The sequence below is a fragment of the Streptomyces sp. NPDC107559 genome (genome assembly GCF_055657365.1).
In genome coordinates, this window is record NZ_JBVKBD010000002.1 from 797,753 (window position 1) to 1,026,596 (window position 228,844).

Here is a 228,844-nt window from a genome sequence, read left to right on the forward strand (position 1 = left end):
CCAGCAGATGTGCCTGCACCACGAGTTGAGCTACGCCGACGAGTTCCCTGGCCTGCTGCTGTTCGCGTGCCTGGAGGCGCCGGCCGAGGGCGGCGCGACCCCGCTGGCCGACGCCGCGGCGGTTCTTCAGGCGCTGCCCGCCGAGCTGACCGAGCGGTTCGAGAAGGAGGGCTGGACGCTGGCCCGGACCTACCACGACGAACTGGGGGCGTCGGTCGCCGAGGCGTTCGGCACCGACGACCGGGCCACGGTCGAGCGCTACTGCCGGGCGCACGGCATCGAGTTCGCCTGGCAGGACGACGGCGCGCTGCGCACCCGGCAGCGGCGCGGCGCCGTGCTCACGCATCCGGCGGACGGCAGACGCTGCTGGTTCAACCAGATCTCGTTCCTGAGCGAGTGGACGATGGAGCCCGAGGTACGCGAGTACCTGATCGACGTCTACGGCCCCGAGGGGCTGCCCTTCAGCACCCGGTTCGGGGGCGGGGACCCGGTCGGTGAGGATGTCGTGCGCTGCATCAACGAGGTGTACGAGGCCCACACCGTGCGCGAGCCGTGGCAGTCCGGCGATCTGCTGCTGGTCGACAACATCCGCACGGCGCACGGCAGGGAGCCCTTCACCGGACCGCGCGAGGTGCTCGCCGCGCTCGGCGACCCGGTCCGGCCGGTCGGCCACGCGCCGACCGCGATGGAGAACGAGGTGGGAACGGTATGACGACGACACCGGACCGGATCGACGCGCCGGAGTTCGCGGTCATCTCCGGAGAGCAGGTCCAACGGGCCCTGCACGGACGGGAGCCCGAGGTCGGGCGGCTGGTGGAGGAGGTCTACCGACTGCACGGGGAGGGCGAGTCGGTGAACCCGCCCTCGTACTTCCTGCGCTTCGAGGACCGCCCGTCGGCGCGGATCATCGCGCTGCCTGCCTCGCTCGGCGGCCCACAGCGGGTCGACGGGCTGAAGTGGATCTCCAGCTTCCCGGAGAACACCCGCTCGGGGCTGCCGCGCGCGTCCGCGGTGCTGATCCTCAACGACCCCGTGACCGGCTATCCGTACGCCTGCCTGGAGAGTTCGGTCATCAGCGCCACGCGCACGGCGGCCTCGGCGGCACTGGCCGCGGACCGGCTGAGCAGGTCCCGGCCGCGTCCGGCGCGGGTCGGCTTCGTCGGCACCGGGCTGATCGCCCGCTATGTGCACACCCATCTCACGGCGACGGGCTGGGAGTTCGAGGAGACGGGGGTGCACGACCTGTCCGCGGACAGCGCGGCGGGTTTCCGCGGCTATCTGGAACGGTCGGGGACGAAGGGCCGGATCACCGTGCACGACAGCGCGGAGTCCCTGGTCCGGTCGAGCGATCTGCTGGTCTTCGCCACCGTGGCGGCTCAGCCGCACGTCCACGACCTGGCCTGGTTCGCGCACCATCCGCTGGTGCTGCATGTGTCGCTGCGCGATCTGGATCCGCGGATCCTGCTCGCCTCGGCCAACTTCGTCGACGACGTCGAGCACTGTCTGAAGGCCGACACCTCACCGCATCTGGTCGAACGCCTCACGGGGAGCCGGGAGTTCCTCGACGGCACGCTGCACGACGTGCTGACCGGGCGGGCGGAGGTCCCGGCGGACCGGACGGTGGTCTTCTCGCCGTTCGGGCTGGGCGTGCTCGACCTCGCGGTCGGCCGGTTCGTCCACGACGAGATGGTCCGGCTGGGCGAACTGCGCGTCGTCGACGGTTTCTTCCACGAACTGCGCCGGCACGGATGACCGGCGGGGCATGCAGCGGGAACAGGGGGACAACATGCCCGTCATCTCCGATCCCTCGGAGTTCAACGAGGAGGAGCTCTACGTCGACCTGCGGGCCGCGCTGGAGCTTCCGCTCTACCTCAAGTGCGAGGGCTTCAACTTCGCCGGGTCCGTCAAGCTGAAGGCCGCGCGCGAGATGGTGGACGCCGCCGAGCGCGCCGGCGTCCTGCGGCCGGGCTCGGTCCTGGTCGAGTCGTCGTCCGGGAACCTGGGCGTGGCACTGAGCGTGATCGCCGCGAGCCGGGGCTACGGGTTCCTGTGCGTGACCGACGCGCGGTGCAACCAGCCGACCATCCGGCTGATGGAGACGCTCGGCAGCCGGGTCCATGTGATCCGGGAGCCCGACCCGGTGAACGGCCTGCTGGGCGCCCGGATCGCGTACGTGCGGGCGCTGTGCGCCTCGGACGAGCGGTATGTGTGGCTCAACCAGTACACCAACCCGGGCAACTGGCGGGCGCACTACCGCACCACCGCGCCCGCCATCGCCCGTCGCTTCCCCGACCTGGACGTGCTGTTCGTCGGCGCCGGCACCACCGGCACGCTGATGGGCTGTGCGCGCTGGTTCTGGCAGTGGCGGCGGCGGGTGCGGGTGGTCGCCGTGGACAGTGTCGGTTCGGTGACCTTCGGCGGCGCCCCGGCCCGCCGGATGATTCCGGGCCTGGGCGCGAGCGTACAGCCGCCGCTGCTCGACACGTCGTACGTCGACGACGTGGTCCGGGTCGAGGAGCGGGACACCGTGCGCACCTGCCGTCGGCTGGCCGCGCGGGGTTTCCTGTTCGGCGGCTCCACCGGCACGGTCGTCAGTGGCGCCGGACAGTGGCTGGCGCAGCACGGCCGCCCCGGTCTCACGGCCGTCGGTATCGCCCCCGACCTCGGTGAACGCTATCTGGACACGGTGTACTGCCCTGGCTGGCCGGAGGAGGCGCTGACGGAGGACCCGTTGGAGACCGCGCTGTCCCGGCTGGGCTGACCGGGACCGGAACGCCGCCCGCCCCGCCCGCCCCGCCTGCCCTGCCTGCCCGGCCCGGACTGCCGTGTCTCGGCGGTCCGGGCCGGCGGGGCGGGCGGTAGGTTCCGGGGTATGGCAGGCAGGACGCACTCCGTGACCAATCAGCCCCCGCCCCTGACCGGGTACGACGTCTACTCGGCCGACCGGGCGCTGGCCGAGGCGGTCGAACGGCACGTCGACCCGGCGGTGCTCGACGAGGCACGCGACGAACTCGCGTCGCTGGGCCGGTCCGCCGGGTCGGCGCAGGTCCAGGAGTGGGGGGTGCAGGCCGACACGAACCCGCCGCGGCTGCGCACCCACGACCGCTACGGCAACCGGATCGACGAGGTCGACTTCCACCCGGCCTGGCACCGGCTGCTCGGCAAGGGTGTCGCTGCGGGCCTGACCGGGGCGTGGACGCGGCCGGGCGGGCATGTGCGACGCGCGGCCGGTTTCCTGGTGTGGACGCAGGTCGACGCCGGGACCGGCTGCCCGCTGTCGATGACGCACGCGGCCGTCCCGGCCCTGCGCCACGATCCGGCGCTCGCCGCCGAGTGGGAGCCGCGGCTGACGTCCACGCTGTACGACCGGACACTGCGGCCCGCCGGACAGAAGGCGGGCGCGCTGTTCGGGATGGGCATGACCGAGAAGCAGGGCGGCAGTGACGTCCGGGCCAACACGACGGCCGCGGTGCCGCTCGCCGAGGCCGGCACCTATGCGCTGACCGGGCACAAGTGGTTCTGCTCGGCGCCGATGTCGGACGGGTTCCTGGTCCTGGCGCAGGCTCCCGAGGGTCTGACCTGCTTTCTCGTGCCGCGGGTGCTGGCGGACGGCACCCGCAACGTGTTCCTGCTCCAGCGGCTCAAGGACAAGCTGGGCAACCGGTCGAACGCCTCGTCCGAGGTCGAGTTCGACGGGACCTGGGCCCGTCGGGTGGGTGCGGAGGGACAGGGGGTGCGCACCATCATCGAGATGGTCGCGGCCACCCGGCTGGACTGCGTGCTGGGTTCGGCGGGGCTGATGCGGCAGGCCGTGGCGCAGGCGGTGCACCACTGCACCTACCGGGAGGCGTTCGGCGGGCGGCTTCTGGACAAACCGCTGATGCGCAATGTTCTGGCCGATCTCGCGCTGGAGTCGGAGGCGGCGACCACGCTGGCGCTGCGTCTGGCGGCCGCCTGCGACGACGGGGGCGAGCAGGAGCGGGCGCTGTTGCGGATCGCGGTGCCGGCGGCGAAGTTCTGGGTGACCAAGCGGTGTGCGCCGGTGGCGGTGGAGGCCGCCGAGTGCCTGGGCGGCAACGGGTACGTCGAGGAGTCGGGCCTGCCCCGGCTGGTGCGCGAATCGCCGCTGAACTCGGTCTGGGAGGGCGCGGGCAACGTCCAGGCGCTGGACGTGCTGCGGGCGCTGCAGCGGGAGCCGCAGGCGCTGCACGCCTACCTCCAGGAGGTCGGGCGGGCGCGCGGCGCCGATCACCGGCTGGACCGGGCGATCAAGGACCTGCTGACCGAACTCGCCGATCTGGAGGGCATCGAGGGCCGGGCCCGGCGGCTCGCGGAACGGCTGGCGCTGGTGCTCCAGGGGGCGCTGCTCGTGCAGTACGCGCCGGCCGAGGTCGCGGACCTGTTCTGTGCCTCCCGGCTGGGCGGCGACTGGGGCGCGGCCTTCGGGACCCTGCCGTCCACCCTGGACCTGGCGGCGGTGGTGGAACGCGCGCGGCCGCTCGGCTGACCTGCGGGTCCGGCAGCGTATGACCGCGGGGGTGGTGCTGCGCCGACACGGCACCACCCCCGCGAGGTTGGCCCTGCGAGGCCAGGAACGCCGCTCGGGACGGCGTGCGTCAAGTTTCGAACAAAGCATGGAGGTGCACCAGGGTTGCAGGGGGTTGCAACTTGCGGGCCGGTGTGTCCGGAGTCAGCCCCTCCGTCGCCTTCGGGCGGCATGATGTGACGCACCGCCCGAACCGGCGGAACAGGACCGGAAACCGTCGGCCGCGGGGCTTGACTTTTCCGGTGGTCGTAGGAGTTTCCCGGGGGGCCCAGTGGCGTACTCGCCGAAGAACATGACGCAACTCGCCTCCGTCGACGCACATCGTGCCGCGCGGATGCTCAGCGACATGCGCGAGGCCGCTCTCGCCGGGAAGCGCGCGCCGATCGCTCCCCGGCCGGTGATCGAGCAGTCCTGGCGGCGCATGGTGCGCAGCGGGGTCGACCCCGAGCACGACTTCAGATCCGGTCTGCTCGGCGCCGACGAGGTGCAGCGGCGGCGCGAGGAGTCACCGCTGCGGCACGTCCTGCCGGTGCTGCGCGAGGGACTGCTGCAGTTCGCGGACGTCACCCGGCACATCATGGTGATCGCCGACGCGGAGGGCCGGGTGCTGTGGCGCGAGGGCTGCTCGCCGGTGCTGCGCAAGGCCGACGAACTCGGGTTCGAGCTGGGCGCGGACTGGCGCGAGGACGTGGTCGGCACCAACGGGGTGGGCACCCCGGCGGTGGTACGCCGTCCCGTGCAGGTGTTCGCCGGTGAGCACTTCGTCCGCAGTCAGACCAGCTGGACCTGTACGGGGGCGCCGATCTCCGATCCGCGCGACGGCCGGCTGCTGGGGGTGGTGGACCTCAGCGGCCCGCTGGAGACGATGCATCCGGCCACGCTCTCCTGGGTCGACACGGTGGCCAAGCTCGCCGAGTCCCGGCTGCGCGAGCTGCACCAGAACTCGCTGGAGCAGTTGCGCGCGGTGGCGGCACCGGTGCTGGCGCGGCTCGGCGACCGGGCCGTGGTGGTGGACCGGGACGGCTGGACCGCGGCCGTGACGGGGATGCCGTACACGAGCCGGATCGCCCTGCCCAAGTCCTTGGCGGCGGGCCGCCGGTGGTTCCCGGCGCTCGGGCTGAGCGCGGTGGAACCCCTGGCCGGCGGCTGGCTGGTGCGGCCGGCCGCGGAGCCGGAGCCGCGGGCGGCCACCCGGATCGTGCTGGATCTGGGGCGGCCGCGCGGCTGGACGGTGACGGTGTCCGGCAGCGCGGGTTCCTGGACCCATGAACTGAGTCCCCGCCATGCCGAGTTGCTCTATCTGCTGGCCGTGCACCGCTCGGGGCGCAGTGCGGCGGGCCTGGCGGCCGACATGTTCGGCGACCCGGCGCGCACGGTGACCGTCCGGGCCGAGATGTCGCGGGTGCGGAGGTACTTCGGAGGGTTTCTGGAGCACCGGCCGTATCGTTTCTGTGAGGACGCGGCCGTGGAGGTCCTGCTGCCCGGCGACCCGCGTGACCTGCTGCCGCACTCCACCGCACCGGCGGTGACGAAGGCCCGGGAGTCGGCCGCCCTGACCTAGTGGCGCCACACTGGGACGCGTTACGGCCTTACCGCATATGCCGCGTCCGCAGGTGTCTTCCGCATATTTGCGAGGTCTTCGTCCCCGGCAGTGTCCGGCTGTCGTAGCATCCCTTGCACGGGCCACCCCACCTGCTCCTCGCTCAACGTACCGGTCGACAGGCGCAGTTGGTCCGCCTCGGGAGGTCTGATGAAGCAACGTGGCAGGCACCGCCGACGCAGGCGAGGGCGGGCGCTGCGCGCGTTCCTGTCCGGAGCGGCCCTCGCGCTCACCGCCGCGGCCACCATGATCAGCGCCTCGCAGGCCACGGTCGCCGACGACCCCGGGGCGCTCAAGCCGCTCACCTCGACGGCCGAGACGGCCCGGCTGCGCCTGACGGAGAACCTGGTGCCGTCCGCCGACCTGCGCCGGCTCGCCGACGGGATGGGCCGGCCGGTCGGCGTCACCGCCGTCCTCGCCGGGGCCGACCACACCCTGCGCGGCGCGGCCGACTGCACGTCCGACGAGAAGCAGGCGCTGCCCGTCGCACCGGCGGCCACCCGCGCGTACTGCTGGAACGCGGCGGACACCGACGGCTGGCGGCCCGGCGCGGTCACCACCTCCGGCGACGCCGACGACGACGGCCGCTGGGGTGCGCACCGCGTGATCCTCTCCGGCTGGACGGGCCCCGGTGGCGCGGTCGGCGAGCGCGGACCGGCCCGGGTCGCCTTCGTGGACGCCGACGACCTGGACCACCTCAGCTACACCTGGGTCCTCCTCGCCGTCCCGGTCGACGGCGGCCGTGACTACCGGGGGCTCACCTCCCATGTCTCGGGCATGGTCTGGTACGAGGACAAACTGCTGGTCACCGCCGACGACGGCGACCGGGCCGCGCTGTACGTCTACGACATGAACCGCGTCCAGCGCGCCACGGTCGAGGCGGAGACGGTCGGCCGGGTGCCGGGCGGCTGGTCGGCGCACGGCTGCCGGTACGTGCTGCCGGCCGTCGGCTCCTACCGGCTCGGCGGCGCAGATGGCACCCCGCGCCCCGGCGCGATCTCGCTGGACCGCAGCACGGTGCCGGACAGTCTGGTGGCCGGCGAGTGGACCTCCGACGACGACCCGGGACAGGCCCGTCTGTGGCGCTACTCCTTCAGCACGGCCCCCGGGCGCTCGGGGCTGCTCGCCGCCGACGCCGCGGGCCGCGTACCCGCGGCCGAGGCCTACCGGACGAAGATCTCCGAGGTCCGGGGCGTGCTGTCACTGGGCGCGCACTGGTATCTCAGCCGCGCGGCCGACGACGGCGACGGGCCCGGCGGCCTGTGGCGGCAGGACACCGACGGCGCGCGGGCCACCCGGTGCGGATCCGAGGGCGGACGCACCTGCTGGAGCCCGCGGACGGAGTCGCTGTCCTACTGGCAGGAGACCGGCGAGGTCTGGTCCCAGTCCGGCCGGATGCTGTTCGCACTGCCCCTGACCTCGATCGACAGATCCCTGGACTAGATGATTCCCTGTCCGGTATGACGAACATCCCCGTGACCACCTGGTCCCTGGAGCAGACCGCGCCGACCGACGTCCTGCCCGCCTCCGCGCCCGAGGGCGACGTGCGGATCCTGCGCGCGGAGGTTCCCTCGCCGGAGTTCAGCCGCTTTCTGTACGCCTCGGTCGGCGGGGACATCCGCTGGATCGACCGGCTCGGCTGGCCGTACGCGCGCTGGCGCGAGCACCTGGACCGGCCGGGCGTGGAGACCTGGGTCGCCTACGACCACGGCACACCGGCCGGCTACGTGGAGCTGGAGCCGCAGGACGACGGGGTCGTGGAGATCGTCTACTTCGGGCTGATCCAGGCCTTCCGCGGCCGCCGGATCGGCGGACACCTGCTGGCGTACGGCGCCGCCCGCGCCTGGGACCTCGCCGAGCGCTGGCCGGGGCTGCCGGAGACCAAGCGGGTGTGGCTGCACACCTGCAGCCTGGACGGCGAACACGCCATGGACAACTATCTGCGCCGGGGCTTCAAGCTGTTCGACACCAAGGTCGATGAGCAGCCCGAGGTGACCTCGCCGGGCCCCTGGCCGGGCGCCCATCCCGCCTGACCTGCGCTGACAAGACAGCGCGCACAGCATGTGACCGACGACACCCTGGTTCCACGATGTGGGACCAGGGTGTCCGCATGACGGACGAAGCTGGACTGTGTCCAGAACGCCGTGACACGCTTCCGTCATGTCTGGAACTGGAATTGCCTTGGTGAGTCGGCGGCACGTCGACCTCGGCCGCATGTCCAGCGCCATCTGTCCGGCGGGCTGACGAGCCGCAGCGCCGCAGTTTCCCGCTTTGGTCTTTCCCTGCGCAGAGCCGCGCACCAAACGCTTCCGTGCGCCCGAACGCACTGGTCAGAGCCGCTTTCCGCCTGTCTTGAAGGACGTAGAACCATGGCCGCCACCCCGCAGAACCCTGCTGCCGCCGCGCCCCGCCGCAAGGTGAGCCGTCACCGCGGCGAGGGTCAGTGGGCCGCGGGGCACTTCACCCCGCTCAACGGCAACGAGCAGTTCAAGAAGGACGACGACGGTCTCAATGTGCGGACACGCATTGAGACGATCTACTCCAAGCGAGGGTTCGACTCCATCGACCCCAACGACCTGCGCGGCCGGATGCGTTGGTGGGGGCTGTACACCCAGCGCAAGCCCGGGATCGACGGCGGCAAGACCGCGGTCCTGGCGCCGGAGGAGCTGGACGACTCGTACTTCATGCTGCGCGTGCGCATCGACGGAGGCCGGCTGACCACGCAGCAGCTGCGGGTGATCGGTGAGGTCTCGCAGGAGTTCGCCCGCGGTACCGCGGACATCACCGACCGGCAGAACATCCAGTACCACTGGATCCGGATCGAGGACGTGCCGGAGATCTGGAACCGCCTGGAGGCGGTCGGCCTGTCCACCACCGAGGCCTGCGGTGACACCCCCCGCGTCATCCTCGGCTCACCCGTGGCCGGCATCGCCGCGGACGAGATCATCGACGGCACCCCGGCCGTCGAGGAGATCCACCGCCGGATCATCGGCAACAAGGACTTCTCCAACCTGCCCCGCAAGTTCAAGTCCGCCGTCTCCGGCTCGCCGTTGCTGGACGTGGCGCACGAGATCAACGACGTCGCGTTCGTCGGCGTGCACCACCCCGAGCACGGCCCCGGCTTCGACCTGTGGGTCGGCGGCGGTCTGTCGACCAACCCGAAGCTCGGCGTCCGGCTCGGCGCGTGGGTGCCGCTGGACGAGGTCCCCGACGTCTACGAGGGCGTCATCTCGATCTTCCGCGACTACGGCTACCGCCGGCTGCGCAACCGCGCCCGGCTGAAGTTCCTGGTCGCCGACTGGGGCGCGGAGAAGTTCCGCCGGGTGCTGGAGGACGAGTACCTCCGGCGCGAACTGACCGACGGTCCCGCCCCGGCCGAGCCGGCCGCCCGCTGGCGCGACCACGTCGGGGTGCACCGCCAGAAGGACGGCCGCTTCTACGTCGGCTTCGCACCGCGCGTCGGCCGGGTGGACGGCACGACCCTGACGAAGATCGCCGAGCTCGCCGAGGCGCACGGCTCGGGCCGGGTGCGTACCACCGTCGAGCAGAAGATGATCATCCTCGACGTCGAGGGCGACCGGGTCGACTCGCTGGTCGAGGGCCTCCAGGCGCTGGACCTGACCGCCCAGCCCTCCCCGTTCCGGCGCGGCACCATGGCCTGCACCGGCATCGAGTACTGCAAGCTCGCCATCGTCGAGACCAAGGCCCGCGGCGCCTCGCTCATCGACGAACTGGAGCGCCGTATCCCGGAGTTCGACGAGCCGATCACCATCAACCTCAACGGCTGCCCGAACGCCTGCGCCCGTATCCAGGTGGCGGACATCGGTCTCAAGGGCCAGCTCGTCGTCGACGCCGACGGCGAACAGGTCGAGGGCTACCAGGTGCACCTCGGCGGCGCCCTCGGCCTGGAGTCCGGCTTCGGCCGCAAGGTCCGCGGCCTGAAGGTCACCGCACAGGAACTGCCCGACTACGTCGAGCGCGTGCTGAAGCGTTTCCAGGCCGAGCGCAAGGACGGCGAACGGTTCGCCGCCTGGGCCGCCCGCGCCGACGAGACCTCGCTGTCATGAGCGCGGCGAGCGAGACAGAGGACGTCCGATGAGTGAGCGCGCAGCCCCCTTCTACTGCCCCTACTGCGGCGACGAGGACCTGCGTCCGAACGAGGCCGGTCACGGCGCCTGGGAGTGCGCGTCGTGCAACCGCGCATTCCAGCTGAAGTTCCTCGGGCTGCTGGCCCGGGGCCTTCACGACTCCAACGCCGAAGGGGAAGACAGGACATGACGACCACTCGGCAGACGCGCACGGCGGCCGAGCTCAGGGCCCTGGCCGAGCAGGCGGGCCGCGACCTGGAGGACGCCCCCGCACTGGAGATCCTCCGGTGGGCGGTGGACACCTTCGGCGACCGCTTCTGCGTCACCTCCTCCATGGAGGACGCGGTGGTCGCACACCTCGCGTCCCGTGTGAAGAAGGGCGTGGCCGTGGTCTTCCTCGACACCGGCTACCACTTCCCGGAGACCATCGGCACCCGGGACGCGGTCGAGGCCGTGATGGACGTCGACGTCATCACCCTCACCCCGCGCCAGACGGTCGCCGAGCAGGACGCGCAGTACGGGCCGAAACTGCACGACCGCGACCCCGACCTGTGCTGCAGGCTCCGCAAAGTCCAGCCGCTGGAAGCGGGCCTGACGGAATATCAGGCCTGGGCGACCGGCCTGCGCCGCGACGAGTCCCCGACCCGGGCGAACACCCCGGTCGTCGGCTGGGACGAGAAGCGGCAGAAGGTCAAGATCTCCCCCATCGCCCGCTGGAACCAGGACGACGTCGACGCCTACGTCGCCGAACACGGCGTACTGACCAACCCGTTGCTGATGGACGGCTACGCCTCCGTCGGCTGCGCCCCCTGCACCCGTCGTGTCCTGGAGGGCGAGGACGCACGCGCCGGCCGCTGGGCCGGACGCGCCAAGACCGAGTGCGGGCTGCACGGCTGACCATGACACAGATTCAGGAGACACACGTGACGACCGGAGCCACCGTCTGGCTCACGGGTCTGCCGAGCGCCGGCAAGACCACCATCGCGTACGAACTCGCCGACCGGCTGCGGGCGGAGGGCCACCTCGTCGAGGTCCTCGACGGCGACGAGATCCGGGAGTTCATCTCGGCGGGCCTCGGCTTCAGCCGCGAGGACCGGCACACCAATGTGCAGCGCATCGGCTTCCTCGCCGAACTGCTCGCCCGTAACGGCGTCAAGACGCTGGTTCCGGTGATCGCGCCGTACGCGGACAGCCGGGACGCGGTGCGCAAGCGTCACCAGCAGAGCGGGGCGGCGTACCTGGAGGTGCATGTCGCGACCCCGGTCGAGGTGTGCTCGGTCCGCGACGTGAAGGGCCTGTACGCCAAGCAGGCCGCGGGCGAGCTCTCCGGGCTCACCGGTGTCGACGACCCGTACGAGGCGCCCGAGTCGCCCGATCTCCGGATCGAGTCCCAGAACCAGACCGTGCAGGAGTCCGCGGCGTCGGTGTACGCCCTGCTCAGCGAGAGGGGACTGGCATGACGACCGCTGCCGAGCTCAAGGGGGGCGAGGAGGGCACCGCAGGCCCGTACGCCCTCAGCCATCTGGACGCGCTGGAGTCCGAGGCGGTGCACATCTTCCGCGAGGTGGCGGGCGAGTTCGAGCGGCCGGTGATCCTCTTCTCCGGCGGCAAGGACTCCATCGTCATGCTGCACCTGGCGCTGAAGGCGTTCGCCCCGGCCACGGTGCCGTTCTCCCTGCTGCACGTCGACACGGGCCACAACTTCCCCGAGGTGCTGGAGTACCGCGACCGCGCGGTGGCCCGGCACGGGCTGCGGCTGCACGTGGCCTCGGTGCAGGACTACATCGACCGCGGAGTGCTCAAGGAGCGCCCCGACGGCACCCGCAACCCCCTGCAGACCCTCCCGCTCACCGAGAAGATCCAGAGCGAGCGGTTCGACGCGGTCTTCGGCGGCGGCCGCCGCGACGAGGAGAAGGCCCGCGCCAAGGAACGCGTGTTCTCCCTGCGCGACGAGTTCTCCCAGTGGGACCCCCGCCGCCAGCGCCCCGAGCTGTGGAACCTCTACAACGGCCGGCACGCACCCGGCGAGCACGTCCGCGTCTTCCCGCTGTCCAACTGGACCGAGCTGGACGTGTGGCAGTACATCGCCCGGGAGGACATCGAACTCCCGCAGATCTACTTCGCGCACGAGCGCGAGGTGTTCAGCCGCAGCGGGATGTGGCTGACCGCCGGCGAGTGGGGCGGCCCGAAGGACGGCGAGACGGTGGAGAAGCGCCAGGTGCGCTACCGCACCGTCGGTGACATGTCCTGCACCGGCGCGGTCGACTCCGCCGCCGTCACGCTGGAGCAGGTCATCACCGAGATCGCCGCGTCCCGGCTCACCGAACGCGGCGCCACCCGCGCCGACGACAAGCTCTCCGAGGCCGCGATGGAAGACCGCAAGCGCGAGGGGTACTTCTAGACATGAGCACCACCACGACCGAGGAGCTCTCGGCCACCACCCTGCTGCGGTTCGCCACCGCCGGCTCCGTCGACGACGGCAAGTCCACCCTCGTCGGCCGGCTCCTGCACGACTCGAAGTCGGTCCTCACCGACCAGCTGGAGGCCGTGGAGCGCGCCTCGGCCGGCCGCGGCCAGGAGGGCCCGGACCTCGCACTGCTCACCGACGGGCTGCGCGCCGAACGCGAGCAGGGCATCACCATCGACGTGGCCTACCGCTACTTCGCCACGCCCCGGCGCCGCTTCATCCTCGCCGACACCCCCGGCCATGTGCAGTACACCCGCAACATGGTCACCGGCGCCTCCACCGCGGAGCTGACCGTCATCCTCGTCGACGCCCGCAACGGCGTCGTCGAGCAGACCCGCCGGCACGCCGCGATCGCCGCCCTGCTCCGCGTGCCGCACGCGGTCCTCGCGGTGAACAAGATGGACCTCGTCGGCTACGAGGAGTCCGTGTTCGCCGCGATCGCCGAGGAGTTCACGGCGTACGCGACCGAGCTGGGCGTCCCCGAGGTCACCGCGATCCCGATCTCGGCGCTCGCCGGGGACAACGTGGTCGAGCCGTCCGCGAACATGGACTGGTACGGCGGCCCGACGGTGCTGGAGCACCTGGAGACGGTCCCGGTCAGCCACGACCTGGCGCACTGCCACGCACGCCTTCCCGTCCAGTACGTGATCCGGCCGCAGACCGCCGAGCACCCCGACTACCGGGGATACGCGGGCCAGATCGCGGCCGGTTCGTTCCGCGTCGGCGAGGCGGTGACGGTGCTGCCGTCCGGCCGCTCGACCAGGATCTCCGGCATCGACCTGCTCGGTGTGCCGGTGGACGTGGCCTGGACGACGCAGTCGGTGACCGTCCTGCTGGAGGACGACATCGACATCTCGCGCGGCGACCTGCTCGTGCCGAGCAAGGACGCGCCGCCCACCACCCAGGACATCGAGGCGACCGTCTGCCACGTGGCCGACCAGCCGCTGACCGTCGGGCACCGGGTCCTGCTCAAGCACGGCACCCGCACGGTCAAGGCCCTGGTGAAGGACATACCGTCCCGGCTCACGCTCGACGACCTGTCCCTGCACCCGCACCCGGGACAGCTGCTCGCCAACGACATCGGCCGGGTGAAGATCCGTACCGCCGAGCCGCTGCCGGTCGACTCCTACGCGGACTCGCGCCGCACCGGCTCGTTCATCCTGATCGACCCGAGCGACGGCACCACGCTCACCGCGGGCATGGTCGGTGAGTCGTTCGCCGCCCCGGACCCGGTCAAGGACGCGTCGGAAGACGACGGTTGGGACTTCTGACCATGAACACCCCGGATTACTACGCGACGTTCGCGAAGGAGGGCGGCCGTGTCGGCAGCGGCGCCCTCGGCAGCGGCGAGGGCGGAGTAGCGCGATGTGCGCGCTGACGTACGCGCACCGCCTGCGCGCCCAGTCGCCCCACCCTCCGTCCCGGAAGCGACGAAGACCGTCTGCCGACCTCCCGGCCACGACCTGAGTGACGTGACCGCCGGGCCAACAAGAGGACATCCTCCCGTGCCTGCCAAGCTCGCCCCTTCCCGGCTCCGCCCGAAAGCGGGCGCTCCCGCCGCCCTGCGCCGCGGCGCGGCCGTCGCCGCCGTCCTTCCCCTGCTGGCGCTCGCCGCGTGCGGCTACGGTTCGAAGGCCGCGGACCGGCCCGCCGACCAGCAGGTCGCGGCCGGGGCCGAGAAGATCGACGGCCTCGACTCCGTGAAGATCGGCTACTTCGGCAACCTCACCCACGGCACCGCGCTGGTGGGGGTTCGGAAGGGCTACTTCCAGAAGGAACTCGGCGCCACCGCGGCCAGGTACCAGGTCTTCAACGCGGGCCCGTCCGAGATCGAGGCGCTGAACTCCGGCTCGATCGACATCGGCTGGATCGGCCCGTCCCCGGCGATCAACGGCTACACCAGGTCCGCGGGCAAGGGCCTGCGCATCATCGGGGGTTCGGCCTCCGGCGGGGTGAAGCTCGTGGTCGACCCGGACAGGATCAAGTCCCTGAAGGACGTCAAGGGCAAGAAGATCGCGACCCCCCAGCTCGGCAACACCCAGGACGTGGCGTTCCTGAACTGGATCGCCGAACAGGGCTGGAAGGTCGACGCGGAGAGCGGCAAGGGCGACGTCTCGGTGGTCCGCACCGACAACAAGATCACCCCGGACGCCTACAAGTCCGGTTCCATCGACGGCGCGTGGGTGCCGGAGCCGACCGCGTCCAAGCTGGTCGCCGAGGGCGCCAAGGTGCTGCTCGACGAGGCCGACCTGTGGCCGGACAAGAAGTTCGTGATCACGAACATCGTCGTGCGGCAGGAGTTCCTCGAGCAGCACCCGAAGGCCGTGGAGGCGGTGCTGCGGGCCTCCGTCGAGGCCAACAAGTGGATCAACGCCAACCCGGACGAGGCGAAGGCCGCGGCGAACGAGCAGCTGGAGGCCGACTCCGGCAAGGCGCTGCCGGCCGCGGTGATCGACCCGGCCTGGAAGTCGATCCGGTTCACCGACGACCCGCTGGCCGCCACCCTCGACACCGAGGCGCGGCACGCGGTCAAGGCCGGCCTGCTGGAGAAGCCCGACCTGAACGGCATCTACGACCTCACGCTCCTCGACAAGGTCCTCGAGGCCGAGGGCGCCGCCGCCGTCGACGACGCCGGCCTCGGCGCGAAGTAAGCCCCGTACCCGATGAGTTCCCAGGAGGTGACGACCATGGCCACGACCTTCGCCAAGGCCGCCGTATCGGTGGAGTACGCGGCACGCATCGAGCATGTCTCGAAGTCCTTCGCCGGTCCGGGCGGACAGCAGCTCGTCCTGGACGACATCAGCCTCGATGTCGCGCCCGGCGAGTTCGTCACCCTCCTGGGGGCCTCGGGCTGTGGCAAGTCCACGCTGCTGAACCTGGTGGCCGGACTCGACCGGCCGACCGTCGGCTCCATCGCGACGGACGGCCGGCCCGCCCTGATGTTCCAGGAGCACGCCCTGTTCCCGTGGCTGACCGCGGGCAAGAACATCGAACTCGCCCTGAAACTCAGGGGAGTCGCCAAGAGCGAGCGCCGCGGCAGGACCGAGGAGCTGCTCGAACTGGTCCGGCTGAAGGGCGCGTACGGCAAGCGGGTGCACGAGCTGTCCGGCGGTATGCGCCAGCGGGTGGCACTGGCCCGCGCGCTGGCGCAGGAGAGCAATCTGCTGCTGATGGACGAGCCGTTCGCGGCGCTCGACGCCATCACCCGGGACGTGCTGCACGACGAGCTGACCCGGATCTGGGCGGAGACCGGGCTGTCCGTCCTGTTCGTCACGCACAACGTGCGCGAGGCGGTCCGGCTCGCGCAGCGCGTGGTGCTGCTGTCCTCCCGTCCGGGACGGGTGGCCCGGGAGTGGACGGTCGGCATCCCGCAACCGCGCCGGATCGAGGACGCCCCCGTGGCGGAACTGTCTCTTGAGATCACCGAAGTACTGCGTGGGGAGATCCGCCGTCATGGCCAGCACTGAGACGAGGACGACGGAGGCGGCCGGGAGCGTCGAGGCGGGTCTCGACGCGCTGGAGAGCTCGGTGACCGGCCGGCCGCCGCTGCGGCGGACCCTGCGCGAGAAGGTCCTGCCGCCGGTCGTCGCGATAGCCGTGGTCGTGGTGATCTGGCAGGGCCTGATCACCCTGAAGATCGTCGACGACCCCTCGAAGCTGCCCTCCCCGGGCGCCGTCTGGGCCGAGGTCCAGGACGCCTGGCTCAAGGGCACCCTGCTCGGCTACATCTGGACGAGCGTCTCGCGGGGCCTGCTCGGCTTCGCGCTCGCCCTGCTCATCGGCACCCCGCTCGGCCTGCTCGTGGCCCGGGTGAAGTTCGTGCGGGCGGCGATCGGCCCGACCCTGTCCGGCCTGCAGTCGCTGCCCTCGGTGGCCTGGGTGCCGCCCGCGGTGATCTGGCTGGGCCTCCAGCCGTCGATGATGTACGCGGTGATCCTGCTCGGCGCGGTGCCGTCGATCGCCAACGGTCTGGTCTCCGGCGTCGACCAGGTGCCGCCGCTGTTCCTGCGCGCGGGCCGCACGCTGGGGGCGACCGGCCTGCGCGGCACCTGGCACATCGTCATGCCGGCCGCGCTGCCCGGCTATGTCGCGGGACTGAAGCAGGGGTGGGCGTTCTCCTGGCGCTCGCTGATGGCCGCCGAGATCATCGTGCAGGCGCCCGACCTGGGCGTGGGCCTCGGCCAGCTGCTGGAGGTGGCCCGCACCAACAGCAGCATGGCGCAGGTGTTCCTCGCCATCCTGCTCATCCTGTTCGTCGGCATCGCGATCGACCTGCTGATCTTCAGTCCGCTGGAGCGGTGGGTGCTGCGCAGCCGCGGCCTGCTGGTGAAGGGCTGACGCCCGTGTACGGCAAGCCGGTTCTCCTCGTCATCGCCCACGGCAGCCGCGACCCGCGGCACGCCGCGACGGTGCACGCCCTCGTACGGCGGGTGTGCTCGCTGCGCCCGGACGTCCGGGTGGAGACCGGCTTCCTGGACTTCAACGTGCCCTCCGTGCAGGGCGTGCTGGGGTCCCTGGCGGCCGAGGGCGTCCGTGACGTCGTGGCCCTGCCGCTGCTGCTGACGCGGGCGTTCCATGCGAAGGCGGACATCCCCGCCGTGCTCGGCGACGCGCCGGCGCGGCTGCGGATCCGGCAGGCGGAGGTGCTCGGCCCGTCGCCGCTGCTGCTCTCCGCGCTGGAGCGGCGGCTGTACGAGGCGGGGCTGACGCCCGCCGACAAGTCCTCGACCGGGGTCGTACTGGCCTCGGCGGGGTCCACCGACCCGGAGGCGATCGCGGTGATCGCAGACATCGCGCGGGAGTGGCGGCACACCGGTTGGTGCGCCGTGCGGCCCGCGTTCGCCTCCGCCTCCCTCCCCCGCACGGAGGACGCGGTACGGGAACTGCGCGACCTGGGCTGCGAGCGGGTGGCCGTCGCGCCCTACGTCCTGGCGCCCGGCTTCCTGCCGGACCGCATCGCGCGGGGCGCCGCCGAGGCGGACGTCCTCGCCGAGGTGCTCGGCCCGGCTCCGGAGGTGGCGCGGCTGCTGCTGGAGCGCTACGACGCGGCCCGCAGACCCGCCCTGGCGGCCCTGGGCGCGTGACGCGTCCACCCGGGGCCGGGTGCCCGGCTCGTCCCGGCACCCGAGGGCCCGGCTCCTCCCGGTGGCCCTGGGCGCGGCCCGTCTCCCGGCCCTGCGGCGCACCTCATGCCCGTGGCCGAGGGCGGGACTCCTCGTCGGGTGACGGGTCCTGACGGCACAGGTCGTCGCCGAGCCGGGTGCGCGCGTACCGGACGCTGCGGCCGCTGCGGGTGCGGCCGAGGAGGCCCGCCGCATGAAGGACGGCAAGGTGCTGGCTGACCGCTCCCGGGGTGACGTCCAGACGGTGGGCCAGTTCGGTGGTCGAGGCCGGCTCGGTCAGCAGGCGCAGCAGACGGGCACGGGGGCGTCCCAGGAGGCGCGCCAGGGCGTCGTCGGCGACCGGGGGCGGACCCTCGGAGAGGGTGGCCCGGCCGCGTGCCGGATACATCAGCACCGGGGGCCGTGCGGGGTCGATCAGCTGCTGGGCGCCGCGGGCGAACATCGTCGGCACCAGGACCAGTCCACGCCCGTCGATGCTGACGTCGCTCCACGGGGTGCGCGCCGTGAAGTCCCGGGTGGACAGCAGCAGACGGCTGCCCGTCCAGGAAAGCCGCTCGTCGAGTCCCGACAGCAGCGCACCGGCGCCCTGCTCGGCCAGCACACGCCCCCGGTGGGCGAGGTCGGCCTCCAGGATGCTCTGCACCCGCGGCCACCAGTCGGCGGCGAGGCAGGTGTGCCAGTAGGCGTCGAGGGCGTCCGTGAGCCGGACGAGGAGGGCTGCGGGATCGGTGAGCCCCCGGACGAGAACGCGCGGGAGCGCCTCCGGGGTCCGGTAGGCGGCGTGGAAGCCGGCGACGACTGTCTCCGACGGGGTGGCACGCAGCAGGTCCAGCTCGTCGGCGAAGACCTGGCGGGCGTGGGCCGGGCGCGGGGTGAGGAAGTCCGGCACCCACAGCCAGGGAGCGACGAGCGCGGTGAGCATCTCGCGGTCGAGGCTCTCCAGGCCGGGGCGGATACGGCGCAGCCACGGCCGGTGGTGGGGATAGCGCGCGGGGTCGTGCAGGCAGCGCAGCGATAACACCGCCTCCTGGAGGGGCGAGTACGCGAAGGAGGTGGTGGCGAGGTCGCCGACGGCGAAGCGAAACTCGATCATTGAGTGCCACGCTAAATCATTGTCGGTGCCGGTCCCCGGCCGGGTTGGCTGTCTTCATGACCACGACATCGGCCTCCGAACCTTCCTCGGAACCCTCCTCCGAGCCCGACTCCGCCTCCGGCCGGGGCGGCGGCTCCTCGCCGGCCGGCCCGGTGTCCGGTGTGCCGCCCCGGCCCGTCACCCGAGCCGCCGGACTGCTGCCCGCCGATCCCGTGCTGCGCCGGGCAACGGTCCTGACCGCCTTCAACTCCCTGGGCAACGGGCTCTACTTCCCGCTCGGTGTTCTGTACTTCACCCGCATCGTGGGTCTGGACGCGACCTCCGTCGGACTCGGCATGACGGTCGCGGGGCTGGTCGGCGTGGCGGCCGGGATCCCCGCCGGACGGGCCGCGGACCGGTGGGGCGCCCGGCAGGTGGGGTCGCTGCTGTGGGGCGGCACCGGGTGCGCGACGGCCGCCTACGTCCTGGTTCACTCGTACGTCGGCTTCCTCGTCGCGGTGGTCTGCGCGACCGGACTCCAGGTGGCGAGCCGCGGTGTGCAGGGCGCGCTGTACGCGGACGTGCTGCCCGCGCCGACCCGGGTGGAGGCACGGGCGTATCTGCGCATGGTCACGAACGTGGGCATGGGCGTAGGTGGCGTGTTCGGTGCGATCGCCCTCCAACTCGACACACGCGGCGCGTACATGACGGTCATTCTGGTGAACGCGCTGTCGTTCGCGGCACCAGCGCTGATGGTTCGCCGGCTGCCGCTCGCCCCGCACGCGATCGACCGCGTTCAGGTCACGGCCGACGCTCCGGCCGCCGACCGCTGGCGTGCGGTGCGGGACCTGCCGTTCCTGGCGGTGACCGTGCTCAACTCCGTGCTGGTCGTGCAGTACACGCTCTCCGAGGTCGGTCTGCCCCTGTGGATCGTGCAGCGGACCGAGGCACCGCGCTGGACGGCCGCGCTGCTGATGATCGTGAACTGTGCCCTGGTCGCGCTGTTGCAGGTGCGGATCGCCCGCCGCGTCTCCCGGGTCCCCTCCGCGGTTCGGGCGATGGGCCGGGCCGGACTGCTGCTCGCCGTGGCCTGCGCGGTGTACGCGCTCTCCGCGGGCCTCTCCCCCGTGTGGGCGGTGCTCGCGCTGACCGTCGGCGCGGTGGTGCAGGTCTTCGCCGAGGTGCTGTCCGCGGCGGGCGGCTGGACCCTCGGCTACGAACTCGCCGACGCCCGCGCGCACGGCGTGTACCAGGGTGTCTTCGGCGCGGGTATGTCCGCCGGGATGATGGCGGGACCGGCTCTGGTGACGGTGACCGCGATCCGGTACGGCAGTGCGGGCTGGGCGGTGCTGGGCGTGCTGTTCGCGGTGGTGGGCCTGGCGGTGGCTCCCGCGGTGCGGTGGGCCCAGCGGGACGGGGACTGGCGGGGCGAGGCCGCCTGACCCGGCATCCTTCGCGGGCCGTACGGGACGGGACCGGCCCCGGGCACCCCCTGACGGGCGGTCAGCCGGTCAGCTCGACGAGCTTGAGGACGGTGTTCCAGTTGCGCGTGGTGGCGATCAGGCCCTTGGTGATCCGCGGTTTGGCGAGCTGTTCGGCGAGCCTGGAGCGGCCCAGGCCGTCGGGGGCGTACAGGTACAGGGCGCGGTCGCCGAGGCGGAACTCCTCGGGGAGACGGGCGGCCCGATCGACCGCGGCGAAGCGTTCCTCGTCGACCGGCGCGGAGAAGTACGTGACGTGCAGCTGCTTCGCCTCGAGTTCCGCGGCCGGGAACGGGCAGGCGTCGGCGACCGCCCGCAGATAGGCGTGGTCGCGCACGATGACGTCGACCGGGAAGCCGAACCGCTTCTCGATCGCCTGCGTGAGCTCGGCGGCGAGGGACGCCTCGTCGCCGTCGCCGTCGCCGGGGGTGAACACGGCCTGGCCGCTCTGGAGATGGGTGCGGACACCGGTGTGCCCGAGGCCCTCCATGAGGACGCGCAGTTCGGCCATCGGGACCTTCTTGCTGCCGCCCACGTTGATTCCGCGCAGCAGCGCCGCATAAGTCGTCATGACGCCAGCCTAGAGCGGTCCGTACCCCCGATCCGCACCCCGAGAGACGGGGATACGTGTAGGGGACCATCATCCTCCCCAGTGCGGAGCCGGCGCGGTCCGCCGGGATGAGCCGGGGCCGCCCCACCTCACCGGGCAGTACGACGAGATGTCTTTATCGGACCCATACCGTCGAGGGGAAAGGTGGCGGCAGGGGCTGTCACCGCGGACGAGGGGGCAGGCCCGTCATGGGGACTGGAGATGCACGGGTGCGGGGGATCGCCGCACGGGCCGGCGGCTGGAGCGCCCGGCACCGATGGGCGGCCGTCGGGATCTGGGTCCTGTTCGTCGTCCTGGCGATGGGGCTCGGCTCGGCGGCGGGCCGGGTCGACGTCGACGAGAGCGACCAGCTCAAGGGCGAGACCCACACCGCCGCGACGATCGTGAAGGACGCGGGGATCGCGGAGCCGGCCGGGGAGACGGTTCTGATCCAGAGCCGGGACGCCGGTGTCAAGGCCACCGACGCCGAGTTCCGCGCGACGGTCGCCGAGGTCGTCGAGGCCGTGCGGGCCACCGGCCGGGTCACCGACGTGACCTCGCCGTACGACACACAGACGATCTCGAAGGACGGCCGCAGCGCGCTGGTGCAGTTCGACATGCGCGGCGACGCCGAGACCGCCGGGGACCGGGTGGAGCCCGTCGTCAAGGCCGTCGAGGGCGTCGGCAGGAAGCACGCGTCGCTGCGGGTCGAGGAGATCGGCAGCGCCAGCATGAACAAGACGTTCTCCGACGCGTTCGGGGACGACTTCCAGAAGGCCGAGTACTCCGCGGTGCCGGTGGCCCTCGGCATTCTGCTCATCGCCTTCGGCGCGCTGGTGGCCGCGCTGCTGCCGGTGGCCCTGGCGATCACCGCGATCATGGCGACGATGGGCCTGATGGGCGTCGTCAGCCATGTGATGCCGATGAGCGACACCGCCAACTCCGTGATGCTGCTGGTCGGTCTGGCCGTCGGCGTCGACTACTGCCTGTTCTACCTGCGCCGCGAGCGCGAGGAGCGCGAGGCGGGCCGGGACGCGCAGACGGCCCTGCGGGTCGCCGCCGCCACCAGTGGCCGGGCGATCGTGGTCTCCGGGGTCACGGTGTGCGTGGCGATGGCGGGCATGCTGTTCACCGGACTCGCCGGGTTCGAGGCGATGGGCCTGGCCTCGCTGATGGTCGTGGCCGTCGCCATGGTCGGTTCGGTGACGGTGCTGCCCGCGCTGCTGTCCCTGCTGGGCGAGCGGGTCGAGGCGGGCCGGATCCCGTTCCTGAACCGCCGCCGGTCCGGCAGCGGGGACAGCCGGTTCTGGGGCGCGGTCCTCAAGGGCGTACTGGCCAGGCCGGTCCTCTCCGTCGTGGTCGCGGCCGGCGCGCTGCTGGCGATCGCGGCCCCCGCGGTCGGCATGAAGACCCAGAACCTCACCCTGGACCAGGAGTTCGGCGACTCGCTGTCCATCGTGCAGACCTACAACCGCGTCAACGAGGCCTTCCCCGGCGGCTCCGAGCCGGCCGAGGTCGTCGTCAAGGCCCGGGACATCAACGCCCCGGACGTGAAGGACGCGCTCGCGCAGTTCAAGGAGCGGGCGATCACCTCGGGCGCCTCGCGCGGCCCGGTCGAGATCAAGCTGCACGACGCGCAGAACATCGCCTTCGTCTACGTACCGCTGGTCGGCGGCTCCGACCAGGACAGGGCGAGCGCGAGCCTGGAGAAGCTGCGCGACGAGGTACGGCCCGCCACGCTCGGCAAGGTCGACGGCCTCCAGGCGCCGATCACCGGGAACGTCGCGGGCAACCACGACTTCAACGACCAGCTGCTCGGTTCGGTCGCCCCGGTCTTCGGGTTCGTGGTCGTCTTCGCCTTCCTGCTGATGCTGGTGTCGTTCCGCTCCCTGACCGTCGCGATCACCTCGATCGCGCTGAACCTGCTCTCGGTGGGCGCGGCGTACGGCATCCTCGTGGCCGTCTTCCAGCACGGCTGGGGCGCCTCGCTGGTGGGCGCGGAGGGCGTCGGCGCCATCGTCACCTGGCTGCCGCTGTTCCTCTTCGTGATCCTGTTCGGCCTGTCGATGGACTACCACGTGTTCGTGGTCTCGCGGATCCGCGAGGCGCGGCTGCGCGGCCGTACGACGACGGACGCGATCCGGCACGGCGTGGTCACCACGGCCGGTGTGGTGACCAGTGCCGCCGTCATCATGGTCGCCGTGTTCGCGATCTTCGGAACGCTGTCCATGCAGTCCATGAAGCAGATGGGTGTCGGCCTCGCGGCCGCGGTGCTCATCGACGCGACCGTCATCCGTGGTGTGCTGCTGCCCGCGGTCATGGCGCTGCTGGGTGAGCGCAACTGGTACCTGCCCAAGTGGCTGGACCGGATGCCCGACCTCACCCACGACGAGGCACCCGAGGCCGTGACCGCCCCGTCGGTCACCGACGGGGGTGAGCCGATCCGGGTGTGAGCCGATCCGGTACGACGCACGGCGGGGCGGGTCCGCCGGTCTCCTCGGGGAGACCGGCGGGCCCGCCGCGCTGTTCGGCCCACGGGCCCGCGGCACCGGTCCGACCTGTACGGATGCGAGACTGGCCGACGATCGGCCGGAGCCCTGCGCAGGTCGCGCCGCCGGGCCGGGCAGCCGGATCCGGCCCGCCCGGACGGCAGGTACGGACACACCGGCGAAGACGGAAGCGGAGGCGGACGATGGACGAGGCACGGGCCCGCGAGGTACTGGCGGCGGCGGGGGTGTCGCCGCGACCGGCCGGGGACGCGGAGCTGCTCGCCCTGGGCGAGAACGCGGTGTTCGCCGTCGGCGGCCTGGTGGTCAAGGTGGGACGCGACGCCGAACTCCTCGAGCGGGCCCGGCGCGAACTGGCCGTCGCGGCCTGGCTCGCCGAGGCGGACGTCCCGGCGGTGCGCGCGGCCGAGCCCCGGGCCGAGCTGGTGTCGGGGCACCCGGTGACGGTGTGGCACCGGCTGCCCGACCCGGTACGGCCCGCCGAGCCGCGTGATCTGGCCGAACTGCTCCGGGTCGTCCACGCCCTGCCCTCCCCCGGCTTCGCCCTGCCGCCGCGCGAACTGCTGGGCGGGGTGGAGCGCTGGCTGCGGCTGGCCGGTGACGCGATCGACCCGGCGGACGCGGCGTATCTGCGGGCCCGCCGCGACGGCTTCGCGGCCGCCTCGGCGGCGCTCGTGCCGCAGCTGCCGTCCGGCCCGATCCACGGCGACGCGCTGCCGCGCAACGTGCACATCGGGCCACAGGGTCCGGTCCTGGTCGACCTGGAGACGTTCTCCGCCGATCTGCGCGAGCACGACCTGGTGGTGATGGCGCTCTCCCGGGACCGCTACGGGCTGCCGGCCGAGGCGTACGACTCCTTCACCGCGGCCTACGGCTGGGACGTGCGCACCTGGGCGGGCTGCTCGGTGCTGCGCGGCGCCCGGGAGACCGCGAGCTGTGCCTGGGTCGCTCAGCACGCCCCGAGCAACCCCAAGGCGCTCGCCGAGTTCCGGCGCCGGGTGGCGTCGCTGCGGGACGGGGACGAGTCGGTGCGCTGGTATCCCTTCTGAGACGTTCCGAGACATGGGCCTGAGACGTCGGGCCTGAGACGTCGGGCCCGAGGCGTGGGGGCCGGGACATGGGGCCCGGGGCCCGAGGCGGGAGACCCGCCGGGCGCCGGGGCGGGGGCGACCCGGTGACCGGGGACGAGGACGTCAGCCGTCGGACGGCCGGGCGTCGCGGTCCTGGATCGTGCGGGCGGCGCGGCGCAGTTCGGCCAGGACCGTGCGGACCGCCGTACGGGCCGTGCGCTCGGGCCGGCACAGGACGTCGATGTGCCGGCTGGCCTGGACACCGCTGAGCGGGCGCAGCACCAGGGCCGGGTGCGGGCGCATGGTCAGGCGGGGCAGCAGCGCGATGCCGCCCCCGGCGGCGACGGCCTCGGCGACCACCGTGAACTCGTTGATGCGGTGCACCAGCCGGAGCCGGCGGCCGGCCGCCGCGGCGATCGCCTCCACGGTCGCCAGGACGGGGAAGCCGTCGTGCGCGGTGATCCACGGTTCGCCCGCCACGTCGAGCGGTGTCACCCGCTGTTTCGCCGCGAGCGGATGGCCGACGGGCATCGCCACGTCGAGCGGCTCGCGCAGCAACGGGGTCACCGTCACCGTGCGCGGCCACGGCGGGGCGTGGTCGAGCCGGTGGGCGACGACAAGGTCGTACTCGCGGGTCAGCCGTGGGAAGTCCTCCTGCGGCACGTCCGCGTCCGCGCAGGCGAGTGCGGGTGCGCCGGGACCGGCGCAGGCCCTGAGCAGCATCGGGAACAGGGCCAGGCCCGCGCTGTGGAACGCCGCCACCGACACCTCGCCGTCCGGTCGGCCGACGAACTCCGCCACCGCGTGCCGGGCCCGGGCCAGCGCGGTCTCCACCTCGACGGCCGCGCCCGCCAGCGCCTGGCCGGCGTCGGTGAGGGCCAGCCGCCGGCCCTGGCGCTCGGTGAGCGGCACCGGGACCGAGCGCTGGAGCAGCCGCAGCTGCTGCGAGATCGCCGAGGGGGTCACCAGCAGCGCCTCGGCGACCGCGGTGACGCTGCCCAGCTCGCCGAGCTCCCGTAGGATCCGCAACTGCCGTTCGTCCATTTTCCCAGTTTAGAGCCATAGTGAAGGACTCCTAAAAGATCATTTTAGAAACTGGTTCTGGGCTTCAGGGACGTCCGCGGTGCACGGTGGGCGGGTGTCCGAAACCCGCCGTACCGATGCGGTACTCCTCCTGGTCGCGCTCGTCTGGGGATCCAGTTATCTGTCCGCCCAGACCGCCGTCTCCGCGCTGCCCGTGCTCACCGTCCTGTTCGCGCGGTACGCGCTGTCCTCGGTGGCCTGTCTGGGGGTGATGGGGGCCGGCCGCCGCGGACAGCGCCGGTGGACCCGCGACGAGGTCCGGGCGGGGGTGCCGCTGGGGCTGACCCAGGCCATGGTGCTGGTGGTGGAGACGTACGGGGTCGCCCACACCAGCGCCGCCAACGCGGGCCTGATCATCAGCCTGGCCATCGTCCTCACCCCGCTGCTCGACCGGTCGGGTCATCCCGGCGGGCTGCCGCCCGCCTTCTACGCCGCCGCCGGTGTCTGTGTCCTGGCCGTCGGTCTGCTGATGTCGGACAACGGCTTCCAGGCGCCGCGCCTCGGTGATCTGCTGATGCTGGCCGCGGCCGGGCTGCGGGCGGTGCATGTGGCGCTCGTCGGCCGGTTCACCGCGCGCCGCGCCGTCCGGCCCCTGCATCTGACCACGCTCCAGACGCTGGTCGGCACGGCGCTGTTCCTGCCCGCTGCCGCCGTCACCGGGCTGTCCGGTCTGGTCCGGGCCGACGGCGCGACCTGGACGCAGCTGCTGTATCTCGCACTGTTCTGCAGTGTGTTCGCGTTCCTCGCGCAGACCTGGGCGGTGCAGCGCACCTCCGCCAGCCGGGCCAGCCTGCTGCTGGGGACGGAGCCGGTCTGGGCCGCGCTGATCGGTGTCGTCCTGGGCGGCGAGCACCTCGGCCCGCTCACCGGTCTGGGCGCGGCCCTGATGGTGGCCGGCACCTACTGGGGGCAGTCGGTGGAACGCGCCCACCGCGCCCACCGCGCACAACAGGACCCCTCGGGCCGGACCACGACAGCCACGGCACCTACGACTACGACTACGACCGTCTGATCGCCCTGCTCGGCACCGCTCAGGTCGGCTGCCGGCTCGTCGGCCACGAGCGCATCGTGCGCCTCGCCCGACCCGGGCGGCCGCTCAGACCCGGTGCTCCGCCGGTTCCCGCAGCGGCCAGGTGCCGTCCACCACCGCCTGCGCGTCGCCCTTGCGGCGCAGGAAGCTCTGGAAGTCGGCCGCCCAGTCGGCGTACCACTCGATCTGGCGGCGGTGCAGCTCCGCCGGACCGAGCGCCGCCACCTTGGGGTGCCGCTCCGCTATCGCGCAGGCCAGCCGGGCCGCGGCGAGGGCGTCGGCGGCGGCGTCGTGCGCGGCGTCGAGGACGACGCCGTACTCCGCGCAGACCGCCTCCAGGTTGCGCTTGCCGGGGCGGTAGCGGTCGACCCGGCGGTCGATGGTGTACGGGTCGATCACCGGGGCGGGGTCGAGGCCGCCGAGCCGGTCGCGCAGGGACGGCAGCCCGTGCCGGCGCAGTTCGGCGGAGAGCAGGCTCAGATCGAAGGCCGCGTTGTACGCGACGACCGGGACGCCGGTCTTCCAGTACGTCGTCAGGACGTCCGCGATCGCGTCGGCGACCCGGTCGGCCGGCCGGCCCTCGGCGCTCGCGCGTTCGTTGCTTATGCCGTGCACGGCGACCGCGTCCGCCGGGATCTCCACGCCCGGGTCCGCCAGCCACTCACGCCGCCCCAGGAACTGTCCGCCCCTGACCTCGATCACGGCCCCCGTGACGATACGTGCCTCCCGGGGATCCGTCCCCGTGGTCTCCAGGTCGAAGCCGATCAACAGCTCGCGGTGCCAGGCCATGATGGCCCCCCTTCTCGGTGGTGCTTTCCCCCTGTGCTCCACACGATCGCACGCGCCACTGACAATCCGAGGACCGCGTTCCGCCGCCCGGCCCGGGCCGGCCGCCCCGATGACGGACAGTTCAGGACACAGGACGCGAATCGGCCCAAGCGAGCTCGAACTCCTCGCGGTACGCCGAGAAGAGGCCGCCTTCGTCCACTTCGCCCGACTTGACCACCCGGTTGCCGTTGCGCAGCACCAGCACCGGCGCCTCCATGCCCCGGGTGCGCCGCAGATAGGACTGCACGACCGCGACGCCGTCCGAGCCGTCGCCGTCGACGAGGTAGGCGGTGAAGCGCGGGGTCTCGTCGTAGACCTGGATCTGGAAGGCGTCCGGGTCGCGCAGCCGGGAGCGGACCCGGCGCATGTGCAGGATGTTCATCTCCACGGCCCGGCTGAGCTCGCTGCGTTTCAGGCCGAGCTCGCGCTCGCGGCGCTTGACCGCGCTGGAGGCCGGGTTCAGGAACAGCAGCCGCACCCGCGCGCCCGCCTCGGCCAGCCGCACCAGGCGCCGCCCGGAGAAGTTCTGCACGAGCAGGTTGAGGCCGATGCCGATGGCGTCGAGCCTGCGGGCACCGCCGAAGATGTCCTCGGCCGGGAACCGGCGCAGCAGCCGCACACGGTCGGAGTGGACGGCGACCACGTCCGCGTAGCGGTCGCCGACCAGGTCCTCGACCGCGTCGACGGGCAGCCGCCGGGCGGAGGGCACGTCGCCGCTCGGGGCGAGCATCTCCAGGAGCCGGGCGGAGGCCCGCTCGGCCTGGTTCAGGACGGCCTCGGACAGGGCCCGGTTGCGGGAGACGACGTTGCGGGTGACTTCCAGTTCGTCCAGGGCGAGTTCGACGTCCCGGCGCTCGTCGAAGTAGGGCTCGAAGCACGGCCAGTGCTGCACCATCAGCTCGCGCAGCTGGGGCAGCGTGAGGAAACTGATCACGTTGTCGTCGGCCGGGTCGAGGAGATAGCCCTTGCGGCGGCTGACCTCGCGCACGGCGACCGCGCGCTGCACCCACTCCTGGCCGGCGGGCCCGGCCGCGGCGACCACCCACTCGTCGCCGTGGACGGGTTCGTAGACGGGACGCAGGACGGCGGCCACGACCGCGCGCAGCCGCTGTTCGACGAGGTTCAGCCAGATGTAGGCCCGGCCGGCCCGCTGGGCGCGCGTACGCACCTCCCGCCAGGCGTCGGCGTCCCAGTCCAGCTCCGGCCCGATGGAACCGGTGCCCATGGGCCGCGCCAGCGACACCGTGCCGGGCGGGACTTCTGCCGAGTTCCCCTCGTGACCCTCGTCACCAGGGGGCAACTCAAGCCCTCCCGAGCCCACCCGCGCACCGCCTTCCGCTCCCCCGAGCATCCCCGTCCCAACGATCAAGGAAGGGTACTCCGGGAGCGGTCGGCGGTGCAGCCGGATGGCCATGGTCGTTTCTCAACTACGAGGTTCCACTTGACCGTTCTGCCCCGCGAGGGCGGCCGGAGTGAGCGGATTCATAGCGGTCACGTCCCTGGGTGCGATCGAAAAGCCCTGCCAGTGGACGGGCATGGGCTGCTGGTCCTCGTCCCGGGCTATGTGGTGGAAGCCCACGTTCACCCACACGACGGGGTGGGTGAGGGTCTGTCCGTTGACCCAGGTGTCGACCGACTTCCCGTGCCCGGCACCGCAGTTGAGCGGGTTGTTGCTGGCGTACTGCTCGCACTTGTTGTACTCGGTGAAGTACACGTCGTGCTTGGTGAAGGCGCGGCCCGGGTACTTGGCGGTGGGCCCGGGGACGAGCTCGTAGGAACGCGCGTGGCCGTCCTTGTTCTTGCCGGTCGCGCTGACGACGCGCCACCAGCGCATGTCCTTGGCGTCGCCCGCGAGTTCCTTGGTGACGTTGGTGCGGGTGGTCTTGTTGGTCGGGCCCTGTCCGCCCGCGGCGGGCGGACTGACGACCGAGTCGTACTGCTCGACGCGGCCCTTGGAGGAGCCGTCGAGGCCGAAGTCGAGCCGCCAGAACACGTTGTGGCTGTGGCTGGTGGCGTAGGCCCTGGCGCCCTTGCCGAGCGGCCAGCCGCGGCCGTCGCCGGCGTCGTAGTCGTACGGCGAGAGGCTGCCGGTGGCGCCGACGTTCATGTTGACGGTGCCGTCGTCCTGGAACCGCCACTCCGTCATGTACTCGTACCAGCCGACCTTGTTGACCGTGTAGACGAGCAGGTCCTTGCCCTGGGCCTGGTACACCTTGTCGCCGGTGTCGGCCTGCATGCGGTAGGCGTGTCCGCGCGAACGGGTCGTGGTGCACAGGCCCTTGACGTTCGGGTGCGCGGGGTCCATGCCCTCGGGCACCTTGACCGACCGGATGGTGCCGCCGGGGCACTCGGCGGGGGCCAGGTTCACCAGCCCCGAGCCGAAGTTGTAGTCGGTGACGTCGTTGAACTCGTTCTTGCCGTCGTCGTAGGGCACATGGATCTGGGCGAGCTTGGCGCTGTTGAGGACCTTGATCGGAGCGGCCTCGCCGGGCGGCTGGTAGGAGACGTCCTCCAGGACCAGCCCGGACCTGCTCTCGAAGCGCCAGCACATGCGCCAGGTCGTGCCGCTGGCGAGTTTCTGTTCGATCCGGAAGGCGGTGCTGCACGCCGGCGCCGGCGCCGTGGGGGCCGTCTTCGGCCGGGCGGCCGCCGGTCCCGCGGCGGTCGTCACTCCGGCGGCCAGCGCCACCAGGGACAGTCCCACCACCGCGGTGCGGGCACGGCCGATTCTGTTCACGCGCATGAGGAAATGACTCCCTTGAGGAGGTGGTTTTGCGGGCTGGACGCGGCGTGCCTCAGCGGGCGAGCGAGGCGACCTTGCGGGCGCTCAGGTCGATGACGAGCGACCTGGCGTCGATCCACGGCCCGTTCTTGACCTTCGGGAACAGCCGCACACAGCGGTGCTCGCCGCACTTGTCGAGCACGGCGGACTGGGCACCCGGCGTGGCCCGGTAGACCATGCCGGTGATCAGCAGCTGGTCCGGCGAGGTCAGCTCCTGGCCCGTGGCGTCCTTGTAGTCCGCCTTCAGGCCCGCGCCCGCCGGATCGGCGATCAGCAGCCGGGCGGCCTCGGTCTGTTCGTCCCGGCTCAGCGGCGGCTGGACACCGTGCTGGGTGCCGGTCCGCTCCACCTTCCCGGTGTCCAGGTTCACGGTCCGGGTGACGAGCGTGTCGTCGCGGTAGTCGTAGAACGTGACGTCCGCGCGGCGCGGCGCGTCCGGGTCGTCGAGTTCCGCGGTCTCCGGCTCGGCGAGGTCGACGCCGATGCGCTGCGGGCCGCGTCCGCCCGTCACGTTCTCCCCCGAGGCGAGCGACTGTCCGCCCAGCGCGATCCGCTCGACCCGCTTCGTCTCGTCGTCGGTCAGCGGGTCCCGGCCCGTGCCCTTGGCTCCCTCGGCCGGTGCCGGTGCCACGACTCCCGGCCCGACCGTGGCGCCGCCCTGACCGGCGGCCGCCTGCCGGGCCGAATGCCCGCCCTTGCCCGCTCCCGTCTCGTCCGCCCCCGCCGTGCCGGGCAGGGTGATCGCGGCCGCGACGGCGGTCCCCACCACCGCCATGGCCGCTCCGGCCACCACCTTTCCCAGGTGGCGGTGCACTATCTCGCGCACGTGTTCCCCCTACTCCCCCAAAGCACCGGGAGTAACTGTTTGCCCCGATTGTTCGGCATACGTCGTATGCACTGGTCGGACGGTAAGAGGGGCGTAAGTCACAGGTGGTTCCATCACTTTCGGGCAGACTCGGGACCAAGGCGCCCCCAGCGCCGCCGTCCACCTGAAAGAGTCGTGTCCATGCAGGTCTGGCCTGGAGAGGCGTACCCACTCGGTGCCACGTACGACGGCGCCGGCACCAATTTCGCGGTCTTCACGGAGTCCGCCGACCGAGTCGAGCTGTGTCTGCTGCACGACGACGGCTCGGAGACGGCGGTCGAGCTGCGCGAGAGCGACGCATTCGTACGGCACGCGTACGTGCCCGGCGTCATGCCGGGCCAGCGGTACGGCTTCCGGGCGCACGGCCCGCACGCCCCCGAGCGCGGACTGCGCTGCAACTCGGCGAAGCTGCTGCTCGACCCCTACGCGAAGGCGGTCAGCGGCTCGGTCCGGTGGGGTGAGGAGGTGTACGGCTACCACTTCGGCAGCCCCGACCGGCGCAACGACCTGGACTCCGCGCCGCACACGATGACCTCGGTCGTGGTCAACCCGTACTTCGACTGGGGCGACGACCGGCGGCCGCGCACCGAGTACCACCACACGGTGATCTACGAGGCCCATGTCAAGGGCCTCACGATGCGTCACCCGGCGCTGCCCGAGGAACTGCGCGGCACCTACGCGGCGCTCGCCCATCCCGCCGTCATCGACCACCTCACCTCGCTCGGGGTCACCGCGCTGGAGCTGATGCCGGTCCATCAGTTCGTCAACGACCACCGCCTGGTGGACATGGGCCTGAACAACTACTGGGGCTACAACACGATCGGCTTCTTCGCCCCGCACAACGCCTACGCCTCCTGGGGCGACCGCGGGCAGCAGGTCCTGGAGTTCAAGTCGGCGGTACGGGCGCTGCACGAGGCCGGCATCGAGGTGATCCTCGACGTGGTCTACAACCACACCGCCGAGGGCAACCATCTGGGTCCGACGCTGTCCTTCCGGGGTCTGGACAACCCGTCGTACTACCGGCTGGCCGACGATCCCCGCTACTACATGGACACGACGGGCACGGGGAACTCGCTGCTGATGCGGTCCCCGCACGTGCTCCAGCTGATCATGGACTCGCTGCGCTACTGGGTCACCGAGATGCATGTCGACGGCTTCCGGTTCGATCTGGCGGCGACGCTGGCACGGCAGTTCCACGAGGTGGACCGGCTGTCCTCGTTCTTCGACCTGGTGCAGCAGGACCCGGTGGTCTCCCAGGTCAAGCTGATCGCCGAGCCGTGGGACGTCGGCGAGGGCGGCTACCAGGTGGGAAACTTCCCGCCGCTGTGGACCGAGTGGAACGGCAAGTACCGCGACACGGTGCGGGACCTGTGGCGCGGCGAGCCCCGCGCGGTCGCGGAGTTCGCCTCGCGGCTGACCGGCTCGTCCGATCTGTACCAGGACGACGGACGGCGCCCGCTGGCCTCGATCAACTTCGTGACCTGCCACGACGGCTTCACCCTGCACGACCTGGTGTCGTACGACGACAAGCACAACCACGCCAACGGCGAGGACAACCGGGACGGCGAGAGCCACAACCGGTCCTGGAACTGCGGGGTGGAGGGCGAGACGGACGACCCCGCCGTGCTGGCGCTGCGGGAGCGCCAGATGCGCAACTTCGTCGCCACGCTGATGCTCTCCCAGGGCGTGCCGATGATCAGCCACGGCGACGAGGTCGCGCGCACCCAGCGCGGCAACAACAACGCCTACTGCCAGGACAGCGAGCTGGCCTGGGTGAAGTGGCCCGGCACCGACGGCGACGCCGGGGGCGGCGGGCTGCTGGACTTCACCCGGGCACTGGTGCGGCTGCGCAAGGACCATCCGGTCTTCCGCAGGCGGCGCTTCTTCCACGGCCGGCCGGTGGAGGGCACCCACGACGAGCTGTCGGACATCGCCTGGTTCACCCCGGAGGGCAAGGAGATGACCCAGCGGGACTGGGACTCGGCACAGGCGTCGGCGCTCACCGTGTTCCTCAACGGCAACGCGATCTCCGAGCCCGGCCCGCGCGGGGAGCGCATCGCCGACGACTCCTTCCTGCTGATGTTCAATGCCTCGGCGAAGCAGCTGGAGTTCGTGGTTCCGGTCGACCACGGGCAGCAGTGGCAGGTCGTGGTCGACACGGCCCTCCCGGAGGGGGTGGCGCCGCAGACGGGCGAGAAGGTGCGGGCCGGGGACCGGCTGCCCCTGATCGACCGCAGCCTGACGGTCCTGCGGCGGCCCACCTAGGGCCTGTCCGGTGGCGCTCCGGCGGGGGCGTACGGGCGGAGCCGGGTGCGGCGATGTCACGAAAGGCCGCGGGGCGGGTACGTAGGTGCCATGACACCTGAGCGACCCGACCCGACGGTGCCCACCGCCACCTACCGGTTGCAGCTGCAGCCCGAGTTCCCGTTCGGGGCCGCGGCGGAGGTCGTGCCGTACCTGGCCTCGCTCGGCGTCTCGCATGTGCACCTGTCCCCCGTCCTGGAGGCCGTGCCGGGCTCGACGCACGGCTACGACGTCGTCGACCACGCGCGCGTACGGGACGAACTGGGCGGCGAGGACGGGCTGCGCGCGCTGTCGCGCACCGCGCGCGAGCACGGTCTCGGCCTGGTGGTGGACATCGTGCCCAACCACATGGCCATGGCTCCCCGGTACAACCGGGCCCTGTGGGAGGTGCTGCGGGAGGGACCGAAGTCGCCGTACGCGCGCTGGTTCGACATCGACTGGGAGGCACAGGACGGGCAGGTGCTGCTGCCCGTGCTCGGCGGTCCGCTCGGCGCGGAGATCGGGCACCTGGAGGTCGACGGCGACGTCCTGCGCTACCACGACCAGGTGCTGCCGCTGCGGGAGGGCACCGAGGAGCTGCCGCTGCCGCAGCTCCTGGACGCCCAGTGGTACCGCCCCGCGTGGTGGCGGCTGGCCCGTACCGAGCTCAACTACCGGCGTTTCTTCAGCATCTCCGAGCTCGTCGGGGTACGGGTGGAGGACCCGGAGGTCTTCGAGGCCACCCACGCCAAGATCCTCCAGTTGCTCCACGAGGAGGTGATCGACGGCCTGCGGGTGGACCACCCCGACGGGCTCGCCGACCCCGACGGCTATCTGGCGCGGCTGCACGAGGCGACCGGCGGCCGCTGGACGGTCGTGGAGAAGATCCTGGCGGACGGGGAGCAGCTGCCCGCCTCCTGGCCCGTGGCCGGCACCACCGGCTACGACGCCCTGCGGCACGTCGACGGCCTCTTCACGGATGCGGCGGGGACCGGGGAACTCCTGGCCCACTACCGGCGGTTCGCGGCTCCGCAGACCGACCGGGGCGGCGACTGGGCGGCGACGGTACGGCGGGCCGCGTACCGGGTGCTGTCGCACGAGCTGGCCGCCGAGGTCGACCGGCTGACCCGGGTCGCGGTCCGGTTGTGCGCCACGGCACCGGACCCCGCGCTGCGCGACCGGGCGCCCTGGGCGCTGCGGACCGCGCTGCGGGAACTGCTCGTCCGGCTGGAGGTCTACCGGCCCTACGCCTCGGGCGACGCGGCCGCCGCCGTCACCGAGACGGCCGCGGCCGAGGCCCGGCGTGCCTTCGTCGTGCCCGAGGAGGGCGGTGCGGTCGATGTCGTACGGGATCTCGTACTCGGACGGCACGGGGACGGGCCGGGCCAGGCCGAGTTCCGTACGCGCTTCGCGCAGACGGCGTCCGCGCTGCGCGCCAAGTCCGTGGAGGACACCGCGTTCTACCGCTATGTGCCGCTGCTGTCGGGGACCGAGGTCGGCGCGAACCCCGGGCGTCCGGCCGTGTCCCCGGCGGACTTCCACGCCCACTGCGCACGCGTGCAGCGCGACTGGCCGGTCGGCGGCAGCGTGGTGACGACCCATGACACCAAGCGCAGCGCCGATGTCCGGGCGGCCCTCGCCGTGCTGACCGAGTGCCCCGGGCCCTGGGCCGACGTGCTGGCCGAGGTGACCCCCGACGGCGACGGCGGCCCGGACCCCCAGCTGGCGTGGGCGGCCTGGCAGACGGTGTTCGGGCTCGGGCCCGCAGCCCCGGAACGTGTCGACCAGGCGCTGCTGAAGCAGGTGCGGGAGGCCGGCCTGTACACGAGCTGGACCGAGCAGGACCCCTCGTACGAGGAACGGGTGGCGCGGTTCGTCGCGGTGGGGCCCTGCGGGGCGCCGGGTGAGCGGGTGGCCGCCTTCCGGGACGCCCTGGAGCCGCATCTGCGCGCGAACGTGCTGGGTGCGGCCCTGGTCCATCTGACGATGCCCGGCGTCCCCGATCTGTACCAGGGCACGGAGGCCGAGTACCGGGCGCTGGTCGACCCGGACAACCGGCGGCCGGTGCGGTTCCCGCCCGCGGATCCCGGGGAGAAGGGCGCGCTGACCGTGGCCGCGCTGCGGCTGCGCAGGCGGCGGCCCGAGGTGTTCGGGGACGCGGCGACGTACGCGCCGCTGGCCGCGCGGGGCTCGGCGGCGGCGCACTGTCTGGCGTTCGTCCGCTCGGCGACGGTCGTGACGGCGGTGACCCGGCTGTCGCTGCGGCTCACCGAGGCGGGCGGCTGGCGGGACACCCTGCTGTCCCTGCCGCCGGGGCGGTGGGCCGATCTGCTGGCTCCCGGCCGGGAGTTCGCGGGGCACACGCGCGTGGCGGACCTCTTCGCCGAGCGGCCGGTGGCACTGCTGGAACGGATCGACACGGGACAACCGGCCGGAGCGGCGGGCACGACGGAGACGGCGGAGACGGCGGAGGCGGGAGCGGCGGCGGAGGCGGGAGCGCCGGCGGAGGTGGCAGAGACGCCGGTGACGGCAGGCACGGCGGAAGCGGCAGCGACGGACGAGGGCGCCGCGGGCGAGGTGTGACGGTCGGCGCGGACGGGCTGCGGCGGGCCGGGGAGCGCCGGGGGCCGGGGCGGACCGCGGCCGGCGGAGCGCGGGGATCCGGCGGAGATCCGGGAGATCCGGCGGGGAAGCGGGCGATCCGAGGAGGGCCCGCCGCGCATCCTTGACAGTCCACAGAGTCCATGGGGTACTGCGGATGCGAAGCAGGGCGGACCTATCGGGGGTGAGTCTCCTGCCGGAGCAGCGTTACCCCAGCGTTCCCGAACTGGTCGAGTCCGCGGCGGCGTTGGCCGCCCACCGGCCCGGCCTGTGCACGCTGCGGCAGGTGGGCGTCTCGCGTGGTGGCCGACCGCTGCATCTGCTGTCCATGGGCCACGCCCGGCGCGCCGTCCTCGTCGTCGCGGGAGCCCACGCGAACGAACCGGTCGGCGGCTCCACGCTGCTGGCCCTCGCCGCACGGGTGCTGCACGACCAGGAGCTGCGGGCCGACACCTCCTGGCACTTCCTGCTGTGCGCGGACCCCGACGGGGCGAGTCTGCACGTGACGCCGACGCCACGCAGTCTGTTCGACTACCACCTCGGCTTCTTCCGGCCCGCCGGACCGGAGCAGCCGGAGTGGTCGCCGTCCGTGCTGCCGCCCGACCGGCTGCCGCCCGAGACCCGCACCCTGACCAGGGTCATCGACGAGCTGCGGCCCTACCTCCAGGTCTCCCTGCACGGCACCGACCTGGGCGGCAGCTGGATACAGCTGACGAAGGACGTCCCCGGCCTGGCGGAGCCGTTCGCCAAGTCCGCGGCCGAGCTGCACATCCCGGTGGAGACGGGGGCCTCCGACGCCGCGGGCTGGCCGGCCAGCGGGCCCGGGGTGCATGTGATGCCCGCGCCCGGCGCGGGCGCCGCGTACCCGAGCATGCCGGACGACGCACGGCACAGCACCTGGTACCACGCCCACCGGTACGGCGGTCTGACGGCCGTCGTCGAGGTGCCGATGTGGGCGAGCGACCTGGTCGACGACCGCGCGCCGCACCCGGCGCCCGCCGCCGCGATCCGGCGCCTGGCCCACCGGCTGCGGCGCGACGCCATGGAGGTGGAGCAGGTGCTCGCCGAGGCCCTGCCTCGTCTGCCCGGTGTGGACGGGCCGCTGCTGCGGGCCGCGCGCTGGGTGCTGGAGCTGGTGCCGGGCCTGGTCGAGGACTGGATCCACACACCGCCGGCCGACACCACGATGGCGTACGTCGGCAGCGTCGACGCGTTCGCCCGCCGGCTGCCGATGCGTTCGGCGGCGATGCTGCTGCGGGTCCTCCAGGAGAACGACGACCGCGCGGCGCCGCGTCTCGAACAGCTCGTGGCGGCCTGGAGCGACGCCTTCGCGGTACGGTTCCGCGCCCGCTGGGTGCCCTTGGAGCACCAGGTCGAGCACCAGTCCCGTACCGTCGTCGCGGCCGCGCTGCACGCGCGCGACCGCGACGGGTGAGACGGCCCGCGCCACGCACCCCGGTCACTCGTCCAGCGCGAACACCGGGCCGGTCCACGCGGCCAGTACGCAGGAGTTGGTGAAGGTCCGCGTGAACTCGACCGGCCGCCCGCCCCACTCCCCGCGCGCGTGAGCGGTCACCGGGGCGTACACCATCGTGCAGAAGCCGTCCGCCGGCGCGAGGGCGCCGATGTCACCCTTCGCCGAGGCGAGCCGCGCGCAGGCCTGTGCGGCGTGCGCGTGCCCCCGGGGCGGGTCGCACAGCAGCAGGGCGCCACGGGTGTCACCCGGGCGGGTGCCGTCGCCCCGGGTGACGGTGAGCACGAGCCAGTCGCCCGAGCGGACGTCCCGGGCGGCCGCCGGAGCCGACGCGCCGACCGCGAGCAGGGCGGCCGCCGTCAGGAGGGCGCCGCGCGCCGCGTACGCCGTACGTGCCCTGTTCCCCGGGTACGTCGCCTGCCGGTCGTCCCTCGTGCGGGCCGCGTGCCGGTCGTGTCTCGAGTGCCGGTCGTGCCTGGTGTGCGTCGCGTGGTTCGTGTGCGTCATTCAAGGGGCATCGGCACGGCCGTCTCCTGACACCAGTCCCGCTCACCCGAACGGGACTCCTCGCGCGCGTGCGCCGCGGCCAGCTCGAACGTGGCGAGCACCACGCGCGACTGGTACTCCACCTGGCGGGCGACCGGGATCCAGCGGGCCCCGCAGCCGTCGCGGTAGTCGGCGCACCACTCGTCGATGACCCGGTCCAGCTCCTCCAGCGCGTCGTCCGGATCGCCGTCGGCGCCCCGCACCAGCTGGTGCAGCAGCCCCGCCGTACGCAGGGCGAGCCGCCGTCCGGCGATCCGCAGGGCGGCGAGATGGGCGGTGCGCAGGGCGGGCAGGGGGCGCCCCTCACGGATGTCGGGGTCCCACGCGTCGGCCAGGCCGGGACAGACCAGTAAATAGTCGTCGACCGGTGCGAGCAGGCGCGCCACGTCCGGTGAGTCCCCGAGCCGGGGCCGGACCCGGGCGAGGATCAGCTCCAGGAGCCCGGCGTCGTGGCGCAGCGTGCGGCTGACCGTACGCAGCGCCTCGTCCGGTTCGGCGGGCCGGGAGCCGTCCTCGACGCCGGCCACGCCCCACATGGGGGCCTCGATCACGGCGGTGACCGTGCCGTGCCGGTGCGGGTGGAACCAGGTGGACTCGACGGCGGCCTCGGTGATGGCCGCGGCCAGGTCGCCCCGGCTCGGCGGCGGGATCCGGTAGACGGCGGGACCGAGTCCGGGCCAGTACAGGGTGTCGTAGGGACCGAGTTCGCGCGGGATGCCGAGCCGGGACGCGGTGTGCGCGACGCGCCGGTCCAGGCCCGGCAGGTCGCGGGTCAGCTCGACGAAGCCGCCGCCGACGTCGACACCGTGCAGGGAGCACTGGAAGAAAGGTTTCAGTTCGTCCTGGACGCTCAGCAGCGCACGCGTCTCGGGGAGCGTGGCGGCCTCCGCGCCGTCGGGCAGCCACTCGGGCTGTTCGAGGAAGCCGGGACGGAAGAAGTTCCGGAAGTAGTGGCCCAGGGTGTAAGGGCCGGACAGCCAGCCCTCGTTGCGGCGCAGGCCGTCGGGGTCCAGGCACAGCAGCAGGTTCCAGGTGGTGTCCGCGCCGTCGGCGAGGCGGGGTTCGGCCAGGACGCGTTCGGCCAGGCGCAGCGCGGTCGCGCCGCCCACCGGCTCGTTGGCGTGCGGTCCGGCGACCACCAGGGCCTGGCGGGTGCCGTGCCCGACGGACAGCAGCCACAGGGGTGTTCCCGCGCGGGACGTCCCGATCCGGCGCAGCCGGGCGTCCTGGGGGCGTCGGGCGACGAGTGCGGCGGCCCGGGTGCCCAGTTCGTCCACGGTCGGGTAGCGGAGGAGTGGCGGCAGGGCACACCTCCACAATGTGGTGCCGTCGGTTCACCTGGTGTACATGGTGTAAGCACAGTCAGTCATGGCTCGCCGGGTACGTCAACACCGCGGTACGCAAGGGAATGCACGATCTGTCGGCAGGACGGCGCCTGCGTCGGTCCGGGGCCCTCAGTCCGCCGCGAGCCGGAACGCGATGCTCCCGAAGCCGATCTGGTCGCCCTCGCGGACGACGGCCGCGCCGAACACCCGGCGCCCGTTCACCGTCGTGCCGTTGGTCGAGCCGAGGTCGCGCAGCACCCACATGCCGCCCTGGCGGCTGAGTTCGGCGTGCACGCGCGAGACCGTCTCGTGGGTGAGCCTCAGTCCGCTGGCGGGGTCCCGGCCTATCCGCAGCGCGTGCGCGGCTCCCGGGTGCGGCAGCAGCAGCTTGGGCAGCTTCTCGGCCTGCCAGGCCCGGCGCAGTCGTACGGTGAAGCCCGAGACCGCCTCGACGGTGCCGAAAACCGCGCGCGCGAAACGGCTCTCCGTGGGCAGGTCGGCGGTGAGCGCGGCGAGTTCGTCGGAGCGGCGCGCGGCCAGCGCCAGTTCCATGCGCCGGACGAAGGTGTCGTGCGACAGCCGCCCCTTGGCGGCGCCGTCGCGCAACACCTCCAGCGCCCGGTCGCGCTCCGCGTCGGACAGCCGCGCGGGGTACGTGTGGAACTCGAAGGACGACGTCACGCTCGTGATTGTCGGTCAGTGAACCCCGGGTGTCCAGAAAACACAGAAACGGCTCTCCCGTGTGTGCACCTGGACGACACCCCCCGCAAAAGGGAGCATTCAAAGGCGGATTGATCGTGTTTGAAGGACCATGGACGGGCTACATCACGGTGAGCAGACGAAGGGGAACCGTCCGTGCAGTTCGAGGTGTGGGCACCGCAGGCCGACCGGGTGACGCTCCATTGCGGCGGAGTCACGCGCGCGTTGGAACGCGATCCGGCGCGCGGCGGCTGGTGGAGCGGCGAGGCGAAGGCGGCCGACGGCACGCGGTACGGGTTCGCGCTGGACGACGGCCCCGTGCTGCCCGATCCGCGCTCCCGTCGCCAGCCGGACGGCCCGGACGGGCTGAGCGCCGTCGTCGATCACGGGCGGTACGCCTGGCACACCGAGTGGGCCGGCCGGCCGCTGCCGGGGGCCGTGCTGTACGAGCTGCACGTGGGCACGTACACGCCGGAGGGCACCCTCGACGCGGCCGCCGAGCGGCTCGGCCATCTGGTGGAACTGGGTATCACTCACGTCGAGTTGATGCCTCTGTGCCCCTTCCCCGGCCGGCACGGCTGGGGGTACGAGGGGGTGTCGCTGTGGGCGGTGCACGAGCCGTACGGCGGCCCCGAGGCGCTGCGCAGGTTCGTGGACCGGGCCCATGGGCTCGGACTCGGGGTGATCCTGGACGTGGTGCACAACCATCTGGGCCCGTCGGGCAATCACCTGCCCGCGTTCGGCCCGTACTTCACCGACCGGCACCACACCCCCTGGGGTGCCGCGGTCAACCTCGACGGGCCCGGCTCGGACGAGGTGCGCGCCTTCCTGCTCGGCAGCGCGCTGGCGTGGCTGCGGGACTACCGGATCGACGGGCTGCGGCTGGACGCGGTGCACGCGCTGGCGGACACGCGCGCGTGCCACTTCCTGGAGGAGCTGTCGCGGGCGGTGGACCATCTCGGCGCCGACACGGGCCGGCCGCTCTTCCTGATCGCCGAGTCGGACCTGAACGACCCGCGCGTGGTCACCGCGCGCGCGGAGGGCGGCCTCGGCCTGCACGCGCAGTGGAGCGACGACTTCCACCACGCCCTGCACACCGCGCTGACCGGCGAGTCCCAGGGCTACTACGCGGACTTCGCGCGCGCCCCGCTCGCGGCCCTGGCCAAGACGCTCACCGGCGGTTTCTTCCACGACGGCACGTACTCCAGCTTCCGGGGCAGGCACCACGGCCGTGCCCTGGACCGCGGCCGGGTGGCCGCGCACCGGCTCGTCGGCTACAGCCAGACCCACGACCAGGTCGGCAACCGCGCCCAGGGCGACCGGCTGGCGGCCGTGCTCTCCCCCGGGCTGCTGGCCTGCGCGGCGGCGCTGACCCTGACGGCCCCCTTCACGCCGATGCTGTTCATGGGCGAGGAGTGGGCGGCGGGCACGCCCTGGCAGTTCTTCACCGACCACACCGATCCCGAACTCGCCGAGGCGGTACGCCGGGGCAGGCGCCGGGAGTTCACGGCGCACGGCTGGGCCGAGGAGGACGTGCCCGATCCGCAGGACCCGGCGACCCGCGACCGCTCCTGTCTGGACTGGTCCGAGCCGGAGCGCCCGCCGCACGCGCGGGTACTGGACTGGTACCGCCGTCTCGTCGCCCTGCGGCACACCCATCCGGACCTCACCGACCCCGACCTCGCGGACACGAAGGTGGCGTACGACGAGGAGGGCCGCTGGCTCGCCTTCCGCCGCGGTGACGTACGCGTGGCGGTGAACCTCGGCAAGGAGCCGGCGGCGATCCCGCTGGGCACCCGCCCGGCCCGGGTGCTCGCCGCGTGGGAACCGGTGGAGCGGCCGGGGACGGACGGGGTCCTGCTGGTGCCCGGGGAGTCGTGCGTGGTGCTGGAACAGAGCTGACGGGACGGGCGGGGCCGCCCGGGAGCCGGGGCGCGGCCCCGAGGTCCGATCGCCCGGGGGCCCGGTCGTCCGGAGGTCTGGTCGCCCGGAGGTCCGATCGCCCGGAGGTCTGGTCGTCCGGGGGTCCGGCCGTCGAGAGGTCCGGCCGCCCGGAGGTCCGGCCGTCGGGAGGTCTGGTCGCCCGGGGATCCGGCCGTCCGGGGATCCGGCCGTCCGGGGATCCGGCCGTCGGGAGGTCTTGTCCCGGCTTCGGGGCCGGGCGGCGCGTCAGGGCTGTTCCGGGTCGTCCGGACCCTCCTCGCGGAACTCCGTCACGCGCTCCAGCAGGATCGCCTCCCAGGCGCGGCGCAGCTGCGTGCGCAGCAGCGGCAGCGGGCTGTCGCTGCGGCCGTCCAGCCGCTCGGCCAGCGCGAGGACCGTGTCGCAGCGGGCCAGCCACAGGCCGCGCAGGCAGCTGCGGGCGCCGTAGCCGGCGAGGGTCGCGGCGCGCACGGCGGCGGGAGAGCCGACGGCGAGCGCGAGTCCGGCGATGTCCTCCGCGGGGTCGCCGACGACCGCGTGGGTCCAGTCCAGGACCCCGCGCACCCGGCCGTCGGCACTGACCACGAGGTGCTCGCCGCGCAGACCGTGGTGGACGAGGACGGCCGTGCCGGGCTGGGCGGCGAGCTGGGCCGCCCCCTGCGGGGTCAGCTGGTGCAGCAGAGCGGCGTCGAACTCGTCGGCGGCGCGCAGGAGTTCCGCGGCCGGTACGGCCATCCGGCGCAGCGCCTCCAGCGAGCGGGCCGGGGCGTGCGGTACGCCGAGGATCTCGATCTGCCGGGCGGGCACCTCGCGCATCCCGGTGAGCAGTCCGGCCAGGTCGGCCTCGCCGACGGCCGACACCTCGTGCTCCTCCGCGGTGCCGCCGGGCACCTTGGTGTCCAGCGTGTAGGCGAGTCCGGGCGCCCAGTCGCCGTGCGCCGCGCTGACCGGTACGGCGACCGGGACATGGGGGCGGACGAGATCGCGCAGGCGCAGTTCACGGCGGCGCCGGGCGGTCGCCTCACGGTCGGTGGCGAGCCGCAGCACATGGCGGGTGCCGACCCACCACGTGGTGGACCCGGTCTCGGCGACGGGCCGGACGTCGGGTCCGGCGGCGTCCCGCGCGCCGGTGCCCGCCTCGGCCGTCCTGCCCTCCTCGCCCTCCTTCGTCAGGGAACGGACCAGTCGGCGGACGGTGTCCGCGGTCGGTGTCGGTGCCTGGGTCATGGGCCGCGCCGTCGCTCGGGGGTGTCGTCTCACGGGTTTCCTGGAGGTCCTGCGGACGTGGCCGTCAGTCCACGACGACCATCTCCCTGGTCGTGTCGTTGAGGCGGCGGCCGCCGTCCTCGGTCACCGTCACGATGTCCTCGATGCGCACCCCGAAGCGGCCGGGCAGGTAGATGCCGGGTTCGACGGAGAAGCACATGCCGGGGACCAGGGGCTGTTCCTCGCCCTCGATCATGTACGGCGGCTCATGGGTGGTGACGCCGATGCCGTGGCCGGTGCGGTGGATGAAGTACGGGCCGTACCCGGCGTCCTCGATGACCTTGCGGGCGGCCCGGTCGACCTCCTGGCAGGCGACACCCGGCCGCACGGCCCGGAAGCCCGCCTCCTGGGCCGCGCGCACGAGGTCGTGGACCGTCCGTTCCTCGTCCGTGGGCTCGCCCACGTGGACCGTGCGGCTGGTGTCGGAGCCGTAGCCGTCCTTGAGGCCGCCGAAGTCGAGGACGACCATGTCGCCGCGTTCGATGACCCGGTCGCCCACCTCATGGTGCGGGTTGGCGCCGTTCGGTCCTGAGGCGACGATGGTGAAGTCGACCTGGGAGTGACCGTGGCGGCGCAGCAGGCCCGCGAGGTCGGCGGCGACGTCGGACTCCCGGCGGCCGGCGAAGCGGACGTCGCGGATCTCCTCGAACGTCGCGTCCGCGGCCGCGCCCGCGGCGGCCAGCAGCTCCAGCTCCGCCGGGTCCTTGACGGCGCGCAGCATCGGCAGGTCGTCGGTGAGGGAGACGTACGAGGTGCCGGGCAGCGCTCTTTGCAGGGCGAGCAGATGCAGCGCCCAGGCGTTGTCGCTGATCCCGAAGGTTCCGGTGGTGTCGAGGAGGCCCGCGGTGAGCGCGTAGGGGTCCTTGCCGTCGGTCCAGTCCCGCAGCGCCAGGGCGGGCGCCCCCGTGGCCTTGGCGGCGTCGGGGGCCTCCAGGGTGGGGACGACGAGGACGGGATCCTGACCGGCGGCGAGGACGAGCAGGGTGAGCCGCTCGGTGGCCGCGGGCGGCGCGTACCCGGTGAGCCAGACGAGGTCGGGGCCCGGTGCCACCAGGAGCCCGGCCAGCCCGGCGTCCGCCGCGGCGCGGGCGGCCCGGTCCATCCGGGCTCTGTAGTCGTCTGCGGTGAAGCGCGCGGCCGTGCTGCCGGTCATCCGGGCCTCCCTGGGCGGACGAAGAGGGACTACGGGCAGCATCCTGCCCGGCCGGAGGGGCCCGCGCGAGCCGGTCGGCCCACACTCGTCCACCGTGTTCCGGCGAGAGCCACCGCTCGCCCTTCCACCACCCGCCGCGGGCCCGGCGCGCGGCCGACGCGGCACCGTCGTCCTGACCGTGACCGCCGGTCGGCTCGTACGGCGAGATGACGAGGCGGCGACGCCAGACAGCGCGACGCCAGACAGCGCGACGCCAGACAGCGCGTCAGGTGACGACACCCGGGACGGCCCTCAGCCGCTGGTGGCCGCCGTTGTGGTGCCGGACGGTCAGGGTGACCTCCCGGCCGGGGCGGGCGCGGGCGACGGCGTGCGCGAGGTCGGCCGCCGAGCCGATCCGGGTCCGGCCGAAGGCGAGCAGCACGTCTCCGCGGACCAGCCCCGCCCGGTACCCGGGGCCGGGGACGTGGACGCCGACGACCAGCGCCCCGGGCCGGCCGGCGTCGACCGCCTCGACGCCGAGGGTCGCCGTGGTAGCGGTGAGAGCGGTGGGCGGCAGGGATGCCCGTGCCCCCGGCGACACGGCGGCACCGGAGCGGCCCGCGGCGGGCTCGGGGCCGGCTGTTCCCGGGCCGTGGGAGCCCGCCGCCCCGCGCTGGAGCTCGGCGAGCTTGCCCATGCTGATCACCGTGGCCCCCACCGTCCCGAGTCCCACCCCGGACAGCACCAGCGCCGTCCCCAGGAGCAGGCCGGACAGCAGGGTCGTGAGCCGTCGGCCGCGGCGGCGCGCGGCATACGGGCGCCGGGTACCGTCCTCGGGCCCGGCAGCACCCGGCGGCTTCCGTCCGGGCATCGGTTTGGGACGCAACGCGGTCTCTTCCATGGATCGCCTCCGCCCGGTGCTCTACCCGGAGCACCGGCGCGGGACGAGACACGAACGAGTGAGACTGACCCGGGGCCGGGGACGGGCATCATCCGGTCGACGTGCCCCGCACCCCACTCACCGCGTCCGAACAGTCCCTACGCGCAGGCGGGGCACAGTCCCCGGTAGGTGACCTCGACCTCGGAGACCGTGAAACCGAACCGTTCCACCGCCGGAAGGTCGGCCAGCGGATCGCCGGTGGGATGGACGTCGCGGATGGTGCCGCAGTTGGAGCACACGAGGTGATGGTGCGGCCGGTGCGCGTTGGGGTCGTACCGCTTGGCGCGGCCGTCGGTGGAGACCTCTATGACCTCGCCGAGGGTGACCATCTCGCCGAGCGTGTTGTAGACGGTCGCACGGGAGATCTCGGGCAGCCGCTGGGCAGCACGGGCGTGCACCTCGTCAGCAGTGAGGTGCACGTGGTCGCCGTCGAGGACCTCCGCAACGACACGCCGCTGGGAGGTCATCCGCCAGCCACGGCCTCGCAGTCGCTCCAGCAGGTCACTCATATCGGTTCACCTATTCACGTTCGGTGGGACACCCGGGATTTTACCAGTGGACATCCGGGTTCCTACCGGATATGGGTTTAGTGTGCTTCTTGACTAAGACTCTGTCCATTGTAGGATCGGATCAGGCGCTGGCCAAGGGACAGAAAGACACCAGTACGACAGGAGCGGAGGCAGTGACTGTGCGAGGCTTTTCTCGCGCTCACCGCAGCTCTACGGGAGTCGGTGTCCCGTCCGTCCCTCCTCCCGCGGCCCCTGAGCACAGTGATCCGCCCGTCCGGAAGGATTCCCATCCCATGTCCGAGAACCACGACGCAATCGTCACCGACGCGAAGTCCGGGGGCGCAGGTGGTTGCCCGGTTGCGCACGAGCGCGCCGCGCACCCGACGCAGGGCGGTGGAAACCGCCAGTGGTGGCCGGAACGGCTCAATCTGAAGATCCTTGCCAAGAACCCCGCCGTGGCGAACCCGCTCGGCGAGGACTTCGACTACGCCGAGGCGTTCGAGAGCCTCGACCTCGCCGCCGTCAAGCGGGACATCGCCGAGGTGCTCACGGACTCGCAGGACTGGTGGCCGGCCGACTTCGGCAACTACGGCCCGCTCATGATCCGGATGGCCTGGCACAGCGCGGGCACCTACCGGATCAGCGACGGCCGTGGCGGCGCGGGCGCCGGGCAGCAGCGCTTCGCCCCGCTCAACAGCTGGCCGGACAACGGCAACCTCGACAAGGCCCGCCGTCTGCTGTGGCCGATCAAGAAGAAGTACGGCCAGAGCATCTCGTGGGCCGACCTCATGATCCTCACCGGCAATGTCGCCCTGGAGACGATGGGCTTCAAGACCTTCGGCTTCGCCGGCGGCCGCCCGGACGTCTGGGAGGCGGACGAGGACGTCTACTGGGGTCCCGAGACCACCTGGCTCGACGACCAGCGCTACACCGGTGACCGCGAGCTGGAGAACCCGCTCGGCGCGGTCCAGATGGGTCTGATCTACGTCAACCCCGAGGGCCCCAACGGCAACCCGGACCCGCTGGCCGCGGCCCGCGACATCCGCGAGACGTTCCGCCGGATGGCGATGAACGACGAGGAGACGGTCGCCCTCATCGCGGGCGGTCACACCTTCGGCAAGACCCACGGCGCGGGCCCGGCGGAGAACGTCGGCGCCGACCCCGAGGCCGCCTCGATGGAGCAGCAGGGCCTGGGCTGGAAGAGCACCTTCGGCACCGGCAAGGGCGCCGACGCGATCACCAGCGGCCTGGAGGTCACCTGGACCGCCACGCCGACGCAGTGGGGCAACGGCTTCTTCGACAACCTGTTCGGCTACGAGTGGGAGCTGACCCAGAGCCCCGCCGGCGCCCACCAGTGGGTGGCGAAGGACGGTGCCGGCGCCGGAACCATCCCGCACGCCCACGACGCGTCGAAGAGCCTGGCCCCGACCATGCTCACGACCGACCTCGCGCTGCGCCTCGACCCGGCCTACGAGCCGATCTCGCGCCGCTTCCACGAGAACCCCGAGGAGTTCGCGGACGCGTTCGCCCGCGCCTGGTTCAAGCTGACCCACCGCGACATGGGCCCGCTCGCGCGCTACCTCGGCCCGGAGGTCCCCTCCGAGGTGCTGATCTGGCAGGACCCGATCCCCGCGGTCACGCACGAGCTCGTGGACGCCGACGACGTGGCCGCCCTCAAGGCCCAGATCCTCGCCTCGGGTCTGTCGGTGTCGCAGCTGGTGTCCGCCGCATGGGCGTCGGCGTCGACCTTCCGCGGCAGCGACAAGCGCGGCGGCGCCAACGGCGCGCGCGTGCGTCTTCAGCCGCAGAGCGGCTGGGAGGCCAACGACCCCGACCAGCTCGCCCAGGTGCTGCGCACCCTGGAGGGCATCCGGGAGTCCTTCGACTCCGCGCAGTCCGGCGGCAAGAAGATCTCCCTCGCCGACCTGATCGTGCTCGCGGGTTCCGCGGCCGTCGAGAAGGCCGCCAAGGACGCCGGTGTCGACGTCGAGGTCGCCTTCACGCCGGGCCGTGCGGACGCCTCGCAGGACCAGACCGACGTGGAGTCGTTCGCCGCGCTGGAGCCGGCGGCCGACGGGTTCCGCAACTACCTCGGCAAGGGCAACCGCCTGCCGGCCGAGTACCTGCTGCTGGACCGGGCGAACCTGCTGACCCTGAGCGCGCCGGAGATGACGGTCCTCGTCGGCGGTCTGCGCGTGCTGGGCGCGAACCACAAGCAGTCGTCGCTCGGTGTCCTCACCGACACCCCCGGGGTGCTGACGAACGACTTCTTCACCAACCTGCTCGACCTGGACACGACGTGGAAGGCGACCTCCGAGGACGCGACCACGTTCGAGGGCCGTGACGCCTCCGGCCAGGTCAAGTGGACCGGCAGCCGCGCCGACCTGGTCTTCGGCTCCAACTCCGAGCTGCGCGCGCTCGCGGAGGTCTACGCGAGCGACGACGCGAAGGAGAAGTTCGTGAACGACTTCGCCGCCGCGTGGACCAAGGTCATGGACCTGGACCGGTTCGACCTCGTCTGACCGTCCGTCCCACCTCCCGCACCTGACAGGACGTCCAGGCCGGCCCGCACGGGCCGGCCTGGACGTCCTTGCGCTTGCGGCGGCCGGGCCGGCCGCCCCGCTCGTCTCACCCTCGGTGCACCGGCGTCCCGGCGGCCCCGTCGTCGAGCAGCGCCGCCGCCAGTCGGGCCGCCGAGCCGCGCGGTGTGCCCAGGTGCACCAGTTCGGTGCGGTGCACGACACGCGGCTGTGTGAGCGGCACGGCGACGACGCCCGGCACCCCGGTGGCGGCCGCCCGGGGCAGCAGGGTCAGCCCGTGCCCCGCGGCCGCCAGGGCCATGAGGACGCGGACGTCCGTCCCGTCGTACCGCAGCGCCGGGCGGAAGCCGGACCCGCCCGCGGCGGCCCGGAGCTGGGCCAGCGGCAGCCCCGCGTCGGGCGCGTCCAACCAGCGGGCGTGGGCGAGGTCGCCGAGGCGCAGCCCCGAACGGCCGGCCAGCGGATGGGCGTCGGGCAGCAGTACGCAGACGGACTCCTCACCGACGCCGTACACCGTCAGGGGTGCCACGTCGGGCAGCCGCAGCGGATCACTGGGGGCGGCCAGTCCGTCGACCAGTCCGAGGTCCGCGCGGCCGGCGGCGACGGCCTCGGGCACCTCGTCGCGGGCCAGCACCCGCAGGGTCACCCCGGCCCGCGGGAGCGCCGCGACGGTACGGGGGCCCAGGGCGGTCGGGGTGGTCGCGAGCGTCAGCCCCTGCTCGGGCGCGGCCGCCCTGCGTACGACGTCCGCACGGGCCGCCTCCAGGCGCAGCAGCAGCGGGCCCGCGTGCTCCAGGAGCCGCTCGCCGGCCGGAGTGGGGGCGACCGGGCGCCGGGTGAGCAGGTCGGCGCCGAGGTCCTGTTCCAGCGCGGCGATGTGCTGGGAGACCGCGGACTGGGTGTAGCCCAGCTCGCGGGCGGCCGCCGAGAAGGAGGCGAGGCGGGCCACGGTGACATAGGTGCGCAGGAGATGCGGGTCCATGTCGCTCAGCATGCCATCAGCAGTTCTTATCGAGCATGCAGGAATCATCGTTGGACGTGAACTGCGGGCGCGCCCAGGATGAGGTGCATGACGCATACCCACACGGCGAGGATCGCCCTGGTCGGCGACCGCTCCCCCCAGGTCGCCTCGCACGCCCGTATCCCCCTTCTGCTGGACGCCCTGGCCGAACGCGACCGGCTCGTCCTCGACGCCTACTGGATCCCCTCCGAGGACGCCACCGCCGAGGGCGCGGTACGCGGCTTCGACGCGGTCTGGGTGGTGCCGGGCAGCCCGTACCGCAGCGAGGCGGGCGTGCTGTCCGCGATCCGGACCGCACGCGAGGAGGGCATCCCGTTCCTCGGCACGTGCGGCGGGTTCCAGCACGCGCTGCTGGAGTTCGCCCGTGACGTCTGCGGACTGACCCGGGTGGCGCACGCCGAGAACGACCCCGGGGCCGACGACTTCCTGATCGAGCCGCTGGCCTGCTCGCTGGCGGGCCACGAGGCGGCGGTGACGGTCGAGCCGGGCTCGCTGGCCCAGTCCGTGATCGGCGCGGAGCACACCGTGGAGCGCTACTTCTGCATGTACGGCCCCTCCCGTCACCTCGACACGCTGCGCGCCCACGGGCTGCGCTTCTCCGGCCACGACGAGGACGGCCAGGTCCGGATCGCGGAACTGCCCGGCCATCCCTTCTACTTGATGTCCCTCTTCCAGCCGGAGCTGGCCGGCGACGGTTCGCGCCCGCACCCGATGGTCAGGGCGCTGGCGCGGGCGGCCGTGGAACACGCTTCGCGGGAAGGCCGGTTCAGCCTGCCGCGGGGGTGAGCGCGGGCGGGCGGTACGGCAGGAATCCGTGCGAACGGCGGGCCAGATAGCCGGACTTGTAGCGGTCGACGGTGCGGTGCCAGTTCAGGATGCCCGCCATCCAGTTCTCCAGGTCGGACACATAGTCCCGCATCACCGCGCGCGCCTCGTCCGAGAGGGCGAAGTCGTCGTAGAGGACGGGCAGTTCGTGCGCGACGACGTGTTCGAACTGGCACATGCGCTGGTTCATCAGGTCGGCGACCACGCGCAGGGCGGCCGGGTAGTCGCAGCCGAAGAAGTTCTGCACGACGAGGACGGCGTTGTGGATCTCGCCCTCGTACTCGATCTCCTTCTGGTAGGAGAAGACGTCGTTGAGCAGGCAGGCGTAGTCGACGGCCGCGTTCTCCAGGGAGCGGACGGGCCCGCTGCGGTACACCTCCGGCGGGACGGCGGGGCCGTGGCCGAGCCGGCACAGGCTCAGGGTGAGGTCGGAGCCGAAGGTGGCCCGCCGCATCTCCAGGTAGTCGACGGGGTCGGGGATCCGGTTCTGGAGCTGGTTGGCCAGCTCCCACAGCCAGCTCTCGGTCATCTTGTCCACGGACTCCCTGAACGTGGCGCGGGCCTCGTCGCTCATCCCGGCCGTGGTGCGCGCCCACAGGTCGGTCAGCCCGCGCTCCATCGCGTTGGCGGGGGCCGGGACCGCCTCCCCGGCGACGGGCATGCAGTCGGACAGCCGCCGGGTGGCCAGCCGGGCGCCGGCGAGATCACCGCGGTGCCCGAAGACGAGGGGGTAGTAGTCGTCGCCGTAGGTCCCCCAGGCCAGCCACCGCGAGCTGAGGTCGAGGGCCTCGGGGGACGCGTCCGGGTCGAGGCCGGCCGCGCACAGCGGGAGGTCGGCCGCGGCGAGCCGGTCCTCGTCCCACACGCCCTCCGCCAGCATGCCGACGCGGTGCATCCAGCCGGTCAGCCGGTGGCGGGCCCCGTCGAGGTGCGGGCTGAGCTCCACCGCGAACGGCATCCGGAGGTCGGGCAGCAGGCTGGGGCCCACCTTCTGGCGCGGCACGTGCGCGTGGGCGCGCAGGCGTTCCGCGGCAGCGACGGCGAGCAGCGCGCCGATGTCCGAGGCGGAGGTGCCGGGTCCGGTCGGGCCGTGCCAGAACGGCACGGCCCGGGCGCCCTGGTTCATGTACCGGCTGGACCTCAGGTGCCATTCGTGACCGCCGGACTGCCAGTCCTGGAGCCCCTTGGTGTACGCCGCCACCGCCGCGATCTCGCCGGGGGTCAGCGCCCGGTCCACGGCGAGGGCGGGCACCTCGGTCACGGCGGTGTGCTCGAACTGGTGCAGCCGTGAGGTGAGGATGTCGTTGACGATGTCGGCGGCCTGCTGTGTGGTGCAGCCGAAGAAGGTCTCCAGGACCAGCACTCCGTTGCTGTTCTCGCCCTCGTCCTGCACCTCCCGCTGGTAGGAGAACAGGTCGTTGCGCAGGTGCACACCGTCGGAGAAGGTCTCCATCAGCACCCGCAGCGGCCTCGATCCGGCGACGGACTCGGGCACTTCTGCGGTGGCGTACTCCACGAGACCCGCCGACCAGGGTGCGCCGCCCACCTTGCGGCGCATCTCGATGTACTCGACGGGGTTGGCGATCCGCCCCTCGTCGATGTTGGACAGCTCCCACATCGACTCGTTGAGCAGGTGCTCGGTGGCGACGGCGAAGCGGCGGCGCCAGGCGGCGGACATCGACGGCACGGTACGCGCCCACAGGTCGGCGAGCCCGGCCTCGACCGGGTTCTGCGGCTGCGGCACGGGAGTTGCCGGGTCCAGCGGCATGAACAGCGGCAGCCGGTCCAGGTGGGCCTTGGCCGCGGCGCGGTCCGGGGTGCGCTTGAACATGTCGAGGAAGTGGTCGTCGAAGAAGAACACCCACACGTACCAGTCGGTGATCAGCGACAGCGCGGGGCCGTCGCAGTCGGGGTGGGCGTAGGCGCAGAGCAGGCCGTAGTCGTGGGCGTCGAGATCGGCCTGCTCCCAGATCCCGGACCCCTCCAGCATGCCCGTCTCGCGCGCCCACCGGGTCGAGTGGGCGCGCGCCTCGTCGAGATGGGGGTTCAACCGCGCGGGGTACGGCATGTAGAAGTGCGGGAGTTCGAACGGCTGCGTCATGGCCGGGCCCTACCCGGGCCCTGCGAGCCGCATCCACCCGGCCGGACATGATCACACCATCGCGTGAATCGGGTCCGAACCGGCCGGATCTCCCGGCCGGTACGCTCCCCCGCCGGGCCCTCGCCCGCACCCCACCCGGTGGTGCGGCCGCCTCAGCCCTTCACCTGGATCATCGCGTGCCGTCCGCTCGTCCGCCAGCGCTGCCCCTCGGCGGCGTCGAGCGCGTCGCGGGTGGCGGCGTCGAGTCCGGTGACCACCTCGGACTTGAGGGTGCGCAGGGCGGCGACCGGCCCGGGGAAGTAGGCGGTGACCTCGGCGAAGGGGGTGGTCGGCGGCCATCGGCGATCGCCCACCAGCCGACGGTAGTTGAGGTCGCCCTTGAAGACGGTCAGGTCGGCGGCGCCGAACTCCCGGTACAGCTCGTCGGGCATCTCCGCGTACCCGAGCGGGGCACAGGCGAAGGGGTGGGCGCGCAGCTCGATGCGGCCGTCGCTCAGCGCGTCCCGTACGCGCCGCCCGTGCCCGGCGGCCGCGCCGGGTGCCTCGGTCAGCCGGCGGACCGCGTCGAGCACGTCGGCGGTGGTGGCGTCGGAGACGTAGTACGGGTACGGCTTGATGTGCAGCACCGCCCGCTCCGCCCGCCCCTCCTCGAGCAGCCGGGCCACCAGGAGCAGGTCGGGGACGAGTTCGCGGCCCGCGTTGTCGGCGACCAGACAGAGCGTGCCGGTGCCGCCGGGCGGCAGCAGCGACCACAGGGCCGCCCCGGCGTCGGCGACCAGTGCCGGGGTGCTCCCGGTGGCGGGGCCGCCGGGGTCGGACAGCCGGAACCCGAGATCGGCGCGGTTGCCCCAGAGCGATCCGTGCAGCAGGGCCTCGGCCTGCTCGTCGGCCGGGCGGTCCGCCAGGCCGTCGAGGGCGGCCAGTTCGGCGTCCGTCTCCGGGGCGGCCAGCTCGGCGAGTTTGGAGGGACCGAAGGGGTCGATGCCCTGCCAGGGTCCGCTCGCGAAGTACCCTGTGGCTTCGAGGAGTTGTCGGTAGAAGTAGCTCTCCGACCACAGCCACGGCACCTCGAACCAGGACCGGCCCGCGTAGGCGTCCAGGCCCCAGGTCCGCCACCGGTCCAGGTCGTGCGCGCCGTCGGGAAGCGGTTCGATCACGCCCTTGGTGCAGTTCTCCAGGAGCGCGTCGAGCGCGCGGCGCACGTCGGGGCCGTAGGGGAGGGCGTCGCGCACCTGGCGGATGATCGCGGGGTGCCGCTCGGCGAGCACGCCGTACGGGAATGAGCCGGGTTCGTCGCCCAGGATCACGGGCGGGACGGGGGTCTCGGGCATACGGCTCACCGTATCGGCCGTGCCCGGTCACACCGCGCCGATCTCCCGTTCCAGCCGGGTGACGAGGGTCAGGTATCTCGGCCGTCGCGGCACCGGCACCAGGCCCCGGATCAGCACCCGCCACATCTCGGCCACGCGGCGCGGCAGCCGGGCCACGGGTTCCAGGGAGCGGCCCACGACCCGGGTGCCGACGAAGAACGAGACGAGGGAGTGGGCGACGGCGTTGACGTCCACGTCCGGGTGCACGTCGGACTCGCGGACCGCGCCGAGCAGCCGGCGGGTGATCATGTCGAGCCACTCGGTGAACGGGTGCGGCAGCGGCGGCCGCACCTCGACGCCCCCGGTGGCGAGCCGCAGTCCGGCCCGGGTGATGGGCCCCTCGACGGACAGGCGCACCATGCCGAAGGTGATCCGCATCAGCGCCTCCAGGGACGGATAGCCCCGGCCGTCGATCTGGCCGGCCACCTGCCGCGAGGCCTGTGACTGGAGTTCCAGGATGGCGTGGGCCAGGTCCTCCTTGGCCGCGAAGTGGAAGTACAGGGCGCCCTTGGTGACCTGCGCATGCTCGACGATGTCGCTCAGGCTGGTCGACTCGTAGCCGCGCCGGTCGAACAGGTCCGCGGCGGCCGTGATGATCGTCGCGCGGGTCTGCTCGGCGCGTAACTGCCTCGCCATCGGTTGGACACTCCCAGGGGCCGTAAAGAACGGGTCATGCCGTTTGTTTTGACTCCCCGCACACGATAACTCACCGCCCCGCCGTACCCACCAGGCATTCGAAGACCGTCGACTCGCCCTGCTCGCCCACGACTTGCAGCGTCCCGTCCTCCTGGCAGGTCAGACCTATCCAGACCGGGCTGTCCAGTTCGGCGTACCGGTGGAAACGCGCATGGTAGGAAACCGGGTCCCGCTTCCGGTCGGACCACCACAGGACCGCCTGCCGGGCCGCTTCCAGGAGCAGCATCCCCGGCACATGGTCGAGCGGGTGGTCGAAGAAAACGGGATGCGCGGTATCCACCCGCAGTTCCCAGCGGTCGGGGCCGTCCGTCGGGGACAGTACGACGTCGGCGGGCCGGACCCGGGCCACACCGGCCGACGGCAGTCCGGCCCGCGGCGGCCGGTCCGGCGCGGGGCCGGTGGTGCGACCGGCCCGCAGCCGTTCGTAGACGGCCGTGCTGAGGCAGGTGAAACCGACGTCGGCGTACGCTACTTGCTCGCCCGCGCAGCGGACCTCCGCCGTGTAGCGGGCGCCGGCCAGGCGTGCGCCCCGGTAGCGGACGTCGGTGAAGGCGATGTCGAGGATCGGTTCGGCGGGCAGCACACCGACGGCCAGGTGCCGGGCGGACGTCTCCACCCGTAGGTCGTCGAGCACGAACTGGTGCCCCAGGGGCACGTCGTACTCGGTGTGCGCGATCAGCGTCCCGCTCTGCCGTACGGTCTCCACGACCAGGAGCGGGTCGTACGCGGTACGGTCGCAGGAGACGTGCAACTCATGGGCTCGCGGCCACTGCGCCGACACCTGGAAACGGTCGGCCTCGGTCCGCTTCCAGTCGGTGAGGAGGGTCTCCGCCACCGCCGCGCGGTGGACGAGTTCGCGGGCGACGGTCGCCGTCATGGACGGGGTCTCGACTCTCCGGCGAGGTCTCGGCATGTCCCTCTCCCTACGGTCTCCCCCGAAGGCCATGGCGGACGGCCAAGTGCCCGATCGAATAAGCGTTAGAGTACGAGGCGACCGGTTTGTTTTCAATGAGATCAGTGGACGACGCCCGATGATCGGGCCGATCCGGCACTCGATCGCGGGAGTCGGCCGACTCGGCGGTGCGGAGGGGCTGTTATGGCAAGGCAGGAGCGCGCCATCAGGACGCGCCGGGCGATCCTGGAAGCCGCCGGCGCGGTCTTCGACGAGCACGGCTACACCACCACCACCATCGCCATGGTGCTGGAGCGGGCCGAAGTCACCAAGGGCGCCCTGTACTTCCACTTCTCCTCCAAGGAGTCCCTCGCCCAGGCGGTGCTCGACGAGCAGGTGCCGTTCGGCGCCGTGCCGTCCCAGCCCTGCAAGTTGCAGGAGATCATCGACATGACCTTCGTCGTGGGCATGCGGCTGCTGAGCAACTCCCTGCTGCGGGGCAGTGTCCGGCTCGCGGTCGACCAGGCGACGCCGTCCGGCATCGACTTCGCGGAACCGTTCCGGCAGTGGGCCGGGCGGCTGACGGAACTGATGGAAGAGGCGCGTGCCCAGGGCGAGTTGCTGCCCACCGTGCGGCCGCGGGACACGGTGGAGCTGCTGGTCGGCGCGTTCACCGGCATCCAGTTGATGTCGCGGGCGCTGACCGGCCGCGCGGACCTGGCCGAGCGGCTGTCGGTGCTGTGGACGCACATGCTGCCCAGCATCGCGGTGCCGGGCCTGCTGCCCGCTCTCGACAGCGGCGCCGACCGGGGCACCCGGATCCTGGAAGACGCCGACGCACCGGTCGCGACGTAGCGGACTGCACATCACAGGCGGCGGGCGGCCGTTGATGCGGGGCCGCGCGTCGCCGCGGCGGGCGGCGCTGCCCGACGTCCCCGTCACCGGGCGCTGCCCGGTGCACCCGTCATCGAGTGGCGCCCGTGTCCCCGTCGCCGGGCTGCCCTTCGCCGTCGGCTGAACGCGCAGGCCCCGGGCGCCGTACTGGACACAACAGAACCGTTCCCGCGCCCGCCGAGGAGACGTTCCGGATGTCCCGGATGACCGCACACCGCCGCACCGCCCTGGCGGCCACCGCCGTGACCCCGCTCCTGCTGAGCCTGTGGACCGCGGCACCCGCCCTGGCGCACGGCGCGCCCACCGGTCCGGCCAGCCGGGCGTTCGCCTGCTCGCCCGAGGGCGGCTCGGCCGGGAACGCGGCCTGCCGGGCGGCCGCGGCCGCGAGCGGGCAGAACTTCGCCGCCTGGGACGACATCCGGGTCCCGAACGTGGGCGGCCGGGACCGGCAGACGATTCCCGACGGGAAGCTGTGCAGTGGCGGCCTGGCCTCGTACAAGGGCCTCGACCTCGCCCGCGCGGACTTCCCGGCCACGCGCGTGTCCCCGGGCGGGACGCTGACGATGACGTACACCGCGACGATCGCGCACGCCGGCACGTTCAAGCTGTTCCTGACGAAGCCCGGTTACGACCCGTCGAAGTCGCTGACCTGGTCGGATCTGGCCACCCAGCCGTTCGCCCAGATCACGGACCCGAAGCTGTCCAACGGCGCGTACCACTTCTCGGCCCGGCTCCCCTCGGACCGGACGGGACACCAGGTGCTCTACACGATCTGGCAGACCAGCAGCACCCCGGACACCTACTACTCCTGCTCGGACGTGGTGTTCCCGAAGGCCGCGACGTCCTCGAAGGCCACCTCGGCCGCGAGGACCACGGCGCCCGCGAGCGCTCCGGCGCACGCGAGCACCCGTCCGTCGCCCTCCGCATCGGCGCACCGGAGCGCGACCCCGTCCGCGGGCGTGTCGACGCCGGCGGCGGCGCGGACCTCGGAGCCGGCCGCCGTGGCCGCGGCGGCCGACAGCACGCCGGTGGCAGCCGGCACCGACGCCGGGTCGGGGCCCTCCGCTCCGCTCCTGGCGGGCGGCGCCGCCGCGGTGCTGGTGCTCACCGGGGGCGCCGCCGTCTTCAGCCGTCTGCGGAGGCGCTGAACCTCCCTGCCGGGTAGGTCAGTTGACGGTGACCGCGACGCCCGCGTCCGTCACCGGGGCGTACTTCGCGGTGAAGTAGCCGTTGGCGAAGCACAGGGACGAGCCTGACACCTTGGTGAACTGCTGGTTGACGAAGGAGATGCTGCTGTCGGTGTTGCTCGCCGTGCCGGAGAGCGACGGGGCCTGGTAGACGCAGGTGATCGAGCCGAGCAGGGTGCGCAGCTTGGCCGTGGTCTGGATGGTGGAACCGGCCGCCGGGGTCACGGTGACGGTGCCGTCGGAGGACACGGCGGTGGTGTACGGCAGGTTGTCGACCGTGATGCTGGTGACGCCGAGCACCCCGATGACGTTGCTGGAACAGCTGGCGGCGGCGAAGGTGTGCGACGCCAGGGACTCGGTGGCGGTGCCCGGCGCGGCGGGGTTGTCGCCGACCGTGGCGGTGAACTGCGACGAGGTGCAGGAGATGCCGCTCGTTCCGGTCGCGCTCGAGTAGAGGGTGGCACTGGTGCCGCTCGCCAGGTTCGCGACGAGGGTGTCGCCGCTCGCGACCGGGTTGCCGCCGGCGGTCAGGACCGCGACGTCGTCCGCCGAGGCGGTTCCGGCCATCGGCAGCGCCAGGGCCGCGACGGTGCCGACGAGCGTGAGGAGGGTGCGTGTGCGCATGCGGGTGCCTCTTCTCCGAAGTGGGGGGCGTTGCGGGGGGTTGCGGGTCGGGCAGCGTGGGGGGTGGGTCGGCGAGGACGCGCTCGGGCGTCCGCCATTGCCGACCCGTGACGCCTTCTCCGTACGTGACGGGCCGGCAACAGCAGCCGCCGGCCGGGGCCGACGACCGTGGGGGAGCCGGCGGCCGGGCCGGGCGGAAAGGGCGACCGGTCACGGTTCGCCGGAAGGCGGCCGTGGCGGCGCCGGGAGGAATGCGGACTCGTGGGTCACTGGGGACGGAGGCCGGGAACGCGGGCAGTCGCCGCGTCAGGGATCCGGCGCCACGGATCCGGGCTGAGCCAACGAGAGTTGTAGACCTGATGCCCCGTCAACGTCAAGCAGGGGCAAGGAAGTTGGCGAAATCCCTCGGTTGTCGTAACGCCTTCTGAATTCCTTGATCCATAGGTGAAGCACAATCGACACCCTTTTTCCACATCTCTCTTGACCCTTGACTGTAACCATCGGTAACTTCCTCGGCGGCTACTGCTGCGTAACCGTGAAAGCCCTTGTGGGAGCCGGGAGTCACAAGGAGGGGCGCGCCGCAGCCGCTGTCCGCGCCAGGACAACGCGCCACTGAAGCCCAACCCGCACTGACTATGCCCACGGGAGCAGACATGGCCTCGTCCCCGGACGTCACGCCGTCCGAAGACAACACCCCAGAGAACCCGGAAAGCGGTTCCGCGGCCGCGACGGCGGCGGTCGCCGCCGGATCCGGCCGCCGCGGACGCGTCCGTATGCGCCGGGCCGCGGTGATGGCGGTACCCGCCACCCTGGTCGCCGCCGGCCTGGCGGTCCTGACCGCGCAGGGGGCCCTCGGCGTGCAGTTCTCGATCTCCGGTATGCCCTTCACCGTCACCGCGACCGAACTCGACGGGGACGGATTCGAGCAGTTCGGCGCCCTCGACAACATGGCGGACGGCAGCCCCAACGCGGGCGACACCGGCGGACAGGTACTGGTCGTCACCTCGGCCATCCATGACGCCCACCTCACCAAGCTGTGCCAGAGCGTCGACCTCGGCGGCATCAACCTGCACATCACCGCGGGTGACGGCAAGGACCGGGTGCACGCCGTCGACCTGACCACCGACTCCACGCTGCTGTCCGGCGACGCCGAGTTCCACGGCATCGAGATCGGCAACGACGCCAGCGAGCTCGACAAGGCGGGCGTCAAGGGCCCGATCGGCGTCTTCAGCCAGCAGGCCGACACCGTGCACATCGACAACCTGCGGCAGACGAACTACGCCACCACGGCCGGTGTGTTCACCCTGCCGAACCTGCACCTGAGCTTCAGCGACAAGGCCTGCTGACCCCATGCCGAACCGTCCACGGCAGTCACCGCGGTCCGCCTTCCGAGCCTGGCGGGCCCAGCGGCCGTTCTGGGGCGGGCTGCTGCTCGCCCTGGGCGGTACGTGGATCCTGCTGACCGAGAAGGCGTCGCTGAAGGTCGTCGTGCACATCGGCATGCAGGGCCTCGCGGGCTATCTGCTGCCTGTGCTCATGGTGTTGTGCGGGCTGCTGATCCTCTTCAACCCGACGCAGCGGCTCTTCTACTCGATCACCGGCGTCCTGATCACCCTGGGCACCTGGGTCACCTCGAACCTGGGGGGCTTCTTCATCGGCCTGCTCCTCGGGGTGACCGGCAGCTGCCTCGCCTTCGGCTGGCTTCCGGACCAGGAGCCGCGGCGCAGCCGCCGCGACCGCAGGCGGGAGGCAGCGCAGGAGCATCGGGCGCAGCCGCCGCGACAGGGCGGGGACGCCTCGCTGAACGGTCTGAACGGAGCGGGCGGGCCCGCCTGACACCGGCGGGCGGGTTCGGCGGGCGGCTCGGGCGGACCGGACCTCCCGCCGAACCCGCCGCCGTCCGGATGTCCGTAGGTCACCGGAACTTATCCTCCGGCTCGTTAGTTTCTACGGTGCTGTAGAGGCCGGCGGCGCGAAGCACCGCTCGCGCTCCACGGAACTCATCAGCACACAGCACTGACGACTACCGACATCTGGAGTTCTCATGGCCCTGTGGGACCGCATCAAGGAGTCCGCGTCGACGATGCAGACCCAGCTCGTGGCGAAGAAGAACGACCTCAAGAGCGGCGCCTTCCGCGACGCGAGCATGGCGATGTGCGCCCTGGTCGCGGCGGCGGACGGCACCGTGGACCCGGCCGAGCGGCAGCGCGTCGCCCAGCTCATCGCCACCAACGAGGTGTTGCAGAACTTCCCCGCCGACGACCTGCGCCGGCGCTTCGAGGAGAACCTGGACAAGCTGACGGCCGACTTCGCGTTCGGCAAGGTCAGCGTGTTGCAGGAGGTCGCCAAGGCGAAGAAGAAGCCCGCCGAGGCGCGCGCCGTGATCCAGATCGGCATCGTCATCGGCGGCGCCGACGGCGACTTCGACAAGACGGAGCAGGCCGTGGTGCGCGAGGCGTGCTTCACGCTGGAGCTGCCGCCGCACGAGTTCGACCTCTGATCCACTCGCCGCCCGGGGAACGGGGGTCCGCCCCCGGTCCCCGGCCCCGGTCCTGGTCCCCGGCTGCCGTCCGGATCCGGCCAAGCCCGCACCAAAGATTGACGTGCACGCGCCACGCCCTTACTTTCTGACCGACTTACCGAACCTGGTTCGACATTTCGAATGGATGTCACCCCGAAGGCGCCCCCACTCCCTCTGGAGAATCCGTGCCCGCAGCCCCCCACGCGTCCCGCCGCACGTTCCTCGGCATGACCGCCACCGTGCCGCTCGCCCTCTCCGGCGCGCTCGCCCTGGGCGCCGGAACCGCCCGCGCCGCCGACTCGGCCTACGTCATGGGCTACTTCACCGAGTCCCCGAGCGGCACCGGCACCGACTACGGCCTGCATCTGGCCGTCAGCACGGACGCGCTGAACTGGACCCCGCTGAACCAGAACAACCCCGTGGTCACCCCCACCGAGGGCGCCGGCGGCCTGCGCGACCCCTTCATCCTGCGCAAGCAGGACGGCACGTTCGTCGTGCTCGCCACCGACCTGAAGGGCACCGACTGGAGTTACGTCAGCCAGTACGTCCATGTCTGGAACTCGGCCGACCTGCGCACCTTCACCGGCTACCACCGGCTGAAACTGCACGACATGAACACCCACAGCTGGGCGCCCGAGGCCTACTGGGACGCCGGACGCGGCCAGTACGGAATCATCTACTCGGCCGTCAACGGCAGCGGCCACAACGTCATCATGGTCAACTACACGACCGACTTCGTCACCGCGTCCGCCCCCCAGGTGTTCTTCGACCCGGGCTACGACGTCATCGACGGCGACCTGGCCGTGGGCGTGAACGGCGTCAACTACCTCTACTTCAAATCGAGTTCGGCACAGGCCCTGGTGGGCGCGCGGTCCACGTCGCTCACCCCGGGCAGCTTCACCGCCTTCAGCACCGGCGTGGCGCACGGTGGCACGGAGGCGCCGATCCTCGTCAAGTCGCCGACGAGCGGCTCCTGGTGGCTCTGGGGCGACACGTACACCCCGAACGGAGTCTTCTACGCCTGGCAGAGCGGCAGCCTGTCGGCCGGCACCTGGACCGCGGTGGACCAGCGGACGTACACCCAGCCGGTGAACTCCAAGCACGCCACGATCCAGCCGATCACCACGGCCGAGTACACCGGCCTGCTGGCCACATGGGGCGCGCCGGCCTGGAACCGGCTGAAGTCCTACAACTACCCGGCCCGTTACGTCCGCCACTCCGACTACGTGGGCCGGATCGACGAGTATCCCTTCGACCCGTACGCGGACTCGCAGTGGAAGCTGGTCCCGGGGCTGGCCGACAGCACCGCGGTCTCCTTCCGGTCGGTCAACTACCCGACCCGGTATCTGCGGCACTCCGACTACCGACTGCGGCTGGACGTCGACGACGGCACGTCGGCGTTCGCCCAGGACGCGACGTACTACCGGACGGCCGGCCTGGCGGACGCGAGCTGGTCGTCGTTCCGCTCGTACAACTACCCGACGCGGTACATCCGCCACTCGGACTACGTCCTGCGCATCGACCCCGTGTCCACGGCCACCGAGCAGCAGGACGCGACCTTCCGCGTCGGCCACTGAGCGCTCGTACCGCCTGCCGGGCGAAGCGCGCCGCCGCCCCTGCCGTCGGCGGGGGCGGCGGCGGGCCGTGGGCTCAGGCCAGGCCGACCGAGGCCAGCCATTCCTTAGCGACGTCCAGCGGGTCCTTGTTCTCCAGCTGCACCTTCGTGTCCAGGGCGAGCAGCGTCTCGGTGTCGAGCTTGGCCGAGACCGCGTTGAGCGCGGCGGCGCCTTCCTTGGAGAGCCCGCCCTTGTAGACGAGCGGCTGCACGTTCTCGAACCCGAAGAGGTTCTCCGGGTCCTGGAGGACGACGTGCTTCTCCTGGGTGATGGTCGCGTCGGTGGTGAAGAGGTCCGCGACCTGCACGGTGTTCTTCTTCAGCGCGGCCTGGGTCAGCGGACCGCCCGCGTCCAGCGCCTTGAAGGACTTGAACTCCAGGCCGTACACGGACTTCAGGCCCACCAGGCCCTGCTGCCGGGTCTGGAACTCCGGCGAGGCGCCGAGGACCAGGTCCTTCGCCACGCCCTTGAGGTCGGCGATGCTGGACTGGGACGTCAGGTTGTACTTCTTGGCGGTCTCCGCGTTGACCGTGACGGAGTCCTTGTCCTGCGCCGGCGCCGGGTCGAGCAGTTCGAGCTTGGCGTCCAGCTTCGCGCCGATCGCGGCCGTCGTGGCCTCGATCGTCTTCGGCGCGGCCTTCGCGTCGAGGTAGGCCAGCAGCGCGCCGTTGTACTCGGGCAGCACGGTGATGGAGCCGTTCTTGAGCAGGCCGTAGGTCGTCTCACGGCTGCCGATGTTCGGCTTGTAGGTGACCTCGACGCCCTTGGCCTTCAGGGCCTCGCCGTAGATGTCGGCGAGCAGGATGCTCTCGGCGAAGTTGTTGGAGCCGACGACGACCGACTTGCCGTCCGTCTTGCCCTCCGCCAGCGGGTCGTCGGAACCGTCGGAGGAGGAACATCCCGCCAGCAGGGCCGTCGCCGCGGCGAGCGCGACGGCGGCCGCGCCGGGGTGTCTCCGGATGAACGTGCTGCTGTGGGCGTTGGAAGTCACGATTCCCGTTCCGGGTTCGGGGTTGGCGGACCTTGCGGTGGTGCGGTCGATACAGAGCTCTCCTGATCCAATCCAGCCTGTTCGTGATCAGTCAAGGGGATTCCGGTCACCGATTTGCTTCGATAAGCGCCGCGTTGTAAACGCTGCATGAACGAGCCGGACATAGGGCCACGACAGACGGGTTGTGACCGGATCTTGACGTAGAGCGAGGTCCTTGATCGATCAATGAACAGGTAGTCTCCAGGCAGCTCGCGAGGCACGACGCCCCTTTTCAGACGATCGAAACCGGTCACGCGACACAGCACGCATCGCGCAGCACCCGTGAAGGAGGCCCGGTGTCCACGAATCAGGTGGACGCGTCCTCCCCCAGGCTCTCGGCCTCGCCCGAGCAGGGGGGATCCCCACGGTCGGCACCACCGGCCCCGCCCGGACGCGGGAGCGTTCGGGACTTCGCCGACCGGTGGCCCTTCAGGCGCAAGCTCAACATCCTCGTCGGCGTTCCGCTCACCGTGGTCGCCGTCCTGCTCGGCTACCTCATCACCGACCTGGTGCAGGAGTCCTCCGGCGCCGCGTCGGCGGCCCAACTGGTCCGCGACAGCACCCAGGTCGCGCAGCTCGTCGGCCGGGTGCAGGCCGAGCACCAGCAGGCCATCCTGCTGTCCGTACGGCACCAGGCGGCGTACGACGGCGGCACGCCCTCCTCCGAGGCCTACCGCATGGCGCAGTTGGCCGTGGACACCCAGGTCGAGAAGGTGCGCGACACCTTCGGCGACCGGCTGCCGGCCGCCGAGGCGCAGGCCCTGCGCGAGGTCGAGGGTCTGGAGAACCTGCGGAACACCATCGAGCAGGGCTATCTGCCCGCCGACAACATCGACCCGGCGTACGCGGGCGCCGCCGAGGGCCTCATCAACGGCCTCGGCCTGGACCGCGACGCCGACCTGGCCGCCACCTTCACCGGCACCCTGCTCGACTCGCTGCTGCGCGCCGACGCGGCGCACGGCGCCTTCGAGACCGGAGTGCTCTCCGCGCGCACCGGTGACACCAACGCGCTCATCGAGTTCACGGGGGCGGTCGGCTCCTACGAGCTGTACACCTACCAGGCCGAACGGTTCGCGCAGTTCGCCACCGAGGAACAGGCCGACGAGCTCGGCGGCATCGAGCACACCGGCGCGCAGGCCGCCATCATCCGGCACTACGCCGAACTCCAGATCGACCCCAGCGCGCTCCAGGCCGAGACCACCGCGCAGATCCGCGCGGCGCTCCGGGACTCGATCGACTCCTATCCGGGCTATCTGCAACAGGCGCAGGACCGGCTGAAGATCACCACCTCGCTGATCGACCAGATCGCAGACCGGGCCGACGACGCCTCCACCGGCGCCCAGTGGCGCGCCGGTCTGCTGCTGAGCCTGGCGCTGATCGGGTTCGCCGCCTGGATCGCCTTCTCCGTGGCGGTCCGCCGCTCCGTGGTCCGCCCGGTGCAGGCGCTCACCGGGGCCGCGCAGGAGGTCGCCGACGTGGCCGGCCGGGAGCTCGCCCGCGTGGCGGACGACGACGCCGAGGCCGAGGGCCCGCCGATGCTGCGCGCGATACCCGTCACCGCCCACGACGAGATCGGCGAGCTGGCCGAGGTCTTCAACCGGGTGCAGACCACCGCGGTCGCGCTGCTGGAACGTCAGGTGCTCAGCCGCCGCAACGTGGCCGAGATGTTCGGCAACATGGGCCGCCGGGTCAGCAACCTCACCACCCGGCAGCTGGCGCTGATCGACTCCGTCGAGCGCGGCGAGACCGACCCGGCGCTCCTCGAACACCTCTACTCCATCGACCACATCGCGGTCCGGCTGCGCCGCAACGCGGACAGCCTGATGCTGCTGGCCGGCATCCGCGAGACCGTCCTGTCCTCCGGACCCACCGCCCTCGCCAACGTCGTACGGGCCGCGCTCGGCCAGATCGAGGACTTCCACCGGGTCGAGCTGCACGCCGGGACCACGGTCATGGTGGAACCGGACCTGGTCGGCGACCTGACCCTGATGGTCGCCGAACTCCTGGAGAACGCCGTGTCGTTCTCGCCCGCGGGCAGTCCCGTGGAGGTGACCGTGCGCTCCGGGGACACCGGCGCGACGATCACGGTCGCCGACCACGGTCTGGGCATGAGCGCCGAACGGCTCGCCGAGGAGAACGGCCGCCTGATCCGCCGCGAGCGGCTGGACCTGGTGCCGACGAAGGTGCTCGGCCTCTTCGTGGTGGGCACGCTGGCCCGGCGCTGGGAGGTCGGGGTCGACCTGTCCCGTACCCGGGGCGGCGGTGTGACCGCCGAGGTGACGATCCCGTCGTCGCTGCTGCTGACGATGAGCGCGGTGGCCTCCGGCCGCCCTGCCGGGTTCTCGGACCCGGCCCACCCCGACACCACCGCGGGTGCGGCCGCCGCCTCCGGTCCCAGGCCTTCACCCTCCGCCGTGGCGTCGCCGGTCGAAACGGCCGACGAGCACCCCGGCGCCCTCCCCCGCCGTGTCCTGCGGCGCGAACAGGACCCGGCGGACGCGCGGCGCGCACAGAACCCGGCGGACGCTCCGGAGACGGGCGCCGCGACGGACGCCACGGACCGGCCTGCTCCGCAGGTCCCCGCACCCCGTGCCGGGTCCACGGCGTCCGCCCGCGGTGCCGACGGCACCGGCGAAACCCGGCCGCTGCGCCGTCGGGTGCGCGGCGCCACCCTCCGTACCACCGTGGACGCCGGGCAGCAGGCCGCGCGGCAGACCGCCGTGCCGGACGACGCCGACGCCGTCCGCTCCGCGCTGGAGGAGTTCGAGGCGGCCGTGGAACGCGCCCACCAGGACACCGCCTCGCATCCCCTGCCGGCCCAGCCGGTCCCGGCCACTCTTGACCCGCACGACCCGAACCACCTCCCGGAAGGAGCCGAGCAGTGAGTACGTCGACAGGTGACACCCCGTCGGGCGAGGCCGCGCCGACCGATCTGCAGGCCGCCGCAGCCGACTTCACCTGGCTGCTCAATCGTTTCGCCACAGAGACCGCAGGTGTGGTCGACGCGATCGCGGTGTCCTCCGACGGGCTGCTCATCGCCGTCTCCGAACTGCGCGAGCACGCCGACTCCGAGCGTCTCGCGGCGATCGTCTCCGGCATCACCAGCCTGGCCGCGGGCGCCTCGGGCAACTACGGTCTGGGCGGCCTGAACAAGGTCATCATCGACCTCGAAGGCGGCCATGTGCTGGTCTCCGCGATCGGCAGCGGCGCGGTGCTCGGTGTGGTCACCGACAAGGAGGCCAAGCTGGGCAACATCGCGTACGAGATGACGGTGTTCGCCAACCGGGCGGGCGCCGCGCTCAGCCCCCAGCTCGTGCTCGAACTCAAGAACAGCGTCGGCGCGGCGTCCCGGCGCTGACCGGCCGCCGCCGGTCGCGAGAGAAAAGAGAGCTCCTCATGGCGGACGGCGCCGCACCACCTCCGGACCCGGTCACGGACCCGGTCGCGGGGCCGGAGGCGGTTGCGGAGGCGGACCCGGTCCCGGCCGCCGATCCGGTTCCGGTTCCGGTCGGACCCGCCTCCGCCGTGCGGCCGTTCCTGGTCACCGCCGGGCGTGTGGCGGGCTCGGGAGAGGCCGAGTCCGGACGGACGATGCCCGTCGAGACCCAGCTGGTGACCACCGTCGCCGGACTCGACGGGCTCGACCGGCTCTCCTTCGAGCGGCACGACATCGTCGCCGCCTGCCGGCAGCCGCAGTCCATCGCGGAGATCGCGGCCAGGCTGCGGCTGCACCTGAACGTGGTGCGGGTCCTCGCCGAGGACCTGCGCCGCGCCGGGCAGCTGAGCGTGCATGTGCCGGACGCGGGCGTCACCCACGGCGCGTCCGTCCTGCGCAGGGTTATCGAAGGCCTGCGGGCCATCCCCGACTCCCGAGGAATACTCCGTGACACCGACTGAACCGCTCACCCGGGGCGCGGCCGCGCAGCGCACCGTACGGCCGCCGCTGCCGGTGAAGATGGTGATCGCGGGCGGCTTCGGCGTGGGCAAGACCACCGCCGTCGGCTCCATCTCCGAGATCGAGCCGCTGACCACCGAGGCCGCCATCACCGAGGTCGCGGCCGGGGTGGACGACCTCACCCACACCCCGCAGAAGACCACGACCACGGTCGCGATGGACTTCGGCTGCATCACCATCGACCCCACCCTGAAGCTGTACCTGTTCGGCACCCCCGGGCAGGAGCGGTTCGGGTTCATGTGGGACGACATCGTCGAGGGTGCGGTCGGCGCGCTGGTCATCGTCGACACCCGCCGCCTGGACGACTGTTACGCGGCCGTGGACTACTTCGAGCACAAGGGCATCCCCTTCGCGGTGGCGGTCAACGCCTTCGACGGGAAGGTCGAGCACTCGCTGGACGAGGTCCGCTGGGCCCTCGACATCGCCGAGGGCACCCCGCTGTCGGTGTTCGACGCCCGCGAACAGGGTTCGGTGCGGGACGCGCTGCTCGTCGTGCTGGAGCTCGCGCTGGCCCGCACCGAGGGCGCGGCGTAGGACCTGCCGGGCCGGCGCAGAACACGCCGGGCCCGGGCGCGGGCCAACTCGGGCCTGGGCGCGGGACGCCTCGGGCCCGGGCGCGGGCCCGGCGGCCGTCAGGTGCCGCGCCGTACCCCCGGGGACACCGCGAGCCTGCCCACCGCCCAGAACACCGCGAGGGTGGCGAGTGCCATCGCGGCCACCAGGGTGGCACCGCCGACGACCTTCTCGTAGTTGCGCTGGTAGAGGCCGTCGATGATGTACCGGCCGAGCCCGCCGAGTCCGACGTACGCGGCGATGGTGGCCGTCGAGACGATCTGGACGGCCGCCGAGCGAAGGCCGCCGAGGATCAGGCTGAGGGCGACCGGCAGTTCCACCTGGAACAGGATCCGCGGCTCGGGCATCCCCATGCCCCGGGCCGCGTCCACCGGGGCGGGGTCGACGGAGCGGACCGCCTCGTAGGTGGTGACCAGGATCGGCGGGACGGCGAGGACCACCAGCGGGATCATCACCGGCCCCAGGCCGAAGCCGAGCCAGGTGACCACCAGCACCAGCAGGCCGAAGGTGGGCAGGGCCCGGCCCGCGGTGGCGAGCAGGGCGAGGGCGTTGCCGCCCCGGCCGTAGTGCCCGGTGACCAGGCCGACCGGCAGTCCGATCGCGGCGGCGATGGCGAGCGCCTCCAGGGAGTACCGGAGGTGTTCGAGGACCCGGGTGGGGATGCCGTCGTAGCCGTGCCAGTGGGAGCCGTCGCCGAAGAAGGCGTGGACGAACTGGAGCAGGTTCACCGGGCCGTGCTCTCCTTCGGCATCCAGGGGGTCAGCAGCAGCCGTACGGCCACCAGCGCCGCGTCGGCCAGGATCGCCAGCACGGCCGTCGTCGCGACGGAGTTCACCGCGAGCTCGGGACGGTTGTAGATCTGGGCGTCGTGCAGCAGGTTGCCCAGCGCGCCCTGGTTGCCGATCAGCATGCCGACGCTGACCAGGCTGATGCTGGAGACGGTGGCCACCCGCAGGCCCGCGATGATCGCGGGCACGGCGATGGGCAACTGCACCTGGACGTAACGGCGTACGGGTCCGAAGCCCATGGCGGTGGCGGCGGCCAGGGTCTCCGGCGGCACCGACCGCACGCCCTCGACGATCGCCGGCACGAGCAGCACCATGCTGTACACGGCGAGCGGGATCATCACCGTGGTCTCGCTCTGGCCGGTGTAGTCGATCAGGACGACGAAGAAGGCCAGCGAGGGGATCGCGTACAGCACGGTGGTCACGCTCAGCACGGGCGGGTACAGCCAGCGGAAGCGGACGCAGAGCTGGGCGACGGGCAGCGACACGGCCAGCCCGACGAGGACCGGCACCAGCGCCTCACGCAGATGCAGACCGATCAGACCCGCGTAGGTGTGCTGGAGGTCGCTGGGGATGTCGAAGAAGCCGCTCACCGGACGGTCCGTGCCTCGTCGCCGCCGCGGTCCAGGGCGTGCGCGCTGCGGATCGCCTCGCCGACGGCCTGCTGCGACACCACCCCCACGACCCGTCCGGTGCCGTCCACGCCGACCGCCCAGCCGGTCGGCGACAGCACGGCTCCGTCGAGCGCGTCCCGCAGCGAGTCCTTCCCGTGCACGAACGGCCGTCCGTGGGACAGCAGTCGGCCGGGCTCGATCTCCCCCGCCGCGAGGTCCTTCGGGTCGCCCCAGCCCAGAGGTCTGCCGTCCAGGTCCGTGACGAGGAGGAAGGGGGCGCCGGAGGCCGAGCCGCGCGCGGCGATCTTCCCGGCGTCGGCGTCTAGGGCGACGACCGGAGCCGTCTGCAACTCCAGTCCGCCGGACGGGAAGAAGGACAGCCGCCGGATGCCCCGGTCCGAGCCGAGGAAGTCCTCGACGAACGCGTCGGCCGGGTCGGAGAGCAGTTCGGCGGGCGGGGCGTACTGGGCGAGATGACCGCCGGTGCGCATCACGGCGACCATCGTGCCGAGCTTGACCGCCTCGTCGATGTCATGGGTGACGAAGACGATGGTCTTGCCCAGTTCCGCCTGGATGCGCAGGAGTTCGTCCTGGAGCCCCTTGCGCACGATGGGGTCGACGGCGGAGAACGGCTCGTCCATCAGCAGCACCGGCGGATCGGCGGCGAGCGCCCGTGCCACCCCGACGCGCTGCTGCTGGCCACCGGAGAGCTGGTAGGGGTAGCGCTTGGCGAGCGAGGCGTCGAGACCGACCCGTTCCATCAGCTCGCGGGCCCGGGTACGGGCCCGCTCCTTGCCCCAGCCGAGCAGCCGCGGCACGGTGGCGATGTTGTCGACGATCGTGCGGTGCTGGAAGAGACCGGCGTTCTGGATGACGTAACCCATGGAGCGGCGCAGGGTGTTGACCGGCTGCTGCCGGATGTCGGCCCCGTCGAGGAGGATGGTGCCCTCGCTCGGCTCGATCATCCGGTTGATCATGCGCAGGGTCGTGGTCTTCCCGCAGCCCGAGGGACCGACGAGGACGGTGATCGAGCCGTCCTCGATGTCCAACGAGAGCCGGTCGACCGCGACCGTGCCGTCCGGGTACCGCTTGGTGACTGAATCTATCCGTATCAAAACGCCGAATGCCCTTCGGGTTTGGCAGGAAATGGCCCTGCTTCGGTCACGGTCGTCGTTGCCGGGCCGATGCGGGGAGAGTCTAGACCGGGTTCGTCACGGCACTGTGGACTGCGGCTCCCGGGGTGCGTCCTGTGGCGCGGCGGCCGCCGGAGGTCCCGGGGTGCGCAGGTCGCGGCGAGACCGGGAATCCCGTGACGTGTTCGCCGCGCCGCGCGTCAGGCGCCCTTCGCGTCGATGGCCGCCTGGAGCGACTTCCGGTAGCCGTCGCTCGTGAACGTCGCGCCGGACACCGTGTCGATGTCCGCGCTCTGCGCCTGCAGCGTCTCCGTGATCAGCTTCGGTACGGCGGCCGTCGTCTGCGGGTGGTTCGGCTGCCGGAGCATCCGTACGGAAGCGATGCTGTCGCCCTCGAACGTCACCTCCACCTGTACCGGGCCCTCCACGGTGTTCACCGTCGAACCCGTGACGACCTCCGAGGACCCGGACGTCGACGTGCGGGCCGGCCCGGCGGCCTGCGTGGACGACGTCGCGCCGGAGGGTTCGTAGCGCCACACCGGGACGAGGCCCGCGACGCTCAGGACCAGGACGGGTATCGCTCGTTTCACGGTCTTTCCCTCTTTCCCTTTTTCCCTCGGCCCTCGTCATCCCGCCAGGCTGAAACGCTCGAAGTGGATCTGCGGTCCCGGCACGTCCAGCGCCCGCAAGGAGGCGAGCACCGCGTTCATCATGGGCGGCGGTCCGCACAGGAAGACGTCCCGGTCGGCGATGTCCGGCACCAGCCGGGCGAGTTCGGCCGGGGCGAGCTTGTCGGGGCTGACCGGGCCGGTCACCAGGTGCAGTTCGGCGCCCTTGACCCGGGCCAGTTCGCGCAGTTCGTCGTACAGCACCGCGTCCCGGTCGGTGGCGACGCGGTAGACGACGACGGCGTGACCGTCCAGTTCCTCCAGGAGCGCCCTGATCGGGGTGACCCCGACACCGCCCGCGATGAGCAGGGACTCGGGCCGGGTGCGGTGCAGCGCGGTGAACGCGCCGTAGGGGCCCTCGGCGAAGACGCGCGTGCCGACCTTCAGCTGCCGCAGTGCGGCGGTGCCGTCGCCCGCGGTCTTGGCGGTGAGCCGCAGCGAGCGGCCGTCCGGGGCGGCCGACAGGGAGAACGGGTTGGCCTGCCACCAGCGGTCCTTGGTGAGGAACCGCCACAGGAAGAACTGGCCGGCCCGGGCGGGCAGCCGGTCCAGGTCGCGTCCGGTGATGTGGATGGAGACGACCGTGTCCGACTCGGGGACGACGGCCGACACCCGGAGCTGATGCCGCTGGTTGCGCCACAGCGGCAGCACGGCCCGGCCGACGACGACCGCGCCGAGGGCCAGGCCCCACACGGCGTACCAGTAGGCCTTCGCGGCAGAGGACGCGGTGAACGTCGTACCGACCGCGACCTGGTGGGTGAAGGCCAGGACGACGGCCACGTAGGTGTACAGGTGGATGAAGTGCCAGGTCTCGTACGCCAGCCGGCGCCGGGCCCAGCGGGCCGAGGCGGCGCCCAGGACGAGGAGGAGCGCGAGGGCGACGACGGCCCGCAGCACGCCCTCGACGGTCTCGGCGAGGTCGACGACCTGGCTCACCGGGTCCATGCCGGAGGAGTCGGCGTAGCCGAAGGCGATGAACACGACGTGCGCGAGCAGGGTCCACAGGACGCCGAAGCCGGTCCAGCGGTGCCAGGAGGTCAGCCGGTCCATGCCGATCCGGCGGTCGAGCCAGGGCAGCCGGGCCACCAGCAGCAGCTGGAACGCCATCAGGAGCGCGCCGTACAGACCGGCGAGCCGGCCCAGCACGATCAGGGCGTTCGAGGCGAAGCCCGCCTGGGCGAAGAACCAGGCGACCGCGGCCGCGTTCGCGGCCAGCACCGCGTACAGGCCGGTGCGCGCCACCACCCTGGGGCGCAGCGCCGCGGCGGGCGCGGGGGGCGATTGGACGGTCGTCACGGGCGGTAGCTCCTTGATCGGGGCCGGGGAGTCCGAGCTTGTCCGCGCGGAGCTGTCATTTTGCTGTCGTTCATCTTTCAAGTGGTTATCGAAGTGTCCACGACGGCGCCCCCGCCCCGGCGGCCGGGACCGGGTGAAGCACTATGAGCGGGTGGAAAAGGTACGACTGCTCGTCGTGGACGACGACCCTCCGATCGCCGACCTGGTGGCGACGGTCGCGCGCTACGAGGGCTGGGAGGCGGTCACCGCGCACTCGGGCGAGGAGGCGCTGCGCCGGGCCGCCGAGTTCCATCCGGACATCGTGGTGCTCGACCTGATGCTGCCCGACGTGGACGGCTTCGGTGTCCTGGACCGGCTGCGCGGCTCCGGGACGATGGTGCCGGTGGTGTTCCTCACCGCACGCGACACGGTGGCCGACCGGGTGGCGGGGCTGACCCGGGGCGGCGACGACTACCTGGTCAAGCCGTTCGCGGTGGAGGAGCTGATGGCCCGGCTGCGCACCGTGCTGCGGCGCAGCACCGGGCCCGGGTTCCGGCGGCCGGTGCTGCGGGTGGCGGACCTGACGATGGACGAGGACACCCGTGAGGTGCGGCGCGACGGCCTGCTGCTGACCCTCACGCCCACCGAGTACGAGGTGCTGCGCTATCTGATGCGCAGGTCGCCGGCCGTCCTGACCAAGGCACAGATCCTCGACCACGTGTGGGAGTACGGCTTCGGCGGCCGCTCCAACGTCGTGGAGCTGGTGGTCAGCCGGCTGCGCCGCAAGCTGGACGCCACGGGCGATCCGCTGATCCACACCGTGCGCGGGTTCGGGTACGTGGTCCGGCAGGCGACGCAGTGAGCACGGCGCTCGGCCGGTTCCGGCACGCCTATCGCAGGCTGCGCCTGGGCACCCGGCTGGCGCTCGGTCTGGGCGCGCTGTCGCTGGGGGTGTTCGCCGTCGTCGGCACCGCGCTGACCATGTACATGCGCGAGTACCTGGACCACCAGCTGACCGCGCAGCTGAAGCTGGTCCAGGTCGTGCAGTCCAAGGACGCGGCGGCGCACGGCACGGTGACCCGCCAGCCGTACTACGGCTGGTACACGGCGGTGTACGACGTGACGGGGACCTCGGCGGTGCTGCGCACCCCGGCCGAGGTGCCGTCCGACAGCCGTGCGCTGACCGCCCTGGCCGAGCTCAGGGCGAACACCCCGCACGAGCTCCAGCGCACCGTGCGGATCGACGGGGCGGGCACCTACCGGCTGCGGGCCTGCGCGGTGCGGCCGGGGGTGGTCCTGGTGACGGCCGCGCCCACGGCCGGCATCGACGCCACCGTGCGCCAGCTGATCACCGTGCAGGTCGTGGCGTTCGTCCTCGCGCTGCTCACGCTGGTGGTGGCCGGGCGGGCGCTGCTGCGGCGCGGACTGCGGCCGCTGAGCGAGATGGCGCACACCGCGCACGGCATCGCCTCGCACAACCTGACCGGGTCGGCGGCCCGGCTGCCGCTGCGCGCGGACGCCCCGGGCGGCGGCCCGGAGGTGGAGGAGCTGCGCGTCGCGTTCAACACGATGCTGGAGCACATCGACGACTCCCTCGCGGTGCGCGCGCGGGCCGAGCAGCGGCTGCGCCGCTTCGTCGCGGACGCCTCGCACGAGCTGCGCACCCCGCTGATGTCGGTACGGGGCTACGCCGACCTCTTCCAGTACGCGGCCGCCAACGCCCCGGAGGAACGGGACCGGCATCTGGCGCGGCTGCGTGCCGAGGCCGCCCGGATGGGCTTCCTGCTGGACGACCTGCTGCTGCTCGCGCGGCTGGACGCCGAGGAGGTGGAGACGCCGCTGCGGATGCGGGAGGCCGACCTGGTGGAGCTGGTCGGGGACGCGGCCGACGCGTTCCGCGCGAGCCACCCGGAGCATCCGCTGACCATGACGGCCGGGCCGGCGCCGGTACGGCTGCGGCTGGACCCGCAGCGGGTCCGGCAGGTGCTGGACAACCTGCTCACCAACGCCGCCGTGCACACCCCCGACGGCACCGCGGTGTCCCTCGTCCTGCACGTCACCGCCGACCGGGCGGTGGTGCGGATCACCGACTCCGGCCCCGGGATACCGGCCGCCGACCGCGACCGGGTGTTCGACCGCTTCTACCGGGTCGACAAGGCCCGCAGCCGGGACCGCGGCGGCAGCGGCCTGGGCCTGTCGGTCGCCGGATCGCTGGTGCGCGCGCACGGCGGCACCATCGAGCTGGGCGACGAGCCCGGGAGCACCGTCTTCACGGTCGGCCTGCCGCTCACCCCGGGCGCGGGCTCCGGTACCGGCTCCGGCTCCGGCTCCGGCTGAGCCAGGACACCTGCGCGACGACACGCGCGGCTCGGCAGGCGCCGGTGCGGGACGTGTCGGTACGCGAGGCGTCAGTGCGGCAGGCCGAGGCGTGGGCGGGCGGCCAGGACGGCGACGTCGTCGTCCGCGTGCCGGGCGTCCAGCCGGACGAGCATCGAGTCGAGGATCTCGTCCAGTTCGGCCGTGGCCGGGAACCTGAGCGCGGCGAGCCGCTCCAGCGACCGGTCGATGTCCTCGCCGCGCCGCTCGACCAGCCCGTCGGTGAACATCACCAGCGTCCGGTCCGGGTCCAGCTCGTAGGTGGCGGGCTCGTAACCGCCGAATCCGGTGCCCAGTGGCGGTCCGACCGGCACCGGCAGCAGCGAGGCGCTGCCGTACCGGTCGATCACTGCGGGCGGCAGATGGCCCGCGCCCGCCAGGGTCATCATGGCACGCGCGGGGTCGACCCGGGCGATCAGACAGGTCGCCGGTCTGCGGTCCGGCAGCTCGTCGGCCAGCGTGTCCAGCTGGCGCAGCACCCGGTGCGGCGGCAGGTCGGCGGCGGCCAGGGCCCGCAGATCGGAGCGGTAGGCGGCCATGTCCACCGCGGCCTCCACCCCGTGCCCCATCACGTCGCCGACGACGAGAAGGGTGCGTCCGAAGTGCAGCCGTACGGTCTCGCACCAGTCGCCGCCGACCAGGGTCTGCTGCCCGGCGGGTAGGTAGCGCACGGCGATGTCCAGGTTGGGGTGCGGCCGGCCGGGCTCGGCGCGCAGGGCGCGTTGCAGGTCGCCCGCCGTGCGGCTGACCCGGGCGTGCTCCCGGGCGTGCCGCAGATGCGAGGCGGCCCGCTCGGCCAGGAGGGCGAGGAGTTCCGTCTCGAAGGCGGTGAAAGGCCCGCCGCCCCGGACGCACACCAGGACGCCGTACCGGTCCTCACCGGTCGCCAGCGGTACGCAGAGCGCTCCCTCCCGGTCACGGCCGGGCTCCGGACGGCCGGTGCGCTGCTCCCCCTCCTTGTCGATCGCGAGCGCCGTCAGGTCACGTGCCACCGCGGCGACCCACCGAACCTCGGGCAGCGTCGCCGGGTCGCCGACGGCCGCCTCGTACTCCGGCTCGGCCGGGCCGTCGGCGCGCACCACGGCGGCCGTGGCGCCCGTCTGCGCGGCGACGGCCCGGGTCAGCTCGGCGCAGGTGGCCGCCTCGTCGAGCGTGGTGCCGACGCCCGAGGCCACCGGGCGCAGCGCGGCCAGCACGGCCGCCGGGTCGGCCGTCGGGCCGGGCGCCGGGTCGGCCGTGCGAGCGGGTGTGTGAACGGACGTACGAACGGACGTACGAACGAGCTGGCGCGCTCGCTCGCGAGCGGGCGTGCGTACGCGGCCGGCGCCGTCCTGCGGTGCAGGTTCGCGGTGCGTGCGGAACCAACGCGCGACTCGGAACACCTTCAAATCGTGACAAAACCAATGGATCGGCGCATCGGGCACGGTCCGGACCCCGCAATTCCGGCCGGGTACGGCCCCGACGGCGACGTCCGCTCGCCCACGCTCCGTCGATTCCCGGACACCCTTGCGTCACACCGGACGGGGACGTTGCCGTCGTGTCCCTCCTGCCGCTCGACGACTCCCGGGGGCCGCTCCCCGCCCCCGCCTCCGTCCCCGCCGCTCCCTCCTGCACTCCGCCCGCCACCGCACCGTCCCCTCCCGCACCCTCCCCTCCCGCATCCTGTGCCTCGACCACCTCACCCACCTCGCCCGCGCCTGCCGTCTCCCCCGTCCGCTCCCCGGCGGCCGCCAGGCTCCTCCGCCGGACTGCGGTCCTGCTTCCGGTCCTGCTGATCGTCGTGTGGGCGGCGGTCGACTGGCCCTCCGTGCGCGGCGGTACCGCCCGGCTGGCCTCGGCCGACCCCTGGTGGCTGCTGCTCGCCCTCTTCTTCACCTGCCTGGGCTGGGTGGCCGCCGCCGTCGTACGGCAGGGCTCCATCCCGGACCGGCTGCCACCGGGGCTGCTGATCGCCTCCCAGTTCGCCGCCGGAGCCGCCAACCACGTGCTCCCGGCCAGCGTCGGCGCGCACGCCGTCACCCTGCGCTTCTACCAGAGCCAGGGCATCCCCCTCGCCCGTGCGACCGCCTCGATCGCGCTGTACTCGCTGGCCAAGCCGATCGCCAAGATTCCGGTCCTGCTCGTCTTCGTGCTGGCCTTCCCGGACATGCTGGAGCTCGGCGCGCTGGTCCCGGACGACGGGACGCTGCTGCTGATCACGGTGTGCCTGGTGGCCGGTCCGACGGCGGCCGCGCTGCTGGTGACCGTGGTGCGTCCGCTCCGCCGGCCGGTCCTCGCCCTGGTCCGTACCGCGCTGTCCGACGCGCGGGTGCTGCACACCCGGCCCAGCCGGGTGCTGGCCCTGTGGGGCGGCTCGGCCGCCACACCGGTGCTCCAGGGGTGTGTGATCGCCGCGGTCGGCGCCTCACTGGGGCTGCCGCTGTCCTGGGCCCAGGTGGTGTTCGCGTTCCTGGCGGCGGGCACCGCGGTCGGGGCCGTACCCGCGCCGGGCGGCATCGGGCCCGTGGACGCGGCGCTGGTGCTGGCCATGACCGCGTTCGGCGCACCGCTGGGCCTGGCCACGGCGACCGTCATCGGCTACCGCGTCCTGACCGTGTGGGTGCCGCTGCTCCCGGGCGCGCTGGTGCTCTCGGCGCTCGTGCAGCGCAAGGTGCTGTGAGCCCCGGGCGCAAGGCGCTGTGCGCCCGGGCGAGCCGTGCGCCCCGGGCGCCGACGGGTGGGGAGACGGCGCCCGGGGCGGGCAGGTCAGCGTGCGGTCAGCTTCCACAGGTGGTCGGCGGTGCCGTTGTCGCCCCATTGGAGGACCCGGGCGCCGGAGGCGGTGCTCATGCCGTCGACTCCGAGCAGCAGCCCGCTGTTGTAGTTCGCGATCTTGTAGTAACCGCCGTCGGCCGGGACGAGCTGCCAGAGGTGGTCGGCGGTGCCGTTGTCGCCCCAGATCAGGGCCGTACCGCCGTCACCCGTACTCGCGCCGGTGATGCCGAGCAGCAGACCGCTCGCCTGGTTGACGATCCGGTAGAGCCCCGAGCCCGCCGCCACCAGGGTCCAGTTCTGGTCGGTCCCGGAGGCGGGGGTCGCCTGGACGACCGCCGTGCCCTGGGCCGTTCCGGCGTTCAGGGTGTCCAGGGCGAGCCCGCTGTTCCTGTTGGTGATCTGGTAGCGGCCGGCCAGTGAGGTGGAGGTGCCGGTGGGCGTGACGACCAGGTGGTAGCCGTCGGAGGCGTTCATGGCGACCGGCACGGTGATCGAGCCGTTGCTGACGGGGTAGTCGGCCTCGGAGATCGTGAACGGGGCCGCCACGGCCGTCGTGCGGCCCTTGGCGGGCGTGTATTCCAGCTTCACGTGGACCGTACTGCCGAACGCCGCCAGCGAGCCGAGTCCGTCCACGGTCACGGCCGTGGCACCGGTGCCCCCGCCGAAGACGACGCCGATCCGCCTGCCGTCGCCGGCGAGCGAGGCGGCACCGTCGATGCCGGTCTGCGCCGGGGGCGTGGTGGTGAGCATCGTCCCGGACATGTCGCCGTACCACTTGTACAGCCAGTACGCGCCGTTGGGTGATCCCCCGGTGTCGGTCAGGGTGTCGCCGAGCGTGCCGTAGTGGTTCCAGAAGGCGAGTTCCGCGTCCCGGACGCCGGCGCGCTCGAACTTGGCGACGTAGCCGGCCAGGGCTCCGGGCACACCGACCTCGGACGGGGTCCCGTACTCCTCGATGGAGATGGGCCGCGGGCTGATGCCGAGGCCGCTCTCCAGCGCGCGGTAGGCGGAGACATGGGCGGCGATGTCCCGGCTCCCCTGGAGCTCGTGCCAGGCGATGACGTCCGGGACGGTACCCGACGCCTTGGCGTCGGTGAGGAACGTGCTCATCCAGCTCTGGTTCCAGGCCGAATGGCTCGGCCCCTGGATGGGAGTGGTGCCGTCCTTGGCACGGACCTCCTTGTACGTCCGGGCCCAACCGGCGTCGAAGGCACCGGCGTCGGCGGTGTCCCAGGTCCAGTCGGGCTCGTTCCACAGCTCGTACGCGCCGATGTTGCCGGCGCCGGACGCCTTGACGGAGGCAACCTGGGTGTCGACCGCGGCCAGCCAGTCGCTCCAGCTCACCCACTTGTACGGGAAGTCCGGATACCAGTCGGGCATCCGGACGACCACCTTGGCGCCCGCTGCGGCGGCCTTGGCGGCGACCACCAGGGAGTCACCGGCGGGCTTGGGCTCGCCGTTGGGCAACTGCTTTCCGCCGGGGGCCATCTGGACGAAGGTGTTCGGCTTCAGCGCCTGGACGAGGCTGTCGGCGGGGGTGCTCGCGTCGGCGAGGCCGTAGAGGCCGCCGGCCGCGACATGGGTGACGGACCTCAGGTTCTGTGCCGCGTGGACGACCAGCGTGGTGGCGGCGGTGGGGGCGGCCTGGGCGGGATTGCCCGGGAGGGCGGTCACGGCGGCGGCCAGCGCCGTCACCACGGCAACGGAGGCGGCGGACCGGCCTAATGGGGTTCCGCCGCGGACGGCTGTTCGGGATTTCGGAGTGGACATGGGTGGCGGCTCTCCTGACGGATGGAGGGGGGAGGGAGGCGGAAAGGAGGTTGCACGGGGGCGGGACGAGGTTAGAGCTGACGTCCCGTCAGTCCTTGACCGCGCCCGCGGTGACCCCGGCGGCGACGTACCGCTGCGCGAGGACGAGAAGGACGGCGGCGGGTACGGACGCGACCACGGCGGTGGCCATGATCGCGTTCCATTCCTGGTTGTTGTTGCCGATGTAGTGGTAGATGCCGAGGGTGATCGGGCGCAGATCGCCGCCGCCGTCGAGAGTGTTGGCGAAGACGAAGTCGGACCAGGCCCACAGGAAGCCGAACAGCGAGACCGTGACCACGGCGTTGCGGCTCACCGGCAGCACGACGGACCAGAAGACGCGCAACGCGCCCGCGCCGTCGATCCGGGCGGCGGCGGTGAGTTCGTCGGGGATGCCCGACATGAACGCCGCGAAGATCATGACGCCGAAGGGCACGGCGATGGTGGAGTCCGCGACGATCAGGCCCCACCAGGAGTTCAGCAGCCCGGCGTCGAGGAAGATGCCGTAGAAGCCCATCGCCATGACGATGCCCGGGATCATCTGCGCGATCAGCAGGGCCAGGTTCAGCAGTCCGCCGCCGCGCGGACGCAGTTTCGCCAGCGAGTAGCCGGCGGGCGCGGCGAGGACGAGGGTGAGGGCGACCGTGCCCAGGCCGATGAGCAGGCTGGTGCCGAGGTAGGGCAACTGGTCGTGCAGGACGGCCCGGTAGCCCTCGAAGGTGGGGTGCAGCGGGAGCAGGTCGGGCGGGGACTTGCGCATGTCCGACTGTGGGGTCAGGGACACGTTCAGCATCCAGTACACCGGGAACAGCATGAGCGCGGTGAGCAGGACGCCGATCACGGTGAGCCGGCGGGAGCCGGTGCGGGAGATCATGCTCCCTGCCTCCTCTGGACGCGGATGTACAGCAGACCGAAGACGAGCGCGATGAGGACGAGGAGGTTGCCGACGGCGGCGCCGGGGCCGAACTGCGGCAGCAGGGTGCCGAATCCGAGCTGGTACGACCAGGTGGCCAGGGTGGACGAGGAGTCGCCCGGACCGCCCTTGGTCATGATCCAGATCAGGTCGAACACCTTGAGCGTGTAGACCAGGCCCAGCAGCAGGGTGATCGCCGAGACCGGTCGCAGCAGGGGGAAGGTGATGCTCCAGAACTGCCGGCTGCCGCTCGCCCCGTCCAGCGCGGCGGCCTCGTACAGCTCCCGGGGTATGTTCTGGAGCCCGCTGTGCAGGATGACCAGGTTGAACGGGATGCCGATCCAGACGTTGGCGATGATCACCGAGGTCAGGGCCCGGTCCGGTGAGGTCAGCCAGTCGACGGGCGGCAGACCGACCAGGTGGAGGGCGTAGTTGACCACGCCCGACTCGCTGTTGAGCATCCACGACCAGGTGGACGCCGACACGATCAGCGGCAGCAGCCAGGGGACCAGGAACAGCGCCCGCAGGGTGGCGGCGAGCCGGAAGTGCCGGTCGAAGAAGACCGCGAGGGCCAGTCCGGCGGTGTACTGGAGGGCGATGGAGACGAAGGTGAAGACCATCGTGTGGCGCATCGCGGGCCCGAAGGCCGGATCGTCCAGCACCTGGGCGAAGTTGTCCCAGCCCGAGAAGGGGGCGTCGCCCGCGACGAAGGACCGGACCGTGTAGTGCCGCAGGCTCAGGTCGAGGTTGCGGTAGAGCGGGTAGAGGTAGAAGGCGGCGAGGTAGACGACGAGCGGGGCGACGAAGGCCGACGCGGTCAGCCGGCTGCGGCGGCGCCCTCGGCGGGCCGCCGCGTCGCGCCGGCCGGCCGCGCCCGTCGCCTCGGCTCCGGCCGGTGACCGCCCCGGCAGGCGGTCGGCTCGGGCGATGGTCATACGAACTCCTGGATGCGGGTGCTGCTTGCCTGGTGGTGGGTCGGCCGCCGAGCCGGTTGCGGACCGGCGTCAGCCCTTGGCCTTCCCGGCCGCCGACTGCGCGGTGGCGAGGGCGTCCTTCGGGCTCTTGCCGCCGGACAGGGCCGACTGCACCGCGGTCCACAGGGGCTGCGAGATGACGGGGTACTTGGTGCCCAGTCCGCCGCTGGTCCGGCCACGGGCGGCGGCCACGGCCTCGACCCACGGCTTGAGCTTCGGGTTCGCCGCGACCTGCTCGGTCTGCACGGCGGCGGTGGGGGCCACGTACGTCAGGGCGGTGTCGCTGGCCAGCAGGTTCTCCGAGCTGGTCAGACAGGTGACGATCTTCTTGCTGACGGCGTAGCGGGCGGTGTCCCGCTGGACGGGCACGGTGACGAACTCGCCGCCCGTCGGCACCGGCGCCGAACCGCCGTGCTGTGCCGGGATGCTGACGACCCCGTACTCGAATCCGGCCTTCTCGGCGTTGGCCAGCTGCCAGGTGCCGTTCTCGCCGAAGGCGTACTCGCCGGTGGCGAACTCCTGCCAGCTGGTGGTCTGGGTGTTCTGGAGGACGTCCTTGGGCGCGTAGCCGGCGTCGACCCACTGTTTCCACAGCGTCAGCGCGGCGACCGCCTGCGGGGAGTCGAGGTTCGTGAGATCGGCGCCCGCGCCCCAGAACCACGGCAGGAACTGGAAGCTGCCTTCCTCCGTGTTGATCGCGGAGAAGGTGATGCCCTTCTTCCCGGCCGCGGCGACCTTCTTCAGGGCGGCCGTCAGCGAGGCCCAGTCCTTGACGGAGGCGGGGTCGACGCCCGCGGCCGTCAGGATCTTCTTGTTGTAGTAGAGCGCCAGGGTGTTGGCGCCGATCGGCACCCCGTAGGAGGCGCCGTCCAGGGTGCCCGCGCCGATGATGTTCTGCTGTATCGCGGAGGTGTCCAGCCCGAGGTCGCTCGTCTTGTTGAGGATCCCGGCCTCCACCAGCGTGGAGACGACCGGGTTGTCCACGAGCATCACGTCGGGGTCGTTGCCCTGCTGGGCGGCGAGCAGCGCCTTGTTGCCCAGGTCCGTGGTGTCGTACCCGGTGCGCTTGACCGTGACGCCGGCCTCGGTGCCGCACTGGGCGACGCGCTTGCCCCAGTCCGAGGAGGCGTCGAACTGCGGGTACGGGTCCCAGAAGGTGTACGTCCCCGAATCGGCGGAGGAGCCGGAGGAGTCCGCGCCGCCGCCCCCGCAGGCGGAGACGGAGACGAGGGTGCCGACGGCGGCGAGGCAGGCGAGGAGGGTGCGGCGGGTGCTTCTCATTGCGGTGACCTCGTTGTCATGGATGCGGGAGAGCGGGACGGGTTTCAGGAGGCCGGAGCGGGTTCGGGAGCCGGGTGGCCCGAGGAACCAGGTGGGTTCAGGAGCCGGGTGGGTTCGGGAGCCGGGTGGGTTCGGGAGCCGGGTGGGCCGAGGAACCGGGTGGGTTCGGGAGCCGGGTGGGTTCAGGAGGTCGGCAGCCAGACGCGCATGCTGCCGTCCCGCCGGTTGGCCCAGGCGTAGTACGGGATCGCGGTCAGCTCGACGGGGTCGCCCGCCGGATGCCCGGCCCCGGAGGCCGCACCGGATGCCGCCCCGGAGGCCGCCGCGACGGGCCGGTACGGCCACCAGCCGGTGTCCGGGAGCGGCCGGCGGTGTCCGGCGGCCACCACCGTGGTGACCCCGCCGAGCAGGTCGGGGCGGTGCTTCACGGCGAGCGGACGGGTCGGGTCGAGGACGATGTCGTCCAGGCCGCCGCCCGGGTGGTCCACCTGTTCCAGGCAGTACACGAGCGGTCCGCGTTCCACCGCGACGCAGCCGCGTACGGCGTCCACGCGCGGATCGGCCGCGGTGAGGCGGGCCTCCAGACCGAGTTCCAGGACGACCCGGTCGCCCGGGGCCCACGTCCCGGCCAGCCGCAGCCAGCCGTCCGTGACCGGGGCGTCCGTCCGGTCGTACGTACGGGACCCGTGCCGCACGCGGTACTCGCGGCACCACTGCGGGATGCGCAGCGACAGGGTCCAGGGCCGGTCCCGCGGGGTGTCCTCCACCGTCAGGGAGATCACCCCGTGCCAGGGGTAGTCGGTCTCGGCGGTCACGGCGACGGGCGTGCCGTCGAGGTCGCCGCGGTAGCGGCCGGTGACGTACTGGTGGATCTGGAGGCCGTCCGCGTCGGCGGACGAGAGATAGTGTCCGAGGGCCGCGAGCAGCCTCATCGCGTTCGGCGGACAGCACGCGCAGCGGAACCAGCGGGTGCGGCGGGCCGACTGGTCGCCGCCGGGGTCGGTGTGGCCGTCGCGGACCTGGAGCGGGTTGACGTACAGCCAGCTCTCGCCGTCCAGCGAGACACCCGCGAGGAAGCCGTTGTAGAGGGTGCGTTCGATCAGGTCGCTGTACCGGGTCTCGCCGGTGAGCAGCGCCAGGCGCCAGCTCCACTGGACGGAGGCGATGGCGGCGCACGTCTCGCAGTAGGCGCGTTCGCTGGGCAGCTCGAACGGGTCGCCGAAGTCCTCCTCGTCGTGGTGGGCGCCCAGGCCGCCGGTGAGGTGCGTCTTGCCGGCGGTCATGGCCCGCCACAGGCGTTCGGCGGCGGCGCGCAGCCCGGCGTCGCCGGTCTCGGTGGCCAGGTCCGTCGCCCCGGCCAGCAGATAGAGCTGGCGTACGGCGTGTCCCTCGACGTCGGTCGCCTCGCGCAGCGGCACCCGGTCCTGGCAGTAGGCCTCGCCGCCGAGCAGGCCATGGCCGTAGCGGTCGACGAAGTAGCCGGCGAGGTCGAGGTAGCGCCGTTCGCCGGTCTCCCGGTACAGCTCGACCAGGGCGGTCTCCACCTCGGGGTGGCCGTCGACGCCGTCGATCGGCCGGCCGCTGCCGGGCGGACCGAAGGTGGCGTCCAGATGGTCGGCGAACCGGCGTGCCACGGTGAGCAGTTCGTCCCGTCCGGTGGCCCGGTGGTGGGCCACCGCCGCCTGGATCAGATGGCCCGCGCAGTACAGCTCGTGTCCCCAGCGCAGGTCCTGGTAGCGCTCGCAGCCCTTGCGGAGCTGGAACCAGGTGTTGAGGTAGCCGTCGGGCTGCTGGGCGTCCGCGACCAGCGCGACGATCCGGTCGGCGTGGGCCGCCAGTTCCTCGGCGGGCTCCTGGGCCAGCTGCCAGGCGGCGGCCTCCAGCCATTTGTAGACGTCGGTGTCCACGAAGGGGTACGCGCCCCGGAAGTCGCCCTGCGCCGTGCCCGCCGCCAGCCGCATATTGTGCAGGTTTCCCGCAGACTCCAGCAGGGCGGGGCCCTGGGGGATCGAGGTGTGCGCGTTGACCTCGCGGCGAGTGTGCCAGAAGCCGGAACTCACCTCGGCGACGGCGGGCCGCAGCGCGGTACGGGCGGCCGGGCCGAGCCGGACCGGGCCCGTCGGAGGCAGGGCGGAGCGGGTGCGGGGCATGGCTCTCCGGGGAGTGGGAGGCGGACGCGGGCGGCTGCCCGACAGCTGGGCAAATGTTTGAGCAACCGTTTTCTCTAGCGCCACAGTAGAGGGGAGCCGAGTGAGCCGGGTCAAGGGCCGCGCAGCGTTTTTCTCCCGTTGTCCGTAGGCTGGAACTCGGCTCAAACGACTGTCAGGATGGTGGGCGCCGATGCCCGCACACCGCGCGCCGCCCAGACGCACCACCCCGCCGGCACGACGCGCCATCACGCCATCACGCCGTATGAGAAAAGGATTGCTCGTGACCGAAGCCGCTCCGCGTTCTCCCATCGCAGTCCGGGCGAAGCTCACCGATGTCGCCGCTCTGGCCGGGGTCAGCGTGGGCACGGCGTCGAAGGCGCTGAGCGGCGGCGGGCGGATGCGGCCCGAGACCCGGCAGCGGGTCCTGGACGCCGTGGAGGAGCTCGGCTTCCGGCCCAACCAGCTGGCGCAGAACCTGCACACCGGCCGCAGCTGGACGGTCGGGCTGATGACCACCGACGGCATCGGCCGCTTCAGCACCCCCGTGCTGCTGGGCGCCGAGGACGCGCTCGGGGCGGGGAAGATCTCGGTGCTGCTGTGCGACACGCGCGGGGACGCGATCCGGGAGCAGCACCATCTGCGCAACCTGATGGAGCGGCGCGTCGACGGCATCATCGTCACCGGCCGCCGTACGGATCCACGCGGGCCGCTGGCCGGGGTCGACTCCGTCCCCATCGTCTACGCGCTCTCGCCCTCCACCGACCCGGCCGACACCTCGGTGGTGTCCGACGACCGGGGCGGGGCCCGGCTCGCGATGGAGCATCTGCTGTCCACCGGGCGCACCCGGATCGCCCATCTCACGGGCCCGGAGCACCACGCGGCCGCCCGGGACCGCGCGCGGCACGCGGTCGAGCACCTGGAGCGTGCCTCGCTGACTCTCGCGACCGGTCGGGTCCACCACGGGGAGTGGAGCGAGGCCTGGGGGCGTCGAGCCGCCGAGGCGGTTCTGCGGACGGCGCCGGACACGGACGCCTTCTTCTGCGGCAACGACCAGATCGCCCGCGGCGCGGCGGACGCGCTGCGGGAGCGGGGGGTGAGCGTGCCCGGTGACATCGCGGTCGTCGGCTACGACAACTGGGACACCATGGCCCTGGCCTGCCGCCCGCCGCTCACCACGATCGACATGGATCTCGCCGAGATCGGCCGGATCGCCGCGCTGCGGCTGCTGGAGGCCATCGACTCCGGTCCGGCCCCGGGGGTGCACACCGTCCCGTGCCGGCTGGTCGTGCGCGAGTCCAGCTGAGGGGCCGCGGCGAGCTGCCGTCGACGCGGTCGGACACCTCGCTCGATCTGCACGAGGACGGACTCGTCGGTGATCTGGCTGTCGGCTGCGAGCAGGAACGCCTTGCCGAGGACCAGTGACAACCGGTCGTCCTCGAACGGCAGGAAGACCTTGCCGTCCCCCGGGCGCGCGCCGCGCGCGCCGGGACGATGCACAGGCAGCGGCTCACAGACCGCCTTCGTCCATCAGGCGCATCAGGTTCCGCTTGCGTTTCTGGGCGGTGCGCAGGGCCGTGACGTACGCGGCGAACTCCTTGTCCGTACCCAGGCGATGATGACAGTCGCGGATCCTCAGCAGCAGGGCGACGAGTCGCTCGTAGACCGGGTTGCCGGTCTGCTCGGTCAGCGGCTCGGCGAGGCGCAGGTAGACCCGGAGCGCGTCGGCCGGACGGCCGTCACGTGCCTGGTCGGCAAGGGTGAGCCACTGCCGGTCGTGGGCGCCGGTGCGGGTGACGGCCTGCCACGCGGCGTCGACGTCATTGTCGTCGAGCAGGGCGTCGATCAGCACGGGGCCGCCGTACCGGCCCTGTTGCCCACCCGCGTCGACACGCAGCAGATCCAACGCCCCCTCGCGCTCCGTCGGCCAGCGGTCGGCGGCCCGCGCGGCGGCCCGGAGCTGCTGGTACGCGAGCAGGGAGCGGCGGGCGCCGAAGTGGTCGCGGCGCAGGGTGACGGCATCCGGCAGGCGCCCCGCCCGGCTGTATCGGTCGCAGAGGTAGTCGACGAGGGCGGTGTCGACGGCGGAGAGGTCCCGGGATTCCCGGATGCCGCGTTCCGCCCAGCTCAGGGCCTCGTCGGAACGCTGGGCGGTGTCCAGCTCGCGGGCGATGATCAGGTGCGTGTGGCCGTTCGCCGCGAGGTCAGCCGCGTGTACGGCGATCACCGTGTCGACCTCGCCGTCCGCCTTGGCCAGGCGCTCCATCAGGTGTTTCGCCGCCCAGCCGCGCCGATCGCGCCGCCACGCCTCGACGGCCGCCGTGCGCAGGACGGCCATTCCCTCCTCGCCGAGGGCATCCTCGTAGTCGAGGGGATCGATGTCGGTCAGGCCGTCGTCGATGTCGCCGAGTGCATGGCCGACCAGCCAGCGGGCGAGTTCTTCGGGGTCGGGGCGTGCCGCACGGCACGCTTCGAGGTGGGCGTCGGCCAGGTCCGCACCGATCTGCCCGAGGCTGCCGTCCGAGTCGTCAACGCTCTCCGCCGCCTCGGCCAGCAGCCGCATCGCCTCCCGTGCCGAATCGACCGCATCGGCGGCCCGGCCGGAGCCGGTCAGCGCCCTGATCGCGGAGACCGCCTGCCCGGCCTGGTCGGCGTAGGCGCGGGCATCGGCGTACTCGACGTACTCGTACTGCGCGAAAGGGCTGATGTCGAGCAGATCGCGGATACGGGCCCGGACCGTGGCAAGGTCTCCGCGCGCACTCGCCGCCCGCAGTTCGAGGCGCCGCCGCAACTGCCGGTCCTCCTCGATCAGTTCCCGCAGCACGGCGAGCAACTCGCCTTTGGACAGGTCGGACAGCCATCCGTCCAGGTTCTGCGCGCGCTCCCGGGCCGCCTTCCGCTGCCGTGGCAGGGTCTCTCGCAGAGCGAGCACCCTCAGACCGAGGGCGACGAGGTGCTTGCAGAAGTTGCCCTCCAGGCCGAACGGGCAGTCGCACTCGCCGACCAGCCCGCCTGGCCCGTCCAGGGTCAGTTCCACCTCGTACCGTTCAGTGCCGTGAACCGTCGCGGTGACCCAGCCGTCACCGACCTCGACCCCGGACACCGCGGCGAGGTATCCGAGGCCGCGCTCGAAGGAACGGACACCGGCCAGCTTCTTGAGATTCGCCTCGGTCAGACCGCGCATGACTCTCCTCGCCCGCCTGCGGAAGTGCGGTTGATGTTCCCTCTCGTACGGCGAGCCGTCGTCAGACGGCGACCACATGCACGTCCGGCGGAGCCAGCACCTCCAGGTAGGCGCGGATGTCCTCCGGGTCACTGGTGAAAACCACCGCGCTGCCGTGCCGGGCGGCGGCGAGCGCCACCCAGGCGTCGACGGCGTCCGGCCGCTTCTTCACCGGGAGGGCCGCCTGCCCCAGCGCGGTGCCGATGCGCCGCCAGTCGACCAGGTCCGGGCCCGTGGCGCAGGCCAGGCATTCCGGACGGCCCGCCTTCGTCTCCCGCATCGGCGGCTCGGACGTGCGGGCCTGCGGGACGGTGCAGTCCTTGAGCGCCCCGGACAGGGAGTGCACCAGCGCCGGACGGGGGCGCCACACCTGGGCGAGAACCGGGCCGAGCACCAGCGCCCGGTGCGGGGCCGCCCGCAGTCCTTCATGGAGCGCGATCGCCTTCGCCTTGCCGTCGGCGAGCGCGATGAGCATGCCGGTGTCGTAGACCGGCACTCGAGCGCTCACGCGGCGTGCCCCGGCCGCCGCCCCTGCCGGTCCCGGCCGTGGACGAGCCCGAGGGCCTCCTCGACCTCGCGGCGCTCCTGCTCCGTCAGTGCCGCCGACGCCGCAACGGGCTCTTCCGGCAGGTCGGCCGCCTCCCGCTCCGCCCGGGCGATCAGCGCGTCCACCCCGGCGAACTGCTCCTCTATGGCATCGCTCTCGGCCATCTGCCGGGTCGCGGCATGCACCAGGTACGCCGAGACATCCATGCCCGAGCGCTCCGCGTGCTGTCTGATGCGCTCGGCCTGCGCCTGCTCCAGGCTGATGGAGATCCGGGTCTTCGCCATACGGCAACCGTATGACGCGTATTACGGAGACACAAGCAGCAGTGCCCGAAAGCCGTTTCCCGTCGCCGGATCCCGACCTGACGCACTCGACCCCGGTGAACGCCACGACGCCCGCACGGAACTCTCCGTGCGGGCGTCATACGGTCCGGCGTCACCTGGTCCGGAGTCGGACGGTCCGGCGTCACCCGGTCCGGAGTCGGACGGTTGCGGTCAGCTCTCGTCCGGCGCCAGCCGCAGCGAAATGCTGTTGATGCAGTACCGCTGGTCCGTGGGCGTCGGGTACCCCTCCCCCTCGAACACATGGCCGAGGTGCGATCCGCACCGGGCGCAGCGCACCTCCGTCCGCACCATCCCGTGCGAGCGGTCCGCGATCAGCTCGACCGCGTCGGTGTCCTTCGGGTCGAAGAAGGAGGGCCAGCCGCAGTGCGACTCGAACTTCGTCTCCGAGGTGAACAGCTCCGCACCGCACGCGCGGCAGGAATAGACGCCCTTGGACTTGGTGTCGGTGTACTCACCGGTGAAGGCGGGCTCGGTCGCGGCCTGGCGCAGCACGGCGTATTCGGCCGGGGTCAGCTCCGTACGCCACTGCTCGTCCGGCTTTTCGACGTCGTACGACATGAAGCTCAGCCCCTCTGGTTCTCGGTCAGGCCCGCGACAGGCGGTCCAGGATCTGCGGGCCCAGGTCCGTCACGTCGCCCGCGCCCATGGTGAGAACGAGATCGCCGGGCCCGGCCATTCCCGCGACGACCCCCGGCACGCCGGCCTTGTCGTGCACCGCCGTCACGTCCGCACCGGCCGCCCGCGCGGCCTCGATGATCAGCTCGCTGGTGACGCCCGGGATCGGGTCCTCACGGGCGGGGTAGATGTCGAGCACGACCGAGGCGTCCGCCAGGGCCAGGGCCTGGCCCATCTCCTTGCCGAGCTCCTGCGTCCGGGAGAAGAGGTGGGGCTGGAAGACCACCAGGATGCGCGCGTCGCCGACGGCGGCGCGCATCGCCTCCAGGTCGGCCGTCATCTCGGTGGGGTGGTGCGCGTAGGAGTCGATGACCTGGACCCCGGCCGCCTCGCCCTTGAGCTGGAGCCTGCGCTTGACGCCGGTGTACGCGGCCAGCGCCGGGGCCAGCTCGGACACCGGCACCCCCAGCGCGACGCCCGCGGCCAGCGCGGCCACCGCGTTGCTCGCGTAGTGCCGGCCGGGCACCGAGACGGTGAAGGTGACCTCCTGGCCGTCCAGCAGGACGGTGACCTCGCTCCTGAGCCCCTGGGGCAGCACGGACAGGATCCGCACGTCGGCGTCCTCGGCCTCGCCGTACGTCACCACCCGCACGCCGTCCGCGGTGACCCGGCGGGTCAGCTCCCGCGCGCCCTCGTGGTCGGCCGAGACCACCAGGGTGCCGCCCTCGGTGATCCGGCCGACGAACGTCTCGAAGGACTCGTAGATCTCCTCCATCGACGCGTAGTTCGCGTGGTGGTCGAGCTCCACGTTGAGAATGATCGCGACCTCGGGCGCGTACTTGTGGAAGCTGCGGTCCGATTCGTCCGCCTCGGCGACGAAGATCTCGCCCGCGCCGTGCTCGGCGTTGGAGCCGGGGGCGTCCAGGTCGCCGCCGATGGCGTACGACGGGTCCAGGCCCAGCTCGGAGAGGGAGACCGCCAGCATCGACGTGGTGGTCGTCTTGCCGTGCGTGCCCGCGACGGCGATCGGCCGCAGGCCGTCCATCAGCCGGGCGAGGGCGTCCGAGCGGTGGACGACGGGGATGCCCAGCGCCGCGGCGCGGGCCAGCTCCGGGTTGTCCGCGCGGATCGCCGACGAGACCACCACGCAGCTGGCGTCGTCGGCGAGGTGCTCGGCGGCGTGTCCGATGTGCACGGTCGCGCCCAGCGCCCGCAGCGCCTGCGCGGTCTCCGAGTCCTTGGCGTCACTGCCCGCCACCTTCGCCCCGCGCCGGGCCAGGATCTTGGCGATGCCCGACATCCCGGCGCCGCCGATGCCGATGAAGTGCGGTCGGTCCATGGCGGTAGGAAGGCCCGGGGCCATGTGCGTCTCCCTGGAGTGGTGCGGCGAACGTGAGCCTTAAGCCTAGGGCAGGCGCAAGGGCGCCACGGGTACCCCTCTCACGCCTTGCTGTGCGAGAACAGCTTCAGCACCGGCACCCCCACCTTGTGCCGGGCCCTGGAGGCCCAGTCCCGGTGGAAGAACTCCTCCACGTAGTGGGGATCGGTCAGGACGATCACCTCGTCGGCCCCGGTCTCCTCGACCAGGACCTTCAGGGCGTCCAGCGGGTGGTCCTCGACCAGCCGGCCCTCGGCCTCGCAGCCGGCCGCGCGCAGGGCCGTCAGGGACACGTCGAGCGCCTGCCGGGCGGGCTCCTTCGCGGCCTCCCCCTCCGGCGTCTCGCCCTCCCGGGCGGCGTCGTCGAGGTCGCCGATCGCGATGTCGTCGATGGCCCGCAGCAGGCGGTCCGCCTGGTCGCCGCGCGGCTGGAGCAGGACATGGAAGACGACCGCCTCCTCGCCGTGCAGCGTGGTCACGAACTCCACGTCGACGGACGTCAGGGCCTTCTCGATCATCAGCACGCTTCTGAACACCAGGCGCCTCTTCTCCTTCGAGGACCCGGCCGGCCCTCTGTCCTCCGTGGGGCCTTGCACGGCCCTGCGGAAACCATCCTGCCCCGTGATCGCACGGGTACTGCCGGATTCAGTGTGCCCGGCCCGGAGTTAAACGGAACGACACATTCCGTCGTTTTCGGCCAGACCCGCACCGATGGCGGTCACACCCGCCGGTACCGGCTGAACAGGAACCCGTCCTCCTCCAGCAGGGACACCAGCGCGAACCGGCTCGGCACCGCCACCGAGGGGCCGCCCGCGATGCGCTGCGCGGCACCGGCGGTGAGCATCGGGGCGACGGTCAGGCACAACTCGTCGAGGACCCCGGCGGCCACCAGCTGGCCCAGCAGCCGCGGGCCGCCCTCGGTCAGCAGCCGGGTGTGGCCGAGCTCCGCCAGCGCCCGGACCGCGCGGACCGGCTCCACGCCGGCGCCGTCACCGGCGATCAGCACCCGGGCACCGGCCTTCTCCGCGGCCGCGATCCGGTCGCGGGGCGCGGCGGCGCCGGTGAGGATCAGGGTGGGGACCAGGGGCGCGGTGAACAGCGGGAGCGAGAAGTCGAGGTCCAGACCGGCGGAGACCACCGCGACGGCCGGTGCCGGGGTCTGCCCGGCGGCCGCGCGCCGCGCAGCGAACTCGGCACGCGCGCGTGCCGGACGGTACCCCTCCTGACGTACCGTCTCCGCGCCTACCAGCACCACATCCGCCAGCGCCCGCAGCGTGCCGAAGATCCGCATGTCGGCGGCGTTGGAGATGGGCTGCGAGCGGCCGTCGTGCTGGGCGGCCCCGTCGAGCGTGGAGACCATGTTGGCGCGCAGCCAGGGCCGGGGCTCCGCGGACGGGCCTGCGGGCAGATCCCCGGCGACGGCTCCGGACGCGGCACCGAGCACAGCGCCGGACGCAGGGGCTGCCCCGGACGCGGAGGCGGCCCCGGACGCGGACGCGGACGCGGGCGTACGCTCCGGATAGGCGTAGGCGGCGGCCAGCTCGTCGAGGCTCCACTCGCGCTCGGCACCGGCCGGCCCCGCGGCGGGCGCCTCGCGCGCCTGGTCGGGGGCGGGAGCCGCTGTCTCGTCGGTCACAGGGAACAGGCGTCGCATGCCGTGCAGTCTGGCACGGAGCTTAGAGTGGTGAACCGTGTCGTCCTCCACCTCCGCCCCCGGCCTCAGCCCCATAGCCGACGCGGCCCCGCTGTCCTTGTGCGCCCGTGCCCCGCATGTCCCCGCGGACCGGCTGGTCGCCGAGATGGTGCCGCCGCCGCGCTTCGACTCGGTGCGTTTCAGCACGTACATCCCGGACCCGAACCAGCCCAGCCAGACCGAGGCCGTGCGGGTGCTGGAGGGCTTCGCCGGCGGACTCGGCGGGGCGCACTCCACCGGTACCGCCAAACGGGGGTTCCTCGGGTTCGGCAGGGCCAAGGCGCCCAAGACCCCGGCCGGCCCGCGCGGGGTCTACCTCGACGGCGGTTACGGCGTCGGCAAGACCCATCTGCTGGCCTCCCTGTGGCACGCCACCCCGGCCGAGCCCGCGCTCAAGGCGTTCGGCACCTTCGTCGAGCTGACGAACCTGGTCGGCGCCCTCGGCTTCCAGCAGACGGTGCAGACACTCTCCGGACACCGGCTGCTGTGCATCGACGAGTTCGAACTGGACGACCCCGGTGACACGGTCCTGGTCTCGACGCTGCTCGGCAAGCTGGTCGACGCCGGGGTCGCGCTGGCCGCCACCTCCAACACCCTGCCGGGCAAGCTCGGCGAGGGCCGGTTCGCGGCCGCCGACTTCCTGCGGGAGATCCAGGGCCTGTCCGCCCGCTTCCGCCCGCTGCGCATCGACGGCGAGGACTACCGCCACCGCGGCCTGCCCGAGGCACCGGCGCCGTACTCCGACGAGCAGGTGACCAAGGCGGCGTACGCGACAGTCGGCGCCTCGCTGGACGACTTCCCGCACCTGCTGGAGCACCTGGCCCGGGTCCACCCCAGCCGGTACGGCGCCCTGACCGACGGCGTGAAGGCGGTGTGCCTGACCGACGTCGCCCCGGTGCCCGACCAGTCGACGGCCCTGCGGCTCGTCGTGCTCGCGGACCGGCTCTACGACCGCGAGGTGCCCGTGCTGGCCTCCGGGCAGCCCTTCGACCGGCTGTTCAGCGAGGAGATGCTCAACGGCGGCTACCGCAAGAAGTACTTCCGGGCGATATCGCGGCTGACCGCGCTGGCCCGCGACGCCAAGCGGCTCGTCGAGTCCTGACAGCGCGTCCCGGTCCCCCGTTCCCGGGCCGGGGCGGGTCGTCCGGACCGGACGACCCGCCCTGCCACCCTCACCCTGCCGCCCCCGCTCTGCCGCCGCCCTGCCGCCCCGTCCGGTCACGCGCTCCTCGCGGCGCGGCACCGGATCGGCACGGCGACGCGTCGGCTTTGCCCGATTAGGCCACTTTGCACAGTTAACGTATTCTTGACCGGTCATTGACCAGTCATTGGCCTGATCCAGGGACGAGGACCGGCGGAGGGCGCTCATGCTCCGAGGTACGACGGCTCGCACCGCGCTGTCGCCGCCGGTCGGCGCCCTGCTCGCGCCGCCCCTGGGCACGCCGGCCGCACCCCTCGTGCCCACGCACCCCGCCCGGCACGGCGAGGCCGGGACCGACGCCGGGCCGGACCCCGCCCTCACGCACAGGGCACCGCGCGACGAGTCGGCCGCCGCCCTCGACCGCACCCCCGCCCGGGAATCCGGCCGGCCTCTTGCGCACCCGCGACCGGCACCCTGTCCCGCGAGCCCGACGCGCACCGGCGCGTCAGGAGGAGTGATCCCCATGCAGCCACTCATCGACAACGCCCGTACGTTCGGACAGCGCCCCGAGCAGCTCGCCGGGCTCGCCGCCGGCCAGTCCCCCCAGGTCCTGTTCATCACCTGCTCCGACTCCCGGGTCGTACCGGCGCTGATCACCGGCGCCCGCCCCGGCGAGCTCTTCGAGCTGCGCACGGCCGGCAACATCGTGCCCCCGCACACCATCGGCCGCCCCACCGCCGAGGCGGCCACCATCGAGTACGCCGTGGAGGTGCTCGGCGTCCGGGACGTCGTCGTCTGCGGCCACTCGCACTGCGGCGCCGTCGGCGCGCTGGTGCGCGGCGACGACCTCGACGCCGTGCCCGCCGTACGCGACTGGCTCGCGCAGGCCGCGGACGGTCCGGCGGCCGCCGACCCGGACGACCCGGCCGTCGCCCAGGGCGTACAGCATCATGTGCTCTCCCAGCTGCTGCGGCTGCGTTCCTACCCCTGCGTGCAGAAGCGCCTGGCGGACGGCCGGCTGCGGCTGCGCGGCTGGTACTACGAGGTGCACACCGGGGCCGTGCGCGAGCACCGCGCGGACACCGACTCGTTCGAGGCGCTGTGAGCGCCCGCCGCCGGGAGCCGGGAGGGCGCCCCGGCCGGCCGCCCCGGCTCCGGACGGCCCCCCGCGCGGCCGGGACGGCCGGCGCGGGCTGAGCCACGGAGGGTGCTCGCAGGGTGTCCGGAGGGTGTTCGGTCCGGGACCCGGGACATGGCCCCGGACCGAACGTCTGACATATCGTTGCAAGGGCAGACATCTCAGACCTCTTTCGAGGGAGGTCGACATGTTCGAGGAGCTGCTGGCGGCGGCTGCGGCGGTCGGGGCCGCCGGGGTGGTGTACGTCGCCGCGGCGGCGCGGGTGGTCAAGCAGTACGAGCGCGGTGTGGTCTTCCGGCTCGGCCGGGCCGTCCGGGTGGTGCGTGAGCCGGGATTCACGATGGTCGTTCCGGCCGTCGACCGGCTGCGCAAGGTCAACATGCAGATCGTGACGCTGCCGGTGCCGGCCCAGGAGGGCATCACGCACGACAACGTCACGGTGCGGGTCGACGCGGTCGTCTACTTCAAGGTCGTCGACGCGGCGGCCGCGATCATCAACGTCGAGGACTACCGTTTCGCCGTCTCGCAGATGGCACAGACCTCACTGCGGTCCATCATCGGCAAGAGCGACCTGGACGACCTGCTGTCCAACCGCGAGAAGCTCAACCAGGGCCTCGAGCTGATGATCGACAGCCCGGCCGTCGGCTGGGGCGTGCAGATCGACCGGGTGGAGATCAAGGACGTGTCGCTGCCGGAGTCGATGAAGCGCTCCATGGCCCGGCAGGCCGAGGCGGACCGTGAGCGACGAGCCCGGATCATCAACGCGGACGCCGAGCTCCAGGCGTCCAGGAAGCTGGCGGAGGCCGCCGGGGTGATGTCCGAGCAGCCCGCCGCGCTCCAGCTGCGACTGCTCCAGACGGTGGTGGCGGTCGCCGCCGAGAAGAACTCCACGCTCGTGCTCCCCTTCCCCGTGGAGCTGCTGCGCTTCCTGGAGAAGGCCCAGCAGCAGTCTCCGGCCGCCGCGCCGCCTTCTTCGCAGCCACCACCGTCGGACCCGCCGCTGCCGCCGTCGCCGCCCGAACCGCCGCTGCCGCCGTCGGCGTCGGCACCGGCGCTGCCGGAACCACCGCCTCCGCCCTCCGACCCAGATCCGGCCGGGTGACTTCGACGCCGAGCCGCAGGCGTATAAACACACTTATCAATCGCCTGCTCCTATCTTCATATAATGATCACCTCGGTACGCCGTCTCGCCGCCGCCTGCGCCCTGGGCGCCGCCCTGGCCACCCTCGCCGCCTGCGGCACCGACCGCCCCAGCGCCTCCCCCGCGCCGCAGACCCCGCAAGCCCTCCAGGCACCCCGTGCCCCGCAGCACGCCCCCGCACCCTCCCCCGCCGTCTCCCGGCCGCCGACCCTCGCACCCGGGCCCGCCGGTCTCACCCCGGTCTTCAAGAACGGCCCCCGCACACCGGACCGGATCGTCGCCCTGACCTTCGACGCCGACATGACCGCGGACGAGGGGCCGCGCGCGGCCGCGGGCGAACACTTCGACAACCCGCAGCTGATCGCGACACTGCGGGCGCTGAAGGTGCCGGCCACCGTGTTCATGACGGGACGGTGGGCCGAGGAGTACCCGATCCAGGCCCGGTCGATCGGACGGGACCCGCTGTTCGAGATCGCCAACCACTCCTACAGCCACTACGCCTTCACCGGCGACTGCTACGGCCTGCCGACCGTGTCCGCGGACCGGATGCGCTCGGAGGTGGAGCGGACCTACACCGCCTTCCGCAAGGCGGGGGTGAACAACGCGATGCCGTACTTCCGCTTCCCCGGAGGCTGCTACGACCAGAAGGCACTGCGCGCGCTGAGCGCCACCGGCGTCACGGCGGTGCAGTGGGACGTGGTGAGCGGGGACGCGTTCGCGATCGACTCCGACGCCGTGGCCAAGCAGGTCCTGGAGGGCGTGAAGCCCGGCTCCGTCGTCGTCATGCACTGCACGCGCAGCGCGGCCCCGGCGACCGAGCGGGCCGTGCGCCTGGTCGTGCCCGAACTGCGCAAGAAGGGCTACCGGTTCGTGAAGGTGTCCCAGCTGATCGGAGCCGCCGACCGCAGGCGCTGACCCCCGCCGGAAGCGGGGCACGGGCGTCTCACGGCGCTCGCCGGAGGTGAGCGTGCCGGTCTCTTACGGCGCTCGCCGGGAGGTGAGCGCGCAGGTCACGGCGCTCGCCGGGAGGTGAGCGCGCAGGTCACGGCGGCCGCCGCGGCCGTGAGCAGGACGGCGGCGGCCAGGGGCAGCAGGGGCACCGGCACCTTCCCGGACTGCGAGCCGGTGACCAGGCCGCCGACCGCCGCGTGCGCCGGGGACCCGGTCACCACCAGCGACAGCAGGGCCGCGAGCAGCAGCGCGGGCACCGCGCGGCCGGGCGAGCGCAGCACCGGCCAGGCGGTGAGCGCGCCGACGGCCGCCCCGAGCAGGGCACAGACCAGGACGGCGAGCAGCCCGGCACCGGCCGCGGGCAGCGGGGGCACCCGGGTGCGGTGGTCGGTGCTCACCGGATCGCTGATCAGCGTCACGACGGCGGTCGCGGCCGCCCCCAGTGCGGTGGCGCAGGCCAGTGCCACCAGCAGACAGGCCAGATGCGCCCGCGCCGGGGTGGTCGCCGCCGCGACCACGCCACGGGCCGCGGGCGGCTCGTTGGTGACGCAGATCCGCACCAGCCACGCGGCGACGGGCAGCAGGGCGGCGGCCGCGTAGCCGAGGGAGTCGAGCACCGGCTGCCCGCCCTGGAGGCCGATCGCGAGGAAACCGGCGTACAGGATGAACGGCGGCAGCCAGCGCTGCGAGCGGACCAGCAGGGCGGCCTGGTAGCGGACGAGGGCGGTCACGAGCGGCTCTCCTCGACGGGTCCGACGACGGGGCCGACGCTCACCACGTGCCAGGGCGGGCGTGCGGTCAGCAGGGCACGGAGCAGGACGTCCGAGTGGGACGCGGGGACGGTGAGCCGGTGGACACCGGGCGCGGTCCCGTCGACGGCGGTGATCCACCGGACTGCTTCGGCGGGCGGGGCGGCCCCGGCCGGTCCGCGCACCTCCACGAGTACGGCGGGGCCGGCCGCCGCAGCGGCCTGTTCCGTCCGCAGGCCGAGCGCGCCGTCGCGCACCGTGTACGTGGCGTCGGGCACCCCCTCCAGCCGGCGCGGGTCGTGGTCGACGAAGACGACGGCCGCACCGGCGGCGGTGCGCTCGGCGACGGCCCGCTCCAGTTCGGCCCGCGCGTCGGCGTCCAGGCCGGTCCACGCCTCGTCGAGCACCAGCAGTTCCGGTTCGGCCACCATGGCCTGGGCGACCGCGACCTTCTGGCTGCTGCCCTTGGACAGCCGTGCCATCGGGGTACGGGCGTAGGCGGCGGCGCCGAACCGCTCCAGCCACTGCTGCGCGGCGCGGGCGGCCGCGGCACGCGACAGGCCGTGCACGGTGCCGAGGTGGGTGAGGTATCCGGACGGGGTGAAGGGCAGCGCCGACGGGAAGCGTTCGGGCACGTACGCCGTGCGGGGCCGGCCGGTGATCCGGCCCTCGCTGGGGGCGTCGATCCCGGCGAGGACGCGCAGGAGGGTGGACTTGCCGGTGCCGTTGGCGCCTTCCAGGCGGACCAGGGTCCCGGGGGGCACGGTCAGGTCGATGCCGCGCAGCACCCAGGGGCCCCGTAAGCCGTAGCGCCGGCCCACGCCGTCCAGTCGCAGATCACGTTGCATGGAAGGCATCTTCTCCCGCCCTTTAGGCTGGGCTGTCGTGAGCCCCGATCCGACACCCCTCGCCGACAGTCCCTTCCGGTCCGAGCCCAGCGCCCGTGACCAGGCACCCCAGTACGTCCTGCCGCTGGTGGTCCGCATCGAGCGGGCCGAGCCGCCCGAGCGCACGGACGCGCTGGAGACCGCCGCGCGCGCGGTGCTGAGGATGCTCGACGACGAACGCTCGGCCGGCGACGGCGTCTGGGCGCAGGCGGTCCGGGACTGGCAGGACGCCCGCATCCGCAAGGTCGTACGGCGGGCGCGCGGGGCCGAGTGGCGCCGGGCCGAGGCGCTGCCCGGGATCACGGTCACCGGGACGTCCGCGGAGGTACGGGTGTTCCCGCCGGTCCCGCTGGACGGCTGGCCCAAGGAGCTGGTGAAGCTCCAGGTCTCCGGCACCGACCTCGACGACCCGCAACCGCCGGCCGGCGCCGCGCCCGGCACACCGGTGCTGTGGTTCAACCCGGAGGTCCCGATGTCGGCGGGCAAGGCGATGGCCCAGGCCGGGCACGGCGCCCAACTCGCCTGGTGGGAGCTGTCGGACGAGGAGCGCCGCGCCTGGCGTGACGCGGGCTTCCCGCTCGCCGTACGCACGGCCGATCCCCTGCGGTGGCGCGAACTGGCGGGCAGCGGGCTGCCGTTGGTGCGCGACGCGGGCTTCACCGAGATCGCGCCGGGCAGCTGCACGGTGATCGCCGAGCATCCCGCGCTGCGGTAACCACGAAATCGGACGGCGACCCGGCAGGACGGCAGCCTCGCCGACCAGGGTCCTGGCAGCCCGGCGGCCTCGCAGGCCAGGGTCCCGCGGGCAGGTGGCCCGGCGGCCTCGCAGGCCAGGCCCCGGCAGGCCGGCGGCGGCGGCCCACGGCCCCGGGGCCCAGCGGCCCCGCAAGCCAGGGCCCCGCAGGTCGGTGGCCCTGGGCCCGGCGATTCGGCAGCCCAGCGGCCGGCGGCCAGCCGCCCCCACACGAGTCGAACCTCAAATGTTGCTCTGAAGACGAGGACGACAGGGTTCGGTGTTCGGCGTCGGGGCGATACCTCCGTCACCAGGGAGGGGTCGCGGCGGGGGCCGACGGGGGCCCCGGAGGAGGGGACCATGGAGCGACTCGGCACGGGAATCGGCTGGCGGCCGGAGATCGCCGACGCGGTGGAACGCATGCCGGGCGTCGACTGGGTCGAGGTCGTCGCGGAGAACCTGTGCCCCGGCCACCTCCCCGCCTCCCTGCGACGGCTGCGCGAGCGCGGGGTGACCGTGGTCCCGCACGGGGTCTCGCTGGGACTCGGCGGCGCCGACCGCCCCGACGAGGGCCGGCTGGCCGCCCTCGCCGAGCGGGTCGAGACGCTGGGCGCGCCGCTGGTCACCGAGCACATCGCGTTCGTACGGGCCGGCGGGCCGCTGACCGCCTCCCCGCGGCTGGAGGCCGGCCACCTGCTGCCCGTCCCGCGCACCCGGGACGCCCTCGACGTGCTGTGCGAGAACATCCGGGTCGCGCAGGACGCCCTGCCCGTGCCGCTGGCCGTCGAGAACATCGCCGCGCTGTTCTCCTGGCCGGACGAGGAGATGACGGAGGGCCAGTTCCTGTACGAGCTGGCCGACCGCACCGGTGTGCGGCTGCTCATCGACGTGGCCAACCTGCACACCAACCACGTCAACCGCGGTGAGGACCCGGCCGCGGCGCTCGCGGGACTCCCCCTGGAGGCCATCGCCTACGTCCATGTCGCGGGCGGCTTCGAACGGGACGGCGTCTGGCACGACAGCCACGCCCACCCGGTGCCCCGGCCGGTCCTCGACATCCTGGCCGACCTCGCCTCCCGGGTGGCACCGCCGGGCGTCCTGCTGGAACGGGACGAGAACTTCCCCGAGCCGGGGGAGCTGGAGCGGGAACTGGGCGCGATCCGGGACGTCCTGGAGAAGGGGCGGGCCGCTCCGGCCGAAGCCGACCGGCCCGCGCCCGCACCGTCGGCCGCGGCCTCCCCCGCCACCCCTGACTCGGACTCCGTCCCGGACTCGGCTTCGGACTCCGCCTCTGCTCCCGCCCGGCAGCGCCTCGCCCTCTCCGAGGCCGCGCTGTTGTCCGCGCTGGTGGCGGGGACCCCCGCGCCCGAGGGGTTCGACCGGGTGCGTCTGGGGGTGCAGGCGCGGGCGCTGGCCAGGAAGCGGGCCGACGTCGTGGCGAAGGTCGCGCCGGAACTGCCGGAGATCCTCGGCGACGGGTACCGGCCGGCCTTCCTCGGCTACGCCCAGCGGCATCCGATGACCGGCGGCTACCGGCGCGACGCGCTGGACTTTGTACAGGACCTGCTGCTCGCCGGGCGGCCTGCGGACGGGCGGACCCGGCGGGCGCTGCGGGAGTGGTGGCTGGAGCGGTCGGGACCGGCGCCGCGCTCCGCCCGGCCGGTGGTGCGGCTCGCCCGCGCGACGCGTCAGGCGCTGCGCCGGCCGCTGAGCCGTCACTGAGTCACCGGAGCCGGAGGTTCGCCTCTTTCCCCGTTCCGACACAACCCTTGTCCCCGGTACGGCAGTTGGCGTAGAAGGCGCGATAACACGGCTGTTGTGCACCTGAGCCGGTTAGCGTGCGGTGCCGCAACAGGAGGCACCATGCGACGACCCCGACCCCCCGTGCGCGGCAGAGGCGTGTTCAGCGGCACCGGCCTCATCATCGTCTGCCTTGCCGCCACCATGTGCGCGCTGCTCTACCCGGTCTGGTCGTACACCGACCGGCCCCCGGCCGGTGTGGACGTGCTCGGCTCACAGACCGTGCCGACACGGTACGGACCGCTGTCCGGTCTCGACCGCGACTTCGTCACGAAGCTCCGGCTGGCGGGCCTGTGGGAGCTGCCCGCGGCACAACAGGCCCGGCACAAGGGCACCACGCAGGCCGTACGGACGGCTGGGGAGCAGCTGGCCGAGGGGCACACCCGCCTGGACGCGATGGTGCGTGCCGTCACCGCGCGGCTGGGGCTCGTGCCGCCCGACGAACCCGACGCGCAACAGCGTTCCTGGCTGGCGGAGTTGGACGCGGCGAGGGGCACAAACTACGACCGCGGGTTCGCCGACGTCCTGCGGCTCGCGCACGGCCGGATGTTCACGCTCGCCGCCCAGGTGCGGGCCGGTACCCGCAACTCCCTGGTGCGTGACCTCGCCGACGTCGCGATCACGACCGAGCTGGACCACATCAGGGTTCTGGAGGCCACCGGGGACGTCGACTTCGACGCCCTGGCCCGGGAGCTGGACGGCACGGGCACCCCGCCGGCGGTCACCCACTTCCCCATACCGCTCGACCCGACGACCGACCCCGCGGGCGGGGTTGCGACCGCGCCGGGCCCGAGCGCCTCCCCGGCCTATCCCCTGCCGCCGGCCACTTCCGGCCCGCCGCCGTGACGTCACCCACCCACAACACTGCGTCCGGATCGTGAACAGGGCATGGCGCCTCCCGGTGCCCTTGGCATAGAAACACGGCATGTTCTGGGTTCTTTTCCTGCTTGTGGCATGGGCCGTGGCCGCCGTCTCGTGCACCCGTCTGTGCCTGGCCGCCGTTCGCGCGGCCGCCGTCGACACGGACCCGGACGGGACCCACGATCTGACGCTGTACGAAGCCGCGTTCCTGTCCGGCGGGCCCGCTCGGGTCGCCGAGCTGACCCTGGTGTCGATGGCCCGTCAGCGCCGGCTGCTGCTCGCGCACACCGGCTGGGCGACCGTCGTCGATCCGCGCGGGCGGGACGACATGGAGCGGTCCGTCCTCGGGGCGATCGGCCCCGGGGGCCAGTCGCGCATAGCGCCCGTACGGGCCGGAGCGGCCGCCGCCGACGCGGTGCGCAGCCTTGCCGACCGGCTGGTGAGCGCGGGCCTGGCCGTACCCGACGGGGCTCGTACGACGGTGGCGGCGGGCGTCCGCCAGGTGCGGGCCGCCGCGCTGGCCGTACTGGCGCTGGGCGCCGTCGCGCTGTCGATGCCCGGCCAGGCGGACATGCCGCGCACCCTGGTCGCCCTCTGGTTCGCGCTGCCCCTCACGCTCACCCTGAGCTGCCTCGTGATCGCGCGGGTCGAGGTCCACCCGTACTCGCGCTGGGCCTCCCCGGCCGGGCAGCGGCTGCTGGGTGCCCTGGTGCAGCAGGGCGGCGGCCCCGGCGACGACCGCACCTACCTCACGTCGGTCGCGGTGCGCGGGGTCCGGGCCGTCGGCGAGCCCGAACTGCGGGCGGCCTTCGAGCAGCGCACACCGCACTGGCACGACTGAGGGCTTCGAAGTCTGCACGTCGGCCGAGGTCCGGGCCCCGAAGTGTCAGCCCGGTGACCGCTGGGCGTCGTAGAGGTTGGCCGGGCGGACCTCTCCCGGCCGGCCGTACAGGTCCGCCCTGGTGTCCAGGTCGCCCGTGAAGTCCGGCACGTCGATCTGGCCGAACTCGCCGACGGTGCTGATCGCCACCGTGGCGCTGCGGGGCGCGATCCCGTCGATCTTGACGAGGCCGGCGCGGCCGTTGGTGACGGTGACGTTCCAGTGGGTGAAGCGGGCGCCGTAGAGGGGACCGGCGGAGGCGTCGCCGCCGTGCTGTCCGACGTTGTCCAGGGTGATGTCGGTACGGACGTTCGCGAACGGGAGACCGCGGTGGGTGTCGAAGGTACCCATCTCCATGACCCCACGGGTCCAGACGTTGTGACTCGACAGGCCCTCGACGTTGATGCCGTGGAGCTGGGTGATCGGAGGTGCGGGGCGGGTGCGCTGCTTGATGGTGAAGGTGTCCACCAGGTTGTCGTGGGAGCCCTCGCGGCAGCAGTACGGATGATGGCTGCCGCGGCCGGAGACCGTGGTCCCGCGCAGGGTGCAGGCCTTCGCCGCGACCAGCAGGAAGCCGTTGTCGGCGTTGTTGACGGTGACGTCGTCGACCCAGCAGTCCCAGGCGCACTGCAGGGCGACCCCGTTGTAGCCCCTGTCGAGCAGGTGCTCGGACTGCGGGGTCTCCACGAAGTCGAGGGTGAGTCCCTCGACCCCGGCGCCCACCAACGGCCTGACCAGGGTCGTCAACTGCGGTCGCCACTCGGGGCGGGCGTCCAGCGGCAGGGGGCGGTCCAGGCGCAGGCGCCGGTGCCGCGGTTCCACCTCGGCGATGCGGCAGGGCCATTCGTACGGCACGTAGGAGGTGAGCTTGGTCTTGTCGTCCCAGGCGTACTCCGCGGCCCCCTCGATGTCACCGCACATGTGCCGCAGCAGGCCGTGCCCGGCATCGTCCTCCAGACGGAGCAGGACGCGGTCGCCGCGGCGGAAGGGCGAGGTGTCGGCGACGGTGACATGCCAGTCCCCCTGCCGTGCGGGGCGGCCGAGGGGGCTGAGCGTGCGCCATTCGTCGCGACGGTTGCCGGTCCAGCCCTCGAACGGCCAGGCAGCCGACCTGATCGCGGCCGTGAGGCTGCGGTACCGGTCGGCGGGGCTCAGCCAGATCATGCCGCCGGCCCAGGACCAGGCGGACTTGTTGCCGCCGTAGCGGCTGCCGTACCAGCCGATCAGTTCCTGGAGACTGCGGGTGCCGAGCAGAGTGGTACGACCGCTGCCCGCGCCGCGCAGGACCACGTTGTCGTGGCCGACGCGGATGACGTCGTCGACGCGGTAGGTGCCCGGGGGGATGCGGACCGTTCCCCCGCCGAGCAGGGCCGCGCGCTCGACGGCCCGGTTGATGGCGGGTGCCGCGTCCGCGGAGCCGTCGGGAAGCGCCCCGAAGTCGCGGACGTCCGCGACGACGGGACGGCGCGGAAACCGGCTGTCGCCGCCCGCGCGGCCGGCCCGGCCGACGAACGGGATCTGCGGATGGGCGTAGGGGTTGGCACGGAACTCGCGCCACAGCGCCGGGACTCGGGCGAGGTGTGCGGGGTCCTGGGCCCGGTGCGCGGGGACGGCCGACGCGGTGCCGCCGAGGAGGGTGCTCGCGGCCGCCGTCGCGGCGGCGCCGACCGCGCCGCCGAGTACGGCGCGGCGGCCTGGCTGCCTGTCTGAAGTCATGCGCGGGATCTGCCTTCCCGGTGGGTGAACGCGGATCGCCCTGATCATCACGACGACAGCATTCACGTACATGAATAATCGACCTGGACATGAACCAGCAGTGACGTTATGAAATCGCCGACGACCCGTCAAGGTATGGACCACAGAAGGCTGCGACCGCATCGATGCGGGCACGCGCTCCCCCATTGCCAACACCGAACCCCGGCCTTAATGTCTCAGCACCTTCATGCGTGAACTTCATTCATACTCATGAACGGAGATGTGATGGCCATCCGGCTTCGTCTCGCCACGGTCCTGGCCGCCGTGACCGCTCTCGCCGCCACCCTCTCCCCGGCCGCCGCCCTCCCCTCGGCGGCGGCCACGACCGCCGCCGCGCGTCCGGCGCCCGTCGGACGCCCGGCACCCGGGACCACGGTCCTCGACGGCACCCGGCTCCGGCAGACCAAGGCACGCCTCGACCGGGGCGACCGCAGGCTCCGGTCGGCCCTGCGCACCCTCACCGCACGCGCCGACGGCTGGCTCGACGAGGGCCCCTGGACGGTGGTCGACAAACCCCGGCCCGCTCCGGGCGGAGACGTCCACGACTATCTGAGCCAGGCCCCCTACTGGTGGCCGAGCACACCGCCCACCGCCGACAACCCCTGGGGCTGCCCCTACGTGCAGCGGGACGGTCAGCGCAACCCCGAGGTGGACACCGGCACCGACCGCCAGGACGCGGAGAAGGTCTTCGACTCGACCTACGACCTCGCTCTCGCCTGGTACTACACCGGTGACCGGCGCTACGCGCGCAAGGCCGCCGGGATCCTGCGCACCTGGTTCCTCGACCCCGTCACCCGCATGAACCCCGACCTGGACCACGCGCAGTTCATCCCGTGCAAGTACGACGGCCGGGCCATCGGCATCATCGACTTCTCCCAGTCGTACACCGCGGTGCTCGACGCCGTCGCGATCCTCGACGCGGGCGCCCCCTCCTGGACCGGCACGGACCGCGCCGGCATGAGGAAGTGGAACGGCGACTTCCTTGCATGGCTCAGGAACAGCGACTTCGGCGCGCAGGAAGCGGCCGCCGCGAACAACCACGGCACCTTCTACGACCTGCTGGTGGCCGGGCTCGCGTACGCCACCGGGGACCGGGAGCTGGCCCGCGACACGGTGCGCGAGGCGGCCGCCAGGCGCATCGACCCGCAGGTCGCGGCGGACGGCAGCCAGCCGCTGGAGCTCGCCCGCACCAGGAGCTGGCACTACTCGACCTTCGATCTCGTCGCCTACACGCGGCTGGCGGCGATCGGGGAACACGTCGGGGTCGATCTGTGGGCCCATCAGGGGCCGGACGGGCAGAGCCTGTTCAAGGCGGTCCGCTATCTGCTGCCCGCGGCGACCGGCCGGACGGCCTGGCCGCACCCCGAGCTGGAGTTCTACCGGTACGCGGCGAGCGATGTCGTCCACGCGGCCGCCGACGCCGGGGACGCGGAGGCGAGGAAGGCGGTTCCCTCGCTGGAGGAGCCGCCGGACGGGGACCTGTGGGCACTGCGGCCGGCCGCCGAGCAGCTCGACTCGATCGCGGGCTGACCCTCGCGCCGGCCCGTTCCGTGCCGCCGTGGCCCGTCGGCGGCACGGGACGGGCCACGGCGGCGCCTGCCGGGCGTCACGGCGTCACCGTGATGTCGGTCAGCCCCCTGCCGCCCGTGACCGTGTACGGTCAGGCCGCGGACGGTCCGGTAGGAGGCCCCGTCGAGGTGGAGGCCGTAGCCGCCGCTCGCGGTGAGCACCGCCCCGGGCGGAGCCGGTGAGGGTGATGCGGGAGGCGGCGGTGGCCGCGTTGGTGGCCTTGAAGTTGCCCGCGTAGGCGCCCGCGCCCGGCGGGGGCGTGTGGAGGCATTGGCGCCGACACCGGCAGGCGGTGCTTGCCTTCTCCCGCACCCCGACGAAACATCCCCTTTGTCGCCGCCGTGCCTCGAAGGGATCCGCGATGAGAGCAGCCGTCGTCCACTCGGCCGCCGGGTCGTTGCTGTTGACCGCCCTCGCCGCCGGTCCGGCCGGGGGCAGCACCGGCGCCCCCGCCGTGATGACCGAGCGCGAGGGCACCACGGTGGCCGCCGCCCGCGCCGCCGGGACCGGTGTCCGCTTCGGTGCCTGCACCGAGTTGCCGGACGCGCCGGACGACCTGCGGTGCGGCACGGTGAGCGTCCCGCTCGACTACACGCGCCCGGACGGCAAGCAGATCAGACTGACCGTCAGCCGGGTGCAGGCCACCCACCGCGACCCGCACAACAGCAAGCGCCGGGTGCCGCGCAAGGGCGCCCTGGTCTTCAACCCGGGCGGACCCGGCGGCTCCGGCATGTACTTCCCGCTGGCCGGCGCGGTCCCGCAGTGGAAGCGCATCGCGGCGGCCTACGACCTGGTCGGCTACGCCCCGCGCGGCGTCGGCCGCTCGGCACCGCTGTCCTGCCAGGACCCCAAGCAGTTCTTCAAGGGCCCCGCCCTGGCGCCGGTGCACCCCTCGGAGCCGTACAAGCGGGAGCGCATCGCGCGGGCCAAGGCGTACGCGCAGGGCTGCGCGAAGCGCTCGGGCAGCGCGCTGCGCCACTACACCTCCCTGAACAACGCCCGTGACCTGGACGTCCTGCGGGCCGCGCTCGGCGAGCCGAAGCTGACGTTCATGGGCGCCTCGTACGGCTCCTACTTCGGGGCGCTGTACGCCACCCTGTTCCCCTCGCACGTGGGCCGGATGGTGTTCGACGCGGCGGTGAACCCCGATCCCGCGCAGGTCTGGTACCGCAACAACCTCGCCCAGTCGGCGGCGTTCGAGGAGCGCTGGACGGACTTCCGGGAGTGGGTCGCCCGCCACCACGACGTGTACGGGCTGGGCACGACGGCCACGGCGGTGGCGAGCAGCTACGAGAAGGCGCGGACCCGGCTGGCCGCCCGGCCGGCCGGCGGGAAGGTCGGCCCCGCCCAGTTGCAGAACGCGTTCCTGCAGGCCGGGTACTACGACAGGTACTGGCCCTCGCGTGCCGCGGCGCTGTCGGCGTATCTGAAGGGCGACCCGCGGCCGCTGATCGCCCAGGCGGCGCCGGTCACGCGGGCGGCCGCCGCGGCGGAGAATTCGAGCGCCGTCTACACGGCCGTGGAGTGCAACGACGCGCCCTGGCCGACGGACTGGAAGGTGTGGGACCGCGACAACACACGGCTCGCGCGGGTGGCGCCGTTCGAGACCTGGGACAACGCCTGGACGAACCTGCCGTGTGCCTACTGGCCGGTGCCGCGGCAGCAGCCGCTGGATGTGCGGACCGGTCCCGGTGAGCTGCCGCAGACGCTGATCCTGGCCTCCGAGCGGGACGCGGCCGCACCCTACGACGGCGCTCTGGAGCTGCACCGGCGGCTGGCGGGCTCGGTGCTGGTGACCGAGCGGGACGCCGGCACGCACGGCGTCGCCGGCGGTCCCAACCGCTGCGTCAACGGCCATCTGGAGGCGTATCTGCTGGAGGACCGGCTGCCGGACCGGCGCGCGTCCTGCGCACCGCACCCGGAGCCGGTACCGACCCCTGAGGCGACCCCGAAGGCGGGCGCGAAGGCAGGCGCGAAGGCGGGCCGGAAGTCGCAGTCGGCCACGAGGTCGACGCCGGTGCGGGGCTGACGGCCGGCCGCCGGGATTCGTCAGCAGCCGACCGGCGGCCGCGCGCCGGGGTCCGGGGGCTTGCCCGAGTGGGAAGCCCCCCGACCGGGCTCAGGCCAGGCCCGCGACCAGTTCGGCGATGTCCTTGCGGCGGCCCGTGTAGAAGGGGACCTCCTCGCGGACGTGCATCCGCGCCTCGGAGGCACGCAGGTGACGCATGAGGTCGACGATGCGGTACAGCTCGTCGGCCTCGAAGGCCAGCATCCACTCGTAGTCGCCGAGGGAGAACGAGGCGACCGTGTTGGCGCGCACGTCCGGGAAGCCGCGCGCCATCTTGCCGTGGTCCGCGAGCATACGGCGGCGGTCCTCGTCGGGCAGCAGGTACCAGTCGTAGGAGCGCACGAAGGGGTAGACGCTCACGTAGTTGCGGGGCGTCTCGTCGGCGAGGAACGCCGGGATGTGCGAGCGGTTGAACTCGGCGGGGCGGTGCAGCGCCATGTTCGACCAGACCGGCTCCAGGGCGCGCCCCAGCTTCGTCCGGCGGAAGAGGTTGTACGCCTCCTGGAGCTGGTCGGAGGTCTCGGCGTGCCACCAGATCATGAGGTCGGCGTCGGCGCGCAGGCCGGACACGTCGTAGGTGCCGCGGATGGTCACGTCCTTGGCGGCGAGCTGGTCGAACAGCTCCTGGACCTCGTCGGCGTAGCCCGCGCGGTCCTCGGGCAGCACGTCCTTCAGCCGGAAGACGGACCACAGGGTGTAGCGGATGACCTCGTTGAGGTCCTTGGCCAGCTTGCCCTTGTTCGGGATCCTGCCGGACTCGGTGGTGGGGGCATCTTCACTCATGCGGCTATTCTCCCGCTCCGCCGTGCAGGCTCTGCACCGGGTCGGCGGTGAGTTCCTGCACACCGCGCAGGTCGCCGCCCAGCTGGTCGACCGCCGCGTAGGCACTCGCGATACAGGCCGGGATGCCGACCCCGTCGTACGCCGCGCCGCACACCGCCAGGCCCGGGATCGCGGCGACGTGCTCGCGGACGCGGGCCACGCGCGCGTGGTGGCCGACGGGGTACTGGGGCAGGCCGTCGGCCCAGCGGGTGACGCGGGTCTCCAGGGGGACGGCGTCGAGGCCGGTGGCCGCATTCAGGTCGTGCCGGGAGACCGCCACGAGAGCGGCGTCGTCGCGTTGGAGGATCTCGGTCTCGTGGTGCCGTCCGACCGAGGTCCGCACCACGACCACGTCCGGGTCCTCGTCGGCGATCCAGCCCCACTTGCGGGAGGCGAACGTCGAGGCCTTGATGGTGCGCCCGTCCACCGGCGGAACGAGGAAGCCGCTGCCCTCGGGCAGGGCGGCCGCCTCGTCGCGCCGGTAGGCGAGGGTGACCAGGGCCATCGAGGCGTACTCCACGGTGTCCAGTTCGGCGGCGGCCGCGGGGCAGTCGTCGCGCAGCAGGCGGGCGGTGTCGCGGGCGGGGGCCGCGAGGACCACGGCGTCGGCCTCCTGCGCGCCGCCGTCGGTCAGGATCCGCCAGCCGTCGCCGGTGCGGTGCAGGCCGCGCACCGGAGTGTTCAGCCGGATCTCCCCGCCGCGCGCCCGCACCGACTCGGCGACGGCGAGCGGGAGCCGGCCCACTCCGCCGGCGATGCCCATGAAGACGGGTCCGGTCTGCTGGTTCGCCGCCGCCTTCGCCTGGATCTCGCGGACCGCCTCGGTCAGCGAGTCGTGGGTGCGCGCGGCCTGGTAGAGCTGGGGGACGGCCGAGCGCAGCGAGATGCGGTAGGCGTCGCCCGCGTAGACCCCGCCCAGCAGGGGTTCCACCAGCCGGTCGACGACCTCGCGGCCGAGCCGGGCCGCCACGTACTCCCCCACCGCGACGTCGTCGCCGACCTCGGTGCGCGGCAGGTGGGCGTCGTCGTCGATACGGGCGAGGCCTTCCTCGGACAGCACCCCGGCCAGCGCGGCGGCGGTACCGGGGACACCCATCACATGGCCCTTGGGCATCGGCCGCAGGGCGCCCCGGGTCCAGATCGAGGCGGTCGCGGTGGCCGGCGGCTGGAGGTGGTCGGCCAGACCCACCTCGCGGGCCAGCTCCACCGCCTCCGGTCTGCGGGCCAGCATCGACTCGGCGCCGAGGTCGACGCGCACGCCCGCGATCCTGCCCGGCAGCAGCTTGCCGCCGACCCGGCCGGACGCCTCCAGCACGGTCACGCGCGCCCCGCGCTCCAGCAGCCGGTGGGCGGCGGCCAGCCCGGCGATCCCGGCCCCTACGACGACGACATGCTCCGTGTCCGTACCCGTATCCGTTGCGCTCATGACCCCACTCTCTCAGAGCCCTCCGACACTCCCTCAGAGCCGTTCGGCACTCCCGCGCGGCCCTTCGGGCACTCCCTCGGGGCCCTCCGGCAGCCCCGCGGGGCCCCGGTGTCCTGGACGAGTCCGGACCGTGACCGCATCGCGACCGGCCGCCGCAAACGTCCCGGGAGGCTCCGGCGTCGAAGGAGCGTCAGTCGTCACCACCCCGGGGGGAGACCCACATGCCCGCACGACAGCCCGCCCCGTATCCCGCCCCACGCTCCGCACGGCGTTCCGCGCCGCCGTCCGCCCGGCGCACCGCCCGGGCCCTGGCCGGGTTGCTGCTCGCCTCCGCCGTGGCCCTCGCGGGATGCAGCGCGGGTGCGGACGACAAGAGCGCGAGCAGTTCCGACGCCAAGGCGGCGGCCGGGCCCGAGGCGCAGCCGGCCTCCGGTGCGGAGGCCCAGGCGGGCGCCGCGGACACCGGCCGGAGCGACGGTGCGAAGGCCGGCACGCCGCCGGTTCTGTCCACCAGCCGCATCATCCGCACCGCCACGCTGACCGTGCAGGTCAAGGACGCCACGAAGGCCCTGGACAAGGCCCGCACCACCACCGAGGACGCGGGCGGCTACGTCGGCGACGAGACCACCACCCGGGACGAGGACGGCGGCGAGCACACCCGGGTCGTGCTGCGCGTACCGGTCGACCGGTACGACGAGGTCCTCGCCGGTCTGGAGGGCACGGGCAAGCTCCTGGAGCGCACCGCGAAGGCGCAGGACGTCACCGACCAGGTCGTCGACGTGGACAGCCGGGTCAAGTCGCAGCGCGCCAGCGTGGCCCGCATCCGCGAGCTGATGGACCGGGCCGACAAACTCTCCGACGTGGTCACCCTGGAGGGCGAACTGAGCTCCCGCGAGGCCGATCTGGAGTCGCTGCTGGCCCAGCAGGCGTCCCTGAAGGACCGGACGAGCATGGCCACCATCACGCTCTCCCTCTTCGAGAAGCCGGTGCCGAAGCCCGAGAAGAAGGACGAGGACCCCGGGTTCGTGGACGCGCTCGCGGGCGGCTGGGGAGCGTTCGTGACGATGCTGCGCTGGCTCGCGGTGGCGTTCGGCGCGGCCCTGCCGTTCGTGGCCGTGGCGGCGCTGCTGGTGCTGGCGTGGCTGCGCCTGATCCGGCCCCGGCGCCGGAACCGGACCGCACCGGCCCTGACCGGACCCGGCAGCAACGAACCGGCCCTGAACGGACCCGATCAGCACTGAACCGACGGCACCGAGCCGGACCGGAGCGGGCCGGGCAGCACCGAGCCGGGCAGCACCGGGTCGGGCCGGGACAGGTCCGGCCTGGCAAGTCGGGCAGCGCCGAAATGCCCATCACCCGTAGCGTGTTCGTATGAGCATGAGCCGTGTGAGCCCTCGGGCAGAGCGACTGGTCGTGATCGGCGGCGACGCCGCGGGAATGTCCGCGGCGTCCCAGGCCCGCCGACTCAGAGGTCCGGACGAGCTGGAGATCGTGGCCTTCGAACGCGGCCACTTCGCGTCCTACTCGGCGTGCGGCATCCCCTACTGGGTGGGCGGCGACGTCACCGGACGCGACCAACTGATCGCCCGCACGCCCGAGGAGCACCGCGGGCGTGCGATCGATCTGCGGATGCGCACCGAGGTCATGGAGATCGACACGGCCGGGCAGCGGGTGCGCGCGCGTGACGTGGACACCGGCGCCGAGTCCTGGACGTCGTACGACAAACTCGTGATCGCGACCGGGGCCCGGCCGGTGCGTCCGGAGATGCCGGGCATGGACGCCCCGGGGGTCCACGGGGTCCAGACCCTCGACGACGGCCAGGCCCTGCTCGACACCCTGGCGGGCACGCGCGGCCGGCGCGCGGTGGTCGTCGGCGCCGGCTACATCGGCGTGGAGATGGCCGAGGCGCTCATCAACCGGGGCTACGGGGTGACGGTCCTCAACCGCGGCAAGGAGCCCATGTCGACGCTGGATCCCGACATGGGCCGCCTGGTGCACCGGGCGATGGAGGGCCTCGGCATCACCATGGTCAACGACGCCGAGGTCACCAAGGTGCTCACCGGCGACGACGGGCGGGTGCGGGCGGTGGTCACCGAGGACGCGGAGTACCCGGCCGACGTGGTCGTGCTCGGTATCGGGGTACGCCCGGAGACGTCCCTCGCGCGGGCCGCCGGACTGCCCCTGGGCCGCCACCACGGCCTGCTGACCGACCTGGCGATGCGGGTGCGCGGCCACGAGAACATCTGGGCGGGCGGCGACTGCGTGGAGGTGCTGGACCTCGTCTCGGGACAGGAGCGGCACATCGCGCTCGGCACCCACGCCAACAAGCACGGCCAGGTCATCGGCACCAACGCGGGCGGCGGCTACGCCACCTTCCCCGGCGTCGTCGGCACGGCGGTGAGCAAGGTCTGCGACCTGGAGATCGCGCGCACGGGGCTGCGCGAGAAGGACGCGCACCGGGTCGGGCTGCGCTTCGAGGCGGTCACCATCGAGTCGACCAGCAGGGCGGGCTACTACCCGGGCGCCTCGCTCATGACGGTGAAGATGCTCGCCGAGCGCCGTACGGGACGGCTGCTCGGCGTGCAGATCGTCGGCCGGGAGGGCGCGGCGAAGCGGGTCGACATCGCCGCGGTGGCCCTCACGGCCGGCCTGACGGTGGAGCAGATGACGGCCCTGGACCTGGGGTACGCGCCGCCCTTCTCCCCTGTGTGGGACCCGGTGCTGGTGGCCGCCCGCAAGGCGGCCGCCAAGGTGCGCCCCGCCTGAGTGCCCGGGTGCGCCGCCACTGTCGGGGCGGTGCGCCCGGACCGTCCCGGTGATCCGGGGCCCGGTACGGAGCGCTCAGGCCGCCCCGCTGATCCGGGGCCCGGTACGGAGCGCTCAGGCCGTCCCGGTGATCCGGGGCAGCGAGGCCACGGACGCGGTCGTGGCCGTGGTGGCGGTCGCGGCCGGCTGCTCGCCGGCCGGCCGCGCGTGCGCCGCCGAGGGCCTGACGGTCCGCAGCCGGTTGCCGACCGCCTCGTCCAGGGTCACCGGCCGCTTCAGCTGCGCGGCGAGCCGCCCCGCCTCCTGGCCCAGCCGGGCAACGTCCTCCCACGGCAGCCGCACCACCAGCGAGATCTCCGCCTCGCCGTCCGGCAGTGCGTGGATCGCGGGCAGAGCCTGAGCGGTCACTCCGTCGTTCATCGCCTGATCCTCACGTCGTCCCCGCGTCACGCCTTCCCCGCACCGCGGGCGGTTGACGACTCATACGCATGTACGGACGCCGCTGTTCACCGGTCCGTCGTCCACCGGTTCGTCCGGCCTTCCGCGGGCAGTAGTCCCTTGTGGTCATCCCCGTGCACGACGTCAACCCGGTGCGCGGCACCCCCTGGGTGACGTACGCGCTGATCGCCGCGAACGTCCTGGTGTTCCTGTTCACGCCGGGCCTCGCCGGCTCCGCGGGGGCCGGCGACCACCTGTCCCGGCTCTGTCAGCTGCACGCGTTCCTGGACCACTACGCGGCGGTGCCACGGGAATTGATCCACCATCAGCTGCCGGGGACCGTACCCACCGGCGCCGTCGGGGTCGGTGCGCAGGGGCCGGGCTGCCTGGTCGGCCCGCCGGGCTACGCCAAGTCCCCGCCGCTGTCCGTGTTCACCGCGATGTTCCTGCACGGCAGCTGGCTGCATCTGCTGGGCAACATGCTGTTCCTGCTGATCTTCGGGAACAACATCGAGGACCGCATGGGGCACATCCGCTTCACGCTGTTCTACGTCGCCTGCGGCTATGCGGCCTCGTACGGCTTCGCGCTGCTCAACGACGCGTCGGCCGACCCGCTGATCGGCGCGTCGGGGGCGATCGCCGGCGTACTGGGCGCCTATCTGGTGCTGTATCCGAGGGCACGGGTGTGGGTGCTCGTCCCGTTCCTGGTCTTCCTGCCGCTGCGGCTGCCGGCCTGGCTGGTGCTCGGTTTCTGGTTCGTGCTCCAGGCGGTGTACTCGTCCGGCGAGGGCGTCTCCGAGGTGGGCACGGTGGCGTACGCGGCGCACATCGTCGGTTTCCTCACCGGGATGCTGCTCGCCTGGCCGCTGCGGCCCGGCACACCACCGCCTCCGGAGCCGCGCGGCCTGCTGTTCGGCAGGCGGGCGCGGCCCCGGCACTCCTGGTGAGGTGCCTCAGCGGGCGGTGCGGGTGTGGACGTACTCCACGAGCCGGGTGAGCGCGTCCGGGTCGGTGGACGGCATGACTCCGTGGCCGAGGTTGAAGATGTGTCCCTCCAGGTCCGCGGCCGCGTCGAGGACCTCACGCGTCTTGGCCTCGACGGCGTCGCGGCCGGCGAACAGGACGGTCGGGTCCAGGTTGCCCTGGAGCGCCTTGCCCGGTCCGACCCGGCGGACGGCCTCGTCCAGCGGCACCCGCCAGTCGACGCCGACGACGTCCGCGCCCGCCTCGCCCATCAGGCCGAGCAGCTCGCCGGTGCCGACGCCGAAGTGGATGCGGGGGACGCCGTACCCCTCGACCGCGCGGAACACCTTCGCGGAGGCGGCCATCACCGAGCGCCGGTAGTCCGCCGGGGCCAGCGCGCCGGCCCAGGAGTCGAAGAGCTGGACCGCGCTCGCGCCCGCCTCGATCTGCACCTTCAGGAAGGCGGAGGTGATGTCGGCGAGACGGTCGAGCAGGTCGGCCCAGAGCTCGGGGTCGCCGTACATCATCGCCTTGGCGTTCTCGTACGTGCGCGACGGGCCGCCCTCGACGAGGTAGCTCGCGAGGGTGAACGGAGCGCCCGCGAAACCGATCAGCGGGGTCGAGCCGAGCTCGCGGGTGAGCAGGCCGATCGCCTCGATGACGTAGGGCACGTCGTCGGGCGTCAGGTCGCGAAGCTGCGCCAGGTCGGCGCGGGTGCGGATCGGGCGCTCGACGACCGGGCCGACGCCGGGCTTGATGTCGAGGTCGACACCGATGGCCTTGAGCGGGACGACGATGTCGCTGAAGAAGATCGCCGCGTCCACGTCGTGCCGGCGCACCGGCTGGAGCGTGATCTCGGTGACCAGCTCGGGGCGCATGCAGGACTCCAGCATCGGAACGCCCTGGCGCACCTTGCGGTACTCCGGCAGGGAACGCCCGGCCTGCCGCATGAACCACACGGGCGTGTGCGGCACGGGCTCACGCCTGCACGCCTTCAGGAAGGGGCTGTCGTACGTCGCTGTCGGCTGCTGGCCCGCGGGGCTTCCGTTCGCACTCACGACGGCAAGTCTCGCACGACGGCGGAGCGCCCCGGTCCGGAGTACGGGACGCGGGACCACGCACGGGCCGGGGCGCGGACGAGGTGCGGGACGAGATGCGGGCCGGGGCGCGAGCGAGGTGCGGGCCGGGGGCGCGGCGGGGCGGGGGCGCGACGGGGCGGGGCGACGGGGTGCACGCGGGGGTGCATGGTGTCGTACGCGGGGGCGCAAGGGGCCATGGGGGTGTCTTGCTCTGCACGAAGCCCCCGTTCCCCTTAATCTTCCCCGCATGGCTGCGGCTCAGGGACGACTGTCGGACGGCGCTGGCGAGATGGACGACGCGAAGGACACCGGGGAGGACGCCTCACACGCGAACGCGGCTCCGCCGCCCTTCCGGGCCGCGGTGGACGCGCTGAGAACCGCGCGGCTGCGACCGCAGATCGAGATCGAGCCGACGCCGGCCCCGCAGCGGCTGGCGCCGTTCACGTACGCGCTGGAGGCGGCGGTCGTCGACGGCGACCAGGAACTGGCCGACGGCCGGCTGGTGCTGCTGCACGACCCCGCCGGGCACGACGCCTGGCAGGGCACCTTCCGGCTGGTGACGCTGGTGCGCGCGGAGCTGGAGGCGGAGATGGCCGCCGACCCGCTGCTGCCCGAGGTGTGCTGGTCGTGGCTGACGGGCGCGCTCCAGGCGCGTGGCCTCGGGTACGGCGAGCCGAGCGGCACCGTCACGCGCGCGAGCTCCCACTACTTCGGCGGGCTGTCGGCCCGCCCCGCGGCCTCCCAGATCGAGATCCGCGCGTCGTGGACGCCCCGGGAGGGCCTGGGCGGGGTCCCGGACACCGCGGGCCATCTGGCGTCCTGGTGCGATCTGCTGGCCCAGGTGGCGGGGCTGCCGCCGGCCGGTCCCGGCGACGCGTCGGTGGTGACGCTGCCTCAGCGACGGGGGCCGCAGTCCCGGTGACCTCTTGGCCCGTTCCCTCGCCCGTTTTGATGATCTCTTTGTCGATACGGCCACTTTCAGACAACCAAGCGGCTTCGACCGAAACGATTCGATCTTCGGATGATCGCTCGCGTGTCCGAATTGGACGTATTGTTACTCACTAGATCGTGATCATTTCCTAAAGGACGCCGGGTTTGGTGCCGAAGACGACTGTGACCTTGAAAGCACGGTTCGTCCCGGCTTCATCCCCACGAGCCGGTACCGTCCCCCACCCAGGAGGCCTGGTGTCCGTTCTCCTCGAGCAGCCTGCAAGCCTGGTCGCCTACCGCCCGAACAAGCCCACCGCCATGGTGGTCGTGGCCGACCCCCGCGTCCGCTCCACCGTCACCCGCCACCTGTGGGCGCTCGGTGTGCGCGACGTCATCGAGGCCTCGTCCATCGCGGAGGCTCGTCCCCGCATCGGCAACCCCCGTGACATCTGCGTCGCCGACGTCCATCTGCCCGACGGCTCCGGCCTCACCCTCCTGTCCGAGACCCGCGCGGCGGGCTGGCCCAACGGCCTCGCCCTCTCCGCCGCCGACGACATCGGCGCCGTGCGCAACGCCCTCGCGGGCGGCGTCAAGGGCTACGTCGTCACCGGCACCCGCACCAATGTCGGGCTCCCCACCCGCCCCGGTGCCGCCCCCATCGGCTCAGCCGCCGCCCGCCTGCACCGCCGCCCCCCGGGTGCCCCGAGCCACCCGGGCGGCTACCGCGAACTGTCCGGACGCGAGGTCGAGGTGCTGCGACTGGTCGCGGAGGGCCAGTCGAACAAGGCGATCGGCGTCTCCATGGGCCTGTCCGCGCTGACCGTCAAGAGCCACCTCGCCCGTATCGCCCGCAAGCTCGGCACGGGCGACCGCGCCGGGATGGTCGCGGTGGCGCTGCGGACCGGCATCATCCACTGACCATCACGACCGCATACCGATCTCCCGACCGGGCCAACGCCCTGAGGTTCACCCCATTGCCCACTGACCGCTTTCACTGACACGTGTGATACGTGACCGGTTTACACCCCCCGGGCGCCCGCCGACGGAACGTTCCGTCGGCGGGCGCTGTCAAGACACGGATACCCTTGACATGTGACCGACGCCCAAGAGACCGCAGCAGCCACGTCACTGCGAACCACCGGAGGCGCCCCTCCGGACGACGGCGGATCTTCTGCGACCGGGGCGCCCGTCCCCCTGCTCGAACCGCGCGAGGGCATTCCGCCGGTGATCACCGACGAGGCCGCCCTCGCCGAGGTGATCGCCGCCTTCGCCGCCGGGACCGGCCCGGTGGCCGTGGACGCCGAACGCGCGTCCGGCTACCGCTACGGCCAGCGCGCCTACCTGGTCCAGCTGCGCCGCGCCGGCGCGGGCTCCGCCCTGATCGACCCCGTGGCCTGCCCGGACCTCTCCGCGCTGGGCGAGGCGCTGTCCGGTGTGGAGTGGGTGCTGCACGCGGCCACCCAGGACCTGCCCTGTCTGCGCGAGATAGGCATGGTTCCCAGCCGGCTGTTCGACACCGAGCTGGCCGGACGGCTCGCCGGGTTCCCCCGGGTGGGCCTGGGCGCCATGGTCGAGAGCGTGCTCGGCTTCGTCCTGGAGAAGGGCCACTCCGCGGTCGACTGGTCGACCCGGCCGCTGCCCGAGCCCTGGCTGCGCTACGCGGCCCTGGACGTGGAGCTCCTCGTCGACCTGCGCGACGCGCTGGAGAAGGAGCTGGACCGGCAGGGCAAGCTGGAGTGGGCCCGGCAGGAGTTCGACGCGATCGCCTCGGCTCCGCCGCCGGAGCCCCGCAAGGACCCCTGGCGGCGTACGTCCGGCATGCACAAGGTCCGCCGGCGGCGCCAGCTCGCGGTGGTGCGCGAGCTCTGGGAGACCCGCGACCGGATCGCTCAGCGCCGGGACGTCTCGCCGGGCAAGGTGCTCAGCGACGCGGCCATCGTCGAGGCCGCCCTCGCGGTGCCGTCCCAGGTGCACGCCCTCGCCGCGCTGACCGGGTTCGGGCATCGCATGGGGCGCCGGCAGCTGGACCAGTGGCAGGCCGCCGTCGACCGCGCCAGGGCGCTTCCCGACGCGCAGCTGCCGCAGCCGGGACAGCAGGTGACCGGCCCGCCCCCGCCGCGTGCGTGGGCGGACAAGGACCCGGCCGCGGCGGCCAGGCTGTCGGCCGCGCGGGCCGCGGTGTCGGCGCTGGCCGAGCGGATCGACATGCCCCAGGAGAACCTGATCACACCGGACACCGTGCGCCGGGTCTGCTGGGAGCCGCCGAAGAGCACGGACGTCGAATCCACCGCGGCCGCGCTGGCCGGGTACGGCGCCCGCCCCTGGCAGGTGGAACTGGTGGCCCCGGCGCTGGCCGAGGCCCTGTCCGTCCAGGGCGCCTGAGCAGCTCTGCGGCCCGCCGGGCCCCCCGAGGGCCCGGCACCGCCCGGCCCCCGAGGGCCCGGCACCACCCGCCACACACCCGGACCACCGGGGACCCTGTCGGCTCCACGGCCCACACCGAGGCCCCGGCGGACCCCCACGGTCCATCGGGGACTGTGATGGACCCCCACACGGACCATCGGGGGACCCGGACGGACCTCGCGGCCCACATTGAGGCTCCCGGCAGACCCCCACACGGACTGCCGGGGCCCCGGACGGAACGCCACGGACCACACCAAGGCCCCCGGCGGATCCCCACGCGGACCATCGGGGACTGACGGACCGCCGCGGGGCGCCACGGGTCGCCGCGTCCCCGACGAACGTCCAGGGCCCCCCGGGACGCGGGCGGCCCGCGCCCGCACTCCACCCCGCCCCACCCCACCCCTGCCCCGCCCCGTGTCTCCCGGTGTACCTCGGAGGGGCGGCGGAACCGCAGCAGGGGCGTACGTACGTCGAGATCACGCCAAGATCCGGCATGGACAGCCGACGGCTCGCCCCTGCCGGGCGGCACCGGAGCGACCGACGGCGGGCGGACGAGGGCGCGCGCCGGCGCGCGGCGCGTGCGCACCGAGCGTGACCACGCCCGGCAAGGCAACCCCGGCGCACCCCGCACCACCGGCAAGCGGCTTCGGCACGCGCACACGCAGCCCCGGCGCACCCGGCGACGTAACTTCGGCGCCCTCGCGGAAGCGGCTCCGGCGCGCGGGGGAATGTGACCTTCGCCGCTCCAGCCCCCGGGACTGGGCAGCATGGTTACTCGTAAGTAGCATGGGGAGGTGAGCGCGCGCTCAGCGCGTGTGCCGCGCTGCAGTGCCATCCCGCATCTGGAGGAGAGCCATCGTGCCTCGTACCGTCAGGGACGTCGTCTTCGTCGACGGCGTCCGCACCCCGTTCGGCAAGGCGGGCCCGAAGGGCATCTACCACGAGACCCGCGCCGACGACCTCGTCGTGAAGGCGATCCGGGAGCTGCTGCGCCGCAACCCGGGCCTCGACCCCAAGAAGATCGACGAGGTCGCCATCGCCGCGACCACGCAGATCGGCGACCAGGGTCTGACGCTGGGCCGTACGGCCGGCATCCTCGCCGGTCTCCCCCAGTCGGTCCCCGGCTACTCCATCGACCGCATGTGCGCGGGCGCGCTGACCGCCGTCACCACCGCCGCGGGCTCCATCGCCTTCGGCGCGTACGACGCCGTGATCGCCGGTGGTGTCGAGCACATGGGTCGTCACCCCATGGGTGAGGGCGTCGACCCCAACCCGCGGTTCGTCAGCGAGAAGCTGGTCGACGAGTCCGCCCTGTTCATGGGCATGACCGCGGAGAACCTGCACGACCGCTACCCCACCATCACCAAGCAGCGCGCCGACGAATACGCCGTGCGCTCGCAGGAGAAGGCCGCCAAGGCGTACGCCGACGGCAAGATCCAGCAGGACCTGGTGCCGATCTCGGTCCGCCGCACCAACGCGGAAGCCGGTGAGACGGGCTGGGGCCTGGTCACCGCCGACGAGCCGATGCGCCCGGGCACGACCCTGGAGAGCCTGGCCGGCCTGAAGACCCCGTTCCGGGTGCACGGCCGGGTCACGGCGGGCAACGCGGCCGGTCTGAACGACGGTGCCACCGCCTCGATCCTCGCCTCCGAGGACTTCGCCCGTGAGCACGACCTGCCGGTCAAGATGCGCCTGGTCTCCTACGCCTTCGCGGGCGTCGAGCCCGAGGTGATGGGCTACGGCCCGATCCCGGCCACCGAGAAGGCCCTGGCCCAGGCCGGCCTGTCGATCGAGGACATCAACCTCTTCGAGATCAACGAGGCGTTCGCCGTCCAGGTCCTCGCCTTCCTGGAGCACTACGGCATCGCCGACGACGACGCGCGCGTCAACCAGTACGGCGGCGCGATCGCCTACGGCCACCCGCTCGCCTCGTCGGGTGTGCGTCTGATGACGCAGCTGGCCCGCCAGTTCGAGGAGCAGCCGCACGTCCGCTACGGCCTGACCACCATGTGCGTCGGCTTCGGCATGGGCGCGACGGTCATCTGGGAGAACCCGCACTTCGAGGGGGACAAGTGAGCACCACCGCTGAGCTTCTGAAGGGTGCGGCCGAGCTGTTCCCGGACGAGGTCGTGACGTCGGCGCACGTACGCCACCTCGACCTGCCGTACGGCGCCGGGCGCTTCGCGCTCGTCACGCTGGACAACGGCTTCGACCACACCAAGCCGACCACCTTCGGCCCGGCGTCGCTGGCGAACCTCAACGCCGCGATCGACCAGGTCGAGGCGGAGGCCGCGGCCGGCACGATCGTCGGCGTCGGCATCACCGGCAAGCCGTTCATCTTCGCGGTCGGCGCCGACCTCAAGGGCGTCGAGCTCCTCAAGGAGCACAAGGACGCGCTCGCCATCGGCAAGGGCGGCCACGAGGTCTTCAAGCGCCTCGCGGGTCTCGCGGTCCCGACCTTCGCGTACTACAACGGCGCGGCGATGGGCGGCGGCGTCGAGGTCGGCCTGCACTGCAGCTACCGCACGGTCTCCAAGGCCCTGCCGGCGTTCTCGCTGCCCGAGGTCTTCCTCGGCCTGGTCCCCGGCTGGGGCGGCTGCACGATCCTGCCGAACCTGATCGGCGCGGACAAGGCCGTCTCGGTGATCATCGAGAACTCGCTCAACCAGAACAAGCAGCTCAAGGGGCAGCAGGTCTTCGACCTCGGCATCGCCGACGCCCTCTTCGAGGGTGCGGACTTCCTGGAGCAGTCGCTGATCTGGACGGCGAACGTCCTCAAGGGCGACATCGCGGTCGAGCGTCCGGCGATCGACCGCGGTGAGGCCTGGGACCAGGCCGTCGCCCGCGGCCGGGCCGTCGCCGACGGCAAGGTGCACGGCGCGGCCCCGGCCGCCTACCGCGCGCTGGACATCATCGCCGCCGCCAAGAACGGCGACCTCCAGCAGGGCTACGACGCCGAGGACCTGGCGCTCGCCGACCTGATCATGGGTGGCGAACTGCGGTCCGGCATCTACGCGTTCAACCTGGTGCAGAAGCGCGGCAAGCGCCCGGCCGGTGCCCCGGACAAGAACCTGGCGCGCCCGGTCACCAAGGTCGGCGTGGTCGGCGCGGGCCTGATGGCCTCTCAGCTGGCGCTGCTGTTCCTGCGCCGCCTGGAGGTCCCGGTCGTCCTCACGGACATCGACCAGGAGCGCGTCGACAAGGGTGTGGGCTACGTCCACGCCGAGATCGACAAGCTGCTCGGCAAGGGCCGGATCAACCAGGACAAGGCCAACCGCCTCAAGGCGCTGGTCTCCGGTGTCCTGGACAAGGCCGAGGGCTTCGCGGACGCGGACTTCATCATCGAGGCCGTGTTCGAGGAGATCGGGGTCAAGCAGCAGGTGTTCGCGGAGGTCGAGGCGGTCGCCCCGGCGCACGCGATCCTCGCCACCAACACCTCGTCCCTCTCGGTCACCGAGATGGCCTCGAAGCTGAAGAACCCCGAGCGGGTCGTCGGCTTCCACTTCTTCAACCCGGTCGCGATCCTGCCGCTGCTGGAGATCGTCCGCGGCGAGCAGACCGACGACGCGTCGCTGGCGACCGCGTTCGCGGTGGCCAAGAAGCTGAAGAAGACCGCGGTCCTGGTGAAGGACGCCCCGGCGTTCGTCGTCAACCGCATCCTCACCCGCTTCATGGGCGAGATCCAGAACGTCATCGACGAGGGCACCTCCGTCGAGGTCGCGGAGAAGGCGGTCGAGCCCCTGGGCCTGCCGATGTCCCCGCTGGTCCTGCTGGAGCTGGTCGGTCCCGCGATCGGTCTGCACGTCTCGGAGACCCTCAACCGGGCCTTCCCGGACCGCTTCACGGTCTCCCCGAACCTCGCGGCGGTCGTCAAGGCGGGCAAGCGCGGCTTCTACGTCTACTCCGCCGAGAACGGCTTCAAGCCGGAGCTGGACCCCGAGGTCGCCGCGCTCCTCAAGCAGGGCGATGTCGTCCTGACCGAGGAGCAGGTGCGCGCCCGGGTCCTCGACGCGGTCGCCCAGGAGATCGGGCTCATGCTCGACGAGGGTGTCGTGGCCGAGGCCCAGGACATCGACCTGTGCCTGATCACGGGCGCCGGCTGGCCCTTCCACCTGGGCGGCATCACGCCGTACCTGGACCGTGAGGGTGTCTCGCAGCGGGTGAACGGCAAGCCGTTCCTGGAGCCCGGGGTGGCTTCGGTTCCGGCGTGACGTCCACCGTGCACCGGTCCTGACACCGGTGCCACACCACAGACCGCCCCCTCCGCTTCCACAGCGGCGGGGGCGGTCTGCGTGTCACCTCGCTCAGACCGTGCGCCACGCCTCCAGTGCCAGGCCCGGTTCGGTCTTGCGGCGGGTGAGGCGCAGTTCGCCGGTCGACGGGGAGAGGGCGGCCGCGGCCACCCGGCCGTCCCGGTCCACGGTGAGGCTCACCTCCGCGTCCTCGGGCAGTTGTGTGCCCGACTCGGTCCACCAGGCCCCGGCCGTCTCCTGTTCGGTCGGGTAGGCGGCGAACGCGATCCGGCCCGAGTCGGCGCGCTGGGCCAGCAACGTGCAGTCGTGGCCGTCCAGTTCGCAGCGGATCGCGGAGACCCGGCCCGGGCCGGCGGCGGTCAGCACGGTGACGGGCTCGCCACCGGGGCGCCAGGCGCGCAGTTCGCCGGAGTCGTCGGTGAAGAGCAGGGTGGTGCTCTCCGGCGAGGTGGCCAGCGCGCGCAGCGTGCCCGGGCGGGCCGTGGCCTCCATCGCCTCCTCCAGGACCGGCGTGGCGCCCTCCTCCTCCTGCCGCCAGTGCAACAGGGCTCCCGGCACCGCCGCGTACAGTTCGACGCGGCCCGACTCGCCCGTCACCGCGGCCGGTTCCCCCTGGATGTCGTGCCCCTTCAGGTCGCGCCAGGGCTCCCAGCCGCCCGCCTCCTTCTGGGCGCGCATGCTCATCCCGCCGGCCGCGTTGCGGACGAAGACGTGGGCGCGTCCCTGGGCGTCCACCGCGACCGTGGGGGTGCCGGTGCGGTCGCCCTTCTTGTCGGGGTGCCCGATCGACGTCCAGTCGAGGGCGGCGAGCCGGGGCTGGAAGTGGGTGGAGTGCACCAGGCCGGACTCGCCGGGCGCGGTGGGCCGCCAGGAGACCAGATGGGCATAGCCGTCGACGCCCTGTCCGGTCCCGAGGACGGGGTGCAGTCTCTGCTCACCGCCTATTCTGCGGGACGCCGTCCAGGCGCCGCCGGGAACGCGCTCGGCACGGCACAGGACCGCGTCGCCCGAGAGCAGGTAGACAGTGAGCAGGCCGTCGCGGCCGCGTATGAACCAGTCGCCGTTCACCGGATCACCTTAATGCCGCGGCCGCAGGCCGTGGTCGTCTTGGGGGTGATCCGCCGTGCGAGGCTGGGGCGTATGAGCGACCAGGACGCCCGTACTCTGCTCGTGATCGTCGACGCGGCGAACGTCGTGGGGTCGGTGCCCGACGGATGGTGGCGCGACCGGCACGGCGCCGCGCAGCGGCTGCGCGACCGGCTGGCGGTGCACGGACTGCCGGGGTACGACGGTCCGGTCGAGATCGTCCTGGTGGTGGAGGGCGCGGCCCGTGGGGTGGAGTCCGTGCCGGGGGTACGGGTGGAGTCCGCGCCCGGCAGCGGCGACGACCACCTCGTCGAGGTCGTCGCCGCCGCCGTCGGCCGCCCCTGCCTGGTCGTCACCGCCGATCGTGAACTCCGGCGCCGGGTGACGGAGTTGGGCGCGGAGGTGACGGGGCCGCGGGCGGTACGGGGGTGACGGCGGGCCCGCTCACTGCCCCGACGACCGCCGGTACAGCACCGCCCCGTCCACCCGCCCCGCCTCCTCGTACCCGGCCGCCAGCAGATGGCGCAGCCCCGGGATGCGGTCCGGGCCGTACGGGCAGCCGCGGGAGTCGTCGACGATCAGCGACGGCGGGCGGTCGGCCAGTTCCGCGCGGAAGACCGGCCAGGTGCCGGGGACCGCGTACTTCTCGCCGACCTGGGGTCCGTCCCGGCCGCCGCTGAAGTTGGTGAGCAGACCGGCCGTCAGGTAGCGGCTGGCGGGAGTGCGGTCGGCGAGCCAGTACGTCTCCGGGTGCATGCCCCACAGCAGGACCCGGTCGGTGGGACCGGTGCGGTGGGCGACGGCGGCGGCGAGACGCCGGGCGTGGGCGAGTTCGGGGCGCGGGGCGAGCAGCCCCCAGGCCAGGAACAGGGCGCAGCAGCAGGACGAGGTCAGCACGGCGGCCGTGACCCGGTCCCGGGGCAGGTGCTGGAGCCCACGGGTGGCCAGCAGCGCGAGGGGCGGGATCAGCTGGAGGTAGTAGTGGCCGAAGAAGTGGAAGCCCAGCAGTACCGCTCCCGCCGACGCGGCCAGCCACAGCCAGAGGTCGGCCGCGCCCGTGCGCGCGCTGCGCAGGGCCCGTACGACGGGCGGGAGCAGGCCCGCGCAGGCGGCCGCGAGGATGGCGGTGTTGACCAGTCCCCGTCCCAGGACGTGCAGTTCGGAGCCGGTGAACGTGGCGTAGGCGGCGGAGCCGGTGACGGTCCAGAAGACGAAGCCCGCCGGGTCGGTCAGCAGGGCGGCGCCCAGCACCGGCAGCGCCGCCCCGGTGGCCAGCCGCAGCAGGGCCGGCCGTGCGGTGCCGCAGAGCCACAGCACCGGCAGCAGTACCACGCCGCCGGTCTGTTTGGCGAGGAAGGCGCAGGCCACGGCGGCCCCGGCGGCCGCCCAGCGGCGCCGGTCGGCGCACCACATCGCGGCTGCCGTAAAGGGCAGTATGAACACCTCGAAACCCGCCGCTTGGGCGTCCTCGGGGTTGAGTCCGACGGAGACCAGCAGGTAGAGCACGCCTGCGGTGCGGCCGGCGCGGTCGCCCCAGCGGCGCCGGGCGAGCGAGGCGAGGGTCGCGGCGGTGAGCAGCTGGGCCAGCACGGCGAGCACCCGGACACAGGTGAGGGAGTGCGAGCCGCACAGGGCGAACGCCCCCTGGTAGAGCCACGGCACCAGCGGCGGCTTGCGGTCCACGACCGTCTGGTAGAGCTGTCCGCCGTGAGCCAGGAGGCGGGCCTGCACCGCGAGATAGCCCTCGTCCGGGTTCCACAGCGGTGGGACGAAGGACGGCACCCGGGTGACGCAGGCCAGCACCGCGAGCAGGGGTAACAGGCGCCTCCAGTACGACACCGCCGCTTCGGCTGTGACTACGGAACGTGGTGTGACGAGCGGAGCGGCAGACATGGGGAGCACGCTATCCGGCCTCGCATCTCCCGCCTAAGCGGGACATACGAGGCCGGGTTGCCGGATGGCTCCGTCACTCCTCGTGCTTGAGGATCTGGTCGGCCGTGATCTCCTCGTGGCGGCCGAGACGGCTGTGCGAACGGCCGTACAGGAAGTAGACGACGAAGCCGATCACCATCCACACCGCGAACCGGATCCAGGTCTCGGCGGGGAGGTTCAGCATCAGCCAGAGCGTGGCGAGTACCGAGACGACGGGCAGGAAGGGCACCCAGGGAGTGCGGAAGGCGCGGTGCAGGTCGGGGCGGGTGCGGCGCAGGATGATCACGCCGAGGGCGACGACCACGAAGGCGAAGAGCGTGCCGATGTTCACCAGCTCGGCGAGTTCGCTCAGACTGGTGAAGCCCGCCAGGATCGCGATGATCACGCCGAGCAGGATGGTCGGCCGGTGCGGGGTCTTGTAGCGGGGGTGGACCTGGGAGAAGAAGCGGGGCAGCAGTCCGTCGCGGCTCATCGCGAAGAACACCCGGGTCTGGCCCAGGAGCAGGATCATGCAGACCGTGATCAGGCCGACGGCGGCGCCGAAGCTGATCATGCCCGCGAACCAGGGGTGCCCGGTGGCCTTGAACGCGTCCGCGAGCGGGGCGTCCACGGACAGCTTGCTGTAGTGCTGCATGCCGGTGACGACGATCGAGACGGCGACGTAGAGGACGGTGCAGATGAGCAGGGAGCCGAGGATGCCGCGGGGCATGTCCCGCTGGGGGTTCTTGGTCTCCTCGGCGGCGGTGGCGACCACGTCGAAGCCGATGAAGGCGAAGAAGACCACGGACGCGGCGGTGAAGATGCCCAGCACGCCGAAGTTGGAGGGGGCCCAGCCGGCCATCAGCTGGATCAGCGGGGCCGAGAGGCCGCCGCCCGCCGGGACCGGCTCCGCCTTGGGGATGAACGGGTGGTAGTTGACGCTCTTGATGAAGAAGGCGCCGGCGACGATGACGACGAGGACCACGGTGACCTTGATGGCGACGACGACCTCGGTGACGCGCGCGGAGAGCTTCATGCCGAGCACGAGGATCCCGGTCAGCACCAGGACCAGCACGGCGGCGAGGATGTCGAAGCCGAACCCGTGCGCCCCTTCCCGGCTGCCGAGCTCCGCGGGCAGATGCCAGCCGGCGTTGTCCATCAGCGAGCGGATGTAGCCGGACCAGCCGACGGCGACCACCGCGGTGCCGAGCGCGAACTCCAGCACCAGGTCCCAGCCGATGATCCAGGCGGGCAGCTCGCCGAGGGAGGCGTACGAGAAGGTGTACGCCGATCCGGCCACCGGGACGGTGGAGGCGAACTCGGCGTAGCACAGGGCGGCCAGGGCGCAGACGATGCCGGCCACGACGAAGGCCAGGGCGACCGCGGGGCCCGCGTTCTCCTTGGCGACCTTGCCGGTCAGGACGAAGATGCCGGTGCCGATGATGACGCCGACGCCGAAGACGGTCAGGTCCAGCGCGGACAGGGATTTCCTGAGCGCGTGCTCGGGCTCCTCGGTATCGAGGATGGACTGCTCGACCTTCTTCGTCCGGAAGAGGGTGCTGCTCACGGCGGACCTCCCACGCTTTGTCGTCCTCGACATGATCGAGAGGGGGCCTAGTCCGTGTGCCCCGACGCAGGAGCTTTCACGCGGACGGGCCGGTTCCACCACCCTTCTCGATGGTGAAACCGGCCCGTCCGGCCGTGTCGGTGTTGCGCTCGGCGCGCCTGGGGCCTGTCCGGCCGTCAGTCGCGCGCGGGCTCGATCGCGGCGGTCGGCCGGTCGAAGCGTCCGTCCAGCTTCGAGACCAGGCCGGTGACCTGGCGGGCGATGTCGGGCGCGGTGAGCCCGATCTCCGCCATGACCTCGGCGCGGGAGGCGTGGTCGAGGAAGCGCGGCGGGATGCCGAAGTCGCGCAGCGGGATGTCGACGCCCGCGTCCCGCAGGGCCTGCGCGACCGCGGAGCCGACACCGCCGACGCGGGAGTTGTCCTCGACGGTGACGACCACGCTGTGCCGCTCGGCGAGCGGGGCCAGGGCCTCGTCGACGGGCTTGACCCAGCGCGGGTCGACGACGGTGGTGGTGATGCCCTGCTTCTCCAGCAGTTCGGCGATCTCCAGGCACATCGGCGCCAGCGCGCCGACGGAGACCAGGAGCACGTCGGGGGTGCGGGTGCCCGGCTCGCGCAGCACGTCCATGCCCCCGACCCGGCCGACGGCCGGTACGGCGGGGCCGACGGCGCCCTTCGAGAAGCGGACCACGGTGGGCGCGTCCTCGACGGCGACGGCCTCGCGCAGCTGGGCGCGGACCTGGTCGGCGTCGCGCGGCGCGGCCAGCCTGAGGCCGGGGACGACCTGGAGGATCGACATGTCCCACATGCCGTTGTGGGAGGCGCCGTCGGTGCCGGTGACCCCGGCCCGGTCCAGGACGAAGGTGACTCCGCACTTGTGCAGCGCCACGTCCATCAGCACCTGGTCGAAGGCACGGTTGAGGAAGGTGGCGTACACGGCGAAGACCGGGTGCACACCGCCGGCGGCCAGGCCCGCGGCCGAGACGGCGGCGTGCTGCTCGGCGATGCCGACGTCGTAGACGCGCTCGGGGAAGGCCTTGGCGAACTTGTCCAGGCCGACCGGCTGGAGCATGGCCGCCGTGATGGCGACGATGTCCTCGCGCTCCTTGCCGAGCTCGACCATCTCGTCGCCGAAGACGGAGGTCCAGTCGGCGCCGGAGGAGGCGATCGGCAGGCCGGTGTCGGGGTGGATCTTGCCGACGGCGTGGAAGCGGTCGGCCTCGTCCTGGAGGGCGGGCTGGTAGCCGCGGCCCTTCTCGGTGAGGCAGTGCACGATGACGGGGCCGCCGAAGCGCTTGGCGCGGGCCAGCGCGGACTCCAGGGCCTCGATGTCGTGGCCGTCGATCGGGCCCACGTACTTCAGGCCCAGGTCCTCGAACATGCCCTGCGGGGCGATGAAGTCCTTCAGGCCCTTCTTCGCGCCGTGCAGGGTTTCGTAGAGCGGCTTGCCCACGACGGGGGTGCGCTCCAGGAGGTCCTTGCCGCGGGCCAGGAAGCGCTCGTAGCCGTCGGTGGTGCGCAGCGTGGCGAGGTGGTTGGCGAGGCCGCCGATGGTGGGCGCGTACGAGCGCTCGTTGTCGTTGACGACGATGACCAGCGGGCGGTCCTTGGCGTCGGCGATGTTGTTGAGCGCCTCCCAGGCCATGCCGCCGGTCAGCGCGCCGTCACCGATCACGGCGACCACGTGGCTGTCGCGCTTGCGCAGCTCGTTGGCCTTGGCGAGGCCGTCGGCCCAGCCGAGCACCGTGGAGGCGTGGCTGTTCTCGATGACGTCGTGCTCGGACTCGGCCTGCGAGGGGTATCCGGACAGGCCGCCCTTCATCTTCAGCTTCGAGAAGTCCTGGCGTCCGGTGAGCAGCTTGTGCACATAGGACTGGTGGCCCGTGTCCCACAGGACCTTGTCCTTCGGGGACTCGAAGACGCGGTGCAGGGCGATGGTGAGCTCGACCACGCCGAGGTTGGGGCCGAGGTGGCCGCCTGTCTTGGACACGGCGTCGACGAGGAAGGTCCGGATCTCCTCTGCCAGCTGGTCCAGCTCCTCCAGGCTGAGCCGGTCCAGATCGCGCGGTCCCCTGATGCGGGTCAGCAGCGGCACCCGTGCCTCCTTGCACTTAAAAAGCTGATCGAGCTGTTGCCGGGCTCGTCGAGTCTAATGTTCCGCCCCGGCGCGTGACGCCCGGGCCCTTCGTCGTGGGTCACACGGACGGCCGTACCCACGACGGCCCGGCTCATGACATGCAGGTTTGTGACATACCTGTGCCCGGCACCGCCGTTGGTGCCGGGCACAGGATCTTCCGCGGGGGCCGCCGCGGGATTCCGCGGCGGCCCCGGTGCGGTGTTACGCGCGACCCGCGGCCTTCTGGCTCTTGCGGGAGACGGAGTCGATGACGACCGCGCCCAGGAGCACCGCACCAGTGATCATGTACTGGATGGAGGTGTTCATGTTGAGCAGGTCCAGACCCGTCTGGATCGACTGGATGACCAGCATGCCCAGGAGGGCCGACCAGACGTTTCCGCGACCGCCGAAGAGGCTGGTACCACCGATGACGGCCGCCGCGATGGCGAGCATCAGGGTGTTGCCGCCACCGGCGTTGAGCGTGGCGCTCGCGGTCTGGCCGGCGAAGAACATACCGCCGATGGCCGCGAAGGAACCGGAGATGGCGAAGACGGTGATGCGGACCATCGGGACGCTGATGCCGGCCCGGCGGGCCGCCTCGATGCCACCGCCGACCGCGAAGATCTTGCGGCCGTACGTGGTGCGGCGCAGCACGAAGTCGACGATCACCAGGGAGGCGAGGAAGATCACCAGGGCGTTGGAGACACCGGAGGCGTTGTTCAGCACGGCAGCGGCGGCGAAGGCGGCCACGGCGAGCGCGCCGACGCGCAGCAGGATCTCGCTGGTGGGACGGAACGGCACGTTGGCGGCCTTGCGGCGGCGCTGCTCCATGAAGGAACCGACGAGCATCGACAGGACGGCGAGGCCGGCCAGCACGTAGGCGCCGATGATGGCCTGGTCCATGAAGAAGGAGCTCTGGCCGAGCAGGTGCACCGGGCCTTCCTCGGCCGGGATGTTGATGGTGCCGCTCGAACCGAGCAGCCACAGCATCAGACCGCTCCAGCCCAGGAAGCCGGCCAGCGTCACGACGAAGGCGGGCACGCCGATCCGGGCGAAGAACCAGCCCTGGAGGGCACCGATGGCGGCACCGGTGGCGATGGTCAGGACCAGGGCCAGCCAGGGGTTCATGCTGTGGTTGACCACGAACACCGCGAAGACCGTGGACGCCAGGCCGCTGACCGAGCCGACGGAGAGGTCGATCTCACCGAGCAGCAGGACGAACACCAGGCCGATGGCGAGCATGCCGGTGGCCGAGAGGAAGTAGCTGATGTTCGAGAGGTTGTCGGCGCTCAGGAACCGGTCGTTCTGCGTCTGGAAGATCGTCCAGATGACGATCAGGCCGACGAAGACCGGCAGCGAGCCGAGCTCGCCACCCTTGATCTTGCGCTTGAACTCGGTGACGTAGCCCTTGAGGCCCTCTTCGCGGACCAGCAGACGCGGGTCGACGACGGCGACCGGCGCGGCGGTGGGGTCATCGGCGGGAGCGACCGTGTTCTGGTGCTCCACCTCGGCCTCCGCCTTGGAAACCTTGGACGTGTCGCTCACTTTGCGGCCTCCGCGCTGCGACGCCCCGCACGACGGGTCACGGCGTTGTCCGTGGCTCCGGTGATCGCGGCGATGATCTCTTCGTGGCTGGTGTCCTTCACGGAGAAGGAGCCGTTGTTCTTGCCCAGGCGCAGGACGGCGACGGTGTCCGCGACGGCCTTCACATCGGCCATGTTGTGGCTGATGAGGATGACGCCGAGGTTGCGCTCGCGCAGCCGCTCGACCAGGTCGAGGACCTGCGCGGTCTGCTCGACGCCGAGGGCGGCGGTCGGCTCGTCGAGGATGACGACCTTGGGGTCACCGATGAGGGCGCGGGCGATGGCCACGACCTGGCGCTGACCACCGGAGAGGCTCGCGATCGGGATGCGCACGCTCGGGATGCGGATGGAGAGCGTGCTCAGCAGCTCGCGCGCCTTCTGCTCCATGGTGACCTCGTCGATCGCACCACGGTGCTTCAGTTCGCGACCGAGGTAGAGGTTGCCCACCACGTCGAGGTTGTCGCACAGGGCGAGGTCCTGGTAGACCGTCGCGACGCCGAGTCCCGAGGCGTCGTGCGGCTTGTTGATGCTGACCGCCTTGCCCTCCCACTCGATGACGCCCTCATCGATGGGGTGGACACCCGCGATCGTCTTGACCAGGGTGGACTTTCCGGCGCCGTTGTCGCCCACCAGGGCGACCACTTCTCCGGCGTGGACCTCCAGCTCGACGTCGGTGAGGGCCTGAACCGCACCGAACCGCTTGGAGACTCCGCGCAACGCCAGCACGGGCGTAGCGGACACGTGAACCATCTCCTTCGCCGCCTGACCGGCGGGGATGCCGCGCTCGATCAAACAGGCGCGGAGGGATGTGCGAAAAGCACAAGGTTTACAAGATGAACATGCGCGAATCCGTCGCGCTTCGCAACGGTTCCATCCGACGCCCGCCCCGCAGCGGGGTGTGAAGGTGGGGCAGGCGTCGGACAGGTTCGCGGGACCGCCGGGCGGTCGTGACTCGGGCGGCTACCCGTGATGCGGGTAGTCGCCCGAGACGAACTGCTTACTGAAGGCCGGCCGCCTTGCAGGCCGCGGCGAAGTCCGCGGTGCAGATGTCGGCGACGGAGTACAGACCGTCCTTGACCACCGTGTCCTTGATGTTGGCCTTGGTGACCGAGACCGGGGTCAGCAGCTGCGAGGGCACCTTGTCGCCGGAGCCGCTGGTGAGCTCCTGGGTGGCCAGGGACTTGATGTCCTTGCCCTGGAGCAGGTTGACCGCGAGCTGGGCGGCGGCGTCCGCCTCCGGCTTGAAGGCCTTGTAGACCGTGGAGGACTGGGTGCCGGCGACGATGCGCTGGATGCCCGCGAGCTCGGCGTCCTGGCCCGTCAGCGGGATGCCGCTGATCTTCGCGCCCTTGAGGGTGTTGGCGATACCACCGGCCATGCCGTCGTTGGCGGAGTAGACGCCCGCGATGTTCTTGGCACCGAGCTGGGTGATGGCGGCGGACACCTTCTGAGCGGCGACCGTGTCCTTCCACAGACCGGACTGCTCGTACGCGATGTCGACCTTGCCGTCGAGGGCCTTGTGGGCACCCGCCTTGAACTGACCGGCGTTCGGGTCGGCGTCGTCGCCGTTGATCATGACGATCTTCGACTTCGGGGTGGCCTTGGAGCCGAGGGCGGTGAGCAGCGCCTCACCCTGGAGCTCGCCGACCTTCTGGTTGTCGAAGGACACGTAGGCCGAGACCGGGCCCTGGGCGAGACGGTCGTACGCGACGACCTTGATGCCCTTGTCCACCGCGGTCTGGATGGAGGACTTGATGGCGGCCGAGTCCTGAGCGGAGATCACGAGGACCTTGACGCCCTTGGTGATCATGCTGCTGACCTGCTGCGCCTGCTTGGCAGCGTCGCCGGCCGCGTTCGCGTACTCGACGTTGCAGTCCGAGCACAGCTCCTTGACCTTGGCCTCGAACAGCGGCTTGTCGAACTTCTCGTAGCGCGCGGTGACGCTGTCGGGGAGCAGGAGACCGATGGTCTTGCTGTCCGACGAGGAGGAGCTGCTGCTGCCGGAGTCCTTGTCGCCGGCCTTGCCGCAAGCGGCCACCGAAAGGGCCATGGAAACGGCAGCGGTACCGATGACGACTCTACGCATCGTGTTGTTCATTGGTGGTGCCTCCCTGACAGGGCCGCAACGCTGCGGCCGAGGTGGGTTGGAGTCAACTCGGCCGCAGGTTCGACGTCAAGAAGTAAATACTTAACGGGTTGGCAACGGCGTGTTTCGTTCTCTAAGTGAAGGCGGGTGCCGCGCCGGACAGCGACCCGTCCAAAAGGGTCGAATCACCCATCTCATTGAGTGCGAGAGCGAGCGCCCCGAGCACCTCGGCACGGCCCCCAAGTGCCCCCGTAAGCACCGACAGTTGGCGGGCGGCACTGGGGATGGCATAGCGCCCCACGGACTCCCTGATGGGCCCCAGGACCAGCTCACCGGCCTCGGCGAGATCACCGCCGAGGACCACCCGGCTGGGGTTGAGCAGGTTGCAGAGATTTGCGACACCACTGCCGATATGCCTGCCGACGTCGCCGATCACGCGACGACAGCCCGGGTCTCCGTCCCTGGCCAGCCGCACGACACCCTCCATGGTCAGATCCATGCCGTGACTGGGCTGGAGCAGCGGCAGCACATAGCGCGCGGCCGTGAAGGTCTCCAGGCAGCCCCGGTTGCCGCAGCGGCAGACAGGGCCTGATTCGTCGAGTGTAATATGTCCGATTTCTCCGGCGGTCCCGCCGGGACCCCGGTAGATCTTCCCGTCGATCACCAGACCCGCGCCGACACCGCTGGAGACCTTGATGTAGGCGAGGTCTCGCACCCCGCGGCCGCTGCCCCAGACCAGCTCGCCGAGGGCGCCCAGATTGGCGTCGTTGTCCACGTGGACGGGCACGCCGAGCCGCCCCCGCATCTCCTCGGCGGGTCTGCTGCCGGTCCAGCCCGGCAGGATCGCGGTCGAGCCCAGGGTGCCGGACTCCACGTCGATCGGCCCGGGCACGCCCAGACCCACGCCCGCGATCTTCGAACGGTCCACGCCGGTGGCCGCGATCAAGCGGTTGACCAGCTCTTCCGCCCGGTCGAAGCCCTGGGCGGAGGAGGCGTCGACGTCCAGCGGCTCGGACTCCTCGGCCAGGACCTGATGGGCCAGATTGCCCACCGCGACCCGTAGGTGGGTATGCCCGAAATCGACGCCGATGACGATGCCGGCGGCGCCGCTCAGCGAGACGCTGCGGGCCCGGCGGCCGCCCGCCGAGGTGGGCGTGACCTCGACGGTCCCGCCGTCCTTGAGTTCACGGACGATATTGGAGACCGTCGCCGCCGACAGGCCCGTCGTCCTCGCGATCTCCGCCTGGGTGAGCGATCCCGCCAGCCGGACGGCACGGACGACCCGCTCCAGGTTGGCTCGGTGCAGCGACGACTGCGACCCTGGAGTCTCCACGACGACCTCCTGCGCACGGGACCGCCGCGATGAGGCCCCGTCTATGTCCAACTAGTGAACTCTAAGCTGAGCCGTTCGGGTTGCCTCCCGTCAAGAGGTTGAACAATTTCGGGGGTACTGCGTGCAGCAGGACACACCGCTCCCGGCCACGGGAACGGTGTGCGCACGGGCGGCTGCGGAGCGCTATTTCAGGGTGGCCGAGGTCAGTCCCGCCTGTACCTGGCGCTGGAAGGACAGATAGACCACCAGCATCGGGATCATCGCGATGGTCACGCCCGCGAAGAGGACCGGCAGGTCGGTCGCGTAGCCCATCTGCTGCTGAAGCTGGATCAGGCCCTGGGTGAGCACGTAGCGCTCGGGATCGTCGCCGCTCTGCGGCTGCATCAGGACCGTCGGCAGGATGAACTGGTTCCACTGCCCCAGCGTGTTGAAGATTCCGACGCTGATCAGACCCGGCTTCGCCATCGGCAGCATGACCTGGAAGAACGTCCGGGTGTGCGAGGCCCCGTCGAGGATCGCCGCCTCGAAGACGGCCGTCGGCAGGGTCCGGAAGAAGGCGTGCATGAAGAACACCGTGAACGGCAGCGAGTAGGCGACGTAGACCAGGATCAGGCCCTGGTAGGTGTTCAGCATGTCCAGGCGTTTGACCATGAAGAACAGCGGCACCAGGGCCAGGAACACCGGGAACATCGCGCCGGCCACGAAGAAGTAGTAGAGGAACCGGTTGCCGGGGAACCGGTAACGGGCCAGCACGTACGCGGCCATCGAGCCGAAGAGCATCGTCAGCGGCACCGAGAACGCCAGCACGATGACGGTGTTGAGGAGGTAGTCGCCGATACCCGTCTTCCAGGCCCGGGAGAACACGTCCAGCGACCAGTGCTGCGGCCAGCCGAAGGCCGAGCCGCCGATCTGCGCGTCGGTCTTGAAGGAGCTGAGGACCAGCCACACCAGCGGCAGCACGATCAGCAGCGCCCACAGGGCGAGGAAGCCGTGCGAGAAGGCGTTCAGCACGACGCCCTCGCGGGGCCGGCCGTCGGCGCGGAGCGGGGCCCCGCCCGCGGAGCGCTGGGCGGGGACCTGCGTGGTCTCCTTGATGGGGGTGCTCATCGTCGTCGTCTCTCCCGCTCAGAACTCGATGCGCTCACGGCGGGTGGCGCGCAGTGTGACCACGGACAGGACCAGGGTGAGGAGCAGCATGATCACGCCCATCGCGCAGGCGTAGCCGCTCTTGCCGAAGTAGAGGAAGTTGCGCATCATCACGGTCGACATGACGTCGCTCTCGTGGTCGGGCCCGCCGCCGTAGGCGCCCATGCTCGCGGTCATCGACGAGACCAGGACGAACATGTCCATGGCCACGATGCCCAGGTACACCCAGGCGGTCTGGACGGTGTCCCACAGCAGCGGCAGCGTGATGCGGAAGAAGGACTGGGCGCGGCCGGCCCCGTCGATGAGGGCGGCCTCGTAGACGTCCCTCGGGATCGACTGCATGGCGGCCGAGAACAGCACCAGGTAGAAGCCGACGCCGTGCCAGACGACGACCAGGATGAGCGCCCAGCGCACGATGCCGGGCTCGTTGAGCCACTCCACCGGGCTGTCGGGATCGACCAGTCCCAGTTTGATGAGCAGGCCGTTGAGCATGCCGCCGCCGTCGCTGCGGTACACCGCGTTGAAGAGGACCGCGAGAATGGCGAGCGACAGGACCTGCGGGAAGAAGTAGACGATTTTGTAGAACGACGACCCGGCGACCCCGCTGACGCCGCCGGCACGGCTGCGTCCGCCCACGTTCACCATGAAGGCGAAGAAGAGCGACAGCAGAATGGTGATCACCGGGATGAACACCAGGAACTGGATGTTGTGCCAGATGGCCTTCAGGAAGACGTCGTCCTGGAAGAGGGTCTTGTAGTTGTCCAGGCCCACGAAGTCGAAGGTCTGCGACTGTCCCTTCCAGTTCGTCAGCGAATAGCCGAACGTCTGGATGTACGGCCAGATGACGAAGATCAGATAAAGCGCCACGGGAACGAGGAGAAATCCCGCGACGAACCTGTACTGCCCTTTGCGCATGGCGTTCCTGCCCCTGGTGTCCTCCCCCGGGCCGGAGCGGATTCCGGCCCGGGGTCCGCCTCGTCGAGCGCGGTCAGTCGCGGTGGTTCTTCTTGGACGCCGGGTCCTTGGCCGCCTTGTCGACCGCCGCCTGCGCCCGCTTCAGCCACTCCTTGGGCTGAATGCGCTTGGACATGAGCTCGTTGGAGGCCGCCTCGATGGACGCGCCCATCTCGCTGTACCACTCGGTGTACAGGAACCGGAAGGTGTTGTCACCGGCCGCCTTGGACGCCTCGACCGTGGACTGGGTGCCCGGCCGCAGCTGGACGGCGGAGTCGACGCCGTCCTTGAGGATGGTCAGCGAGTTGGCCTCCTTGGCGAACGAGGTCGACCACTCCTTGGACAGCATCCGCCGCATGAACTCCTTGGCGGCGGGCAGGTTCTTGGCCTTCTTGGGGATGATGAACGGCTCTCCGGAGCCGGCCCGGATCGCCTCGAACGGCATCGCGCTGCCGGGCAGCAGCGGCATCGGCATGAACTTCATGTCGAAGTCGTCCGGGGTCTGCTTGAGCTGCTCGTTCTCCAGCCAGGAACCGCAGGTGATGAAGGCGGCCTTGTACTGGTTCCAGCGGGTCTGCGACTCGGTGTGGGTCAGACCGTTCGTGCCGGGCATCAGATAGCCCTTCTCGACGATCTCGTAGATCGCCTCGATGCCGGCCTGTGCGGCGTCGGAGCCGACGAACGCCTTCGGGTCGAGGTTGTCGATCGCCTTCATGGCGTCCAGACCGCCCTTCTTGGCGATCATGTCCATGATGGCGACATTGATGTAGTACGGGTACTTGCCCTGGTGCGCGAGGCCGCCGATGCCCTGGGACTTCGCGTCCTTGCAGATGGCCAGGAAGTCGTCCCAGGTCTTGGGCTCGGTCCAGCCCTTCTCCTTGAAGAGCTTGCCGGAGTACCACAGGCCCCACACCGTGTAGATGTAGTTGAGGGCTACGACCTTGCCCTCCTGCAGGCCCGGGTCGGTGGTGCCGGGGATGAGGGTGTCGCGGACCTTCTTGGAGGGGTCGTCGACCGAGGGCGCGTCCAGGACCTCGGCGAGGTCGAGCAGCTGGTCGTTCTTGTACAGGACGTCGACCTTGATCTGCTGGGCGCCGGAGTCGTCGACGATGTCCGGCGGGTTGCCCGCGTTGAAGCGCGGCTGGAGCTTGCCGCTGATCTCCTGGGTGCCGGTGTGCGTCGAGGTGACGCCGGCCGTCTTCTGGAAGGTCGCCTCCCACGCCTTGGCGTAGTCGTCGCCGTAGCCGCCCTTGAAGATGACGACGTCGAGCTTGCTGCCCTTCTCCACTCCGAAGGGATTGTCCTTGCTGGTCTTCCCCTTGGTGTCGTCCTTGGCGGAATCGTCGCTTCCGCCACCGCTGGCGCAGGCGGACAGGAAGCTCATCGTCGGTACGGAGATCAGGCCGAGCGCGGCCGACCGCTGAATCAGGGCGCGACGGCCCACACCTTCGGAACCGTGGTTCTCTGCGGAAGTGGATCCCATGCTCAAGTCCTCGCCTTCTTACAGGACTCAGGCGGTGAACCGGATCCTCCCGGCACCGCGGTCAGGTCAAGCAGGGTCGTACAGGACGTGCAGTTCCTCGAATCGCCGACAGGTATAGTCCACTTCCCGCCAACAGGGCAAGATCGAATGCAACGTTGGTCATCGGTCTTTTCCGAGTTGAGACCTCCCGGAAATATGAGCCGCCTGTGCGCGCCTTGCCGGAAAAATCCGCTGCGCAGCCCCCGAATGCCCCAGCCAACACCCTTGACAGCAAGGGCCACTTGCACCACTACTGGTCCCTGCGCCTGAAAGTTGACAACGTTGTCCAAAGCAGGGAGGGCATCCCCGGATGCGGCACAGAACTCGGCACGGATGGGGTACGGCGGTCGCCTTGACAGCCGCCTTGGTCATGGCGGTGGGTGCACAGGGAGCCGCGGTCGCGCAGCCCGCGACCGCGGCGGCAGACCGGGAGTTCAGCTCCTCGTTCGAGGCGGGCGACCCGGCCCCGGACTGGTCCAGCACCGTCGACACGGCCGCCGACGGCAGCGACCGGGCCTCGGGCGTCGACGGCGGCTACAGCACCGGCATCCCGGGCAACGCCACCGACCACGTCACCGACTTACGGGCGAGTGGCGAGAACACCGGCGCAGGCGAGGTGAAGGAGAACCTCGTCGACGGTGAACCGGGCACCAAGTGGCTGACCTTCGAGCCGACCGGCTGGGTCGAGTTCGACCTCGACAAGCCGCTGACCCTCGTGACGTACGCCCTCACCTCGGCCAACGACTACGCCGAACGCGACCCGCGGGACTGGACCCTGAAGGGGTCGGCCGACGGCACCCAGTGGACGACCCTCGACACCCGCTCCGGCGAGAGCTTCGCCGAACGGTTCCAGACGAAGTCCTACGATCTCGCCGAACCGGCCGCCGGCTACCGGCACTTCCGGCTGGAGGTCACCCGCAACAACGGCGCCTCCGGCATCCTCCAGCTCGCCGACGTGCAGTTCTCCACCGGCGGCGGCAGCGGGCCCGTCCCGCCCGCGATGCTCTCGCTGGTGGACCGGGGCCCGAGCGGCTCGCCCACCGCCAAGGCGGGCGCCGGGTACACCGGCACGCGGGCCCTGCGCTACGCCGGACGGCACACCGCGGCGGGGCGGGCGTACTCGTACAACAAGCTCTTCGACGTGAACGTGGCCGTCGGCCGCGACACCGAGCTGGCCTACCGGATCTTCCCGTCCATGGCGGACGGCGACCGCGACTACGACGCCACCGACGTCTCCGTGGACCTGGCCTTCACCGACGGCACCTATCTGAGCGATCTGGGCGCCACCGACCAGCACGGCTTCGCGCTGTCCCCCCAGGGGCAGGGTGCCGCCAAGGTGCTCTACGTCAACCAGTGGAACGACGTCGTCGCGCGGATCGGATCGGTCGCGGCAGGAAAGACCGTCGACCGGATCCTGGTGGCGTACGACTCCCCGGGCGGCCCGGCGAAGTTCCGCGGCTGGCTCGACGACGTGAAGATCCGCACCGCGGCACCGCAGAAGCCGAAGGCCCATCTGGCGGACTACGCGCTCACCACCCGCGGCACCAACTCCAGCGGCTCCTTCTCCCGCGGCAACACCTTCCCCGCGACGGCCGTGCCGCACGGCTTCAACTTCTGGACGCCGGTGACCAACGCGTCCTCGCTCAGCTGGCTTTACGACTACGCACGTGCGAACAACGCCGACAACCTCCCGACGATCCAGGCGTTCAGCGCGAGCCACGAGCCGAGCCCCTGGATGGGCGACCGGCAGACCTTCCAGGTGATGCCGTCGGCCGCCGCCGGCACCCCGGACACCGGCCGCACGGCCCGCCAACTGGCCTTCCGGCACGAGAACGAGACCGCGCGGCCGTACTACTACGGAGTGCGGTTCGAGAACGGGCTCAAGGCGGAGATGGCGCCGACCGACCACGCGGCGGTCCTGCGCTTCACCTACCCCGGCGACGACGCGAGCGTCCTCTTCGACAACGTCACCGAGCAGGCGGGGCTCACCCTCGACCCGGCCACCGGCACCGTCAGCGGCTACTCGGACGTGAAGTCCGGGCTGTCGACCGGCGCGACCCGGCTGTTCGTCTACGGCGTCTTCGACAAGCCGGTCAAGGAGGGCTCGTCCAGCGGGGTCAAGGGCTATCTGCGGTTCGACGCGGGCGCCGACCGCACCGTCACGCTGCGCCTGGCCACCTCCCTCATCGGCCTCGACCAGGCCAAGGACAACCTGCGCCAGGAGATCCCCGACGGCACCTCCTTCGGCACGGTCCGCGACCGGGCCCGCACTCAGTGGGACAGGCTGCTCGGCAAGGTCGAGGTCCAGGGCGCCACGCCGGACCAGCTGACCACGCTCTACTCAAGCCTGTACCGGCTGTACCTGTACCCCAACTCCGGTTTCGAGAAGGTCGGTTCCGAGTACCGGTACGCCTCGCCGTTCTCGCCGATGCCCTCGGCCGACACCCCGACGCACACCGGCGCGAAGATCGTCGACGGCAAGGTGTACATCAACAACGGCTTCTGGGACACCTATCGCACCACCTGGCCCGCCTACTCCCTGCTGACACCGCATCAGGCCGGGGAGATGGTCGACGGGTTCGTGCAGCAGTACAAGGACGGCGGCTGGACCTCGCGCTGGTCCTCGCCCGGATACGCGGACCTGATGACCGGCACGTCCTCCGACGTCGCGTTCGCGGACGCATACGTCAAGGGCGTCGGCTTCGACGCGAAGGCGGCGTACGAGGCCGCCGTGAAGAACGCGACGGTGGTACCGCCGTCCTCGGGCGTGGGCCGCAAGGGCATGGCGACCTCCCCCTTCCTCGGCTACACCAGCACCGACACCCACGAGGGCCTGTCCTGGGCGCTGGAGGGCTACCTCAACGACTACGGCATCGCCGAGATGGGACAGGCCCTCTACAAGAAGACCGGCCACAAGCGTTACCAGGAGGAGTCCGCCTACTTCCTCAACCGCGCCCGGGACTACGTGAACCTCTTCGACCCGCAGGCCGGGTTCTTCCAGGGCCGGGACGCCAAGGGCGACTGGCGTCTGGCGTCGGCGCAGTACGACCCGCGGGTCTGGGGCTACGACTACACCGAGACCAACGGCTGGGGCTACGCCTTCACCGCCCCGCAGGACAGCCGGGGCCTGGCCAACCTCTACGGCGGCCGCGACGGCCTGGCGAAGAAGCTCGACACCTACTTCGCCACCCCCGAGACCGCCTCGTCGGACGTCGTGGGCTCGTACGGCGGTGTCATCCACGAGATGACCGAGGCCCGCGACGTGCGGATGGGCATGTACGGGCACTCCAACCAGGTGGCGCACCACGTGACCTACATGTACGACGCGGCGGGCCAGCCCTGGAAGACGCAGAAGAACGTCCGCGAGGTCCTCACCCGGCTCTACGCCGGCAGCTCGATCGGCCAGGGCTACCACGGCGACGAGGACAACGGCGAGCAGTCGGCCTGGTACCTGTTCTCCGCGCTCGGCTTCTACCCGCTGGTGATGGGCAGCGGCGAATACGCCGTCGGCTCACCGCTGTTCACCAAGGCGACCGTCCATCTGGAGAACGGCAAGGACCTGGTCGTCAAGGCGCCCAGGAACAGCACGCGGAACGTCTACGTTCAGGGCTTGAAGGTGAACGGCCGTACCTGGACGTCGACTTCGCTCCCCCACTCGCTGCTCGCCAAGGGCGGGACACTGGACTTCGCCATGGGGCCGAAGCCGTCCTCCTGGGGCAGCGGCAAGAACGCGGGGCCCGTGTCGATCACCCAGGACGACCAGGTGCCCACCCCGCGCGCGGACGTCCTGAGGGGCAGCGGCGCCCTGTTCGACAACACCTCGGCGACCGACGCGACGGTGACCTCGGTGGACCTGCCCGTCGGCGCGAGCACCAAGGGCGTCCAGTACACCCTCACCTCGTCCGCCGACCATGCGAAGGCCCCGACGGGCTGGACCCTTCAGGGCTCGTCCGACGGCACCACCTGGAAGACCCTGGACCGGCGCACCGGCGAGGCGTTCGCCTGGGACCGGCAGACCCGCGCCTTCTCGGTCGGGTCACCGGGCTCGTACGCGCACTACCGGCTGGTCCTGGACGGCGAGTCGACGCTGGCGGAGGTGGAACTGCTGGCGTGACGGCCTGACGGAGCACCGAGGGGGCGGGTCCGGTGACGGGCCCGCCCTCTTCGTGTACGCGGTCCAGGGCGCCGCTCAGGGCGCGACGGGCTGCCGGGGCAGTCGGGGCAGCAGTCTGCGCAGCGCGTCCGCGTGCTGATGGACCCGCCGGAGCACCGCTCTGCGGGTCGCCGCGAAGACCGGGACGTCGCGGGACGGGCCGCACTCGGCGGCCGCGTACAGGTCGTCCAGCCAGGCACCGGTGCCTCTGGTGCCGTCCGGCGCCACCGGTATCAGCCTGGTCAGCACCTCGGACTCGGCGCCGCCCAGGAACCAGACGCGGACCATCAGGTCCTCGCGCCGGTAACGCAGCCCCCCGTCGATGTCCTCCGCAGGACAGAAGCCCTCGCCGTCCACCAGGAACGCGAAAGCCGTACGCGCTTCGGCCCGGAACTCCTCGGGCAACAGCGGCCGTTTCCCCATCCGGGGATGCTTGCACGCGGCGATGTGCCCCCGCCACCGCAACGGGCGAGGGCACATCTTTTCGGCTTTTCCGGCGTCGTCAGCCGACGGCGACGGTGAAGACGTGGAGATCGGTGTCGTCCGGCAGCCGGACCGACGCGACGGCCTTGCCGGCCGGGGCCGTGAACGGCTCGGTGGCGAAGACGTAGGTCGCCACCGGATCCCGGTCCGCGCCCGCCACATTGCGGTAGGCGGTCCTGGCCACGACCGTGTTGCCGTACTGGACGGTGCCCCCGCCGCCGCCGACCGTCCAGTCGGTGAAGGACAGGTCGACGGTGTCGGTGCCGCCGTCGGTGTAGGTGACGGTCGCCCTGGTCCGCTGGTTGCCGTTGACGGCGCTGCCGATGAAGGACAACGTCGAGGCGGGCCGGGAGAGTTCGATGGTCTGTCCGGCCGCCGAGACGTTGTCCGGGCGCGCGCTCGGCGAGTCGGGCCAGGTGAAGGCGAGTCCGTTCACCGTGCCCTGCGCTCCCGGGGTGAGACCGGCGGCGGCGAGGGCCTGGCGCGAGTAGCTCCAGCCGCCGCCGTCGTAGTCCGCCTCGTCGTGGTCGCCGCCGTCGTCCGAGACACCGGTGTTGTTGTAGGCGGCGAGGAGGGTGCCGGGGGCGGCGACCGTCAGCGCCACCGGCTGCCGGTAGGAGGTGTCGCCCGAGGTCACGGTGACCTGCACGTCGTAGAAGCCCTGGTGCGCCGAGGCGTCGGCGGTGAGCGTGATGCCCTGGGAGCCGTCGGTCACCGTACCCTCGGCGGGGGTCGCCGTGACCCCGGCCGGCGTCTCGACCCGGTAGCGCACCTGCGGTCCGGTGCCGCCGTTCAGCGCCAGCGCCCGGATGCCCAACTCGGTGCTGCCGCCCGGTGCGAGCGTCGCCGTGGTGGGTCCGACCCCGATCTGGTACGGCTGTTCGCCGGCCCGGAAGGACGGCGGGGCGTCGGCCGGGTCGCTGCCCCAGCCGCGGTCGGCGGTGGTGGAGAGCGTGTAGTCCAGGCGGCCGCCGTCCCGCACCAGCGAGGCGGGCAGCCAGGGCCGTTCGGTGCTGCGGCCGTCGACCTTCAGCGAGCTGATGTACGGCGCGTCCGCCGCCGCTCCCCTGGCCCGGATCGAGATGTCGCCGCCGTGCGGTCTGCGGATCTCGATGCGCTCGAACAGCGGTGAGGCGAGGACGAGTTCGGCCCGGGACGGGACCTGGGGGTACATGCCGAGGGCGGAGAAGACGTACCAGGACGACATGGCGCCGAGGTCGTCGTTGCCGGGGATGCCACCGGGCTGGGTCGACCACAGCCGGGTCATCGCCGCGCGGACGGTCTCCTGGGTCCTGTACGGGGCGCCCGCGTAGTCGTACAGGTAGGGGACATTGATCGACGGCTCGTTGTCCAGCTCGGACTTCTCGCCGCCGCTACCGGTGAACGCCCAGCCGCCGTCGGCGTCGTGGAAGAAGGTGTCGAGCCGGGCAAGCGCCTTGTCGCGGCCGCCCATCGCGGCGAACAGCCCGGCCGGGTCGTGCTGGACCATCCAGGTGTACTGGGCCGCCGTGCCCTCGACGAAGCCGTTGCCGGTGGCCGGGGTGAACCCGGTGACCCAGCTGCCGTCGGCCTTGCGGTTGGCGATGTAGCCGCCGCCGGGGTCGGCGGCGAGGTTGAAGCTGTTCTGCCACCACTGGGCGCGGCGGGCGAAGCCGGCCGCGGTGTCCTTCTGTCCCGCGGCGGTGGCGAGCCGGGAGAGCGCGTAGTCGGCGCCGGACATCTCCAGGGTCTCGGCCGCACCGCCCCAGGCGTTGGAGACGGACGGCATGTAGTGCAGGTCCAGGTACTTGTCGAGGGACGGGCGCTGCCCGGCCGACAGCACCGGTTTGCCGGCCGCCGACAGGTCCTGCTCGGTCGGGACCGTGGCCGCCTTCACCAGCGAGGCCAGAGCGCCGCGCAGATCGAAGTCCGTGCCCCCGAAGGCCCGGATGCCGGCCAGCGCGATGGGCGAGGGGTCGCCGTTCATGACGTGGGTGCCGCTCGCGCCGTGCAGCCAGCGGTCCCAGACTCCCCCGTTCTGCCGGGCGAGTTCGTACAGCGACTGCGCGATGTCCGAGCCGGTGCGCGAGTCGAGCAGGGTGAGCAGCTGGACCTGGGAGCGGTAGACGTCCCAGCCGGAGAAGGTGCCGTACTGCGCCCGGTGGCCGCCGCCGACCCGGTGCACCTTGTCGTCGGAGCCCCGGTAGCGGCGGTCGGCGTCGCTGATCACGTTCGGGTGCAGCAGCGCGTGGTAGAGCGCGGTGTAGAAGGTGGTGCGTTCCGCGTCCGTGCCGCCGCCGACCCGGATCGCGGACAGCCGGTCGCGCCAGGCCCGTTCGGCCGCCCCGCGCACCGTGTCGAAGGAGCGGCCCGGCGGGTTCTCGGCTCTGAGGTTGGCCTCGGCGCCCGCGCGGCTGACGTAGGAGATGCCGACCTTGACGTTCACCGGGCCGGTACCGGGCTCGAACTCGACATAGCCGCCCGCCCCCTTGCCCGCGACGGGCCGCCCGCCCGCCGAGAAGCCGCCGGTGCCGCCGCTCGCGGAGGTGGATCCCGGGGTGAGCCGGTCGTCCTGCCAGGTGCCGGTGGCCTTGAACGCCCGGTCGAAGCGGGCGGTGAAGTAGAGGGTGTAGTAGGCCCGTCGGCCCTCCGGGTCGAGGTAGCCGCAGAAGTTGCCGGAGGTCACCGAGCCGGAGACGGTACGGGTCACGGGGTCGATCTCGACCGTCGAATCGGTGGAGCCCACCTCGGAGTTGGCGGTGCGCACCAGCAGCGAGGCAGGCTTGCCGGCGGGGAAGCCGAAGCGGGCCGAGCCGGTCCGGGCGGTCGCGGTGAGGTCGGCGGTGACACCGGAGGCGAGGCCCACCCGGTAGTGGCCGGGTCCGGCCGTCTCGTCGGTGTGGCTGAAGTCGGAGGCGTACACCGCGTCCTTGGTGTCGCTCGCCGGGGACGAGGTGACCTCGCCCGCGTACGGGAAGAACGGGATGTCGCCGCTGCCGCCCGCGCAGCCGGTGCCCGACATGTGGGTGAGGCTGAAGCCGCGGATGCGGGTGGCGTCGTACTGGTAGCCGCCGGGCGCCGCGGTGCGGGTGGCGTCGCCCCGTGTGTTCTCGGGGCTGAAGGAGAACATGCCGAACGGCGTGACGGCGCCGGGGAAGACGTCGCCTCCGTTCCTGGTGCCGATGAGCGGGTCGACGTACGGGGTCGGGTCGTCGACCAGGACGGGCGGTGGCGCGGTGGTCGCGGCGGTCGCCGCGAGCGCGGGGGTGCTGCCGCCGGCCGCGAGCGCGGCGGCCAGTAACAGCGACAGTGACACGGGACGGAAACGCATGACGCGGCCCCTCCTCCTCCGGACGGGTCGCGCACCACGGGTCGCACAAGCCGCAGGGACAGTAGCGTGCGCCAGCCGTACCACGGAAGGGCGCGTCCGGACGCGGGGGCTCGTCCCGCGCTCACCCGGGCGGAGCAGGGCCCGTCCGCCCGGCGCGGAGCGTGCCGGGCTCGCCGGGAATGATGCCCCTGTCTCTTGACATCGTTGTCCGCTGAGGCGGTAGAGTCATACGCAGATCAGAAGACAACGTTGTCGCATCACGGATCCCCCAAGCCATGTTCCGCCCGGTCGCACCGACCCCCCTTCGGGACCGACGGGCCCGCGGACCCGAAGGGCACCGGCTCGGCCCCACGGGTCCGCCCAGCGCGGCGGCTCAGCCCACCTGACAGGGCAGAGCCGCCGCGCTGTCCCCGCCGGAGCCGGAGACGACGTATCCGAACGTCGTGCTCTGCCCCGGACTCAGTGAGCCGTTCCAGTCGGCGTTGTGCACCATCACGTCCTGCCCGCTGTAGGTGGCGTTGCCGTTCCAGAGGCTGGCCACCGCCTGACCGCCCGGCAGCGTCCAGTCGACCATCCAGCCCAGCATCGGGACGTTCCCCGAGTTGGTGACGGTCACCTCGGACTGGTAGCCGCCGTTCCAGCTGTTGGTGGTCCGGCGGGTGGCGGTGCAGGTGCCCGGGACCGGGTCGGTCGGGTTGCCCGGGTCGTGGATGCCGGTCACCTCGCCGTTGCCGCCGTCGAAGACGACGTCGGAGCAGGAGTAGAAGGTCTCCGCGCTGTCCGATCGCTGCCAGACCATGTAGACGATGTGCCGTCCCGACTTGCCCGCGGGGAGCTTCCCCGTCCAGGAGTAGTTGGCCTCGACCGTGCCGGGGGTGCCGTTGAGCGGCGGGTGGTCGACGGTCAGGAACGGCTGGGCCTCCATGTCGTTCCAGGTGAGGGTCCTGGTCGGGTCGAAGCCGTCCTTGGTGATGTAGACGTAGAACCAACCGGGGTGCGCGGCCCAGGCGTTGTACGAGAAGTCGACGGTCGCGCCCGAGGTGAGGTGGGTCAGCGGCCAGTCGTTGCGCGGCAGGTCGAAGCCCGTGAAGTTGGGGTTGCCGCCGCTGCACAGCGAACCGTCGGGCACGAAGCCGCGGGTGCGGCCGGCGCCGTCCGAGCGCAGCACGGAGAACCAGTTGTAGAACGGGGTGGTACCGCTGACCTGCTGCGCGGCCTTGCAGGCCGGGTTGACCGGCTTGATCTCACCGGTGTCGGTGAGTCCGTCCTGCCAGCACAGGAAGGTGCGGCTGCCGGGCTTCATCGGGGTGCCGTGCGCCTGCGCCGCACCGCCGGCCGTGAGGATCAGACCGAGGGCCGGGACGGTGGTGAGCAGGGCCAGCAGGACGAGGAACAGGGCGCCGCGGGAGGTCGGGCGCCGCGGTAATCGACTCGCGATCACCCTGGACAGGATTGTCATATGCATGACAGAAGCACATCCCTTCACTCGAAGGTCGCGGGGAGCGTGCGCACGGGGACGACAGGGGGCGGGAGCACTGCCGGGCGGGTTCCGGTCCACCATATGGGAGCGCTCCCACCCCACTGGTGCGGAAGGTAGCGCCGTACGACGCGGTTGTAAACGGGCCCCGTCCGGGATTGTCGGTGGGGTGTCGTACGGTGCGGTCATGAACGACGTCTTCGACCTCCGCCAGGGACTGGCCCGGGCCCTGGGCGGCCGCGAGCCGGCCTGGGAATTCGTCCGGGACTTCGCCGCCTGCTGGGAGCGGCCCCTGGAGCCGGCCGACGGGTTCGGCGAGGCCGAACTGACGGCGGCCGAGCAGCGGCTGGGGGTGCCGCTGCCCGCGGCCCTGCGCGAGGCGTACGGGCTGTTCGGGCGCCGGTCCGACCTGACGAGCAATCACGACACCCTGCTCGGCCCGGACAAGCTCTACGTGGCCGACGGGGCGCTCGTGTACCAGGCGGAGAACCAGGGGGCCGCGTTCTGGGGTGTCGCCCTCGCGGACCTGGAGCGCGCCGACCCTCCGACGCTGATCCGGCAGGACCTCGCCGACAAGTCGCAGGAGCGCTGGGAGCCTTGGGAGCCCGCGCTGTCGACGGCCCTCGTGTCGATGGTCATGTCCGAGCTGCTGCAGCTCGACGACGGACTCACCGACCACGCCGAGGCGGACGAGGACCTCGACCTGGCGGGCACGTTCACGGAACTGCCCCCCGTGGGCCGGGGCCTGCGCTGGTTCGCCGGCCCCGACGTCCTGCTGCGCGAGGTGGGCGGCTGGTTCCTGGACGTCCGGGCGCGTACCCCGCAGGCGCTGGACGCGGTGCGGGCGGCGATAACGGCGGACTGGCTGTACTGCTGACACCGTCGGCCGGCGGGCGAACCGGCTCTCGTGCCGGCGCGGTCACCCGTCGGTCCGTACCGCCTGGCCGGCGCGGCGGTCGGCCCGGCGGGCACCGTCCGGTCGTACGACGTCCTCGGCGTCGGTCACGACGTCGGCCGCGACCGGGAGTTCGACGGCGAACTCCGTACGGCCCGGTTCGCTGTGTACGTCGATGCGGCCCCCGTGCGCGGCCGTGATCGCCGCGGCGACGGCGAGGCCCAGACCGGAGCCGCCCGCCGTGCCGGCCGCGCGGCTGCGGGAGGCGTCGCCGCGGGTGAAGCGTTCGAAGACCGTCGGGAGCAGGCCGGGCGGGATGCCGGGCCCGTCGTCGCGGACCCGGACGACGCAGGTCGCGCCACGGGTGCCCGCGGTGGCCTCCACGGTGACGACGACCGTCGTACCCGCCGGGGTGTGCGTGCGCGCGTTGGCCAGCAGGTTGGCCACGACCTGGTGCAGCCGCGCCTCGTCGCCGACCACCACCGGCGGTACGCCCAGGCGCAGGTCCAGCCGCCAGTCGTGGCCGTCGGCCGCAGCCCGCTCGTACTGCTCGTACCGCACCGCCTCGGCGACCAGCGAGGCGAGGTCCACCTCGGCGGACTGGAGCGGACGGCCCTCGTCGAGCCGGGCGAGCAGCAGCAGATCCTCGACCAGGCCCGTCATCCGGGCCGACTCGGCGGAGACCCGGCGCCAGGCCAGCAGCGGCTCGCCCCGGCCGGTGCCGCGGTTCATCAGCTCCGCGTAGCCGGCGATGGAGGCGAGCGGGGTGCGCAGCTCATGGCTGGCGTCGGCGAGGAAGCGGCGCATCCGTTCCTCGCTGTGTCGTACCCGCTCCTCGCTGCGCCGGCGTTCGGCGAGCGAGGACTCCACGTGGTCGATCATGCGGTTGAGGGCGGCTCCGACCTGGCCGGCCTCGCTGCCCGGGTCGGTGTCCCGTTCGGGCACCCGGGTGAGGGCGGTGCCCTCGACCCGGCCCAGCGGGGCGTGGGAGACGGCGACGGCGGTGGCGGCGATCCGGCCGAGGGGGCGAAGCTGGCGTCGTATGACCACGGCGCAGACGCAGCCCGCGGCGGTGAGGCCGGCCGCGGCGACCCCGCCCTCCACCCTCACCAGTCGGCTGATCAGGTCCTGGACGTCGTCCATCGGCAGTCCGGCGAGGACCCGGACGCCGTCCGCCTCCAGGGCGGTGACCCGGTAGGTGCCGAGACCGGGCACGCTGCGGGTGTGCGGGGAGCCGTCGGCCGCGAGGTGAGCCAGGGCCGCGCTCTGGGCGCCGGTGAGGTTCCGTGGCGGCGCGCCCTCGTCCACCAGCGCGGCGGCCAGCACGCGGCCGTGACCGTCGAGTCGGGCGGCGAGCATCCCGGCCGGGTGCCCGCGCTCGCCGAGGAACGTCAGGTCCCGGTCGAGCTCCGGATGGAGTGCGGCCCCGCCCAGGCTGTGTTCGGCGGCGTCGGTGACCCGGTCGTCCAGGTTCCCCAGCAGATAGGCGCGTTGGACCAGCACGGTGGTGAGTGCCATCGCGGCGCACACGGCGGCGAGGGTGGCGCAGATGAAGAGGAGCAGCCGGTCCCGGAGGGAGCGGCTGCCGGACGGCCTGCCGGGCAGGCGGCCGGACAGACGGCTGGGTAGACGGCCGCCGGGCAGGCGGCTGAGCAGACGGCCCGGCAGACGGCCGGGCCAACGGCCTGGCAAGCGGCCGGGCAAGCGGCCGGGCGGGTCGAACGGAGGCTCGTCGTCGACGGTCCGCACACGGACACGGCCGCTTCGGAGCCCGGAGGTGCCAGTCATGTACCGATCCTGTCCCGGTCCGCTGGGGGAACCCTGTGTTCCCCCTGAGGGCCGGCGATGACCTCGCCGGACGGGGACGGCCGGACCACGGAGGCGGCCGGACCGCGCGGACGGCCGGACGCGGCGGACGGCCGGACGCGGCGAAGGGCCGCATCCCCGGTGCGGGGGATGCGGCCCTTCGCCGTTCGGCGGGTGCCTAGTTGCGGATCAGGTTGCGCAGCACGTACTGCATGATGCCGCCGTTGCGGTAGTAGTCCGCCTCACCGGGGGTGTCGATGCGGACGACCGCGTCGAACTCCACACCGGTGTCGGTGCTGACCTTGACCGTGCGCGGCGTGGTGCCGTTGTTCAGCTCCTCGACACCGGTGAAGGAGAAGGTCTCCTCGCCGGTCAGGCCGAGGGACTCGGCGTTCTGGCCCTCCGGGAACTGGAGCGGCAGGACGCCCATGCCGATGAGGTTCGAGCGGTGGATGCGCTCGTACGACTCGGCGACGACGGCCTTGACGCCCAGCAGCGCGGTGCCCTTGGCGGCCCAGTCGCGGGACGAGCCGGAGCCGTACTCCTTGCCGGCCAGGATGGCCAGCGGGGTGCCCTGCTCGATGTAGTTGCGGGAGGCGTCGTAGATGAACGACACCGGCGCGTCGGCCTGGGTGAAGTCGCGGGTGTAGCCGCCCTCGGTGCCCGGCGCGATCTGGTTGCGCAGGCGGATGTTGGCGAACGTACCGCGGATCATGACCTCGTGGTTGCCTCGGCGGGAGCCGTAGGAGTTGAAGTCACGACGCTCCACACCGTGCTCGGTGAGGTACTTGCCGGCCGGGGTGTCGGCCTTGATGGCACCGGCCGGGGAGATGTGGTCGGTGGTGACCGAGTCGCCGAGCTTGGCGAGGACGCGGGCGCCGGTGATGTCGGAGACCGGGGTGGTCTCCATCGTCATGCCCTCGAAGTACGGGGGCTTGCGCACGTAGGTCGACTCGGCGTCCCACTCGAAGGTGTTGCCGGTCGGGATCGGCAGCGCCTGCCACTGGGCGTCGCCCGCGAAGACGTCCTGGTAGGACTTGTTGAACATGTCCTCGCCGATGGCGTTCGCCACGACGTCGTTGACCTCGGCCTCGGAGGGCCAGATGTCCTTGAGGAAGACCGGGTTGCCGTCCTGGTCGGTGCCCAGGGCGTCCTTGGTGATGTCCACCTTCATGGAGCCGGCCAGCGCGTACGCGACGACCAGCGGCGGGGAGGCCAGGTAGTTCATCTTGACGTCGGGGTTGATCCGGCCCTCGAAGTTCCGGTTGCCGGAGAGGACCGAGGTGACCGCGAGGTCGTGCTCGTTGACGGCCTTGGAGACCTCCTCCGGCAGCGGGCCGGAGTTGCCGATGCAGGTGGTGCAGCCGTAGCCGACCAGGTTGAAGCCGACCTTGTCGAGGTAGGGGGTCAGGCCCGCCTTGTCGAAGTAGTCGGTGACGACCTTGGAGCCCGGGGCGAGGGTGGTCTTGACCCACGGCTTGCGGGTCAGGCCCTTCTCCACGGCCTTCTTCGCGACGAGCGCGGCGGCGACCATGACGTACGGGTTCGAGGTGTTGGTGCAGGAGGTGATGGCCGCGACCGTCACCGCACCGTGGTCGATCGTGTAGGTCGTGCCGTCGGGGGCGGTGACCTGGACCGGGTTGGACGGGACGCCGTTGGAGGAGGCCGGGGCGTCGGAGGCCGGGAAGGACTCCTTGCCCGCCTCGTCGTCGGTGTCCACGTAGTTGCGGACGTCCGTCTTGAACTGCTCGGCGGCGTTGGCGAGGACGATACGGTCCTGCGGACGCTTCGGGCCGGCGATCGACGGGACGACCGTCGACAGGTCCAGCTCCAGCTTCTCGGAGAAGTCGGGCTCGGCCTTCGGGTCCAGCCAGAGGCCCTGCTCCTTGGCGTACGCCTCGACGAGCGCGACCTGCTGCTCGGAGCGGCCGGTGAGCTTGAGGTAGTTCAGGGTCTCGTCGTCGATCGGGAAGATCGCGGCGGTGGAGCCGAACTCCGGCGACATGTTGCCGATGGTGGCGCGGTTGGCCAGCGACGTGGCGGCCACGCCCTCGCCGTAGAACTCGACGAACTTGCCGACGACACCGTGCTTGCGGAGCATCTCGGTGATGGTCAGCACGAGGTCGGTGGCGGTGGTGCCGGTGGGCAGCTCGCCGGTCAGCTTGAAGCCGACGACGCGCGGGATGAGCATGGAAACCGGCTGGCCGAGCATCGCGGCCTCGGCCTCGATGCCGCCGACGCCCCAGCCGAGCACGCCGAGGCCGTTGACCATGGTGGTGTGCGAGTCGGTGCCGACGAGGGTGTCGGGGTACGCCTGGCCGTTGCGGACCATGATCGTGCGCGCCAGGTGCTCGATGTTCACCTGGTGGACGATGCCGGTGCCCGGCGGGACGACCTTGAAGTCGTCGAACGCGGTCTGGCCCCAGCGCAGGAACTGGTAGCGCTCCTTGTTGCGGCCGTACTCCAGCTCGACGTTCTGGCCGAAGGCGTCCTTCGTGCCGAACTTGTCGGCGATGACGGAGTGGTCGATGACCAGCTCGGCCGGGGAGAGCGGGTTGACCTTGGCCGGGTCGCCGCCCAGCTCCTTGACGGCCTCACGCATGGTGGCGAGGTCGACGACGCAGGGCACGCCGGTGAAGTCCTGCATGATCACGCGGGCGGGCGTGAACTGGATCTCCTGCGACGGCTGCGCCTGGGAGTCCCAGCCGCCGAGCGCGCGGATGTGGTCGGCGGTGATGTTCGCGCCGTCCTCGGTGCGGAGCAGGTTCTCCAGCAGCACCTTCAGGCTGTACGGAAGGCGAGCCGAGCCTTCCACCTTGTCCAGCCGGAAGATCTCGTACGACTCGTCGCCCACCTGCAGCGTGCTGCGGGCGTCGAAGCTGTTCGCCGACACGACAGTCTCCTTCATTGATGTGCGCGTACCACCGTCGATCCTGCCGCCACACCAACTTGGCCGATCCGCTAAGGTGAGGCTAAGTTAGGTAACCCTTACTAGTGGGCGGCAGCGGGGCGCCTCGGCAGATATCTCGATGTCGAGATAACTCTAGTACATGGGGGCTGGATGGTCATGCCCGGCCCGGCTCCGCCATGCCGGTATTCGATGCCCCGGCGCACACCGCGCAGACCGGACACACGGGACGCCTCCCCGCAACAGCGGCACGGAAGTGCGGCCATCAGTGGGCCGAACGGGGGTAGGCGCAGTACGGAAGGACACCCCGCCCCGAACGGAGGCCCCGATGCCCCTCACGGCACGGGTCGCACCACACCCGCCGGAAGCGCCGGATGTCGTACGGCATCGGGTGATTTGCCCGCCTCACTCGAATGGCGGCACGCCCGTACCGCCGGGCGCCCGTGACGGCGCATCACCCGAATGGCCCCCCTCGGAAGGTGCCATCTCATATCTGAGATAGCCTCAGTCCCATGGCAGACGACTACCTCGTACGTATCGGCAAGCTCATCCGTGACGCCCGGCAGCACCGTGGCTGGACACAGGCACAGCTCGCCGAGGCGCTCGGTACCAGCCAGAGCGCCGTCAATCGCATCGAGCGCGGCAACCAGAACATCAGCCTTGAGATGATTGCCCGGATCGGCGAAGCACTGGACAGCGAAATCGTCTCGCTGGGCTACGCGGGTCCGATGCATCTGCGGGTGGTCGGCGGCCGCCGGCTGTCCGGTGCCATCGACGTCAAGACGAGCAAGAACGCGTGTGTGGCGCTGCTGTGCGCCACGCTGCTCAACAAGGGCCGCACGGTGCTGCGCCGGGTCGCCCGTATCGAGGAGGTCTACCGCCTGCTGGAGGTGCTCGGCTCGATCGGTGTGCGCACCCGCTGGATCAACGACGGCGTCGACCTGGAGATCGTGCCGCCGGCCCGGCTGGAGATGGCGTCGATCGACGCCGAGGCCGCCGTCCGCACCCGCTCGATCATCATGTTCCTCGGTCCGCTGCTGCACGTCATGGACCGCTTCAAGCTGCCCTACGCCGGCGGCTGCGACCTCGGCACCCGGACCATCGAGCCGCACATGATCGCACTGCGCCGGTTCGGCCTGGACATCGCGGCGACCGAGGGCCAGTACCACGCGCAGGTCGACCGCACGGTCCGCCCCGACCGGCCGATCGTGCTGACCGAGCGCGGCGACACCGTGACCGAGAACGCGCTGCTGGCCGCGGCCCGGCACGAGGGCGTCACGGTCATCCGCAACGCCTCCTCCAACTACATGGTCCAGGACCTGTGCTTCTTCCTGGAGGCGCTGGGCGTCAGGGTCGAGGGCATCGGCACCACCACGCTCACCGTGCACGGCGTCCCGGCCATCGACGTCGACGTCGACTACTCCCCCTCCGAGGACCCGGTCGAGGCGATGAGCCTGCTGGCCGCCGCGGTGGTGACGGAGTCGGAGCTGACCGTGCGCCGCGTGCCCATCGAGTTCCTGGAGATCGAGCTGGCGGTCCTGGAGGAGATGGGCCTCGACCACGACCGCACACCGGAGTACTTCGCCGACAACGGCCGTACCCGCCTGGTGGACCTGACGGTCCGGCCCTCCAAGCTGGAGGCGCCGATCGACAAGATCCACCCGATGCCGTTCCCCGGCCTGAACATCGACAACGTGCCGTTCTTCGCGGCCATCGCGGCGGTCGCGCAGGGCCAGACGCTGATCCACGACTGGGTCTACGACAACCGCGCCATCTACCTGACCGACCTGAACCGGCTGGGCGGCCGGCTCCAGCTCCTCGACCCGCACCGGGTCCTGGTCGAGGGCCCGACCCGCTGGCGCGCCGCCGAGATGATGTGCCCGCCCGCGCTGCGGCCCGCGGTGGTCGTCCTGCTGGCCATGATGGCGGCCGACGGCACGTCCGTGCTGCGCAACGTGTACGTCATCAACCGCGGCTACGAGGACCTCGCCGAGCGCCTGAACTCCATCGGGGCGCAGATCGAGATCTTCCGGGACATCTGAGGCTCTTCCGAAATGGCGCCGCCAGCCCCTCCTGCCCTGCCTGGACTCAAGGTGAGAGGGGCGTGGCGGCGTTTCGGAGGCCCTTGGCCGGGAGCGAAGGATTCCGGTCGCCACGCGCTCCGCGTGATACGTCATCGCACATCACGACCCTCGCAACGTCTCCGGCCGCCATAATGGAGTCATGCCCGCCAGCCCACAGCAGCCCGCACCCGCCCCGAGGGACGTTGCGGGCGCGGACGCCGAGGACCTCGCGCTGTATCGGGAGAAGTTCCGCCGCCGTCTGCCGGAGTCGCTGGACGAATTGCGCGGGCCGACCCACGGTGTCGTGGATCTGCCACTGCACATGGCCTGGTCCGGGATGACCTCGTACGACCTGGGCAAGCCGCGCCAGCGTATGGGCCTGTACCGCACCGTCCTGCACGAGGGCCTGCACGACGACCTGCCCCGCTACCTCAACCAGGACCTCCTCCTCCAACTGTGGCCGGTGCTGCGCACCCTGGTCGGCCGCACCGTGCGTGCCGTATGGGAAGACGCCTTCCCCCAGCTCGCCTCCCGCACCCGGGCAGTCGCGTGACGGACATGCCGGAGCTGCACACTCGGCTCCTGGCGGACGTGATCGCGCTCGGTTCCCCGTACCCCCTGGTCCTCACCGGTGGCTACGCCGTGCGGGCACACCGCCTGGTGAACCGCCCCAGCCAGGACCTCGACGTCGCCACCGAGAACCCAGCACCGATGGCCGACATCGCCGCCACGCTCCGCGCCGGCCTGGAAGCCCGCGGCTGGAAGGTGCACGCACTGGAGACCGCCCCACTGTCCGCCCGCTTCACCGTGACCGACCCGGCCACCGGGCAGGAATGCGAAGTCGACATCCTCAAGGAGAACTTCTGGCGGCCGGTCGCCCAGAGCCTGTATGGGCCTGTCCTCGCGGAGGAGGACGTGATCGGGACCAAGGTCCGCGCCCTCGCCGACCGCGGAGCGCCTCGCGACCTGATCGACGTGTTCGCAGCCTCCCGCCGCTGGACCATCGCCGAGCTCGAGGAGTTCGGCCGCCGCCACGCCCGCGGCCGCTTCGAGCACGAGGATCTGCAGTCGAACCTCACGGGCGCCGAGTGGACCGACGACGAAGCCTTCGCCGCTTACGGGCTCGATGACGCGGCTATCACCGCTCTTCGCGCTTGGGCCGTGGAGTGGGCCGACGACCTCGCGGCCCGCCTCCTCGAGGAGGCCGATGCCCCGGACATCGACTGATCACGTCCGGGATCTCATCCGCAAGCGATCAGGGCGAGAGGACCAGTGAGCAGGCGGGGCGCAGGAGGTTATGACCTTGTCCCGTACCAAGCACGCCGGGCACACCCCGTTCAGACAGGCAGCCGGCCTGTCCGAACGGGGCGGCAATCGCTCCGGGAATCCGGTCTACGTGTCCAGGTCCTCGGCGTTGACCACGACCCATTCCCAGAAGTCCGCAGTACCGCCGTCCGGCTTGTCCTCGTGGGCCAGGGCGTCCCGAAGCCTCAACACCGGCCCCGCCACGCCGGCGAAGCGCTCGGGGCGCTCCTCCGCCAGCGTGCGGAACCGCTGGACCGCCTCGGTGGCGGCAGGCGGCGAAGGCCAAGGCGTTGCAGCAGTCCCTCGGGCTCATACGCACGGCGGCGCCTTCTTCGGGGAGGTCTCCGGACTCAGGCGGACTGCCGTTCCCGGCCCACCTCGCGCATGCGCCCGAAGGAGTAGACGCAGCCGGCCAGGGCGAGGTCGGAGAGCAGCATGAAGCCGATGGCGTAGGAGTTCTTGGCGCTGTAGACGGCGCCCATGACGAGGGGCGGGACGAAGCCGCCGAGTCCGCCCATCGCGCCGACGATTCCGGTGACGCTGCCGACCTTCGGCGGCGGGGTGACCCGCGCGACCATGGCGAACACGCTGCCGCTGGTGGTGCCGAGACCGGCCGCCATCACCAGGAGGAAGATCGTTCCGCCCGGGACGAGCTGGGGCTCGAAGGCCTGGCAGACCGCCAGGAGCCCCACGAGGCCGAGGGCCCAGGAGGTGACGACGGCGGGGTGGGTCAGGTCGGAGAGCCAGCCGCCGATCGGGCGGAAGATCACGGTGACCAGCGCGAAACCCGCCGCCCGGGTACCGGCGTCGGTGGGCGACAGGTCGTACCAGGTCTTGAGGTACGTGGGCAGGTAGACGCCGAACGCGACGATGCCGCCGAACCCGATCGCGTACAGGGCCGCGAGCTCCCAGGTGACCCGCAGGCGCCCGGCGTCGCCCAGCCGCTTGCCCAGCGAGGTGGTGGGGACGACGCGGTCGGGACGGTCGGTGAGGAGGAAGAACTCCACGACGGCCATGACGGCCAGGGCGATGGCCAGCACCACGAACGGCAGGTTCTCGCCGTGCTTGTAGATACGGGGGGTGAAGTAGCCGGAGAGGGCGACGCCGCCCATGCCCGCGCCGAACACGCCGACGGCGAAGCCGCGACGGGCGGGCGGGAACCAGGAGTTGACGAGGGGGACGCCGATCGCGAAGGTCGTGCCGCCCAGGCCGAGGAAGAAGCCGACGACGAGGAGGCCCGCGTAGGAGTCCTTCACGACGGTCAGCAGCAGGACGGGCACGATCGTCAGCGCGCTGACGAGCGGGAACATGATCTTCGCGCCGAGGCGGTCGGTGAGCGCGCCGACGGGTACCCGTCCGAGCGAGCCCACGAGTACGGGGACGGCGACCATCAGCGACTTCTCGAAGGAGCTCAGCGAGAGCTTCTCGCCCAGGGACGTCGCGAGCGGCGAGATGAGGTTCCACGCCCAGAAGGAGATGGCGAACCCGATCGTGGCGACGACCAGATTGCGGTAGGCGGCGCCGGGCACCACGGGGCTCTCGGTGGTCCGAGGGGTCCGGGTCGTCCGGGCGGTCACTGAACACGCTCCCATCCGGGCCGCTCGGAACGGGTGCCGAGCTGACCGCGTTCACGGCTGCGATAGACGATGTAGGGGCGGAAGAGGTAGGGCACGGGGGCGCTGAACATGTGGATCAGCCGGGTGTAGGGGACGAGGGCGATGAGCACGCACCCCACGACGACGTGGATCTGGTAGGTGATCGGCACGCCGTCCATCAGCGCGTGGTCCGGATGCAGGGTGAAGACACTGCGCAGCCACGGGGCGATGGTGGTGCGGTAGTCGTAGCCGTGGCCTCCCGCGTGCGTGAGCTTGGCGATCATGCCCAGCAGGATCGCGGCGAGCAGCACGACGTACATGAGCTTGTCGTTGCGGGTGGTGGCGAGGAAGACCGGCCCGTTGGTGCGGCGGCGGTAGATCAGCAGCGCGATGCCGGCGACGGTGGCGAGGCCCGCGAGCGTGCCGGTGCAGAGGGAGAGGTAGTGGTACGCGGACTCGCTCACCCCGAGCGCGCTGGTCCAGGAGTCGGGGACGAACAGTCCGACGAGGTGGCCGACGAGGACGAAGAGGATGCCGTAGTGGAACACCGGGGACGCGATCCGCAGCAGCCCGGACTCGTAGAGCTGCGAGGAGCGGGTGGTCCAGCCGAACTTGTCGTAGCGGTACCGCCAGATGATCCCGCCGACGAGCAGGACGATCGTGACGTACGGCATGGCTGTCCACAGGAGACTGTCGGCGAGGCTCATCGGGAGACGACCTCCAGCAGCGGGGTGCCGAACGGGGCGAGCCCCACGTCCTCGCGCGGCGGTCCGTTGCGGGCCATGGCCCGGGCGGCGGCACGATCGCGCGGGGAGGCACCGGGCAGGGTGGCGACGAGCGCCCGCAGGACACCGGCCCAGGGGGACTCGGCGTCGGTGAGGGCGAGGCGCAGCAGTTCCAGCGCCGGGCGGTGCTCGCGCAGGAGGGTGTCGGTGCCGGTGAGGGCGCAGAACTCGCAGACGGCCGGGAGGAAGTCGGGGAGTTCGCCGGTGTCCGCGTACTCCCATCCGTGCTCCCGGTAGATCTCCTTGAAGCGCACCAGGGACCGACCGCGTCGGCGGGTGTCGCCGTCGGTCCACCAGGTGAGGTACAGACAGCGGCGGCCCGAGAAGTCGAAGGTCCGGACGTAGTCCTGCCGGAGCCGGTCGGGGTCCGTGCTGCCCGCATGACCGAGGAACGCGCACAACTCGCTTCTGCCCGGCCCGGGTTGTTCGTCCAGGGCCGCGCGCAGGACGCTCAGCCCGGCGTGGAACTCGCCGTCGGGGTAGACCAGGCAGCGGGCGGCCGCCGCGTGGACCACGGCGTGCGGGGTGGTCATCTCTCCTCCTCGTCTCGCTTGTCGTGCTCGTCGTTCTCGTCGTTCTCGTCGTTCTCGGGCGAGGGCGGGGCGGCGCCGGGGCTGCCGGGCCTTTCCGGCTTTCCGGGGAACAGACCGGCGGGGTGGCCACGGCCGTCCCAGTTGAGGAGGTTGACGCGGCTGCGGGCGGGGTCGGCGGGCGCGTCGGCGCTCTGGCGGTCGCGCAGGACGTGGAAGTTCTCCACGGACATCGGCGGAGTCCCGCCGGACCCTTCGCCGTAGGGGCCGGAGCCGACCGTGCCGGAGCCGCCCATACCGGGCCCGCCCGCGTAGTCGAGGCTGCACCCGTCGGGCAGGACGGACTCCTCCAGGCGCCGTGCGTCGCCGACGGCGGCGGTGGGGATCACGTACCGCTCCTCGTACTTGGCGAGGGCCAGCAGCCGGTACATCGTGTACATCTCCTCCCCCGACATGCCGACCGACCGGGCGGTCTCCTCGTCGACCGGGGCCGGTCCCGAGGTTTCGCCGGCGAGCAGCCCGGGGCGCATCGCGCCGCGCATCGCGGCGAGCTTCTCCAGCGAGGCGCGTACGGGAGCGGTGTCGCCCGCGGTGAACAGCTCGGCGAGGTACTCCAGGGGGATGCGCAGGGTGTCGATCGCGCCGAAGAGGTTGCCGGTGTCCTCGCCGTCGAAGCCGGTCTCGGTGAGGGCCTCGACGACCGGGGAGAGCGGCGGGATGTACCAGACCATCGGCATCGTGCGGTACTCCGGATGGAGCGGCAGCGCCACCTTGTACCTGCTGATGAGCGCGTGCACGGGTGAGCGGCGGGCCGCGTCGATCCAGTCCTGGGCGATGCCGGCGCGTTCGGCCTCCCGGCGTACGACGGGGTCCTCGGGGTCCAGGAACACGCCGAGCTGGGCCTCGTACAGGTCGGTGTCCTCGGGGGCGGAGGCCGCTTCCAGGACCTTGTCGGCGTCGTAGAGCATGACGCCGAGGTAGCGCAGCCGTCCGACGCAGGTCTCGGAACAGACGGTGGGCAGGCCGACTTCGAGGCGCGGGTAGCACAGGGTGCACTTCTCGGCCTTGCCGGTGCGGTGGTTGAAGTAGACCTTCTTGTACGGGCAGCCGGTCACGCACATGCGCCAGCCCCGGCACTGGTCCTGGTCGACCAGCACGATGCCGTCCTCCTCGCGCTTGTACATCGCGCCGGACGGGCAGGAGGCCACGCAGGACGGGTTCAGGCAGTGTTCGCAGATCCGCGGCAGATAGAACATGAAGGTCTGCTCGAAGGCGAACCTGACCTTTTCCGAAGCCTGTTCACGGACCTTCGCCACCATGGGGTCGAGCGCGCCGTGCTCACTGACGCCACCGAGGTTGTCGTCCCAGTTGGCGCTCCACTCGATCTCGAAGGGCTTGCCACTGAGGAGCGAACGCGGTGCGGCGACGGGGATGTCGTCGCCGAGGGGTGCGTCGGTGAGGTCGGCGTACTCGTACGTCCACGGCTCGTAGTAGTCGCTGATGGTGGGCAGTTTGGGGTTGGAGAAGATGTGGGCGAGCTTCGAGAACCTGCCGCCGCCCTTCAGCTTCAGCCGACCGCTCCGGTTGAGCTCCCAGCCGCCCTTCCAGGTCTCCTGGTCCTCGTAGCGGCGCGGGTATCCCTGTCCGGGGCGGGTCTCGACGTTGTTGAACCACACGTACTCCATGCCGCCGCGGTTGGTCCACGCCTGTTTGCAGGTGACGGAGCAGGTGTGGCAGCCGATGCACTTGTCGAGGTTCATGACCATCGCGATCTGTGCCATGACGCGCATGTCAGTACTCCACCGGTTCGGTGCGGCGCCGGATGACCGTGATCTCGTCGCGCTGGTTGCCGGTCGGCCCCAGGTAGTTGAAGGCCCAGCTCAACTGGGCGTAGCCGCCGATGAGATGGGACGGTTTGAGCAGCAGCCGGGTGAGGGAGTTGTGGGTCCCGCCGCGCCTGCCGGTGGTCTGGGTCCTGGGGGTGGCGACGACCCGGTCCTGCGCGTGGTGCATGTACACCGTGCCCTGCGGCATGCGGTGGCTGACGACCGCGCGGGCCGCGACGACGCCGTTGCGGTTGACCGCCTCGATCCAGTCGTTGTCGCGTACGCCGATCGCCTCGGCGTCCTGCGGGGACATCCAGATGTTCTGGCCGCCGCGGGAGAGCGACAGCATGAGGAGGTTGTCCTGGTACTCGGAGTGGATGGACCACTTGCTGTGCGGGGTGAGGTAGCGGACGGTCACCTCCGCCCGGCCGTCGCCCCCGGTGGAGACCCGGTCGCCGAACAGCCGCCGCATGTCCAGCGGCGGCCGGTAGACGGGCAGCGCCTCGCCGAGTTCGTGGATCCAGTCGTGGTCGAGGAAGAAGTGCTGGCGGCCGGTGAGGGTGTGCCAGGGCTTGGCGTGCTCGGTGTTGAGGGTGAAGGCGGTGTAGCGGCGCCCGCCCGACTCGCTGCCGGACCACTCCGGGGAGGTGATGACGGGCACGGGGGCCGCCTGGGTGTCGGCGTAAGTGACGCGCTTGCCCTCGTGCTCGGCGGCGAGGTGGGCCATCGGCTGTCCGGTGCGGCGCTCCAGGGTGTGGAAGCCCTGGGTGGCGAGGTGGCCGTTGGTGGTGCCGGACAGGGCGAGGATCGTGTTCGCCGCCTTGACGGCGGTGTCGAGGAGCGGCCGTCCCACCGCCGGTCCGGCCAGCCGCATACCGTGCCGGTCGGCGAGCAGCCGCACCTCCTCCGCCACGTCGAAGGCGATGCCCTTGACCGGCAGGCCGAGCTTCTCCGCCAGCGGGCCGAGGGTGGCCATCTTCTCGCCGATCGCGCCGTAGTCCCGCTCCACGACGGTCAGTCGAGGCATGGTCCTGCCCGGTACGGGCTCGCACTCGCCCTTGCGCCAGTCCAGCGCGACGCCCCCGGGCTGTGCGGTCTCGCCCGGGGTGTCGTGCTGGAGGGCGGTGGCGACGAGGTCGCGGCGCACCCCCAGATGCTTCGCCGCCATCGCGGAGAAGGCCTGGGCGAGGGCGTGGAAGGCGGCGAAGTCGGTACGGGCCTGCCAGGGCGGGTCGACGGCCGGGGTGAAGGAGTGCACGTAGGGGTGCATGTCGGTGCTGGACAGGTCGTGCTTCTCGTACCAGGTCGCGGCCGGCAGGACGATGTCCGACATGAGGGTGGAGGACGTCATGCGGAAGTCCAGTGACAGCAGCAGGTCGAGTTTGCCCTCGGGTGCCTTCTCGTGCCAGCGCACATCGCGCGGCCGCTCCCCGGGCCCGGCCTCCTGGGCACCGAGCGAGGAGGTGGTGCCGAGGAGGTGCTTCTGGAAGTACTCGGCGCCCTTCGCCGACGAACCGAGGAGATTGGCCCGCCAAAGAGTCACGATCCGAGGCCAGTTGGCGGGCGCGTCCGGATCCTCTCCGGCGAATCCCAGCTTTCCTTCGCGGAGTTGGTTCACCGCGTACCCGACCGGGTCCTCGTCGCCCGCCTCGTCGCACAGGTCGAGCGGGTTGCGGTCGAACGTCGGGTAGGAGGGCATCCATCCCGAACGGGTCGCCTGGGCCAGGCAGTCGGCAGCCGTCATCCCGGCGAAGGCCCCGCTGCCGAGCGGGGAGGCCAGGATGTCGGCGCGGTAGTGGTCGTAGCGCCACTGGTCGGTGTTCAGGAACCAGTAGGCGGTGCCGATCGCCTGGCGTGGCGGGCGGGACCAGTCGGACGCGGCGGCGAGGGTGGCCCAGCCGGTCGCCGGGCGGCACTTCTCCTGGCCGACGTAGTGCGCCCAGCCGCCGCCGTTGCGGCCCTGGCAGCCGGTGAGCTGGAGCAGGGCGAGGAAGGCCCGGTAGATCGTCTCCGAGTGGAACCAGTGGTTCGTGCCGGCGCCCATGAGGATCATGCAGCGGCCCCGGGACTGCTCGGCGGTGCCCGCGAACTCCCGCGCGGTACGGACGGCCGCCGCGGCCGGGACGGACGTGTGGACCTCCTGCCAGGCCGGGGTGCAGGGGACGGAGGCGTCGTCGTACCCCTTCGGCCAGGTGCCGGGCAGTCCGGGGCGGCCGACGCCGTACTGGGCGAGCAGCAGGTCGTAGACGGTCGTCACCAGACGGTCGCCGACCCGGACGGCGGGGACGCCGGCAGCCCGGACCGCCCCGCTGCCCTGGCCGTGCGGCCCGCCGTCGGTGTCGAAGCGGGGCAGCAGCACCTCGGCCGGGACGGCTTCGTCCCGGCCGTACAGGGAGAGCCGGGGCTCCAGGTCCCCGAGTTCCAGGTTCCACCGGCCCTCGCCCGACTCGGTCCAGCGGAAGCCGAGCGACCCGCCGGGGACCTCCGGGCGGCCGGTCCGGTCGTCGAGGACCACGGTCTTCCACTCCGCGCCCTCCGCGGTGTCGCCGAGGTCGCACGCGCGCAGGAACTTGTCCGGGACGTGCCCGCCGTCGCGCTCCCGCAGGGTGACCAGGAACGGCAGGTCGGTGAAGCGCCGGACGTAGTCCGTGAAGAACGGCACCTGCCGGTCGACGAAGAACTCCTTGAGCACGACATGGCCCATCGCGAGGGCCAGCGCTCCGTCGGTGCCGGGGTGGGGGTGCAGCCACTCGTCGGCGAACTTCGTGTTGTCGGCGTAGTCCGGGGAGACGACCACGACCTTCTGGCCGCGGTAGCGGGCCTCGGCCATCCAGTGCGCGTCCGGGGTACGGGTGACCGGGACGTTGCTGCCCCACATCATCAGGTACGCGGCGTCCCACCAGTCCCCCGACTCGGGGACGTCGGTCTGGTCGCCGAAGACCTGCGGGGAGGCGACCGGCAGATCGGCGTACCAGTCGTAGAACGACAGCATGGGAGCGCCGATGAGCGAGTGGAACCGGGCCCCGGCGGCGTGCGAGACCATCGACATCGCGGGGATCGGCGAGAAGCCCGCGATGCGGTCGGGCCCATGGGCCTTGATGGTGTGGACGTGCGCGGCGGCGGCCAGCTCCACCGCCTCGTCCCAGCTCGCCCGCACCAGACCGCCCTTGCCGCGCGCCCGCTGGTAGCGGCGGCGGCGCTCGGGGTCGGCCTGGAGGTCGGCCCACGCGGTGACGGGGTCGCCGGTGCGCGCCTTCGCCTCCCGGTACATCTCCAGCAGCACGCCGCGGACGTACGGGTAGCGCACCCGGGTCGGCGAGTACGTGTACCAGGAGAATGCGGCCCCGCGCGGGCAGCCGCGCGGCTCGTACTCGGGGCGGTCCGGACCGACGCTCGGGTAGTCCGTCTCCTGGGTCTCCCAGGTGATGATGCCGTCCTTGACGTACACCTTCCATCGGCAGGAACCGGTGCAGTTGACGCCGTGCGTGGAGCGCACGACCTTGTCGTGACTCCACCGGTCCCGGTAGAAGACGTCGCCGCTGCGCCCGCCCTCCTTGGAAAGGGTGCGCAGATCGGCGGAGGTCTCACCCCGCCGGAAGAACCGCCCGGTACGCAGCAGCAGGTCACTGGCCCTGCCGTCCATCCCGCCGGCGCCTGGGGCCTTGGTCGCGGGCACGGATGCTCCTCTCGGCCGGTGCCACCCCAGCGCACCACCGCCGCACGGCGTCCGCACGCGCGCGGAGCCGAAAGGGTGATCAACGCGCGGGCGGGGAGGCAGCCGTCGTCGGCGGACCGGCATCGTCCGTCCCGGGGGCGTCCGAGAGTTGTCCTGGTGCTGTCACGCTTCGCGGCGGACTGTTCCGCTCGGTGCGCCGCGCGCGCATGGTCTCTTCATGCGAGGGCGACGACAGCGCCGCCGACACTCCTCGCGTCCCAGGTGGAGGTGCACCATGTGTTCACACCGGTCCTCGTGCCCGTCCGCGGACGCCGCCGCCGCGCACATCGTCTCGGCCCATCCCGAGCAGGGCTGGAGCCTGCTGTGCAACGGCGCGATCGTCTTCGACGACAGCGGCGAACTGCTCCCCGACGGCCGTGTGATCGCTCCCCACCGGGTGTTCGCCGACGACCTGACCGTGGCGGCCTGATCCTCGCCGCCCACGGGTGCTACGCCAGCACGGCGAAGCCGTCGAGTTCGACCAGCGCCTGTTCGTCCCACAGCCGCACGGCGCCCACGACGGCCATCGCCGGGTAGTCGCGTCCGGCCAACCGCCGCCAGATACGGCCGAGTTCGGGGGCGCGGGCGCGGTAGTCGGCGAGGTCCGTGGTGTACACGGTGACCCTCGCCAGGTCGGCGGGGGTGCCGCCGGCGGCCTTGAGCGCGGTCAGCAGGTTGGTGAGCGCCCGCTCGAACTGCTCGGGCAGGTCCGCGCCGACGACCGTGCCGCCCGGGTCCAGCGCGGTCTGGCCGGCCAGGAAGACCAGGCGCGACCCGGTGGCGACGACGGCGTGCGAGAAGCCGGTCGGCGGGGACAGTTCGGGCGGGTTGACGCGCTCGGCGGTCACTGCACCTCCAGTTGGGCGTACAACTCCTTGGCGATGATGCCTCGTTGGACCTCGCTCGCGCCCTCGTAGACGCGCGGGGCGCGCACCTCGCGGTAGAGGTGCTCCAGCAGGTGGCCGCGTTCCAGCGCCCGTGCGCCGTGCAGCTGGACGGCCGTGTCGACGACGTACTGGGCGGTCTCGGTGGCGAGCAGTTTCGCCATGGCGGCACGCCGGGGGATGTCCGGGGCGCCTTCGTCGTACGCCGTCGCCGCCGCGTACACCATCAGGCGGGCCGCCTCCGTGCGCAGCGCCATCTCGGCGACCTGGTGGGCGACGGTCTGAAGGTCCCTCAGTTTGCCGCCGAAGGCGTCCCGTCGGGCCGTGTGCAGCACGGTCGCGTCCAGGGCGGCCTGGGCCATGCCGACGGCGAAGGCGCCGACGCTGGGCCGGAACAGGTTGAGGGTGCCCATGGCGACCCGGAAGCCGCGGTCGGTCCCGCCGAGCACGTCGTCCGCGGTGACGGGTACGGCGTCGAAGCCGAGGGCGCCGATGGCGTGCGGGGAGAGCATGTCCAGGGCGGTGCCGGTGAGGCCGGGGCGGTCGGCGGGGACGAGGAACGCGGTCACGCCGCGGGCACCCGCGCCGGGGGTGGTGCGGGCGAAGACGGTGTAGAAGTCGGCTTCGGGGGCGTTGGAGATCCAGCACTTCTCGCCGGTGAGCCGCCAGCCGGAGGAACCGTCGGGCTCGGCGGTAAGCGCGCCACCGCCCCGCGCGTCACCGTCCCGCACGGCACCGGTCCTCGCGCCGCCGCCCCGCGCATCACCGCCCCGCGCGCCGCCGTCCCCCGCGTGACCGTGCCGCGCGCCACCGTCCCCCGCGTGACCGTGCCGCGCGCCACCGTCCCGCACGGCACCGCCCCGCACGCCGTCGCCCCGCGCGGCACCGTCGGAGGCGGCCGTCGCGCCTGCCCCCGCGGGTTCCGTCGGCCGGGGCGACGCCGTCGCGCCCGCCCCGACCCGCTCCGCCCGCAGGGCCGTCGCCACCGCGGCCGTCGCCACCGCGGCCGTCCCGACCGGTTCCGCCCGCAAGGCCAGCGCCGCCGCGTCCGAGCCCGCGCCGGGCTCGCTCAGCGCGAACGCGGCCACCGCGCTGCCGTCGGCCACCCGGGGCAGCCAGCGCTCGCGCTGGGCGGGGGTGCCGTGGGCGTGCACCGGGTGGGCGCCCAGGCCCTGGAGGGCGAGGGCCGTCTCGGCCTCGGTGCAGGCGTACGCCAGGGACTCCCGCAGCAGACAGAGGTCGAGCGCGCCGGCGGTGAACAGGCGGGCCAGCAGGCCAAGTCGGCCGAGCTCCGCGACGAGCGGCCGGTTGACGCGCCCCGGCTCACCCCGGTCGGCGATCGGACGCAGCCGTTCGGCGGCCAGGGCGCGCAGTTCGGCACATCGGACGGTATGTTCCGGTTCGAGCGCGAATGCGGGCATCGCCGGTCCTCTCTCCTGACCTGTACGGCCACTCCCACCCCCGACGGTATCGCGTACCGTTGACTGTCGTCACCAAGGCGATACGCTCCTTGCGCGAGCCCAAACGACGCCCACGACGGCAAGGGGGCGAACCGCCCATGGCCGGCCCGATCCACTCCGCGCACGTCGACACCTTCGCGCGCGACCATCTCCCGCCGCCCGAGCAGTGGCCCGAACTCCGCTTCGACCTGCCGGAGCTGTGCTACCCCGAACGGCTGAACTGCGCCGCCGAGCTCCTGGACCACGCCGACCCCGGCCGTCCGGTGTTCCGCACCCCCACCGCCGGGACCTGGACCTACGGGGAGCTGCGCACCCGGGTGGACCGGCTCGCCCATCTGCTCACCGGTGACCTCGGCGTCGTCCCCGGCAACCGCGTCCTGCTGCGCGGCCCCACCACGCCGTGGCTGGCCGCCTGCTGGCTGGCGGTGCTGAAGGCGGGCGCGGTCGCCGTCACGGTGCTGGCACAGCAACGCCCGCACGAGCTGCGCACGATGTGCGAGATCGCGCAGGTCCGGCACGCGCTGTGCGACATCCGGGCCGTCGACGACCTGGCCAAGGCGGAGGTGCCGGGCCTGCGGATCACGACGTACGGCGGTGACGGGCTCGACGACCTGCTCAACCGCCCGGCGCCCGGCACCCCGTACCGGGCCGTGGACACGGCGGCCGACGACGTCGCGCTGATCGCCTTCACCTCCGGCACCACCGGCCGCCCCAAGGGCTGCATGCACTTCCACCGGGACGTCCTGGCCATCGCGGACACCTTCTCCCGGCAGATCCTCCAGCCGCGGCCGGAGGACGTCTTCGCGGGCAGTCCCCCGCTCGGCTTCACCTTCGGGCTGGGCGGTCTCGTGGTCTTCCCGATGCGGGCCGGCGCCAGCACCCTGCTGCTCGAACAGGCCGCCCCCCGGCAGCTGTTGCCCGCGATCGCCGAGCACCGGGTCTCCGTGCTGTTCACCGCGCCGACCGCGTACCGCGCGATGCTCGCCGAGCTGGACGGGCACGACGTGTCGTCGCTGCGCCGCTGTGTCTCCGCGGGCGAGAACCTGCCCGCGGCCACCTGGCGGGCCTGGCACGAGCGGACCGGCCTGCGGGTCATCAACGGCATCGGCGCCACCGAGCTGCTGCACATCTTCATCTCGGCCGCGGACGAGCACATCCGGCCCGGCACGACCGGGGTGCCGGTGCCGGGCTGGCACGCGCGCGTGCAGGACGAGAGCGGGAACCCGGTGCCCGACGGGGAGCCCGGGTTGCTGGCGGTGCGCGGTCCGGTCGGCTGCCGCTACCTCGCCGACCCGCGGCAGCGGGAGTACGTGCGCGACGGCTGGAACATCACCGGCGACACCTATGTCCGCGACCCCGACGGCTACTTCCGCTATGTCGCCCGCGCCGACGACATGATCATCTCGGCCGGGTACAACATCGCGGGCCCGGAGGTCGAGGACGCGCTGCTGCGCCATCCGGACGTCGTCGAGGCCGCGGTGGTCGGGCGGCCCCACGAGGCGCGCGGACAGGTCGTGGTGGCGTACGCCGTGCTGCGGGAGGGCGCACGGGCGGACGCGGAGGCGCTGCGCGTCTTCGTCAGGGAGGAACTGGCCCCGTACAAGTGTCCGCGCGAGATCGTCCTTCTGGACGCGCTGCCGCGCACGGCGACCGGCAAGCTCCAGCGCTTCCGCCTGCGCACCGAGGGTGACCAGCAGTGATGCGCCCGATGGTGCCCCGTGACGGTCTCGACGACCTAAGATGATCAACGTGTCCGAGCAGCACGCCCCCCGGTCCCTCATCGTCACGCTCTACGGCGCGTACGGCCGCTTCATGCCCGGCCCGATGCCCGTCGCCGAGCTGATCAGACTGCTGGCCGCGGTCGGCGTGGACGCGCCCTCCGTGCGGTCGTCGGTGTCCCGGCTCAAGCGGCGCGGTCTGCTGCTGCCGGCCCGTACGGAGCAGGGCGCGGCCGGGTACGAGCTGTCCCCGGAGGCCCGGCAGATGCTGGAGGACGGCGACCGCCGGATCTACGCCACGGCCCCGCCTGCCGACGAGGGCTGGGTGCTGGCCGTGTTCTCCGTGCCGGAGTCGGAGCGGCAGAAGCGGCACGTCCTGCGCTCCCGGCTGGCCGGTCTCGGCTTCGGCACCGCCGCGCCGGGCGTGTGGATCGCCCCGGCCCGGCTGCACGAGGAGGCCCGGCACACGCTCCGGCGGCTGCACCTCGATCCGTACGTCGACTTCTTCCGCGGTGAGCACCTGGGCTTCGCGCCCACCGTCGAGGCGGTCTCCCGCTGGTGGGACCTGGCGGCGATCGCCAAGGAGCACGAGGAGTACCTCGACCGGCACGCGCGCGTGCTGCACGACTGGGAGCGACGGGCGGAGGCCTCGCCCGAGGCGGCCTACCGCGACTATCTGCTCGCCCTGGACTCCTGGCGCCGGCTGCCCTACACCGACCCCGGACTGCCCGTGCGGCTGCTTCCCGCGGACTGGCCGGGCGAGCGCTCGGCGGCGGTGTTCCGGGAGCTGCACGCTCGACTGCGGGACACGGGCGCGGAGTTCGTGGGCCTGTGACCGGCCGGGGGCCGCGGACCGCCACGGGGAGGTCCGCGGCGACGACGGGCTCCCCCGCCGCCCGGCGTTCGTTCCGTACGTCCTCAAGTACCTAGCGACAGACGGGGCTTGGGAGCGTCCGTGCGTCCGGTCCGCGGGGGCCGACTGCCCGCGCGGTAGGGGTCGGGCCAGGCGACGCCCGGACCCTCGTACCCCTGCTCGGCGGCGGCGTGCAACGTCCAGTGCGGATCGTAGAGATGCGGGCGGGCCAGCGCGACGAGGTCCGTACGCCCGGCCAGGATCAGGGAGTTGGCGTCGTCCCAGGAGGAGATCGCGCCGACCGCGATCACCGGGATGCCGACCTCGTGCCGGATCCGGTCGGCGAACGGCGTCTGGTACGACCGCCCGAAGTCCGGCTCCTCCTCGGCCACCACCTGGCCGGTCGACACGTCGATCGCGTCGGCGCCGTGCGCGGCGAAGGCGCGGGCGATCTCGACCGCGTCCTCGGCCGTGGTGCCGCCCTCGGCCCAGTCGGTGGCCGAGATGCGTACGGTCATGGGCCGTTCCTCGGGCCACACCCCGCGTACGGCGTCGAAGACCTCCAGGGGGAACCGCAGCCGTTTCGCGAGCGAGCCGCCGTAGGCGTCGGTGCGCAGGTTGGCCAGTGGGGAAAGGAACCCCGAGAGCAGATAGCCGTGGGCGCAGTGCAGTTCGAGCAGGTCGAAGCCGGCCCGGGCGGCACGCCAGGTGGCGGCCGTGAACTGCTCGCGGATGTCGGTGAGTTGCGCGCGGGAGAGCTGGCGCGGGGTCTGGCCGTCCGGCCGGTACGGCAGCGGCGAGGCCGCCACGATCGGCCAGTTCCCCTCGGGCAGCGGCTGGTCGATGCCCTCCCACATCAGCCGGGTGGAGCCCTTGCGACCGCTGTGGCCGAGCTGCACCCCGATGGCGGCGCCCGGCGAGCGCGTGTGCACGAAGTCGGTGATCCGCCGCCAGGCCTCGGTCTGCCGGCCGGTGTAGAGGCCGGTGCAGCCGGGGGTGATCCGGCCCGTCTCGCTCACGCACACCATCTCGGTCATCACCAGGCCCGCTCCGCCCAGCGCCCGGGCGCCCAGGTGGACCAGGTGGAAGTCGCCCGGTACGCCGTCGACCGCCGAGTACATGTCCATGGGGGACACGACGACCCGGTTGGGCAGGGTCAGGCCGCGCAGCCGGAAGGGGGTGAACATCGGGGGTGTGCCGGGCGGGCAGCCGAACTCGCGCTCCACGGAATCGGTGAAGTGGGCGTCGCGCAGCCGCAGGTTGTCGTGGGTGACGCGGCGGCTGCGGGTGAGCAGGTTGAAGGCGAACTGGCGCGGCCGCTGGCCGAGGTACAGGCCGACGTTCTCGAACCACTCCAGGCTGGCGCGAGCGGCACGCTGGGTGGAGGCGACGACGGGCTTGCGCTCCTGCTCGTAGGCGGCGAGGGCCGCTGCCGTCGTGTCCTGTTCGGTCAGGCAGGCCGCCAGGGCCAGGGCGTCCTCGACGGCCAGTTTGGTGCCGGAGCCGATGGAGAAGTGGGCGGTGTGGGCGGCGTCGCCGAGGAGGACGACGTTGCCGTGCGACCAGCGCTCGTTGACCACCGTACGGAAGGCGGTCCACAGGGAGTTGCGCGAGCGCAGCGGCCGGCCGCCGAGTGCTTCGGAGAAGATCTTGGCGCAGCGCTCGACCGACTCGCCCTCGTCGAGTTCGCCGAACCCGGCCGCCCGCCACACCTCTTCGCGCATCTCCACGATGACCGTCGAGGCGTCGGGCGAGTAGGGGTAGCCGTGCAGCTGCATCACGCCGTGCTCGGTCTCGGCGACCTCGAAGCGGAAGGCGTCGAAGGCGAAGTCCGCGGCGAGCCAGATGTAACGGCAGCGGTGGCCGGTCAGGCTGGGCCGGAAGACGTCGGCGTAGGCCTCGCGGGTGGTGCTGTGCACGCCGTCGGCGGCGACGACGAGGTCGTACGTCCGCGCCAGCCGGTCCGGGTGCGGCGCCTCGGTGCGAAAGCGCAGTTCCACGCCGAGCGAGCGGCACCGCTCGTGCAGGATCTCCAGCAGCCGGCGCCGGCCCAGTGCGGCGAAGCCGTGGCCGCCCGAGCGGTGGCGCACGCCCCGGTGCACGATGTCGATGTCGTCCCAGCGTACGAACTCGGCCTTGAGCGCCTCGTGGACCACCGGGTCCGCGTGCTCGATGCCGCCGAGCGTCTCGTCGGACAGTACGACCCCGAAGCCGAAGGTGTCGTCGGGGGCGTTGCGCTCCCACACGGTGATCTCCCGGGTGGGGTCGAGGCGTTTGAGCAGGGCCGCCGTGTACAGGCCGCCGGGCCCGCCGCCGACGACGGCGACCTTGCGGACCGGCCCGGTCGCCCCGCCCCTCGCCTCGGCGGTCTCCCTTCCGGTGGCCCCGCGGGGCGTCCCGTCGGCCGTCTCGCGCGTCATCGCGGTGCTCACCTGCCGCGCCACTTCGGCGCGCGCTTCTCGGTGAAGGCCGCGTGGAACTCGGCGTAGTCCTCGCCGTTCATCAGCAGGGCCTGGGTCGAGGCGTCCAGCTCCACCGCCGCCGCCAGCGGCATGTCCAGTTCCGCGGTGAGCAGTGCCTTCGTCTGGGCGTGGGCGAGGGCGGGGCCGTCGGCCAGCCGACGGGCCAGCGCTTGGGCGGCCTCGTCCGTGCGGCCCTCCTCGGTCAGCTCGCTGACCAGACCGATCCGCTCGGCCTCGGGTGCGCGCACCGGCTCGCCCAGCATCAGCAGCCGGGTCGCGTGTCCGAGGCCGACGATCCTGGGCAGCAGATAGGCCGCGCCCATGTCGCCGCCGGACAGGCCGACACGGGTGAAGAGGAAGGCGAAGCGGGCGGAGGGGTCGGCGACCCGGAAGTCCGCGGCGAGCGCGAGCACCGCTCCCGCCCCGGCCGCCACCCCGTGCACCGCCGCGATCACCGGGAACGGGCACTCCCGTACGGCCCGGACGACCTGCCCGGTCATCCGGTTGAAGTCGAGGAGCTGGGCGGTGTCCATCGCCAGGGTGGCGCCGATGATCTCGTCGACGTCGCCGCCGGAGCAGAAGCCGCGCCCCTCGCCGGCCAGCACCAGAGCCCGTACCGACCGCTCCCGGGACAGCTCCGCGAGCAGGTCGCGCAGGTCGGCGTAGGCGCCGAAGGTGAGTGCGTTGAGCTTGTCGGGGCGGGAGAGGGTGACGGTGGCGACGCCGTCGGCGTGCTCGACGCGCAGATGCCGCCAGTCCGGGGTGCGGGTGGCGGAGCCGGTGAAGGGACTCATGGGGCGGCCTCCTCGGGCGGGAGCGCGGGCACTGCCTGTCCGGTCTCTACCTCATGAAGCTATCACCGATATCTGACTGTCGTCACGAGTGCGCGATAGTCCGATGCGGTGTCACCGTGTGACCGGATCCCACCTCATCCGTCGCAACCGTCACGGTGGTCACAGAGAATCAATAGCGCGGTAACAATCGGGGCAGTCGTGGGAGACCGGCCGCCGGTCCGGGTAAGCCGCTCGTTGTCGGGGCACTGGCCCCGGGCGACGCCCGTCGTACGTACCTGACGGAGGGCGCCGTACCATTCCTGAGGATTGAAAGCAGGCCGGCCTGATGTCGATCACGAGGTGGCCTGCGCCATGAACGGACTCGCCTTGCAAGAACGCCCTTCCGCCTCCGCCTCCTGGCGCATCGCGCTGCCGCACACCGCCGCGGCCGTGCCGGTGGCCCGCGCCCTGGTCCGTACGGCGCTGGCCGAGGTGCCGCACGGCGCGGACAGCGACACGGCGGAGCTGCTCACCGCCGAGCTGGTGGCGAACGCCGTGGAGCACACCGCCGGGTCCGCTCCGATAGAGCTGGTCGTGGAGCTGCGGCCGTCCGGCTGCCAGGTCGAGGTGCACGATCCCGACCCGGCGCCGCCGCGGGATCTCACCCGGCCCGGCGTCGCGGCACCGGACCCGTGGCAGGAGCACGGGCGCGGTCTGCTGCTGATCCGCGCCCTGAGCTCGTCCTGCGGTCACCGCCCCACCGACTCCGGCAAGGCGGTCTGGTTCCGGCTGGCTACCGTGCCGCCTCAACGACGTCCGCGGTGACCTCGGCCGCCGGCACGCCGATCGGCACGACCTCCGCGGCCTCCGTGGCCGCGGGGGCCGCCGCGGTCGTGGCCAGCCGGGAGTGCCGGCGGCCGTAGGCGGCGTACACGCCGAGTCCGGCCGCGAGGAACGCGGCGAACTGGAGCCAGGTCGTCCAGCCCGTCTCGTACATCAGGTAGAGGCAGAAGCCGATGCCGAGCAGGGGCGCGACGGGGTAGAGCGGGACCCGGAAGGTGCGCTTGAGGCCCGGCTCGCGGCGGCGCAGCGCGAGGACGGCGAGGTTGACGACGGCCATGACGGCCAGGGTGCCGATGGTGCACAGGTTGACCACCGCGTCCAGCGAGGCGAAGGCCGCCGGGATCGCGAACACGACCGCGATGATCAGGGTGCCGGCCACGGGGGTCGAGGTCCGGGGCGACACCTTCTCGAAGACGCGCGGGACGAGCCCGTCCCGGGACATCGACATCAGGATGCGGCTCTGGCCGTACATCACCGCGAGCACCACCGAGGCGATGGCGACGACCGCGCCGAAGGCGACGACGGCGCCGCCGACCGTGGAGCCGGTGACCTCGTTGACGACGTACGACAGCGCGGCGGGCCGGCCGCCCACCTCGTCGGCGCCGATCGCGCCGATCGCGGCCAGGGCGACCGCGCAGTACAGCAGGGTCACCACGCCCATGCAGACGAGGATCGCCACCGGGATGTCCCGGCGGGGGTTCTTCGCCTCCTCGCCGGCCGTGGTGATCGCGTCGAAGCCGATGTAGGAGAAGAAGGCGGCCGTCGTGCCCGCGCCGATACCGCCGAGACCGGCCGGGGAGAACGGGGTGAGGTTGCCGTCCTTGAAGGCGCTGTAGCCGATGGCGCAGAACGCGAGCAGGATGGCGAGCTTGACCGCGGCCATGGCGGCGGTGGCGCGGGCGCTCTCGCGCACCCCGCGCACCAGCAGCACACAGGCCATCGCGATAACGATCACGGCGGGCAGGTTGACGACCCCGCCGTCGCCCGGCCCGGCGGACAGCGCGGCGGGGAGCTGGTGGCCGAACAGGCTGTTGAGCAGTTCGTTGACGTACTGGCTCCAGCCGACCGCGACGGCCGAGATGGAGATGCCGTACTCCAGCAGCAGGCACCAGCCGACCAGGAAGGCGGTGGTCTCGCCGAGTCCGGCGTAGGCGAAGGAGTACGACGACCCGGAGACCGGGATCGCGCCGCCCAGCTCGGCGAACGACAGCGCGGTGAACACGCAGGTGATCGCGGCGAGCACGAAGGAGACGACGACGGCCGGTCCGGCCTGCGCCACCGAGTCGGAGAGCCCGACGAAGATGCCGGTGCCGACGATCGCGCCCACACCGAAACAGATGAGCTGGAAGAGGCCCATGGTGCGCTTGAGGCCGTGGCCCGCGCGGTCGGCGCCGGATTCGGCGACGAGGAGGGCAGGGGACTTGATGCGAAGCTTGGTCGCGGGAGCGGGCATGCGGGTGGTGCTCGTTTCTGGTGGTGCGGGTGCGACCGCAGGGGTGCCCCCCACCCGGCCGGACCGGGAGTTCGGGGGAGGTCGCGCGACGGCCACGGAAGGGGTCATTCCGGGCCGCCGGTCAGAATAGGGGCAGATGAACCGGGGAGCGATGACGGGCGCCACAGGCCCTGGGACAGGTCCTAGCGGGCGAGAGTCGCGACCAGGATCGCCTTGATGGTGTGCAGCCGGTTCTCGGCCTCGTCGAAGACGACCGAGTGCTCCGACTCGAAGACCTCGTCGCTCACCTCCAGGTACTCCAGGCCGTGCCGCTCGTGGATGTCGCGCCCGACCTGGGTGCCCAGGTCGTGGAACGCGGGCAGGCAGTGCAGGAACCTCACGCCGGGGTTGCCGGTGGCGCGCAGCACGTCCATCGTCACGGCGTACGGGGCGAGGGCCTCGATCCGCTCGTCCCAGACCTCCTTGGGCTCGCCCATGGAGACCCACACGTCGGTGGCGACGAAGTCGGCGCCCGCGACGCCCTCCGGGACGTCCTCGGTGAGGGTGACCCGGGCACCGCTGGCGTCGGCCAGCTCGCGGGCCCGGTCGACGATCTCCTGGGCGGGCCAGTACGCCTTCGGCGCGACGATCCGTACGTCCATGCCGAGCAGGGCGCCGGTGATCAGATAGGAGTTGCCCATGTTGAAGCGGGCGTCGCCGAGGTAGGCGAAGGCGATCTCCGTCAGGGGCTTGCTGCTGTGCTCCGTCATGGTCAGCACATCGGCGAGCATCTGGGTGGGGTGCCAGTCGTCGGTGAGGCCGTTGTAGACGGGCACGCCGGCGTACCGCGCCAGTTCCTCGACACCGGCCTGGCTGTCGCCGCGGTACTGGATCGCGTCGAACATGCGGCCGAGGACGCGCGCGGTGTCCCGAACGGACTCCTTGTGGCCCATCTGCGAGCCGGACGGGTCGAGGTAGGTCGTCGAGGCGCCCTGGTCGGCGGCCGCGACCTCGAACGCGCAGCGGGTGCGCGTCGAGGTCTTCGCGAAGATCAGCGCGATGTTCCGGCCCTGGAGGTACCGCGTCTCGGCCCCGGCCTTCTTGGCGGCCTTCAGCTCGGCGGACAGCTCGATCAGACCGCGGAACTCGTCCTCGGTGAAGTCCAGCTCCTTGAGGAAGTGGCGGCCGGCGAGGGCGGTCGGGACTGTCGCCATGGGGGCGCTCCAACGGGTGCGGGGGCAGGGACAGGGACGGATGGAATTCTATACGAAATTCAGCATTTCTATACACGCCTTGTCCCGCACCCCGGTCCGCCCCCGTCCTGCCCCCTCCCGCGCCCCCCTCCCGCGCCCCCTTCCCACGCCTCCCCTATACGGCGTCCCGCTCCACCGGGCAGCTCATGCAGCGCGGCCCGCCCCTGCCCCGCCCCAGCTCGCTGCCCGGGATCTCGATCACCTCGATCCCCTGTTTGCGCAGATGGGTGTTGGTGGTGGCGTTGCGCTCGTAGGCGACGACCACACCCGGCTCGACCGCGAGGACGTTGCAGCCGTCGTCCCACTGCTCGCGTTCGGCGGCATGCACGTCCTGGGTGGCGGTCAGCACCCGGATCTCGCTCAGCCCGAGGGCGGCGGCGATCGCGCGGTGCATGTGCTCGGGCGGATGGTCGGTGACCTTCACCTCCTTCTCGCCGGAGCCCGGTTCGATGGTGTACGAGCGGAGCATGCCGAGTCCGGCGTACTGGGTGAAGGTGTCGCCGTCGACCATGGTCATCACGGTGTCGAGATGCATGAAGGCGCGCCGCTTCGGCAGGTCGAGCGCCACGATCGTGCGGGCGGAGCCGGCGGCGAACAGCTTGTGCGCGAGCATCTCCACGGCCTGGGGCGTGGTGCGCTCGCTCATGCCGATGAGCACGGCACCGTTGCCGATCACCAGGACGTCCCCGCCCTCGATGGTGGAGGGATAGTCGGCCTGCCCCTCGGACCAGAGATGGAACCCCTCGTCACGGAAGAGCGGGTGGTGCCGGTAGATCGCCTCGAAGTGGACGGTCTCGCGCTGCCGGGCCGGCCAGCGCATGGCGTTGATGGAGACGCCGTCGTAGATCCAGGCGGAGGTGTCCCGGGTGAACAGGTGGTTGGGCAGCGGACCGAGCAGGAAGTCGTCCAGCTCCATGGCGTGGAAGCGCACGGAGGCCGGCTCCTGGTGCGCCTGGAGGAACTCCCGCTTGGTCGCCCCGCCGACGAGGGCCTCGGCCAGCTCGCGGGCGGGCAGGGTCGCGTAGGCGGCGCGCAGGTGGTCGGTGGCGAGCGGGCCGTACTCCTTCTCGTCGAAGACGCGGTCCAGGACCAGCTCCCGGGCCTGCGGGATCGCCAGGGTCTCGGCGAGCAGGTCACCGAAGAGATGGACGACGACCCCGCGGTCGCGCAGCACGTCCGCGAACCCGTCGTGCTCGGCGCGCGCCCGGCGCACCCACAGCACGTCGTCGAAGAGGAGGGCGTCCTTGTTGCTGGGGGTGAGCCTCTTGAGCTCTAGATCCGGCCGGTGCAGGATGACGCGGCGCAGCCGTCCGGTCTCGGAGTCGACATGGAATCCCATGCCTCCATCCTGACCATCGCGGGCCGCCCTGACCCTCCCCTCCCAGAATTCCCCTCCCCTTCTTCTCGTCCCCTTGACGATAAACAGCCTCTCCGTTATCGTCTCGATGACGAGAAAACGGGAGGGGATCGACCATGGCCGACATCACCCGGCGCCTGGGCTGGCGCCATCTGCGCGGCGCGCCGACGGCGCACATCCGGTACCACCGCTCGGGCAAGCCCGTGCACGACGGCCCTGGACTCAGCTTCTGGTTCCGCCCGCTGACGGCCGCGATATCCGAGATCCCGGTCGACGACCGGGAACTGGCCATGACGTTCCACGCCCGCACCTCCGACTTCCAGGACGTCGCGGTCCAGGCGACCGTCACCTACCGGATCGGCGACCCGGCCGTCGCGGCCGCCCGCCTGGACTTCTCGATCGACCCGGACACCGGCGGGTGGCGGGGTGCCCCGCTGGAGCAGCTCGGCACGCTGCTGACCGAGACGGCCCAGCAGCACGCACTGGACGTACTGGCCCGTACGCCGCTGTCGTCGGCGCTGGTCGACGGGGTGGCGGCGGTGCGCGAGCGGATCGCGGCGGGGCTGGGGGCCGAGCCGCGGCTGCCCGCCACCGGCATCGAGGTGGTGGCCGTCCGGGTGATGGCACTGCGCCCGGAGCCGGAGGTGGAGCGGGCGCTGCGCACCCCGGCCCGCGAGCAGATCCAGCAGGAGGCCGACCGGGCGACCTACGAGCGGCGGGCCGTGGCCGTCGAACGCGAGCGGACCATCGCCGAGAACGAGCTGGCCAGCCAGATCGAACTCGCCCGCCGCGAGGAGCAGTTGGTCGACCAGCGCGGCACGAACGCGCGGCGCGAGGCGGAGGAGCACGCGGCCGCCGACGCGGTACGGGCCGGCGCGGAGGCGGCCCGTGCGGTCCGCCTGGCGGAGGCCGAGGCGGCCCGCACGGTCAAGCTCGCGGAAGCCGAGGCGACCCGTGCGGTACGGCTGGCCCGCGCCGAGGCCGAGGGCGCGCGCGAGGTCGGCGAGGCACGGGCGCAGGCCCAGGCGGCCTGGCTGCGGGTGCACGCCGAGGTGGACGTGGCCACGCTGCACGCGCTCACCGGGACGCGGCTGGCCGAGAACCTGCCGCGCATCGACAGCGTGACGGTGTCGCCGGACGTGCTGACGGGCCTGCTCGCCCGGCTCGGTTCGCAGGACCGGGAGTGAGCCTCGCCCCGCGCGCGGTGATCGTCCACCGCACCACGGAGTACGAGGAGTTGGTGGCCCGGCACGGCACGCACGGCCAGGCCGCCTTCTTCCTCGCCTCCCGCGGCCGTGACATCGAGGAGGTCGCCGAACGGCACCGCCGGACCCGGCGGGCCCTGGCCGAGGTCGCCGCGGCCGTACCGCTGACCTGGCGTCAGGCCCGGGTGGAGCGCGCCGACCTGGACCGCTTCCTGTTCGCGGCCGAGGACGTCGTCGTGGTGGTCGGGCAGGACGGGCTGGTGGCGAACGTCGCCAAGTACCTGGCCGGGCAGCCCGTGGTGGGCGTCGACACCGACCCCGGACGCAATCCGGGCGTGCTCGTACGGCACCGGGCGCGGGACACCGCCGCGCTGCTGCCGGCCGCCCTCGCCCGGGGCACCGGTTCCGGCACCGAGGAACTCACCATGGTCGAGGCCGTCGCGGACGACACCCAGCGGCTGGTGGCCCTGAACGAGATCTACCTGGGTGCGCCCGGTCACCAGACCGCCCGCTACCGTCTGGGGCTCGACGGCGAAAGGGGTGCCGTCGAGGCCCAGGCCTCCTCCGGTGTGCTGGTGGGGACCGGGACGGGGGCGACCGGCTGGCTCCGGTCGGTGTGGCAGGAGCGCGGGGCGGACCTGCGGCTGCCCGGCCGTACGGAGGAACGCCTGCTGTGGTTCGTCCGCGAGGCCTGGCCCTCGCCCGCCACCGGCACCTCGCTGATCGCGGGCGAGCTCACGGCCGACGGCCGACTGCGGATCACCGTCGAATCGGAGCGCCTCATCGCCTTCGGCGACGGCATGGAGACGGACTCGCTGGAACTGACCTGGGGACAGTCGGTGCGGGTGGGGGTGTGCGGGGAGCGGCTGCGGCTGGTGGGGTGAGCCGGAGCCACCCGGCGGGTGAGGCTCACCCGCCGGGCGTTCGGCCCCCACCCGCCACGACCGCGGCAGCACGGCTCACAGCCGCGGGTCCACCGGCTCCGACTCCAGGGCCAGCACTCCGAACACCGCCTCGTGCACCCGCCACAGCGGCTCGCCCTCCGCCAGCCGGTCCAGGGCCTCCAGACCGAGCGCGTACTCGCGGATCGCGAGGGAGCGCTTGTGGTTCAGGAACCGCCCGCGCAGCCGGGTCAGGTTGTCGGGGCGCGTGTACTCCGGACCGTAGATGATCCGCAGGTACTCGCGTCCCCGGCACTTGATGCCGGGCTGCGCCAGACGTCCCTCGCCGGTGCGCACCACCGCGCCGAGCGGCTTGACGACCATGCCCTCGCCGCCGCGGCCCGTCATCTCCAGCCACCAGTCGACACCGGCCCGTACCGACTCCGGGTCCCCGGTGTCGACGTACAGGCGCCGCGTGGTGCGCAGCAGTCCGGTGCCGTCGTGCTCGACGAGCCGGTCGAGCAGGGCGAGCTGTTCGTCGTGCGGGAGCGCGGCGAGGCTGCGGCCCTGGACGGCCAGGATCTGGAACGGCGCCAGCCGCACGCCGTCGAGACCGTCCGTGGTCCAGCAGTAGCGCCGGTAGGCGTCGGTGAACGCGGCGGCGTCCGCGGCCCGTTCACGCTGGCGGGCCAGCAGGCCGGTGACGTCGACGCCCCGGGCGGCCGCGCCCTCCAGCGCGGCCAGCGCACCCGGGAACACCGCCCCGGAGGCGGCGCCCACCGCCGCGTACTGGCTGCGCAGCAGTCCCTGCGCCTTCAGCGACCACGGCATCAGCTCGGCGTCGAGCAGCAGCCAGTCGGTGTCGAGCTCCGCCCACAGCCCGGCCGCGTCGACCGCCGACCGCAGCCGGCCGAGGACCGCCTCGGTGACCGAGGGGTCGTCGAAGAACGGGCGGCCGGTACGGGTGTACAGGGAGCCGGTCGGACCCGCCCCGACGCCGAAGCGCTTCTGTGCCGTCCCCGCGTCCCGGCAGACCAGGGCCACCGCCCGCGAGCCCATGTGCTTCTCCTCGCACACGACCCGCTCGACACCGTCCTCGCGGTACTGCGTGAACGCCTCGACGGGGTGCTCCAGATAGCCCTCGACGTGCGAGGTGGCCGTCGGCGCCATGGTCGGCGGGAGGTACGGCAGCAGCCGCGGGTCCACCGCGAAGCGGCTCATGACCTCCAGGGCGGCGGCCGCGTTCTCCTCGCGGACCGCCACCCGGCCGGCGTACCGGGTCTCGACCGCCCGGCGGCCGTGCACGTCCGCCAGGTCCAGCGGGCGTCCGTCGTGACCGCCCGGCGCCTCGCTGCGCAGCGGCTTCGTCGGCTCGTACCAGACCTGTTCGGCCGGTACGTCGACCAGTTCGCGCTCCGGCCAGCGCAGCGCGGTGAGCTTGCCGCCGAAGACGGCGCCGGTGTCCAGGCAGATGGTGTTGTTCAGCCAGGTGGCCGTCGGGACGGGCGTGTGGCCGTAGACCACGGCCGCCCGGCCCCGGTAGTCCTCGGCCCACGGGTAGCGCACCGGCAGGCCGAACTCGTCGGTCTCGCCGGTGGTGTCGCCGTACAGCGCGTGCGAGCGGACCCGGCCGGAGGTGCGGCCGTGGTACTTCTCCGGCAGACCGGCGTGGCAGACGACCAGCCGGCCGCCGTCGAGGACGTAGTGGCTGACGAGCCCGTCGATGAACTCGCGTACCTGCTGCTTGAACTCCTCGCTCTCGCCCGCCATCTGGTCGATCGTCTCGGCCAGGCCGTGGGTGTGCTGGACGTTGCGGCCCTTGAGGTACCGCCCGTACTTGTTCTCGTGGTTGCCGGGCACGCACAGGGCGTTGCCGGAGCCGACCATGGACATCACCCGGCGCAGCACACCGGGGCTGTCCGGGCCGCGGTCGACGAGGTCGCCGACGAACACCGCCGTACGGCCGTCCGGGTGCACGCCGTCGACATAGCCCAGCCGGGTCAGCAGGGACTCCAGTTCGGCCGAGCAGCCGTGGATGTCCCCGACGATGTCGAAGGGACCGGTGAGGTGGGTGAGGTCGTTGAACCGCTTCTCGGTGACGACGGCGGCGTGGTCGATCTCCTCCACCCCGCGCAGCACATGCACCTTGCGGAACCCCTCGCGCTCCAGGTGGCGCAGCGAGCGGCGCAGTTCGCGGATGTGGCGCTGGACCACCCGGCGCGGCATGTCCGCCCGGTCGGTGCGGGCCGCGTTGCGCTGGGCGCACACCTCCTCCGGGACGTCCAGCACGATGGCGATGGGCAGCACGTCGTACTTCCGGGCGAGGTCGATCAGCTGACGCCGGGAGTCCTGCTGCACGTTGGTGGCGTCGACGACCGTGCGCCGGCCCGCCGCGAGCCGCTTGCCCGCGATGTAGTGCAGGACGTCGAAGGCGTCCCGGCTGGCGCTCTGGTCGTTCTCGTCGTCGCTGACCAGGCCGCGGCAGAAGTCGGAGGAGAGGACCTCGGTGGGCTTGAAGTGGCGTCGGGCGAAGGTGGACTTGCCCGAGCCGGAGGCACCGATCAGGACCACGAGGGAGAGGTCGGTGACGGGCAGGGTGCGCCCCTGTCGGATCTCGGTCATGCCGCCTTCGCCTCCTTCTTGTCGGTGTCCCGCATCCGGAACACGGCCATCTGGGTCGGCGGCCCCACCTCGGGGTCGTCCGGTCCGACCGGCCTGAACTCCACTTCGTAGCCGTGCCGTTCGGCCACGGCGTGCGCCCAGGAGCGGAACTCCTCGCGCGTCCACTCGAAGCGGTGGTCGCCGTGCCGGACGTGTCCGGCCGGAAGGGTCTCCCAGCGGACGTTGTACTCGACGTTCGGGGTGGTCACGAGGACCGTGCGCGGACGCGCCGCGCCGAACACCGCGTATTCCAGGGCGGGCAGCCGGGGCAGGTCGAGGTGCTCGATCACCTCGCTCAGCACGGCGGCGTCGTACCCCTTGAGCCGGTTGTCGGTGTAGGCGAGCGAGCCCTGGAGGAGCTGGACGCGCGCGGCCTGCCGCTCGCCCATCCGGTCCAGCTTCAGCCGCCGGGCGGCGATGGTCAGCGCCCGCACCGAGACGTCCACGCCCACGATCTGCGTGAACCGCGGGTCCTTCAGCAGCGCCTGCACCAACTGGCCCTGTCCGCAGCCGAGGTCGAGGACCCGGGCCGCACCGGACTCGGTCAGCGCGGCGACGATCGCGTCGCGGCGCTGCACGGCCAGCGGGGTCGGCTTCTCCTCCGTCTCGGCCTCGGCCGCCACGGCGTTGTCGATCTCCTCGACCGCGCTGTCGTCGGCCTCCGCGAGCCGCACCAGCTCCAGCCGCTCCATCGCCTCGCGGGTCAGCGACCAGCGACGCGACAGATACCGGCTGGTGATCAGCTTCTGCTCGGGGTGGTCGGGCAGCCAGCCCTCTCCGACCCGCAGCAGCTTGTCGACCTCGTCGGGGGCGACCCAGTAGTGCTTGGCGTCGTCCAGGACGGGCAGCAGGACGTAGAGGTGGCGCAGGGCCTCGGCGAGGGTCAGCGTCTGCGAGGCGAGGACCAAGTGCACGTACCGCGAGTCACCCCACTCCGGGAACTCGCTGTCCAGGGCCACCGGCTCGGCGGTCACCGTCCAGCCGAGCGGCTCGAAAAGGCGTCCGACCAGGCCGGGGCCGCCGCGGGCGGGCAGCGCGGGCACCTCGATGCGCAGCGGCAGGGGCTGCCCGGCCCGCTCCGGGAGGGCGGTGCACACCCCGCGCATCGCGCTGGAGAACACCGCGCTCAGCGCGACCGCGAGCAGCGAGGAGGCCGCGTACGGGCGGTCGTTGACGTACTGCGCGAGCGCCGCGTCGGGTGCGCCGCCCCGCCCCTTGCCCTTGCCGCGCCGCACCAGCGCCACCGTATCGACCTCCAGCAGCAGCGCAGCCGTGCAGCGCTCGTCGTCCGCCTCGGGGTAGAGGACGTGCGCGGTGCCGTAGGACGTCGAGAACGCCTGCGATTTCCCCGGATGCTTGTGCAGCAGGAATCCGAGGTCGGTCGCGGGGCGCTCCTTGGTGCCGGTGGTGCTGATCGTCAGGAACATATGGTCGAGTCTCCCGGGCGAAACGGCTCGCGACCACCGGTTTTCCCACGCGTTTGGGCACCGGGGGGTGGCGCGTGGCGCCGGGCGGCGGCGAGTACGTGGCGACCGGCGTCCGCGGCCCGCGTCCGCAAGTACGTGGCGACAGGCGGCCGCGCGTACGTGGCGCCCGACGGCGGTGAGCGTGTGGCGCCCGGCGACGGCGAGCGTGTGGCGCCCGGCGACGGCGAGCGTGTGGCGCCGGGCGGCGGAGTCCACCGGGCCCGAGCCGTCGGGGGACGGCGTCCACGAGCCGTCCCCCGCCGGCCGCGCACACCCCACTACGACAACTGTGACTGCACCTGGGACGAGATCAGCTCCAGGTGATCCAGGTCGTCGAGGTCCAGCATCTGGAGGTACATCCGCCGGGATCCGATCTCCGCGTAGCGGCCGATCCGGTCGACGACCTCGGCCGGCGAGCCCGCCAGACCGTTGGCCTTGAGCTCGTCGACCTCGCGGCCCATCGCGGCGGCGCGCCGGGCGACCTCCTGGTTGTCCCTGCCGACGCAGACCACGAGGGCGTTGGAGCAGACGAGGTCGTCGGCCGACCGGCCGGCTTGCGCCGCGGCGGCCCGCACCCGGCCGAACTGCCGCTCGCTGTCCTCCCGGCGCTACCCGAGGAGATCGACAAGTCGATGCACCGGATTCACCTCACAAGCATCGATGTCAGTGGTCCCGCATAGGCTCCTCCTGCCCGTCAGGCATGATCGGATGTCGGCTTGCCGAGACGGACGCACCCCGTCCTGCTTCCGACAGTGAGGGTCCGCACGCCATGACCGACTATCTGCGAGCCGTGCTCGACATGATCGGCCCGCCCGAGAACCGCTACGCCGATCCGGCCGCCTGGGCCCGCCTGGAGACCGAACTCGGCACGGAACTTCCCACGGACTACAAGACCGTCGTCGACGCGTACGCGCCGATCCAGATCAACGAACACCTGTATCTGTCGCATCCGGCCACCTCTCGGTGGAACCTTTCGGAGTCGATACGCGACACCTCCCGGGCGTATGCCCAGAGCCGGTGGAAACGGGACTGGACGAACGATCCCGAGTCCGACCCCCGTCAGATCTGCGGACTGCAGGACCTCGCTTTCGGCACCCCACAAGGCCTGATTCCACTGGCTTCCACGGACCGGGGAGAAACCATCTTCCTGGCACCCCAGGTCCATGGCTTCCCCGGCGGCATGTGCGTCGCGTGCGGGGACGGAGACTGGGCCGGCTATCCGATGCCGTTCGCCGAGTGGCTCTACCGGTTCCTGATCGGAGAGGACATGGCGGGATACAAGAGCGCGGCGTACTACCCCGGCCCCGCGATGCTGGAGTACCTGCCGATGACACCCGACGAGCACCAACGCGTCAGTTACGGCCCGGACCGCGGCATGTAGACCGGACCCACCGAACGAGACGTCCCCAAGTCTTCGAACACGGCTCGGCTTGGACCAATCGTCTGCTCGCACGGATGAACTAGCCATGCGGCGCGACACGACGGCAGGACGGTCAGCCGCGTAGTCTGAACGCTTCCCACACTGGACGGACCAGTCATCTGCCGTTCCTGAGGAAGGGCACCTTGATCCATGTCAAGCCGTGTTCACAGGCCTTTCCAAGGCATGTTCAAGAAGTCGACCAGACTGGCAGAGCTGCGCCCCCATCAGCCGCGCTGAGAATCTCCCAGCACAGTGCTGCCGAGGTGTGCGGCGAGCTTCTCCGCCCGTGGAAGATCGCCCCCCTTGTCGACGTGGACGAAGACGGTGTGGTGCTCGGCAGGATGCGACCAGTCGACGTTGTCGCCGTTGAAGACAACCTCCACGCCGTCGTACGTGGCAGAGCCGTACGACTCCGTCTCCGCGTCGTCCGGCCATCTGCCGCCCCAGCCGATCGAGGCCATTCCCTTTCCCACGGCTCGCACGAACCGGTCCTCCACGGTGCCCGCTGGAACGTAGTGCATGAAAGCCAGAGGCAGTTCCGGCTCCAGTGCGGAGTTCTCCGCGGAGGTGATCACCAAGCTGAACTTCGCGAAGTCCTGTGTCACGGGGTCCATCCGGGAATGGACGTAGTTGTATTCGGCGTCGGGCAGCACCGCCGCCATCCGCCGCGTGTCCTCGACGGTCAGCAGGTCGGCCATCAGGGTCACCTCGTCGTCGTGCTCCTCCAGCAGGGCGTTCAGGCGCAGCGCCTGCGTCCATGCCTCGACGGCGTCGGTGGTACGGAAGACGGGATACGCCCGCGAGTTGCCCATGCGCCCCACTCTCACACGGAGCAAGGGATCCGCTGCGAGCGGCCTCCGCCTGGGCGTCCGGTCGGCTTCGGCCGTGCCAGGGGCTGTGAACGCGACTTGGTGATCCATGTCAAGCCGGGCTCACAAGCCTTTCCATGTCGTCGCTGCGCACTCGTCGGTACAGCCCAAACCGTCCGGCCGTTGATAGCAAAGACCTGGGGCATCCCCACATCGGTGAAGATGCGAAGATCCATACCTCCATCGTGCACTCCACGGGGCCCACCGGCCCCATCAGACCCACCGCCGGGCCTGCGACGTCAGCGCTCCGGCAGTACCTGGTCCCGGTCCGCCAGCTTGCGCAGCATCTCCCGGACCCGGTCCCGGGATTCGTCCGCCGCGTCGATCGCCTCCATGCACTGCCAGTACGTCCCCTCGTCGTCCGCACCGCTGGCGATGCCGACCAGGGCGATACCGACCTCGCCCAGCAGGACGCCGAGGTCGAGCAGCGCCTGACGGGCGTCGTCCAGTTCCGTCAGCTGAGCGGCACGCAACTCCCCGGGATCGAGTTCCGGCGCCTCAAGGACGCCACAGCCTCTGCCCGCGAGCTCGGTCAACCCCAGTGCCTCACCGCGCAGTTCGGGCGGACCCGAGACCGCCAGCCGGCTGCCGATCGCCTGTGCCAGGGCTTGGGCCTGCCACACCTCCGTCAAGATCTCCGGTACTCCGTTGCTCCCGGCGAGAGCACGTCTGCTCGTCAGGATGAGCCGCACCGCCTCCATGGCCTTCCCCCGTCCGCCGGGACGTGTTGTCAGCACGTCCGCCCGAACTTCGTTGTCCACTACCCAGAGTGAGGTGCCGTGGGACGAAAAGCCAGAGGAAGACGGAAATCTGCGGACAACAAATCGATTTCGAGCAGGCGAACAACTCCGGAGAGTGAAAGCGGATCGTGCGGCTCCTACAGCCGGGGGCTGCCGCGGTCACCGCTCCCCCGGTGCCGGGAACCGCCCCTCGTTCCGGTCGATCTTCGCGTCCAGCGCCGCCAGCGCGTCGATCCCGAGCACCTCGCACAGTTGCAGCAGATAGGCAAGCACGTCGGCGACCTCGTCCGTGACCCGGTGCGCGGTGTCCGGGTCGTCCATGACGCGCGCCGACTCCTCCGGTGTCAGCCACTGGAAGATCTCCACCAGTTCGGAGGCCTCCACGCTGAGCGCGGCGACCAGGTTCTTCGGGGTGTGGTACGGCTGCCAGTTGCGTACCGCCGCGAACTCGGCCAGTCGGCGCTGCAGTGCGGCCACGTCCAGGTGCTGGGGCTCTTTCGTCACGGGTCCAGATGTACCACCGTGACGCCCGCCGTCCCGACGGCCCACGAGGCGTCGCTCACCGTCCCGACGAAGCGCAGATGCCCGCTCCCGCCCGTCCGCGCCGCCAGCCGGAGCAGTTCGGCGCGCTGCCGCCCGTCCAGGTCCCGGTCGAAGCCGTCGGCGAGCACCGTGAGCGTCTGGAACGCGGCGGGCACCTCGCCTGCGGGGTCGACCTCGAGCACGCCGGGACCGGTCAGCAGCACCAGGGCGAGGGCGGCGTAGCGCAGTTCGCCGTCACCGAGCCGGCCGAGCCCGCTGCGGATGCCGTCGCCCCGGTCCAGCAACGCGTGGACCGTACCGCCGGACAGCCGTTCGGCGACGACCCCGGCGACGGGTCCCGCGCACCCGGCCCGGAGCGCCGCGACGAACTGCCCGTGCCGCCGCCCGCATTCGGCCTGGGTGCGCCACAGGACGTCGGCGAGGTTGGCGCAGTCGCCGAGCAGCCGTCCGGGACCGGACGGCACGGGGGTCCGCATCCGCTCCGGCCGGGGGTCGCAGGGGAAGACGGAGCGCAGCGCGACCACCATCTGTTCGGCGGCGGCGAGCACTTGGCGCTGTCCGTCCGTCTTGCCGGCCACCCGCAGCGGCAGCAGCGCGGTGCCGAGCCGGTCGTCCGGGAGCGGAGCACGGGTCACCGGCGCGGATCCGGCCGTGTGCCACGCGGCCTGCACGGTGCGCCGTCCGGGGTCGCGCAGGGCGGTCTCCAGCAGGACCAGCCCACCGGCCGTCAACCGCTCCCCGACGATGCGAAGTTCGGGCTCGGCCTGGACGGCCAGGTCGAGCCGGACCGGTCCCTGCGGCCCGTCCGCAGTACAGCCGATACGAAAGCCGCGGCGCCGCTGGGCGTCCGGCCGGGCCCGTTCGGGTACGCAGGCGGCCGGGTCGGCGAACACCTCGCCGAGTTCGGCGCCGCCACCGAGCCGGGCGAGTGCCTCGTAGGCCCGTAACGCCGTCGACTTGCCGCTGCCGCTCGGCCCGGCCAGGAGGGTGACCGGCCCCAGCGGGAATCCCGCGCGCCGATGACCCGCGAAGGCGGACAGCCGCAGTTCGGTCAGGTGCGGTCGGTCCACGAACCCCGCGGAGGGGCGGGCGGGCGGAGAAGGAAGAGAGCCCGCAGAGGAAGCGGAGGAGGCGGAGGAAGCGGAGGGCGTGGAGTCGACAGAGGGCGTGCGGGGAGCGACAGGAGCGGAGGGAGCGGAAGGTCCCGGAGGCAAGGACGGCAGGGAACGCGGAGCCATGTCCGGACCGTAGGACTCCGCGGCCGGCGGAACCGTTCCGCCCGAAACGTCTTCCCACGATCGGGGGACCGTTCTCAGTGCTCGGAGACGCCCGCGCCCTCCATGAGCCCGCTCACCTCGGTCCCCGGCGGGGTCAGCAGGAACACGTTCCGGTCGACCCTGTGCATCCCGCTCGCCAGACCGAAGACGACACCCGTGCTGAAGTCCAGCACCCGCTTGGCGACCTCGGTCTCCGCCCCGGTCAGATCGAGCAGCACCGGGATGCCCGACATCAGCGTCTCGGCGACCTCGCGGGCGTCGGCGAAGACACTGATCCTGAGGACGACGAACCGGCGCCGGGTCTCCGTCTCCGCGTCGGGCAGCGCCCGGTGGCCCACGGCGGACGGCCAGGCGTCCCGGCCTCTCAGCGGAACGACCTGGGCGAGACCCTCCCACTGTTCATCGGTGGCGTCGTAACGGCTCACCGGATCCCCCCGATCTCACTCGTAGTCGTTGCCTGCACCAGCCATTCTTACTCCAAGTCACCCGTTCGGCCCAACTACGACACGGTGCGCGACCGGTCGATTCCCCACGGGTGCGGCCTCTTACCGGCCTCACACCCGTCTCTTCACGTCCGGCGACCCTCCGCTCACCCGGGGCGACTACGGTCCAGTGGCGTGCACTTGGCAGAAAAACAGCTGGTGACACCGGGCCGGCGGACACAGTCGGCGGTGTCCGCCACTCCGGAGTCTCCCGCACCGTGGCACCGCGTACTCACCCTCCTGGCCGATGTGAGCCTCTTCATCGGAACCCGATCGGTGTGGACGAGCGCGGCGAGCCACCGCCTGGCCGTGGCCGCCGTCATCTCGGTCTGCTACGCGTCGATCCTGGCGTGCGGGGTGCTGGTGCTGGTGGTGCGCCGGACCCGGACGCTGGCCCGGGTGGACCTGTGCGTGCTGCTGACCGCGGTGACGCTCACCCTGTGCGCGTGGAGCATGAACCACGACGGCGGCGACGAGGCGGTGCTCACCACCCAGGCCGCGCGGGAACTGGCCGCGGGCCACGCCGTCTACGGGCAGCCCTGGCCGTGGCTGTTCACCCACGGGGTCGCGGTCACCCCGACGGTGACCGGCGGCTACGACTTCACGTACGGCTATCCGCCCCTCGCTCCGCTGCTGACCGCACCGCTGTTGTGGCTGGGACACGCCGGCACCCCGGCCACCGCCATGACCACCTGCGCGCTCATCGTCTCCGCGGCGACCACCTGGCGGATGCTGCCGGTGCCGTGGCGGTCGGCGGCGACCATGCTGTTTCTCGGCTTCGCCTTCCTGCCGTCGTACGCCCGGCTCGGCTATCCGGCGATCCTGGCCCTGGTCCTGCTGGTGCCGGTGGTGGTGCGCTGGCCGCGGATCGGGCAGGGCGGCCGGCTCGGGGCCGCGGGGATCGCCCGGGCCGCCTGTCTCGGCGCGGCCTGCTCGGCGCAGCAACTACCTTGGTTCCTCACGCCGTTCCTGCTGGCCGGGATCTACGCGGTGCGCCGCGGCGAACTGGGCCGGCGGGCGGCCACGGCCGTACTCCTGCGGGTGAGCGGGGTCGCCGTGGCCGTATGGCTGCTGATCGACACGTACTTCGTCGTGCGCGAGCCCGGCGCGTGGCTGGGCGGCATCGCTCTGCCGCTGACCCAGGGCGCGGTGCTGCACGGCCAGGGCCTGGTCGGTGTGTCGCTGTACCTGACCGACGGCAGCGACCGGCTCGACTGGTACGGGTACGCGAGCCTGCTGCTGGCCGCCGCGCTGCTCGCGCTGTTCGTGCTGTTCGTGCGGCGGCTCGGTCCGGCCGCCACCGTGCTGCCCTGGTGCGCGTTCTATCTGGCGACGCGCTCCCAGGACGGCTACTACCTGATGATGACGCCGCTGTGGCTGGCGGCCGCGATCACCGCTCCCCCGGCGGAGTTCACCCGCGCGTGGCAGCCGCGCCCGCTGCGCCGCCTGCCCGGCAGGCCGGCGCGGGCCGCCGTCGCGCTGCTCGTGCTCGCCCCGGCGCTGGTGTGCGCGCTCTGGGCGGCGACCGGGGCGCCGCCGCTGCGGATGCGGGTCATCGCGGAGCGGCGGGCCTCCGCGACCGTGGTGTCCCTGCTGCGGCTGCGCGTCACCAACACCGACGACAGCGCGCTCAGTCCGCACTTCACGCTGACCACGGGCCAGGGCATGAGCAAGTACTGGTCGATCACGCGGGGGCCGGCGACCCTGCCCGCGCACACCACGGCCGAGTACGAACTCCGCCCGCCCGCCGGCCGGTTCGCCCTCCCTCGACCGGGCGTACGGATCCGGTTGCGCGCCTTCACACCCGCGCCGCAGACCCTGTCGAGCACGGACGTACGGCTCACGCGGGGCGGGTGAGTTCGAGAACGGCCTCCGGTCGGCAGGTCAGGAGGCTCGGGTGAAGCGGAGCGTGGTGGCGACCGTGGTCAGGCCGCGGATCATGCCCAGTTGGTTCCAGCCCATACCGAACTCCGCCCGGTCCACGGTGAACTCGGCGTCCAGCGTGAGCGCCCCGGCGTCCGCCGCGGTCACCCGGGCCGGGAAGGACAGCGGCCGGCTGATGCCGCGCACGGTCAGCTGACCGGACACCTCCACCGCGTCGCCGTCGCCGCCCCGCTCGACGTGGCGCGCCACGAAGGTGATCTCCGGGTGGTTGTCGGCGTCGAAGAGGTCGGCGGACCGCAGGTGGGTGTCGCGCTTGGCGTTCTTGGTGTCCAGGGAGGCGACGTCCAGGGTGAGGGTGCCGGTCGCGGTGCCGTCGGCGGCGACCTCGCCCCGGCCGGCCACGGCGCCGAAGACGCCCTTGACGGTGACCAGGCCCCACATCGTCCGGTGCCGGAGCGAGACGGCGGACGCGCTCGGGTCGAGCTGCCAGAGTCCGGTTTCCACGGCGACGGTCATGATCCTTCTCCAGGTGGTCCAAATTTGGATGTTCGAGATCCGCCACAGTAGCCGTACATCCAAATTTGAACAACCTACTAATCCAAAAATGGACAACAGGTAGACTCGACCCCATGGCAGTCCCCGATGAGCAGCCCGCCGACCTGCCTACCGACCTGCCCGAATGCCCGTCCATGCAGGGCACGGGGCTGCTCCCCGCCGAGCTGCGCGCCTGGATGCTGCTGCTCGCCGCGACGGGGGCGGTGGAACAGCGGCTGCGCACCGTGGTCAAGGAGCGGCTCGACGTCTCGCACGACGAGTTCCTGGTGCTGTGCCTGCTGGCGGAGCAGCCCCGGGAGGGCGTCCGGATGACCCGGATCGCGGACCTCCTGGGCCGCCCCAAGACCCGGCTCACCTACCAGATCGCCTGCCTCCAGCACGCCGGGCTCGTCACCCGCAGGTCGGTCCACGACGACCGGCGCGGCGTCGAGGTCGCCCTCACCGACAAGGCCCGCCGACTGCTGCGGGAGGCCTCGGACCAGCTCGCCGAGACGGTGACCCAGGCGCTCGCCAGCGTCATGGGACCGGAGCAGCGCGAGGCGGCGTGCGGGCTGCTGCCCGGCCTCGCCGGGGACGGCCGGGGCACCGCGACACCGTAGGCACCCCGCCCGCACCTCCGGACACGACTCAGGCGGCCGCCTCGGCCAGCAGCTCCAGCAGGGTCGCCCTGGCCCGTGCCACCCGGGACCGCACGGTGCCGACCGGACAGCCGCTCAACGCGGCCGCGTCCGCGTACGGCAGACCGAGCAACTGGGTGAGGACGAACGCCTCACGCCGCTCGGCCGGCAGCAGCCCCAGCAACTCCAGCAGACCGACCCCCTCTTCAAAACCGGGCAGGTCGCGGGGCTGGGCGCGCTCGACCGCCGACTGCCAGTCCGGTACGTCGCTCAGCCGGGGCCGGGCGGCGGCGTACCGGTAGCTGTCGATCACCGCGCGGCGGGCGATGGACAGCAGCCAGGACCGGGCGGAGGACCGCCCCTCGAAGCGGTGCAGACTGCCCAGCGCCCGCAGGAACGTGTCCTGCGCCAGATCGTCGACCGCCTGCGGATCGGCGCACAGATGGGCGACGTAGCGCAGGACATCGCGTTGCAGCGCGCGTACGAGTTGTTCGACCGCCCGCGCGTCACCGCCCCGGGCGGCCAGCGCCCAGGCGGTGACCGACTCGTCGGTCGATATCGCTCTGTCGTTCGTGCCGTTCGTGCCGTTCGGGGCGGGCGGGGAGCCGGGCAGGGTGGAGGAGATCACCTGGTGTCCTTCTCGAATCGTCCGGCGCACCACGGGCAGCCCGGGGTGCCCCGGATCCGGACCTCGGCGCATACGGCGGCGCGGACGGTCCGGTGAGCGGGGAGACACGGCCGCGGCGCCTGCGCGCACGTACGACCGTGGCCCGGGGCGCACAGGGGCGGCCCCGGGTTGCCGGCTGCCGTCAGGCGGCAGCGGTCCCCGCGGGCGGCCCCCGGGAGGTGATCGCGTGAACGAGCAGGAGAAGACGGGGAGCCCGGTCCGAGCGGGGACGGCCCACACCGAGGCGCGGCCGGTCCGCCGGGGCGGGCAGGGCGAGCAGCAGCCGCAGGGGCGCCGCGAGCCGGCCGGCCACGGTCCGCAGGATGCGGAAGACGGCCTTCTCCCCGTACGCCAGCCAGAGCCCGCACAGCGAGGCGGCCAGAAGGTGGGCGACGAGCATGCCGTACGAGGACGACCCACCGCCCATGAGGGGATCGCCACCGAGGAGATTGCCCATGCGATCCACATGGTCCATATGGACCGTATGCCCCATGGAGTTCATGGGATCCATGGACCGCATGGATCCCATGTCCATACCGCCCATGCCCATATCCATTCGCATGTTCATGTTCATGGGGGTGGCCGTGTCCGCGGACGTCGACTGGGCGAGGGCGAACGCCGAGTGCAGTGCCGTCTGGGCGGCGACGACGGCGGTCACGACCAGCGGCAGCCCACGCTCACGGCCCGTCAGACACCAGCCGAAGGCACCGGTGACGACCATGGCGACGGTCAGCACCCGACCGGGCACGTACGAGCCCGACATCATGACGTGGCCCAGGGCGGCGAGCAGCACACAGACGGCCGCGAACACCGCGGCCCGTACCGTGCGCGAACACCACCCCGCCGTCATGCCGCCCCATCCTTGCACCCGGGTTTCAGGTCGTCAGACGTGAGTACGGATTTTCCCGGCCGGGACTCGCGTCCGGCTCGACCGTTCTGCTCGGCCGGCCGGTCGGCTCAGTCGGCCGGGTCGGCTCAGGCGGAAGGCTTCTCGTCGAAGCTCGCGAAGTACGCGGCGGCCATGTCCTCGTCGGCGTGCCCCTGCGCGGCAGCGCGCTCCAGGCGCTCGGCGCTCGCGGCGGCCACGTCGAGCCGGACACCGTGGCGTGCACCGGCCTCGACGATCAGCCGGGCGTCCTTCGCCGCGGTCGCCACCGCGAAGGACGCCGGGGACAGTCGCCCCTCCAGCACGAGTTCGGACTTGGCCCGCAGATAACCCATGTCGAGCGGGCCCCCAGCGATCAGGTCGAAGAAGCTCTGCGGGTCCACCCCCAGCCCCTCCGCCAGGGCCAGCACCTCGCCGGTCGCGGCGGTGGCCGCGATGACCCAGCTGTTGGCGACGAGCTTCAGCCTGCTGGCGCTGCCGGCCGCGCCGTCCTCGCCGGTCCACACCGTACGGGCGCCCACGGCGTCGAACACCGGCGTCACCAGGTCCCGCGCCTCGGCCGGACCGGCGGCCAGCACGGTCAGCTGACCGGCCTCCGCGGGCTGGCGGGTGCCCAGCACGGGGGCGTCGTAGAAGTGCAGGCCGTGCTCGCGGGCGAAGGCGGCCAGCTCGTCGATCGCCTCGACACCGGCGGTGGTCGCCTGCACCCAGGCGGTGCCGGGCCGCAGCGCGGGCGCCGCCTGGCGCATCACGTCCAGGGCCGCGCGGCCGTCGTACAGCATGGTCAGGACGACATCGGTGCCCTGGACCGCCTCGGCGGGATCACCGGCGACGTACGCGCCGTCGGCGGCCAGCGGTTGCGCCTTGTCCCGGCTGCGGTTCCAGACCCGCACGGCATGTCCGGCACGAGCCAGATTGCGGGCCATCGCGGCACCCATGATCCCGGTGCCCAGGACGCTCACGCTGCGCATGTCACTCATCTTCGGGGTTTCCTGTTCGTCGGGCCGAGGGGCCGCGCGGGGCTCGGACCGCGCGGGTCTCGGACTGTGCGGGGATATCGGACTGTGCAGGTCTTGGGCTGATTACCCCAGGGTGACGCGGACCGGGCGGTCCAGCCATGCCTGATGGTCCGTTGAGCATCGGGACGGGGCGCTTGCCGGCCAGGCGTGCCACGGCCCGCAACCGAAGGCGGACGGATCACGTCAAGGACTTCGGCAGCCTCCGCACCCACCGCACGGGGAGACACGCGATGACGCAAGCGGGTCCGTCGGGCCCTCCGCGACCCCGGTCCGGTGGGATCCTGTTCGGTGTCCTCTTCGGGGGCCTGACCGCGGTGGTCTCCCTCACCGCCATCGGGAGGGTGTGGGCGGCGTGCGACATCGGCGTCAACGCGGCGGCCGACAGCATGACCCTGCTCTTCCTCGCCCCGCTCATCTGGATCGCCACGGCCGTCGTGTGGGTCGTCCTGTACGGCACCCTGGGCAGGCGCCACCCCGGCCCGGCGCTGACTGCGGGGATCGCCTTCACCGTCTGGTTCACGTGGTTCCTGGTGACCTGGCTGGGGATCGCGGACTCCTACCCCGACCCGATCTGCCCGGGCAACGTCCCGCCCTGGTGGCCGGATCACCTCCCCACCTGACCGTGCGGGGCAGCGCCACGGGAGACCGTACGGCGAAGCGGCTCGCCGCACTCACACCGTCAACCAGCCCCGCATCGCCGCCTGCACCCCCGCCTGGAACCGGGTCTGCGTGTTGAGCAACTGCATCAGCCGGGTGATGCGGCGGCGGACCGTGTGGACGTGGATGTCGAGGCGCCGGGCGATCGCCTCGTCCTTCAGACCGGAGGCGAGCAGGGTCAGCAACTCCCTTTCCTCGTCCGTGATCTGACTTTCCGACACCGATCCGATGGGTACGGCGCGTTCCCAGATCGCCTCGAACAACGGCACCAGCGCGTTGCTCAGGAGCGAGTCGCTCACCACCAGCGCCGAGGCCGTCGGGTCCGCCGCGTCGGTCGGCGGCAGCAGCGTCACCCGCCGGTCGACCGTGATCAGTTTCGTCGGCAGGTCCATGCCCACCCGGATCTGCACGCCGTGCGCGGAAAGGTCGCCCAGGCCGCGGGCGCGGCCCGGGAAGCGCAGGCCCTCGCGGTCCACCACGGTCCGCACCCGCACCCCGCGCCGTACCGGTTCGGTCACGTCGAGCGGGGAGGGCATCCCGTCCGGCTCGCTCGACGCGTAGGGCGGCCGGTCCAGGAGCGCCACCTCCTCCGTGGCCGAGACGAGCAGCGAGGCCACCCGCGAGGCGATCGCCTCGCCGCCCCGGACCGTCTCGATGCCGAGCGTGGGAGCACCGTGCGCGGAACTCAGCAGGTGGGCGGCCATCCGGTCCACCGCTCCGGTGAGTTCCTCCAACTCGGCCGATCTGCGCAGCAGTTCGGCCTGGTGCAGATGGATCAGGTTGCGCAGAGCGGTGGCGGGGGCGATCGCGGCGGGCACGGCGGCCGCGCGGCCGGGCCGGGTGAACCCGCGTTCGGAGAGGTGGTCGAGGACGGCGGCCAGCCGGGCGGCGGAGAGTCCGACGGACCGGGCGAGGGCGTCCTCGGACGGGTGTTCAGGGACATTCAGCAGCGCCTCGTAGACCCGGAGTTCCTCCGTTCCCAGCCCGAGAGCCTGCCATTGCGCGTCCACCTTGCCCCGCTCCACGCCGGGATTCTCACCCGATCCGTGCAGGCCACACAAGTGTGCACGTACACAAGTGCACACCTGGAACACATTGTTCACACCCTGGGTCCGGTACTTGCATGTCCGCATCCGATATCCGTTCACGCGTCAGTGGCACCGGAGGGGCACCGTGCGGAGTGCAGCACGCAGGAGATCAGCCAGAGCGGGACAGGGGTCCGGCGGCATATCCGTCGGCCAGGGCACAGCGGCTTTGCTAGCCGCCGCGGGCCTGTTGGTGACAGTCGTGCCGGCCGCCCACGCGGACACTGCCGCCACGTCCGCCACGTCCGCCGCGTCCGATGTGACGCCGGGCACCGAGACCGACACCCCCTCACTCGTCACCGGGCTGAACGAGGAGGCCGACGCCGGCGTGGCCGCGGCCGACGCCGCCCGCGACCACCTCAAGGCCAGGAAGAGCCGCTACCACATCGCGGACACCTCGGCGAAGGACCTGGCCTCGGCCGGAACCACGACCGACAAGAGCGGCCGGGAGACGGTCCGCCTCCAGCAGAAGTACAAGGGTGTCCCGGTCCTCGGCGGCCAGTACATCGTCCGGATGACGAAGAAGGACGGCAGGCGCACCGTCACCGGCACCTCCGGCAACTACTTCACCGCGGTGAAGCTCGACTCGGTCACCCCGAAGGTCTCCGAGAAGACCGCGATCGAGCGTGCGGTCGGCGCCGTCTCCGCGCAGCTCGGCGGCGGCCTGCTCAGGGCCCCGGCCAAGGACGGGCAGACCGGTGCGGACGGCACCCTCACCGGCAAGGCCGCGGGCGTGACCATCCTGCCCCAGGGCGCAGGTGTGCTGACCCGGCACATCACCGTCACCGGCACCAGCCCGGCCGACGGCACGCCCGTACGGCAGGAGGTGTACGTCGACGCCCACTCCGGCTACGCGGTGATGCAGTACAGCGACATCCAGACCTTCGGTGCGACGGGCACCGCCACCGGCGCCGCCGACGGCACCGCGGCGGCCGACGACACGGCCGCCACCACGGCCGCCGACCAACTGGTGGTCAAGGGCACGGGCGTTCGCTACAACGGCGAGAAGACCGAGATCAATCTGTACAAGGACATCACGGGTGTCTACCAGATGATCGACTACAGCAAGCGCCCCGCGGACAGCCCGTACAAGGGCGAGATGATCGCCACGTACGACGCCCGTGGCCGTGACGTCTCCACCGCGTCCGGCGCCTGGCCGAGCGGCATCAAGACGTTCCGGTCGGACACCACCGACCTCGGCGCCGACTTCACCGACTCCGGCGCGGTCGACGCCCACTGGGCCGCCGGCAAGGTCTACGACTACTACAAGAACCACTTCGGCCGCAGCGGCATCGACGGCAAGGACGGCTTCATCTACTCCCTGGTCGGCGTGACGTCGAACGGGCAGCCGTACGACAACGCCTTCTGGGACGGCACCAAGATGGTGTACGGCCAGGGCGGCGGCGACTACCGCACCTTCTCCGCCGACGCCGACGTCGTCGGCCACGAGATGACGCACGGTGTCACCGAGCACACCGCGGGCCTGGTCTACGCGGGCCAGTCCGGCGCGATGAACGAGGCGATCTCCGACTACTTCGGCAACGCCATCGACCTGGAGGCCAACGGCCAGTCGATGGACGACCCGGACTCGGGACTCCTCGGCGAGGACCTGTGCACCACCAAGAGCCCGCGCGAGTGCGCCCTGCGCGACCTCAACGACGGCGCCACCACGTCGAAGGACTTCATCGGCGTCACCTTCCGCGGTGACAACGGTGGCGTGCACCTCAACTCCACGATCTTCTCCGGCGCCCTGTGGGACATGCGCCAGGACCTCGGCGGCGACCTCGCGGACCAGATCGTCTACCGCGCGCTGTCCGCGTACATGACCCCGCTGGACGGCTTCACCGAGGGCCGCGCCGCGGTCATCGCCGCCGCGCAGGAACTGGGTGTCACCAAGGCCCAGTTGAAGACCGTCAAGACCTCCTTCGACGCGCACGGCATCGTGCCCGGCTGGGAGAAGGCGATCGGCATCGACACCGACACGATCCTGTCCAAGGTCAACGTGGCCGGTACCGGCGTGAGCGCGGGCAACGGCAAGTACGCGCTCTCCCGTTCCAACGAGGACGGCAGCGAGCCGTACTCGGTGTGGGTCGGCAACACCAGCGGCAAGGGCACGCCGGAGCAGAAGAGCCCCAACAACGGCGACTACAACGTCTACGCCACCACGGACGGCAAGAACGTCGCCTGGGCCGAATTCGCCTCCGACTCGGTCTACTTCCACGTACGCCCGGTCGGCAGCGGTGTCGACAAGGTCATCGGCGGCACCGCCGCCAACGTCTCCGGACTCGCGCTGAACGGCGACATCCTCGCCTACACCGCGCCGGACCCGTACTACGGCCGCCAGCACGTCTGGTACCTCAACATCAAGACCGGCGACATCAAGCAGGTCAACACCAGCTACGCCATCTCCACCGCACTGCCCTCGGTCCGTGACGGCAAGATCGCCTACGCGAAGCTGTGGCCCGAGTCCGACGGCTACAAGCTCGGCGTCGAGGTCCTCGACACGGCCACCGGCAAGACCACGCTGATGCCGGTCGACAAGTCCACGACGGCCGGCCTCGGCCAGACCGCCCTCACCGACGACGGCGTCACCTGGATCGAGGACGACGACATCACCGACTCCGGCCAGGCCGCGGTCAAGCGCGCCGCGCTCGACGGCTCGGGCCCGGTCACCCTCACCCCGGAGTCCGGCGCCGGCTCGCTGTACGCCTACTCCCTGACGGCCTCGGACGACGCGGTCACCGTGACCACGCTGCCCCCGGCCACCTCGTGGGCCAACGACACGCTGCCGAAGCTGTACCAGGTGGCGTCCGACGGCGAGGGCGGCGCGCAGCGCGTCTCCTGCAACCGCGGCGACCAGGTGTACGCGGCCGCGGACAGCGGGCAGCGCGTGCTCTGGCTGGACGGCACCACCGGCTACACGAACCTCGTGAAGCGGGACCGCCCGGCGGGCTCCTGCTGAGCCTGCCCACCGCGGAACGGGAGCGGCCGGACTCCGATGGGGGAGCCCGGCCGCTCCTTGCACATCCGCTCGGCCGGTGACCGGCAGAAGCCGGTTCGCGTCCGGGACTCGCCTCCGGGACCGGGGATTCGCCGGTGACGGCGATGCGTGAGGTGTCCACGCCGTGTCCCTCGCCGTGCTTCACGACCCACTGGCCCACGGCGTGGTTCTGCTCCGGTCGACGAAGCCGACCGGCACACTGCGACGACGGAGGGACCACCGCCGGGACGGTGGTACCGGGCGTCACGGACATCGTTCCGCCGGCAGGCCGCCGCCCGTACCGCGCACTCAGGGAAATAGCAGGTCAGCGACCCTTCCCCGCAGGCTCCAGGATCGCCACGCACTCCACATGGTGCGTCATCGGGAACAGGTCGAACGCGCGCAGTGTGCGCACCTTGTAGGCGTTGTCGCGGAAGTACCCCAGGTCGCGGGCCAGGGCCGCCGGGTCGCAGGCCACGTACGCGATGCGGCGGGCGCCCAGCGACGCGAGGTGTTCGACCGTCTTCCTGCCCGCGCCCGCTCGCGGCGGGTCCAGGACGATGAGGTCGACCTCGGTGATGCCGGTGCGGGGGAGGACGGATTCGACCTTGCCCTGTTCGATGCGGACGCGGTCGAAGGCGGCGAGGTTGTGGCGGGCGTCCTCGACCGCGCGCTTGCCGGACTCGATGCCGAGGACCGCGCCCGTCTCGCCGAGGCGGTCGGCGAGGGCGCCGGCGAAGAGGCCGACGCCGCAGTACAGGTCGAGGGCCATCTCGCCCTTGCGGGGCAGCAGGCCCTGCATGACGGCCTTGACGAGGGTGTCGGCGGCCATCGGGTGGACCTGCCAGAAGCCGCCGCTGCCGACGCGGTAGGTGCGGCCGTCGGCGCGCTCGCGCACGAAGGCGCGGCCGTGGACGCGATGGATGCCGCCGTCCTGTTCGGCGACCCGCATCACGGAGACCGGCCTGTCGAGCTCGACGAGGGGCAGGCGGGCGCCGGGGCGGGGCTCCAGGATCACCATGCGGTCCTGGGAGCCGGTGGCGGCGATCGCGTCCACGGACGCCATGCCGGACCAGTCGCGCTCCTCGATGCCGAGCTCGCTGACGCCCGGCGCGGCGATCATGCAGTGCTCGACCGGCTCGACCTCGTGCGAGCGGTGGCGGCGCAGTCCCGCGTTGCCGTCGGCGTCCACGGCGTACTGGACGCGGGTGCGCCACTGCGGCACCTCGCCGGCGGGCAGCTTGTCGCCCTCGGCCGGCATCACCGTGCCGTCCCAGCCGGCCTCCTCGGGGGTGAGGCCCGCGAGCCGCTGGAGCTGCTCGGCGATCACCTCGCCCTTGAGGCGCCGCTGGGCGCCGGGCTTGGCGTGCTGCCAGTCGCAGCCGCCGCAGCGGCCGGGGCCGGCGTAGGGGCAGGGCGCCTCGACGCGGTCCTTGGAGGCCTCCAGCACCTGGACCGCGTCCGCGCGAAGGAAGCGGGCCCCCTCCTCGCCCTCGGTCACCCGGGCCACCACCCGTTCGCCGGGCAGCGTGTGCCGGACGAAGAGCACCTGGCCCTCGGACGTACGGGCGATGCAGTGCCCGCCGTGGGCGACGGGGCCGACCTCGACCTCGTACTCCGCCCCGACCAGCGACTTCTTCGGTTCTGCCTGCATGGCGGGGTGACTCCACAACATCGAGAGAGGAACGGCCGGACAACAGCCCACCAGTCTACGTGGGTGTCGTCCGGCCGCTCACCACGAGGCGCACGCCGGTCGCCCGGCCGCCCGGTCTCCCGGTCAGCTCTCGACCGTCGTGGACTCCTTCTGGCGCTCCTCCGCCGGACCGCGCCGGACGGCACCCGGAGCGTTCCACTCCTGCCGCTTGCGGGCCCGGTTGCGGGCCGCCTCGGAGGACTCCAGCTGGTACGGCACCGAGGTCACCATGATGCCCGGCGTGAACAGCAGTCGGCCCTTGAGCCGCAGCGCGCTCTGGTTGTGCAGCAGGTGCTCGTACCAGTGGCCGACCACGTACTCGGGGATGATCACGGAGACCACGTCGCGCGGGGACTCCTTGCGCAGGCCCTTGACGTACTCGATGACCGGCCGCGTGATCTCGCGGTACGGCGAGTCGAGCACCTTCAGCGGTACGTCGATGCCGCGCCGCTCCCACTCCTCGCGCAGCGCCTTGGTCTCCGCCGGGTCGACGTTGACGGTGAGCGCCTCCAGGGTGTTGGAGCGCATCAGCTTGGCGTAGGCCAGGGCACGCAGGGTGGGGCGGTGGATCTTGGAGATCAGCACGACCGAGTGCACCCGGGACGGCCGCAGGCTGTCGTCGCTCGGGCCCTCCGGGGCCGCGATCTCCTCGGCCACCCGGTCGTAGTGGCGGCGGATGGACGTCATCGTCACGAAGAAGATGAACATGCCGAGCAGGGCGACCCAGGCGCCGTGCGTGAACTTGGTGACGAGGACGACGACCAGGACCAGGCCGGTGAAGAACGCGCCGAAGGTGTTGATGGCGCGCGAGCGGAGCATGTGACGGCGCTGGTCGGGGTTCCGCTCGGTGGCCAGGTGGCGGTTCCAGTGCCGGACCATGCCGATCTGGCTCAGCGTGAAGGACACGAACACGCCGACGATGTACAGCTGGATCAGCCGGGTGGAGTCGGCGCCGTAGATGACGACCAGGAGGCTCGCCGCGCCGGCCAGCAGCACGATGCCGTTGGAGAAGGCCAGGCGGTCGCCGCGGGTGTGCAGCTGGCGCGGGAGGTAGCGGTCCTGGGCGAGGATCGAGCCGAGCAGCGGGAAGCCGTTGTAGGCGGTGTTCGCGGCCAGGAACAGCACCAGGGCGGTCGCGGCGGCCAGCACGATGAACAGGAAGCTGCCCTTGCCGAACACGGCCTCGGCGACCTGCGAGATCACCGGGTTCTGTACGTAGCCGGAACCGACCGGGATGCCGTTGTGGATCAGGTCGGTGGCGGGGTTCTCGGCCATCCGGACGTTGGTCGCCGTGGCCAGCGCGATGATGCCGCAGAACATGGTGACGGCGAGCAGACCCATCATGGCCAGCGTGGTCGCCGCGTTCTTCGACTTGGGCTTGCGGAACGCCGGGACACCGTTGGAGATCGCCTCGACGCCGGTGAGGGCGGCACAGCCGGAGGAGAAGGCACGCAGCAGCAGGAAGACGAGGGCGAAGCCCGCGAGGCCCTGGTGCTCGGCCTTGATGTGGTAGTCGGCGGTCGGCGCGCTCATGGTGTCGCCGAGGACCAGGCCGCGGAAGGCGCCCCAGGCGATCATGATGAAGACACCGGCGACGAACACGTACGTCGGGATCGCGAAGAGCGTGCCCGACTCCTTCACGCCGCGCAGGTTCATCAGCGTCAGCAGCACGATCACGGCGACCGCGCAGAACACCTTGTGCTCGACGACGAAGGGGACGGCGGAGCCGAGGTTCTCGATGCCGGAGGCGATGGACACCGCGACGGTGAGGACGTAGTCGACGAGCAGCGCGCTGGCGACGGTGAGCCCGGCCCGGGGGCCGAGGTTGGTGGTCGCCACCTCGTAGTCGCCGCCGCCGCTGGGATAGGCGTGGACGTTCTGACGGTACGAGGCGACCACGGTGAACATCAGCACGACGACCGCGACGGCGATCCAGGGGCTGAAGTGGTACGCCGACACGCCCGCGATGGACAGGACCAGCAGTACCTCTCCGGGCGCGTACGCGACGGAGGACAGCGGGTCGGAGGCGAAGACGGGGAGAGCAATGCGCTTCGGCAGCAGGGTTTCCCCGAGCCGATCACTGCGCAGTGCGCGCCCGATCAGGATCCGTTTGGGCACGTCGGTCAGTTTGGACACAACAGAGCATCGTAGGCCTTCGAACACAGACTCGCCCACCTGGCACCCCGGATATGCCTCACGGGTGAACTCGGGGACCCGACGGGCTGCTGATTCCGCAGGTGGTGCGGCCCTCGTGCCTAGATGTCTGGACCCCTGCCGTCGCCGCCCCCGGAGGTTCCATGTCCACGACCGCAGAGCTGATCGGCGCCGCCGTGAGCCTTGTCGGCCTCGGATTCCTGACCCTGTGCAGCGTGCGCAGCATCACGCGCCGCTGAGTGCCGCCGGCCGCCGCTCCCGCACGGCGGCGCGCTGCCCGCAACGCGATGACTGCGTGGACCGCACCGCGGGTAGGACCGCGGAGTGACTGCACAGGGGTGCCCCACGCGCACCGCGCGTGTGTAGCTTGGGCGGCGGTCTGAGACCCTGTTCAAGCCATAGTCAACAACCCTTGACCTCGGAAGGACGTCGTGCACATCGTCATCATGGGCTGCGGCAGAGTGGGTTCCGCTCTCGCGCAGACCCTGGAGCAACAGGGGCATACGGTCGCCGTGATCGACCAGGACCCCACCGCCTTCCGACGACTGGGCTCCTCTTTCGGCGGCCGTCGGGTCACCGGCGTCGGCTTCGACCAGGACACCCTGCGTGAGGCCGGCATCGAGGAGGCCGGCGCATTCGCCGCGGTGTCCAGCGGCGACAACTCGAACATCATCGCGGCCCGCGTGGCCCGCGAGATGTTCGGCATCGAGAACGTCGCGGCCCGCATCTACGACCCCCGGCGCGCCGAGGTCTACCAGCGTCTGGGCATTCCCACGGTGGCCACCGTCCGCTGGACGGCCGACCAGATGCTGCGCCGGCTGCTGCCGTCCGGTGCGGAGCCGCTGTGGCGCGACCCCACCGGCGGTGTGCAGCTCGCCGAGGTGCACACCGCCAGCTCCTGGGTCGGTCACCGGATCAGCGAGCTCCAGGAGGAGACGGGCGTACGGGTGGCGTTCCTGACGCGCCTGGGCGAGGCGATCGTGCCGACCTCGCTGACCGTGCTCCAGGAGGGCGACCTGGTGCACGTGATGATGCGCACCGACGACGTCGAGAAGGTCGAGGCGGCGTTCGCCGAGGGCCCGAAGGAGGGCGGTCACCGATGAGGGTCGCCATTGCCGGTGCCGGTGCGGTCGGCCGTTCGATCGCGGGCGAGCTGCTGGAGAACGGCCACGAGGTCCTCCTCGTGGACAAGGCGCCGACCGCCATCTCGGTCGAGCGGGTCCCGCAGGCGGAGTGGCTGCTCGCCGACGCCTGCGAGATCACGTCGCTGGACGAGGCGGCGCTCCAGCGCTGCAACGTCGTGATCGCCGCGACGGGTGACGACAAGGTCAACCTGGTCGTCTCTCTGCTGGCGAAGACGGAGTACGGCGTTCCGCGGGTGGTCGCCCGCGTCAACAACCCGAAGAACGAATGGCTCTTCAACGAGTCGTGGGGCGTTGACGTGGCCGTCTCCACCCCGCGCCTGATGTCGGCCCTGGTCGAGGAGGCGGTGAGCGTCGGCGACCTGGTCCGGCTGCTGCGCTTCAGCCACGGCGACGCCAACCTCGTCGAGCTGACCCTGCCGGAGGAGTCGGCCCTGGCCGGCACCCAGGTCGGCGATGTGGAGTGGCCGGAGGACACCTCGCTGGTCACCATCATCCGCGGGAACCGCGTCCTCACCCCGACCCAGGAGGACTCCCTGGAGGCAGGTGACGAACTGCTGTTCGTGGCCGCGCAGGCCCGCGAGGAGCAGCTGGAGGACCTGCTGTCGGTGCGCCGCGACAGCAGCACGTCGAGCTAGCGCCACTGACGCCTCTGGTCTACGACGATGGGGGCGCCCGGAGATCTCCGGGCGCCCCCATCGTCGTACTCGTGTCTGCGTCTGCCTAGCGGCGGTGGCGTCCGCCCGTGGCCTCTCCGCGTTCCGCGGCCTCCTCGGCGAGCGCGGCCTTGCGCTCCTCCTCGGCCTTCTCCTCCGCCTCCATCTCGGCGAAGACGTCGATCGGCGCCGGCGCCTTCGCCAGGAAGACCCAGGTGAGCCAGACGGCCAGCAGGAAGGGCGGGATCTTCAGGGCGACCAGCACCCAGCCGAGCTGGGCGGTGTTCGCCCACCAGTACAGCGGGAAGAGGACCGCGCACTTGGCGAGCAGGATCAGGCCCCAGGCCCAGCTGGCCTTGGCGTACGCCTTCTTGCGGCCGGGGTTGCGGGTCCGCCAGGAGAGGTTCTCCTTGAAGACCGGGCCGAGGATCAGACCGATCAGCGGGACACCGCACAGCGTGGTGACGATGTACGCCACGGCCAGGCCGAGCGTGTAGAGCATGCCGGGGAGGTAGAAGTCCTTGGCGTTGCCCGTCATCATCGCGAACACGACACCGAAGGCGACGCCGAAGACACCGCTGAAGGCGTGCTTGACGGTGTCCTTCATGACCAGCCGGACCACGACCAGGACCAGCGACACGGCCAGCGCGGCGATGGCCGACCAGTGCAGGTCCTTGTTGATCGTGAAGATGGTGACGAAGAGCAGGCCGGGCAGCACCGTCTCGACCATGCCCCGCACCCCGCCGAACGCCTCGAAGAGCGCGGCTTCCGTCACCGCCCGGGCGTCGTCCTGCTGAGTGTCCTGGGTCGGCTTGTCGAGCGACGTCACCGGCTACTCCCGTCCGAGGGGTCTCAGTTCGTACTTGGGGTTGAAGAGCACTCGCCGGCCCCGGCTCATCGAGATCCGGCCCGACGCGATCAGCCTGCGCCCGGGTTCGATCCCCACGATGGAACGCCTGCCGAGCCACACCACGTCCAGCGCCGCGGAGCCGTCGAACAACTCGGCTTCCAGGGCCGGGACTCCGGCTCGCGGCCGCAGGGTGACCGTGCGCAAGGTACCAGTAACCGTCACTATCTGCCGGTCCTGGCAGTCGCCGATGCGGATGCAGCCGGCGGTTTCGGCGTCCTCCCGCAGCTCCTCGGACTCCAGGTCCTCCTGGGACGAGGAGAGCCGGTCGAGCATGCGCCGGAACCGGCCCACCGGTTTCTCGGAACGAGGAACAGCACTCATATCTGAAGCGTACCGGGGTGCCCTGCCAAGGACGTACCCGCGGTGACGGCACCCGAACCGGCCCCGTGCTCCGGCTCACTTCTCGAACCGGTACCCCATCCCCGCCTCCGTGATGAAGTGCCGCGGGTGCGAGGGGTCCGTCTCCAGTTTCCGGCGCAGCTGGGCCATGTACACCCGGAGGTAGTTCGTCTCGGTCCCGTAGGAGGGACCCCACACCTCCTGGAGGAGCTGCTTCTGGCTGACCAGCCGGCCGGTGTTGCGCACCAGCACCTCCAGCAGATGCCACTCCGTGGGCGTCAGGCGTACGTCCCTGCCGTCCCGGTTGACCTTCTTGGCGACCAGGTCGACGGTGAAGCCCTCGGTCTCCACCAGCGCGTCGTCCTCGCCGGCCCCGACGGGTTCGGCCCGGCGGACGGCGGCCCGAAGCCGGGCCAGCAGTTCGTCCATGCCGAACGGCTTGGTGACGTAGTCGTCGGCGCCCGCGTCGAGCGCCTCGACCTTCTCGTCGGAGGAGTGGCGGGCGGACAGCACCAGGATCGGCACCCTGGTCCAGCCGCGCAGCCCCTTGATCACCTCGACGCCGTCCATGTCCGGCAGGCCGAGGTCGAGGACGACCACGTCCGGGTGACGGGCGGCGGCGAGCTGGAGCGCGGTGGCGCCGTCGTAGGCCGCGTCGACCTCGTACTTGCGGGCCCTGAGGTTGATCACGAGGGCGCGGACGATCTGCGGCTCGTCGTCTATCACGAGCACCCTGGTCATCTGACCTGCCTTTGCGGTTGTACGGGCCGTGGTGGTTGCACGGGCTCTTCGGATTGCACGGGCTCTCCCGGTCGCGCGGGTTCCTCCGGCGACGCGGAAGCCGCCGGTCGCGCGGGTTCGTCCGGCGACGCGGAAGCTGCCGGTCGCGCGGGTTCTTCGGGCCTCGCGGGTTCGGCGGACCGGACGGGCCGGGCCGGCTGGACGGGTTCGGGGGCCGCTCCGGCCGCGCACAGGGTGAGGACCATGGTGAGGCCGCCGCCGGGGGTGTCCTCGGCGGTGAGCGTGCCGCCCATCGCCTCGGCGAAGCCGCGCGCGACCGCGAGACCGAGGCCGACGCCGGCGCCGCGCGGGGCGTCGCCGTAGCGCTGGAAGGGCTCGAAGATGCGTTCCTTGGCCTCGTCCGGGACGCCCGGCCCGCGGTCCACCACCCGCACCTCGACCCGGTCCGCGATGGCGCTGGCGGCGACCAGGACGCGCTTGCCGCGCGGGCTGTACTTGACCGCGTTCTCGACCAGGTTGGCCACCACGCGCTCCAGCAGCCCGGCGTCGACCGCGACCATGGGCAGGGTCTCGGGGACGTCCAGCTCGACGCTGTCCTCGGGAACGCCGCCGAGCGCCATCGGCACGACCTCGTCGATGTCCGTCTCGCGGATGATCGTGGCGACCGTGCCGGTCTGCAGGCGGGACATGTCGAGGAGATTGCCGACCAGGTGGTCCAGGCGGTCGGCGCCCTCCTCGATGCCCTCCAGCAGCTCGGCCCGGTCCTCCTCGGACCACTCGACGTCCTCCGAGCGCAGGGACGACACCGACGCCTTGATCCCGGCGAGCGGGGTGCGCAGGTCGTGGCTGACGGCGGCGAGCAGCGCGGTGCGGATGCGGTTGCCCTCGGCCAGCGTGCGGGCCCGGTCGGCCTCCTCCTGCAGCCGCCGCCGGTCCAGGACGACGGCGGACTGGGCCGCGAACGCGGCCAGGACACGGCGGTCCTCGGCGGGCAGTACCCGCCCGGTGAGCGCCAGCGCCATATGGTCCCCGACCGGCATGTCCACGTCGGCGTCCTCGGGCCGCTCCAGCGGCCGCCCGAGCCCCACGCTTCCCGCGACGGTCCAGGGCGCGACGTCGCTCTCGCGCTCCAGCAGTGCCGCCGACTCCATGCCGAAGGTCTCGCGCACCCGCTCCAGCAGCGCCTCCAGGCTGGTCTCGCCGCGCAGCACGTCGCCCGCGAGGAAGGAGAGGATCTCCGACTCCACCCGCAGCCGGGCCGCCTGGTGGGTGCGCCGGGCGGCGAGGTCCACGACCGAGGCCACCGACACCGCCACCCCCACGAAGATCACGATGGCGACGATGTTCTTCGGGTCGGCGATCGTCAGCCGGTGCAGCGGGGGCGTGTAGTAGTAGTTCAGCAGGAACGATCCGACAGCGGCCGAGCCGAGCGCCGGGAGCAGCCCGCCGAGCAGGGCCGCCGCCACCGTCAGCGCCAGGAACAGCAGCATGTCGTTGGCCAGGCCCAGGTCGACCGTGTTCAGCACCAGCGCCAGGAGCACCGGGCCGACCACGCCGACGAGCCAGCCCCAGATGATCCGGGCCCGCCCCAGCCGTGCGCCCCGGGCGGCCGGCAGTCCGCGCCCCTTGCCCGCCTCGCCGTGGGTGATCAGGTGGACGTCGAGGTCGGGCCCCGACTCCCGGGCCACGGTGGCCCCCACGCCCGGCCCGAAGACGTACTGCCAGCTGTTGCGCCGCGAGACGCCGAGCAGGATCTGGGTGGCGTTGACTCCGCGGGCGAAGGCCAGCAGGGCCGCCGGTATGTCGTCGCCGACCACGTGGTGGAAGGTGCCGCCCAGATCCTCGACCAGGGTCCGCTGGACGGCCAGTTCCTTGGGCGAGGCCGAGGTCAGCCCGTCGCCGCGGGATATGTAGACGGCCAGCACCTCGCCGCCCGCGCCCTTCTCGGCCAGCCGGGCGGCCCGCCGGATCAGCGTCCGGCCCTCCGGGCCGCCGGTCAGACCGACCACGATCCGCTCCCGCGAACCCCAGATCGCCGACACCCGGTGCTCGCTGCGGTACTGCTGGAGGTACTCGTCGACCCGGTCCGCCACCCACAGCAGCGCCAGCTCCCGCAGCGCGGTCAGGTTCCCGGGGCGGAAGTAGTTCGACAGGGCCGCGTCGACCTTGTCCGGCTGGTAGATGTTGCCGTGCGCCATCCGGCGGCGCAGCGCCTGCGGCGACATGTCGACCAGCTCGATCTGGTCGGCCCGGCGCACCACCTCGTCCGGCACGGTCTCGCGCTGGCGCACCCCTGTGATGGACTCCACCACGTCGCCCAGCGACTCCAGGTGCTGGATGTTCACCGTCGAGACCACGTCGATGCCCGCAGCGAGCAGTTCCTCCACGTCCTGCCAGCGCTTGGCGTTGCGCGAGCCCGGGATGTTCGTGTGGGCCAGTTCGTCCACCAGGGCGACGGCGGGCGCACGCCGGAGCACCGCGTCCACGTCCATCTCGGTGAAGATCGCGTCCCGGTGGTCGAGCTCCTTGCGCGGGACGAGCTCCAGACCGTGCAGCATCACCTCGGTGCGCGGCCTGCCGTGGTGCTCCACGAAGCCCACCACGCAGTCGGTGCCGCGTTCCACCCGCCGATGTGCCTCGGACAGCATGGCGTACGTCTTGCCCACGCCCGGTGCCGCACCGAGATAGATCCGAAGCTTGCCGCGTGCCATGGCCCCATTGTCTTCCCGTGCCGCCTGCGTACGCAGCGTCGACCTTACGGTGGGCCGGATCGACAAAACGGTCGAGAAGGGGGGATGGAGGTCGTCATTGACACAACCCTGACGCCTCCGGCGCGGGGCCGGCGCGGCCGTGGTCCGGCCGGCCCCCGGGCTGCGCGGCTCAGCCGGCGTTGTCCCCGTGGGTGAGGGTCTCCCAGGCGACGAACAGGTTGTTGCTGCCGGCCGGACGGTTCTGGAGGGTGAGTGCCTGGGTGTTGGTCATCGCGATGCCCAGCCGGTTGTGCAGGGCGTTGTAGCCGACCTCGGTGACCGGACCGAGGCCGAGGTTCAGCGTGCCGCCGCACAGCCAGCTCGGGACGGCGGTGCCGAGCTGGTACTTGGACTGGAAGCCGAGCGCCTGCCGCAGCCGCTCGCCGACGTCGGTCCCGTACAGGTCCTGGCCCTGGATACGGCTGGTCTCGGCGACGTGCGAGATGGACGAGATGCCGTACCCGGTGTGGGTGAAGTCGCGGCAGGTCTCCTGGGTGAGACCGGTGACGAAGGTCGACTGGCCCTGCCAGTAGCCGACGATCTTCGCCGTGGTGTCGAGGTTCTGGCTCGGCACGGTCTTCGGGAGCGCGCCGTCGGAGGCCAGGTAGACGTACGCGGCGGTACGGGTCCGGAACTTCGCCATGGCCTTGTCGTACGACGTGCGGTCCTCCAGGAAGACGGAGATGCCGACGGCCGCCTCCATCATGGTCAGTTCCCAGTTGCCGTTGGAGTTGGAACCGTTGATGACCTCGGGGAGGTAGACGTCGCGCAGCATGGTCGCGAAGCGCCCGGAGTTGGGCCAGCTCCCGGTGTACGTGTACTTGACGATCTCCGCGGCCTTGGCCCAGGAGGAGCCGGCCCAGCCGGTCTGGAGGGGCGCGTTGCTGTTGGTGTGGTCCTTGATCACCGCGGACCACGCGTCCATCAGCGCGATGGACTTCTGTGCGTACCGGCTGTCCCGGGTGATGTACCAGGCGAGGGCGTCGGTGTACGCGGCGATCGCGTCCTCGCGCTCGTCGGTGCAGCCGTAGTTGGGGTTGGAGTACGAACCGCACTCGACGGTCGCGCGCGGCGCCGGGGTGCGGTTCAGGTCGGCGTACTTGCTCGCCAGCATCTGGTCGAAGGCGCCCTTCCAGGGCTGGGCACCGGCCTGGACCTGGGCCCGGGCCAGGTCCAGCTGCCCCTTGGAGACGGTGACGCCGGGGTGGACGAAGGCGGCGGGGGCGGCCTGGGCCTGGCGGGCGGCGGGCCAGACTAAGGCGCCGGCGACCAGGACGGTGACGGTGGCGAGGAGTGCGGTACGGCGCATGGTGGGGAGCCATCCGTTCTTGTATGTGAACGATGAGCGCCTGCATGAACGCAGGCGCTGCGCCGAGACCATAGGTACAGACCAACCGCCCGTCAAGGTGGCGCGCACATGACGAAGGGCCGTACCCCGCCGGGGTACGGCCCTTCGTGTACGACTTCGTGTACGACTCCGCGTACGACTTCGTGGACGCCTGTGCTCAGCGAACCTCGGTGATCTCCGGTCCGCGCTGGAGCTGGCCCATGCCACCGGAGAAGCGCGAACCGGCCTCCTCCTGCTGGACGCCCTCGGGCACCATCTGGGCGTCGTTCGGCAGCTTCAGGACGATCGGGTCACGGGGGGCCATCGGGCCCTCGCCCCGCACCACGACGGTGTCCCGGAAGATCTGCTCCAGCAGACCGGCCGCCTGCGGCTGCACCGCGCCCTGGCCCGAGATGACCCCGCGCAGGAACCAGCGGGGGCCGTCCACGCCGACGAACCGCACGACCTGGAAGCCGCCCGTGCCGTCGGGCAGCTGCACCGGCACCTGGGCCCGCAGCTCCCAGCCCAGCGGACCCTCGACCTCGTCGACGATGCCGCCCTGCTGGGTGATGCCCGAGCCGATCTCCTCGCGCACCTCGCCCCAGATGCCCTCGCGCTTGGGAGCGGCGAAGGCCTGGAGCTGGATGGCGCTGTCGTGCAGCACGACGGTGGCGGCGACGATCGCGTCACCGGCCACCTCGACCCGCAGCTCCATGCCGTCGACGCCGGGCACGAACAGGCCGCCGAGGTCCACCCGGCCCTCGCCCGGCTCGCGCACCTCGGTGTCGTCCCAGGGCCCGTCGGGCCGCGGCTCGGGCTCGAGCCGCACGCGCTCGCGTGCGCCCTCTACGTCCGCCTCGGTGTCGACGCTGTCGACGACCTGCTCGGCCTCGCCGGCCGCGCCGTCGGCGGCATCCCTCTTCTTGCGACGTCCGAACACGTCACTGTCCTTCCCGGTCGGATACGACCGAAGCGTATCTATACCCACCCGTTGCGCCGCCGTCGGCGGCCTGACCGCTTGTGCCGCTCGCGCCGCCCACCGCGGCATGGCCGCCGGTGGACCCGAAGCCCCCCTCGGCCCGTACCGAGTCGGGAAGCTCCGCGACCTCCTGGAAGCGAACCCTCTCGACCTGCTGGACTACCAGTTGGGCAATCCGGTCGAAGCGCTCGAACCGCACCGACTCGCGCGGGTCGAGATTCACCACGATCACCTTGATCTCCCCACGGTACCCGGCATCAACCGTCCCCGGGGCATTCACCAGGGCGACGCCGCAACGGGCGGCGAGTCCGGACCGGGGGTGCACGAAGGCCGCGTACCCCTCCGGGAGGGCGATCGACACCCCGGTGGGCAGCACCGCCCGCTCCCCCGGCGCCAGCTCGCAGGCCTCGGTGGTACGCAGGTCGGCTCCGGCGTCACCGGGCTGTGCGTACGCGGGAAGCGGCACCTCGGGGTCGACGCGCCGGATCAGCACGTCCAGCGGTTCACGTCCGGCGGGGCTCACGGGTTCACCTCGAAGGCGCGGGCGCGGCGGATCTGGTCCGGGTCGCTCATGGCGGCCTGGATCTCCTCCTCGCGGCCGTTGCGGACGAAGTGCTCGACCGCGACCTCGACGAACAGGGCGTCGGCGCGGACGGCGACGGGGCCCTCCGGGCCGCCGATGCGTCCGGTGGCCGTCGAGTAGATCTTCCGGCCGGCCACCGCGGTCACCTCGGCCTCCAGGTGCAGCGTCGTCCCCACCGGTACGGGCCGCACGAAGTCGGTCTCCAGCCGTCCGGTCACCGCGATGGTCCGCAGCAGCCAGTTCAGCGAGCCGAGGGTCTCGTCGAGCGCGGTCGCGAGCACGCCGCCGTGCGCGAGCCCGGGAGCGCCCTGGTGGGCGGGCTGGACGGTGAACTCGGCGGTGATCGTGACGCCCGTACCGGCCCGCGCCTGGAGGTGCAGCCCGTGCTGCTGCTCTCCGCCACATCCGAAACACTGTTCGTAGTGGGCACCGAGAAGCTCGCCGGGTGCGGGAGCGTCGGGGTGCCGCACCGGTTTCACGGCGTCGTCGGGAGGCTGAAGAGCTGGGGAAGTACCACTCACAGGCGCAGACCTTACCCGCGCGTCGGCCGTCTCCGGACACCGTGCCAAGCTTGGCTCCATGCAGCACTCCGCCACCCCGTACGAAGAACGCCTGACCGCCCCCCGCTCGTGGTGGCTGATCTCGTTTCTCGTGGGCGTCGCCTGCGCCCTGGTCCTGCTCCCGTTCGGCACCCTGCCGATGCTCGGCGGCCTGGTCGGCGGCACCGCGGCCGCGGCCGTCACGGCCAGTTCCTACGGCTCGCCGCGCATCCGTGTGGTCGGGGACTCCCTGATCGCGGGCGAGGCGAAGATCCCCGTGGCGGCGCTCGGCGAGGCAGAGGTCCTGGACGCCGAGGAGGCCCGCGCCTGGCGCACCTACAAGGCCGACGTACGCGCCTTCCTCCTGCTGCGCTCCTACATCCCCACGGCGCTGCGCGTGGAGGTCACGGACCCGGAGGACCCGACGCCGTACCTGTACCTGTCGACCCGGGAGCCGGAACGCCTGGCGGAGGCCCTGAAGGCCGCCCGGACGGCCTCGGCGTAACACGCTGGCACTGGCCGGCCCCGCGGGGGTCCCGGCGGCCGGAAGACGCACTGGAAGGCCCGGAAGGGGTTCGCGAAGACGGGCTCCGACCGGGCCTTCCGCGGCTCTGCGCACGGGATACGGGCCTGACACCCCCGAGCGACCCGGGAGAAGCGGCCCGGGAGCACCCCGAAAGCGGCTCACGGGAGCTGGACCGGAAGGGTCCTGAAAGGGCTGGGAAGGCGGGCCGGAAGGGCCCTGGGCGGCTTACGGGAGCCGGACCGAAGGGCCCTGAAAGCGGCCTGGCGGCGGTGGGCCCGGAGGGCCCTGCGCTGAAGCGGCGGTTGCCGGGGGGTGGGCCGCGGAAGGCGCCTGCGTGGATCGTGGCTGTGGGAGGCGGCGTCACCCGCGGGCGCCGGCACGTCTCACCGACCCAGCTCCTTCGAGATGTCGCCCAGTCCCACCGGATCCGCCGGAGGCTCCAGCGGCGGCAGCTCGGACAGCGCGTCCCAGGACACCTGCGACTTCCGCAGGTCCGCCCGGATCCGCGCGGCGAGTTTCTTCGTGTCGCGGCGGTTCATGACCGCGCCGACCGCGGCTCCGACCATGAACGGCATCAGGTTCGGCAGGTTGCGGACCAGCCGCTTGGTGATCTGCTGACGCAGTTCGCGCTTCATGCGGCCGCCCAGCGCCGCGTCGACCGTCGACGGCTTCCGCACGTCGACCCCGCGCTCGCCCGACCACGAGCGCAGATACGCGGTACTGCGGTCCCTGAGCTGTCCCGGCGGCCGCAGGCCGTACACCTCGTGCAGTTCGGCGATCAGCTTCAGCTCGATCGCGGCGACCCCGGTGATCTCCGCGGCCAGCTCGGTGGGCATCGCGGGCGGTACGGGCAGCATCGCGGCCGCCCCGATGCCCGCGCCGACGGTCGAGGTGGCGTTCGCGGCGCCCGCGACGAGCTTGTCCGCGAGCTGCTCGGGGCCGAGGCCCGGGAACTGCCGGCGGAGCGTCGCGAGGTCGCGCACGGGAACCCGCGGGGCGATCTCGATGATCCGGTCGACGAGGTACGCCAGGCCCGCCTTGGCGCCGCTGCCGGTCTTGCGGGCGCCGTCCGCGGCGAGGCCCACGGCCTTGTCGCGGATCGCCGCGGCCCGCCGCCTGGCGACGGGCGCGGGACTCTCCACCGGCGCCGGGAGGTCACCCCGGTCGCCTGCCGGTTCGAGCGAGGCCGAGCCGGACGACTCCTGTGTCGTACCGGATGAGCCCCGCTCGTCGTCACGCACGCCGTGAGGGCCGTCGGACGGCCCACGCCCCGCTCCCCGCAGGGGGAAGCGGCGCTTCCGAGGTGGGGTCGAGCCAGTCACGGCCGACCCGTCCTCAGTCGCAGTCGCGGCAGATCGGCTGGCCGTTCTTCTCGCGGGCCAGCTGGCTGCGGTGGTGCACCAGGAAGCAGCTCATGCAGGTGAACTCGTCCTGCTGCTTGGGCAGCACGCGGACGGCCAACTCCTCGTTCGAGAGGTCGGCCCCCGGCAGCTCGAGGCCCTCGGCGGCCTCGAACTCGTCGACGTCGACGGCCGAAGCCGACTTGTCGTTCCGACGGGCCTTCAGTTCCTCGAGGCTGTCCGAGTCAACGTCGTCGTCGGTCTTGCGTGGGGTGTCGTAATCGGTTGCCATGGTCGCTCTCCCCCTCTGGGTGTTTGCGGTGTCTCCAGCGCACGTAACGCGTGAGAGGCCGGACTTGTGCCCGACCCGAGGCGGAGATTTTGCCTCACATCAAGGTCTGTTACTCAATCGACACCCAACCGGATCCCCCGAGAGTGATCGGCTTGGATGGCGATCGGGACCGTACACGGTCATGGCGCCGCTCTCCAAAGGCGCCTCACCGTGTACTTCCCGTGAGCACGGCACCGGAAAACCCGGATTTTACGGGCTTTGTGGCACCAGCTGTGATCACGGAGCGTGGATAGTCTGAATATCGCCCTTGTGATCGATCACACAAGGAACCGTCCGTCGGGTGTCCCGAAAATTCCGCTAAAAGCGAACAGTCCCGTGCGTGTCGGCGTCATGGTCTCAGATGGGCAGTGTGACGCGCATCACGAGACCGCCCCCCTCTCGCGGTTGGGCGGAGATATGCCCGCCGTGCGCCCGCGCGACGGACCGGACGATGGACAGACCCAGGCCGACCCCCTTGTCGCTGCCGGTGCGCTCCGTGCGCAGCCGTCTGAACGGCTCGAACAGGTTGTCGATCTCGTACGCCGGTACGACCGGTCCCGTGTTCGACACGACCAGGACCGCCTGGCCGTGCCCGACCTCCGTGGTGACCTCGACCCAGCCGCCCGAGGGCACGTTGTAGCGCACGGCGTTCTGCACCAGGTTCAGGGCGATCCGCTCCAGCAGCACACCGTTGCCCTGGACCACGGCGGGCCTGCGCTCACCGCGGATCTCCACGCCCTTGGCCTCCGCCTCGGCGTGCACCTGGTCGACCGCCTGCTCGGCGACCTCCGCGAGGTCCACCGGCTTGCGCTCGACGATCTGGTTGTCGCTGCGGGCGAGCAGCAGCAGGCCCTCCACGAGCTGCTCGCTGCGCTCGTTGGTGGCCAGCAGCGTCTTGCCGAGCTGCTGGAGCTCCATCGGCGCGCCCGGGTCGGACAGGTGCACCTCCAGAAGGGTGCGGTTGATCGCGAGCGGGGTGCGCAGCTCGTGCGAGGCGTTGCCGACGAAGCGCTGCTGGGCCGTGAAGGCCCGCTGGAGGCGCTCCAGCATGTCGTCGAAGGTGTCGGCCAGTTCCTTCAGCTCGTCGTCCGGGCCGTCCAGCTCGATCCGGCGGGACAGGTCCGAGCCCGCCACCGCGCGCGCCGTGCGGGTGATCCGGCCGAGCGGGGACAGCACCCGGCCGGCCATGGCGTAGCCGAAGGCGAAGGCGATCACCGCGAGGCCGAGCAGGGCCAGCAGGGAGCGGCTGAGCAGGTCGTCGAGGGCGTGCTGGCGCTGCAGGTTCAGGCATGCGGACATCGCGTGGTTGAGCTCGTCCGGTGTGGGGTTCAGCGGAAGAGCGCAGGTGTTGCTGCCGACCTTCCCGTAGATGACCGTGAAGGGGAGTTCGCTGCCGACGCTCAGCGCCTGTGCCGCGAGCAGGTAGATGATCGACAGCAGCATGATGCCGGCGATCAGGAACATGCCGCCGTACAGGAGCGTCAGGCGTATCCGGATGGTCGGACGCAGCCACGGGAAGGGAGGCTGCGGTTTCCTGGGGTCCCAGGTGGGTTTCGGCGGCGTCTGGGCGGGCGCGGGTGTCGTGGCCACCGCGGATCAGATCCGGTAGCCGGAGCCGGGGACGGTGACGATGACGGGCGGCTCGCCCAGTTTGCGGCGCAGGGTCATGACCGTCACGCGCACCACGTTGGTGAACGGGTCGGTGTTCTCGTCCCAGGCCTTCTCCAGCAGCTGCTCGGCGGAGACCACCGCGCCCTCGGAGCGCATCAGCACCTCCAGGACGGCGAACTCCTTGGGCGCGAGCTGGACCTCCTTGCCGTCGCGGAAGACCTCGCGGCGGTTGGGGTCGAGCTTGATGCCCGCACGCTCCAGGACGGGCGGCAGCGGCACGCTGGTGCGCCGGCCCAGGGCCCGCACCCGCGCGATGAGCTCGCTGAACGCGAAGGGCTTGGGCAGGTAGTCGTCGGCGCCGATCTCCAGCCCCTCGACCCGGTCGCTCACGTCGCCGGACGCGGTGAGCATGAGCACGCGCGTGGGCAGGCCGAGCTCGACGAGCTTGCGGCAGACGTCGTCGCCGTGCACGAGCGGGAGGTCGCGGTCGAGGACGACCACGTCGTAGTCGTTGACGCCGATGCGCTCCAGGGCGGCCGCACCGTCGTACACGACGTCGACGGCCATGGCCTCCCGGCGCAGTCCGGTGGCCACCGCATCGGCGAGCAGCTGCTCGTCCTCGACGACGAGTACGCGCACGTCGCTAGTCCTTCCTGTGTCCACCCGCATAGCCCCTCGGGCGCACACGGGCAGGATTCTTCGTGGATGTGGCGTCCATCCTGCCCTTTTCGGCTGTAAGTCGGCGGTAAGGCGGGAGAGCGGGCACGGATGTGCGGGCGATCGGCCCTGGAATGGAGGATTTTCTCGTGCGGTTGAGGTTTCCACGGAAGGGAGCGCGGGGAGGACGGTTTACACCCCGCGATCACACTCTGCTTGTGCCGCAACACCATGCGGTACGTCGCTGTCCGCTTATCCACAGAGTGGTCGTGGGTGTCCGGCACCGTGGCCGCCCGGCACAGGGCTGCGCCGGACATCCACAGGAGACGTGATCGCCCCTTCCCAACGGCACACCCCCGTGCCATCGACCCACGACCCTGGACGAGGGGGCGCAGCATGGACGCTTTCACCGCAGGACTTCTGCAGCGCATAAAGGCGACCGAGTCCGACCTGACTCGGGCTCGTGACGAGGGCGACGAGTTCCTCGTCGAGGTGGAGCAGGGCGAGCTCGACGACCTGCACCGCCTCGCCGCCGAGCACGGCGTGGAAGTCGGCATGTCCGCCGTCTGATCGGTTCGTACGTACGACAGCGGGGCCCCGGGCGATCCAGTGCCGGGGCCCCGCTGTCGTAGACCGCTGTCGTAGGTCGCACGGACTCCCGGGCGCACAGGTGTGCTCCCCCAGGGCTTCCGAGATGTCCGGGGCCGCTCAGTCGTGCCAGGCGCCGAAGTCCTCCAGGAGCCGCTGGAGGGGCTCGAAGACGCCGGGGCTCGCCGCCACCGTGAGGTCGCCCGAGAGGCCCTGGGAGGGGCGCCCGCCGGTCAGGGCGCCCGCCTCGCGGGCGATCAGGTCGCCCGCCGCGTAGTCCCAGGCGTGCAGTCCGCGTTCGTAGTAGCCGTCCAGACGGCCCGCGGCGACGTCGCACAGGTCGACGGCGGCCGAGCCGCTGCGCCGGATGTCGCGCAGCAGCGGAACGAGCTTGCGGGCGACCTCGGCCTGGTGGGTGCGGACCTCGGTGACGTAGTTGAAGCCGGTCGCGACCAGGGCCTGGTCCAGGGGCGGCGCGGGACGGCAGGCGAGCCTGCGCGCACCGTCCCAGGCGCCGGTGGCCCAGGCTCCGCCGCCACGGACCGCGTGGAAGGTCTCCCCGCGCATCGGGACCGCCACCACGCCGACGACCGTCTCGCCGTCCTGCTCGGCCGCCACGGACACGGCCCAGGTCGGCAGCCCGTAGAGGTAGTTCACCGTGCCGTCGAGGGGATCGATCACCCAGCGGACCCCGCTCGTGCCCTCGCTGGCGGCCCCCTCCTCGCCGAGGATGCCGTCGGCGGGACGGCGGTCGGCGACGAGGCCGGTGATCAGCTTCTCCGCCGCGATGTCCATCTCGGTGACGACGTCGATCGGGCTCGACTTGGTGGCGGCGACCGCGAGGTCGGCGGGGCGGCCGTCGCGCAGCAGTTCACCCGCGCGGCGGGCCGCCTCCTGGGCGATGCCGAGCAGTTCGGTGTGCAGGGGGTCGGTCACGGCGTTCCTCACGCGTAGGGGCTGTCGGCGCCGGCGGCGGCGGGGCGGGGGGCGCGGGCCGGGCAGCAGCCGACCGGGCACAGGTCGTGGCTCGCGCCGAGCGCGCCCAGGGCGCACGGCGTGACCGCCTGGCCGCGCTCCGTCCCGGCGCGCTCCAGGATCAGTTCCCGGACCGCGGCGGCGAAGCGCGGGTCGTCGCCGACGGTGGCCGACCGGCGTACCGGCAGCCCCAGTTCCGCGGCCTTGGCGGTGGCCTCCGTGTCGAGGTCGTACAGGACCTCCATGTGGTCGGAGACGAAGCCGATGGGGGCCATGACGACCGCCGGGACGCCGGCCGCGTGCCGCTCCTGGAGGTGGTCGCAGATGTCGGGCTCCAGCCACGGGATGTGCGGTGCGCCGGAGCGGGACTGGTAGACGAGCTGCCAGGGGTGGTCGACGCCGGTGCGCTCCCGGACGGCGTCGGCGATCAGCCGCGCCACGTCCAGGTGCTGTGCGACGTAGGCCCCGCCGTCGCCGTGTGCCCCGGCCGGGCCGGAGGTGTCGGCGGCGGAGACCGGGATGGAATGGGTCGAGAAGGCGAGGTGCGCGCCGTCGCGGACGTCCTCGGGGAGGTCGGCGAGGGAGGCGATCACCCCTTCGATCATGGGTTCCAGGAAGCCCGGGTGGTTGAAGTAGTGGCGCAGTTTGTCGATCCGCGGCGGCTCGACGCCCTCGGCCCGCAGGGCGGCGAGCGCGTCGGCGAGGTTCTCGCGGTACTGGCGGCAGCCCGAGTACGAGGCGTAGGCGCTGGTCGTCAGGACGAGGACGCGGCGGCGGCCGTCGGCGGCCATCTCGCGCAGGGTGTCGGTGAGGTAGGGCGCCCAGTTACGGTTGCCCCAGTAGACCGGCAGATCCAGGCCGTGGTCCGCGAAGTCCTTGCGGAGGGCGTCCAGCAGGGCGCGGTTCTGACCGTTGATGGGGCTGACCCCGCCGAACAGGAAGTAGTGCTGCCCGACCTCCTTGAGGCGTTCCTTCGGGATGCCGCGCCCACGTGTCACGTTCTCCAGGAACGGGACCACGTCGTCCGGGCCTTCCGGGCCACCGAAGGAGAGCAGGAGCAGGGCGTCGTAGGGGGTGGGATCGAGCGCTTCTGGCATGAGTCGAATCCTGCCACCCGGCACCGACAGCCGGGCTCCGGGCCCGCGGACCCGGTGCATTAGGGTTACCTAACCAGTAACCTGTATCGGCCCTCTTCGCGCCTTACCGGATCCCCGGAGACACCCGTGCCCAGCCCCTATCGCGCCCTGTTCGCCGCCCCAGGTTCCAAGGGCTTCTCCGCCGCGGGATTCCTCGGCCGGATGCCACTGTCGATGATGGGCATCGGCGTGGTCACGATGATCTCCCAGCTCACCGGGCGCTACGGGCTCGCGGGCGCGCTGTCGGCCACCATCGCGCTGGCCGCGGCGGCGATCGGCCCGCAGATCTCGCGGCTGGTCGACCAGCACGGGCAGCGGCGGGTGCTGCGGCCGGCCACGCTGGTCGCGCTCACGGCCGCGGCGGGACTGCTGTTCGCCGCGCACTTCGCGTGGCCGGACTGGGTGCTGTTCGTGTGCGCCGCCGGCATCGGCTCCGTACCCAGCCTCGGCGCGATGATCCGCGCGCGCTGGGCCGCTCTGTACCGGGGCACCCCGCAGCTGCACACCGCGTACTCCTTCGAGTCCGTGGTGGACGAGATGTGCTTCATCTTCGGGCCGATCATCTCCATCGGACTGTCCACGGCCTGGTTCCCGGAGGCCGGGCCGCTGCTCGCGGCCGGTTTCCTGGCGGTCGGTGTGTTCTGGCTGACCGCCCAGCGCGCCACCGAGCCCGAGCCGCACCCGCGCGAGCGGCACGGCGGCGGTTCGGCGCTGCGCTCGCCCGGACTCCAGGTCCTGGTGGCCACCTTCGTGGCCACCGGAGCGATCTTCGGGGCGGTCGACGTGGTCACCGTGGCCTTCGCCGAGGAACAGGGCCACAAGGCCGCCGCGAGCCTTGTCCTCGCGCTCTACGCGGCGGGGTCCTGCACGGCGGGCGTCGTCTTCGGGTTGTTGCGCTTCCGGGGAGCGCCGGAACGTCGCTGGGTACTGGGCATATTCATGATGGCCGTGAGTATGATCCCCCTCCTACTGGTCGGAAACTTGCCGTTTCTGGCCGTGGCGCTGTTCGTTGCGGGTCTGTCCATCGCGCCGACGATGATCACGACGATGTCCCTCATCGAAGAGCACGTACCACGTGCGCAACTGACCGAGGGCATGACCTGGGTGAGCACCGGGCTCGCCATCGGTGTCGCGCTCGGTTCCTCGGCGGCCGGCTGGGTGGTCGACGCGGTCGGCGCGCGCGCCGGGTACGGGGTTCCGGCCGTGTCCGGGGCCGTCGCGGTCACGGTCGGTTTCCTGGGGTACCGCCGGCTCAGCAGGCCGGCTCCGGGTTGGGGAGGGACCGTTGAGCACGACAGCGAGCGGGAAGAACGGCACGTGGCGTAACTGGGGCGGCAACGTCTCGGCCCGGCCCGCGCGGGAGGTCATGCCCGCCTCCGTCGAGGAGCTGGCCGCGGCCGTGCGCAAGGCCGCCGAGGACGGCCTGAAGGTGAAGGCGGTGGGCACCGGGCACTCGTTCACGGCGATCGCCGCCACCGACGGCCTATTGATCCGCCCTCAACTGTTGACCGGTATCCGCAACATTGATCGGGAGGCCGGGACCGTCACGGTCGAGGCCGGCACTCCGCTCAAGAGACTCAATGTGGCCCTGGCCCGCGAGGGTCTGTCGCTGACCAACATGGGCGACATCATGGAGCAGACCGTCTCCGGGGCCACCAGCACCGGCACGCACGGCACCGGCCGCGAGTCGGGCTCGATCGCCGCCCAGATCAAGGGCCTGGAACTGGTCACGGCCGACGGATCGGTGCTCGTCTGCTCCGAGAAGGAGAACCCGGAGGTCTTCGCGGCCGCCCGGATCGGCCTGGGCGCGCTCGGCATCGTCACCGCGATCACCTTCGCCGTGGAGCCGCTCTTCCTGCTGACGGCGCGCGAGGAGCCGATGCCCCTGGACCGGGTCATCGCCGAGTTCGACGAGCTGTGGGCCGAGAACGAGCACTTCGAGTTCTACTGGTTCCCGCACACCGGCAGCACCAACACCAAGCGCAACAACCGCAGCGCGGGCCCGGAGCAGCCGGTGGGGCAGCTGACCGGCTGGATCGAGGACGAGTTCCTCTCCAACGGCGTCTTCCAGGTGGCCCAGTTGGTCGGCCGGGCGGCGCCCGCGGCGATTCCCGCGATCGCCCGGATCTCCAGCAAGGCCCTGTCCGCGCGCACCTACACGGACATCCCCTACAAGGTCTTCACCTCCCCGCGCCGGGTGCGCTTCGTGGAGATGGAGTACGCCGTCCCGCGCGAGGCCCTGGCCGAGACGCTGCGGGAGCTGAGGACGATGGTCGACCGCTCCGGGCTGCGGGTGAGCTTCCCCGTCGAGGTGCGCACCGCTCCGGCCGACGACATCGCCCTGTCCACCGCCTCGGGCCGGGACAGCGCCTATGTCGCCGTGCACATGTTCCGGGGTACGCCCTATCAGGCGTACTTCACCGCCGCCGAGCGCATCTTCACCGCGCACGAGGGCCGGCCGCACTGGGGCAAGGTGCACACCCGGGACGCCGAGTACCTGGCCGGGGTCTACCCGCGCTTCGGCGAGTTCACCGCGTTGCGGGCCCGGCTCGACCCTGAACGCCTGTTCCAGAACGACTACTTGCGGAGGGTTCTGGGGTAGCGGACGCGCCGGGCGTCCCGGCCGCGGGCGACGGTTCGCCGCCCGCGGCCGGTCCCGCGATGACACTCCGGGCCCGCGTCAGGCTCTCCGGTCAGCCGGAAGCCGTTCCATCGACCACCTGTGCGAGAAGGGGACGTGCAGACGAAACGATTAGCTCCGTTTCCGGCGATTGGGTGAAGTGCGCCACGTTCACTCCCGCATCACCGCACAACGGACGGTCAAGTCGCACTCCCCGCCAGAAGTTGAACGGCGTGCCAATCCACGCACGTGGCCCAAATGGAGTACTGTTGCGAGCCCTGGGTTCGGTCTCCCGCCAGGGCGTCCGGGACCTTGCCGGACCACCGGAGGGGGCTAATTGCACAGGGTGACGGAGTTGGTCACTTAGCGTTGCGAATAGGTAACCGTGCCATAACGGCGTACGCGGACTCGCGTCCGACACGCCGGGCAACTCGGCAAGGTTGTGGCAGGCTGCACCCGGGCAGGCCACACTCGACTAGCGGAAGCAGCGACGCACGTGACGTCGGCAGGCACCACCCGGGAGGTCCCCATGCCCGAACTGCGTGTCGTGGCCGTCTCCAATGACGGCACACGGCTGGTGCTGAAGGCTGCGGACAGCACGGAGTACACGCTTCCGATCGACGAACGACTCCGTGCCGCCGTGCGCGGCGACCGTCCCCGCCTCGGCCAGATCGAGATCGAGGTGGAGAGCCATCTCCGCCCCCGTGACATCCAGGCGCGTATACGTGCCGGTGCGACCGCGGAAGAGGTCGCCCAGATGGCCGGCATCCCGGTCGATCGTGTACGCCGCTTCGAGGGCCCTGTGCTGGCCGAGCGTGCCTTCATGGCCGAGCGGGCCCGCAAGACCCCGGTCCGCCGGCCCGGCGAGAACGCCGGACCCCAACTCGGCGAGGCCGTCCAGGAGCGCCTGCTGCTGCGCGGCGCCGACAAGGACACGGTGCAGTGGGACTCCTGGCGCCGCGACGACGGCACCTGGGAAGTCCTGCTGGTCTACCTGGTCGCCGGTGAACCGCACTCGGCGAGCTGGACGTACGACCCGCCCCGGCGGCTCGTCCAGGCCGTCGACGACGAGGCGCGCTCGCTGATCGGCGAGTCCGACGACCTCGCCGCGCCCGAGCCCAGCTTCCCCTTCGTACCGCGTATCGCACGGCTGCCGCGCGACCGCCCGCTGGACCGCGCTCTCGACCGGGAGCGGCCGAGCCTGCCCGCGCAGGCGTCCGAACCGGCCGAGGAGAGCACCAGCGAACGGGACTCGCTGACCAGCCTGCTGGAGGCGGTGCCGAGTTTCCGGGGCGACCTCGTGGTCCCGGAGCGCCCGGCGGAACCTCCCGTGGAGGAGCCCGTCGAGGAACCGGAGGCGGAGGAGCCCCCGGCTCCCGCGGCCTCCGCCGGCTCCGCCTACGCGGACGTGCTCATGCCGCGCTCGGTCGGGAGCCACCGCGACCGTCTGGTCGGTGCCACCGACCGCCAGGCCGAGGCGGACGGCGTCCGTCCCGGCCGCCGGGCCGCGGTGCCCAGCTGGGACGAGATCGTCTTCGGTACGCGACGCAAGAAGCAGGAGTAGCCGGACCGTACGACGCCGCACGACACCGAGGGCCCGCGTCCTGACGACGCGGGCCCTCAGGCATCCGTGCGGGACATCCGCGGACCGGTCCGCGTACGGCCCGCCGGGCAGCCGTACGGGACACCGGCGGGCGCCACGCGCTACTGCGGGTCGGGGCCCACGGCGACGGGACGGGACGGGTCCGAGGACCACTGCGACCACGAACCGACGTACAGCGCGGCCGGGATGCCGGCGACCGCCAGCGCGAGCACCTCATGGGCGCCGGAGACGCCCGAACCGCAGTACACGCCCACCTCGGTGCCGTCGTCGGCGCCCAACGCCCGGAAGCGCGCGTTCAGTTCCCCGGCGGGCAGGAACCGTCCGTCCGCCGCCACGTTCTGCATGGTGGGCGCCGAGACCGCGCCCGGGATGTGCCCGCCGACCCGGTCGATCGGCTCCACGTCGCCCCGGTACCGCTCCCCCGCGCGCGCGTCGAACAGCACTCCCGAACGTGCCAGCGCCGCGGCCCCGTCCGCGTCCAGGAATCCCATGGCCTGCGGCACCGGCTCGAAGTCGCCCTCGACGGGAGCGGGCACGTCCACCGACAGGTCCCCCTGCCAGGCGGGCAACCCGCCGTCGAGGACCCGCACGTCCGGGTGACCCGTCCAGCGCAGCAGCCACCACGCGCGTGCCGCCGCCCAGCCCTGTCCGCCGTCGTACACGATCACCGGCACCTTCGACGACACGCCCGCCCGGCGCATCGCGGCGCCGAACTCCGCGATGTCGGGCAACGGGTGCCGGCCGTCCGGACCGGGCGCGGCGGCGAGCTCCGCGTCCAGGTCGACGAAGACGGCACCGGGCACATGACCGGCCGCGTACTCGGCCCGGCCGTCGAAGGCCGGCTCACCGCCCGCCTTGGCCACGCTGAGCTGCCAGCGGACGTCGAGCAGCGTCGGCGGACGCTCCCCGGACAGGGCGGTCGCGAGTTCTGCTGCGGAGATGATGGCGTTCATGGCCACCATCCTCGCGCACAGGGTGGCCACATCGCCCATGTCCGGCTACTCTGCTCGGCCGGGCAGGCACGGTCACGAGGCGTACGGGACCGGCCACATGCTGTACAACTGATCGACCCCCACGAGTAATCGTGCCGAAAGGGACGAGAAACCTTACAGCGGGCATTCTCCGGCTATGGGGCCCACGCGCGCACAACGGCGTGCACGCCCGGTGAGCAGGGTGCCACGCTCGGTGCAAGCATCGGGCACGGGATCCGGAGAGCGGAATCGACGCGGCCACCACGAGAGGCCGAGAAGAGAGTGACGATGACCGAGACACGGGAGTCGGACGGCCCGGAGGGCAAGGCGCACGCCCGGTACGCGCCCGGCACACCCTGCTGGGTGAGCCTGATGGTGCACGAACCGGCCGCGACCCAGGACTTCTACGGAGAACTCTTCGGCTGGGAGTTCCAGCCCGGCCCCCGGCGGCTCGGCCCCTACGTCAGGGCCCTGCTGGACGGCCGCGAGGTGGCGGGCATCGGCCAGCTGCCGCCGGATCTGCACCTGCCGACCGCCTGGACGCCCTATCTCGCCTCGGACGACGTGGACCAGACCGCCGAGACGGTACGGCTGTGCGGCGGCACGCTCGGCGTCGGACCGCTCGACGCGGCCGATGCCGGACGGCTGGCGATCTGCTCCGACCCGTCGGGCGCCGTCTTCGGTGTCTGGCAGACGGCGCAGCACCCGGTCGGCGGCGACTTCGGAGCCCCTGGAGTCCCCGGTGTCCCGGGCACACCCGCCTGGAACGAGTTGCTGACCTTCGACTCGGTGACCGTCGCCAAGTTCTACGAATCGGTGTTCGGCTACGAGCAACAGCCGGTGGCCCCGGCCGACTTCGACCGGGTGACGCTGCGCGTCGAGGGCCGCCCGGTGGCCGGCATCCAGGGGGTGGGCAACGCGCTGCCGCGCGAACGGGGCCCGCACTGGCTGACGTACTTCGAGGTGGCCGACGCCGACGAGTCGCTGGACCGGCTCGTCGCACTCGGCGGACAGGTCCTCCAGCCGGCCCGGGACGGCGCCGACGGGCGCGTGGCCTCGGTGGCGGACCCGGAGGGAGCCCGGTTCGCCCTGGTCCAGAGCCCGCGTTGACGGTCCGGAGGAGCGAGCCCCCGGCTCAGGAGGCCGACACCGGCAGCACGTCGGGCGACAGGGCCGCCGCGTGGGCCGTGGCCGCCGTCATACGACGCCGGTGGTGGCGGCGGCACAGCACCTCGTAACCGATCTCGTCCGCGGAGCGGTTGACGTCGCCCACGACCACCTGGGCGCCCTCGACGACCATCTCGCCCCCGATCGTGCGGGCGTTGTGCGTGGCACGGGCACCGCACCAGCACAGGGCCTCGACCTGGAGCACCTCGACCCGGTCGGCCAGCTCCACCAGCCGCTGGGAACCGGGGAAGAGCTTGGAGCGGAAGTCGGTCGTGATGCCGAAGGCGTAGACGTCCACGCCCAGGTCGTCGACGACCCGCGCGAGCTGGTCGATCTGTTCGGGCGCCAGGAACTGCGCCTCGTCCGCGATCACGTAGTCCGCACGCCCACCCTTGGAGAGGTGGTCGACGAGGAACGCGTACAGATCCTGCCCGTCCTCGACCTCCACCGCGTCCGTGACCAGGCCGAGGCGGGAGGACAGCTTGCCCTCGCCCGCACGGTCGTCACGCGTGAAGATCATGCCGACCAGGCCCCGCGTGGAGCGGTTGTGCTCGATCTGGAGAGCCAGCGTCGACTTCCCGCAGTCCATCGTTCCGGAGAAGAACACCAGCTCGGGCATGGGAAGCGGAGCACCTTTCGGCGGAGACAGGCGGAGGGCGGACGGGAGGGAACGGGGCGTGGGGCTCAGGTGCGCACTTCGAGCAGGGGGACCAGCTGTTCGGCCGGGGTCATCGAACCATGGTTGCCGACCATCGCCGACTCCTTCGGTTCCCGCTCCGAGGCGATGATCAACACATCGTCGTGGGCGGCCGCCACCACATCGCCGATACGTGCGTACACGCGTTCGTCGATGTGCGGACCGAACCATCCGGCCGCGATCGCCTCGTCCCGCGAAGCCACCCAGAACTGCTCGCCGAGCACCTCGCGCCAGCAGGTCAGTACGTCGTTCTCGGCGCCCGGCACCGCGTAGACGTGGCGGGCGCGGCCCTCGCCGCCCAGCAGGGCCACGCCGGCGCGCAGCTCCCAGTCCTCGTCGAAGTCGATGCGGTGCTGCTCGTCGAACGGTACGTCGATCATGCCGTGGTCGGCCGTGACGTACAGGGCGCTGCGCGGGGGCAGCTGCTCGGCCAGCCGCTGGACGAGCCGGTCGACGTACATGAGCTGACCGCGCCAGGTGTCGGAGGCGACGCCGTAGCGGTGGCCCGCACCGTCGAGTTCGGCGTAGTACGTGTAGACCAGGGAGCGGTCGGCGGCGGCCAGTTGGGCGGCCGCGAGATCCACGCGCTCCTCGCCGGCCAGCCGTCCGTGGAACGTTCCGCCGCTGAGGGCGACCTTGGTCAGCGGGGTGTTCGCGAAGGTCGGCGACGAGACCTGGGCGGCGTGCACGCCGGCCTCGTGGGCCAGCTGGAAGACGGTGGGGTACGGCTGCCAGACGCGCGGCGAGGTCCACGGCTTCCAGCGGAGCTGG

The 228,844-nt window shown here is 72.0% G+C and carries 190 protein-coding genes and 3 pseudogenes (2 of these 193 cut by a window edge); 85 read left to right on the top strand and 108 right to left on the bottom strand.

From position 1 onward, the window contains the following. The 18 genes from ACZ7OY_RS09985 to ACZ7OY_RS10070 form a co-directional block, all read left to right on the top strand. Positions 1 to 712 carry the 3' portion of a TauD/TfdA family dioxygenase gene (locus ACZ7OY_RS09985; RefSeq protein ID WP_471910941.1) on the top strand. It extends 302 nt beyond the left edge of the window, so only the last 712 of its 1,014 coding nucleotides appear in the window; its start codon lies beyond the left edge, outside the window; the stop codon is at positions 710 to 712. Continuing rightward, positions 709 to 1,752, top strand: a complete 1,044-nt coding sequence (gene sbnB / locus ACZ7OY_RS09990; protein WP_471910942.1) for a 2,3-diaminopropionate biosynthesis protein SbnB — start codon at positions 709 to 711, stop codon at positions 1,750 to 1,752. Before ACZ7OY_RS09985 ends, sbnB begins: the two co-directional genes overlap by 4 nt. A 34-nt stretch (positions 1,753 to 1,786) precedes the next feature. Continuing rightward, entirely contained in the window at positions 1,787 to 2,761 is a 975-nt protein-coding gene (gene sbnA / locus ACZ7OY_RS09995; RefSeq protein ID WP_471910943.1) for a 2,3-diaminopropionate biosynthesis protein SbnA, read from the top strand. Positions 2,762 to 2,872: 111 nt separating this feature from the next. Continuing rightward, on the top strand, positions 2,873 to 4,507 hold the full coding sequence (locus tag ACZ7OY_RS10000) for an acyl-CoA dehydrogenase family protein (RefSeq protein WP_471910944.1): 1,635 nt from the start codon (positions 2,873 to 2,875) through the stop codon (positions 4,505 to 4,507). A gap of 331 nt (positions 4,508 to 4,838) precedes the next feature. Beyond that, positions 4,839 to 6,107 (top strand): GAF domain-containing protein, encoded by a 1,269-nt coding sequence (locus ACZ7OY_RS10005; RefSeq protein WP_471911207.1) that lies wholly within the window; start codon positions 4,839 to 4,841, stop codon positions 6,105 to 6,107. Positions 6,108 to 6,296: 189 nt separating this feature from the next. Beyond that, a complete protein-coding gene (locus tag ACZ7OY_RS10010; protein WP_471910945.1) occupies positions 6,297 to 7,589 on the top strand; it encodes a hypothetical protein in 1,293 nt (430 codons plus the stop codon). Positions 7,590 to 7,606: 17 nt separating this feature from the next. After that, positions 7,607 to 8,179 (top strand): GNAT family N-acetyltransferase, encoded by a 573-nt coding sequence (locus tag ACZ7OY_RS10015; protein WP_471910946.1) that lies wholly within the window; start codon positions 7,607 to 7,609, stop codon positions 8,177 to 8,179. A gap of 127 nt (positions 8,180 to 8,306) precedes the next feature. Continuing rightward, a complete protein-coding gene (locus tag ACZ7OY_RS10020) occupies positions 8,307 to 8,390 on the top strand; it encodes a putative leader peptide (protein WP_309500612.1) in 84 nt (27 codons plus the stop codon). A gap of 125 nt (positions 8,391 to 8,515) precedes the next feature. Further along, a complete protein-coding gene (locus ACZ7OY_RS10025) occupies positions 8,516 to 10,213 on the top strand; it encodes a nitrite/sulfite reductase (RefSeq protein ID WP_471910947.1) in 1,698 nt (565 codons plus the stop codon). Between the two features lie 28 nt (positions 10,214 to 10,241). Then, a complete protein-coding gene (locus ACZ7OY_RS10030; RefSeq protein ID WP_471910948.1) occupies positions 10,242 to 10,424 on the top strand; it encodes a hypothetical protein in 183 nt (60 codons plus the stop codon). Then, positions 10,421 to 11,131, top strand: coding sequence for a phosphoadenylyl-sulfate reductase (locus ACZ7OY_RS10035; RefSeq protein ID WP_471910949.1), 711 nt, complete (start codon positions 10,421 to 10,423; stop codon positions 11,129 to 11,131). The genes ACZ7OY_RS10030 and ACZ7OY_RS10035 overlap by 4 nt, the downstream gene beginning before the upstream one ends. 2 nt (positions 11,132 to 11,133) lie before the next feature. Next, positions 11,134 to 11,694 (top strand): adenylyl-sulfate kinase, encoded by a 561-nt coding sequence (cysC, locus tag ACZ7OY_RS10040; protein ID WP_471910950.1) that lies wholly within the window; start codon positions 11,134 to 11,136, stop codon positions 11,692 to 11,694. Next, positions 11,691 to 12,635, top strand: coding sequence for a sulfate adenylyltransferase subunit CysD (gene cysD, locus ACZ7OY_RS10045; RefSeq protein WP_471910951.1), 945 nt, complete (start codon positions 11,691 to 11,693; stop codon positions 12,633 to 12,635). Before cysC ends, cysD begins: the two co-directional genes overlap by 4 nt. Positions 12,636 to 12,637: 2 nt before the next feature. After that, entirely contained in the window at positions 12,638 to 13,972 is a 1,335-nt protein-coding gene (locus ACZ7OY_RS10050) for a sulfate adenylyltransferase subunit 1 (RefSeq protein WP_471910952.1), read from the top strand. Between the two features lie 234 nt (positions 13,973 to 14,206). Beyond that, positions 14,207 to 15,352, top strand: a complete 1,146-nt coding sequence (locus ACZ7OY_RS10055; protein WP_471910953.1) for an aliphatic sulfonate ABC transporter substrate-binding protein — start codon at positions 14,207 to 14,209, stop codon at positions 15,350 to 15,352. A 12-nt stretch (positions 15,353 to 15,364) separates the two neighbouring features. Further along, the gene (locus ACZ7OY_RS10060; RefSeq protein ID WP_471910954.1) at positions 15,365 to 16,168 is read left to right on the top strand and encodes an ABC transporter ATP-binding protein; all 804 of its coding nucleotides are present in this window, start codon (positions 15,365 to 15,367) and stop codon (positions 16,166 to 16,168) included. Next, complete coding sequence (locus ACZ7OY_RS10065; protein WP_471910955.1) at positions 16,155 to 17,039, top strand: ABC transporter permease; 885 nt, start codon at positions 16,155 to 16,157, stop codon at positions 17,037 to 17,039. The genes ACZ7OY_RS10060 and ACZ7OY_RS10065 overlap by 14 nt, the downstream gene beginning before the upstream one ends. Positions 17,040 to 17,044: 5 nt before the next feature. Next, the gene (locus ACZ7OY_RS10070; RefSeq protein WP_471910956.1) at positions 17,045 to 17,785 is read left to right on the top strand and encodes a sirohydrochlorin chelatase; all 741 of its coding nucleotides are present in this window, start codon (positions 17,045 to 17,047) and stop codon (positions 17,783 to 17,785) included. 103 nt (positions 17,786 to 17,888) lie between these two features. On the opposite strand, the gene ACZ7OY_RS10075 is transcribed toward ACZ7OY_RS10070, so the two are convergent. Then, a complete protein-coding gene (locus ACZ7OY_RS10075) occupies positions 17,889 to 18,917 on the bottom strand; it encodes an ArsR/SmtB family transcription factor (RefSeq protein WP_471910957.1) in 1,029 nt (342 codons plus the stop codon). Positions 18,918 to 18,973: 56 nt separating this feature from the next. Between ACZ7OY_RS10075 and ACZ7OY_RS10080 the strand changes: the two genes are divergently transcribed. Further along, positions 18,974 to 20,338, top strand: coding sequence for an MFS transporter (locus tag ACZ7OY_RS10080; protein WP_471910958.1), 1,365 nt, complete (start codon positions 18,974 to 18,976; stop codon positions 20,336 to 20,338). 61 nt (positions 20,339 to 20,399) lie between these two features. On the opposite strand, the gene ACZ7OY_RS10085 is transcribed toward ACZ7OY_RS10080, so the two are convergent. Next, complete coding sequence (locus ACZ7OY_RS10085) at positions 20,400 to 20,948, bottom strand: DUF1697 domain-containing protein (protein WP_471910959.1); 549 nt, start codon at positions 20,946 to 20,948, stop codon at positions 20,400 to 20,402. A 227-nt stretch (positions 20,949 to 21,175) separates the two neighbouring features. Between ACZ7OY_RS10085 and ACZ7OY_RS10090 the strand changes: the two genes are divergently transcribed. Beyond that, positions 21,176 to 23,419 carry an MMPL family transporter gene (locus ACZ7OY_RS10090; RefSeq protein ID WP_471910960.1) on the top strand — a complete coding sequence of 748 codons (2,244 nt, stop codon included), beginning with the start codon at positions 21,176 to 21,178 and terminating at the stop codon, positions 23,417 to 23,419. A gap of 239 nt (positions 23,420 to 23,658) precedes the next feature. Then, complete coding sequence (locus ACZ7OY_RS10095) at positions 23,659 to 24,522, top strand: phosphotransferase enzyme family protein (RefSeq protein WP_471910961.1); 864 nt, start codon at positions 23,659 to 23,661, stop codon at positions 24,520 to 24,522. Positions 24,523 to 24,666: 144 nt separating this feature from the next. On the opposite strand, the gene ACZ7OY_RS10100 is transcribed toward ACZ7OY_RS10095, so the two are convergent. Further along, entirely contained in the window at positions 24,667 to 25,587 is a 921-nt protein-coding gene (locus ACZ7OY_RS10100) for a LysR family transcriptional regulator (RefSeq protein WP_471910962.1), read from the bottom strand. Positions 25,588 to 25,681: 94 nt separating this feature from the next. On the opposite strand from ACZ7OY_RS10100, the gene ACZ7OY_RS10105 reads away from it, so the two are divergent. Next, complete coding sequence (locus tag ACZ7OY_RS10105) at positions 25,682 to 26,638, top strand: DMT family transporter (RefSeq protein WP_471910963.1); 957 nt, start codon at positions 25,682 to 25,684, stop codon at positions 26,636 to 26,638. An 84-nt stretch (positions 26,639 to 26,722) separates the two neighbouring features. Here ACZ7OY_RS10105 and ACZ7OY_RS10110 read toward each other — a convergent pair whose 3' ends face one another. The 4 genes from ACZ7OY_RS10110 to ACZ7OY_RS10125 all read right to left on the bottom strand — a co-directional run bounded on the left by ACZ7OY_RS10110 (position 26,723) and on the right by ACZ7OY_RS10125 (position 31,092). Next, positions 26,723 to 27,445 (bottom strand): exonuclease domain-containing protein, encoded by a 723-nt coding sequence (locus ACZ7OY_RS10110; RefSeq protein WP_471910964.1) that lies wholly within the window; start codon positions 27,443 to 27,445, stop codon positions 26,723 to 26,725. 121 nt (positions 27,446 to 27,566) lie between these two features. Continuing rightward, on the bottom strand, positions 27,567 to 28,835 hold the full coding sequence (locus tag ACZ7OY_RS10115) for an SAV2148 family HEPN domain-containing protein (protein ID WP_471911208.1): 1,269 nt from the start codon (positions 28,833 to 28,835) through the stop codon (positions 27,567 to 27,569). A 72-nt stretch (positions 28,836 to 28,907) separates the two neighbouring features. Further along, positions 28,908 to 30,227, bottom strand: coding sequence for a copper amine oxidase (locus ACZ7OY_RS10120; protein WP_471910965.1), 1,320 nt, complete (start codon positions 30,225 to 30,227; stop codon positions 28,908 to 28,910). Between the two features lie 52 nt (positions 30,228 to 30,279). Further along, positions 30,280 to 31,092 carry a Tat pathway signal sequence domain protein gene (locus ACZ7OY_RS10125; RefSeq protein ID WP_471910966.1) on the bottom strand — a complete coding sequence of 271 codons (813 nt, stop codon included), beginning with the start codon at positions 31,090 to 31,092 and terminating at the stop codon, positions 30,280 to 30,282. Positions 31,093 to 31,272: 180 nt separating this feature from the next. On the opposite strand from ACZ7OY_RS10125, the gene glgX reads away from it, so the two are divergent. From glgX to ACZ7OY_RS10140, 3 genes are all read left to right on the top strand, one after another. Continuing rightward, positions 31,273 to 33,396, top strand: coding sequence for a glycogen debranching protein GlgX (gene glgX, locus ACZ7OY_RS10130; RefSeq protein ID WP_471910967.1), 2,124 nt, complete (start codon positions 31,273 to 31,275; stop codon positions 33,394 to 33,396). A gap of 90 nt (positions 33,397 to 33,486) precedes the next feature. After that, positions 33,487 to 35,997 carry a malto-oligosyltrehalose synthase gene (gene treY / locus ACZ7OY_RS10135; protein WP_471910968.1) on the top strand — a complete coding sequence of 837 codons (2,511 nt, stop codon included), beginning with the start codon at positions 33,487 to 33,489 and terminating at the stop codon, positions 35,995 to 35,997. A gap of 202 nt (positions 35,998 to 36,199) precedes the next feature. Beyond that, positions 36,200 to 37,450 (top strand): M14 family zinc carboxypeptidase, encoded by a 1,251-nt coding sequence (locus tag ACZ7OY_RS10140; protein WP_471910969.1) that lies wholly within the window; start codon positions 36,200 to 36,202, stop codon positions 37,448 to 37,450. A gap of 24 nt (positions 37,451 to 37,474) precedes the next feature. Here ACZ7OY_RS10140 and ACZ7OY_RS10145 read toward each other — a convergent pair whose 3' ends face one another. The 3 genes from ACZ7OY_RS10145 to ACZ7OY_RS10155 all read right to left on the bottom strand — a co-directional run bounded on the left by ACZ7OY_RS10145 (position 37,475) and on the right by ACZ7OY_RS10155 (position 40,041). Further along, positions 37,475 to 37,996: an SSI family serine proteinase inhibitor gene (locus tag ACZ7OY_RS10145; RefSeq protein ID WP_471910970.1), complete on the bottom strand. Its 522-nt coding sequence runs from the start codon at positions 37,994 to 37,996 to the stop codon at positions 37,475 to 37,477. Beyond that, entirely contained in the window at positions 37,993 to 39,312 is a 1,320-nt protein-coding gene (locus ACZ7OY_RS10150) for a M14 family zinc carboxypeptidase (RefSeq protein ID WP_471910971.1), read from the bottom strand. The genes ACZ7OY_RS10145 and ACZ7OY_RS10150 overlap by 4 nt, the downstream gene beginning before the upstream one ends. A gap of 177 nt (positions 39,313 to 39,489) precedes the next feature. After that, positions 39,490 to 40,041, bottom strand: a complete 552-nt coding sequence (locus ACZ7OY_RS10155; protein ID WP_471910972.1) for an FHA domain-containing protein — start codon at positions 40,039 to 40,041, stop codon at positions 39,490 to 39,492. A 174-nt stretch (positions 40,042 to 40,215) separates the two neighbouring features. On the opposite strand from ACZ7OY_RS10155, the gene treZ reads away from it, so the two are divergent. Further along, a complete protein-coding gene (treZ, locus tag ACZ7OY_RS10160; protein WP_471910973.1) occupies positions 40,216 to 41,961 on the top strand; it encodes a malto-oligosyltrehalose trehalohydrolase in 1,746 nt (581 codons plus the stop codon). Positions 41,962 to 42,228: 267 nt separating this feature from the next. Here the strand turns inward: treZ and ACZ7OY_RS10165 are convergent, their stop codons facing one another. From ACZ7OY_RS10165 to ACZ7OY_RS10180, 4 genes are all read right to left on the bottom strand, one after another. After that, positions 42,229 to 43,209, bottom strand: a complete 981-nt coding sequence (locus tag ACZ7OY_RS10165; RefSeq protein WP_471910974.1) for an aminoglycoside phosphotransferase family protein — start codon at positions 43,207 to 43,209, stop codon at positions 42,229 to 42,231. A 64-nt stretch (positions 43,210 to 43,273) separates the two neighbouring features. Then, positions 43,274 to 44,401 carry an aminopeptidase P family protein gene (locus ACZ7OY_RS10170; RefSeq protein WP_471910975.1) on the bottom strand — a complete coding sequence of 376 codons (1,128 nt, stop codon included), beginning with the start codon at positions 44,399 to 44,401 and terminating at the stop codon, positions 43,274 to 43,276. Positions 44,402 to 44,666: 265 nt separating this feature from the next. After that, positions 44,667 to 45,281 carry a PDZ domain-containing protein gene (locus tag ACZ7OY_RS10175; protein WP_471910976.1) on the bottom strand — a complete coding sequence of 205 codons (615 nt, stop codon included), beginning with the start codon at positions 45,279 to 45,281 and terminating at the stop codon, positions 44,667 to 44,669. A 137-nt stretch (positions 45,282 to 45,418) separates the two neighbouring features. Continuing rightward, positions 45,419 to 45,829 (bottom strand): Fur family transcriptional regulator, encoded by a 411-nt coding sequence (locus ACZ7OY_RS10180; RefSeq protein ID WP_351602002.1) that lies wholly within the window; start codon positions 45,827 to 45,829, stop codon positions 45,419 to 45,421. A gap of 293 nt (positions 45,830 to 46,122) precedes the next feature. Between ACZ7OY_RS10180 and katG the strand changes: the two genes are divergently transcribed. Further along, the gene (katG, locus tag ACZ7OY_RS10185; protein WP_471910977.1) at positions 46,123 to 48,351 is read left to right on the top strand and encodes a catalase/peroxidase HPI; all 2,229 of its coding nucleotides are present in this window, start codon (positions 46,123 to 46,125) and stop codon (positions 48,349 to 48,351) included. 106 nt (positions 48,352 to 48,457) lie between these two features. Here the strand turns inward: katG and ACZ7OY_RS10190 are convergent, their stop codons facing one another. Beyond that, positions 48,458 to 49,351: a LysR family transcriptional regulator gene (locus ACZ7OY_RS10190; protein ID WP_471910978.1), complete on the bottom strand. Its 894-nt coding sequence runs from the start codon at positions 49,349 to 49,351 to the stop codon at positions 48,458 to 48,460. Between the two features lie 87 nt (positions 49,352 to 49,438). Between ACZ7OY_RS10190 and ACZ7OY_RS10195 the strand changes: the two genes are divergently transcribed. Continuing rightward, complete coding sequence (locus tag ACZ7OY_RS10195) at positions 49,439 to 50,176, top strand: CTP synthase C-terminal region-related (seleno)protein (protein ID WP_471910979.1); 738 nt, start codon at positions 49,439 to 49,441, stop codon at positions 50,174 to 50,176. Here the strand turns inward: ACZ7OY_RS10195 and cyc2 are convergent. The 4 genes from cyc2 to ACZ7OY_RS10215 form a co-directional block, all read right to left on the bottom strand. Continuing rightward, positions 50,157 to 52,316 carry a germacradienol/geosmin synthase Cyc2 gene (gene cyc2, locus ACZ7OY_RS10200; RefSeq protein WP_471910980.1) on the bottom strand — a complete coding sequence of 720 codons (2,160 nt, stop codon included), beginning with the start codon at positions 52,314 to 52,316 and terminating at the stop codon, positions 50,157 to 50,159. The two genes, ACZ7OY_RS10195 and cyc2, sit on opposite strands and share 20 nt — an antisense overlap. A 152-nt stretch (positions 52,317 to 52,468) precedes the next feature. After that, complete coding sequence (locus tag ACZ7OY_RS10205; RefSeq protein WP_471910981.1) at positions 52,469 to 53,647, bottom strand: damage-control phosphatase ARMT1 family protein; 1,179 nt, start codon at positions 53,645 to 53,647, stop codon at positions 52,469 to 52,471. A 27-nt stretch (positions 53,648 to 53,674) separates the two neighbouring features. After that, positions 53,675 to 54,322 (bottom strand): ScbR family autoregulator-binding transcription factor, encoded by a 648-nt coding sequence (locus ACZ7OY_RS10210; protein ID WP_471910982.1) that lies wholly within the window; start codon positions 54,320 to 54,322, stop codon positions 53,675 to 53,677. Positions 54,323 to 54,392: 70 nt separating this feature from the next. Beyond that, positions 54,393 to 55,295 (bottom strand): ScbA/BarX family gamma-butyrolactone biosynthesis protein, encoded by a 903-nt coding sequence (locus ACZ7OY_RS10215; protein WP_471910983.1) that lies wholly within the window; start codon positions 55,293 to 55,295, stop codon positions 54,393 to 54,395. Between the two features lie 183 nt (positions 55,296 to 55,478). On the opposite strand from ACZ7OY_RS10215, the gene ACZ7OY_RS10220 reads away from it, so the two are divergent. Together ACZ7OY_RS10220 and ACZ7OY_RS10225 are read left to right on the top strand one after the other, a co-directional pair. Further along, the gene (locus ACZ7OY_RS10220; protein WP_471910984.1) at positions 55,479 to 56,129 is read left to right on the top strand and encodes a ScbR family autoregulator-binding transcription factor; all 651 of its coding nucleotides are present in this window, start codon (positions 55,479 to 55,481) and stop codon (positions 56,127 to 56,129) included. A 233-nt stretch (positions 56,130 to 56,362) separates the two neighbouring features. Beyond that, positions 56,363 to 57,316 carry a lytic polysaccharide monooxygenase auxiliary activity family 9 protein gene (locus tag ACZ7OY_RS10225; RefSeq protein ID WP_471910985.1) on the top strand — a complete coding sequence of 318 codons (954 nt, stop codon included), beginning with the start codon at positions 56,363 to 56,365 and terminating at the stop codon, positions 57,314 to 57,316. Positions 57,317 to 57,334: 18 nt separating this feature from the next. On the opposite strand, the gene ACZ7OY_RS10230 is transcribed toward ACZ7OY_RS10225, so the two are convergent. Continuing rightward, entirely contained in the window at positions 57,335 to 57,979 is a 645-nt protein-coding gene (locus ACZ7OY_RS10230) for a Tat pathway signal sequence domain protein (protein ID WP_471910986.1), read from the bottom strand. A gap of 653 nt (positions 57,980 to 58,632) precedes the next feature. On the opposite strand from ACZ7OY_RS10230, the gene ACZ7OY_RS10235 reads away from it, so the two are divergent. The 4 genes from ACZ7OY_RS10235 (at position 58,633) to ACZ7OY_RS10250 (ending at position 62,077) form a co-directional block, all read left to right on the top strand. Continuing rightward, on the top strand, positions 58,633 to 59,325 hold the full coding sequence (locus tag ACZ7OY_RS10235; RefSeq protein ID WP_471910987.1) for a DUF6230 family protein: 693 nt from the start codon (positions 58,633 to 58,635) through the stop codon (positions 59,323 to 59,325). Between the two features lie 4 nt (positions 59,326 to 59,329). After that, on the top strand, positions 59,330 to 59,815 hold the full coding sequence (locus tag ACZ7OY_RS10240) for a DUF6114 domain-containing protein (RefSeq protein WP_471910988.1): 486 nt from the start codon (positions 59,330 to 59,332) through the stop codon (positions 59,813 to 59,815). A 208-nt stretch (positions 59,816 to 60,023) separates the two neighbouring features. Beyond that, positions 60,024 to 60,479: a tellurite resistance TerB family protein gene (locus ACZ7OY_RS10245; RefSeq protein WP_351613462.1), complete on the top strand. Its 456-nt coding sequence runs from the start codon at positions 60,024 to 60,026 to the stop codon at positions 60,477 to 60,479. Positions 60,480 to 60,727: 248 nt separating this feature from the next. Further along, positions 60,728 to 62,077, top strand: coding sequence for a glycoside hydrolase family 43 protein (locus ACZ7OY_RS10250; protein WP_471911209.1), 1,350 nt, complete (start codon positions 60,728 to 60,730; stop codon positions 62,075 to 62,077). A 73-nt stretch (positions 62,078 to 62,150) separates the two neighbouring features. On the opposite strand, the gene ACZ7OY_RS10255 is transcribed toward ACZ7OY_RS10250, so the two are convergent. Further along, positions 62,151 to 63,107, bottom strand: a complete 957-nt coding sequence (locus ACZ7OY_RS10255) for an ABC transporter substrate-binding protein (RefSeq protein WP_471910989.1) — start codon at positions 63,105 to 63,107, stop codon at positions 62,151 to 62,153. A gap of 335 nt (positions 63,108 to 63,442) precedes the next feature. Here ACZ7OY_RS10255 and ACZ7OY_RS10260 point away from each other — a divergent pair, with 335 nt between their 5' ends. From ACZ7OY_RS10260 to ACZ7OY_RS10275, 4 genes are read left to right on the top strand one after another with little or no spacing between them, the layout of a single operon-like run. Further along, positions 63,443 to 66,031, top strand: a complete 2,589-nt coding sequence (locus tag ACZ7OY_RS10260) for a sensor histidine kinase (RefSeq protein ID WP_471910990.1) — start codon at positions 63,443 to 63,445, stop codon at positions 66,029 to 66,031. Then, positions 66,028 to 66,504 (top strand): roadblock/LC7 domain-containing protein, encoded by a 477-nt coding sequence (locus ACZ7OY_RS10265; protein ID WP_351613471.1) that lies wholly within the window; start codon positions 66,028 to 66,030, stop codon positions 66,502 to 66,504. The genes ACZ7OY_RS10260 and ACZ7OY_RS10265 overlap by 4 nt, the downstream gene beginning before the upstream one ends. A 38-nt stretch (positions 66,505 to 66,542) precedes the next feature. Then, on the top strand, positions 66,543 to 67,043 hold the full coding sequence (locus tag ACZ7OY_RS10270) for a DUF742 domain-containing protein (RefSeq protein WP_471910991.1): 501 nt from the start codon (positions 66,543 to 66,545) through the stop codon (positions 67,041 to 67,043). Next, entirely contained in the window at positions 67,030 to 67,635 is a 606-nt protein-coding gene (locus ACZ7OY_RS10275; RefSeq protein WP_351613476.1) for a GTP-binding protein, read from the top strand. The genes ACZ7OY_RS10270 and ACZ7OY_RS10275 overlap by 14 nt, the downstream gene beginning before the upstream one ends. Positions 67,636 to 67,733: 98 nt before the next feature. Here the strand turns inward: ACZ7OY_RS10275 and ACZ7OY_RS10280 are convergent, their stop codons facing one another. The 5 genes from ACZ7OY_RS10280 to ACZ7OY_RS10300 form a co-directional block, all read right to left on the bottom strand. After that, positions 67,734 to 68,402: an ABC transporter permease gene (locus ACZ7OY_RS10280; protein WP_385532310.1), complete on the bottom strand. Its 669-nt coding sequence runs from the start codon at positions 68,400 to 68,402 to the stop codon at positions 67,734 to 67,736. Further along, entirely contained in the window at positions 68,399 to 69,052 is a 654-nt protein-coding gene (locus ACZ7OY_RS10285; protein ID WP_351611084.1) for an ABC transporter permease, read from the bottom strand. The genes ACZ7OY_RS10280 and ACZ7OY_RS10285 overlap by 4 nt, the downstream gene beginning before the upstream one ends. Beyond that, on the bottom strand, positions 69,049 to 70,188 hold the full coding sequence (locus ACZ7OY_RS10290) for an ABC transporter ATP-binding protein (RefSeq protein WP_471910992.1): 1,140 nt from the start codon (positions 70,186 to 70,188) through the stop codon (positions 69,049 to 69,051). The genes ACZ7OY_RS10285 and ACZ7OY_RS10290 overlap by 4 nt, the downstream gene beginning before the upstream one ends. A gap of 218 nt (positions 70,189 to 70,406) precedes the next feature. After that, positions 70,407 to 70,796, bottom strand: a complete 390-nt coding sequence (locus ACZ7OY_RS10295; protein WP_471910993.1) for an FMN-binding protein — start codon at positions 70,794 to 70,796, stop codon at positions 70,407 to 70,409. Between the two features lie 36 nt (positions 70,797 to 70,832). Further along, complete coding sequence (locus tag ACZ7OY_RS10300) at positions 70,833 to 72,170, bottom strand: ferredoxin reductase family protein (protein WP_471910994.1); 1,338 nt, start codon at positions 72,168 to 72,170, stop codon at positions 70,833 to 70,835. Positions 72,171 to 72,321: 151 nt separating this feature from the next. On the opposite strand from ACZ7OY_RS10300, the gene ACZ7OY_RS10305 reads away from it, so the two are divergent. After that, a complete protein-coding gene (locus ACZ7OY_RS10305) occupies positions 72,322 to 73,011 on the top strand; it encodes a response regulator transcription factor (protein WP_471910995.1) in 690 nt (229 codons plus the stop codon). Beyond that, positions 73,008 to 74,486 carry a sensor histidine kinase gene (locus ACZ7OY_RS10310; RefSeq protein ID WP_471910996.1) on the top strand — a complete coding sequence of 493 codons (1,479 nt, stop codon included), beginning with the start codon at positions 73,008 to 73,010 and terminating at the stop codon, positions 74,484 to 74,486. The genes ACZ7OY_RS10305 and ACZ7OY_RS10310 overlap by 4 nt, the downstream gene beginning before the upstream one ends. Before the next feature lie 71 nt (positions 74,487 to 74,557). Here the strand turns inward: ACZ7OY_RS10310 and ACZ7OY_RS10315 are convergent, their stop codons facing one another. Beyond that, entirely contained in the window at positions 74,558 to 75,721 is a 1,164-nt protein-coding gene (locus tag ACZ7OY_RS10315; RefSeq protein WP_471910997.1) for a PP2C family protein-serine/threonine phosphatase, read from the bottom strand. A 341-nt stretch (positions 75,722 to 76,062) separates the two neighbouring features. Here ACZ7OY_RS10315 and ACZ7OY_RS10320 point away from each other — a divergent pair, with 341 nt between their 5' ends. Further along, on the top strand, positions 76,063 to 77,184 hold the full coding sequence (locus ACZ7OY_RS10320; protein WP_471910998.1) for a lysylphosphatidylglycerol synthase transmembrane domain-containing protein: 1,122 nt from the start codon (positions 76,063 to 76,065) through the stop codon (positions 77,182 to 77,184). An 86-nt stretch (positions 77,185 to 77,270) separates the two neighbouring features. On the opposite strand, the gene ACZ7OY_RS10325 is transcribed toward ACZ7OY_RS10320, so the two are convergent. The 5 genes from ACZ7OY_RS10325 to ACZ7OY_RS10345 form a co-directional block, all read right to left on the bottom strand. Continuing rightward, positions 77,271 to 79,049, bottom strand: coding sequence for an RICIN domain-containing protein (locus tag ACZ7OY_RS10325; RefSeq protein ID WP_471910999.1), 1,779 nt, complete (start codon positions 79,047 to 79,049; stop codon positions 77,271 to 77,273). Between the two features lie 88 nt (positions 79,050 to 79,137). Beyond that, positions 79,138 to 79,959: a carbohydrate ABC transporter permease gene (locus ACZ7OY_RS10330; RefSeq protein WP_471911000.1), complete on the bottom strand. Its 822-nt coding sequence runs from the start codon at positions 79,957 to 79,959 to the stop codon at positions 79,138 to 79,140. Then, the gene (locus tag ACZ7OY_RS10335) at positions 79,956 to 80,933 is read right to left on the bottom strand and encodes a carbohydrate ABC transporter permease (RefSeq protein ID WP_471911001.1); all 978 of its coding nucleotides are present in this window, start codon (positions 80,931 to 80,933) and stop codon (positions 79,956 to 79,958) included. The genes ACZ7OY_RS10330 and ACZ7OY_RS10335 overlap by 4 nt, the downstream gene beginning before the upstream one ends. Positions 80,934 to 81,002: 69 nt before the next feature. After that, positions 81,003 to 82,253 carry a sugar ABC transporter substrate-binding protein gene (locus tag ACZ7OY_RS10340; protein ID WP_471911002.1) on the bottom strand — a complete coding sequence of 417 codons (1,251 nt, stop codon included), beginning with the start codon at positions 82,251 to 82,253 and terminating at the stop codon, positions 81,003 to 81,005. 182 nt (positions 82,254 to 82,435) lie between these two features. Next, entirely contained in the window at positions 82,436 to 84,403 is a 1,968-nt protein-coding gene (locus ACZ7OY_RS10345) for a glycoside hydrolase family 127 protein (RefSeq protein ID WP_471911003.1), read from the bottom strand. A gap of 262 nt (positions 84,404 to 84,665) precedes the next feature. Between ACZ7OY_RS10345 and ACZ7OY_RS10350 the strand changes: the two genes are divergently transcribed. Beyond that, positions 84,666 to 85,706, top strand: coding sequence for a LacI family DNA-binding transcriptional regulator (locus ACZ7OY_RS10350; RefSeq protein ID WP_471911004.1), 1,041 nt, complete (start codon positions 84,666 to 84,668; stop codon positions 85,704 to 85,706). A gap of 56 nt (positions 85,707 to 85,762) precedes the next feature. Here ACZ7OY_RS10350 and ACZ7OY_RS10355 read toward each other — a convergent pair. From ACZ7OY_RS10355 to ACZ7OY_RS10390, 8 genes and pseudogenes are all read right to left on the bottom strand, one after another. Next, positions 85,763 to 85,900 (bottom strand): annotated as a pseudogene (locus ACZ7OY_RS10355) (DUF7737 domain-containing protein); the annotation flags it as partial. 10 nt (positions 85,901 to 85,910) lie between these two features. After that, entirely contained in the window at positions 85,911 to 87,584 is a 1,674-nt protein-coding gene (locus ACZ7OY_RS10360) for an SWIM zinc finger family protein (RefSeq protein ID WP_471911005.1), read from the bottom strand. Positions 87,585 to 87,645: 61 nt separating this feature from the next. Next, on the bottom strand, positions 87,646 to 88,131 hold the full coding sequence (locus tag ACZ7OY_RS10365) for a hypothetical protein (protein WP_471911006.1): 486 nt from the start codon (positions 88,129 to 88,131) through the stop codon (positions 87,646 to 87,648). Continuing rightward, the gene (locus ACZ7OY_RS10370; protein WP_471911007.1) at positions 88,128 to 88,454 is read right to left on the bottom strand and encodes a plasmid mobilization protein; all 327 of its coding nucleotides are present in this window, start codon (positions 88,452 to 88,454) and stop codon (positions 88,128 to 88,130) included. The genes ACZ7OY_RS10365 and ACZ7OY_RS10370 overlap by 4 nt, the downstream gene beginning before the upstream one ends. Positions 88,455 to 88,664: 210 nt before the next feature. Beyond that, a complete protein-coding gene (msrB, locus tag ACZ7OY_RS10375; RefSeq protein ID WP_471911008.1) occupies positions 88,665 to 89,072 on the bottom strand; it encodes a peptide-methionine (R)-S-oxide reductase MsrB in 408 nt (135 codons plus the stop codon). Positions 89,073 to 89,097: 25 nt separating this feature from the next. After that, entirely contained in the window at positions 89,098 to 90,492 is a 1,395-nt protein-coding gene (gene murC, locus ACZ7OY_RS10380) for a UDP-N-acetylmuramate--L-alanine ligase (RefSeq protein WP_471911009.1), read from the bottom strand. 77 nt (positions 90,493 to 90,569) lie between these two features. Next, positions 90,570 to 91,043: an indole-3-glycerol phosphate synthase gene (locus tag ACZ7OY_RS10385; protein ID WP_471911010.1), complete on the bottom strand. Its 474-nt coding sequence runs from the start codon at positions 91,041 to 91,043 to the stop codon at positions 90,570 to 90,572. A 182-nt stretch (positions 91,044 to 91,225) separates the two neighbouring features. Further along, positions 91,226 to 92,161 carry a pyrimidine reductase family protein gene (locus ACZ7OY_RS10390; protein WP_471911011.1) on the bottom strand — a complete coding sequence of 312 codons (936 nt, stop codon included), beginning with the start codon at positions 92,159 to 92,161 and terminating at the stop codon, positions 91,226 to 91,228. Between the two features lie 37 nt (positions 92,162 to 92,198). Between ACZ7OY_RS10390 and zapE the strand changes: the two genes are divergently transcribed. The 4 genes from zapE (at position 92,199) to ACZ7OY_RS10410 (ending at position 96,535) form a co-directional block, all read left to right on the top strand. Continuing rightward, a complete protein-coding gene (gene zapE, locus ACZ7OY_RS10395) occupies positions 92,199 to 93,302 on the top strand; it encodes a cell division protein ZapE (RefSeq protein WP_471911012.1) in 1,104 nt (367 codons plus the stop codon). 562 nt (positions 93,303 to 93,864) lie between these two features. Then, complete coding sequence (locus ACZ7OY_RS10400; RefSeq protein ID WP_384725030.1) at positions 93,865 to 94,446, top strand: carbonic anhydrase; 582 nt, start codon at positions 93,865 to 93,867, stop codon at positions 94,444 to 94,446. A 220-nt stretch (positions 94,447 to 94,666) separates the two neighbouring features. Then, the gene (locus ACZ7OY_RS10405) at positions 94,667 to 95,581 is read left to right on the top strand and encodes a slipin family protein (protein ID WP_471911013.1); all 915 of its coding nucleotides are present in this window, start codon (positions 94,667 to 94,669) and stop codon (positions 95,579 to 95,581) included. A 63-nt stretch (positions 95,582 to 95,644) separates the two neighbouring features. After that, entirely contained in the window at positions 95,645 to 96,535 is an 891-nt protein-coding gene (locus ACZ7OY_RS10410; protein WP_471911014.1) for a polysaccharide deacetylase family protein, read from the top strand. A 95-nt stretch (positions 96,536 to 96,630) separates the two neighbouring features. Here the strand turns inward: ACZ7OY_RS10410 and ACZ7OY_RS10415 are convergent, their stop codons facing one another. After that, positions 96,631 to 97,302 (bottom strand): ABC transporter, encoded by a 672-nt coding sequence (locus ACZ7OY_RS10415; protein WP_471911015.1) that lies wholly within the window; start codon positions 97,300 to 97,302, stop codon positions 96,631 to 96,633. After that, positions 97,299 to 98,168, bottom strand: a complete 870-nt coding sequence (locus tag ACZ7OY_RS10420; protein ID WP_471911016.1) for an ABC transporter ATP-binding protein — start codon at positions 98,166 to 98,168, stop codon at positions 97,299 to 97,301. Before ACZ7OY_RS10420 ends, ACZ7OY_RS10415 begins: the two co-directional genes overlap by 4 nt. Between ACZ7OY_RS10420 and ACZ7OY_RS10425 the strand changes: the two genes are divergently transcribed. From ACZ7OY_RS10425 to ACZ7OY_RS10440, 4 genes are all read left to right on the top strand, one after another. Beyond that, complete coding sequence (locus ACZ7OY_RS10425) at positions 98,167 to 98,922, top strand: peptidyl-tRNA hydrolase (protein WP_471911017.1); 756 nt, start codon at positions 98,167 to 98,169, stop codon at positions 98,920 to 98,922. The genes ACZ7OY_RS10420 and ACZ7OY_RS10425 overlap by 2 nt on opposite strands. Before the next feature lie 378 nt (positions 98,923 to 99,300). Then, positions 99,301 to 100,662, top strand: coding sequence for an MbnB/TglH/ChrH family RiPP precursor modification enzyme (locus tag ACZ7OY_RS10430; protein WP_471911018.1), 1,362 nt, complete (start codon positions 99,301 to 99,303; stop codon positions 100,660 to 100,662). Positions 100,663 to 100,803: 141 nt separating this feature from the next. Then, the gene (locus tag ACZ7OY_RS10435; protein WP_471911019.1) at positions 100,804 to 101,586 is read left to right on the top strand and encodes a DUF4142 domain-containing protein; all 783 of its coding nucleotides are present in this window, start codon (positions 100,804 to 100,806) and stop codon (positions 101,584 to 101,586) included. 79 nt (positions 101,587 to 101,665) lie between these two features. Then, the gene (locus ACZ7OY_RS10440; protein ID WP_471911020.1) at positions 101,666 to 102,442 is read left to right on the top strand and encodes a TIGR04222 domain-containing membrane protein; all 777 of its coding nucleotides are present in this window, start codon (positions 101,666 to 101,668) and stop codon (positions 102,440 to 102,442) included. 45 nt (positions 102,443 to 102,487) lie between these two features. Here the strand turns inward: ACZ7OY_RS10440 and ACZ7OY_RS10445 are convergent, their stop codons facing one another. Next, positions 102,488 to 104,197, bottom strand: coding sequence for a glycosyl hydrolase family 28-related protein (locus ACZ7OY_RS10445; protein WP_471911021.1), 1,710 nt, complete (start codon positions 104,195 to 104,197; stop codon positions 102,488 to 102,490). A 264-nt stretch (positions 104,198 to 104,461) separates the two neighbouring features. Between ACZ7OY_RS10445 and ACZ7OY_RS10450 the strand changes: the two genes are divergently transcribed. After that, positions 104,462 to 105,766, top strand: a complete 1,305-nt coding sequence (locus ACZ7OY_RS10450; RefSeq protein ID WP_471911022.1) for an alginate lyase family protein — start codon at positions 104,462 to 104,464, stop codon at positions 105,764 to 105,766. A gap of 104 nt (positions 105,767 to 105,870) precedes the next feature. Here ACZ7OY_RS10450 and ACZ7OY_RS10455 read toward each other — a convergent pair. Then, positions 105,871 to 106,048 (bottom strand): annotated as a pseudogene (locus tag ACZ7OY_RS10455) (right-handed parallel beta-helix repeat-containing protein); the annotation flags it as partial. 118 nt (positions 106,049 to 106,166) lie between these two features. On the opposite strand from ACZ7OY_RS10455, the gene ACZ7OY_RS10460 reads away from it, so the two are divergent. Then, on the top strand, positions 106,167 to 107,834 hold the full coding sequence (locus ACZ7OY_RS10460) for an alpha/beta hydrolase (RefSeq protein ID WP_471911023.1): 1,668 nt from the start codon (positions 106,167 to 106,169) through the stop codon (positions 107,832 to 107,834). 90 nt (positions 107,835 to 107,924) lie between these two features. Here ACZ7OY_RS10460 and hemQ read toward each other — a convergent pair whose 3' ends face one another. Both hemQ and hemG read right to left on the bottom strand, forming a co-directional pair. Further along, on the bottom strand, positions 107,925 to 108,656 hold the full coding sequence (gene hemQ, locus ACZ7OY_RS10465) for a hydrogen peroxide-dependent heme synthase (protein WP_351612320.1): 732 nt from the start codon (positions 108,654 to 108,656) through the stop codon (positions 107,925 to 107,927). Between the two features lie 4 nt (positions 108,657 to 108,660). Further along, on the bottom strand, positions 108,661 to 110,121 hold the full coding sequence (gene hemG, locus ACZ7OY_RS10470) for a protoporphyrinogen oxidase (RefSeq protein WP_471911024.1): 1,461 nt from the start codon (positions 110,119 to 110,121) through the stop codon (positions 108,661 to 108,663). Between the two features lie 221 nt (positions 110,122 to 110,342). Here hemG and ACZ7OY_RS10475 point away from each other — a divergent pair, with 221 nt between their 5' ends. Together ACZ7OY_RS10475 and ACZ7OY_RS10480 are read left to right on the top strand one after the other, a co-directional pair. Next, a complete protein-coding gene (locus ACZ7OY_RS10475; protein ID WP_471911025.1) occupies positions 110,343 to 111,362 on the top strand; it encodes a DUF4349 domain-containing protein in 1,020 nt (339 codons plus the stop codon). A 136-nt stretch (positions 111,363 to 111,498) separates the two neighbouring features. Then, positions 111,499 to 112,887 (top strand): FAD-dependent oxidoreductase, encoded by a 1,389-nt coding sequence (locus tag ACZ7OY_RS10480; RefSeq protein ID WP_471911210.1) that lies wholly within the window; start codon positions 111,499 to 111,501, stop codon positions 112,885 to 112,887. Between the two features lie 114 nt (positions 112,888 to 113,001). Here ACZ7OY_RS10480 and ACZ7OY_RS10485 read toward each other — a convergent pair whose 3' ends face one another. Continuing rightward, on the bottom strand, positions 113,002 to 113,307 hold the full coding sequence (locus ACZ7OY_RS10485; protein ID WP_471911026.1) for a hypothetical protein: 306 nt from the start codon (positions 113,305 to 113,307) through the stop codon (positions 113,002 to 113,004). A gap of 140 nt (positions 113,308 to 113,447) precedes the next feature. Here ACZ7OY_RS10485 and ACZ7OY_RS10490 point away from each other — a divergent pair, with 140 nt between their 5' ends. Next, complete coding sequence (locus ACZ7OY_RS10490) at positions 113,448 to 114,272, top strand: rhomboid family intramembrane serine protease (protein ID WP_471911027.1); 825 nt, start codon at positions 113,448 to 113,450, stop codon at positions 114,270 to 114,272. A gap of 6 nt (positions 114,273 to 114,278) precedes the next feature. Here ACZ7OY_RS10490 and hemE read toward each other — a convergent pair whose 3' ends face one another. Then, positions 114,279 to 115,346: a uroporphyrinogen decarboxylase gene (gene hemE / locus ACZ7OY_RS10495; protein WP_471911028.1), complete on the bottom strand. Its 1,068-nt coding sequence runs from the start codon at positions 115,344 to 115,346 to the stop codon at positions 114,279 to 114,281. Positions 115,347 to 115,614: 268 nt separating this feature from the next. Here hemE and ACZ7OY_RS10500 point away from each other — a divergent pair, with 268 nt between their 5' ends. The 5 genes from ACZ7OY_RS10500 (at position 115,615) to ACZ7OY_RS10520 (ending at position 122,911) form a co-directional block, all read left to right on the top strand. Next, the gene (locus ACZ7OY_RS10500; RefSeq protein WP_469395818.1) at positions 115,615 to 116,289 is read left to right on the top strand and encodes a DUF3000 domain-containing protein; all 675 of its coding nucleotides are present in this window, start codon (positions 115,615 to 115,617) and stop codon (positions 116,287 to 116,289) included. A 263-nt stretch (positions 116,290 to 116,552) separates the two neighbouring features. After that, the gene (locus ACZ7OY_RS10505; protein WP_189715754.1) at positions 116,553 to 117,215 is read left to right on the top strand and encodes a response regulator transcription factor; all 663 of its coding nucleotides are present in this window, start codon (positions 116,553 to 116,555) and stop codon (positions 117,213 to 117,215) included. Positions 117,216 to 117,389: 174 nt separating this feature from the next. Further along, on the top strand, positions 117,390 to 118,679 hold the full coding sequence (locus ACZ7OY_RS10510) for an HRDC domain-containing protein (RefSeq protein WP_471911029.1): 1,290 nt from the start codon (positions 117,390 to 117,392) through the stop codon (positions 118,677 to 118,679). A gap of 879 nt (positions 118,680 to 119,558) precedes the next feature. Then, a complete protein-coding gene (locus ACZ7OY_RS10515; RefSeq protein ID WP_471911030.1) occupies positions 119,559 to 120,776 on the top strand; it encodes a thiolase family protein in 1,218 nt (405 codons plus the stop codon). Further along, a complete protein-coding gene (locus tag ACZ7OY_RS10520) occupies positions 120,773 to 122,911 on the top strand; it encodes a 3-hydroxyacyl-CoA dehydrogenase NAD-binding domain-containing protein (RefSeq protein WP_471911031.1) in 2,139 nt (712 codons plus the stop codon). Before ACZ7OY_RS10515 ends, ACZ7OY_RS10520 begins: the two co-directional genes overlap by 4 nt. A 93-nt stretch (positions 122,912 to 123,004) precedes the next feature. Here ACZ7OY_RS10520 and ACZ7OY_RS10525 read toward each other — a convergent pair whose 3' ends face one another. Next, a complete protein-coding gene (locus ACZ7OY_RS10525; RefSeq protein WP_471911032.1) occupies positions 123,005 to 124,021 on the bottom strand; it encodes a DUF8189 domain-containing protein in 1,017 nt (338 codons plus the stop codon). A 72-nt stretch (positions 124,022 to 124,093) separates the two neighbouring features. On the opposite strand from ACZ7OY_RS10525, the gene ACZ7OY_RS10530 reads away from it, so the two are divergent. After that, entirely contained in the window at positions 124,094 to 124,471 is a 378-nt protein-coding gene (locus ACZ7OY_RS10530) for a PIN domain-containing protein (protein WP_471911033.1), read from the top strand. 12 nt (positions 124,472 to 124,483) lie between these two features. Here the strand turns inward: ACZ7OY_RS10530 and ACZ7OY_RS10535 are convergent, their stop codons facing one another. From ACZ7OY_RS10535 to ngcE, 10 genes are all read right to left on the bottom strand, one after another. Continuing rightward, on the bottom strand, positions 124,484 to 125,932 hold the full coding sequence (locus ACZ7OY_RS10535; RefSeq protein ID WP_471911034.1) for an ArnT family glycosyltransferase: 1,449 nt from the start codon (positions 125,930 to 125,932) through the stop codon (positions 124,484 to 124,486). Between the two features lie 73 nt (positions 125,933 to 126,005). Beyond that, the gene (locus ACZ7OY_RS10540; protein WP_471911035.1) at positions 126,006 to 127,517 is read right to left on the bottom strand and encodes an amino acid permease; all 1,512 of its coding nucleotides are present in this window, start codon (positions 127,515 to 127,517) and stop codon (positions 126,006 to 126,008) included. A gap of 176 nt (positions 127,518 to 127,693) precedes the next feature. Further along, the gene (gene dxs, locus ACZ7OY_RS10545; RefSeq protein ID WP_471911036.1) at positions 127,694 to 129,613 is read right to left on the bottom strand and encodes a 1-deoxy-D-xylulose-5-phosphate synthase; all 1,920 of its coding nucleotides are present in this window, start codon (positions 129,611 to 129,613) and stop codon (positions 127,694 to 127,696) included. A 243-nt stretch (positions 129,614 to 129,856) separates the two neighbouring features. Further along, entirely contained in the window at positions 129,857 to 131,179 is a 1,323-nt protein-coding gene (locus ACZ7OY_RS10550; protein WP_384725433.1) for a sugar ABC transporter permease, read from the bottom strand. Next, positions 131,176 to 131,967 (bottom strand): ATP-binding cassette domain-containing protein, encoded by a 792-nt coding sequence (locus tag ACZ7OY_RS10555; protein ID WP_152886235.1) that lies wholly within the window; start codon positions 131,965 to 131,967, stop codon positions 131,176 to 131,178. Before ACZ7OY_RS10555 ends, ACZ7OY_RS10550 begins: the two co-directional genes overlap by 4 nt. Before the next feature lie 247 nt (positions 131,968 to 132,214). Continuing rightward, on the bottom strand, positions 132,215 to 133,315 hold the full coding sequence (locus tag ACZ7OY_RS10560; RefSeq protein ID WP_454394413.1) for a sugar ABC transporter substrate-binding protein: 1,101 nt from the start codon (positions 133,313 to 133,315) through the stop codon (positions 132,215 to 132,217). Positions 133,316 to 133,436: 121 nt separating this feature from the next. Next, a complete protein-coding gene (locus ACZ7OY_RS10565; protein ID WP_471911037.1) occupies positions 133,437 to 134,636 on the bottom strand; it encodes an ROK family transcriptional regulator in 1,200 nt (399 codons plus the stop codon). A gap of 183 nt (positions 134,637 to 134,819) precedes the next feature. After that, the gene (locus tag ACZ7OY_RS10570) at positions 134,820 to 135,743 is read right to left on the bottom strand and encodes a carbohydrate ABC transporter permease (RefSeq protein WP_471911038.1); all 924 of its coding nucleotides are present in this window, start codon (positions 135,741 to 135,743) and stop codon (positions 134,820 to 134,822) included. 18 nt (positions 135,744 to 135,761) lie between these two features. Next, entirely contained in the window at positions 135,762 to 136,697 is a 936-nt protein-coding gene (locus tag ACZ7OY_RS10575) for a carbohydrate ABC transporter permease (RefSeq protein ID WP_351604494.1), read from the bottom strand. Between the two features lie 73 nt (positions 136,698 to 136,770). Further along, positions 136,771 to 138,219, bottom strand: a complete 1,449-nt coding sequence (ngcE, locus tag ACZ7OY_RS10580; protein ID WP_351604492.1) for an N-acetylglucosamine/diacetylchitobiose ABC transporter substrate-binding protein — start codon at positions 138,217 to 138,219, stop codon at positions 136,771 to 136,773. Between the two features lie 349 nt (positions 138,220 to 138,568). Here ngcE and ACZ7OY_RS10585 point away from each other — a divergent pair, with 349 nt between their 5' ends. Then, positions 138,569 to 142,372, top strand: coding sequence for a GH92 family glycosyl hydrolase (locus ACZ7OY_RS10585; RefSeq protein WP_471911039.1), 3,804 nt, complete (start codon positions 138,569 to 138,571; stop codon positions 142,370 to 142,372). Positions 142,373 to 142,447: 75 nt separating this feature from the next. Here ACZ7OY_RS10585 and ACZ7OY_RS10590 read toward each other — a convergent pair whose 3' ends face one another. The 3 genes from ACZ7OY_RS10590 to ACZ7OY_RS10600 form a co-directional block, all read right to left on the bottom strand. Then, positions 142,448 to 142,834 (bottom strand): hypothetical protein, encoded by a 387-nt coding sequence (locus tag ACZ7OY_RS10590; protein WP_351604490.1) that lies wholly within the window; start codon positions 142,832 to 142,834, stop codon positions 142,448 to 142,450. Positions 142,835 to 142,913: 79 nt separating this feature from the next. Next, positions 142,914 to 146,204: a GH92 family glycosyl hydrolase gene (locus ACZ7OY_RS10595; RefSeq protein WP_471911040.1), complete on the bottom strand. Its 3,291-nt coding sequence runs from the start codon at positions 146,202 to 146,204 to the stop codon at positions 142,914 to 142,916. Positions 146,205 to 146,577: 373 nt separating this feature from the next. Continuing rightward, positions 146,578 to 147,663, bottom strand: coding sequence for a lytic polysaccharide monooxygenase auxiliary activity family 9 protein (locus ACZ7OY_RS10600; RefSeq protein WP_471911211.1), 1,086 nt, complete (start codon positions 147,661 to 147,663; stop codon positions 146,578 to 146,580). 205 nt (positions 147,664 to 147,868) lie between these two features. On the opposite strand from ACZ7OY_RS10600, the gene ACZ7OY_RS10605 reads away from it, so the two are divergent. Then, positions 147,869 to 148,558 (top strand): SMI1/KNR4 family protein, encoded by a 690-nt coding sequence (locus ACZ7OY_RS10605; RefSeq protein ID WP_471911041.1) that lies wholly within the window; start codon positions 147,869 to 147,871, stop codon positions 148,556 to 148,558. 42 nt (positions 148,559 to 148,600) lie between these two features. Here ACZ7OY_RS10605 and ACZ7OY_RS10610 read toward each other — a convergent pair whose 3' ends face one another. Together ACZ7OY_RS10610 and acnA are read right to left on the bottom strand one after the other, a co-directional pair. Next, complete coding sequence (locus ACZ7OY_RS10610) at positions 148,601 to 150,364, bottom strand: sensor histidine kinase (RefSeq protein WP_471911042.1); 1,764 nt, start codon at positions 150,362 to 150,364, stop codon at positions 148,601 to 148,603. Positions 150,365 to 150,560: 196 nt separating this feature from the next. Beyond that, positions 150,561 to 153,275, bottom strand: coding sequence for an aconitate hydratase AcnA (gene acnA / locus ACZ7OY_RS10615; RefSeq protein ID WP_471911043.1), 2,715 nt, complete (start codon positions 153,273 to 153,275; stop codon positions 150,561 to 150,563). Positions 153,276 to 153,802: 527 nt separating this feature from the next. Between acnA and ACZ7OY_RS10620 the strand changes: the two genes are divergently transcribed. From ACZ7OY_RS10620 to ACZ7OY_RS10630, 3 genes are all read left to right on the top strand, one after another. Beyond that, positions 153,803 to 155,332 (top strand): helix-turn-helix domain-containing protein, encoded by a 1,530-nt coding sequence (locus ACZ7OY_RS10620; protein WP_471911044.1) that lies wholly within the window; start codon positions 153,803 to 153,805, stop codon positions 155,330 to 155,332. Positions 155,333 to 155,513: 181 nt separating this feature from the next. Beyond that, complete coding sequence (locus ACZ7OY_RS10625; RefSeq protein WP_471911045.1) at positions 155,514 to 155,906, top strand: hypothetical protein; 393 nt, start codon at positions 155,514 to 155,516, stop codon at positions 155,904 to 155,906. A gap of 5 nt (positions 155,907 to 155,911) precedes the next feature. Then, on the top strand, positions 155,912 to 156,580 hold the full coding sequence (locus ACZ7OY_RS10630; protein ID WP_471911046.1) for a nucleotidyl transferase AbiEii/AbiGii toxin family protein: 669 nt from the start codon (positions 155,912 to 155,914) through the stop codon (positions 156,578 to 156,580). A 428-nt stretch (positions 156,581 to 157,008) separates the two neighbouring features. On the opposite strand, the gene ACZ7OY_RS10635 is transcribed toward ACZ7OY_RS10630, so the two are convergent. The 5 genes from ACZ7OY_RS10635 to ACZ7OY_RS10655 are packed head-to-tail and all read right to left on the bottom strand — an operon-like array spanning position 157,009 to position 165,037. Continuing rightward, positions 157,009 to 158,235, bottom strand: coding sequence for a nitrate/nitrite transporter (locus ACZ7OY_RS10635; RefSeq protein WP_471911047.1), 1,227 nt, complete (start codon positions 158,233 to 158,235; stop codon positions 157,009 to 157,011). Beyond that, a complete protein-coding gene (narI, locus tag ACZ7OY_RS10640; RefSeq protein WP_471911048.1) occupies positions 158,232 to 158,960 on the bottom strand; it encodes a respiratory nitrate reductase subunit gamma in 729 nt (242 codons plus the stop codon). The genes ACZ7OY_RS10635 and narI overlap by 4 nt, the downstream gene beginning before the upstream one ends. Continuing rightward, positions 158,957 to 159,571, bottom strand: coding sequence for a nitrate reductase molybdenum cofactor assembly chaperone (narJ, locus tag ACZ7OY_RS10645; protein WP_471911049.1), 615 nt, complete (start codon positions 159,569 to 159,571; stop codon positions 158,957 to 158,959). Before narJ ends, narI begins: the two co-directional genes overlap by 4 nt. Next, the gene (gene narH / locus ACZ7OY_RS10650) at positions 159,568 to 161,358 is read right to left on the bottom strand and encodes a nitrate reductase subunit beta (RefSeq protein WP_471911050.1); all 1,791 of its coding nucleotides are present in this window, start codon (positions 161,356 to 161,358) and stop codon (positions 159,568 to 159,570) included. Before narH ends, narJ begins: the two co-directional genes overlap by 4 nt. Position 161,359: 1 nt before the next feature. Then, positions 161,360 to 165,037 (bottom strand): nitrate reductase subunit alpha, encoded by a 3,678-nt coding sequence (locus ACZ7OY_RS10655; protein WP_471911212.1) that lies wholly within the window; start codon positions 165,035 to 165,037, stop codon positions 161,360 to 161,362. A 307-nt stretch (positions 165,038 to 165,344) separates the two neighbouring features. On the opposite strand from ACZ7OY_RS10655, the gene ACZ7OY_RS10660 reads away from it, so the two are divergent. After that, positions 165,345 to 165,539 (top strand): DUF5999 family protein, encoded by a 195-nt coding sequence (locus ACZ7OY_RS10660; protein WP_471911051.1) that lies wholly within the window; start codon positions 165,345 to 165,347, stop codon positions 165,537 to 165,539. Positions 165,540 to 165,558: 19 nt separating this feature from the next. Here ACZ7OY_RS10660 and ACZ7OY_RS10665 read toward each other — a convergent pair whose 3' ends face one another. Beyond that, entirely contained in the window at positions 165,559 to 165,957 is a 399-nt protein-coding gene (locus ACZ7OY_RS10665) for a RidA family protein (RefSeq protein ID WP_384724054.1), read from the bottom strand. Beyond that, entirely contained in the window at positions 165,954 to 167,414 is a 1,461-nt protein-coding gene (locus ACZ7OY_RS10670) for an acyl-CoA dehydrogenase family protein (RefSeq protein ID WP_471911052.1), read from the bottom strand. Before ACZ7OY_RS10670 ends, ACZ7OY_RS10665 begins: the two co-directional genes overlap by 4 nt. Positions 167,415 to 167,551: 137 nt before the next feature. Between ACZ7OY_RS10670 and ACZ7OY_RS10675 the strand changes: the two genes are divergently transcribed. Next, the gene (locus tag ACZ7OY_RS10675; protein ID WP_471911053.1) at positions 167,552 to 169,153 is read left to right on the top strand and encodes an AMP-binding protein; all 1,602 of its coding nucleotides are present in this window, start codon (positions 167,552 to 167,554) and stop codon (positions 169,151 to 169,153) included. Positions 169,154 to 169,193: 40 nt separating this feature from the next. Then, a complete protein-coding gene (locus ACZ7OY_RS10680; RefSeq protein WP_471911054.1) occupies positions 169,194 to 170,006 on the top strand; it encodes a PaaX family transcriptional regulator in 813 nt (270 codons plus the stop codon). Positions 170,007 to 170,089: 83 nt separating this feature from the next. On the opposite strand, the gene ACZ7OY_RS10685 is transcribed toward ACZ7OY_RS10680, so the two are convergent. Together ACZ7OY_RS10685 and ACZ7OY_RS10690 are read right to left on the bottom strand one after the other, a co-directional pair. Beyond that, the gene (locus tag ACZ7OY_RS10685) at positions 170,090 to 172,444 is read right to left on the bottom strand and encodes a bifunctional salicylyl-CoA 5-hydroxylase/oxidoreductase (RefSeq protein WP_471911055.1); all 2,355 of its coding nucleotides are present in this window, start codon (positions 172,442 to 172,444) and stop codon (positions 170,090 to 170,092) included. 8 nt (positions 172,445 to 172,452) lie between these two features. Beyond that, a complete protein-coding gene (locus tag ACZ7OY_RS10690; protein ID WP_471911056.1) occupies positions 172,453 to 173,280 on the bottom strand; it encodes an enoyl-CoA hydratase family protein in 828 nt (275 codons plus the stop codon). 351 nt (positions 173,281 to 173,631) lie between these two features. On the opposite strand from ACZ7OY_RS10690, the gene ACZ7OY_RS10695 reads away from it, so the two are divergent. Then, positions 173,632 to 174,084 (top strand): ATP-binding protein, encoded by a 453-nt coding sequence (locus ACZ7OY_RS10695; protein WP_471911057.1) that lies wholly within the window; start codon positions 173,632 to 173,634, stop codon positions 174,082 to 174,084. On the opposite strand, the gene ACZ7OY_RS10700 is transcribed toward ACZ7OY_RS10695, so the two are convergent. From ACZ7OY_RS10700 to ACZ7OY_RS10710, 3 genes are all read right to left on the bottom strand, one after another. Next, entirely contained in the window at positions 174,053 to 175,555 is a 1,503-nt protein-coding gene (locus tag ACZ7OY_RS10700; RefSeq protein WP_471911058.1) for an amino acid permease, read from the bottom strand. The genes ACZ7OY_RS10695 and ACZ7OY_RS10700 overlap by 32 nt on opposite strands. Positions 175,556 to 175,737: 182 nt before the next feature. After that, positions 175,738 to 176,748: an ornithine carbamoyltransferase gene (argF, locus tag ACZ7OY_RS10705; RefSeq protein ID WP_471911059.1), complete on the bottom strand. Its 1,011-nt coding sequence runs from the start codon at positions 176,746 to 176,748 to the stop codon at positions 175,738 to 175,740. Positions 176,749 to 176,902: 154 nt separating this feature from the next. Beyond that, positions 176,903 to 178,126: an arginine deiminase gene (locus ACZ7OY_RS10710; RefSeq protein WP_471911060.1), complete on the bottom strand. Its 1,224-nt coding sequence runs from the start codon at positions 178,124 to 178,126 to the stop codon at positions 176,903 to 176,905. Positions 178,127 to 178,260: 134 nt separating this feature from the next. Here ACZ7OY_RS10710 and ACZ7OY_RS10715 point away from each other — a divergent pair, with 134 nt between their 5' ends. Both ACZ7OY_RS10715 and ACZ7OY_RS10720 read left to right on the top strand, forming a co-directional pair. Beyond that, positions 178,261 to 179,331 carry an SPFH domain-containing protein gene (locus tag ACZ7OY_RS10715; protein WP_384724036.1) on the top strand — a complete coding sequence of 357 codons (1,071 nt, stop codon included), beginning with the start codon at positions 178,261 to 178,263 and terminating at the stop codon, positions 179,329 to 179,331. Next, positions 179,328 to 180,233: a hypothetical protein gene (locus ACZ7OY_RS10720; RefSeq protein WP_471911061.1), complete on the top strand. Its 906-nt coding sequence runs from the start codon at positions 179,328 to 179,330 to the stop codon at positions 180,231 to 180,233. Before ACZ7OY_RS10715 ends, ACZ7OY_RS10720 begins: the two co-directional genes overlap by 4 nt. A 75-nt stretch (positions 180,234 to 180,308) precedes the next feature. Here ACZ7OY_RS10720 and ACZ7OY_RS10725 read toward each other — a convergent pair whose 3' ends face one another. The 3 genes and pseudogenes from ACZ7OY_RS10725 to ACZ7OY_RS10735 form a co-directional block, all read right to left on the bottom strand. Then, positions 180,309 to 182,852, bottom strand: a complete 2,544-nt coding sequence (locus tag ACZ7OY_RS10725) for a polynucleotide kinase-phosphatase (RefSeq protein WP_471911062.1) — start codon at positions 182,850 to 182,852, stop codon at positions 180,309 to 180,311. Beyond that, complete coding sequence (locus ACZ7OY_RS10730) at positions 182,849 to 184,318, bottom strand: 3' terminal RNA ribose 2'-O-methyltransferase Hen1 (RefSeq protein ID WP_471911063.1); 1,470 nt, start codon at positions 184,316 to 184,318, stop codon at positions 182,849 to 182,851. Before ACZ7OY_RS10730 ends, ACZ7OY_RS10725 begins: the two co-directional genes overlap by 4 nt. A gap of 317 nt (positions 184,319 to 184,635) precedes the next feature. After that, positions 184,636 to 184,959: pseudogene (locus tag ACZ7OY_RS10735) on the bottom strand (LLM class F420-dependent oxidoreductase); the annotation flags it as partial. Between the two features lie 167 nt (positions 184,960 to 185,126). Between ACZ7OY_RS10735 and ACZ7OY_RS10740 the strand changes: the two are divergent. Beyond that, complete coding sequence (locus ACZ7OY_RS10740; RefSeq protein ID WP_471911064.1) at positions 185,127 to 185,738, top strand: hypothetical protein; 612 nt, start codon at positions 185,127 to 185,129, stop codon at positions 185,736 to 185,738. 263 nt (positions 185,739 to 186,001) lie between these two features. On the opposite strand, the gene ACZ7OY_RS10745 is transcribed toward ACZ7OY_RS10740, so the two are convergent. The 5 genes from ACZ7OY_RS10745 to ACZ7OY_RS10765 form a co-directional block, all read right to left on the bottom strand. Further along, positions 186,002 to 186,589: a hypothetical protein gene (locus ACZ7OY_RS10745; protein WP_471911065.1), complete on the bottom strand. Its 588-nt coding sequence runs from the start codon at positions 186,587 to 186,589 to the stop codon at positions 186,002 to 186,004. A gap of 296 nt (positions 186,590 to 186,885) precedes the next feature. Then, positions 186,886 to 187,347, bottom strand: coding sequence for a DUF6099 family protein (locus tag ACZ7OY_RS10750; protein WP_471911213.1), 462 nt, complete (start codon positions 187,345 to 187,347; stop codon positions 186,886 to 186,888). 198 nt (positions 187,348 to 187,545) lie between these two features. Further along, entirely contained in the window at positions 187,546 to 187,890 is a 345-nt protein-coding gene (locus tag ACZ7OY_RS10755; protein WP_471911066.1) for a nucleotide pyrophosphohydrolase, read from the bottom strand. Next, on the bottom strand, positions 187,887 to 189,167 hold the full coding sequence (locus ACZ7OY_RS10760) for an AAA family ATPase (protein ID WP_471911067.1): 1,281 nt from the start codon (positions 189,165 to 189,167) through the stop codon (positions 187,887 to 187,889). Before ACZ7OY_RS10760 ends, ACZ7OY_RS10755 begins: the two co-directional genes overlap by 4 nt. A 74-nt stretch (positions 189,168 to 189,241) precedes the next feature. Then, positions 189,242 to 189,631, bottom strand: coding sequence for a cell division protein SepF (locus ACZ7OY_RS10765; RefSeq protein ID WP_351603005.1), 390 nt, complete (start codon positions 189,629 to 189,631; stop codon positions 189,242 to 189,244). 246 nt (positions 189,632 to 189,877) lie between these two features. On the opposite strand from ACZ7OY_RS10765, the gene ACZ7OY_RS10770 reads away from it, so the two are divergent. Then, positions 189,878 to 191,545, top strand: a complete 1,668-nt coding sequence (locus tag ACZ7OY_RS10770; protein WP_471911068.1) for a hypothetical protein — start codon at positions 189,878 to 189,880, stop codon at positions 191,543 to 191,545. A 27-nt stretch (positions 191,546 to 191,572) separates the two neighbouring features. Here ACZ7OY_RS10770 and ACZ7OY_RS10775 read toward each other — a convergent pair whose 3' ends face one another. After that, a complete protein-coding gene (locus ACZ7OY_RS10775) occupies positions 191,573 to 192,088 on the bottom strand; it encodes a YceI family protein (RefSeq protein ID WP_471911069.1) in 516 nt (171 codons plus the stop codon). 113 nt (positions 192,089 to 192,201) lie between these two features. On the opposite strand from ACZ7OY_RS10775, the gene ACZ7OY_RS10780 reads away from it, so the two are divergent. Next, on the top strand, positions 192,202 to 192,726 hold the full coding sequence (locus ACZ7OY_RS10780) for a MarR family winged helix-turn-helix transcriptional regulator (RefSeq protein WP_471911070.1): 525 nt from the start codon (positions 192,202 to 192,204) through the stop codon (positions 192,724 to 192,726). A gap of 28 nt (positions 192,727 to 192,754) precedes the next feature. Here ACZ7OY_RS10780 and ACZ7OY_RS10785 read toward each other — a convergent pair whose 3' ends face one another. From ACZ7OY_RS10785 to ACZ7OY_RS10795, 3 genes are all read right to left on the bottom strand, one after another. Continuing rightward, positions 192,755 to 193,372, bottom strand: a complete 618-nt coding sequence (locus ACZ7OY_RS10785) for a sigma-70 family RNA polymerase sigma factor (protein WP_471911071.1) — start codon at positions 193,370 to 193,372, stop codon at positions 192,755 to 192,757. Positions 193,373 to 193,553: 181 nt separating this feature from the next. Then, positions 193,554 to 194,261 (bottom strand): hypothetical protein, encoded by a 708-nt coding sequence (locus ACZ7OY_RS10790; RefSeq protein ID WP_471911072.1) that lies wholly within the window; start codon positions 194,259 to 194,261, stop codon positions 193,554 to 193,556. A gap of 125 nt (positions 194,262 to 194,386) precedes the next feature. Then, complete coding sequence (locus ACZ7OY_RS10795) at positions 194,387 to 195,277, bottom strand: NAD(P)-dependent oxidoreductase (protein ID WP_471911073.1); 891 nt, start codon at positions 195,275 to 195,277, stop codon at positions 194,387 to 194,389. 269 nt (positions 195,278 to 195,546) lie between these two features. Here ACZ7OY_RS10795 and ACZ7OY_RS10800 point away from each other — a divergent pair, with 269 nt between their 5' ends. After that, positions 195,547 to 195,936, top strand: coding sequence for a hypothetical protein (locus ACZ7OY_RS10800; RefSeq protein ID WP_471911074.1), 390 nt, complete (start codon positions 195,547 to 195,549; stop codon positions 195,934 to 195,936). A 51-nt stretch (positions 195,937 to 195,987) separates the two neighbouring features. On the opposite strand, the gene ACZ7OY_RS10805 is transcribed toward ACZ7OY_RS10800, so the two are convergent. After that, entirely contained in the window at positions 195,988 to 196,998 is a 1,011-nt protein-coding gene (locus ACZ7OY_RS10805) for a helix-turn-helix transcriptional regulator (protein WP_471911075.1), read from the bottom strand. A gap of 262 nt (positions 196,999 to 197,260) precedes the next feature. Here ACZ7OY_RS10805 and ACZ7OY_RS10810 point away from each other — a divergent pair, with 262 nt between their 5' ends. Continuing rightward, positions 197,261 to 200,020 (top strand): M4 family metallopeptidase, encoded by a 2,760-nt coding sequence (locus ACZ7OY_RS10810; RefSeq protein WP_471911076.1) that lies wholly within the window; start codon positions 197,261 to 197,263, stop codon positions 200,018 to 200,020. A gap of 343 nt (positions 200,021 to 200,363) precedes the next feature. Here the strand turns inward: ACZ7OY_RS10810 and ACZ7OY_RS10815 are convergent, their stop codons facing one another. Both ACZ7OY_RS10815 and ACZ7OY_RS10820 read right to left on the bottom strand, forming a co-directional pair. Continuing rightward, complete coding sequence (locus ACZ7OY_RS10815; protein WP_384723994.1) at positions 200,364 to 201,692, bottom strand: class I SAM-dependent RNA methyltransferase; 1,329 nt, start codon at positions 201,690 to 201,692, stop codon at positions 200,364 to 200,366. Positions 201,693 to 201,815: 123 nt separating this feature from the next. Further along, positions 201,816 to 203,867, bottom strand: coding sequence for an APC family permease (locus ACZ7OY_RS10820; protein WP_471911077.1), 2,052 nt, complete (start codon positions 203,865 to 203,867; stop codon positions 201,816 to 201,818). 449 nt (positions 203,868 to 204,316) lie between these two features. On the opposite strand from ACZ7OY_RS10820, the gene ACZ7OY_RS10825 reads away from it, so the two are divergent. Continuing rightward, positions 204,317 to 204,988: a potassium channel family protein gene (locus ACZ7OY_RS10825; protein WP_471911078.1), complete on the top strand. Its 672-nt coding sequence runs from the start codon at positions 204,317 to 204,319 to the stop codon at positions 204,986 to 204,988. Further along, positions 204,985 to 205,665 (top strand): potassium channel family protein, encoded by a 681-nt coding sequence (locus ACZ7OY_RS10830; RefSeq protein ID WP_471911079.1) that lies wholly within the window; start codon positions 204,985 to 204,987, stop codon positions 205,663 to 205,665. The genes ACZ7OY_RS10825 and ACZ7OY_RS10830 overlap by 4 nt, the downstream gene beginning before the upstream one ends. Positions 205,666 to 205,750: 85 nt before the next feature. On the opposite strand, the gene ACZ7OY_RS10835 is transcribed toward ACZ7OY_RS10830, so the two are convergent. The 8 genes from ACZ7OY_RS10835 to ACZ7OY_RS10870 form a co-directional block, all read right to left on the bottom strand. After that, positions 205,751 to 206,512, bottom strand: a complete 762-nt coding sequence (locus ACZ7OY_RS10835) for a DUF3159 domain-containing protein (protein ID WP_471911080.1) — start codon at positions 206,510 to 206,512, stop codon at positions 205,751 to 205,753. Between the two features lie 3 nt (positions 206,513 to 206,515). Then, entirely contained in the window at positions 206,516 to 206,914 is a 399-nt protein-coding gene (locus ACZ7OY_RS10840; protein WP_351617002.1) for an OB-fold nucleic acid binding domain-containing protein, read from the bottom strand. A gap of 75 nt (positions 206,915 to 206,989) precedes the next feature. Continuing rightward, entirely contained in the window at positions 206,990 to 207,673 is a 684-nt protein-coding gene (locus ACZ7OY_RS10845) for a response regulator (RefSeq protein ID WP_471911081.1), read from the bottom strand. Continuing rightward, complete coding sequence (locus tag ACZ7OY_RS10850) at positions 207,670 to 210,384, bottom strand: sensor histidine kinase (RefSeq protein ID WP_471911082.1); 2,715 nt, start codon at positions 210,382 to 210,384, stop codon at positions 207,670 to 207,672. The genes ACZ7OY_RS10845 and ACZ7OY_RS10850 overlap by 4 nt, the downstream gene beginning before the upstream one ends. Positions 210,385 to 210,553: 169 nt before the next feature. Next, positions 210,554 to 211,732 carry an alginate lyase family protein gene (locus ACZ7OY_RS10855; RefSeq protein WP_471911083.1) on the bottom strand — a complete coding sequence of 393 codons (1,179 nt, stop codon included), beginning with the start codon at positions 211,730 to 211,732 and terminating at the stop codon, positions 210,554 to 210,556. Between the two features lie 196 nt (positions 211,733 to 211,928). After that, positions 211,929 to 212,690 carry a DUF3710 domain-containing protein gene (locus ACZ7OY_RS10860; RefSeq protein ID WP_351617013.1) on the bottom strand — a complete coding sequence of 254 codons (762 nt, stop codon included), beginning with the start codon at positions 212,688 to 212,690 and terminating at the stop codon, positions 211,929 to 211,931. 1 nt (position 212,691) lies between these two features. Next, positions 212,692 to 213,252 carry a dUTP diphosphatase gene (dut, locus tag ACZ7OY_RS10865; protein ID WP_471911084.1) on the bottom strand — a complete coding sequence of 187 codons (561 nt, stop codon included), beginning with the start codon at positions 213,250 to 213,252 and terminating at the stop codon, positions 212,692 to 212,694. Then, a complete protein-coding gene (locus tag ACZ7OY_RS10870) occupies positions 213,249 to 213,833 on the bottom strand; it encodes a PaaI family thioesterase (RefSeq protein WP_385530435.1) in 585 nt (194 codons plus the stop codon). The genes dut and ACZ7OY_RS10870 overlap by 4 nt, the downstream gene beginning before the upstream one ends. Before the next feature lie 58 nt (positions 213,834 to 213,891). Here ACZ7OY_RS10870 and ACZ7OY_RS10875 point away from each other — a divergent pair, with 58 nt between their 5' ends. Beyond that, on the top strand, positions 213,892 to 214,356 hold the full coding sequence (locus ACZ7OY_RS10875; RefSeq protein ID WP_351617019.1) for a DUF3093 domain-containing protein: 465 nt from the start codon (positions 213,892 to 213,894) through the stop codon (positions 214,354 to 214,356). Positions 214,357 to 214,760: 404 nt separating this feature from the next. Here ACZ7OY_RS10875 and ACZ7OY_RS10880 read toward each other — a convergent pair whose 3' ends face one another. The 4 genes from ACZ7OY_RS10880 to ACZ7OY_RS10895 all read right to left on the bottom strand — a co-directional run bounded on the left by ACZ7OY_RS10880 (position 214,761) and on the right by ACZ7OY_RS10895 (position 218,298). Then, positions 214,761 to 215,699, bottom strand: a complete 939-nt coding sequence (locus ACZ7OY_RS10880) for a hypothetical protein (protein ID WP_471911085.1) — start codon at positions 215,697 to 215,699, stop codon at positions 214,761 to 214,763. 13 nt (positions 215,700 to 215,712) lie between these two features. Further along, positions 215,713 to 216,009, bottom strand: a complete 297-nt coding sequence (locus ACZ7OY_RS10885; RefSeq protein WP_003993510.1) for a DUF4193 domain-containing protein — start codon at positions 216,007 to 216,009, stop codon at positions 215,713 to 215,715. Between the two features lie 396 nt (positions 216,010 to 216,405). Next, a complete protein-coding gene (locus ACZ7OY_RS10890; RefSeq protein ID WP_471911086.1) occupies positions 216,406 to 217,638 on the bottom strand; it encodes a sensor histidine kinase in 1,233 nt (410 codons plus the stop codon). A gap of 6 nt (positions 217,639 to 217,644) precedes the next feature. Continuing rightward, on the bottom strand, positions 217,645 to 218,298 hold the full coding sequence (locus ACZ7OY_RS10895) for a response regulator transcription factor (RefSeq protein ID WP_009340866.1): 654 nt from the start codon (positions 218,296 to 218,298) through the stop codon (positions 217,645 to 217,647). 414 nt (positions 218,299 to 218,712) lie between these two features. On the opposite strand from ACZ7OY_RS10895, the gene ACZ7OY_RS10900 reads away from it, so the two are divergent. Continuing rightward, positions 218,713 to 218,886, top strand: a complete 174-nt coding sequence (locus ACZ7OY_RS10900) for a hypothetical protein (RefSeq protein ID WP_202919649.1) — start codon at positions 218,713 to 218,715, stop codon at positions 218,884 to 218,886. Positions 218,887 to 219,024: 138 nt separating this feature from the next. Here ACZ7OY_RS10900 and ACZ7OY_RS10905 read toward each other — a convergent pair whose 3' ends face one another. Next, positions 219,025 to 219,840: an inositol monophosphatase family protein gene (locus ACZ7OY_RS10905; RefSeq protein ID WP_471911087.1), complete on the bottom strand. Its 816-nt coding sequence runs from the start codon at positions 219,838 to 219,840 to the stop codon at positions 219,025 to 219,027. 8 nt (positions 219,841 to 219,848) lie between these two features. Continuing rightward, positions 219,849 to 220,976 carry a ferrochelatase gene (locus ACZ7OY_RS10910; RefSeq protein WP_471911088.1) on the bottom strand — a complete coding sequence of 376 codons (1,128 nt, stop codon included), beginning with the start codon at positions 220,974 to 220,976 and terminating at the stop codon, positions 219,849 to 219,851. Between the two features lie 126 nt (positions 220,977 to 221,102). On the opposite strand from ACZ7OY_RS10910, the gene ACZ7OY_RS10915 reads away from it, so the two are divergent. The 3 genes from ACZ7OY_RS10915 to sepH all read left to right on the top strand — a co-directional run bounded on the left by ACZ7OY_RS10915 (position 221,103) and on the right by sepH (position 225,199). Beyond that, positions 221,103 to 222,341: an MFS transporter gene (locus ACZ7OY_RS10915; RefSeq protein ID WP_471911089.1), complete on the top strand. Its 1,239-nt coding sequence runs from the start codon at positions 221,103 to 221,105 to the stop codon at positions 222,339 to 222,341. After that, positions 222,301 to 223,617 carry a D-arabinono-1,4-lactone oxidase gene (locus ACZ7OY_RS10920; RefSeq protein ID WP_471911090.1) on the top strand — a complete coding sequence of 439 codons (1,317 nt, stop codon included), beginning with the start codon at positions 222,301 to 222,303 and terminating at the stop codon, positions 223,615 to 223,617. The genes ACZ7OY_RS10915 and ACZ7OY_RS10920 overlap by 41 nt, the downstream gene beginning before the upstream one ends. A gap of 547 nt (positions 223,618 to 224,164) precedes the next feature. Beyond that, the gene (sepH, locus tag ACZ7OY_RS10925; RefSeq protein WP_471911091.1) at positions 224,165 to 225,199 is read left to right on the top strand and encodes a septation protein SepH; all 1,035 of its coding nucleotides are present in this window, start codon (positions 224,165 to 224,167) and stop codon (positions 225,197 to 225,199) included. 140 nt (positions 225,200 to 225,339) lie between these two features. On the opposite strand, the gene ACZ7OY_RS10930 is transcribed toward sepH, so the two are convergent. After that, positions 225,340 to 226,191, bottom strand: coding sequence for a sulfurtransferase (locus ACZ7OY_RS10930; RefSeq protein WP_471911214.1), 852 nt, complete (start codon positions 226,189 to 226,191; stop codon positions 225,340 to 225,342). A 306-nt stretch (positions 226,192 to 226,497) separates the two neighbouring features. On the opposite strand from ACZ7OY_RS10930, the gene ACZ7OY_RS10935 reads away from it, so the two are divergent. After that, positions 226,498 to 227,319 (top strand): VOC family protein, encoded by an 822-nt coding sequence (locus ACZ7OY_RS10935; RefSeq protein ID WP_471911092.1) that lies wholly within the window; start codon positions 226,498 to 226,500, stop codon positions 227,317 to 227,319. 25 nt (positions 227,320 to 227,344) lie between these two features. Here the strand turns inward: ACZ7OY_RS10935 and ACZ7OY_RS10940 are convergent, their stop codons facing one another. Both ACZ7OY_RS10940 and ACZ7OY_RS10945 read right to left on the bottom strand, forming a co-directional pair. Continuing rightward, positions 227,345 to 227,995, bottom strand: a complete 651-nt coding sequence (locus ACZ7OY_RS10940) for a thymidine kinase (protein WP_384729317.1) — start codon at positions 227,993 to 227,995, stop codon at positions 227,345 to 227,347. A 65-nt stretch (positions 227,996 to 228,060) separates the two neighbouring features. Then, positions 228,061 to 228,844: the 3' portion of an alkaline phosphatase family protein gene (locus ACZ7OY_RS10945; protein ID WP_471911093.1), read on the bottom strand. It continues 422 nt past the right edge of the window; 784 of the gene's 1,206 nt are visible here — the last part of the coding sequence; its start codon lies beyond the right edge, outside the window — the gene reads right to left on this strand; the stop codon is at positions 228,061 to 228,063.

What these genes read in the sequence shown, in the direction of transcription:
- sbnB (WP_471910942.1), top strand. Translation starts at nt 709, where the DNA reads ATGACGACGACACCGGACCGGATCGACGCGCCGGAGTTCGCGGTCATC.
- sbnA (WP_471910943.1), top strand. Translation starts at nt 1,787, where the DNA reads ATGCCCGTCATCTCCGATCCCTCGGAGTTCAACGAGGAGGAGCTCTAC.
- ACZ7OY_RS10000 (WP_471910944.1), top strand. Translation starts at nt 2,873, where the DNA reads ATGGCAGGCAGGACGCACTCCGTGACCAATCAGCCCCCGCCCCTGACC.
- ACZ7OY_RS10005 (WP_471911207.1), top strand. Translation starts at nt 4,839, where the DNA reads ATGACGCAACTCGCCTCCGTCGACGCACATCGTGCCGCGCGGATGCTC.
- ACZ7OY_RS10010 (WP_471910945.1), top strand. Translation starts at nt 6,297, where the DNA reads ATGAAGCAACGTGGCAGGCACCGCCGACGCAGGCGAGGGCGGGCGCTG.
- ACZ7OY_RS10015 (WP_471910946.1), top strand. Translation starts at nt 7,607, where the DNA reads ATGACGAACATCCCCGTGACCACCTGGTCCCTGGAGCAGACCGCGCCG.
- ACZ7OY_RS10020 (WP_309500612.1), top strand. Translation starts at nt 8,307, where the DNA reads ATGTCTGGAACTGGAATTGCCTTGGTGAGTCGGCGGCACGTCGACCTC.
- ACZ7OY_RS10025 (WP_471910947.1), top strand. Translation starts at nt 8,516, where the DNA reads ATGGCCGCCACCCCGCAGAACCCTGCTGCCGCCGCGCCCCGCCGCAAG.
- ACZ7OY_RS10030 (WP_471910948.1), top strand. Translation starts at nt 10,242, where the DNA reads ATGAGTGAGCGCGCAGCCCCCTTCTACTGCCCCTACTGCGGCGACGAG.
- ACZ7OY_RS10035 (WP_471910949.1), top strand. Translation starts at nt 10,421, where the DNA reads ATGACGACCACTCGGCAGACGCGCACGGCGGCCGAGCTCAGGGCCCTG.
- cysC (WP_471910950.1), top strand. Translation starts at nt 11,134, where the DNA reads ATGACACAGATTCAGGAGACACACGTGACGACCGGAGCCACCGTCTGG.
- cysD (WP_471910951.1), top strand. Translation starts at nt 11,691, where the DNA reads ATGACGACCGCTGCCGAGCTCAAGGGGGGCGAGGAGGGCACCGCAGGC.
- ACZ7OY_RS10050 (WP_471910952.1), top strand. Translation starts at nt 12,638, where the DNA reads ATGAGCACCACCACGACCGAGGAGCTCTCGGCCACCACCCTGCTGCGG.
- ACZ7OY_RS10060 (WP_471910954.1), top strand. Translation starts at nt 15,365, where the DNA reads ATGAGTTCCCAGGAGGTGACGACCATGGCCACGACCTTCGCCAAGGCC.
- ACZ7OY_RS10065 (WP_471910955.1), top strand. Translation starts at nt 16,155, where the DNA reads ATGGCCAGCACTGAGACGAGGACGACGGAGGCGGCCGGGAGCGTCGAG.
- ACZ7OY_RS10075 (WP_471910957.1), bottom strand. Translation starts at nt 18,917, where the DNA reads ATGATCGAGTTTCGCTTCGCCGTCGGCGACCTCGCCACCACCTCCTTC.
- ACZ7OY_RS10080 (WP_471910958.1), top strand. Translation starts at nt 18,974, where the DNA reads ATGACCACGACATCGGCCTCCGAACCTTCCTCGGAACCCTCCTCCGAG.
- ACZ7OY_RS10085 (WP_471910959.1), bottom strand. Translation starts at nt 20,948, where the DNA reads ATGACGACTTATGCGGCGCTGCTGCGCGGAATCAACGTGGGCGGCAGC.
- ACZ7OY_RS10090 (WP_471910960.1), top strand. Translation starts at nt 21,176, where the DNA reads ATGGGGACTGGAGATGCACGGGTGCGGGGGATCGCCGCACGGGCCGGC.
- ACZ7OY_RS10095 (WP_471910961.1), top strand. Translation starts at nt 23,659, where the DNA reads ATGGACGAGGCACGGGCCCGCGAGGTACTGGCGGCGGCGGGGGTGTCG.
- ACZ7OY_RS10100 (WP_471910962.1), bottom strand. Translation starts at nt 25,587, where the DNA reads ATGGACGAACGGCAGTTGCGGATCCTACGGGAGCTCGGCGAGCTGGGC.
- ACZ7OY_RS10110 (WP_471910964.1), bottom strand. Translation starts at nt 27,445, where the DNA reads ATGGCCTGGCACCGCGAGCTGTTGATCGGCTTCGACCTGGAGACCACG.
- ACZ7OY_RS10115 (WP_471911208.1), bottom strand. Translation starts at nt 28,835, where the DNA reads ATGCTCGGGGGAGCGGAAGGCGGTGCGCGGGTGGGCTCGGGAGGGCTT.
- ACZ7OY_RS10120 (WP_471910965.1), bottom strand. Translation starts at nt 30,227, where the DNA reads ATGCGCGTGAACAGAATCGGCCGTGCCCGCACCGCGGTGGTGGGACTG.
- glgX (WP_471910967.1), top strand. Translation starts at nt 31,273, where the DNA reads ATGCAGGTCTGGCCTGGAGAGGCGTACCCACTCGGTGCCACGTACGAC.
- treY (WP_471910968.1), top strand. Translation starts at nt 33,487, where the DNA reads ATGACACCTGAGCGACCCGACCCGACGGTGCCCACCGCCACCTACCGG.
- ACZ7OY_RS10145 (WP_471910970.1), bottom strand. Translation starts at nt 37,996, where the DNA reads ATGACGCACACGAACCACGCGACGCACACCAGGCACGACCGGCACTCG.
- ACZ7OY_RS10165 (WP_471910974.1), bottom strand. Translation starts at nt 43,209, where the DNA reads ATGACCCAGGCACCGACACCGACCGCGGACACCGTCCGCCGACTGGTC.
- ACZ7OY_RS10170 (WP_471910975.1), bottom strand. Translation starts at nt 44,401, where the DNA reads ATGACCGGCAGCACGGCCGCGCGCTTCACCGCAGACGACTACAGAGCC.
- ACZ7OY_RS10175 (WP_471910976.1), bottom strand. Translation starts at nt 45,281, where the DNA reads ATGGAAGAGACCGCGTTGCGTCCCAAACCGATGCCCGGACGGAAGCCG.
- ACZ7OY_RS10180 (WP_351602002.1), bottom strand. Translation starts at nt 45,829, where the DNA reads ATGAGTGACCTGCTGGAGCGACTGCGAGGCCGTGGCTGGCGGATGACC.
- katG (WP_471910977.1), top strand. Translation starts at nt 46,123, where the DNA reads ATGTCCGAGAACCACGACGCAATCGTCACCGACGCGAAGTCCGGGGGC.
- ACZ7OY_RS10190 (WP_471910978.1), bottom strand. Translation starts at nt 49,351, where the DNA reads ATGGACCCGCATCTCCTGCGCACCTATGTCACCGTGGCCCGCCTCGCC.
- ACZ7OY_RS10195 (WP_471910979.1), top strand. Translation starts at nt 49,439, where the DNA reads ATGACGCATACCCACACGGCGAGGATCGCCCTGGTCGGCGACCGCTCC.
- cyc2 (WP_471910980.1), bottom strand. Translation starts at nt 52,316, where the DNA reads ATGACGCAGCCGTTCGAACTCCCGCACTTCTACATGCCGTACCCCGCG.
- ACZ7OY_RS10205 (WP_471910981.1), bottom strand. Translation starts at nt 53,647, where the DNA reads ATGCCCGAGACCCCCGTCCCGCCCGTGATCCTGGGCGACGAACCCGGC.
- ACZ7OY_RS10210 (WP_471910982.1), bottom strand. Translation starts at nt 54,322, where the DNA reads ATGGCGAGGCAGTTACGCGCCGAGCAGACCCGCGCGACGATCATCACG.
- ACZ7OY_RS10215 (WP_471910983.1), bottom strand. Translation starts at nt 55,295, where the DNA reads ATGCCGAGACCTCGCCGGAGAGTCGAGACCCCGTCCATGACGGCGACC.
- ACZ7OY_RS10220 (WP_471910984.1), top strand. Translation starts at nt 55,479, where the DNA reads ATGGCAAGGCAGGAGCGCGCCATCAGGACGCGCCGGGCGATCCTGGAA.
- ACZ7OY_RS10225 (WP_471910985.1), top strand. Translation starts at nt 56,363, where the DNA reads ATGTCCCGGATGACCGCACACCGCCGCACCGCCCTGGCGGCCACCGCC.
- ACZ7OY_RS10230 (WP_471910986.1), bottom strand. Translation starts at nt 57,979, where the DNA reads ATGCGCACACGCACCCTCCTCACGCTCGTCGGCACCGTCGCGGCCCTG.
- ACZ7OY_RS10235 (WP_471910987.1), top strand. Translation starts at nt 58,633, where the DNA reads ATGGCCTCGTCCCCGGACGTCACGCCGTCCGAAGACAACACCCCAGAG.
- ACZ7OY_RS10240 (WP_471910988.1), top strand. Translation starts at nt 59,330, where the DNA reads ATGCCGAACCGTCCACGGCAGTCACCGCGGTCCGCCTTCCGAGCCTGG.
- ACZ7OY_RS10245 (WP_351613462.1), top strand. Translation starts at nt 60,024, where the DNA reads ATGGCCCTGTGGGACCGCATCAAGGAGTCCGCGTCGACGATGCAGACC.
- ACZ7OY_RS10250 (WP_471911209.1), top strand. Translation starts at nt 60,728, where the DNA reads ATGACCGCCACCGTGCCGCTCGCCCTCTCCGGCGCGCTCGCCCTGGGC.
- ACZ7OY_RS10270 (WP_471910991.1), top strand. Translation starts at nt 66,543, where the DNA reads ATGGCGGACGGCGCCGCACCACCTCCGGACCCGGTCACGGACCCGGTC.
- ACZ7OY_RS10325 (WP_471910999.1), bottom strand. Translation starts at nt 79,049, where the DNA reads ATGTCCACTCCGAAATCCCGAACAGCCGTCCGCGGCGGAACCCCATTA.
- ACZ7OY_RS10330 (WP_471911000.1), bottom strand. Translation starts at nt 79,959, where the DNA reads ATGATCTCCCGCACCGGCTCCCGCCGGCTCACCGTGATCGGCGTCCTG.
- ACZ7OY_RS10335 (WP_471911001.1), bottom strand. Translation starts at nt 80,933, where the DNA reads ATGACCATCGCCCGAGCCGACCGCCTGCCGGGGCGGTCACCGGCCGGA.
- ACZ7OY_RS10340 (WP_471911002.1), bottom strand. Translation starts at nt 82,253, where the DNA reads ATGAGAAGCACCCGCCGCACCCTCCTCGCCTGCCTCGCCGCCGTCGGC.
- ACZ7OY_RS10345 (WP_471911003.1), bottom strand. Translation starts at nt 84,403, where the DNA reads ATGCCCCGCACCCGCTCCGCCCTGCCTCCGACGGGCCCGGTCCGGCTC.
- ACZ7OY_RS10350 (WP_471911004.1), top strand. Translation starts at nt 84,666, where the DNA reads ATGAGAAAAGGATTGCTCGTGACCGAAGCCGCTCCGCGTTCTCCCATC.
- ACZ7OY_RS10360 (WP_471911005.1), bottom strand. Translation starts at nt 87,584, where the DNA reads ATGCGCGGTCTGACCGAGGCGAATCTCAAGAAGCTGGCCGGTGTCCGT.
- ACZ7OY_RS10370 (WP_471911007.1), bottom strand. Translation starts at nt 88,454, where the DNA reads ATGGCGAAGACCCGGATCTCCATCAGCCTGGAGCAGGCGCAGGCCGAG.
- msrB (WP_471911008.1), bottom strand. Translation starts at nt 89,072, where the DNA reads ATGTCGTACGACGTCGAAAAGCCGGACGAGCAGTGGCGTACGGAGCTG.
- murC (WP_471911009.1), bottom strand. Translation starts at nt 90,492, where the DNA reads ATGGCCCCGGGCCTTCCTACCGCCATGGACCGACCGCACTTCATCGGC.
- ACZ7OY_RS10390 (WP_471911011.1), bottom strand. Translation starts at nt 92,161, where the DNA reads ATGCGACGCCTGTTCCCTGTGACCGACGAGACAGCGGCTCCCGCCCCC.
- ACZ7OY_RS10400 (WP_384725030.1), top strand. Translation starts at nt 93,865, where the DNA reads ATGCAGCCACTCATCGACAACGCCCGTACGTTCGGACAGCGCCCCGAG.
- ACZ7OY_RS10405 (WP_471911013.1), top strand. Translation starts at nt 94,667, where the DNA reads ATGTTCGAGGAGCTGCTGGCGGCGGCTGCGGCGGTCGGGGCCGCCGGG.
- ACZ7OY_RS10410 (WP_471911014.1), top strand. Translation starts at nt 95,645, where the DNA reads ATGATCACCTCGGTACGCCGTCTCGCCGCCGCCTGCGCCCTGGGCGCC.
- ACZ7OY_RS10425 (WP_471911017.1), top strand. Translation starts at nt 98,167, where the DNA reads ATGGAAGGCATCTTCTCCCGCCCTTTAGGCTGGGCTGTCGTGAGCCCC.
- ACZ7OY_RS10420 (WP_471911016.1), bottom strand. Translation starts at nt 98,168, where the DNA reads ATGCAACGTGATCTGCGACTGGACGGCGTGGGCCGGCGCTACGGCTTA.
- ACZ7OY_RS10430 (WP_471911018.1), top strand. Translation starts at nt 99,301, where the DNA reads ATGGAGCGACTCGGCACGGGAATCGGCTGGCGGCCGGAGATCGCCGAC.
- ACZ7OY_RS10435 (WP_471911019.1), top strand. Translation starts at nt 100,804, where the DNA reads ATGCGACGACCCCGACCCCCCGTGCGCGGCAGAGGCGTGTTCAGCGGC.
- ACZ7OY_RS10440 (WP_471911020.1), top strand. Translation starts at nt 101,666, where the DNA reads ATGTTCTGGGTTCTTTTCCTGCTTGTGGCATGGGCCGTGGCCGCCGTC.
- ACZ7OY_RS10445 (WP_471911021.1), bottom strand. Translation starts at nt 104,197, where the DNA reads ATGACTTCAGACAGGCAGCCAGGCCGCCGCGCCGTACTCGGCGGCGCG.
- ACZ7OY_RS10450 (WP_471911022.1), top strand. Translation starts at nt 104,462, where the DNA reads ATGGCCATCCGGCTTCGTCTCGCCACGGTCCTGGCCGCCGTGACCGCT.
- ACZ7OY_RS10460 (WP_471911023.1), top strand. Translation starts at nt 106,167, where the DNA reads ATGAGAGCAGCCGTCGTCCACTCGGCCGCCGGGTCGTTGCTGTTGACC.
- hemQ (WP_351612320.1), bottom strand. Translation starts at nt 108,656, where the DNA reads ATGAGTGAAGATGCCCCCACCACCGAGTCCGGCAGGATCCCGAACAAG.
- hemG (WP_471911024.1), bottom strand. Translation starts at nt 110,121, where the DNA reads ATGAGCGCAACGGATACGGGTACGGACACGGAGCATGTCGTCGTCGTA.
- ACZ7OY_RS10475 (WP_471911025.1), top strand. Translation starts at nt 110,343, where the DNA reads ATGCCCGCACGACAGCCCGCCCCGTATCCCGCCCCACGCTCCGCACGG.
- ACZ7OY_RS10480 (WP_471911210.1), top strand. Translation starts at nt 111,499, where the DNA reads ATGAGCCGTGTGAGCCCTCGGGCAGAGCGACTGGTCGTGATCGGCGGC.
- ACZ7OY_RS10485 (WP_471911026.1), bottom strand. Translation starts at nt 113,307, where the DNA reads ATGAACGACGGAGTGACCGCTCAGGCTCTGCCCGCGATCCACGCACTG.
- ACZ7OY_RS10500 (WP_469395818.1), top strand. Translation starts at nt 115,615, where the DNA reads ATGGCTGCGGCTCAGGGACGACTGTCGGACGGCGCTGGCGAGATGGAC.
- ACZ7OY_RS10530 (WP_471911033.1), top strand. Translation starts at nt 124,094, where the DNA reads ATGAGCGACCAGGACGCCCGTACTCTGCTCGTGATCGTCGACGCGGCG.
- ACZ7OY_RS10535 (WP_471911034.1), bottom strand. Translation starts at nt 125,932, where the DNA reads ATGTCTGCCGCTCCGCTCGTCACACCACGTTCCGTAGTCACAGCCGAA.
- ACZ7OY_RS10555 (WP_152886235.1), bottom strand. Translation starts at nt 131,967, where the DNA reads ATGGTTCACGTGTCCGCTACGCCCGTGCTGGCGTTGCGCGGAGTCTCC.
- ACZ7OY_RS10560 (WP_454394413.1), bottom strand. Translation starts at nt 133,315, where the DNA reads ATGAACAACACGATGCGTAGAGTCGTCATCGGTACCGCTGCCGTTTCC.
- ACZ7OY_RS10570 (WP_471911038.1), bottom strand. Translation starts at nt 135,743, where the DNA reads ATGAGCACCCCCATCAAGGAGACCACGCAGGTCCCCGCCCAGCGCTCC.
- ACZ7OY_RS10575 (WP_351604494.1), bottom strand. Translation starts at nt 136,697, where the DNA reads ATGCGCAAAGGGCAGTACAGGTTCGTCGCGGGATTTCTCCTCGTTCCC.
- ngcE (WP_351604492.1), bottom strand. Translation starts at nt 138,219, where the DNA reads ATGGGATCCACTTCCGCAGAGAACCACGGTTCCGAAGGTGTGGGCCGT.
- ACZ7OY_RS10585 (WP_471911039.1), top strand. Translation starts at nt 138,569, where the DNA reads ATGCGGCACAGAACTCGGCACGGATGGGGTACGGCGGTCGCCTTGACA.
- ACZ7OY_RS10590 (WP_351604490.1), bottom strand. Translation starts at nt 142,834, where the DNA reads ATGGGGAAACGGCCGCTGTTGCCCGAGGAGTTCCGGGCCGAAGCGCGT.
- ACZ7OY_RS10595 (WP_471911040.1), bottom strand. Translation starts at nt 146,204, where the DNA reads ATGCGTTTCCGTCCCGTGTCACTGTCGCTGTTACTGGCCGCCGCGCTC.
- ACZ7OY_RS10600 (WP_471911211.1), bottom strand. Translation starts at nt 147,663, where the DNA reads ATGACAATCCTGTCCAGGGTGATCGCGAGTCGATTACCGCGGCGCCCG.
- ACZ7OY_RS10605 (WP_471911041.1), top strand. Translation starts at nt 147,869, where the DNA reads ATGAACGACGTCTTCGACCTCCGCCAGGGACTGGCCCGGGCCCTGGGC.
- ACZ7OY_RS10610 (WP_471911042.1), bottom strand. Translation starts at nt 150,364, where the DNA reads ATGACTGGCACCTCCGGGCTCCGAAGCGGCCGTGTCCGTGTGCGGACC.
- ACZ7OY_RS10620 (WP_471911044.1), top strand. Translation starts at nt 153,803, where the DNA reads ATGGCAGACGACTACCTCGTACGTATCGGCAAGCTCATCCGTGACGCC.
- ACZ7OY_RS10625 (WP_471911045.1), top strand. Translation starts at nt 155,514, where the DNA reads ATGCCCGCCAGCCCACAGCAGCCCGCACCCGCCCCGAGGGACGTTGCG.
- ACZ7OY_RS10630 (WP_471911046.1), top strand. Translation starts at nt 155,912, where the DNA reads ATGCCGGAGCTGCACACTCGGCTCCTGGCGGACGTGATCGCGCTCGGT.
- narI (WP_471911048.1), bottom strand. Translation starts at nt 158,960, where the DNA reads ATGAGCCTCGCCGACAGTCTCCTGTGGACAGCCATGCCGTACGTCACG.
- narJ (WP_471911049.1), bottom strand. Translation starts at nt 159,571, where the DNA reads ATGACCACCCCGCACGCCGTGGTCCACGCGGCGGCCGCCCGCTGCCTG.
- narH (WP_471911050.1), bottom strand. Translation starts at nt 161,358, where the DNA reads ATGCGCGTCATGGCACAGATCGCGATGGTCATGAACCTCGACAAGTGC.
- ACZ7OY_RS10655 (WP_471911212.1), bottom strand. Translation starts at nt 165,037, where the DNA reads ATGGACGGCAGGGCCAGTGACCTGCTGCTGCGTACCGGGCGGTTCTTC.
- ACZ7OY_RS10660 (WP_471911051.1), top strand. Translation starts at nt 165,345, where the DNA reads ATGTGTTCACACCGGTCCTCGTGCCCGTCCGCGGACGCCGCCGCCGCG.
- ACZ7OY_RS10670 (WP_471911052.1), bottom strand. Translation starts at nt 167,414, where the DNA reads ATGCCCGCATTCGCGCTCGAACCGGAACATACCGTCCGATGTGCCGAA.
- ACZ7OY_RS10675 (WP_471911053.1), top strand. Translation starts at nt 167,552, where the DNA reads ATGGCCGGCCCGATCCACTCCGCGCACGTCGACACCTTCGCGCGCGAC.
- ACZ7OY_RS10680 (WP_471911054.1), top strand. Translation starts at nt 169,194, where the DNA reads ATGATCAACGTGTCCGAGCAGCACGCCCCCCGGTCCCTCATCGTCACG.
- ACZ7OY_RS10685 (WP_471911055.1), bottom strand. Translation starts at nt 172,444, where the DNA reads ATGACGCGCGAGACGGCCGACGGGACGCCCCGCGGGGCCACCGGAAGG.
- ACZ7OY_RS10690 (WP_471911056.1), bottom strand. Translation starts at nt 173,280, where the DNA reads ATGAGTCCCTTCACCGGCTCCGCCACCCGCACCCCGGACTGGCGGCAT.
- ACZ7OY_RS10695 (WP_471911057.1), top strand. Translation starts at nt 173,632, where the DNA reads ATGAACGGACTCGCCTTGCAAGAACGCCCTTCCGCCTCCGCCTCCTGG.
- ACZ7OY_RS10700 (WP_471911058.1), bottom strand. Translation starts at nt 175,555, where the DNA reads ATGCCCGCTCCCGCGACCAAGCTTCGCATCAAGTCCCCTGCCCTCCTC.
- argF (WP_471911059.1), bottom strand. Translation starts at nt 176,748, where the DNA reads ATGGCGACAGTCCCGACCGCCCTCGCCGGCCGCCACTTCCTCAAGGAG.
- ACZ7OY_RS10710 (WP_471911060.1), bottom strand. Translation starts at nt 178,126, where the DNA reads ATGGGATTCCATGTCGACTCCGAGACCGGACGGCTGCGCCGCGTCATC.
- ACZ7OY_RS10715 (WP_384724036.1), top strand. Translation starts at nt 178,261, where the DNA reads ATGGCCGACATCACCCGGCGCCTGGGCTGGCGCCATCTGCGCGGCGCG.
- ACZ7OY_RS10725 (WP_471911062.1), bottom strand. Translation starts at nt 182,852, where the DNA reads ATGACCGAGATCCGACAGGGGCGCACCCTGCCCGTCACCGACCTCTCC.
- ACZ7OY_RS10730 (WP_471911063.1), bottom strand. Translation starts at nt 184,318, where the DNA reads ATGTTCCTGACGATCAGCACCACCGGCACCAAGGAGCGCCCCGCGACC.
- ACZ7OY_RS10740 (WP_471911064.1), top strand. Translation starts at nt 185,127, where the DNA reads ATGACCGACTATCTGCGAGCCGTGCTCGACATGATCGGCCCGCCCGAG.
- ACZ7OY_RS10745 (WP_471911065.1), bottom strand. Translation starts at nt 186,589, where the DNA reads ATGGGCAACTCGCGGGCGTATCCCGTCTTCCGTACCACCGACGCCGTC.
- ACZ7OY_RS10750 (WP_471911213.1), bottom strand. Translation starts at nt 187,347, where the DNA reads ATGGAGGCGGTGCGGCTCATCCTGACGAGCAGACGTGCTCTCGCCGGG.
- ACZ7OY_RS10760 (WP_471911067.1), bottom strand. Translation starts at nt 189,167, where the DNA reads ATGGCTCCGCGTTCCCTGCCGTCCTTGCCTCCGGGACCTTCCGCTCCC.
- ACZ7OY_RS10775 (WP_471911069.1), bottom strand. Translation starts at nt 192,088, where the DNA reads ATGACCGTCGCCGTGGAAACCGGACTCTGGCAGCTCGACCCGAGCGCG.
- ACZ7OY_RS10780 (WP_471911070.1), top strand. Translation starts at nt 192,202, where the DNA reads ATGGCAGTCCCCGATGAGCAGCCCGCCGACCTGCCTACCGACCTGCCC.
- ACZ7OY_RS10790 (WP_471911072.1), bottom strand. Translation starts at nt 194,261, where the DNA reads ATGACGGCGGGGTGGTGTTCGCGCACGGTACGGGCCGCGGTGTTCGCG.
- ACZ7OY_RS10795 (WP_471911073.1), bottom strand. Translation starts at nt 195,277, where the DNA reads ATGAGTGACATGCGCAGCGTGAGCGTCCTGGGCACCGGGATCATGGGT.
- ACZ7OY_RS10800 (WP_471911074.1), top strand. Translation starts at nt 195,547, where the DNA reads ATGACGCAAGCGGGTCCGTCGGGCCCTCCGCGACCCCGGTCCGGTGGG.
- ACZ7OY_RS10815 (WP_384723994.1), bottom strand. Translation starts at nt 201,692, where the DNA reads ATGCAGGCAGAACCGAAGAAGTCGCTGGTCGGGGCGGAGTACGAGGTC.
- ACZ7OY_RS10830 (WP_471911079.1), top strand. Translation starts at nt 204,985, where the DNA reads ATGAGGGTCGCCATTGCCGGTGCCGGTGCGGTCGGCCGTTCGATCGCG.
- ACZ7OY_RS10840 (WP_351617002.1), bottom strand. Translation starts at nt 206,914, where the DNA reads ATGAGTGCTGTTCCTCGTTCCGAGAAACCGGTGGGCCGGTTCCGGCGC.
- ACZ7OY_RS10845 (WP_471911081.1), bottom strand. Translation starts at nt 207,673, where the DNA reads ATGACCAGGGTGCTCGTGATAGACGACGAGCCGCAGATCGTCCGCGCC.
- ACZ7OY_RS10850 (WP_471911082.1), bottom strand. Translation starts at nt 210,384, where the DNA reads ATGGCACGCGGCAAGCTTCGGATCTATCTCGGTGCGGCACCGGGCGTG.
- ACZ7OY_RS10855 (WP_471911083.1), bottom strand. Translation starts at nt 211,732, where the DNA reads ATGCGCCGTACCGCACTCCTCGCCACCGTCACCGTCCTGGTCGCCGGC.
- ACZ7OY_RS10875 (WP_351617019.1), top strand. Translation starts at nt 213,892, where the DNA reads ATGCAGCACTCCGCCACCCCGTACGAAGAACGCCTGACCGCCCCCCGC.
- ACZ7OY_RS10885 (WP_003993510.1), bottom strand. Translation starts at nt 216,009, where the DNA reads ATGGCAACCGATTACGACACCCCACGCAAGACCGACGACGACGTTGAC.
- ACZ7OY_RS10900 (WP_202919649.1), top strand. Translation starts at nt 218,713, where the DNA reads ATGGACGCTTTCACCGCAGGACTTCTGCAGCGCATAAAGGCGACCGAG.
- ACZ7OY_RS10910 (WP_471911088.1), bottom strand. Translation starts at nt 220,976, where the DNA reads ATGCCAGAAGCGCTCGATCCCACCCCCTACGACGCCCTGCTCCTGCTC.
- sepH (WP_471911091.1), top strand. Translation starts at nt 224,165, where the DNA reads ATGCCCGAACTGCGTGTCGTGGCCGTCTCCAATGACGGCACACGGCTG.
- ACZ7OY_RS10930 (WP_471911214.1), bottom strand. Translation starts at nt 226,191, where the DNA reads ATGAACGCCATCATCTCCGCAGCAGAACTCGCGACCGCCCTGTCCGGG.
- ACZ7OY_RS10935 (WP_471911092.1), top strand. Translation starts at nt 226,498, where the DNA reads ATGACCGAGACACGGGAGTCGGACGGCCCGGAGGGCAAGGCGCACGCC.
- ACZ7OY_RS10940 (WP_384729317.1), bottom strand. Translation starts at nt 227,995, where the DNA reads ATGCCCGAGCTGGTGTTCTTCTCCGGAACGATGGACTGCGGGAAGTCG.